The organism is Paracoccus sp. SY, from assembly GCF_002901215.1.
GTDB lineage: Bacteria > Pseudomonadota > Alphaproteobacteria > Rhodobacterales > Rhodobacteraceae > Paracoccus > Paracoccus acridae.
The window spans coordinates 1-226,896 of record NZ_NWMQ01000001.1; the positions used below are offsets into that span (position 1 = coordinate 1).

Consider the following 226,896-nt stretch of genomic DNA (forward strand, 5'->3'; position numbering starts at 1 on the left):
ACCGAGATGCGCCAGCGGGTCATGGCCGCGGTGGGTTGGCCGAAGTCGTAAGCCTCCTGCTGACGTCGCCAGCGGCGCAGCGCAATGCCGGTGGTGCCCGATCCCTTGGCCGCGAGATGCAGCCGGCGCGAGGCCGTCATCGACAGCCGGGCAACATCCGCCACGACCGCGCCAAGACCGCCATGGCGCAGGCCTTCCTCCATGCACGCCAGCACCGAGACATCATCGCCGGCCTCGACATAGATCACCCGATCCGGACCAAGGCCCGCCTGTTCGAGACCGGGGGCGAAGAGATCGGCCTGCGTCACGCACCAGAGGACCTGTCCGGGAAGCCGCGCGGCAATCCCGGCTGCAAAGCAGGATGCGGCGGCGCCATCCACTGCGCCATTGCCGCCGCCTGCCACCTCGTGGAGGCAGCCGAGCGCCAACCCGCCCCCGGGTAGCCGGCGATCCAGCTCGGGCACGCCAAAGGGCAGCATGCCGCGTGACGGTCCACCCTCGCCCTCCATGGCTGCAATCTGCTCGCGCAGCGCAGCAAGGGCAGGGTTGAAGGGTCGGGCAGGCATGAGGACGGGTGGCTCCAGAGAAGCGATTGCAGACGAACAGATATTGTTCCTGTTTTGTTCCTGAAGAGCCGACGGTGTCAACACGATGCTGCGGAATGATCTGGGGATATCTTCGTGGTCCTCTCTCGTACACAGCTGAAGTAGGAGCAAAGACCAATGTAATGTCAGCGGTAGGTCCCGATCGCCCCTTAACCTCCTTACGACGGCGTGGCTGAAAAGCTGCAAAACACGCCCTGGGCGGAAAGCTGTCTGAGGGTGGTGCGAGGTCAGGCGGGGAACATGTTGCAAAAAAAAAGCCATTCAGAAGGGTCTTCAGCTATAACGCCATGGATGGTGTCCCACTGCAAAAAGAGCCCGTTGCGGACCTTGCCTGAGTTTGTACTGTGGAAGCCTTCGGAAGGGTGGCCGCAGAATGAAACAAGCTTTCATATTTGATGTCTTTGGGACGCTTGTTGACTGGCGCACTGGCGTAGCCACCCAGCTCCAAAGTGCCTTCGAAGTGCGTAGCCTCAGTATTGATCCCCTAGCCTTCGCTGATCACTGGCGGGCTTTATATGACCCAGCGATGGACAAGATCCGCTCAGGTAATCGCGGCTATGTTCGCCTTGAAATACTTCATCGTGAAAATCTTGATGAAACACTCCGAGCGTTCGGCGTCGGCGATGATTTTGATCACCATGCGCGCGAAGATCTAAATTCGGCATGGGAGCGTTTGCCGCCATGGCCGGATGTTCACGTGGGGATGGCGCGTCTTCGGTCGTTCGGTTTTCTTGCACCTTGCTCAAATGCTTCAATCGCGATGTCAGTTCGGCTGGCCCGCTATGCGGATTTTCGTTGGGATGCAATCGGCGGTGCAGAACTGGCGAAGGATTATAAACCTAGCTCATCTGTATACCTCGCCGCCGCCAAGGCTTTTGCCTTGCCCCCAGAGCGTGTTGTGATGGTAGCGGCACACAACGGTGATCTAGCAGCTGCACGTCAGGCCGGCCTTCGCACCGCGTTCTTTCCCAGAGCAACTGAGTATGGACCAGGGCAAAGAACTGATCTCGTCGCAGATGGGGACTGGGATTTTGTAGCGGCTGACTTACCTGATCTCGCAAAAAAAATCGAAGCCTGTTCGTGATCTCTCTCTGACGCTTAGGAAAGAAGTCGACTTAGCATGCGTCTGCTTTGTCCGCATCGCTGCCAGCGCCTGCTTTTCTACCCTGCGCTTCTGAGGCGAACATGAATGGCCGATTTGGGGATCCTGTAGTGCAGCACGTTACCGTCCCGACGGTCGGCTTAGGGCTGCTTCGTCAAATTACCAGGCCAGGCCTGCCGCCGCCGCAAGCCGGACACCTGCGTGTGTGGATATCCGAACCATTCGCTCCGTAGTTCAGACCGCATTGCCCGCAGCAGAGCTGATAGACCTGCTGATTGTGATCCGTCCCAGCGCGTCCTGTTGGGCCAATCACCATCTGGCCATTAGGATTGCGATAGCCGGGTGTCGTGGTTCCTTTGCCTGAGCGAGAGCGAGGTGGGCCAGCCACTTTGCCAGCCGATCTCGAGTTAGGCGGTTGGTCTAACACCACGCCAAGGATCCAGCCCTCGTGCCGGGCAAGGCGGGTATTGGCCTCATTTAGCCTCGGTGCCAAAGCCTCAGCCAACCGCCCGTCTGCATCTGCATCGCGCAGCCAGGATGCGGTCGCAAACGCGTCGTGCTGGTCTGCTGTCCGGTCCTCTGTGGCATATGCGGTGCTGTACAGTCGGGGATAGACCTCGACCAGCGCGGAACTGTTCTGGAGTATCTCCCACCCGTCAAAGGGCCAAACGTGCAGGTTCGGCAGCGCACGTCGAATGTGGCGCAAGAAGGGCAGACCAGCATGGGTCGACTTGGCAACCTGGCCTGTAACGTCGAAATGAAAGACCGACTTTGCTCGGGCCAGCTCCTCTACCTTGCGGCGCCAGTGCCTCTGACCCGTGCGGCGGGCGGCCAGCGCCGCTGCCGCGTCCGCTTGATGCCTCAAAAAATCGACGTAGAGGCTGGGCCCATCCGTCGGCCAGTGATGATGGAAGTCGTCGAGGAAGACATCCCAGTCGCGGGGTAGGGCGTGTTCTTCAAAGTAGGCCTCGGGAAAGGAGAAGGCGTGGTCGATGCCGACGATCGTGGGGATGGGTTCCGCGAGGCGCTCGATCAGCCATTCGGCGAGGCCGCGACGCATCCAGTAGCGCTTTGGTCCTGGCGGAGGACCGATTTCTACCGCAGAACCGCCAGCTTCGGTTTGGTAGACACGAAGGCCCTTGAGACTGGAGTCCGCTGTCTCCGCTCCAGAGTAGTCGATCCCAATGGTGCGCTGGAACTGCATGATGTTCTCCCTCGCGGCAAGTCTCGACCATCGAACCAGCGCGATCTAGTGGCATAATTGGGCTCGATACTTGCAAGGGCGGGACCAATAGCAGAAACTGAGCCAACTGACTTAAACGCCGTCGGATACACCGGCAGAAGGAACGCCGGAGTTGGAGAAGTAGCGCGAAAAATCACGCTGCGGTAGGCGTGACCGCCCGACGGGTTTTCAGGCGGTCGGTTCGCGGAGGTTAAGTTTTCCATATGGCTGCCGGCTCATCGGGCATGCCAACGTCCGGCCTCTTCGTCGGCTGCGGAGCGCTATCTTTATCCGAGCCAGGTGATGTCATGGCAAAGAATACCATGTCGTAGCTATTCGCAGTTTACTGAGAGACGGGGTTTCAGGCGGTCGGCACCGAGCGGCCGGCCCTGCCATTCGGAACGCGAGCGCTGCGCTTACGGTGCTGACCTGCCCCGGAACCTTCCTATACTTCCCTTCGCACCATGGCTGATGCGAACCTGCGAACCTAGGGTGCGAACCCCATTTTTCGTCGGGCAGCTAGAAAATGCGGGCGACAACGCCCACCGCATGGGAAGATGCTCCGGAAGGACCCAAAAACCACTTTGGTAGAGGAGACATGAATGGCTATTGGGGCTGCACACGAGGGACAACAACATGCAGCTTGCCGTGACAATCCTGCGGTTCGCTGCGGTTTCGCTTCAGTTCAGTGGTTGCCTGCTCCAGGTTGGGCAGGCTTCGTTTGTCACCGGCGCCATTAAAAGGGCATAGGGTGTGCTGAACGAGCTTGGTCATTCCTTCGGAGAGTACCGTGAAGACAATTGCCATTTTAGGCCTGGGAATGGCTCTCGCGCCACATATGGCCGGCCTTGCAGACCTGAAGGGTCGGGTACGGCTTGCCTATGCCGTGTCGCGCAGTTCCGCGCGACGAGCCGCATTCGAAGCAAGTTACGGCATCGCTGCGACCGACGATCTGGATGCTGTTCTGGGTGATCCCGCTGTCGATGCGGTGATCCTGCTGACCCCGCCCGCCAGCCACCGCGATCTGGGCAGTCGCATCTTGGCGGCAGGCAAGCACCTTCTGATCGAAAAGCCCGCAGGGCTGGTAATAGACGACACCCGGTTCCTCGCCGATCGGGCAAAGGCATTGGGCCTCCTGGTGACACCCGTTCTGCAGCATCGGTTCCGTTCTTCCGTCCGTGCTGTGGCAAAGATCATCTCGTCCAGCGCGCCCGGCAAGCTTTGCGGCGTTCACTGTCTGATCCCATGGTGGCGCCCCCAGTCCTATTACGATGAGCCAGGTCGCGGGACATATGCTCGCGACGGTGGGGGCGTGATGCTGACGCAGGCCATCCATACGCTCGACGTCCTGCGTGCCTTGTGCGGTGGCGCCCGGATCAGCGCGGCACATGCCGGGACAAGTCCCCTTCACCGGATGGAGTCCGAAGACATGGTCTGCGCCTTGGCGACGTTTGGGCCGGATGCGGCCCCCGGCACCATTATGGCCACGACGGCCTGCTTTCCGGGCATGCCCGAGACAATGACATTGATCTTCGAGCGCATGACCATCCGCCTCAAAGGGCTGCAGGCGCAGGTTTTCCATCATTACGGCCAGGTCGAGACTCTGGGTGGCGAAGGAGCCAGTGGCAGCGCGGCTGATCCAATGGCATTCGACCATGCCAGCCACCGCGAATTGATGTCGGCGTTTCTGGATGCTCTCGAGGGCAAGACTGCATTGGAGGTCGATCTGTCTGATCTGCTCAGGACCAGGGAGCTGATAGATGCAATGACGGAGGACCATGGCCACTGAACAGCGTGCGTGGCGAAATCCTGGAGAATGTTTTCTTGTAGACTGACCTGCACTTTACCCAAATAGCCTGGAAAAGGACCATGACGTTCAACACCTGGAAACAAGAAAAAGCGACGGCAGCCCTTGTCGATGAGGCGCAGGCTCTTGCAGAGAAACTGGCCGCGGCAAAACCGCATCATGTCGAGAGCTACGCCGCCGCGGCGCGGTTTTGGGCCGCCTCCTATCTGGCGGAGGGTAAGGACCTTTACGAATTGTCCCACTGGAAGGCTGACGCTGTCTCCCGGTTTGCCGCGGCTGCCCAGACGAGAGTTGCCGCGCTGCGCAAGAAGCGAGAGTATGACAGCAGTGACGGCCTTTCCGTCTGGCTTCACACGGCCCGTGCCGTGACCGAGACCCGCGTGGCGCCTGCGGTCCGGGACATCTGGCAGCATCTGATGGACGCAGGACGCTATGCGGACTCCATGGCGCAGGAACTGATGCAGGATGCCGGCTTACCTGCGGACATGGGCCGCCGTGTCCCGGCAGGCTTTGCGATCAAGGACTAGCATTTTAAGCAGACCATTTCACCCATCAGTCCGCGGGCCTACAGCAATGATTGCTTCAATGATGCTGGAGCGCAGGAACAGGCGAAGGCGGAAGGACATCCTGGGCTGATCTTCGTTTGACATTACCTTCCGCGCGGCCTCTTGGGCGCCTTGGTGACCTTGTTCCCGCGTGGCCCGGACTGGATTGGTGTGTTGCTCCGGTTCTCGTCCAGGAGTTTGCGCCAGCGTTCCACCCGCAAGGTATCAAGTGTTCCCGAGGTTACTGCTGTCTGAACGGCGCATCCCGGTTCATGAGAGTGGGTGCAGTTTCCAAAGCGGCAAAGGGGAGCAAGTTCGGCGATCTCGGCAAACAACAAGTCCAGCCCTGCATAGATGTCGCTCATATGAAGCGTTCGGATCCCCGGTGTGTCGATCGCCCACCCACCCCCGGCGATGGCGTGAAGCGAACGCGACGTGGTCGTGTGGCGACCTTTGCTGTCTGCCTCGCGGATGCTGCCCGTCAGTTGTTCTTCTTCCGCTGACTTGGCTGAGAGCGTGTTCAGCAGCGAAGACTTGCCGACCCCCGAGGAGCCGACCAGGGCGATTGTCTGACCCGCGCCACACCAGGGGGCAAGTGTTCGCGCCGCATCCGGCGACTTGGCGTTGAGCGTCACTACCTCAAGCCCCCGCTGCAGACATTCGGCCTGCTCCCGAAAGGGTCCGACTTCCGTTACCTGATCAGCCTTTGTCAAAACGATCACGGGAGTTGTTCCGGCTTCATTTGCAAGCGCCAGATAGCGCTCTAGCCGCGCCACGTTGAGATCGTCATTGCAGGAGGTCACAATGAAGAGCGTATCGACGTTTGCCGCAATTAGCTGCGGGTTTTGGCTCCCTTCCGTGCGACGCTGCAACAGCGTCTTGCGCTCCAGCCGGCGGATCAGCAAATAGCTTTCCGGCTCCACCAGAACCCAGTCTCCGACCGCATGATCTGCTGTGTTTGTATGGGCGGGAAGCGTGAGCCTTACCGGACCCGACCATGACTCGGCCGTCAGCCGGCCCCGGTGAACGGTCGCGATGCGCATCCTTGCGAGCTCTGTTTCGATCGGAGCCAGCTGGTCCTCGAAAAAAGCTGTCCAGCCGAGAGAGGCCAAGGATCGCGGGGCTTGATCTGATGAATGTGTCACAGCGGTTTCCCTGAACTTTGCCTCTGACTTATGCCAGGCTAACGTTGATAGGGCAGCGCTGTTATTCCTTGCATATGCTGGTCAGTCGGCTCGCGCGGGCGTTGGCCAGACTGAGGATCACGTTGCCGTCTTCTATGCCATGTTCGGCCGACAAGCCTGTCTTGGGTGGAGCATAAGATAACGTCATTTTGGCCGATGGGCAGACGTGGCTCAAGCTCGAAGGCGATGTTGATGAGCTCTTTCGACCATGCCAGCGCCGATGCGCTCGGCCAAGGACTGGGTCCGGATCCTGGCGAGGTATCGCGAGCCTTCCACACACCGCAGTGTCCTTGAGCTCCTCGTGACGCCGTTTCCGTTCATGCTTCTACGGGTTAATGGTTGGGTGGCGCTGCCGGTCAGCTTCTGATTGGTGCGGGGATTTCAATCTTCAACGGCATTGCTTTCCCTGTATTGCCAACCGACTGGATTCCAGGCCGTCGCTGGTAAGGGAATGGACTGCTTCCTTAGTTGTGGCCTTCGCAGCGTTTTGAACGTCGGCGCAGATCGCCGCCTCCTTGTTTCCGTAACCCATCCAAGCAGATGCGAACCCTCGCACCTGGGTGCAAACCCAGAAATCAATCTGAAACTGGCGGCTTTGCGCGACAATGCCCACGCATAGCAAACGGCGCCTAAAGGCCCAAAGCGAGTGCCTGGATGCATTTATTCGTGCAGTGGTAACGGTTTCAAGCTTCGCAAGTAGAGGATAATGGCATCAAGATCCTCAGGCGTCATCTTGGCCAGGTAAGCATAGGGCATCGGGGGCATCATCTGTTTTCCGTCTGGATGAACGCCTTGCGTGATCATCGCCTTCAGTTCCTCGTCGCTATATCTCGCAATGCCGTCTTCTGGATGAGGCGTTAGGTTGGGTGCGACCGAGACGCCCCAAGGCCCGCGGAATTCGAAGCCGCCAGCGCCCGCGTGGGTATCCAGGATCGGCCCTTGTGGCCCATGCGGTGTGTGGCACTCCATGCAATGGGCAACCGGACCTGCGAGATAGGAGCCATACTCCAGCGTCACGCCCGCCTCAGGGTGGGCGACGCTTTCCACCGGGGTTCCATAGGCATGCGGAAGAGGGATGTTGTAAACGCTCTCGGGTTGCTGGCCGTCGACAGCCGGGACGGACCTGAGATAGGCCACGATCGATTGCACGTCATCGTCGGACAGACCGCGATAGAGTGCAAACGGCATCGGCGGCCCGATCAACGTTCCGTCGGGCCGAAGCCCCTCACGGAGTGCCCGGACAAGCTCCTCGTCCGTCCAGCGCACCACCCGAGAGCCTGGGGTGATATTCGGGGCATAGGCGGTGAAGGCGGGGTTATCATCCACCAAACGTCCGCCAAGGTCCTTGGATAGGTCAGGCCCTTCGGGACCAAGCGGCGTATGGCAGTTTCCGCACCCTGCAGGACCTTCGACGAGATACTCGCCACGCTCCACTGACGGGGCGGCGACGACGATATTTGGGCAGAAGGCGGGGACTATAACCACTCCGCCGAGCAGGAGCACTCTGAACACGTTCTAACCCTCCACAGCCAGTGAAACATATGCCGGCTGCAGCATTTTATCAGGCTTCTGGTGTCCAGTCTTCCGAGTCGATGATCCTGTCTTTGTAAGGACAGCAAACTGAACTTCGCAACGGGCGTCATCGGAGGAGTAGCTGCAAGACTTGCCGTTCATGGCAGCTTCAGTTTAGCTTATGGGCGGGACGTTTGTTATGAAACTGCCCTTCCCGGAGCAAGGCCTTCTACAACTGAACGATGGTGTCTGCGGGATCATGCGTTGTTGAGTAGAGGTGTCTGCCGTCTGGAGCATTATGCGTTGTCAGTGGCTGCGTAGCCTGGGATACAAGCGGCATTGACCCAAAAATTGTCAGGGGAGAATAACCCTATGAAAGTCAATGTTCGTCCTTTGTGTGCAGCCGATGAAACTGCATGGAGGGAATTATGGAGCGGTTACCTCGAATTCTATGGCTCATCAGTATCAGAAACGGTCTATGCAACAACTTTCTCCCGATTGGTTGACGCCTCAAGGCCAGCCCAATTTGGCTTAATTGCAGAGGGTGGCGGCCGAGCCATTGGCCTCGTTCATGTAATTGTTCACCCGCATAACTGGCGGGTCGAAGATGTATGTTACCTGCAGGACCTATATGTCGCGCCCGAAGCTCGCGGTGTTGGTGCCGGTCGCGCGCTTATCGAAGCGGTCTATGCTGCAGCTGATGTACTTGGAGCACCTTCAGTTTATTGGCTGACGCAGGATTCAAATTCGACAGCACGTCTGCTTTATGATCGTGTCGCCAAAGTGACCCCGTTTATCAAGTATCAGCGCTGAGGGCTCGCTACATACTTCCGCAGCCAGACTGTGTCGCTCCCTATGAAGGGCGGTACGGCTGCAGCCAAGATCAAGTTTTGTTTCAATATCTTGTCGGTTACGATGTTTGTAAAAGAACGACATTTGTGACCAGCAGAAGCTTATAAGAAAAAACCTGAGCATTGGCGCCGACGCATCTGTAGCGGCGGAGCCGGCTGGCTAACTGCTACAAAGAAGCCGGCTTTAAGAGGGTTGCAGCTTATATTTTTTGCTCTATACCCCAGCGCGCATCAGCATTCCGTAGAGATCCCGGGGTTCGTCTGGATCTGCGATGATATCCAGCATCTCATAACAATCATGATCTTGAATTGCGCCGTGCAGCCAACGCAGAGCCGAAAAGTCCTCGGTCGCAAAGCCGACGCCGTCGAAGAGCGTTATCTGGCGCTCATCACGACGACCCCCTACCTCGCCACGAAGAACCTGCCAAAGCTCAATAACAGGATGATCGGCGTCGAGCTGCTGGATCTCGCCCTCGATGCGAGTTTGTTCGGGATACTCTACGAAGATGTCCGATCGCATCAGGATGTCGCGATGCAGCTCCGTCTTGCCGGGGCAGTCGCCACCGATGGCATTCACATGCACGCCTGCACCAACCATGTTGTCAGTCAAGATCGTGGCGTATTGCTTATCTGCAGTGCAGGTAGTGATTACGTCGGCGCCAAGGACAGCATCTTGAGCACTGGCGCATTCGACGACCTCAAGCCCGGCCGCGCGCAGGTTGCGTGCGCAACGCTCTATTGCTCCGGCATCGATGTCGTAAAGCCGCACAATGTTTAGGTGATTGACCGCGTTTTGCGCCAGCGCCTGGAATTCCGACTGGGCACCGTTGCCGATCATTGCATGTGTCCGGGCGCCATGTGGCATTAAAGCCCGCGTGGCCACTGCCGAAGTCGCAGCAGTACGCAAAGCCGTAAGGAGTGTCATTTCAGAGAGTAGCAGCGGGTAGCCAGTGGCTACATCAGACAAGAGGCCAAAGGCGGAAACAGTCTGAAGTCCCGCCTGAGTGTTGATTGGGTGGCCATTCACATACTTGAAGGCGTACTGAACGCCATCGGACGTCGGCATCAGCTCAATCACGCCATTGCGCGAATGAGAGGCAACCCGAGGGGTCTTGTCAAACTCAGGCCAGCGACGAAAGTCTGCCTCCACTGCTTCGGTAAGCTGTACAAGGCACTCCTCGATCCCAATCTCATGAATCAGCCGCATCATGTTTGCTACAGATACGAACGGGATCAGCGCCTTGCTCGAGGGCATGAGGGTCATGATATTACTCGCTATCCAGAAAGAGAAGGAAGCCAGAGCGCGATCTGCGGGAATGCGATCAGCAGACCTATCAGAACGAACATGGCTACGACAAAGGGCAGGGACCCGACGATGACATCGCCCATCCCGCCCCGCTTGCGTATGGCTTGGACGACATAAAGGTTGATGCCCACGGGCGGGGTTATCAGCGCCACCTCCAGGAGGATGGTTAGCAGAACGCCGAACCAGATCGGATCGAATCCCATCCCGATCACGATCGGCGCTACCAGGGGGGTCATGGTGACAAGCATAGAGAGGCTTTCGAGAAAGCAGCCCAATGCGACAAAGAAGACCACGATTAAGACGATAGTGCCGGTCGGCGAAAGTCCGAGCTCCGACACAAAACGAGTCAGTGCCTGAGGAATGCCGAGAAAGGACAAGATAAAGTTCAGGAAATAGGAAACCATCACGATCAACATGATCATTGCAGTCGTACGCATGGTGGCCACGAATGCCTCGTTCAGCATTCGAACAGAAAGACGGCCGTAAAACGCGGCAAGTACCAGCGCAAAGAGCAGGCCTAGCGCGGCAGCTTCGGTCGGAGTAGCGATACCGGCATAGATCGAACCGACGACGACGATGAACAGCCCAACGACCGGCAGGATCGACGGCAGGCTTTCGAAGCGCTGCTTCCAGGTTGCCTCGATGCGCTGCCCACCCATCTCAGGACGCAAGATGCAGATCAACGCCACAATTCCGCTGAAGATTAGCGCCAGAAGGAGGCCCGGCAACATCGCGGCCGAATAGAGCTGCGGGATGGAGCTCTGAGTCATCATTCCATAGAGGATGAGATGGATCGAAGGCGGAATGAGGATGCCTAGCGTGCCGCCGGCAGCCAGCGATCCCAGGAAGAGCCGCTCGTTGTAGCCCCGGCGCTCCACCTCAGGCAGCGCTACGGTACCGATCGTCGCGGCTGTCGCCACTGAAGAGCCCGATGTGGCGGAAAACAGCGTAGATGCTGCGATATTGGCGTGCAGCAACCCCCCAGGCAGACGGTTTAGCCAGAGTGCTGTCGCAGCATACATCCGCTCAGCGACGCCAGCCCGCAGCAGCAACTCGCCCAGCAAGACAAATAGAGGAATAGTAGTGAGCGTGAACTCGTTGGCGACCTTCCAAAAGATCTCTGATCCCGCCACGTAAAGGGGCATTGGCGAGTGGAGCCAGCCCATCGTAAGGCCTACGATCAGTAGAACGGCAGCGATGGGCAGCGACAGAGCCACCAGAACCAGAAGGATGGCGAATGATTGTATGAACATCAGCTTGCTCCCCGAGACTGCAGGACCGCGTACTCTGCTTCCTCGTCCGGGGTGGGAACACCATGGCGGGCGACCACTGCGACAGCGTGTCCTGAAGCAATGTCCAGAACACTCCGTGTAAGAGCGCTAATCAGCGAAGCTGCAAACACCAGTACGCCCAACAGCCACAAGCCTTGCGGGATGACTAGCGGGATCTGCATGGAGGAGGCCGATCGGGCGCCCCTTAGCCATGAGGTCTCAAGCACGAGCCAGCTGCTATAGGTCAGGAAGGCGGCGACGATGAGCAATGACAGTGTGGCCAGGATGTCCAGCGCGATACGTGGGATGAAGGGCAGTTCACGATAGAGGATGTCGACGCGGATATGGGCGCGGGCGTGAAAGGCTGCGGCCAGGGACCAGCTGATGCCGATCGCAAATAAATAGCAGGCAATTTCATCCACACCGCCGAAGTTGTTCCCGGTCGCCGCGCGCCATAACACGTCTGCCGCGATCAGGAGCCCCATAGCCAAAGTTCCCCAGCCTGCAAGCAGTATCATGGAGCTGGACAGCCAGCGAAGCGCTTCGTCAAGGCGGGTGACCAGGGGCGCATGCCCCTGGCTGTGATCAGCGGCGCCGATCATTTGGACGCGGTGAGCCCCGTTAGGGCTCCGATGGTTTGGTTCCAGTTCGTCACGCAGTCTGCATCACAACGAGCCGACCAGTTCTTCAGGATCTTCTCCTCAAGCAAAGCACGGCGGCGGCTGTCGTCTTCCTCCGACACGGGAACATATGACATGCTGGCAGGCTCTCCATACGGGCATTCGCCATCACCGGTGTTGCAGGCGATGCCCGCCGCATCATCGATTGCGACCAAGTCCCACAGCTTGTCTTCGAGCCCTTCAACAGAGGCCCGCAATGCTTCCTGATCCTCGGCGCCCAAGCGCTCGAACGCGGACTTGTTTGCCGCGATGAAAGTCAAACCCCACCCAAGGCGCAATCCGTAGAGATCGCTAGTCACTTCGGGAAACTTGAAGGAGTAACCGGTCAGCGTACCGGTGAAAGCACAATCGACAACCCCACGCTGCAATGCCGGGACCACCTCCGCCAGGGGTACGTTGACGCCAGTTCCGCCTGCCGCTTCAATGAAATCGTTCATTGATGAGCCATAAAAGCGGATCTTCTTCCCGGCAAAATCGCCGATCCCTTTGACAGGCTCGGAGCAATACATGACCTGAGCAGGGTTAGGATACATGCCCAGGTAGACGAGGTTGTGCTTGGTTGCCAACGCTTCTGTCATCGTCGGCTCATAGGCATCGACGGCCTTGCGCAGAGTGTCGAGATCCTGGATGACGCCTGCCAACTCAATGCCCTCGATCACCGGATCGTCCGAAACCGAATAGCCGACCACGACATGGGCAACATCGAAGACGCCCATTGAGGCGAGTCGCAGAAGTTCAGCTCCGCCAAGCCCCAGCTCGGAGTAGTTCGACAACTTGGCGGTCAATTCGCCGTTTGTCTTTGCAGGCAGTTCCTCGGTCCAGAAGGGAGCTTCGATTTTGCCATAGGCGTTCAGGTTTGACCAAGGCGCGACGACATTAAGCTGCGTCTCAGCACAAGCAGCGGTGCCAATAGTAGCCATAAGCCCCGCAAGGGCGATTTTCTTGATCTTAGTCATCATAAGCAGTCCCTGTTGGTGGCCATTGTTACGCATCGGCCGGTTGATGATGATCCGTCGTCACTGTCTTGAAAGTACTGGACGCCTTAGGCGCAACAGCGATGTCCAACCAGCCGTATGGCGTGAGTCCGGCGCGATCGCCGCGGCCAAGCAAGATAGTTGTTGTCTCGGAGGAAACGAGGGCTGGTCCAACGATATTATGTCCAGGCGCAAGTCCGGCCATGTCATAGACCGGCACCTCTTCAATCCCAGTCGGAAGGTGCACATCCCGTGTCCCAGCTGGGACGGGATTGCCCATCATTGGCGAGAGCCTATGTGAGACATCGCCGCGATCAACTGCACCAATGATTGCTACGCGGGCGTTGACCAGGTCCACCTCCTGCCCTGGAGAGGCATAGGTATATAGCTCTTCGTGGCGAGCATGAAAGCGTGCGGTTATAGCCTCGACCAGCCCGGGCGCGTCGAAGTCTATGTCGCTAAGCGGCACATCAATTTCAAAAATTTGCTCACCATAGCGCATCTCGGCTGAACGTTCGACCTGCAGCTCCATTCCCTTCAGGGATGGCATTTGCGCACGCGCCTGCGCTTCGATCTCTGCATAAACATTTCGAATTGTCTGATCGGTCATGCCGCTGCGGTCTGCAGGGCGCGAGCGCGTCACCTCATAACGCAGTTCTGAGGCTAGCATCCCCCAAGCACACAGCACGGAAGCGACAGTCGGAACAACAACACGTGGAATATCGATCTCCCGCGCTACCTCAACCGCGTGCAGGCCTGCCGCCCCCCCAAAGCTCAGCAGAGTGAAATTGCGAGGATCAACGCCGCGGCGCAGGGTCATCAGACGGATGCCGTCGGCCATGCGGATGTTGATCAGACGGCGCACCCCAGCTGCGGCTGCAAGGCGATCGAGCCCCATTGCAGCAGCAAGGCGATCCATCGCGCCCTCTGCCCCCACCGTATCCAACGTGCTGCATCCACCTGACAGTGCATTGGTACCCAGATAGCCTAGAACGAGATTGCTATCCGTCACGGTGACTGCTTGACCGCCGCGGCCAAAGCAGGCTGGGCCAGGCTCGGCTCCCGCGGACTCAGGGCCGACAGAGAACCCTCCACCCGGTCGCATCTGAGCAATAGATCCGCCGCCTGCGGCGATTGACAGGATATCAAAGCTGCGAAGTGCAATGCGTTCGCCCGCCAACCCGCGCTCCGATGTCAGCGCTACTTCGCCTTGTGTGATCAATGAAACTTCGGTCGAGGTGCCACCCATATCGAATGTGATGACGTTCGGTTCATCAAGCATCTTCGCGCAGGCGCGGGCACCGGCAATTCCCCCGGCCGGGCCAGAGAGACACGTACCCGCTGCCAGTGCAATCGCGTCTTTCACCATAGTGACGCCGCCGTGGGACAAGATGATGAAGATCGGTCCACTGTAACCCGCAGCCGACAACCGATCGGTCAAGCGCTGCATGTAAAGCTTCACGATTGGGCCGACATAGGCGTTGACGACGGTCGTGGATAGCCGCTCGTATTCTTTGATCTGAGGCAATACTTCGGATGAGGTGGAGATGTACGCTTGCGGGATCATCTCGGCCACGACTTCGGCGGCGCGGCGTTCATGCTCGGAGTTTCGGTAGGCGTGCAGAAAGCAGATCGCCACGGCCTCGACGCCTTGGTCGCGCAAGTACGCGCATTCGGCGCGCAGGTTGTCCTCGTCCAGTGGTGTCAGCACGCTTCCATCTTGGGCGAGGCGCTCGATCACGGGACGGCGGAGGTCACGCGGCACCAGCGGTTCGGGCGACGCCATGCGCAGGTTGTAGCGATCAGGCTTCAGCCCCTCACGCATTTCCAAGATATCGCGATGCCCAGCGGTTGTGAGGAGGCCAGTCTTGCGGCCCTTGCGCTCTAGGAGGGCATTGGTCGCGACCGTGGTGCCGTGAACTATTCGGTCAGTCCGCGCCAGCAGCTCGGCTAGTGTCAATCCCAGTCGTCCGGCAAGATCCCGCAGACCTGTCAAGACTCCGACGGACTGGTCACTAGGCGTGGATTGGGACTTGCAGATTGTAGTCACTCCATCCGTGTCCATTGCCACGAAGTCCGTGAAGGTGCCGCCGACATCGATGCCGATCCTGTAGGTTTGGGTCATAATTTCGCTTCGCCTTTTGCAGGGCTTCTTCTGTGGAGATCGCCATGCGGCGTGTTAGATCAGTCCAAGCTTTTCGTCGCGAGCTAGAGCTTCGGGCGCCCGTTCGTCCGGATCACCCCAACCACCGCCGCCGCCTGACCGGATGCGAAACAGCGTTCCTTCGGGAATGGCAATTCCGAACTGTTTGGTCCGCAACGGGATATCTCCCTCTTCGGTTACCATGCGATAGTCGTGCGGAGCGCCGTCGTGCCCACCGGCAATACCTGCCGCCCCATGACGAATGCCTTCGCCTGCAGTGTGGGCATAGGCTGGAACCTCGACCCGCAGGTCCAGCGCGCTGCCGAGGCCTCCACGATATTTACCCGCACCTCCCGATCCTGGGCGGAACTCATGGGTTTCGAAGAACAGCGGAAAGCGCGCCTCGGTCACTTCGACTGAGCCGAATTTGATCCCGCCCACCGAATGCCACTCGCCTGCACCGGACCAGCCGTCGCCGGCCACCGAAGCACCGCCTCCCGGCCGCGCGTGGAACAGATGCCACACAAACGTGCGACCGTTTCGCGGGTTCTTTCCAGTCACCGACATTCGGAAGCGTCTTGACCACCCGCCCGTGCAGCGCTCTGGGCATGCGGCCTCAAGTGCACGAGTGATTGCCTCGACGATCTCATTCGCAGGGTGAGTTGTGGACATCGTAACCGGTGCCCCCTCGAGCGGGTGGACAATGGTGCCGGGCTTTAGCTTGACGTCCAGTACTCGAAAGACACCATCATTTTTGGGAATTTCCGGATCGATCAGGTAGGCTAGCGCCATCGCAACTGCTGCCTGTGTGTTGGCAAAAGGCGAATTGACGAAGCTGTCGGACTGGGCGTCGGACCCAGTCAGGTCGATCTGAAGATCGCTCCCTTGCACGGTAACCTTTGCACGAATTGCCACGTCCTGTCGGTCACGACCATCGTCGTCAAGATAGGCGGTGCCTTCATACACGCCATCTGGCCAGCTTCCCACGATGGCGCGAGTATTGGCTTCAGCTGTATCCAAGAATTCCTCGATCGCTGCCGCGACCGTAGGTGAGCCAAATTCACCGATGAGCTTGTCCAGACTGCGCTGGCCGAGATGGGCGGCACCAATCATCGCGTCTAGATCGCCTCGAAACTCCCGTGGGAAACGAACATTCATTAGGATCATGTCGATGACGTCGTCGCGCGTCTTGCCGCGATCAGCCAGCTTCATCGGCGGCAAGCGTAGACCTTCTTGCCAGATTTCGCGGGCTTGGGGGTTGTAGGCTCCATGTGTTGCGCCCCCGATATCACCCATATGCGCCCGAACCACTGACCAGAGCTGCCGCACGTCACCGGCAAAAACCGGGACGAAAATCGTTACATCCGGCAGGTGACTACCGCCCGCATAGGGATCATTCAGGATCACGACATCCCCGGGGTGGATGTCGTCGCCGAAGCGATCCTCAACAGCCTTGACCGCCCAAGGAAGTGCGCCGACATGGATCGGGATATGATCGGCCTGACTTATGAGACGGCATTGCCGGTCAACGATGCCCATCGAGAAGTCGCGACTTGCATTCAGGATCTGGCTGTAGGCGGTGCGCAGCATCGCCTCTCCCATCTCCTCGACCATCGAACTCATACGATGCTGGATGACGGCACAGGAAATGGGATCAACTAGCGGCTTTCCGGCAGCGGAAGCAGGGGCTGACACAGGGCGTCTCCTTCGTCTCGTTGCCGAAATGGTCGAGGAAAGGATGGCCCAAATCAAATATGGGATACCTACTCTATTATACAGATTTCCCTATGATGCTATGTTTTCAGTGTGTTAGCTCGTGCTGATCTGAACTTTTTCGCTAACATCAAGGAGCTCGCTGATGAAAGGTGCATGTTTATCGGGCATCCAAGCGGCATAAAGTTCGACAAGCGGGCTGTAATCAAGCAACGGACGATAGACGACACCTGGGATAGCAAGGTGACGAGCCGATACGGGGACAAGAGCACATCCAAATCCGCCGCCAACGAGACAAAGCATCGTCGTCATTTGCGGCGCATCCTGGATCGTCTTCGGCACGTAGCCTGCCGAGCGGCAGACATGCAGCATCAGGTCTCGAAATCCTGGTGCCTCATCTCGTGCGAAAATAACCAGTGAGGTCCCATTCAGTTCGGCCAATCGAATGCTGTCGCGCTGTGCTTGCGGATGATCCGCTGGCAAGGCAACGCAAAAGGGTTCAGTGTGGACCAGGCGAATGCTTATCCGCTCATCCTCGACAGGCGGGCGGACGAAGCCGATGTGGATATCGCCACGTTCTAGCGCAGCGAGCTGGTCCGGGGAGGACATTTCCCGCAGAGAGATTTGTACGTTTGGCCTGCGCTTGCCAAAGGCACGGAGTACGGGCCCGGCAAACTCGAGTGCTGCAGTTCCAGTCACGCCGATGACGAGGCGGCCGCCGTCCTTTCGACTCTCCTGCCGAGTCAAGGCTTCGGCGCGTGCTACCTTCGATAGGATTTCCCGTCCTTCGCGAAGCAGCGCGATGCCTGCTGGCGTTAGCCCAACTGGTCTTGTTGAGCGATCCAGCAACTCAACCTGCAGCTCGTCCTCAAGCTGCTTGATTTGCTGCGACAATGCTGGCTGAGCGATATGTAGAAGCCCAGCAGCCTGACCAAAATGTCGCGTCTCGGCGAGAGTAACGAAGTATCTAAGCTGACGAATGTCCATGTGCATGGATAGGCGCGGTGGCTGGATGCTGACAAGTCAGCAGACTGGTGACGCCAGAACCATTCGCCTGTTCCATAGGGGGCGCGAAACCTACGTGCGGAATACATACAGGTAACGACCTGACCAGCAAGGCGCGGCATGATCGCCATAGATGAATTAGCTCCGGTGCCGTTAGTCGGCAATTGTTGACATCTACATGGATTGCCGGCGAAACTTTTTTCCAAGAGTCAATTCCGCCTTGGGCTGCGCTCACGGATGATTGGGTGGTGCATGCGGCAAGTAGACGGAAACATCCTTCTTTCAGCAACTGATCTGATGCGGTTCATGGGCTGCCCCCATGCAACCTCACTGGATCTGATGCACCTTCGAGGCAAAGGGCCGGAGCTAGGCGCTGACAGCGAGGACGCTGCGCTGCTGCAAAAGCAGGGTGACGCTCATGAGGCCGCGCATCTGGAACGGCTGAAGGCGTCGGGCCGACACGTTGTCGAGATTGCACGGGGGAGCCTGACTGAGGATGCCGCTGCAACACGCAAAGCTTTGGCCGACGGCGCCGAGGTCGTGTTTCAGGGAGCATTCCAGTCAGGCAACTGGGGCGGCTGGTCGGACTTCCTGCTTCGGGTTGAACGGCCCTCGGCACTCGGGCCCTTCAGCTACGAGGTGGCGGACACAAAGCTCAAGCGGCGGCCGCACCCCAAGCATGTCCTGCAGCTAGTTCTCTACTCCGACATGCTGGCGGACATCCAGGGCTTGATGCCCGAGCATGCTCATGTCGAACTAGGAACCGGCTGGATGATGATCAGAAGGCCGCGTTCGAGAAGGCTGCGGATGATGCCGTCGTGGCCATGCGCGCCTATGTGGACGAGGTGGACGCATCCGGTGTTGCCCAGATGCAGGAAGCGGGCATGACGGTGAACGAACTGTCGCCCGAGCAGAAAGCCGCCTTCCGCGACGCGCTGGCCGAGCCTTACAAGAACTATGAGGCGCAGTTCGGCAAGGAGCTGATGGACCGCATCCAGGCGGTCGAGTGATCGCGTGCGCCGCCTCGAGAATGCCTTCGTCACGTTGAACGGCACCATCCTGGTGATGGGGCTGATGGCGATGGCGGTCATGCTGGGCTGGAACGTCCTGGGCCGCTATCTGACGGGCAATTCGTTGACCTGGGCAGACGAGGTGGCGCGCTATTCGATGATCTGGCTGACCTTCCTGGGCAGCGGCCTCGCCCTGCGCGAGGGGGCACATGCCGCAATCACCAATGCCCAGGAGGCCCTTCCCGGTCCGGGTCAGCGGGCTCTGCGGGCGCTGATCCTCCTGGTGCTGCTGGGCTTCTTCGCTTTCATGGTCTGGGTCGGGATCGACTACATGAATCGGATGGCGGTCCAGCGGTCCGCCGCCCTGCGTATCCCGATGAAGTGGGTCTATGCCGCAATGCCTGTGGGCTTTGCGCTGATGATTGTGCACCTGGTCCTGATCGCGCCACGCTATCTGCGCGCTGGCCTGCAACACCCGGAAGAGACCGCCCTTGGCTGAGATCCTGATCGTCGCCTTCCTGATCCTGATGGTCATGGGGGTCCCCGTCGCATTCAGCTTGGCCATGGCAACCTTCGCGGCCGTTGCCATCGACGGGCGCTATCCGATGGTCGTCGTTGTCAAGGAGATGTTCACTGGCCTCGACAGCTTTCCCCTGTTGGCGGTGCCCTTCTTCATCCTGGCCGCGGAAATCATGTCCACGGGCGCGATATCGCGCATGCTCCTGCGCTTCGCCTCGCAGTTCGTCGGGCACCTGAGAGGCGGCCTGGGCTATGCCAATGTGCTGACAGGGACCCTGTTTGCGGGGATCTCGGGCTCGGCCTTGGCATCGGCAGCGGGACCGGGGGCGATGATGGCCCGGATGATGGAGCGCAGCGGCTATTCGAAAGCCTATGCCGGGGCGCTGACCATTTCGGTTGCCGTTGTCGATCCGATCATTCCTCCGTCGATCACGATGATCATCTATGCCCTGCAGGACCGCAACGTCTCGGTCGGGTCTCTGTTCATGGCGGGCCTGCTGCCGGGATTGCTGATTTCGGCCCTCATCGCCGGAGTGAACTGGTGGATCAGCCGCAAGCGGGATTACCGCAGCCTAGAGCTGCGCCCACCCGCCTCGCAGATGCTGCGCAACACCATTGCCGCCCTGCCTGCGCTGCTGCTGATCGTCCTGATCGTCGGCGGCATCCGGGGCGGCCTGTTCACGCCGACCGAGGCATCGGTGGTGGCCGTCTTCTATGCCATCATCGCCAGCGCCGTCATCTATCGCGGCTTTACTTTCGCCGATCTGTGGGGCGCTTTCCTTCGGTCCGCCATCATGTCGGTCGCGGTGCTGATGATCCTGGCCGCGGCCCGCGCCTTCGCCTGGGTGCTGATCATCGAGGGTGTGCCCCAGGCCATGGCCGATGCGGTGATCGCGATGGATCTGTCGCCCATCGCCTTCCTGTTGATGGTCAACCTGCTGCTGCTGTTCTTCGGCATGTTCATGGACCCGCTGCCCGGCGTCATGATCCTGGTTCCGATCTTGGCGCCAATCGCCCACGGGCTTGGCATCGCGCCGGATCACTTCGCCATCATTGTCATTGTCAATCTGACGTTCGGGCTCATGACTCCGCCAGTAGGGGGGCTTATCTTCGTCGTGGCCTCGGCCACCAAGCAAAAGCCATCCGCGCTGGTGCGCGAGTTGCCGCCCTTCTTCCTTGCGGCAATCGCGTCGCTGCTGATCCTGACATTCGTGCCCGCGCTGTCGACCTGGCTGCCCGCGATCAGCGGTTTCGCCCGGTGACCATCCCCGCTTCGAGCATCACTTTGCAGGGCAGTATCTTCAGCGGGCGTGTCAGCGAAACAGGCTGATCAAGGATGCTTTACCGCAGGCTTCGGATTGCGCCTGCCCATGGGGGCCACTTGACTATGTCGGCGCTTGACTCAACAGACCTGCAACCGCGAACTCCTATTGCACGAGGCCACCCTTGCCCAGATCCGCGCTGCCGCTTGTCATTCTTGCTGTGTTTCTTGGCGCCGTCACGCCGTTGGCTGCGGACCCGGTCGTAAAGGGCGCAGAGCACTGTGTCGTAAACGTCCGCGCTGATGACCGGCTGAACCTCCGGGCCGCGCCCAGGGCGGAAGCCGCGGTTCGCGAGCGTTTCGCCTATGGTTCATGCGGGATCATGGTGACTGCCGCTTGCAAGGGATCATGGTGTCCGGTCGAGGATGGACACCATTCGGGTTGGGTGCACCGGCACTATATCGCCGCGCTGCCTGACGTGGAGTTCTGCTTCACCGCTGCGGCGTCGCGCGAACTGCGGTTCCTCCGCGCCTGGCCGTCCTCCGGCTCGCGCATCGTGACCGAGTTGCCGGCCAGACAGTGCGGGATCAGGCCGCTTCCCTACATCGTCGAGGGTTGGCAGAAGGCCCGCGTGGATGGATGGGAGGGCTGGCTGCTCCAGGCGGGGCTGGCCCACACGGGAGACTGATGGCTGTCAGCAGCGCCCGCGCCTGATCTGACATGTTGCCAGCATACGGGTGCTCCGATCCTGCCGGTGACGCGCCAAGAGGGCGGCGAGCTCGACGGCCATTGGAACTGAGCACGTCCCCGAAACGCTGAAACAGCAGGATGGAGGACAGCCGCGGGAGAAGTGGGCAATGACGGTCACGGTCTTCGGTGAGGCGGACGCAGCAACCCTGGCGCAGGCAGAGCGTTGCGCCCTGGAGGCAGAGGCCATGTTGCTGATGGCTGATAATCACAAGGGCTATGGCATGCCTGTCGGCGGCGTCGCCGTCTACAAGGACAAGGTTCCGCCCGCCGGCGTGGGCTTCGACATCGCCTGCGGGAATAAGGCTGTCCTGACAAACCTCAATCTGGGGGACATCGAAGGCCGGCTGTCGAGGCTTGCCGACGAGATCTTCGCAAGCCTTTCCTTCGGGATCGGACGAAAGAATGCCACGCCCGTTGTTCACCGTGTTTTCGACGATCCCGCCTGGGATGAGGTTGGATTTCTGAAAAGCCATCCCGATCTGAAGAAAAAGGCACTGGACCAGTTGGGGACGATCGGTTCCGGAAACCATTATGTCGATGTCTTTGCCGACGAGGCCGATCGCATCTGGGTGGGCGCGCATTTCGGCTCTCGCGGGCTGGGCCATGCCATCGCCACGCATTTCATGAAGCGTGCCGGCGACAACCCGAACATCCTGGATGAGACACCCAACACCCTTGAGGTCGGCAGCCGCCACGGGCGCGACTACATTAAGGCAATGCGGCTGGCCGGCGACTATGCCTATGCCGGTCGCGACTGGGTATGCGAGACGGTGGTGGGCATCCTGGGCGGCAAGATCATCGAGGAGGTTCACAACCACCATAACTTCGCATGGCAGGAAACCCATGGCGGAGAGAGCTATTGGGTCGTTCGAAAGGGTGCCACGCCGGCCTTCCCCGGTCAGCGCAGCTTCATCGGATCCTCGATGGGCGATGTTTCGGTCATCGTCGAGGGGGTGGACAGCGATCTGTCGCGGGCTGCCTTCTATTCGACCATCCACGGGGCGGGCCGGATCATGTCGCGGACCAAGGCCGCCGGCAAGTGGCGCAAGCGCGTTGTCGAGCAGAAGCAGGCGAACGGCAAGATGAAGAAGATCACCCAGTGGTACACCGAGGGCGGCGCGGTGGACTTTGACGCGGTGCGGCTCAGGGTCGCGCAAGCGGGAACACATCTGCGTGGAGCCGGGGCTGACGAGGCGCCCGAAGTCTACAAGAAGCTTTCGGACGTTCTTGCCCACCATGGCAGCACCGTGAAAATCATCCACATGCTCAGGCCGCTGATCGTCTGCATGGCAGGAGGGGACGAGTTCGATCCCTATAAGGATTGACCGACGCGGCTTCGCTTATCGCCTGCTGCGACGGTGCGATACAGTCCCGCCATTCACGATAAAGGTAGCGACGGCCGGCTATCTCGCTTGCTCTGCTGGCGCCTCCTGCATCAGACAGCCGGTTTGCGGTGCCGCGTATGCTGTTCGTAGGCATAAGCCTGGTTCAGCAGTTCTGCCTCTGACCATTGCAGCCCAAGGAAGATCAGGCCGAAGGGCGCTCCGGAGGCGTAATAACCGGCAGGGACAGTGACACCTGGGATTCCGGCAATGTTCAGTTCGCCAACGGTGGTTTCGCGAAGCGCTTGGCCCGAGTGAAGTTCGGGAAGCTCATTCAGCATCTGGGGATAAACCAAGCTGTCCAGGCTGTGCTTTGCGAAAACAAGATCCAGCAGCTCCAAGTACCGGCGTTTCAGTTCTGTAAAGGCCGGCAGGGCAGGGGGCGTTTCGGGATCGGCAAGACATGGCGCGAAATCGGGAAGTTCTTGCAGATAGCCAAGGATCGCGCCCTTCCCAAGGACATTCTCGGACGCCGTGGCCGCGACAAACTCGTTCCAGGATTTAAGCGCGGGGTCGGGCCCAAGGCGACGCAGGTAGCAGGTCATGTCATAAGGCAGCGACTCAAGGCCGCGACCGTCGAAGAAGGGTGTTCCCGGTGTGATCTGGCGCAGGCTGGCGAAATCCGTTCCAGCAAAAGGATCCTCAATCAAGATCGCGCCCGCCGCCACCAGTTCGCGCTTTGCACGCTCGTAAAGCTGGGCGGCCTCGTCCGAGAGAAGATCCGGTCGCCAGCCCGGGCCATAAAGCCCCAGCCGCTTTCCTTGCAGCCCGTCAGCTGACAACCGTGCTGCATAGCCGTCTGCTGGAACCTTTCCGACGGAGGCCAATGTCTTCGGATCCTCGGTGGTGAAGCCGGCCAGCGCCGTCAGGCATTCGGCGGCATCGGTCACCGTGCGCGCGACTGGTCCCACCACGTCGCGATTGGCTGACAGGGGCACCACGCCTGCATTGGGCACCAGCCCGATCGTCGGTTTGATGCCTACCAGATCTTGTGCCGAGGCGGGGTTCTGGATGGATCCGCCCGTTTCCTCGGCCAGCCCGATCACCGCCATGTGGGCGGCAACCGCCGCAGCCGAGCCGGCGCTGGATCCCCCCGGCACGCGGTCGGGTGCAGCGGGATTGATCGTCGGTCCCGCCCAACTGTCATTGGCATGGGTTCCGGTCCAACTGAGGATCGGGACATTGGTCTTGCCGATGATGACGGCATCGGCGGCACGCATGCGGGCCACCACCGGACTGTCGCGTTCGGGCATCAGATCGACGCCGCCCGCACCGGAATAAAGCAGCCGCCAGCCTGCGGTCGATGGAAAGCCCACCATGTCCATGGGATCCTTGACCACGATGGGAACACCCGCCAAGGCTCCTACCTTCTCGCCTGCGGCGATCCGGCGGTCGATGTCGCGGGCGGTGTCCAGCGCCGCGTCGTTTTCGAAGATCACCGCGTTATAGGTGCCGTTCGTCGCCTGCATCTGGGCGATCGCAGCCGATGTCACCGCCTCGGCGGTAAATGCACCGCTGGCCAGGCCAGCGCGAATGCCGGCCACCGTCAACTCGCCCAAGGCCGGAATCATGTCCTTCATCGGGCGATCCCGACGATGGATTTCAGGACCGAGGCGCCGACCGTGTATTTCGGATCCACCATGTTCCCCAGCCGGATCCGGCCGCACTGCGTCAGCAGCATGTAGGCGTCGATCTCGTCAAAGCCGAAGTCGGCGGCCATCCAGCGGATCAGCTCGCGATAAGCGCCGCGGGCGGCGTCCTCCATCGGGCGCGAGGAACCGATGGTCATGTAGAATTTCTCGTTCTCGAGCCGCGGGGTCTTGATGGTCCAGCCCTTGATCAGATCGACGCGGACGGTGGTGACGGTCGGATGTTCGATCGCGACACCGCACAACTCTCCGTCGCCCTGGGCGGCATGGCAGTCGCCCAGGAACAGGAACCCGCCCTCGGTCTGGACGGGCAGATAGACGACCGCGCCAGGCGCTACGTCCGGCAGGTCCATGTTGCCGCCATAATAATCGGGCACTAGCGAGGAGATGGCCTCGATCTGCGGAGCGGTCCCGATGGTGCCGATGAAGGGCTCGTAGGGCAGGGTGATGCGATCGTTCCAGACAGTGCCTTCCTCGGCGGTGACATGCAGCTTGCGCACGCGTTCGGGCAAGGGCGCCGTCAGCAATGCGGTGTCCCCCGTGGGCACCAAGCCGCCGAATTCGGGCATGATGACGGTGGTGCCGCGTGGCTGGGGACCACGTGGGACGATGCTGTCGATGTGAACAGCAATCGTATCGCCCTTTTCCGCGCCGTTGATCCAGACTGGTCCGTTCTGCGGATTGAGGAACGGGAAGTTCAGCTTTTCAGTAGGCTTGTCGGATTCGGAGGTGATCGCCCCCTCGAAGGCGTCATGGGTCTCGCAGGTCAGGACCGTGCCAGGGTCAATCTTCAGGACCGGCGGGATGGCCGCGCTGTAGACGTAGTGATAGCTGCCCTGCTGCGCCTCGGTCAGCGATGCTTCAGCCCGCACTTCGCCCTTTGCGACGCCCTTGCGGGCCATGATGGAGTCTTCGAACCAGCTCATGGGAATACCTTTCTTGGATAGGTCAGACGGACAGATAGCTGCGGATGAGATCCTGATCGTCTAGGTCGGCACGGGTCAGCGCGGCGGTGATGCGGCCCTTGTCCATGACATAGCAGCGTTGTGCCATGGCGCGGATCATGTCGATGTTCTGTTCGACAAAGACGACGCTGAGGCCGGTCTTGGCGTTCAGCTCCACCATGATCCGGGCGATTGACTGGACGATGTTGGGCTGGATGCCTTCCGAGGGTTCGTCCAGAAGGACCAGAGACGGCCCGCCCATTAGCACACGGCCGATGGCAAGCTGCTGCTGTTGGCCGCCCGACATTGTGCCTGCGCGCTGATGGGCGCGTTCCTGCAGGATGGGGAAGTAGTGATAGACTTCCTCAAGCTTGCCATCCAGCTTGCGGCCGGAAATCGACTGGCCGACCATCAGGTTTTCCAGCACGGTCATGCGCGGAAAGACATCCCGACCCTGGGGGACATAGCCGATCCCAAGGCGCGCGCGGCGATGCGCCGAAAGGCCGTCGACCTGCCGGCCCTTCACCCGGATCTCTCCACGCTGGCTTGGCAGAAGCCCGATCAGCGTTTTCATCAGGGTGGACTTGCCCACGCCATTGCGACCGATGATGGCGACGATTTCGCCTTCCTTCACATCGATGTCGACGCCTTGCAGAACTGGCTTGCCGCCATATCCGCCGTTCAGTGCAGATGTTTGCAGAAGCGGTTCAGGCATGGACCTCTCCCAGATAGATCTTGGCGACCCGGGGGTCGGCGGTGATCTCGTTGATGCTGCCTTGTGCGAAAACCTTGCCCAGATGCAGCATGGTCACCCGATGGGCGATCTGGCGCACGAAGGCCATGTCGTGTTCCACTGCCAGCACGGTCATGCCCTCGGCATTCAGCCGGTGCAGCATCTCGCCCGTGGCGTGGGTCTCGTCAGGCGTCATTCCTGCGGTCGGTTCGTCAAGCAACAGCAGGCGCGGCTTCAAGGCGATCGCCATCCCGATTTCCAGCCACTGCTTTTGGCCGTGGCTGAGATTGCCGGCAAGTTGGGTGTGATCCTGCGACAGCTTCAGGAATTCCAGCAGCCGATCAACTTCCTCGGTCAGATCGCCGGCGGGAACATGGTGCTGCAGGGCGATAACAAGGTTCTGGCGGGTGCTGAGTTCCTTGAAGATGCCGGGAACCTGGAACTTGACGCTGATCCCCTTGCGGATGCGCTGAAACGGCTTGGCGCGGGTGATATCCTCATCCGCAAACAGGATTTGGCCGCTGTCAGGCTGATGTTCGCCCAGGATCAGGCGGAAGAAGGTGCTCTTGCCCGCACCGTTCGGGCCGATCAGGCAATGCATCTCTCCGGTTTGGAGGGTGAAATCCACGTTCCCGGTGACATGCAGGCCGCCAAAATGCTTGTTCAGCTTGCGGGTTTCCAGAATGGTCATCAGCGCGCCTCCTTCCGGCGGAACAGGCGGCGTGATGCGTCCACGATGCCCATCACAATGCCACGCGGAGCAACCAGCACCGTGACGACAAGCAGAACACCCATGACGATCAAGGCATACTGGCTGCCATAGATCGTCAGCATCTGGAACACGATCAGTACGGCCAAGGTGCCTACCAGCGTGGTGGTCAGGTCGCCGCGGCCGCCGACCGCCACCCAGACAATGGGCAAGGCAGCGGCCGTCATCCCCATCGAGGCGGGGGTGATGTAGTTGCCCCAGGAGGTATAAAGCACCCCCGACAGCCCGGCGAGGGACGAGCCGATGACAAATGCGCCCAACTGGAACTTGCGGATGTCATAGCCAAGCATCTCGGCGCGCTGGGGATTCTCGCGGATTGCGACCAGCACATTGCCGAAGCGCGAATTCACTAGCATCCGCAGGGCCAGATAGACCACCACCAGCAGCGCAAGGGTCAGGTAATACAGCGGCAGGTCAGGGAACAGGACGATGCTTCCGCCGGGCCAGGGGATCGTCAAGGACGGCATGCTGCCCATGCCGTTGAACCCGTTCAGCCGCGCCGAACCGATTGCCCACTGCGGTCCTGCGGTCTGAGCCATGAAGCGTTCCAGCACCAGGGTCACAGACAGGGACACGATGCCAAGGAACACGCCATTGATGCGGCCGAAGAGCAGGAAATAGCCCAGGACGGCCGCAAAGAATGCGCTGAAGCCCACGGCCATCACAAGCGACAGCAGCGTCAGTCCGTAGGCATCGCCCAGGTTGATTGTCAGCACCCCGTAGCAATAGCCCGCGATCCCGAAGAAGGCGGTCTGCCCGAAGCTCAGCGATCCGCCATAGCCCCAGATCAGCGAGAGCCCCATGGCCATGAACAGCCAGTTGAAGAAGTAGACGTTGTTGCCAACGTCATAGCTGTCGGCAAACATCGGATAGGCGCAGGCACAGGCCAGGACAAGGGCGAAGCCCGCCCAGAACTTTGGCCCTCGGCCAAGAGTCTGCGGCCCCTCGACCAGGCGCAGGATGCCGCGCAGTCGGGATGTCTCGGCCATTCTCAGGCCCTTTCTTTCAGGATCTTGCCGCTGATCCCGCGTGGCAGGATGCGGATGACGATGATGACGGCGATCAAAAGGCCGATCTGCCCGGCAAGCTGGCCCTGCCAGCCCGTCAGCGCGGCCTTGATGATGCCGAGGATAGCGGCGGCAGGGGCCGTTCCCAGGAAGATGTCCGCCCCGCCGACAACGACGGTGACAAAGGCCTCGACCATGAAGGACGCCCCCATGGTGGGCACCAGCGTCATGGTCGGCGCGTAAAGCCCGCCCGCCAGTCCGGCCAGGGCCGCACCCAGGCCGAAGGTCAGGCTGTAGATCAGGTTGGTGTTGACGCCCATGGCCTCGGCCACATGGGGGACCTGGATCGTGGCGCGCGACAGAAGGCCGAACCGCGTGCGCGTGAACATCAGCCACAACAGGGCCAACGTGCCGATAGCGGCGATCATCAGGATGACCCGGTAGATGGAATAGGAATAGCCGCCCATCGTGAAGCTGCCGAAGGGGGTGCCCACGCCCTGCATGCTTGGACCAAGCACGATCAGCGTCCCTTGGGTTACGATCATGGAAATGCCCCAGGTCGCGACGATGGTGTCCAGGGGGCGCTGATACAGCGGGCGGATCACGACCAGTTCGACGATCATGCCAGCGATGCCCGCGGCAACGGCGCCCGCGATGATCGCAAGCGGCAGAGGCAGGCCCGCATGAACCGCACTGGTCGAGACATAGGCCCCGCACATGATGAATTCGCCATGGGCAAGGTTGATGACGCCCATCATGCCGAAGATGACGGCCAGCCCGCAGGCGCTGAGGACCAGAAAGGCAAAGGCATCGCCAAACTGGTAAAGAAAGCTGAAGATCAGATTGAAGATGTCCACAAGGCGGCCCCTTTGGTGTGGTGGCGTCCGGGCGGGCAGGCCGCCCGGACAGGGCAGCGGTCAGCCGTTGGCCGGGGGAGGGTTCGACGGCGTGTACTGTTCACTGGGGTCGCTGACGGTCAGATCGCAGCCCGCCTCGCCCAGCCAATAGGGCTGGATCGCGTCCCATTTGGTCGGAAACTCGACCGAGTGATCTTCGGTGACATGCGCTAGATGGATCGTGTGCGAGACGTGCTGGCTTTTCGGGTCGATGCACATCTGGCCACCGGGACCATCCACGCAGACATCCCCTTCGGCGATGACCTTGCGGATTTCGGCCAGGTCGGTCGATTTCGCGCGTTCAACCAGTTGCTTGTAGAGATAGACGGCGGCGTAGGAGTTGCTGGCCTCCTGGTTGATATAGGGCTCGTCGGGGAACTTCGCGCGGAACTTCTCGACGAACTCCTTGCTGGCGGGGGTGTCGACTTCCTCGACATAGTTCACGGTCGCATACATGTCCTTGAGGCTGGGCGGCGTGAAGCGCTTGTGTTCATAGCCTTGGCCCACATTCACCGAGGATGCCATCGGCAGGCCCAGGTTCGCGGCGCCCGCCTGTTCGTAGTAGGACGCCTGCGCCGTTCCAACCAGCAGCGTCACTACGAAATCGGGCTTTGCTGCCTGGATGTTCTGGATGGTCTGAGAGAACTGCGACACGCCCAGTGGGATGAATTCCTCGCCCACCATGGTGCCGCCATTTTCAGCGACGATGTTGCGCACCCATTCGGCCGAGATCTGGCCGAAGTTGTAGTCGGCCGCAATCGTATAGACGTTGGGCCCATAGTTCTCGATCATGTAGGGCAATAGTGTCGAGAACTGCTGTTCCGGAACGGCGCCCGTCACGATCATGTTCGCGTCGCAAACTCCGCCTTCATACTGGTTGTTATAGAAGGCCAGCCCGTCGAACTGGTTGACGATGGGCCGATAAGCCTCGCGCGAGGCCGAGGAAAATCCCGCAAAGACGGCATCCACCTTGTCGCGCTGCAGCACCCTGCGCATGAATTCCTGGAAGCGGGTATTGTCGGATTGGGTGTCGTATTCGACCAGTTCCAGCGGGCGGCCGTCGATGCCGCCGGCGGCATTGATTTCTTCTGCCGCAAGCTGGATCGCGTGGACCTTGCCGATCGTGGCAAGGGCGAAATCGCCGGACTGGTCTTCCAGGACACCCAGCTTGATCGGTTCGGCATCCTGTCCGAACGCGGCACCGGCAAGCAACAGAACTCCGAGCGCCGAAGCGGCGCTTTTCGACGTGATCAACATTGACAACTCCTTGTTGGTTCTCGACGTGGGGATCAGGCCCAGCGTCGCCTTTCATCAGTCGCCGAGGCTTCTTCGTCCTCGTTATATCTTGAAGCTCGCAGGCCCTCGCAGAAGTCCTCGACGCTCTGCCGGGCGTGCATGGCACTGCGACGCAGGCGATCATAGGCCTGGTCAGGGCCGATGCCGTCACGAAGTACCATGTCGGTCACTGCGCGCAGGACATGGGCGCGGCCTTTTCGCCGCTGCTTCAGTTCCTCGATCTGGGCCTGCATCGCCATGCTGCGGGTAAGGGAATTGACCGCCAGAAAGAGGGCGGAATAGACCGATCCGCTGTGGATGGGCTTGGTCAGGAAGGCCTGTGCACCAAGGCTGACCAGCCCGCGCAGTCGGCTGGGTGCTTCTGACCCGACCAGACCGACAATGGCGCAATCAGCCGGTATGTCAGGTTCCTCGCCCGCCGCAGGCAGCGCCATGTCGCCGTCAATGAAGGCCACGCGGGGGCCAGCCGATGGCTCAAAGATCAAGGTCTGGTGAATTGCATCGACCGTCAACCCAAGGCGCGGCAGAACAATCTGCAATGTGTTCGTGCTACGGCTGTCGGATGTGATGATCGAAGCTCGGAAATCGCGGAAATTCTGCGTCACGCGGGGCTGTTTCATTTCACGATCCTCAGTTGCGAGGGCAGGGAAGACGGTTCTGTGGTGCGCGACCACTGCACCAGATACGGGTCCGGCCGCACCGGCCCCGGACTTTCGATCAACACGTCGAATTCGAAATCTGCGCGCGAGATACCAATATGCGGCGTCAGATAGGCGTGCATCGTTGCTGGATCGATCATCACCGGTCCTTGCGGCGCATCGAAGCGGCAGGCAGTCACAGCGGCACGAACCTTTGCAATGTCTTCGCCACCTGCCCGTGCGACGGCGCGTGCCAGCAGGTGGATGGCAATATAGCTGGATTCTGCGTCCGCGCAGGCGGCCGGTCCATTCGGAAAAGCACGGCGATATGCTGCGACAAAGGCAGCATTGCGTGCCGTTTGGATCGATGAGAAATAGACGCTGGAGGTGATCTGTCCATCCGCCGCCTCGGCGCCGATCGCGTGCAGTTCTGGTTCGGACAAGGTGCAGCTTGCCACCGGTATGCTCCGGGGCTGGTCAATCCCGGCAGCAGCGCTGGCCCGGCGCAGGCGCCGCAGGAACTCATAGGATGAAGACCCAATCAGGGAATTGAAGATGTAGTTGGGTCGAAGGTCCAGGATCTCGATGACATACTGGTCTAAGTCAGTTTCCCCGATGGGCACATAGCGTTCGGCTGCAATCCGTCCTCCCAGGCGCGTAATGCCTTCGCGGAAGACCCGGTTGCTTTCCCAGGCCCAGATGTAGTTCGACCCAATGCAATAGCCCGTACTGCCGTATTCCTTGAACAGAAACCCGATAAGCGGCGTCAGATGCTGGTTCGGAGAGGAGCCGGTGTAGATCACGTTCTGCGAGGTTTCGAAGCCTTCGTAATGGCTGGGATACCACAGCAGCGCATCGTGCTTCTCGATGATTGGCAGCACCTCCTTGCGGCTGGAGGAGGTATAGCAACCGCAGATATGGACAATGCCTCGATCCAGCATCGACTGGACTCCGTCTCGGTAGTTGTCCAGCTGTCCCCGAGGATTCACGTGCAGAGGCTCCAGCTGCAGGTGCAAGGATGGATCCTCGTTCACCTCCCGGCACGCCAGCATCGCCCCATTCAGAAGTGCTTGAGCAACCGTGGCGTAAGGCCCTTCGGTTGAGAACAGCAGACCGATCTGAAGTGAGGTGCGTTCCAAGTTCATGTCCACGTGAAAACAGCCCTGAGGCAGCGAGTGCCCAGGGCGGAATTGCCATTATGTCGATGTCGTCAGATCTGTGCGTAACGGCTCAGTTGCCTTGCACATGTCTCAAGCTAGGGCCGCAGGAACAGACCTGTCAATCAGCAAAGAGGATGAGGGGCGGCGCGTGCCTTGATTTTAAGCAGCACATCGGGAATTGGATTGGGGGTAAAAAAAAAGGTAAAGAGTATTCCCGGCGTTTGATGAAGTGTCGGAGCCTCTTCCCGACTGTATCATTGTGCGAGGGTCGAAGTGGAGAACCCCTTGCGGTGAACAAGATCATGCCGCTGATCACCCATCGATCATCGACGCGAGGCTTGTCACGGCTTTTGGAAAGAAGGGCTTTAAGCGCTCCATCTGCACTTCTATCAGTTGGAAAAGATCGCTCAGGGATCAGGTCTTCTTGCAGGGCCTGAACCATGCAAAGCGCTCGAAGACAGTGGGTCTGGAGCCTACATTGACGTGTCCTTATCCGCAGTAAATCAGTACGAACCGATCACTCTAGTTGTATAGGCATATAGGGCTGCAGTAGCAGCAGACAAACGCTAAGATGTTAAAATTCAATATTTTTAAGAATTTGGCGGAGCAGGTGGGATTCGAACCCACGGGACCATCACTGGCCCGGCGGTTTTCAAGACCGCTGCCTTAGACCGCTCGGCCACTGCTCCGTAGGTTTGCCTAAACCGCGGCAGCCCGATTGCCAAGGCCCATCCGTCACACCACCACGCCCGCGCCATCGGTTGCGGGGCCGGCGACGGCGCGGAAGGCGGCGAACAGTTCGCGGCCCATGCCTTCGCTGCTGAGGGCGGGGTCGTGCAGCGCGGCGGGACGGGCTTCGAAGTCAGGGGCAAGGCAGTCGATCGTTCCGCTGACCGCGTCCAGCCGGATCAGGTCGCCATCCTGGATGCGGGCGAGGGGGCCGCCTACCGATGCCTCGGGCGAGATGTGGATGGCTGCGGGAACCTTGCCCGAAGCGCCTGACATGCGGCCATCGGTCAGCAGGGCGACACGCAGCCCGCGATCCTGCAATACGGCCAGGATGGGCGTCAGGGAATGCAGTTCGGGCATTCCGTTCGCGCGCGGCCCCTGGAAGCGAACGACGACCACCGTGTCTTCGGTGAATTCGCCCGCCTTGAAGGCATCCTTCACCTGCTCTTGGTCGGAAAAGACGCGGGCGCGGGCCTCGATCACATGGCGTTCCTCGGCGACCGCGCTGACCTTGATGACGCCCCGGCCCAGGTTGCCTTGAAGCTGCTTCAGCCCGCCCGTCCGGGCGAAGGGGTTGCCGGCGGGGCGCAGGATGCGGTCGTTCAATGTCTCGCGCGATCCTTCCTCCCAGCGGATGCGGTCGCCGTCCAGCTTGGGTTCGGCGGTATAGCCGTCCAGGCCGGTGCCGTTGATCGTCTTGACATCGGCGTGCAGCAGCCCTGCGTCCAGCAACTGTCCAATCATGTAGCCGATGCCGCCTGCCGCGTGGAAGTGGTTCACGTCGGCCAGGCCGTTGGGATAGACGCGCGCCATCAACGGCACGGCTTCGGAAATGTCGTGGAAATCCTGGATGTCGATCAGGATGCCGGCCGCCTTGGCCATGGCGGGGATGTGCATGACCAGGTTCGTGGAACCGCCTGTTGCCATCAGCCCGACGATGCCGTTCACGAAGGCCTTTTCGTCCAGGACCTCGCCCGCGGGCAGATAGTCGTTGCCAAGCCGCGTGATCGCGGCGGCGCGCTGGACGCCCGCCACGGTCAGCGCCTCGCGCAGGGGGGTGTTGGGGTTCACGAAGCTGGAGCCGGGCAGGTGCAGGCCCATGAACTCCATCAGCATCTGGTTGCTGTTGGCAGTGCCGTAGAAGGTGCAGGTGCCGGGGGAATGATAGGACGCCATCTCGGCCGCCATCAGCGCGTCACGCCCGACCTCGCCTGCCGCGAATTGCTGGCGGATGCGGGATTTCTCATCATTGGGCAGGCCCGAGGGCATGGGCCCGGCAGGCAGGAACACGGCGGGGACATGGCCAAAGGTCGCGGCGGCCATGACCAGTCCGGGCACGATCTTGTCGCAGACGCCCAGATACAGCGCCGCGTCGAAACAGTCGTGTGACAGCGCGACACCCGCCGCAAGCGCGATCACGTCGCGGGAAAACAGCGACAGCTCCATGCCGGCGCGGCCCTGGGTCACGCCGTCGCACATGGCGGGCACGCCGCCCGCCACCTGGACCGTGGCGCCCGCTGCCTTGCCCGCGGCCCGGATCAGGTCGGGAAAACGTTCGTAAGGCTGATGGGCCGACAGCATGTCGTTATAGGCGGTGACAATGCCGATGTTCGGCTTGCGCGTCAGGGCCAGGTCGTCCTTGTCATCCATCGCGGCATAGGCATGGGCCTGGTTGCCGCAGGACAGGTGCGCCCGGCGGGGGCCTTCCTCGGCCGCGCGGGCGATCTTGGTCAGATAGGCCTCTCGGCCCTGGCGGGACCGGGTGCGGATCCGGTCAGTGACGCGGTCGATGGTGGCGTGCAGGGTCATGGCTGGCTCCTTCTTGCGCCATTATATATGCTGTTAGCGTTAACGGTTCAACATCGCTTGTCGCGGCGCTTTGCTTTGTCGGGCAGCCTTGTGCCGGACGAGGCGCCATGCCAGATCCAGTGGCGCGAAAAGGATGAAACCGATGACTGATCTGCCCGTGCTGCGCCTGCGCCCTAAATCCAAGCCTCAGGCGATCCGCCACGGCTTTCCTTGGGTCTTTGCCGACGAGGCGGTGATGGACCGCCGCAGCCGCGCGATCCCCCCAGGCGGCTTTGCCATCCTCGAAGATGCCGAACGTGCGCCCCTGGCCCTGGTGACGGTCAACCCGAATTCCAAGATCGTCGGCCGGGTGATGGACGCCAATACCGATGTGCGGATCGACGGGGCATGGCTGCGCGCCAAGCTGGACCGGGCATTGCAGTTGCGGCAGCGGCTGTACGATACGCCCTTCTATCGACTGGTCCATGCCGAAGCCGACGGCCTTCCCGGCCTGGTGATCGACCGTTTCGGCGATGCGGCGGTGATCCAGCCGAACGCCGCCTGGGCTGACCGGATGGCTGAGGATCTGGCCGACGCCCTGGTCGATGTGACCGGCGTGACGACGGTGATCCTGAACGGCCAGGGCCGCGCGCGCGGGCTGGAGGGCCTGGAGGAACGGATGGAGGTTCTGCGCGGACAGGCTCCGTCCGAACCCGTGGCGGTGCCGATGAATGGCGCGACCTATCTGGCCGATCTGATGGGCGGGCAGAAGACCGGCCTGTTCTTCGACCAGCGGCCGAACCACGCCTTTGCGCAGCGGCTGGCCAAGGGCGGCACGATGCTGGACGTGTTCAGTCATGTGGGCGGCTTCGGCCTTGCGGCCCTGTCGGCAGGTGCGGCAAGCGCCACTTGCGTGGACGGCAGCGCGGCGGCCCTGGATCTGGCAAAGGGCGGGGCAGGGCGCATGGGTGCCGCCGATCGCCTGGAAACCGTCCAGTCCGACGCCTTCAAAGCGATGGAGAAGATGGCCGAGGATGGCCGCCGCTTCGACCTGGTGGTCTGCGATCCGCCCGCCTTCGCACCCGCCAAGCCTGCGCTGGAGGCGGGGCTGCGCGCCTATGAACGCGTGGCGAAGCTGGCGGCGCCGCTGGTTGCGCCCGGCGGCTATCTGGTCCTATGCAGCTGTTCCCATGCGGCCGACCTGACGGCCTTTCGCAATGTCAGCGCACGCGGCATCGGGCGCGGCGGGCGGCGCGGGGTTCTGATCCATACCGGACAGGCGGGACCGGATCACCCGATGCTGCCGCAACTGGCCGAGACCGGCTATCTCAAGGCGCTGTTCTTCCGGCTGGACTGATGCGCGCCGTTCTTGACGCCAATGTCCTGTTTCCCACGATCCTGCGAGAGATCCTGATCGATCTGGCCGGCGCGGGGTTGTTCGTGCCGCTATGGTCCCCACGCATCCTGGCCGAATGGCGCGGTGCCGCCGCCCGGCTGGGCGGGGATCAGGGCGCCGTCGCAGGAGCCGAGATCGCCTTGCTGCGCGACCGGTTTCCGGCGGCCGAGATGCCCGATGACGGCAACCGCGCCATCGACCTGCATTTCCCGGACCCTGCCGACCGGCATGTGGTGGAGGCGGCCTTGGCAGGGGCCGCGACGCTGGTGGTGACGGCGAACCTGCGCGATTTTCCCCAAACCCTCATGGCGGGCCTCGGGCTGCGGGCGATCCATCCCGATGCGTTCCTGTTGGACCTGTTCAGGTCCGATCCGGGCGCGGTTCGCGCCGCTGTCCTGACGACGCGCGACAAGGCCGCCGCAATGGGTGGCAACATGACCTTGGCCGCCATGCTGAAACGCAGCCGCCTGCCAAGGCTGGCCAAGGCGCTGAAAGGTTGAACCGCGTTGCTGTTAACGCTAACAAGAGATATGGCGACCCCCAACCGCAAGGAGGACAGCATGGTCTCGCGCGTCATTCCGGTCGATGACTTCGATCTGGTCATCTTTGGTGCCACCGGCGATCTGGCGCAGCGCAAGATTCTGCCGGGCCTGTTCCGCCGCTTCGTGGCCGGACAGGTTCCCGCGACATCACGCATCATCGGCGCGGCCCGCACCGAACAGGACGATGCGGCTTTCCGCGCCGAGGCCAGGAAGGCCATCGAGGAGTTCGGCGGCATCGCCGCGGACGACCCCCGGCTGGCGCAGTTCCTGGACCTGCTGGGCTATACGCCCATCGACGCCAAGGGGGACGGCGGCTGGGCGGATCTGAAATCGCGGATGCGCCCCGGTGCCGTCCATGCCTTCTACTTCTCGGTCGCGCCGGCGCTGTTCGGCGATATCGCCAGCCGCCTTGCCAGCCACGGCATCGCGGATGAAAACAGCCGCATTGTCGTGGAAAAGCCCTTTGGCCGCGACCTGGAAAGCGCGCGCGCCTTGAACGCCACGCTGGCCTGCCATTTCCGCGAAGAACAGATCTATCGGATCGACCATTACCTGGGCAAGGAAACCGTGCAGAACCTGATGGCGGTCCGCTTTGCCAATATCCTGTTCGAGCCGCTGTGGAATTCCCAATATGTCGATCATGTCCAGATCACGGTGGCCGAAACCGTGGGCGTGGCGGGGCGCGGCAGCTATTACGATAAATCCGGCGCGATCCGGGACATGGTGCAGAACCACATGATGCAGCTTCTGTGCCTGATCGCGATGGAGCCGCCCTATCACTTCGACCCCAATGCCGTCAGGGACGAGAAGCTGAAGGTGATCCGCGCCCTGCAACCGGTGGAACCCGGCGACATCGTGCGCGGCCAGTATCAGGCCGACGGGAAATCGACCGGCTATCGCGAGGATGCCGAGAACCCGGATTCGCGCACCGAAAGCTATGTCGCGATGAAGGTCTGCATTTCCAACTGGCGGTGGCAGGGCACGCCCTTCTATCTGCGCACCGGCAAGAAGCTGCGCGCCCGGACCAGCGAGATCGCCATTGTCTTCCGCGAACCGCCCCATTCCATCTTCGACGACAGCGGCGCGCCCAAGGCCAACGAGCTTGTCATCCGCCTGCAACCGAACGAGGGTATGAACCTCAAGGTGATGATCAAGGAACCGGGTCCGGGGGGGATGCGGCTGGTGCAGGTGCCGTTGGACATGTCCTTCGCCGACGCGCTTGGCGCCGATGGCAGCGACATGCCCGACGCCTATGAACGGCTGATCATGGATGTGATCCGGGGCAACCAGACGCTGTTCATGCGCGGGGACGAGGTCGAGGCCGCCTGGGCCTGGACCGATCCGATCATCGCCGCCTGGGAAGACAGCAAGCGGCGCCCCGAACCCTATGACGCGGGATCCTCGGGCCCCGAGGAAGCGTTGCGTCTGCTGCATCGCGACAACCGCCGATGGAGGGAGATTCGCGCGTGACGATGGAATTCAAGGAATACCCGGACAGGGAAATGCTGGCGTTGTCGCTGGCCGACCAGATGGCGTCGCAACTGGCGCAGCAGTTGCGGACGGGCGAACGGGCCAGCCTCTGCGTGCCGGGCGGGACCTCGCCCACGCTGGTGTTCGAGACGCTCAGCGGGGCGGATATCGACTGGGGCCGTGTGACGGTGTTTCTGGGCGACGAACGCTGGGTGGACGGCGAACACAAGCGGTCGAACGGCCGCCTGTTGCGCCGCCACCTGCTGCGCGACAAGGCGGCGGCCGCGGCCTACATCGACCTTTACACGGGCGACGCCACGCCGGACGAGGCCGCGGATGGTCTGGTCCAGGCGATCAGGCCGCATCTGCCGATCACCGTGGTCCTGCTGGGCATGGGCAATGACATGCACACCGCCAGCCTGTTCCCCGGTGCGGATCGTTTGGCCGAGGGCCTGGCCGCGGACGCACCGCTGGTCCTGCCGATCCGCGCCGAAGGCGCCGAGGAGCCGCGCATCACCCTGACCCGCCCTGCCCTTGCCGATGCGATGAATGTTCATGTCCTGATCATGGGGCCTGAAAAGCGCGAGGCGCTTGAACGGGCGCAGAAGCTGGACCCGACCGAGGCGCCGATCCGCGCCTTCCTGGACAACGCGACCGTTCACTGGGCTGAATAGGAGCCTTTCCGAATGACCGACATCTGGACCCGCCTGAAATCCCACCGCCAGGCGCAAGGCGACAGCCGGATCTCTGACCTGTTCGATGCCGACCCTGGACGCGCCCGCACCTTCGCGACCCAGGCCGATGGCCTGGTCTTCGACTGGTCGAAGACGATGATCGACGCGACCGCGCGCGACCTGCTGGTCGAACTGGCCGAGGGCGCCGACGTGGCGGCCCGGCGCGAGGCGATGTTCACAGGCGAAAGGATCAACGAGACCGAGGGCCGCGCCGTCCTGCACACCGCCCTGCGCAACCTGCGCGGCAGCGTGATGGTGGACGGCCAGGACGTGATGCCCGCCGTGCGCGAGACGCATGACCGCATGGCCGATTTCGCCCGCGACGTGCGATCGGGCGCCTTCACGGGGCAGGGTGGCAAGATCACCGATGTGGTCAACATCGGCATCGGCGGGTCGGATCTGGGTCCCTATATGGCGGTGCTGGCAATGGCGCCCTATCACGACGGGCCGCGCTGCCATTTCGTCAGCAACGTGGACGGCGCCGACATCGCCGACACGCTGAAGGGCCTGGACCCGGCGACGACGCTGGTGATCGTGGCATCCAAGACCTTCACCACTATCGAGACGATGACCAATGCCCAGACCGCCCGCGACTGGATGGGCCGCGTCGTCACCGATCCGGCGGCGCAATTCGTGGCGCTGTCATCCGCCACCGCCAAGACGGCGGAGTTCGGCATCGAGCCGTCGCGCGTCTTCGGTTTCGAGGATTGGGTCGGCGGTCGCTATTCCGTCTGGGGGCCGATCGGGCTGTCGCTGATGCTGGCCATCGGCGACGAACGCTTTGACGAATTCCTGGCGGGCGGCGCTGCGATGGACGCGCATTTCCGCGCCGCGCCCCTGGCGGAAAACCTGCCCGTGCTGCTGGCCCTGGTCGGCATCTGGCACCACCAGATCTGCGGTTATCCGACGCGCGCCGTGCTGCCCTATGACAACCGCCTGCTCCGGCTGCCGGCCTATCTGCAGCAGCTTGAGATGGAATCGAACGGCAAGCGCGTGGCGATGGACGGGTCCGACTTGGCCCTGCCGTCAGGCCCGGTCGTCTGGGGCGAACCCGGCACCAACGGCCAGCACGCCTTCTATCAGTTGATCCACCAGGGCACGATGCCCGTGCCTTGCGAATTCATCCTGGCCGCGAAGGGGCACGAGGATGACCTGGCCCATCACCATGTCCTGCTGGCCGCGAACTGCCTGGCCCAGTCCGAGGCCCTGATGCGCGGCCGGACCCTGGACGAGGCGCGCGCCCTGATGGCGGCCAAGGGTCTGAAAGGCGCGGAACTGGACCGGCAGGCCCGGCATCGTGTGTTCCCCGGCAACCGGCCTTCGACCACGCTGCTGATCGAACAGCTGACGCCCTTTACCTTGGGCCAGATCGTCGCGCTTTACGAACACAGGGTCTTCGTGGAAGGCGTCATCCTGGGGATCAACAGCTTCGACCAGTGGGGTGTGGAACTGGGCAAGGAACTGGCCCTGAAGGTCGAACCCCTGCTGAAGGGCGAAGATGCGCCCGGGCATGATGCGTCCACCGAGCATCTGGCACAGGTCTTCCGGCAGATGCGCGGGTAGAAAAGGCCGGGGGCTTCGCGCCCCCGGGCCCCCGCGGGATATTTCCGCACAGAAGATGCTACCAGTGCGGCGGGCGCTGATCGGCCAAGGGGATGGTGCCTTCGGCATCGGCCTGCTGTTCGGCGGCGAAACGCATCAGCATTTCGACCCGGCGGGTCAGCAGCGCGATTTCGCCGTCCTGGCGGGCGATGACCTCGTGCAGGTCGTCGGTCACGCGTATCAGGTGCGCCAGCGCTTCTTCAAGCTGGCGGATTCGCGTTTCGCTATCCTTGTCCATATCGGCCCCTTCGGTTAAGGCAGCCACGGATTTGGCCGGAAAGGCAGGACCATGGCGAAAGATCAGAAAAAACAACCCCGTCCCAAGGCGGAAACGCCCAAGGGCTTTCGCGACTATTTCGGCGCGGATGTGACGGAACGCAAGGCGATGCTGGACCGGATCGCCGAAATCTATCACCGCCATGGCTTCGATCCCCTGGAAACCAGCGCCGTCGAGACGGTCGAGGCCCTGGGCAAGTTCCTGCCCGACGTAGATCGCCCCAACGCCGGCGTCTTTGCCTGGCAAGAGGAAGCCGTGCCCGGCGGCGGTTCTGGCGACTGGCTGGCGCTGCGATACGACCTGACGGCACCCTTGGCACGGGTGGCGGCGCAGTTCCGCAACGACCTGCCGTCGCCCTATCGCCGCTATGCCATGGGTCCGGTCTGGCGGAACGAGAAGCCGGGGCCGGGGCGGTTCCGGCAGTTCTATCAATGCGACGCGGATACGGTGGGGTCGCCGTCAGTCGCGGCGGATGCCGAGATCTGCGCGATGCTGGCGGATGCTCTGGAGGCCGTGGGGATCGCGCGCGGCGACTACATCGTGCGCATCAACAACCGCAAGGTGCTGAATGGCGTGCTGGAGGCCGCCGAGGTGCGCGCGGACCAGGCCGAGGACGTGCTGCGCCAGATCGACAAGTTCGACAAGGTCGGCCGCGAGGGCGTGCAGGCGCTGCTGACCGCGGGCCGCAAGGACGACAGCGGCGCCATGATCGAAGGGGTTGGGTTGAGCGAGGCGCAGGCCCAGCCGGTGCTGGCCTTCCTGACCTCGAAAGGCACGGACAACGCGGCGACGCTGGGGAATTTGCGCTTGGCGGTCGGCGCTTCGGCTGCCGGGGCAGAGGGCGTGGAGGAACTGGCCCAGATCGCCGACATGCTGGCCGCGATGGGCGTGGCCGAGGATCGCGCGGTCATCGACCCCTCGGTCGTGCGCGGGCTTGGCTATTACACCGGGCCGGTCTTCGAGGCGGAACTGACCTTCGAGATCCTGGACGAGAAGGGCCGCAAGCGGCAGTTCGGATCGGTTGCGGGCGGCGGACGCTATGACGGGTTGGTCGAGCGGTTTACGGGCCAGAAGGTGCCTGCAACGGGCATCAGCATCGGCGTGGACCGGCTGCTGGCGGCGCTGCGGGCCAAGGGGCTTGCCGGCAGCGAAGCGCAGGGGCCGGTGGTTGTCACAGTCATGGATCGCGACCGGATGGCGGATTACCAGGCGATGGCATCTGAACTGCGCGCCGCTGGCATCCGGGCCGAGGTTTATCTGGGCAATCCAAAGAACTTCGGCAACCAGTTGAAATACGCCGACAAGCGCGGCGCGCCGGTGGCGATCATCCAGGGCGGCGACGAGGCCGCGCGGGGCGTGGTGCAGGTGAAGGATCTGGTCCTGGGCGCGCGCATTGCGGCCGAGGCGAGCCTTGACGAATGGAAGGCGCAACCCGCCCAGACCGAGGTTCCGCGCGCCGATCTGGTCGCGGAAGTCAGGCGGATCGTCGGATGATCTCCAAGCGCGACAAGCAGGCCATCGGGCAGCGTTTCCTGCAGGCCTTCCGCGAGGCGGGGGCGGTTGAGGTCGCGCCCGACATCCTGCTGCCTGCCGACACGCTGCTGGATCTGTATGGCGAGGATATCCGCGCGCGCGCCTATACCTCGACCGATCCCTTGCGGGGCGAGGTGATGCTGCGGCCCGATTTCACGGTGCCCGTGGTGCAGATGCACATGGCGGGCGGGGCGGAACCGGCGCGTTACTGCTATCTGGGCGAGGTCTTTCGCAAGCAGGATCCGGGCGAGGAGCGGCCGGCCAATCCGCGCGACAACGAATATCTGCAGGCGGGCTTCGAACTGTTTGCCCATGACCGTCAGGCCGATGCCGAGGTCTTCGGACTGTTCCACCGGCTGCTGGTCCCCTATGGCCTGCAGGCCGTGACGGGCGACACGGGGCTGCTGATGGATGCGGTCCGGGCGCTGCCGCTGTCGACTGCTCGCCGCGATGCCCTGCTGCATCACCTGTGGCGGCCCCGCCGCTTTGCGCGGCTGCTGGCGCGGTTCTCTCGGCCCGCCGAGGCGCGTGATCTTCCCTCGACAAGCGCGCCGTGGGCCGGGCTTCGGGGCGAGGATGAGATGCAGGCCCGGATCGACCGGCTGCTGGCAGACCGGCACGCGCAGCCGCTTGATCCAGCCTGGATCGCGCGGCTCGAGCGGCTGTTTGCGGTTCGTGCGCCGCTGCCAGGGGCCTTGGCAGAGCTGCGGGACCTGGTTGCGGAATGGACCGAGCTGGGGCCGGCGGTCCTGCGCATCGAGGAGCGGATGGCGATGCTGTCGGCCCAGGGCGTCGCCCCTGACGCGATCCTGTTCGACGCAAGCCATGGGCGCCAGACGATGGAATACTACGACGGCTTTACCTTCAGCTTCGTCGCACCTGATCGCCCTGCCTGGCCGCCTGTCGCCTCGGGCGGGCGCTATGACGCGCTGACGGCCGTCCTGGGGCGCGGCGGCCGTGCGATCCCCGCCGTGGGCGGCATCATCCGCCCCGGCCTTGTCGCCGAACTGGAGGCCGCGCGATGATCCGGTTAGGGGTGCCGTCCAAGGGGCGGCTGATGGAGCAGACCTTTGACTGGTTTGCCTCACGCGGCGTGGCGCTGTCGCGCAGCATCTCGGATCGCGAATATGCGGGCCGGGTCGAGGGCGCAGAGGGGGTGTCGCTGGTCCTGCTGTCGGCGGGCGAGATCCCGCGAGAGCTTGCCGCAGGACGGATCGAGCTGGGCGTGACCGGCACCGACCTGGTGCGCGAAAAGCTGGCAGGCTGGCGGTCCGACGTGGCCGAGATCGCGCCCATGGGCTTCGGCCATGCCGACCTGATCCTGGCCGTGCCGGAATGCTGGCGCGATTGCGAGGATCTGGACGATTTTGCGTCTATCGCCCGTGATTTTCGCGCCGTCCATGGCTTCCGGCTGCGGATCGCCACCAAGTATCACCGCCTGGTGCGCGCCTGGCTGGCCCATCACGAGGTGGCGGATTACCAGCTGGTCGATTCCCAGGGCGCGACCGAGGGCACGGTCGCCAACCAGACCGCCGAGGCGGTGGCCGACATCACATCGTCCGGGGAAACGCTGCGGGCCAACAACCTGAAGATCCTGGGAGAGGAGCCGATCCTGCGATCCCAGGCCACGCTGTTCGCCAATCGCGCCGCGCTTGGTGATGTGCGGCCCTTTCTAGCGCAGCTTGGGGTGGCAAATTAGGCGGGGGCTGTCTGCCCCCACGCGCTTCGCGCGTTCCCCCGAGGATATTTGGGCAACGAAGAAGCGTCAGAGCCCGACGAGTGCGCGGGCGAAATCATTGGCGTCGAAGGCGTCCAGGTCGTCGATCTGTTCGCCGACGCCGATCGCATGGATCGGCAGGCCGAAGCGGTCTGCCAGGGCCACCAGCACCCCGCCGCGCGCGGTGCCGTCCAGTTTCGTCATCACCAGGCCCGAGACATCGGCCAACTGGCGGAAGGTTTCCACCTGGTTCAGCGCGTTCTGGCCCGTGGTCGCGTCCAGCACCAGAAGGGTGTTGTGGGGCGCGGTCGGATCCTTCTTGCGGATCACGCGGACGATCTTGGCCAGTTCCTCCATCAGGTCCTGGCGGTTCTGCAGGCGGCCGGCCGTGTCGATCATCAGAAGGTCCGCGCCTTCAGCCTCGGCCCGTGTCATGGCGTCGAAGGCCAGGCTTGCGGGATCGCTGCCTTGCGCGGCGACCATCACCGGCACGCCCGCCCGCTGGCCCCAGATCTGCAACTGTTCGACGGCCGCCGCGCGGAACGTGTCGCCCGCCGCGATCATCACCGACTTGCCCGCCTCGCGGAACTGGCTTGCCAGCTTGCCGATGGTGGTGGTCTTGCCCGCGCCATTGACGCCCACGACCAGCACGACCTGCGGCTTCTTGGGGTAAAGGGGCAGGGGACGGGCGACCGGGGTCATGATCCGCGCGATCTCGGTCGCCAGCAGTTCCTTGAGTTCGGTGGCCGACAGGCGGCGCCCCATCCGCCCTTCGGCGATATTGGCCGTCACGCGCAGGGCCGTATCCACCCCGAGGTCGGCCTGGACCAGCATGTCCTCGAGTTCTTCCAGCATCTCGTCGTCGAGGGCGCGGCGCGGTTCCTCGGGTCTGGCGGGGGCGGTGCCGAACAGGCGCCCGACCAATCCGGCGGAAGGGGCCGCAGGCGCCGCAGGCGGCGGTGGAGCCATGGGCTGGGGGGCAGCCGGGGTCTCGGCGGCAGGGGCAGGTCCGGCGTCCACGATGCCGTCCAATCCTTCGCCGATCTTTGACGAGGATCGGGTCAGCCGATCGCGCAGTTTCGAGAAAAACGACATGCCCTGTACCCTTGCAGCCCGGCGGCGAACCTAAACCTTGCGACCGGAAAGGAAAAGGGCAGGCGGCCGGTGCCGTACCGGTCAAATCCCGGCTTTCCCCCGGCCCGGCCTTGCGCTAGACCCTGCACCGGACATTTTTCGGGCAGATGGAAGGACCGTTCATGGCCAATGTGGTGGTTGTCGGCGCGCAATGGGGCGACGAGGGCAAGGGCAAGATCGTCGATTGGCTGAGCGAACGGGCCGATGTGATCGCCCGTTTCCAGGGCGGTCATAACGCCGGGCACACGCTGGTCATCGGCGAGAAGGTCTTCAAGCTGTCGCTGCTGCCCTCGGGTATCGTGCGGGAAGGCAAGCTGGCCGTGATCGGCAACGGCGTGGTGCTGGACCCTTGGGCGCTGTTTTCGGAAATCGACAAGCTGTCGGGGCAGGGCGTCACGATCTCGACGGACAACCTGATGATTGCGGAGAACACGCCGCTGATCCTGCCGCTGCACCAGGATCTGGACAAGCTGCGCGAGGAAGCCGCGGGCAAGGCCAAGATCGGCACCACCGGCCGCGGTATCGGCCCGGCATACGAGGACAAGGTGGGACGCCGCACCATCCGCGTGGCGGATCTGGGCGACGAGGAAACGCTGGATGCGCGGCTGGACCGCCTGCTGGCCCATCACGATGCCTTGCGGCAGGGACTGGGCGCCGAGCCCATCGACCGGGCCGAGCTGAAGGCCAGGCTGATGGAGGTGGCGCCGAAGCTGCTGCCCTATGCCCAGCCGGTCTGGAAGATCATGGCCGATGCCCGCAAGGCCGGCAAGCGCATCCTGTTCGAAGGCGCGCAGGGGTCGCTGCTGGATATCGACTTCGGCACCTATCCCTATGTCACAAGCTCGACCACCATGTCGGGGATGGCGGCGTCCGGGACCGGCATGGGACCGTCGGCCATCGGCTTCGTGCTGGGGATCGTCAAGGCCTATACCACCCGCGTGGGAGAGGGGCCGTTCCCGACCGAGTTGCATGACGGCGACGGGCAGCGTCTTGGTGAACGCGGGCGTGAATTCGGCACCGTCACCGGGCGCAAGCGCCGCTGCGGCTGGTTCGATGCGGTGCTGGTGCGCCAGACCTGCGCCATCAGCGGCGTGAACGGCATCGCGCTGACCAAGCTGGACGTGCTGGACGGATTCGACACGTTGAAGATCTGCGTGGGCTACGAGATCGATGGCGTGAAATACGACTATCTGCCCACGGCCGCCGCGTTGCAGGCCAAGGTCACGCCCATCTATGAGGAAATGGAAGGCTGGCAGGAATCCACACAGGGCGCGCGCAGCTGGGCGCAGCTTCCGGCGGCGGCGATCAAATATGTCCGCCGGGTCGAGGAGTTGATCCAATGCCCGGTCGCGCTGCTCTCGACCAGTCCTGAACGGGACGATACCATCCTGGTGACGGATCCTTTTGCGGACTGAGGGCGCAAGCCGGGGGTTTCACACCCCCGGACCCCCGTGGGATATTTATCCACAGAAGATGAAACGGAGGCGGCGATGAACCTGAAGACACGCAAGAGGCTGTCGCTGCTGATCCTGGTCATCGGCCTGCCGCTTTACATCGTCGCTGCGGTGACGCTGGTCAACTGGATGGATGCGCGCTTTGGCCGCCAGCCGATCCTGGTCGAGGTCGCGGTCTATGTAGGCTTGGGCATCTTGTGGATCCTGCCGTTCAAGCGCGTCTTTTCCGGCGTCGGGCGCGGGGAATGATACCGCCGCTGGTCATCTCTGATCGGGGGGTGACCGTGATCGGGGGCGGCGCGACGACCCCTTATGACCTGCAGACCGCGCTGGCGGTGGCGCCGACCCTTGTGGCCGCAGATGGCGGGGCCGACCGGGCGCTTGCCTTGGGTCAGACCCCCGACTGGGTGATCGGCGATCTGGACAGCATCACGGCCGGCGCGCGCAAGCTGATCCCGGCGGGGCGCATCCATCATGTGGCCGAACAGGACAGCACGGATTTCGCCAAGTGCCTGACCCGCATCGCGGCGCCTTTCGTGATGGCGGTGGGATTTGCCGGGCTGCGTCTGGATCATACGCTGTCGGCATTGACGACAATGGCCAGCACGCCCCGCCCCCTTGTGATCCTTCTGGGGTCCGACGACGTGGTCTTCGTGGCGCCGCCGCGCCTGACCTTGCCGCTGATGCCGGGCACCCGGGTTTCGCTTTACCCGATGGGTCCGGCGCGCGGGATCAGCACGGGTCTGGAATGGCCCATCGAGGGGATCGAGTTCGCGCCGGGCGGGCGGGTTGGCACATCCAACATGGCGAACGGCGTCGTGACCCTGCGGATCGAGGGCAAGATGCTGCTGATGTTGCCGCGCAGCACGCTGGCATCCGTGATGACGGCGCTTCGCCTGCCTGCCTGAACGATCAAAGCCCCGTGCGGCGGTTGCCGCCTTGGTCACGATGGCTTATCTGCAAGGGGCGAACCCCCGGAGGCATCCATGTCGCTGAACCCCATCCGTCCTTGGCGCAACATCGAGCGTCGGAAGTCGCGCCAGATCATGGTGGGCAACGTGCCCGTGGGCGGCGACGCGCCGATCAGCGTGCAGACCATGACCAACACCAACGGCCATGACGTGCGCTCCACGCTGGACCAGGTGATCCGCGCCGCCGACGCCGGGGCCGACATCGTGCGGATTTCTGCCCCCGATCAGGAAACCACGCGGGCCCTGCGCGAGATTTGCCGCGAAAGCCCGGTCCCCATCGTGGCCGACATCCATTTCCACTACAAGCGCGCCATCGAGGCGGCCGAGGCGGGCGCCGCCTGCCTGCGCATCAATCCCGGCAATATCGGCGACGAAAGCCGCGTGCGCGAGGTCATCAAGGCGGCCAAGGACCACGGCTGTTCCATTCGCATCGGCGTGAACGCGGGATCGCTGGAACGTCATCTGCTGGAGAAATATGGCGAGCCTTGCCCGGACGCGATGGTCGAATCCGGCCTGGATCACATCAAGATCCTGCAGGACAACGACTTCCATGAATTCAAGATCAGCGTGAAGGCCAGTGACGTGTTCCTGTCCGCCGCCGCCTATCAGCAGCTTGCGGATGCCACGGATGCGCCGATCCATCTTGGCATCACCGAGGCGGGCGGCTTTGTCGGCGGCACGGTGAAGTCGGCCATCGGCCTTGGCAACCTGCTGTGGATGGGGATCGGCGACACGATCCGCGTCAGCCTGTCGGCGGATCCGGTCGAGGAGGTGAAGGTCGGCTTCGAGATCCTGAAATCTCTCGGCCTGCGGACGCGGGGGGTGCAGATCATTTCCTGCCCGTCCTGCGCGCGCCAGGGCTTTGACGTGATCAAGACCGTGGAAAGGCTGGAAAAGCGGCTGGAACATATCAAGACGCCCATGTCGCTGTCGATCATCGGCTGCGTCGTCAACGGCCCGGGCGAGGCGCTGATGACCGATATCGGCTTCACCGGCGGTGGCGCGGGCAGCGGCATGGTCTATCTGGCCGGGCGGCAAAGCCACAAGATGACCAACGACCAGATGATCGACCATATCGTGCAACTGGTCGAGGAACGCGCCGAGAAGATCGAGGCGGAAGCAGGAATTCAGGCGGCAGAGTAGGGTGCGTGCTTGCACGCACCGCCAGCCGGACCAAGGTGCGTGCAGGCACGCACCCTAGCCGCCGGTATGGCTCATGTGGCGGGACATCTGGCCCGCGACGGTCTGGCGGGAATAGTCGAAATCGTGGCCCTTGGGCTTGCGGCTGATCGCGGCGCGGATGGCGTCCTTGACCACCGCATCCTCGGCCGAGGCGCGCAGTGGCGCGCGCAGGTCCGCGCGATCCTCCTGGCCCAGGCACATGTAGAGTTCGCCGGTGCAGGTCAGGCGCACGCGGTTGCAGCTTTCGCAGAAATTATGCGTCAGGGGCGTGATGAAGCCGATCTTCTGGCCGGTTTCCTGCAGGCGGACATAGCGGGCGGGGCCGCCGGTCCGTTCGGCAAGGTCGATCAGGGTGAAGCGTTCGGCCAGGCGGGCGCGCAGGTCGGACAGGGGCCAGTACTGGTCCAGCCGATCCTCGTTGCCCAGATCGCCCATCGGCATGACCTCGATGAAGGTCAGGTCGTGGCCCTCGTCGCCGCACCAGCGGACAAGGTCGAACAGTTCGACATCGTTCACGCCTTTCAGCGCGACCGCGTTGATCTTGACCCGCAGCCCGGCGGCTTGCGCGGCACGGATGCCGTCCAGCACCTGCGGCAGGCGTCCCCAGCGGGTGATCGCCGCGAACTTGTCCGCATCCAGCGTGTCCAGCGACACATTGACCCGCCGGACGCCGCAATCGACCAGTTCGCCGGCATAGCGGCCAAGCTGGCTGCCATTGGTGGTCAGCGTCAATTCGTCCAGACCGTTGCCCAGATGGCGCGACATGGCGCGGAAGAAGGACATGATGTTGCGGCGGACCAGGGGCTCGCCCCCGGTGATGCGCAGCTTTTGCACGCCAAGGTCCACAAAGGCGCTGCACAAACGCTCCAGCTCCTCCAGCGTCAGAAGCTCTGCCTTGGGCAGGAACTGCATGTGTTCGGCCATGCAATAGACGCAGCGGAAGTCGCAGCGGTCCGTGACCGACACCCGCAGATAGGTGATCGGCCGGGCGAAGGGGTCGATAAGGGGGGCTGCTTGCTGCATGGCCTTAATCTATGCGCGGTGTTGATCGCAGACAAGCGGCGACTGGTTGTGGACGGGGTCGGGTTATGCAGACTAGGTTGAAGCTGAATATGGGACAGAAGGGACAATTCATGCGTTTCACCACCGTTGCCCCAGCGTTGATCCTGACTGCGGGCGCTCTGGCGGGCTGCACTCAAGGCGCGATGACGGCAGGGCGCAGCGCCGATGCCGCACCGCAGACGCAGATGACGGCTGAACAGGTCACGGCGGCCGCTGCCGTCACCCGCGCCCCTGCGCCGCGTCCGGCGGCGCGGGCGTCCGCTGCCCAACTGGACACCACGACCCCTGAACAGCGCGCCGCCGCCGCCAAACCGGCTGAGGCGGCCGAGACGAGGCTGGGCACCACCGTCGCATCATTGGGCAACCCTTCCGAGGGAGGGTTCTGGATCAAGACGCCCCTGGTCAGCGAACGCGGGATCGGCCGGATCGTGGACCCGGCCACCGGAAAGTCGGCCAAGGTCGATCTGATCCCCCTGGACGGTCCTGCCAGCGGCGGGTCGCAGGTGTCGCTGCCTGCGCTGCAATTGCTGGGGGTGTCGCTGACCGACCTGCCGACGCTTGAGGTTTATCGGTCCTGAGCCAGCCGCAGGGCTTCCTTGCGGGCAAAGGGCTTCATGCGTGCCCCGTGAGCCTCCAGGAAGGCCCGGACGCGGGGCGCGTCGCGTTTGGACAGGTCGCGCAGCCACCAGGCGATGGCCTTCTGGATGAACCAGTCGCGGTCATCCGCCAGCCGCGCCGCCCAGTCCAGGATGCGTTCCCGCGCGCCAAGTTCGTCGGGCTTCGGGTTGTTCATCTTGGCCCAAGGCAGGGTGCCCACCAGGGCCGCGCGGCGGGTCCATTTGTTCGGATGATCCAGCCAGGTCTCGACCTGGTCCAGCCGTGATGGATCGGCCACCAGCCGCTTCTGCCCGGCGATCATGACGCTGTCCGCGATGGCCCAGCCGTCGAATTCTGCCGCCCATCCGGCGATCAGCGACCATACGGCATCGTCGGGGCGGATGCGCGCCTGGGTCAGAAGCTTGGCCGCCGCGATGCGCGCTTCATGGATGTCGCTTGCCCACAGGTCGCGCGCCAGGTCGATGCGCCCTTCGATGTCCCGCGAGGCCCGCCATTCGGCGACCAGGTCGTCCAGGTGCGGGTTCGCCACCCCAAGATAGACGCGCGGCGTCTTGTGATAGGCCTGCATCTGATCCGCCTTTTCGGGATCGGCCAGGGCCTTCAGGCTGTCCAGTTCTGTCATGGGAACCTCCGTTCCCGCGGTTCTAGGAAGACCCGCCTGCGGGCGCAAGAACGGGCTGGCCGCGCGGGGGTGGTGGCGCTAAAAGAACCGCGCAATCAACAGGTGTGCCCATGTCCCATTCGTCCGAACCCCGCCCGATGACTGCCCGCCGCAGCGGCCCGCTGCGCGGCACGGCCCATATTCCGGGCGACAAGTCGATCAGCCACCGCGCGCTGATCCTGGGCGCGCTATCGGTGGGCGAGACGCGGATCACCGGCCTGCTGGAAGGCGAGGACGTGCTGGACACCGCCAAGGCGATGGAGGCTTTTGGAGCGCAGGTCACACGTCTGGGCGATGGCGAATGGTCCGTCCACGGCGTCGGCGTGGGCGGGTTTTCCGAACCCGAAGGCGTGATCGACTGCGGCAATTCGGGCACCGGGGTGCGGCTGATCATGGGGGCCATGGCCACCACGCCGATCACCGCGACCTTCACGGGCGATGCCAGCCTGTCGCGCCGCCCCATGGCCCGCGTGACCGACCCGCTGGAACTGTTCGGCGCGCAGATCACCGCGCGGGAAGGCGGGCGGCTGCCCATCACCATCCAGGGCGCGGCCGACCCGCTGCCCGTGCGCTATCGCACGCCCGTGGCCAGTGCGCAAATCAAGTCGGCAATTCTGCTAGCGGGCCTGAACGTGCCGGGCGAGACGGTGGTGATCGAGCCGGAACCCACCCGCGATCACTCCGAACGGATGCTGGCGGGCTTCGGCGCCGACATTCGCGCCGAGACGACCAAGGAAGGCCATGTGATCACCCTGCAGGGGCGCCCCGAACTGCGCGCGCAACCGGTTGCCGTTCCGCGCGATCCGTCAAGCGCGGCCTTTTCGGTGGCCGCCGCCCTGATCGTCCCCGGTTCGGAGATCCGTGTACCGGGCGTCAGCCGCAACCCGACGCGCGACGGGCTTTATGTCACGCTCCTGGAAATGGGTGCCGATATCGTCTTTGAAAATCCCCGAGAGGAAGGGGGCGAGCCGGTGGCAGACCTGCTGGTCCGTCACGGTCCGCTGAAGGGCGTCACCGTGCCTGCCGAACGCGCCGCCAGCATGATCGACGAATTTCCCATCCTGTCGGTCATCGCCGCCTTTGCCGAAGGCACGACGGTCATGAACGGGGTGGCGGAACTGCGGGTCAAGGAAAGCGACCGGATCGACGCCATGGCCCGCGGGCTGGAGGCCAATGGCGTGAAGATCGAGGAGACGAAGGACAGCATGACCGTGCATGGCATGGGTCGCGTGCCGGGCGGCGGCAGGGCCGTCACGCATCTGGACCATCGCATCGCCATGTCCTTCCTGGTGCTGGGACTGGCATCCGAGGCACCGGTTTCCATCGACGACGGCGCACCGATCGCGACGTCTTTCCCCGATTTCCTGCCCTTGATGAAGGGTCTGGGCGGCGATCTGGGCTAGCCCGTCCGTTCGTCGAACTTGGCTTCGATGTTGTTGCCGTCCGGGTCCAGCAGATAGGCCGCATAATATCCCGGATGATAATCGCGCAGGCCGGGAGGGCCATTGTCCGTCCCGCCTGCCTTCAGGCCTGCTGCATGGAAGGCCTGCACCTCGGCCCGCGAACGGGCGGCGAAGGCCAGGTGGATCCTGCTGGGCGGGGCATCGGCATCGGCCTCATCCAGATAGAAGCAGCCCAGTTCCAGCCAGTCCCGGCCGCCCTTCATGTCGCTGTTTCGGCCCAGCGCCTGGAAGATGGCTTGATAGAAAAGAATGGCCTGGTCGAGATGCACCGAGCGCAGGTGAATATGGTCCACGATGGAATGTGCTTGTGTGGTCATCGGCGCCTCCATCAGTGAAACGCCAATGACCGACAAGGGTTCTGCAAATCTTTGTTAGACGTGCTGCGGGTAGCCGACCGCGCGCAGGGCCGCGGCGATTTCGTCCAGGATGGCCGGATCGTCGATCGTCGCCGGGGTCTTGAAGCTTTCCCCGTCGGCGATCTTGACCATGGTGGCACGCAGGATCTTGCCCGACCGGGTCTTGGGCAGGCGGTCCACCACGCAGGCGGTCTTGAAGGCCGCGACCGGGCCGATCTGGTCGCGGACCATGCCGACGACCTCTTTTACGACCTGCTGGTCGGGGGTGTTTGTCCCCTTCTTCAGGCACAGAAAGCCCAGCGGCATCTGCCCCTTGAGGCTGTCGGCGACGCCGATCACCGCGCATTCAGCGACGGCGGGATGGGCCGACAGAACCTCCTCCATCGCGCCGGTGGACAGGCGATGGCCTGCGACGTTGATCACGTCGTCCGTACGCGCCATGATGTAGAGATATCCATCCTCGTCGATATAGCCCGCGTCGCCGGTTTCGTAATAGCCGGGGAAATGCGACAGATAGGATTTGCGGAACCGATCCTCGGCGTTCCACAGGGTCGGCAGCGTGCCCGGCGGCAAGGGCAGCTTGATGGCCACCGCGCCCAGCGTGCCCGCCGGGACAGGATGTCCCGCCTCGTCTAGGACCTGCACGTCATAGCCGGGCAGCGTGACCGAGGGGCTGCCGCGCTTGACGGGCAGAAGCTCGATCCCGACGGGGTTCGCGACGATGGGCCAGCCGGTTTCCGTCTGCCACCAGTGGTCGATGACGGGCACCCGCAGCTTTTCCTCGGCCCATTGGATGGTGTCGGGGTCGGCGCGTTCGCCCGCCAGATACAGGGTCTTGAAATGGCGCAGGTTGTATTCGCCGATCAGCTTGCCGTCCGGGTCTTCGCGACGGATAGCGCGGATCGCGGTGGGCGCGCTGAACACGCTTTTGACGCGGTGGTTCTGGATCACGCGCCAATAGGCGGCGGCGTCGGGGGTGCCGACGGGCTTGCCCTCGAAGACGATGGTGGTGGCGCCGACGGCCAGCGGGCCATAGCAGATATAGCTGTGGCCCACGACCCAGCCCACGTCGGACGCCGCCCAGAAGACGTCGCCCGCGTCGATGTCATAGACGTTCTTCATCGACCAGGCGAGCGCGACCATATGCCCCCCGGTATGCCGCACCACCCCCTTGGGCTGCCCTGTCGTCCCTGAGGTGTAGAGCACATAGGCCGGGTGATTGCCTTCGACGGGCACGCATTCCGCAGGTTCGACGCCGAACTGGAAGCTGTGCCAGGCGACGTCGCGGCCTTCGGTCAGGTGCGCGACCTCTTGTTCCCGCTGGAAGATCACGCAGAAGTCGGGCTTGTGGGTGGCTTCCTCGATCGCGCGGTCCAGAAGCGGCTTGTAGGGAACGATGCGGCCGGGTTCCAACCCGCAGGACGCCGCGATGATCGCCTTGGGCGTGGCGTCGTTGATGCGAACCGCCAGTTCGTGCGCGGCAAAGCCGCCGAAGACAACCGAATGGATCGCGCCCAGCCGCGCGCAGGCCAGCATCGCCTCCAGCGCCTCGGGGACCATGGGCATGTAGATGATGACCCGGTCGCCCTTCTCGATGCCCTTGGCGCGCAAGGCGCCCGCAAGGCTGGCCACGCGGTCGCGCAATTCGCGATAGGTGATGCCCCGGCATGACCGGGTGATCGGGCTGTCGTGGATGATGGCAAGCTGGTCGCCGCGCCCGGCCTCGACATGGCGGTCAACGGCGTTCCAGCAGGCGTTCAGCATCCCGTCGGCATACCATTCCCCCGCCGGTCCCTGATCGAAGAAGGCCCGGCTTGGCGGTCGGTCCCAATCGATCGTGCGGGATGCGTCCATCCAGAAGGCTTCGGGGTCGGCCTGCCAGGCGGCATAGGTTTCGCGATACGACATGGTCTTGTCTCCTCACTCCTGCGCATGTGTTACGCAGGGGTGGCGGGTTCGCGCAACAATGTTAGCGGGTCAGGTCGGCGCCGCGTGACGAAATGTAGCAAATCCATGCGAGAGGTATTTGCAAAACGGAAAAACCTGCAAACCAGCCCATACAGGGGCAACAAGTTTGCAAATGCAGCCTTGCGGATGCAGCGCGCCGGGCGATCATCAGCCGAATCGCCCGGCGCAGGGATCAACTGTAATGCGCGACCGGGGTTCCTGCCAGAACGCTCATGTTCAGCAGGCCGCGCGTGGTGATCGAGGGGGTGACGATATGCGCGCGGTTGCCCATGCCCATCAGGATCGGCCCGACCTCAAGCCCGTTGGCGCGCATCTTCAGCGCGTTGCGAACGCCGGATGCCGCGTCGGTGCCGGCAAAGACCAGCACGTTCGCCACGCCTTCCAGCCGCGATCCGGGGAAGATCCGTTCGCGCAGCTCCGGGCTGAGAGCCGAGTCGACATGCATTTCGCCGTCATACATGAAGTCGGGCTTCCTGGCGTCCAGCAGGGCCAGCGCCTCGCGCATCTTGCGGCCCGTATAGGTGTCCAGGTTCCCGAATTGCGAATGGCAGCACAGCGCGATCTTGGGCGTCAGGCCGAAGCGGCGGACATGGCGGGCAGCGCCCATGACCGTGTCCATCACCTGCTGCGGCGTCGGGTCGTCGTGGCACTGGGTGTCCGCGATGAACAGCGGCCCGTCTTCCAGGATGATCATCGACAGCGCGCCCACCGGGGACAGCCCGTCGCGAGCCAGGATTTCCCGGATATAGCGCAGGTGCCAGGAATACTGCCCGAAGGTGCCGCAGATCAGACTGTCGGCTTCGCCCCGGTGGACCATGACGGCGGCGATGGCCGTGGTGTTGGTGCGCATGATCGCCCGCGCGATGTCGGGGCTGACCCCGCGCCGGGCCATCAGGGTGTGATAGGTTTCCCAGTAGTCGCGATAGCGAGGGTCGTTTTCAGGGTTCACGATCTGGAAATCGCGTTCGGGGCGGATCGGCAGGCCCGCGCGTTCGGCGCGCATGGCGATCACCTCGGGTCGGCCGATCAGGATCGGCACGTCGGTTGTTTCCTCCAGCATGGCATTGGCCGCGCGCAGGACCCGTTCATCCTCGCCCTCGGCGAAGGCGATGCGGCGGGTGGCGGTCGCGGCGGCCTCGAAGACGGGGCGCATGATCAGGGCGGACCGGAAGACGGAACTGTCCAGCTTGCGCTTGTAGGCGTCCAGGTCGGCGATGGGCCGCGTCGCCACGCCGGTTTCCATCGCGGCGCGGGCCACGGCGGAACTGACGACACCCACCAGGCGCGGATCAAACGGTTTCGGGATCAGGTATTCCGGCCCGAAGGTCAGCGTCTCGCCGCGATAGGCGGCGGCCGCCTCGGCAGTGGTGGTGGCGCGTGCAAGGGCCGCGATGCCCTCGATGCAGGCCAGTTCCATTTCCGAGTTGATGGTGGTCGCGCCCACATCCAGCGCGCCCCGGAAGATGAAAGGGAAGCACAGGACGTTGTTCACCTGGTTCGGGAAATCGCTGCGGCCCGTGGCGATGATCGCGTCGGGGGCGACGGCGCGGGCATCGTCGGGCACGATCTCGGGATTGGGGTTCGCAAGCGCGAAGATGATCGGGCGGGAGGCCATGCGGGCCACCATCTCGGGCTTCAGGACGCCGGGGCCGGACAAGCCCAGGAACAGGTCCGCGCCGTCGATCACCTCGCCCAGGGTCCGGGCTTCGGTGTCCTGGGCGAAGGCGGCCTTCTGGACGGTCATGTCCTCGACCCGGCCCTTGTAGACCAGCCCGTGGATGTCGCACAGCCAGACGTTCTCGCGCTTCACTCCCAGCTTCAGCAGCATGTTGAGGCAGGCGATCCCCGCCGCCCCGCCGCCGGTCGAGACGACCTTGATATCCTCGAACCGCTTGCCCGCGACATGCAGCGCGTTGGTGGCCGCCGCGCCGACGACAATGGCGGTGCCATGCTGGTCGTCGTGGAAGACCGGGATGTTCATGCGTTCGCGGCACAGCTTTTCGACGATGAAGCAGTCGGGGGCCTTGATGTCTTCCAGGTTCACCGCCCCGAAGGTGGGTTCCAGCGCGCAGACGATATCGGCCAGCTTCTCGGGGTCGGATTCGTTCACCTCGATGTCGAAGCAGTCGATATTGGCGAATTTCTTGAACAGGACCGCCTTGCCCTCCATCACGGGCTTGGAGGCGGCGGCACCGATATTGCCAAGGCCCAGAACGGCGGTTCCGTTCGACACCACCGCAACCAGATTGCCGCGCGAGGTATAGCGGCTGGCCGTGGCCGGATCGGCTTGGATCTCCAGGCAGGCCTCGGCCACGCCGGGGGAATAGGCGCGGCTCAGGTCGCGGCCGTTGGCCAGCGGTTTGGTCGCTCGGATCTCCAGCTTACCCGGACGCGGGAATTCGTGATAATCAAGCGCCTCTTGCCGGGCATTGTCCTGCCTGCGTTCTTCCATCTTTGTCCCCCTCAAAAGCGAATTAGTTGACCGTTAAACCATTTCCCCGGCGGGGAACAGAAGCCTTCGGCTTGCGTTAGCGGCAACCCTGCGCAAAACTGCCGCCACAGGATGAAGGAGCCGAGGATGTCGCTGCTGGATGCCGCCCGCGAGGTGCGCGAAATGGCCTATGTGCCTTATTCCCGGTTCAAGGTGGGTGCTGCCATCCGTGGCGCGTCGGGCGTCATCTATCGCGGCTGCAACGTGGAAAACGTGGCCTATCCCGAAGGCACCTGCGCCGAGGCCGGGGCGATTTCCGCCATGGTCGCAGCGGGTGAGACAGAGTTGATCGAGGTTGCGGTGATCGCCGACAGTCCTTCGCCCGTGCCCCCCTGCGGCGGCTGCCGGCAGAAGCTGGCTGAATTCGGCCGCCATGACACGCCCGTGCTGCTGGCAACGACGGACGGCGCGACACTGGCCACAACGGTGGGCGAGCTGTTGCCGGGGCGTTTCGACGCCGGGCACATGGTCAAGGCATAATGACCGATCCGCGCCCGGTGATCGCGGCGATCCGCGACGGTCGCGGCCTTGACGGGCCGGGTGCGGCACTGATCGCGCAGGGACTGGCGAACGGATCGGTCAGCGACGCGCAGGCGGGCGCCTTTGCCATGGCCGTCCTGGTCAAGGGCATAGGCGTGCCGGGGCGGGTGGCGCTGACGCGGGCCATGCGCGATTCGGGGCATGTGCTGCATTGGGATCTGCCGGGGCCGGTCGTGGACAAGCATTCCACGGGCGGCATAGGCGATGCGGTCAGCCTGGTGTTGGCGCCGTTATTGGCCGCGCGAGGGGTGTTCGTGCCGATGATCTCGGGGCGCGGACTGGGCCATACCGGCGGCACCCTGGACAAGCTGGAAGCGATCCCCGGATACCGCTGCGACCAGTCCGAGGACGATTTTCGCCGCATCGTCCGCACGGTCGGCTGCGCCATCGTCGCGGCCAGCGGCGATTTCGCCCCTGCCGACCGCAGGCTGTATGCGATCCGCGACGAATCCGCGACGGTGGAATCGATCGACCTGATCACCGCATCCATCCTGTCGAAGAAGCTGGCGGCGGGATTGCAGGCGCTTGTGCTGGATGTGAAAGCCGGGTCGGGGGCGTTCCTGCGCAAGGCCGAATCCTCGCAGCGGCTGGCGCAGGCCCTGGTGGAAACGGCCAATGGCGCAGGCTGTCCGACAGCGGCGCTGATCACCGACATGGACCAGCCCCTGGCCCGCAGCGCGGGAAACGCCCTGGAAATTGCCGAATCCATCCGGGTCCTGAAAGGCGAACCCGGCGCGCTGCGCGACCTGACCCTGGCGCTTGCGTCCGAGGTGTTGCGCCTTGCGGGGCAGGGGGACGAGGGGCTGGAAGACCTGCTGGATTCTGGCGCGGCGGCCGAGGTCTTCGGCCGCATGGTCGCCGCCCAGGGCGGCCCTGCCGATCTTCTGGACCGGCCTGACACGCATCTGGCCCCGGCGCCGGTCGTCCGCCCCGTCCCAACGCCCGAAGGCCGGATCGCCCAGATCGACGTCACCGCGCTTGGTCATGCCGTCGTGGCCCTTGGCGGTGGCCGCGTCCGCGCAGGAGAGGCGATCGACCCGCGCGTGGGCCTGTCCATGCTGGCGAAACTTGGCGATGAGGTCGGCCCCGGCCGCCCCCTGGCCCTGGTCCATGCCGCCGACGACACTGCGGCCGAGGTCGCCATTGCCGCCATCGCGGCCGCCTATCGGTTGGGAGAAGACGGCGTCCCTGGCCCCCTGGTTCGCGACAGGATCGCGCCGTGACGGACAGGCGCGCATTCCTGATCGTGATGGACAGCGTCGGTATCGGCGGGGCGCCCGACGCCGACCAGTTCTTCAACGACAGCCTGCCCGATACGGGCGCGAACACCGTGGCACATATCGCGCAGGCGCAGCCGCTGCACATGCCGAACCTGGCGCGGCTTGGCCTTGGCGCGGCGGTGCGTCTTGCGTCGGGGCAGGATGCGCCGGGGCTGATGGTGACTCCGCAGGGGCTGTGGGGTGCGGCCACCGAAATCTCGCGCGGCAAGGACACGCCCTCGGGTCATTGGGAGATCGCGGGCGTGCCGGTCCCATGGGATTGGCACTATTTTCCCGACACAACCCCCGCTTTTCCACCCGAGGTGACAGCCCGCATCTGCGATCTGGCGGGAACCGAGGGGATCCTTGCGAACTGCCACGCATCCGGCACGCAGGTGATCGAGGATTTCGGGACCGAGCATATCCGAACCGGCTGGCCGATCTGCTATACCTCGGTCGACAGCGTGTTGCAGATCGCCGCGCATGAGGATCATTTCGGCCTGGACCGCCTGATCGGGCTGTGCGAGGCGCTGGCGCCAACGCTGCACGCCATGCGCGTGGGCCGGGTGATCGCGCGGCCTTTCGTGGGCAATGCGCCCGGCGATTTCCGCCGCACAGGCAACCGCCGCGACTTCGCCATCGCGCCGCCGGGCCGCACGATCCTGGATATCGCCCAAGGGGCAGGGCGCGTGACCCATGCCATCGGCAAGATCGGCGACATCTTCAGCCATCGCGGCATCAGCCACCTGCACAAGGGCAAGTCCGACGCCGATCTTGCCGAACATCTGGTGCGCTTGGGACGCGAAGCCGAACCGGGCAGCCTGACATTCGCCAACTTCGTCGAATTCGACACGAATTTCGGCCATCGTCGCGACATTCCCGGCTATGCCGCGCAACTGGAATGGTTCGACGGGATTGCCGGGCGGTTCCTGGACATGTTGGGACCGGGCGATCTGGCGATCTTCACCGCCGATCACGGCAACGACCCATCCTGGCATGGCACCGACCACACCCGCGAACGCGTGGCGGTGCTGGGGCACGGCGTCGGCCCCCGCGACATTGGCTTGGTCGGCTTCAGCGACATCGGCGCCTCGGTCATGGCGCATCTGGGTTTGCCCGCGCCCGATCATGGAAGGTCGTTCCTGTGAAGAAGATAGAACTGCACCTGCATCTGGAAGGGGCCGCCCCGCCCGCCTTCATCCGTGGCCTTGCCGCCGAGAAGCATGCGGATCTGAGCGGCGTCTTCGACGAGCAGGGGAACTATTCCTATGACGGGTTCGACGGCTTCCTGCGTTGTTACGAAGCGGCAACCAGCGTGCTGCGGACGCCTCAGGATTTCGCCCGCCTTCTGGCCGAGGTTCTGGAACGATCTGCCGAACAGGGTGTGATCTATACCGAGCTGTTTGTCTCGCCCGAGTTCTGCGGCGGGGCTGACCTGTCAGCTTGGCGCGACTATCTGGCGGCCATGACCGAGGTCGCGGACAAGTCCCGGGCCCAAGGCATCGACAGCCGGGCGATCCTGACGGCGATCCGCCATTTCGGCCCGGATCGTGCCAGGAAGACCGCGATCTGCGCGGCGGAAACGGCGGGCGACTGGGTGACCGGCTTCGGCATGGGCGGGGCGGAAACCGTGGGCCGCGCGACCGATTATGCCTGGTCCTTCGACTGCGCGAAGGAGGCGGGCCTTGGCCAGACTTGCCATGCGGGCGAATGGCGCGGCCCCGACAGCATCCGCGATGCCTTGTCCCTCGGCTGCACCCGCATCGGCCACGGGGTCCGCGCGACCGAGGATTCGGCCTTGGTTCGCGACCTTGCCGACAAGGGGGTGACCCTTGAAGTCTGCCCCGGTTCGAACGTCGCGCTTGGCATCTATCCCGCCTGGTCCGGCCACCCGATCGCGCGGCTGGCCGACGCGGGGGTGCGCGTCACCGTATCCACCGATGATCCGCCCTTCTTTCACACGACGTTGCGGCATGAATACGACCGGCTTGCCGACGCCTTCGGTTGGGGCGATACGGAATTCGCCCAGATCAACCGCTGGGCCGCCGAGGCTGCTTTCTGCGACCAGGCGACCCGCGACCGGCTTTTGAAGGAGTTTCCGTGACCCAACAGCACCTGACCGTCATCGACCATCCCCTTGTCCAGCACAAGCTGACGATCATGCGCAAGAAGGACGTGTCCACCGCGGGCTTCCGCCGCCTGCTGCGAGAGGTCAGCCTGCTGCTGGCCTATGAGGTCACGCGCGAACTTGAACTGACCACCACCCGGATCGAGACCCCCGTCTGCGAGATGGACGCGCCCACGCTTGAAGGGAAAAAGCTCGCCCTGATCTCGATCCTGCGGGCGGGCAACGGCCTGCTGGACGGGATCCTGGAAATGATCCCCTCGGCCCGCGTCGGCTTCGTGGGTCTTTACCGCGACCCCGAAACGCTGCTGCCGGTCGAATATTACTGCAAGGTTCCCAAGGAACTGGACGCGCGACTGACCATCGTCGTCGATCCGATGCTGGCCACGGGCAATTCTTCGGTTGCTGCCATCGACATGCTGAAGGCGCGCGGGGCCACCAACCTGCGCTTCCTGTGTCTTCTGGCTGCCCCCGAGGGCGTCGAACGGATGCGCCAGGCCCATCCCGACGTGCCGATCTTCACGGCGTCCCTGGACGAAAGGCTGGACGATCACGGCTATATCGTGCCGGGCCTAGGGGACGCGGGCGACCGGATGTTCGGAACGAAGTAATCGCGTTAACCCGCCTTTCAGGCTTAGGGGCTATCTGTGATTCGTGGAAACGAATTGCGGGTGGCCGATGCGGGTCTTTGCTTGGATGGTGATGGCGGTTCTGCTGCCGGGGCAGGTCTTGGCCGCGCCCGAACCGCCTCCTCCCGGCGATTATCCGGGGGTGCAATACATCGACCGCAGCGGATGCGTCTTCGTCAAGGAGGGCACCGCATGGCTGCCACGGCTCGACAAGGAGGGAAGGGCGGTCTGCGGCTTTCCCCCCAGCCAGCCGGCCGAGGCAGCCGATGCGTCCGGAACCGTGCCGACCCCTGAGGAGGCGTTGACGGCGGTGCTGGCCGAGGGCTTGCGGTCCGGGGATCTGGCCGCAGGCGCGCCGCCCACAGCCTTGAAGGAAACCGCACCGGATCCTGCACAGGCGGAACTGGACAAGACCCTGGCCCAGCAGGTCGAACTTGAGGCGCGCCTGCGCAGCGCCATGGCGGGCCAAGCGCCCAACGGGCTGTGCGCGCGACTGGGCTATCGCCCTGCCGGCGACAAGACGCCGATCATCGGCGGTGACGTGACGCATGGTCTTTGCCCCGGCATGAAGGCCGACCCAGCGCCGGCAGTCGTGGCAGCAACGGTTGTCGAACCAAAGGCTGCCGCGGCATCGCCATCCGGCACCCGTCCGGCGAAGATGCCGCGAAAGGCAGAAGATCCTGCGCCAGCAAGGCGTCCCCAGGCAGACCCCACCCAGGGGGGCGCCAAGCCTGCGTCAGTTGTCGCGCGCCGTTCCGAACCGCCCCGGCCCGGTGCGCCCTTGGCCGAGATGATCCCCGCCAGTGCGCGCTATGTCTGGATCGGCACCTATGCGGACGAAGCCAATGCCCTTGCAGCCCTGCGGCGGTTGTCCAGCCTGGGTTATCGCACGGCGCAACGCAGCGAGAGGACGAATGACAAGGTGCGAAGGGAAATACTTGCCGGACCTTTCGCCGACCGGCAAGCGCTGGTCTCGGCCTTGGCGCGGCTGCGGGCGAACGGCTATCCCCGGGCAGTGGCGCGCTGACATCCGGACATGCAAAGGGGGCGCGAACGCCCCCGGAAATCCAAACAGTCTGGCCGTGATCAGGCGGCGCGACGGGTTTCAATCACGCGCGGCGCTTCCTCGCGGGTGAAATACGCGAACATCTGATCCAGCACGGCATCGGCCTGGGCCTGCAACTTGCGGGCGCTGATGCTAAGGGGTTGTGCGGTGTTCTGTGCCATTATCCTGTCTTCCATGGTCGGATTGATCCTCCCACGCAGACAGATAGGGTCGGTATGGCACAGTGTCCATTGCTGCGACGCAGCGTCAATCCTGCTTGCAATGCTGCCATGCAGCAGATGCATCAGCCGACTTGGACCATCCGGTGCTTCTTCTTGCCCACCGACACCTTCAGCCCCTCGCCGATCAGCGCGGCATCCACCGTCATCTGCGGATCGGACACGGCTTCGTTGTTCAGCCGCAGGCCGCCCTCGGCTATCAGGCGCTTGGCCTCTTTCCCCGAGGCGGTGATGCCCGTCTGGACCAGCAGTTGCGCCACCGTCATGCCGCCGGTCAGCGCGTCGGCCCCGATGGTCGCGACCTCGAGATCGCCGCCGGCGCCGCCCTGTTCGAAGACCTGGCGGGCAGTGGCCTCGGCACTTGCGGCGGCCTCGGCCCCGTGCAGCAGGGTGGTGACCTGGTTGGCCAGCAGAACCTTAGCCTCGTTGATCTCGGACCCTTGCAACGCGCCCAGGCGGTCGCATTCGCTGACCGGCAGTTCGGTGTAAAGCTTCAGGAAGCGGCCCACATCGGCGTCGGTGGTATTGCGCCAGAACTGCCAGAATTCATAGGGCGACAGCATCGCCCCGTTCAGCCAGACAGCACCTCCGGCCGACTTGCCCATCTTGCGTCCGTCGCTGGTGGTCAGCAGGGGCGAGGTCAGGCCCCAGATCACCGCGTCATCCACCCGGCGCGTCAGGTCGATGCCGTTGACGATGTTGCCCCACTGGTCCGACCCGCCCATCTGCAGCCGGCAGCCATAGCGGCGGTGCAGTTCCAGGAAGTCATAGGCCTGCAGGATCATGTAGTTGAATTCCAGGAAGGACAGCGACTGTTCGCGGTCCAGCCGGGACTTGACGGATTCGAAGGACAGCATCCGGTTGACGCTGAAATGCCGCCCGATGTCGCGCAGGAATTCCAGATAGTTCAGCCCGTCCAGCCATTCGGCGTTGTTCAGCATGGTGGCCCGGCCGTCGCCGTAATCCAGATAGCGCGCAAAGACCTGCTGCATCCCGTCGATGTTGGACTGGATCGCGTCCTCGGTCAGCAGGGGCCTTTCCTCGGACCGGAAGGATGGATCGCCCACCTTGGTCGTGCCCCCGCCCATCAGCGTGATCGGGCGGTTGCCGGTCTTCTGGAACCAGCGCAGCATCATGATGTTCAGCAGGTGGCCCACATGCAGCGACGCCGCCGTCGCGTCATAGCCGATATAGGCCGTGACCGGCCCGTCCAGCAGCGCCTGGTCCAGCGCCGCATAGTCCGTGCAATCGGCGACATAGCCGCGTTCGAACATCACGCGCAGGAAATCGGACTTGGGGCTGTGGGTCATCGGCTTTTTCCTTCTGATCGCCGGGGATATACCGGCTGGGGCAGGGAAGGAAAAGCGCGATGATCCGGGTTCTGGGAATGATGTCGGGCACCTCGATGGACGGGGTGGACGCGGCGCTGATCGAGACCGACGGCGTGCGGATCGGCGGTTTCGGCCGCAGCGCCTTTCGCGCCTATTCCGACAACGAATCGGCGGTGCTGCACGCCGCGCTTGGCCGCTGGCCCGGGGATGAAGGGGTCCAGGATGCGGCGGCGATCTCGGTCGAAAGCCATGCCGCGATGGCTGCCGACTTCCCTGAGGCCGACCTGATCGGCTATCACGGGCAGACGCTGGCCCATGATCCGCAGGGCCGGGGAACGCATCAGGCGGGCGACGGTGCCTGGCTTGCACGGCAGGTGGATCGCCCCGTCGTCTGGGACTTTCGCAGCGAGGATGTGCGGCGCGGGGGCGAGGGCGCGCCGCTGGCTCCCTTCTTCCACTGGGCCTGCGCCGCCTGGGCCGTGGGGCAGGGGCTGCTGCCCGCGCAGCCGGTGGCTTTCCTGAACCTGGGCGGGGTCGGCAACATCACCTGGGTCGATCCGCAGGCCGCCGCGCCGGAATGGCCGGGCGCCTGCCTGGCCTTCGACACGGGTCCCGCCAATGCGCCGCTGAACGACCTGATGCGCCGCAGGTTGCGCCAAAGCCATGACCGGGACGGCAGGCTTGCGGCATCAGGGACGGCGGACATGGGTATCGTCGCCGATTTCCTGCGCCACCCGTTCTTCGACCGGCAGCCGCCGAAATCGCTGGACCGCGACCAGTTCGCGGGCCTCGCGGGATCGGTCGAAGCGCTGCCCGATGCCGATGCCGCCGCCACGCTGGTGGCCGCGCTGGCGGGATCTGTCGCGGCGGGCTTTCGCTGGCTGCCGCAGATCCCCGCCACGGTGCTGGTCTGCGGCGGCGGGCGGCGCAACCCCGCGATCATGGCGCAACTGGCCCGGGTTCTGCCCTGCGCGGTGCAACCGGTCGAGGCCGCGGGCCTTGATGGCGACATGCTCGAGGCGCAGGCCTTCGGCTGGCTGGCCGCCCGCGTGATGCGCGGATTGCCCACGTCGGGGCCAACCACGACCGGCGTTCCCGCGCCCTGCTGCGGGGGTCGGATCAGTTATCCTCGGTTGCGGCACGATTTTTTCCGACGCGCCCTTGACGGGGACGATCGGTCTGCGTAAACCGCCCCTCACCCCGAAGGGCGATCTGTCGGGGTGGTGAGTGTGCGGTTGTAGCTCAGTTGGTTAGAGTACCGGCCTGTCACGCCGGGGGTCGCGGGTTCGAGCCCCGTCAACCGCGCCACACACACCATCGCCCATGAAATGCGCGGTTGTAGCTCAGTTGGTTAGAGTACCGGCCTGTCACGCCGGGGGTCGCGGGTTCGAGCCCCGTCAACCGCGCCATTTCCCTTCTTTTTCGCTCTAACATATCCGATGCTGGTCCGCTAAGACGTAACCCCGCTGGCGGAGGATTGCGAATGGACACTGGCATGACGGATCATGAGGATGCGACCGCGCTGATCACCCGGATGGGCAAGGCCGCGCGCGCGGCCGCGATAGAACTGGCCCAAGCCACGGCCGAACAGAAGCAAGCCGCCCTGATCGCCGCCGCGGACGCGCTGAGCCGGGACCAGGCCCGGATCCTGTCGGCCAATGACAAGGACATGCAGTTCGGCCGCGACAAGGGTTTGGCCGATTCGATGCTGGACCGTCTGCGCCTGGATCCAGACCGCCTGCGCGGGATCGAGGACGGGCTGCGCGCGGTGGCCGGGCAGCCCGATCCGGTGGGCGAGGTCGTGGCTGAATGGGACCGTCCGAACGGGCTGCACATCCAGCGGGTCCGCACCCCCATCGGGGTGATCGGCGTGATCTATGAAAGCCGTCCCAACGTGACTGCGGATGCAGGCGCGCTGGCGCTGAAATCCGGCAATGCCGTGATCCTGCGCGGCGGTTCGGAAAGCCTCCATTCCAGCCAAGCTATCCATGCCAGCATGGCAGAAGGTCTGCGCCAGGCGGACCTGCCTGAAACCGCGATCCAGCTTGTCCCGACCCGCGACCGGGCCGCCGTGACCGCGATGCTGCAGGCCCAGGGGCTGATCGACGTGATCATCCCGCGCGGCGGCAAGGGTCTGGTCGGACTGGTGCAGCGCGAGGCGCGGGTGCCGGTCTTCGCGCATCTGGAAGGGATCTGCCACGTTTATGTCGATGCCGCCGCCGATCCCGGCAAGGCGCTGAACGTGGTCCTGAACGCCAAGACACGGCGCACGGGTATCTGCGGGGCGGCCGAATGCCTGCTGATCGACCGCGCCTATTCCCAGGGTCCTGCCTTGATCCGGGCGCTGCTGGACGCGGGCGTCGAGGTCCGGGCCGAGGGCGAATTGGCCAAAATCCCCGGCACCGTCCCCGCCGAGCCGGACGATTTCGGGCGCGAGTTCCTGGACATGATCATCGCGACGCGGCTGGTGGACGGGGTGGACGATGCCATTGCCCATATCCGCCGCCATGGCAGCCAGCACACCGAATCGATCCTGACCGAAGACGACAGCGCGGCGCAGCGGTTCTTCGCGGGTCTGGACAGCGCGATCCTGATGCGCAACGCGTCCACCCAGTTCGCCGATGGCGGCGAGTTCGGCATGGGCGCGGAAATCGGCATCGCCACCGGCAAGATGCACGCGCGCGGCCCCGTGGGGGCGGAACAACTGACCAGCTTCAAGTATCTGGTGACCGGCGACGGCACGATCCGTCCATAAGGCGGATCAGAAGGCGATCTCGGCGCCTGTCTCGTCCACCTCCCAGGTCGGACGACGACGGGCCTCGGCCAAGGCTTCGGCCAGCAGGGGGAAATGGACTTCCGAGGGCAGGGGATTGCGCTGCCCCTCTCCGCCAAGCCAGGCCCACAGGGCTGGGTCCTGCTTGGTCCGGTCGGCTTCCGCAACCAGGCGCCAGCCCGCGGGACCGTGCAGCACCGTCACCTTGCCGCCCCAGGGCATCGCGGTTTCAAGGCACATCATCGCCAGCATGATCATCCGCATCTCGGCGCGCGGGAAATCCCCCTGGGCATCCAGTTGAACCTGCATCCGGCCCTGGGCCGAGAACCCATCCAGAAGCTGCGCCAGGCCCGCGCGCGAAATGCGCTGATCACCTTGGGCCTGGCCGAAGGCCACCCGGAAAATCTGGATCCGCGCACGGGCGGAGGACACGCTTTCCGTGATCAACTGCAGTTCGGGGCAGGCCGCGATGCCGGGGAAGTCGGGCGACATTTCCAGCAGTTCGACCCCGTTGCCGATGGCCCCCAGCGGCGAGACGAGATCGTGGCACAGCCGCGACCCCAGAAGCTGCGACAGCTCGCCCGCGGCAAGGCGCGTTGTATCAAGGGTCATGCGGCATTACCTTTCCGGTGGAACTGAAGGAGAGCCGCCGTGAACGAGATCCTGGAACCCGGAATGATCGTCCGCCATCCCGGCGCACCCGAATGGGGCGAGGGACAGGTGCAATCGCGCATCGGCGACCGCATCACGGTCAACTTCGCCGAGGCCGGCAAGCGGGTCATCGACGGAAGACGGGTTTCGCTGGACATCGTCTGGACACAGGGCAGCTAGAATGGTTCAGCGCCACGATTGCAACCTTTGATTGTTCCACGCAAGGCCTGACGCATGATAAAGCGAAGACCCCATCAACCTTGGCGGTGTTGCAAAGCCTTGGCACCCTGCCTAGAGAGAACGGGATGCCCATGACCAGCCCTGCCGCCCGCATGAAGACCGATCCGTCATTCTTCGACATCCGCCTGGCTGTGTCAGAACAGGATCTGCTGGCGGCGCAGCGCCTGCGCTATCGGGTGTTCATCGAGGAACTTGGCGGCACCGGACCATTCGTCGATCACGACAAGCGGCTGGAACGCGACGAATTCGACCCCATCGTGGACCATCTTTGCCTGATCGACAATCGCCGTTCGGCAAAGGACCTGGACCATGTCGTCGGGGTCTATCGTCTGTTGCCGGGGGATCGGGCCGCGAAGTTCGGGCGATTTTACTGCGATGCGGAATACGACCTGACGCCCTTGCGCGACTGCGGCCGCCCCGTGCTGGAACTTGGCCGGTCCTGCGTCGATCCGGCCAGCCGGGGCGGGTCGGGGATGTTCCTGATGTGGAATGCGCTTGCCGATTACGTCCTGGATCACGGGATCGAAATCCTGTTCGGCGTGGCCAGCTTTCACGGCACCGACATTCCGATGCTGGCGCCTTCGCTCAGCTGGTTGCACCACCATCACCTTGCGCCCGCAGAGTTGCGGCCCAGGGCGCTGCCTGCGGGTTATCACAGGATGGACCTGATCCCTGCCGACCGCCTCGACCGGCGAGAGGCGATGGCCGGGATGCCTGCGCTGATCAAGGCCTATCTTCGCTTGGGCGGGATGGTGGGCGAGGGTGCCTTCATCGACCGCGCCTTCAACACGACCGATGTGTTCCTGTTGATGGACACCGCCGTGATGTCGGACAAGCACCGGCAATTCTATGAAAGCCGCTGGCAGCCGCAATGACCCTTCCCCTGCGTGTCGATCCGGGACGGGCCGAGGCGACCTGGCGCGACGCGGTGCCTCCTCCTTCCGCGCCGCCGGCGGGTCTTCGCGACTGGCTGCGCGTCGCCCGACGCGGGGGCGGTGCTGTTCTGGTGCTGCTGGCAGGGGTGTTTCTGATCCTGCCGATGCGGGGGATCGAACGGCTGTTTCACGGCCGTCGTCGTCCTTGGACCGGGCGGCTTGTTCAGATGGTCTGCCGCCTGACGCTGGCCTGCATGGGCATTCGCCGGTCGTGCCGGGGGAAGCCGATGCGCGGCCCCGGCGCGGTGGTGGCCAATCATTCAAGCTGGCTGGACATCCTGGTGCTGAACGCGGCCATGCCGGTCTTTTTCGTCAGCAAGTCCGAGGTCGCGGGTTGGCCTGGCATCAACATCCTGACTCGCGTGACCGACACGCATTTCGTGGTCCGCGATCCCCGGCTGGCATCCGCACAGGCACGCGAATTCGCAGAGCGTGTCCATGCGGGCCACCGGCTGCTGTTCTTCCCCGAGGGCACCTCGACCGACGGGCAGCGTCTGTTGCCCTTCAAGCCGACCCTGTTCCAGGGCTTCCTGGACCCGGCATTGCCCGAAGGACTGGCGATCCAGCCGGTCAGCGCGCGGTATGAGGCACCGAGGGGCGCGGATCCGCGTTTCTATGGCTGGTGGGGCGACATGGACCTTGGACCGCATCTGCTGGCCGTGCTTGCGGCCAGGCGTCATGGGCGGGTGACGGTGGTTCTGCATGATCCGATCCCGGTCGCGGGACTGACGCGCAAGACCCTTGCAAGTGCCTGCGAGGATGCGGTGCGGCAAGGCCTGGCGATCTGATCGCTTGATCGGTCAGGCAGAACGACCATATCTTGTAGATCCGCCACTGTCCTGCCCCAAGAGGTCCGCCATGACCCGTTTCGCCGCACCCATTGCCGAACAGATCTGGGACATGAAATACCGCCTGAAGGATGCCCAGGACCGTCCGGTCGACCTGACGGTCGAAGACAGCTGGCGCCGCGTCGCCCGAAACCTTGCCAGCGTCGAGGCCAATCCGGCCGAATGGGAAGATCGCTTCTATGCCGCGCTCGAGGATTTCAGGTTCCTGCCTGCAGGCCGCATCCTGGCGGGGGCGGGCACGGGCCGGTCGGTCACGCTGTTCAACTGCTTCGTCATGGGAACCATCCAGGACAGCATGGGGGGCATCTTCGACGCCCTGAAAGAGGCTGCGCTGACGATGCAGCAGGGCGGCGGCATTGGCTACGATTTCAGCACCCTGCGTCCGAAAGGGGCCGAGGTGCTGGGGGTCGGGGCCGACGCCTCGGGTCCGTTGTCCTTCATGGACGTGTGGGATTCGATGTGCCGCACGATCATGTCGGCGGGGTCGCGGCGCGGTGCGATGATGGCCACCATGCGCTGCGACCACCCCGACATCGAGGATTTCATCGAAGCCAAGCAGGACAGCGCCCGGCTGCGCATGTTCAACCTCTCCGTTCTGGTGACCGATGCCTTCATGGAGGCCGTCAAGGCCGACGCTTCCTGGGATCTGGTCTTCGGCGGCAAGGTTTATCGGACAACCCGGGCGCGCGACCTGTGGAACCGGATCATGCGCGCGACCTATGACTATGCCGAACCGGGCGTCATCTTCATCGACCGCATCAACCAGCAGAACAACCTGCATTATGCGGAAACGATCAGCGCCACGAACCCCTGCGGCGAACAACCGTTGCCGCCCTATGGCGCCTGCCTGCTGGGGTCGATCAACCTGGCGCGGCTGGTCAGCGATCCGTTTACATCGGGGGCGCGGCTGGACATGGCGGCGCTTGACGATCTGGTCCGCGTGGCGGTGCGGATGATGGACAATGTGGTCGATGCCTCGCGCTTCCCGCTGCCCCAGCAGGCGGCCGAGGCGCAGGCCAAGCGCCGTATCGGCCTTGGCGTGACGGGGCTTGCCGACGCGCTGCTGATGCTGGGGCTGCGTTACGGCGCGGCGGATGCGGTGGACCAGACGCGCGACTGGATGAAGGCCATTGCGCGGTCGGCCTATCTGGCCAGTGCCGATCTGGCCCGCGAAAAGGGGCCTTTCCCGCTGTTCGACCGGGATGCCTTCCTGGCATCAGGGTTCATGCAGCGGATGGACGACGATGTCCGGCAGGCGGTGGCGCAGCACGGTATCCGCAACGCGCTGCTGACCAGCATCGCGCCGACCGGGACGATCAGCCTTTATGCGGGCAATGTCAGTTCGGGGATCGAGCCGGTCTTTGCATATGCCTATACCCGCAAGGTGCTGCAGAAGGACGGGTCGCGGACCGAGGAGGAGGTCGTGGATTACGCCGTCCAGATGTGGCGCGACATGCACGGCGACGCCCCCTTGCCGGATCACTTCGTGAACGCGCAGACCCTTGCGCCCCGCGATCATGTCGCCATGCAGGCGGCGGCGCAGGAATGGGTGGACAGCTCGATTTCCAAGACGATCAACTGCCCCGCCGACATATCCTTCGACGACTTCAAGGGCGTCTATCTGACCGCCTGGGAACTGGGCTGCAAGGGCTGCACGACCTATCGCCCGAATGACGTGACCGGCAGCGTCCTGTCGGTCAGCGAAAAGGCCGAAACCGTTCCGCAGGCCGATACCGGGGCCGATGTCGTCTATCTGACCCAGCCGCTGGATCGCCCCGCTGCGTTGGAAGGTGCGACCTACAAGCTGAAGTGGCCGGCCAGCGAACACGCGATCTATATCACCATCAACGACATCGTGCAGGCAGGTTATCGCCGCCCGTTCGAGATCTTCATCAACTCCAAGAACATGGAGCATTTCGCCTGGACGGTCGCCCTGACCCGCATGATCAGCGCCGTCTTCCGCCGCGGCGGCGACGTGTCCTTCGTGGTCGAGGAACTGAAGGCGGTCTTCGATCCCCGGGGTGGCGCATGGATGGGCGGACGCTATGTCCCCTCGATCCTTGCGGCCATCGGCGGGGTCATCGAGCGCCACATGGTCGCCATCGGCTTTCTGGCAGGCGAGGGGATGGGCCTGAAATCAGACCCTCATATCGAGGCCGTGGCGGTCGGCGAACGTCCGCTTGGCCCGGCCTGTCCGAATTGCGGTCAATACGGAATGCGGATGAACGAAGGCTGCATGACCTGTCCCCATTGCGGACATTCCAAATGCGGCTAGGGGTGTCGCCGGATCACAACCCGGATGCCGCCAGCGTCCCCGCGATCACGGGGGCCAGACGCGCGGCCCATTCGGCCTGACCGGCCTTGTCCGTGATGAGGTCGTTGCGGACTTCGACCAGGATGTTGGGGCGGGCATGGCGCAGGGCGTGGCGGTCGATCGAGTCACCCTCGAGGTGGCCGTCATAGGGCTGGTTTTCCCCGGTGATCCAGCCCATCTGGCGACAGGCCTGCACCAGGGGCGCACCCAGCCGCACATCCCGATAGGAATAAAGAATCCCCACCTGCCAGGGACGCCGGGGACGGCCCCGCAATTGCGGGGTAAAGCTGTGGATCGCGCAGATGCAGCGGTCGGGATGACCATCCGCAAGCCTGGCAAGGGCGGTGTGATAGGGGCGGTGCAGGCGGTTCAGGCGACGTTCGCGCTCGGCCGCGTCGGCGTTCTTGTTCGCCGGAATGACCGTGCCGTCATAAAGCCGCATCAGCAGGGTCGGGTCGTCCTCTCCCCGGTTGGGGTCGATCACCAGGCGCGAGAAATCGGAAAAGATCGCGGGCGCGTCCATCAGGACCGCCAGCTTCGACGCCAACCCGGCCGCGCCCACGTCATAGGCGATGTGGCGGGCCATGTCTTCGGGGGCGATGCCCAGGTCGCCGCCCCCCACCCAGGCAGGCACCCGGTTCGTCGCGTGGTCGCAGGTGATCAGCCAGCGGGACGGGCGATCCTCGCCTTCAATCCAGAAGGCGCGTTCTGTCATGGGTCGGTCATCCTTCATCTTGGTGATTGTCTATGCCATGCTTTCACCGGACGCCAGTTGCAGCCTCGGGCGATCTGGATCATAGTTAGCGCAAACGGAAGAAGGGCGCCGGAATGAGACGACACCGCAACGTGAAGATCGTGGCAACGTTGGGACCCGCTTCCTCGACCCGCGACATGATCCGTTCGTTGTTCGAAACAGGCGCCGACGTCTTCCGCCTGAACATGAGCCACGGCAGCCATGAGGACCACCGCGCCCGCTATGACGCGATCCGCGCGGTCGAGGCGGAAACCGGACGTCCCATCGCCATTCTGGCGGATTTGCAGGGGCCGAAGCTGCGGGTGGGCCAATTCACCGCAGGGGCCTGCGATCTTGAGGAAGGAAACCGCTTCCGCTTCGATCTGGACCCCGCGCGTGGCGATTCCCGCCGCGTGCAGTTGCCCCACCCCGAGATTTTCGCGGCCCTGGTGCCCGGCAGCAACCTGCTGGTCAACGACGGCAAGATCCGTCTGCGCGTCGATGAATGCGGCCCCGATTTCGCCGAATGCACCGTGACGGTGGGCGGCACCATCAGCGACCGCAAGGGCGTGAACGTGCCGGATGTGGTGCTGCCCCTGGCGGCGCTGTCGGACAAGGACCGTGCGGATCTGGAATTCGCCTGCGAACTGGGCGTCGATTGGCTGGCGCTGTCCTTTGTCCAGCGGGCCGCCGATGTCGAGGAGGCGCGCGAGCTGGCCAAGGGCCGCGCCGCGATCCTGTCCAAGATCGAAAAGCCTGCCGCCGTCGATGCATTCGAGGAAATCCTTGCCGTGTCCGACGGCATCATGGTGGCGCGCGGCGATCTGGGCGTGGAACTGCCGATCCATTCCGTCCCGCCGATCCAGAAACGGCTGGTGCGTCGGTGCCGGTCGGCCGCCAAGCCGGTGATCGTTGCCACCCAGATGCTGGAATCCATGATCGAAAGCCCGATGCCCACGCGGGCCGAGGTCAGCGACGTCGCCAACGCCATCTACGAAGGCGCCGACGCCGTGATGCTGTCGGCCGAAAGCGCCGCCGGTGCCTATCCCATCGAGGCCGTGCGCACCATGGACAGCGTCGCGCGCTCGGTCGAGGCTGACAGCAACTATCGCGCCATCATCGAGGCCTCGCGCCAGAACAAGCTGCACACCGTGGCCGACGCCATAGTGACCGCGGCGCGCGAAATCGCCGAGACGACCGACATCGCGGCGATCTGCGCCTTCAGCCAGTCCGGCAAGACGGCCAGCCTGGTCGCCCGCGAACGGCCGCGTGTGCCGATCATCGCGCTGACCCATGTCGAATCGGTCCTGCGCCGCATGTGCCTGACATGGGGGACGCATTGCGTGATCACGCCGCAACTGGGCCGCTTCAAGGAGGCGGTGGTCAACGCCACCCGCGCCGCGCGCGAATTTCACTTTGCCGATGAAACCCGGCAGGTCGTGGTGATCGCGGGCGTGCCCTTCAACGTGCCGGGCAGCACCAACATCGTGCGGATTGCGCCCTGCGACGAACGCTTGATCTTCGCATCCGATCCAGAATAAGCCCGGTGGACGTCAACAAGTCCGGGGACATCCATGTCTGATCTTCTGCTGCTGGGCGGCATCGCGCTGTGCCTGATTTCGGTCCTTGTCGCCGTCGTGCAGCTTTTGCGGACGCAGCCCCCGCGCGCGGCGGCGATCCTGCTGGTGTTGGGGATCGCCGCGATCTTCGCCGCCGCCTATCTGTCGCCGCAGCCCTTCACGCTGGAACAGATCCCGCAGGCTTGGGCGCGCGTCACCGGCGGCACCACCGCGCCGTAACCCCTTGCCAAACAAGCCAGGCGCGCTTATACGGCGCGCTTCCTACCCGTGCGGCCGGCCACGATGGCATTGCCGAGTCGCGCGTTCACTCTGATCCAAGGAGACAAAAATGCCGAAGATGAAGACCAAGTCGGCCGCCAAGAAGCGGTTCTCGTTCACGGCCGGGGGCAAGGTGAAATCCGCCCAGGCCGGCAAGCGCCACGGCATGATCAAGCGCACGACGAAGTTCATTCGCGATGCGCGCGGCACCACCGTCCTGTCGGACGCGGATGCCAAGATCGTCAAGAAATACATGCCCTACAACCGCTGATCGCGAGGACTGAACAATGGCACGAGTTAAATCCGGCAAGGTCACCCACGCCCGCCACAAGAAGGTTCTTGACGCGGCGAAAGGCTATTACGGCAACCGTTCGCGCAACTTCCGCACCGCCACCCAGGCCGTGGACAAGGCGAACCAGTACGCAACCCGCGACCGCAAGACCCGCAAGCGCAACTTCCGCGCCCTGTGGATCCAGCGCATCAACGCCGCCGTCCGTCTGGTGGATGCGGAAATGACCTATTCGCGCTTCATCAACCTGCTGGCGAAAGCCGGGATCGAGGTTGACCGCAAGGTTCTGGCCGACCTGGCCGTGAACGAGCCCGAGGCTTTCGGCGCGATCGTGGCACAGGCGAAAGCCGCCGCCTGATCCGCTGCAACAGCGACAGTGACATCGACAAGGCCGGTGCAAGGCGCACCGGCCTTTTTCATGGGCGCCATTGTTTCGGGGCCGGGCGCTTCCTATCCTTTCAGGATGAACATCCGAACGCCGCCCGTCCGCAGCCGGGAACCCGTCAAGGTCGCGCTTGCCCGGCAGCCGCTGGGTATTCTCGGCACTGCGCTGACCGCGCGACGGAACCTGCTGGAACTGATCCCGCAGATCGCCACCCGCCAGCCGATCGTGTCGGGCAAGACGGGGGTTCGGTTCCACATGGTCATGGACCCGCTGACGCTGCGCCACATCCTCAAGGACCGGGTCGAGGATTACCCGAAGTCCAATGTCACCAAGCTGATCCTGGAACCTGCCATCGGCGACAGCCTGTTCATCGCCGAAGGTGCCCAGTGGCGGTGGCAACGCCGCGCCGTGGCCCCCGCCTTCGCCCTGCGCCATGTCGAGGCGCTTGGCCCGGTCATGACGGCCGCGGCCGAAGTCTCGTCCCGTCGCCTTGCAGACGCGCGCGGCCCGGTGGATCTGTTCGCCGAAACAGTCGCCGCGACCTTCGAGGTGATTTCGGATGTCACGCTGTCCGGGGACCGTGCCTTTGACCGCGAGGCGGTCCATGGCGCCATCGACAGCTATATCGCGCAGACGGCCAAGGTGTCCCTGCTGGACGTGATGGGGCTGCCGGGCTGGATCCCGCGTCCGGGGCGCATCTTTTCCCGGTCCGACCTGGGGCGGATGAAGTCGGTCGCGGATCGCGCCATCAACGCCCGCGCCGCATCGCCAAGGGTCGAGGGCGCGCCCGATCTGCTGGATCTGCTGCTGGATGCGGCCGACCCGGAAACCGGCCGCGCCATGACGCGCGACGAGTTGCGCGACAACCTGCTGACCTTCATCGTCGCCGGGCACGAGACGACGGCCCTGACCCTGGCCTGGGCGCTGTATCTCTGCGCCTTCGACCCCGACATCCAGGACCGCGCTGCGGCCGAGGCGCAGGCGGCCCTGGGCGACCGGGCCGCGACGGCCGCCGACATGCCGCGACTGCCGCTGATCCAGCGCATCGTGTCCGAGGCGCTGCGGCTTTATCCCCCCGCCGCCTTCCTGTCGCGCACGGCGCAGGTCGCCGATCGCCTTTGCGGGCGCGAGGTGCTGCCCGGCGATACCGTGATGCTGCCGATCTATGCACTGCACCGCCATCACCTGCTGTGGGATCGTCCCGACACCTTTGACCCGGACCGCTTCCTAACGACGCCCGACCGCTATGCCTATCTGCCCTTCGGTGCAGGGCCGCGCATCTGCATCGGCGCCAGCTTCGCCATGCACGAGGCCGTCATCATCCTGGCCACCTTGCTGGCCCGCTTCCGCTTCAGCGCGATCCCCGGCCGCAACCCCCAGCCGCGCATGATCCTGACACTGCGCCCGCACGGGGGCGTCTGGCTGAAGGTCGCGCCGCGATAGGCGCGCGTGCAACACTTCCCCAACCAAACCGTTAGGCCCTGAGGCGGACAGATCACGCGGGTGTTACACCCCTAGTGATTGAGGAAGCAGGAGCGCGGCCATGAACACCATCATCGATTTTCTGAACAACATCTTCTGGGGCTATATCCTGATCTATGGGCTGATCGCGGTGGGCATCTATTTCACCGTGTCGCTGGGCTTCATCCAGTTCCGCCACTTCCCCGAGATGTTCCGCTGTGTCACCGGATCCCGTTCGGGGGACCGAGACGGCATCTCGCCCTTCCAGGCGCTGACCGTGTCGCTGGCAAGCCGGGTCGGCACGGGCAACATCGCGGGCGTGGCGGTGGCCCTGACCCTGGGCGGGCCGGGGGCGATCTTCTGGATGTGGGTGGTGGCGACGGTAGGCATGGCGACGGCCTATGCGGAATCGACGCTGGCACAGCTTTACAAGGTCCATGGGCCCGACGGCATGTATCGCGGCGGCCCCGCCTTCTATATCGCCAACGGCCTGCGCCAGCCCTGGCTTGCGGCGGTCTTTGCCGTCGCGCTGATCCTGGCCTTCGGGATGATCTTCAACGCCGTCCAGGCCAATTCGATTGCCGAGGCCATCGAAGGCGCCTTCGGGGTCGAGAAATGGATCGTCGGCCTTGGGGTCGCGGCGCTGACGGCGGTCATCATCTTCGGCGGCATCCCGCAGATCGCCCGGTTTGCGGAATTCGTGGTGCCCTTCATGGCGGGCGCCTATCTTCTTGCGGCGATCATCGTCATCATCCTGAACCTGTCCGAAGTGCCGGGCGTCCTTTGGGCGATCATTGCCAATGCCTTCGGCCTGCAAGAGGCCGCCTGGGGCGTGACCGGCGGCGTCATGGCGGCGGCGCTGAACGGCATCAAGCGCGGCCTTTTCTCGAACGAGGCGGGAATGGGCTCGGCCCCCAACATCGCGGCGGTGGCGGTGCCCGACCCTCACCACCCGTCCAGCCAGGGCTTCGTGCAGGCCTTGGGGGTGTTCATCGACACGATCCTGGTCTGCACTGCGACCGCCGTCATGATCCTTCTGTCGGGCGCGATCCCTTCGGCCGAACTGACCGGGACGGCCCTTACCCAAAGCGCGCTGACCGAGCATTTCGGGTCTTTCGGAGGCGTCTTCGTGGCCATCGCGATCTTCTTCTTCGCCTTCACCTCGATCATCGGCAACTACAGCTATGCCGAGAACTCGGTCGTCTATCTGGGCGGCGGCAGGACCGGCATCCTCGTGCTGCGCTGTGTCGCGCTTGCGATGGTGGTTTGGGGGTCGATCCAGGCCGTGACGACGGTCTTCAACTTCGCCGATGCCAGCATGGGCCTGATGGCGACGATCAACCTGATCGCCATCGTGCTGCTGTCCCGCACGGTCATCCGGGTCACCCGCGACTATGTGGCGCAACTCAAGGCGGGCCGGCAGCCGACCTTCCACATCGGCGACCATCCCGGCTTGGAACAGGGCGTCAATCGCGACATCTGGAAATGACCCTGCCGCCTTGGCCGCCCAGCCTGCGGCCAAGGCTTTTCCCCCGTCGTCACAAATGCTAACGCAAGTCCCGACAAGGACGAGGCATGACGATGGACGACCTGACCCCCCTCCGCCAGCAATGGCTTGACCGGATCAACGGCGCGACCGACCCCGCCGCCATCGAGGAGGTGCGCCTTGCCGCCCTTGGCAAGAAGGGCGAGATCAGCCTGAAGATGCGCGAACTGGGCCGCATGTCGCCCGAGGAACGCCAGACCACCGGGCGTGCCCTGAACGAATTGCGAGACGAACTGGACGCGGCGCTGCGCGCCCGCAAGCTGTCGCTGGAAGACGCCGCGCTGGAGGCGCGTCTGGCCGGCGAATGGCTGGACGTGACGCTGCCCGGCCGCCCGCGCCCGCAGGGGACGATCCACCCGATCAGCCAGGTGACCGAGGAAGTGACCGCGATCTTCGCCGACATGGGATTTTCCGTGGCCGAGGGTCCGCAGGTCGAATCCGACTGGTATAATTTCGATGCGCTGAACATCGCGCCCGAACATCCCGCGCGCCAGGAACACGACACCTTCTTCATGCACCGCGCGCCCGGCGACAACCGCCCGCCGCATGTGCTGCGCACCCATACAAGCCCTGTCCAGATCCGCGCCATGCAGGAACAGGGCGCGCCGATCCGCGTGATCTGCCCCGGCCGCGTCTATCGCATGGACATGGACCAGACCCACACGCCGATGTTCCACCAGGTCGAGGGGCTTGCCATCGACCGCGACATCTCCATGGCGCAACTGAAGTGGACGCTGGAGGAATTCTGCCGCGCCTTCTTCGAGGTGGGCCAGGTCGAACTGCGCTTTCGCGCCAGCCATTTCCCCTTCACCGAACCCTCGGCCGAGGTGGATATCCGCTGTTCCTGGGAAGGCGGCCAGTTGAAGATCGGCGAGGGTGACAGCTGGCTGGAAATCCTCGGTTCCGGCATGGTCCACCCCAAGGTCCTGCGCGCGGGCGGCATCGACCCCGACCAGTGGCAGGGCTTCGCCTTCGGCATGGGCATCGACCGGATCGCCATGCTGAAATACGGCATCCCCGACCTGCGGGCCTTCTTCGAGAGCGACCTGCGCTGGCTGCGGCATTATGGGTTCGCAGCGGGGGATGTGCCGAGTGTGGCGGGCGGGCTGAGCCGGTAACGATCGGCCCGGTCTGCATCTTGCGTCATCGAGGTAATAAGAAAGGTGCGTGCAAGCACGCACCCTACAAGAAGCGGATCTTACATAGGGTGCGTGCTTGCACGCACCGCTTCCATGTCCGCTATCGCCCCAGCCTTACCACATTCCCTGCGCTCGTGATCTCCACCGCCACGATCCGCGACAGCTGCACCGACGACAGCGACATCGCTGCCGTGATGTCGTCAACGCCTGGGCGGGCGGGCAGGGCGGCTGCGCTGCCCGGCGCGGGCGGGACGCCCACCAGCCGCAAACGCAGCACCCCATCGGCATCGGGCGAGATGCGGTCGCCCGGCATGGGACGCGCGGTGACAAGCGCGACCGAGGAATAGCCGCGCACCGGCGCAAAGCCGTTCACGACCAGCAGCCGGCCTTCGTTCAAGGGCTCCCACCGGGCGGCGGTGATCTGGGGGATGTCGGGGCGGTTGTCTGACACCTCGGCATAGCCGCCCTCGGGTTCCAGGGTCCGGGCCGGCGCCTCGCCCCAGGACAGGGGGTTCCACCTGCTGTCGCCAAGCCGCCCGCAACCGGTCACGGCCAAGGCGGCGATCAGCAGGGGCGCGGTCAGTTTGCTCATGTCACCATCCCTCGGGCATTTTCGGTTTGTTAGGCGAAATCGGATGCGGGATAAAGGCACTTTGACCTTGCCCGCCCGCCGCGTTAACCACAGGGCAAAAGGACCGTGCCATGGCAACCCAAGCCTTCGAAGACATCGCCGAAACCTTCGACTTCCTGGACGACTGGGAAGACCGTTACCGCCATGTGATCGAACTGGGCCGCGCCATGCCGCCGATGGATCCGGCGCTGCAGGTTCCCGCCACCAAGGTCGAGGGTTGCGCCAGCCAGGTCTGGATCATGCCCCGGATCGAGAACGGGCGCTTCGATTTCCAAGGCGACAGCGATGCGATGATCGTGCGCGGGCTGATCGCGGTGCTGCACGCGCTTTATTCCGGCGTCCCGGTGGCCGAGGTGGGCCGGATCGACGCGCAGGCCGAACTGGCGCGGCTGGGCCTGGACGAACACCTGTCCTCGCAGAGGTCGAACGGGCTGCGGGCGATGATCCAGCGAATCAGGCAGCTTTCCGCCGACGCAGCGTGATCCAGCCTCCGCCCAGCACGCGGGTGCTGTCGGGTTCATAGAAGACGCAGGCCTGGCCGGGGCTGACGCCTTCCTCGGCGTCCAGCAGTTCGACCTCCGCCCGTGTGGCGTCGATGGGTCGCAGGATCGCAGGGCGCGGGGGGCGGGTCGACCGGATGCGGACCATCACCGGGATCTCGCCCGCGAAGGGCTGATCGCCCAGCCAGTTCACTTCGCTGATGGGCACGACCGTCGTCGCAAGCGCCGATTTCGGACCGACCACCACGCGCCGCGCATCGGGATCCAGCCGCACGACGTAAAGCGGATCGCCCAGGCCGCCGATCCCAAGCCCGCGCCGCTGGCCGATCGTATAATGGATGACGCCCTTGTGCCGGCCCAGGACATTGCCGTCCATGTCCACGATCTCGCCCGGTTCGGCCGCATTGGGGCGCAGCTTCTCGATCACGGCGGCATAGTTGCCGTTGGGCACAAAGCAGATGTCCTGGCTGTCGGGCTTGTCAGCCACCGCCAGGCCGTATTCGGCCGCCAAGGCGCGCGTTTCAGCCTTGCTTTCCAGATGGCCCAAAGGAAAGCGCAGGAAATCAAGCTGTTCCTGCGTGGTCGAGAACAGGAAATAGCTTTGATCCCGGTTCGGATCCGCAGCCATGTGAAGCTCGGCCCGCGCCGCGCCGTCCTTGCGCTGGATATAGTGGCCGGTCGCCATGCAGTCGGCATCCAGGTCGCGCGCAGTTTCCAGCAGGTCGCGGAACTTGACGCGCTCGTTGCAGCGGATGCAGGGCACGGGCGTCGCGCCCGCCAGATAGGCATCGGCGAATTCGTCGATCACCGATTCGCGGAACTTGTTCTCGTAATCCAGGACATAGTGCGGAAAGCCCATACGTTCGGCCACGCGCCGCGCGTCATGGATGTCCTGGCCCGCGCAGCAGGCGCCCTTTTTCGCCAGGGCCGCACCATGGTCGTAAAGCTGCAAGGTGACGCCGATCACGTCATAACCCTCGGACTTCAGCTTGGCGGCCACGACCGAACTGTCCACGCCGCCCGACATGGCGACGACCACCCGGGTCTGTGCGGGAGCCTTCGGGAAGCCGAGGCTGTTCAGCAAGGTGTCGCGCGCCGGGGCGCGGTGATGGAGGGTCATGGCGGATCCGATGGAAAACAATTGCGTCGAAATATAGGCAAATGCTGTCTATTCTCAAGCAGGCGAAGCCAGAAAAACCTGCCACCTTCAACGGGGCCTTAATGGGATCCGGGACAATGTCCTTCGCAAGCGACATAGGACAGGTGGGATGTTCTTGAAGAAAACCGACACGCCTCGCACCGTGACATTGCCGGATGGCAGGATCCTGACCGTGGCCGACCTTCCGCCCGACAACACGCGTTGGGTGGCCAGCCGCAAGGAAACCGTCGTCAACGCCGTGGTCCATGGGCTGATCACGAAGGAGGAGGCCCTTCGACGCTATGGCCTGTCGGATGAGGAATTCGACAGTTGGGCGCGTGCCATGCAGGTTCATGGGCTGGACGCCTTGAAAATCACTGCGATCCAGCGATTTCGACAACCATAAGTTGCTCCAGATCAATTACCGGATCATGGTAACAACATATTAACCTTATAGGTTGATGGTTGATCGTAGCGAATACCAGAATCGGGGCTTACATTCATGAGAATTCTGTTGGTTGAGGATGATCCCAGCACGGCTCGGGCCATCGAATTGATGCTGACTGCCGCCAGCTACAATGTCTTTCGAACCGATATGGGCGAGGAGGGGATCGACCTTGCCAAGCTGTATGATTATGACCTGATCCTTCTGGACCTCGATCTGCCCGACATGCACGGGATGGAGGTTCTGCGCCATCTGCGCCTTGCGCGTGTCGATACGCCGATCCTGATCCTGACCGGCTCTGACGATACCGAAAGCAAGCTGCGGGGCTTTGGCTTCGGCGCCGACGATTACATGACCAAGCCCTTCAACCGCGAGGAATTGCAGGCCCGCATCCAGGCGATCATCCGCCGGTCCAAGGGCCACAGCCAGGCGATCATCAAGACCGGGGAAATCGTGGTGAACCTGGATGCGCGTACGGTGCAGGTCAAAGGCAAGGCCGTGAACCTGACCGGCAAGGAATATCAGATCCTGGAACTTCTCAGCCTTCGCAAGGGCACGACGCTGACAAAGGAAATGTTCCTGAACCATCTTTACGGCGGGATGGACGAACCGGAACTGAAGATCATCGACGTCTTCATCTGCAAGTTGCGCAAGAAGCTGTCCGAGGCCATCGGGGGTGACAGCCATATCGAAACCGTCTGGGGCAGGGGCTATGTCCTGCGCGAGCCTGCGCCCAATGCCGAACGTCTGGCGATCGGCGCCTGAAAGGGCGGCTGCTGCAGGAAGCTGGCGGCAGCCCCTGTAAAACCCTTCGCCGAACGTCGTATAGAACGGACGAACGGAAGGCGGAGACAGCGATGACCGATGGAAAGCAGGATGACGGCGCGGCGCGGCCGGATGTGGCCGCGCTTGACGAGCAGCGCGCTGGCGATGAAATCGCCGACCTGTCGGCTCGGATCGCCCAGGCGAACGAGGATTATCACGTCAAGGACGCACCGGTCCTGTCGGATGCGGAATACGACGCGCTGAAGCAGCGGTTGCTGGCGCTGGAGCGTGCCTTCCCACAGCTTGCCCGGCCCGACAGCCCCAGCCAGGCGGTCGGGGCCGCCCCGGCAGAGGGGTTCGGCAAGGTCGTCCATGCCCAGCGGATGATGTCGCTGGAAAACGGCTTTGCCGACGCAGATGTAACAGATTTCGTTTCCCGCATCCGCAGCTTCCTGGGTCTGCGGGATGGCGATCTGGCCTTTACCGCGGAACCCAAGATCGATGGCCTTTCGCTGTCCCTGCGCTACGAAGATGGCATTCTGGTCCAGGCCGCGACCCGCGGGGACGGCGCGGTCGGGGAAAACGTCACAGCCAACGCCCGCACCATCGCCGATATTCCCCACCAACTGACGGGTGCCCCGGCCATTCTGGAAGTGCGGGGCGAGGTTTACATGAGCCATGCCGATTTCCAGCGCCTGAACGCGGCAGAAGGAGGGCGGGTCTTCGCCAATCCCCGCAACGCCGCCGCCGGGTCGTTGCGCCAGATCGACCCTGATGTGACCGCCTCGCGTCCCTTGCGGTTCTTTGCATATGGGTGGGGCCAGCTTAGCCAGGCACTGGCCGATACGCAGATGGAAGCGGTCGAACGGCTGGCCGCCCTGGGATTTCGGACGAACCCCCTGACGCGGCTTTGCCATGATGCCGGTCAGATGCTGGCCGTCTGGGCCGAGATCGAACAGCAGCGTGCGACCCTGGGCTATGACATCGATGGGGTCGTCTACAAGGTCAACGACCTGTCCTATCAGACACGGCTGGGTTACCGCTCGACCACGCCGCGATGGGCGCTTGCGCACAAGTTCCCGGCCGAGACGGCTTGGACGCGGCTGGATCGGATCGACATCCAGGTCGGCCGCACGGGGGCGCTGTCGCCCATCGCACGGCTGGAGCCTGTCACGGTCGGCGGCGTGGTCGTTTCCAACGCGACCCTGCACAATGAGGATTACATCGCCGGTCGCGACAGCAGCGGCGCGCCCATCCGTGAGGGGCGCGACATCCGCGAAGGCGACTGGGTCAAGATTTACCGGGCAGGGGACGTGATCCCCAAGATCGCCGACGTCGATCTGTCGCGCAGGCCCGCAGACAGCCAGCCCTATCGCTTTCCCGAAACCTGCCCCCAATGCGGATCCGACGCGATCCGCGAACCGGGCGATTCCGTGCGCCGCTGCACCGGCGGCCTGGTTTGCCCTGCCCAGGCGATCGAGAAGCTGAAGCATTTCGTCAGCCGCGCGGCCTTCGACATCGAGGGCCTGGGCGCCAAGCAGATCGAGATGTTCTTTGCCGATCCCGCCCTGCCGATCCGCGAACCTGCCGACATCTTTACCCTGGCCGACCGGGACGCCCGCAATATCGCAAGGCTGAAGAACCGCGAGGGGTTCGGTGCCCGGTCGGTCGAAAAGCTGTTTGCCGCGATCGAGGACAAGCGCCGCATTCCCCTGGAACGGCTGATCTTTGCCTTGGGCATCCGCCATGTGGGCGAGGTTGCGGCAGGGATCCTTGCCCGTCATTTCGGAACCTGGGACGCCTTGCTTGCCGCCGTGGATGGCGCCGCGCATGAACCGGCCTTTGCGGCCGACGACAAGGCGCGTCGGATGGCCTTGGCCGACAGCCCGCATTGGGCCGAATTGACCACGATCAACGGCATCGGCGCCGTGCTGGTCCAGTCGCTTGTCACCACCCTGACCCAGCCGGCCGAACGCGCCAGCATCGACCGTCTGATCGGGCAGATCCAGGTCATTCCCGCCACGGCCCGCCAGGTCCAGCAAACCGCGATCAGTGGCAAGACCCTGGTTTTCACCGGCACCCTGGAACGCATGACGCGGGCCGAGGCCAAGGCGCGGGCCGAGGCCATGGGCGCCAAGGTGGCAGGCTCGGTAAGCGCCAAGACCGACCTTCTGGTCGCCGGGCCGGGCGCCGGGTCGAAGGCGGCGAAGGCTGCGGAACTGGGCGTGACCGTCATCGACGAGGATGAATGGCTGCGCATCGCGGGCGGGTCATGACGCAGCCCAAGGGGCGCCCCCCGGCGCTGTTTCCGCTGTTCGCGGCCATCGACACGCTGCCGGGCGTGGGTCCGAAAAGCCGCGAGGCCCTGGCGCAGATGGGGATCGAACGACCGCGCGACCTGATCTTGACGCTGCCTGCCAGCGGCATCACCCGCCGCCGGATTGCCCGCATCAGCGATGCCCGGCCGCCCGAGGTCGTGACCATCGCCGTCACGGTGGGCCGCCATCATCCGCCCGCCGTCAAGGGCCGCCCCTGGCGCGTCCATTGCAGCGACGGCGTTGGCGACCTGACGCTTGTCTTCTTTCACCCGCGCAAGGAATGGATCGAAAGCCAGCTTCCCACCGGCGCGCGCCGCGTCGTCAGCGGCAAGATCGAGCTGTTCGACGGGTTGGCCCAGATGGTCCATCCCGACCATGTCCAGCGAGAGGACGAACCACCCCTGCCGGAGTTCGAGGCCATCTATCCCCTGACCTCAGGACTGACGCGCAAGGTCATGGTCAAGGGCATCGAGGCCGCGCTGACCCGCCTGCCGCCCATGCAGGAATGGATCGACCCGCAGTTGATCGCCCAACGGGGCTGGCCCGATTTTGCGGCGGCATTGCAGGCTGCGCATGATCCCCGGTCGGTGCGCGACCTGTCGCCCGATGCGCCTGCGCGAGCGCGCTTGGCCTATGACGAGTTTCTGGCCCATCAGATGACGCTTGCCCTGGTTCGGCGTGAAAAGCGGCGGCTGAAAGGACGGCCCAGCGGGGGTGACGGGCGGTTGCGGCGCGCGGTGCTGGATCATCTGCCCTGGCCTCCGACCGGTGCCCAGATGCGCGCGGTCCGGGACATCGCCGCCGACATGGCCAGCGACCGGCGCATGAACCGGCTGCTGCAAGGCGACGTGGGGTCGGGCAAGACCCTGGTCGCGATGTTGTCAGCCCTTGTCGCGGTCGAGGCGGGCGGGCAGGCGGTGCTGATGGCCCCGACCGAGATTCTGGCCCGCCAGCATGCCCGCGCCCTGGAACCGCTGGCCCGCGCGGCGGGCATCCGGCTGGCCGCCCTGACCGGCCGCGACAAGGGCGAGTTGCGTGCGCAACTGTTGGAGGACCTTGCCGAAGGGCGCATCGACATCCTGGTCGGCACTCATGCGGTGTTCCAACGCGGTGTCGATTTCCATGACCTGCGGCTGGCGATCATCGACGAACAGCATCGGTTCGGCGTGGCGCAACGGCTGGAACTGTCGGGCAAGGGCCAGGTGCCCCCCGACATGCTGATCATGACCGCGACGCCGATCCCCCGTTCGCTGGCGCTGACGCAATATGGGGATCTGGACATCTCGATTCTGGACGAGAAACCGCCGGGGCGGCAGCCGATCACCACGGTGATGATCAGCGATCAGCGCCTGGACGAGGTGACGGCCCGGCTGCGTCATGTGCTGGATCAGGGCGCGCGCGCCTATTGGGTCTGCCCCCTTGTGGACGAAAGCGAAGTCACGGACCTGACCGCGGCCGAGGCGCGGTTCCAGGCACTGCGGGCGCAGTTCGGCGATATCGTGCGGCTGGTTCATGGCCAGATGCCTGCCGATCAGCGCGACGCGGCCATGGCCGATTTCGCCAGCGGCCGCGCCCGGCTTCTGGTCGCCACCACGGTGATCGAGGTCGGCGTGGACGTGCCCGAGGCGACAATCATGGTGATCGAACGGGCCGAAAGCTTCGGCCTTGCGCAGTTGCATCAGCTGCGCGGCAGGGTCGGGCGAGGCACGGGGGCATCAACCTGTCTGCTGATGTATCATCCGCCCTTGGGCGAAACCGGCGCACGGCGGCTGACGACCCTGCGGGATACCGAGGATGGCTTCCGCATCGCCGAGGTCGATCTGGAGATGCGCGGGGCGGGCGATGTGATCGGCACCGCCCAGTCGGGCCTTCCCCGGTTCCGCATCGGGGATCTGGAACATCAGGCGGGGCTGATGGCGGTGGCGCGTCAGGACGCCCGCAATCTTCTGGACCGCGATCCCACCCTGGACAGCCCGCGCGGGCAGGCTGTGCGGATGCTGATGTGGCTGATGAGCCAGGATGAGGCGATCCGCCTGATCTCGGTCGGCTAAGTTCTCAAAATGTTCTTTACAAATCGCCAGGAACATGAGAACAAAAGAGCAACAGATAGGAGTTGCTCATGTCCCGCGAATTCGTATCCGACCTGTTGGGTGTCACCGCCCTAGCCGTTACCACCGTCATCGTCTTGTGGTTGCCTGCGATCCTGCAAGCCTGATCTCTGCCCCGCGTTGCCCTGACGGCGCTTGCCTGTGCGACCGTCAGTTCCCCAGCACGCGCACCTGCCGGTCCCGCAAAGGGACCGGCTTTTTTCATGACCGAGTGGCCTGGTCGATGGCGTCCAGCGTCGCATTCCAGGCCAGCAGGATCGAGGCATGGCGGTTCGGATATTCGCGCGCGGGCAGCAGGGCCTCAAGCTCGGCGAAAGGGGCGGCGGGGGGATCGGCTTCGGTCGTCAGCATGGCTTCCAAAGCGTCTCGGGTCGCCGCGATTTCGTCCCGGCTGCGCCCGATTACGCCTTGCCCCAGGACCGAGGCCGATGCCTGACCAAGCGCGCAGGCCCGCACTTCCTGCCGAAAATCCGCGATCCGGTCCCCCTCCATCGCGACATAGGCCGTGACCGACGACCCGCATTGCGGCGACCTGCGCATGGCCTTGCCGTCGAATTCCGGCAATGCGCCCAGATGCGGGATCGCCGTCGTCAATGCCAGGATTCGGCGGGAATAAAGCTGCATCAGGTCGCTGTCGGCCATCGGTCTTTCCCATACGCTGCCTGGGGTCTAGATAGGGACGCGTCAGCCGAAAGGAAACCCGATGTTCGACCCAGCCAGCCTGAAATATGATCCGAACGGGTTGATCCCCGCCATTGCCCAGGACGCGGATGGGGGCGAGGTTCTGATGATGGCCTGGATGAATGCCGAAAGCGTCGCGCGGACGTTGGAAACCGGGCGCGTCACCTATTGGTCGCGGTCGCGGCAGTCGCTCTGGGTCAAGGGCGAAAGTTCGGGTCATGTGCAGGAACTGGTGGAACTGCGCCTGGATTGCGACCGCGACTGCCTGCTGGTGCTGGTTCGCCAAACCGGCCCGGCATGCCATACCAACCGGCGAAGCTGCTTCTATACCGCCGTCCGCGATGGCGTGGAGGTCGAGATCATGGCGCCGATGGCCTAGAACCCGATCATGCTGCGGATATCCTGCGGGGTCGCGCCATCGTCGCGGTAATGACGAATGGCCCGTGCGTCATCGCGCTTGGCCAACCGCTTGCCGGCGTCGTCGCGGATCAGGCGATGATGGTGATAGAACGGGGTCGATAGTTGAAGCAGCTTCTGAAGAAGCACATGGATATACGTTGAATCGAAAAGATCTTTTCCGCGCGTGACCAGGGTGATCCCTTGGGCGGCATCGTCCACGACCACCGCCAGGTGATAGGATGTGCCCATCCCGCGCCGCGACAGGATCACATCGCCGATGCCCTCCAGAAACTGATCCCGGGTCAGCGCGTGGTCATGTCCGGGCATGATCGCCTGATCCTGGAAAGCGATGCTGCCCAAGCCCAAGGCATCGAAAGCACGCGCGGCATCCAGCCGGATCACGTCGTCCGGTCCCGCATCGGTCAGGCTGCGGCCCCGGCAGGTTCCGGGATAGATCAGTCCGTCGGGACCTGCGGGCAAGGCGCCTTCCTGCGGGGCCGACATTGCCGCGCGGATGTCGCCCCGACGGCAGCGGCAGGGATAGGTGAGGGGCGCCAGCCGCCGAAGCGCCTTTCGATAAGCCTCCATCCGGTCCGACTGCCGCATCACCGGTTCCGGCCAGCCAAGGCCCAGCCAAGCCAGATCCTCCTTGATCGCGGCTTCGTATTCGGGGCGGCAACGGTCGCGGTCGATATCCTCGATGCGCAACAGGAACCGGCCCGGGTCCGCCAGGCTTTCCGCCACCAAGGCCGCATAGGCATGGCCCAGATGCAGCAGTCCGGTGGGTGAGGGTGCGAAGCGGGTTACTGCGCCGCCAGCCATGCGCTGAAATCGTCCTTGGCCCGCTGGGTATAGGCAGGATATCGGTCCTTGCGCCCCTTTCGGCCGCCACGCATCTCGTCAAGCGGAGGAAAAAGGCCAAAGTTCACGTTCATCGGCTGGAAGGTCTTGGCCTCGGCCCCGCCGGTGATGTGGTTGACAAGGGCACCCATGGCAGTCGTCGGGGCGGGCGGCGTCAGGTCGCGGCCCTGGGCCTGTGCTGCCGCCATCCGGCCCGCCAGCAAGCCTATGGCGGCGCTTTCGACATAGCCCTCCACCCCAGTGACCTGCCCGGCAAAGCGCAGGTTCGGCCGCTGACGCAGGCGCATCCGGTCGTCCAGCAGCGTCGGCGAGTTCAGGAAGGAGTTGCGGTGGATGCCGCCAAGCCGGGCGAAGCTGGCATTCTCCAGCCCAGGGATCATGCGGAACACCTGGGTCTGGGCGCCGTATTTCATCTTGGTCTGGAAGCCGACGATATTATAAAGCGTTCCCAGTGCATTATCACGACGAAGTTGAACCACTGCATAAGGTTTCTCAGTCGGATTATGGGCATTCGTCAGCCCTACGGGCTTCATGGGACCATGGCGCAAGGTTTCCCGGCCGCGTTCGGCCATGACCTCGATGGGCAGGCAGCCGTCGAAATAGCCTGCGGTCTCGCCCTCGTGGAACTCGGTCTTCTCGGCGGCCAGAAGGGCGTCGATGAAGGCCTCGTACTGGTCGCGGGTCATCGGGCAGTTGATATAGGCCTTCTGCTCGGCCTCGGTCTCGCCCTTGTCATAGCGGCTTTGTTCCCATGCGACGGACATGTCGATGGTATCCGCATGGACGATGGGGGCGATGGCGTCGAAGAAGGCCAGGGCATCGGTGCCGGTCACCGCGCGGATCGCCTGCGCCAGCGCGTCCGAGGTCAGCGGCCCGGTCGCCACGATCCAGTTGCCATCGTCTGGCAGGTCGGTGATTTCGCCCGGAACGATCTGGATCAGCGCCTCGGCCCGCAAGGCCTCGGTCACGGCTGCTGAAAACGCCTCGCGGTCCACGGCAAGGGCACCACCCGCGGGAAGCCGATGGCGATCCGCCATTGCCATGATCAGCCCACCTGCCGCGCGCATTTCCCAATGCAGTTGCCCGACCGCGTTCATCGCGTCGTCGTCGGACCGGAAGCTGTTGGAACAGACCATTTCCGCACAATCGCCGGTCTTGTGGGCGAAGGTGCCTTTGGCGGGGCGCATTTCGTGCAGGACGACAGGCACGCCCGTGCGGGCGATCTGCCAGGCGGCCTCGGACCCGGCAAGGCCCGCGCCAATGATGTGGACAGGTTCCATGTGACCTCCTGCGGATGGGGGCTAGCAAAGCTGCCCGCAAATGGAAAGGGCGGCGCCAAGCGGCACCGCCCCGATGATTGCGCAAAGCGCGCGGGGATCACTCCTCCGCGGCAGCCTCGGCCGGCTCGTCGTCGCCGCCCGAACGCAGCGCGGACGGCGCGGCGACGTTGGCGATCACGAAGTTGCGGTCGATGGTCGGCTTCGCGCCTTCCGGCAGCTTCACATCGTTGATGTGGATCGTTTCACCGACGTTCAGGCCTTCCAGATCGACGGTGATGTGGTCCGGGATGTCGCCTGCAGTCACGACAAGCTCGACTTCGGGACGAACCGTAACCAACGTCCCGCCGCGCTTCAGGCCGGGGGATTTTTCGTGGTTGATGAATTCGACCGGGATGAACAGGTTCACCTTCGAGGTGCGGCGCAGGCGCATGAAGTCGATGTGGATCGGCAGGTCCTTCACCACGTCCTTCTGGACGCCGCGGCAGATGACGCGGACGTCTTCCTGGCCTTCGACCTTCAGGTTGAACAGCGTGGACATGAACCGGCCGGCGCGCAGTTGCGTCAGCAGCTTGTTGAAGTCGAACTGGATGTTGACCGGGTCCTTGTGGTCACCATAGACGACTCCGGGCACCTTGCCATCGCGGCGAGCTTGGCGGGCGGCCCCCTTGCCTGACCCCGCGCGCGGCTCGGCCACCAGATCAGGGATCTCTTTGGCCATGATATGTTCCTAACTTGGTTGTTGGTGCCGCCATCCTCCAAGGGTGCATGGCGACAGGTGGCGGCCTATACGGCAATGGGGGTGATTTGTGAAGCCCCCTTGGGCGCCTGAACCTCGTATTCGTCCAGGAAGCCGCGGGGGATCATCACGTTCTGGGGCCCGATGTTCCTGACATCCCGTTCGCCGCACAGCGCCATGCTGATGTCCAGTTCCTTGCGGATGATTTCCAGCGCGCGGGTCACCCCGGCCTCGCCCATGGCGCCTAGCCCGTGCAGCCAGGCCCGCCCGATCCAGGTCGAATGCGCGCCCAGGGCAAGCGCCTTCAGCACGTCCTGGCCCGACCGGATGCCGCCGTCCATGTGGATTTCCACCCGATCGCCCACGGCCTTGACGATATGCGGCAGCATCCTGATCGAGGACAGCGCCCCGTCCAGTTGCCGCCCACCGTGGTTGCTGACGATGATCGCGTCGGCGCCGAAATCCGCCGCAATGCGCGCGTCGTCGGGGTCCAGTACGCCTTTCAGGATCAGCTTGCCGCCCCACATGTCGCGGATTCGGGCAATCTTGTCCCAATCCAGCTTTTCATCGAACTGCTCGGCCGTCCAGCTCATCAGGCTGGAAGGATCGGCCACGCCCTTGGCATGGCCCACGATGTTGCCGAAGAAGCGGCGCTTCGTTTGCAGCATCCCCATGCCCCAGCGCCAGCGCGTCGCAAGATCCAGCATGGTCGGCAAGGTCAGCTTGGGGGGCGCGGACAGGCCGTTCTTCAGGTCCTTGTGCCGCTGGCCCAGGATCTGCAGGTCCAGGGTCAGGACCAGGGCGCTGCAATTCGCCTTTTTCGCGCGCTCGATGATGGCGGCCAGGAAATCCTGGTCCTTCATCGCATAAAGCTGGAACATGAAAGGCTTGGTGGTGTGTTCCGCCACATCCTCGATGGAACAGATCGACATGGTGGACAGGCAGAACGGCACGCCGAACTTCTCGGCTGCACGGGCGGCATGGATTTCCCCATCGGCATGCTGCATCCCGGTCATGCCGACCGGGGCCAGCGCCACCGGCATCGCGGCGGGAAGGCCCACGAGGTCCGATGCCGTGCTGCGGTTCGACATGTCCACGGCCACCTTCTGGCGAAGCTTCAACCGGGCAAAGTCGGTCGTGTTCTCGCGGAAGGTCTGTTCGGTATAGCTGCCCGACTCGGCATAGTCATAGAACATCTTCGGAGTGCGCGAGCGATGCATCCGCTTGAGATCTTCGATTGACGTGATGACGGGCATGAGGCTCTCCGACAGGATTGGTCAAGAATCTTTACCAGATCGGCATGCGGCCAGCAATCATCCTTGGGGCTGGATCCGCCGCAGCGTGTCTGGTTCGATGACCGGCCCGCGCAGGGCATCGGCGCGCCGCCGCAGCGCGTCCGCCCGTGCCTGCGCCTCTGCCTCGACATCGGACGACGCTGCCTGGGGCGCATGATCGGGCAGGACAGGTTCGGCCAGGATCTGGTCGGTGGGCAGCAAGCGCGGATAGGATTCCGTATCGGTCGAGCATGCCGCCAGGAATGCGGCGCAGGTCAGGGGCAAGAGATGTTTCATGGCCCCGAGATTATGGCGCGGCTTGCACCGGGGCAACGGACTTTCCCGCCCTGCCGCCGCGCGCTAGAAGACCGCATGGCCCGCACCCAAGGTTCCCGCGCCGATGTCACCGGCCCCCTGATCCGCACCCATGCCCGCCGCCTGTTCGCACGGCAGGGCTATGCCGCCGTGTCGATGCGCCAGATCGCGTCGGCGGTGGGGGTGCAGGCTGGCGCGCTTTATGCCTATACCCCCGACAAGCAGGCCTTGCTGTTCGATCTTCTGGAAAGCCACATGCAGGAACTGCTGGGCGCCTGGTCCGACATTCCGGGCGATCCCCTGGCGCGGCTGGAACATTTCGTGCGCTTCCATATCGACACCAGCCTGGATCACGCCGATGCCGTGTTCCTGTCCTATATGGAACTTCGCAACCTGACCCCCGAAAACCGCGCCCGCATCGCGGCCCTGCGCGGCGAATACGAGAACGCGTTGGAGGCCATCCTGCGCGACGGTGTGGCGGCGGGCGTCATGCGCATCGACGACCCGCGCCTGGCGACAATGGCCCTGATTGCGATGCTGACGGGCGTGACGAACTGGTACCGCGAAGGCGGGCGTCTGGACCGCCGGCGCATCGGCGACATCTATTGGGGCCTTGCGCGCGGCGCGGTCGGCGCGGATTGACCACCGCTTCTTCGTTGTCCAAATACCCCCTTTCTTGATTTTGGCCGCAGCGCGATAATCCCCCCATGAGTCTTCCCCCCGGCTTCCTTGACGAGATTCGGAACCGCGTCCCGATCAGCCGCGTGATCGGCAAGAAGGTCGTGTGGGATCTGCGCAAGTCGAACCAGGCGCGGGGCGACTGGTGGGCACCATGCCCGTTCCACCAGGAAAAATCGGCCAGTTTTCATTGCGATGACCAAAAGGGCTATTACTACTGCTTCGGCTGCCACGCCAAGGGCGACGCCATCAAGTTCCTGCGCGAGGCCGACGGGATGGAGTTCATCGAGGCCGTCAAGCTGCTGGCCGCCGAGGCCGGGTTGCAGATGCCCGAATCCGATCCCCGCGCCCGCGAAAGAACCGACCGCCGCACCCGCCTGCTGGACGTGACCGAGGCCGCCTGCCGCTGGTTCCGCCTGCAACTGCAAACCGGCGCCGCCGCTGATGCGCGCGATTACCTGGCACGGCGCGGCCTGGATCAGGCGGCGCTCGACCGGTTCGAGATCGGTTTCGCCCCCGACAGCCGCACCGCGCTGACGCAGGCATTGCGCGACAAGGGCTTCGACGAATCCCTGATCGTCGAAGCAGGCATGTCGGCGCGGCCTGACAATGGCGGGGCGGCCTATGACCGCTTCCGGGGCCGCATCATCTTTCCGATTCGCGACGGGCAGGGGCGCTGCATCGGCTTCGGCGGTCGGGCGATGGATCCGAATGCGCGGGCGAAATACCTCAACAGCCCGGAAACGCCGCTGTTCGACAAGGGGCGAAACCTTTATCACCTTGGCCCGGCCCGTGCCGCCGTTGCCAAGGGCCAGCGGCTGGTGGTGGCCGAAGGCTACATGGACGTGATCGCCCTGGCCCGCGCGGGTTTCGAGGGCGCCGTGGCCCCCCTGGGCACCGCAATCACCGAGGAGCAGTTGCACCTGATGTGGCGCGTCAGCCCCGAACCCGTAATTGCCCTGGACGGCGACGCGGCAGGACAGCGGGCGGCGCAGCGGCTGATCGATCTGGCCCTGCCGATGACGGGACCGGGCCGGGCGCTTCGTTTCGTCATCCTGCCCGCAGGACAGGATCCCGACGACCTGATCAAGGCAGTAGGACCGGGCGCCATGGGGGCGCTGCTGGATCAGGCGCGCCCGCTGGTCGATTTGTTGTGGGCGCGCGAGACCGAAGGACAGGTCTTCGACAGCCCCGAACGCAAGGCCGCCCTGGAAAAGCGTCTTCAGGACGCCGTTGCCAAGATCCCGGACGACCTGACCCGCAACCATTACGCCAAGGAACTGCGCAGCAAGCAGTGGGATCTGTTCGGCGGATCGTCGCGGCGCGGAGACTGGACGCCCGGCAAGCGCAAGGGGTCTGCGAGACCCTCGCGTCCGGTCCTGCCCATTCCTGCGACCGTCTCGGACCCCCAGGCGGCAGGCAGTCTTCTGGAAGGGGCAAGCCTGTTGATCTGCGCCTTGCGCCCCGAACTGGTCGCGCAGATGGAAACCCGCCTGGAGCGCTTGTCACCCCAGGATCCCGACCGGGCGGCCCTGCTGTTCGACCTTCTGGGCCAGACGCAAAGCGCGGCAGGTCAACGCGGTCTTGAAACGCTGCGGCGTGACGCCCATCTGGGCCTCACTCCTGCGGTCATCGACACGCAGGACACTGAAACCGTGGCCGCGATCCTGGGCAATCTTCTGGACCGGCTGGAAGCGCAGCGGGCAATCGGCACCGAACTGGCCCGCGCCGAAGCCGAAATCCAGGGCGAGGCCGACGAGGGGCTGACCTGGCGGATGCAGCAGATCGCCCGCGCGCGTCACCGCGCCGAGCGGCCTGAACTGGAGGGCGGCATGGATTTGAACGAGGACCGGGACGCCCTTTCGGCCCAGTTGTCGGAGTTTGTCCAGGGCCAGATCTGGCGCAAGCCGCCACGCCGCTGACCATCCCCGATCGATTCGCACCATGTCGGCGAATCAGCCGCATCGCGTGCCCTTTGATTCGGGGGTGCGCCACGCTAAATGTAGAACTCATGTTCAGTGATTCGCCTGTCTGCGAATCACCGCCTGAAGAAGGGAGCCGTTGATGGCCGCCAAGGACGACGATCACGACAAGACCGACAAGGACGACAACGCGCATTCCCTGGACATGAGCCAGGCGGCCGTCAAGCGCATGATCGCCGAGGCGCGCGAGCGCGGCTATATCACCTATGACCAGTTGAATGCGGCGCTTCCGCCCGAGCACGCCTCGTCCGAGCAGATCGAGGACGTGATGTCGATGTTGTCCGAAATGGGCATCAACGTGATCGAGGACGAAGATGGGGCCGAGGAACCCGAGGGAGGGGCCGTGGCCGTGGTCGGATCCACCTCGCGCGAGGTGGCCGTTGCGACCTCGGAAACCGAGAAGCTGGACCGTACCGATGACCCGGTGCGGATGTATCTGCGCGAGATGGGCTCGGTCGAGCTGCTGTCCCGCGAGGGCGAGATCGCCATCGCCAAGCGCATCGAGGCCGGCCGGAACACCATGATCGCGGGCCTTTGCGAAAGCCCGCTGACCTTCAAGGCCATCACCATGTGGCGCGAGGAGCTTCTGGACGAAGAAATCCTTCTGCGTGACGTGATCGACCTGGAAACCACCTTCGGCCAGTCGCTGGACGACGATGAGGGCGAGGAAGAGGAACTGACCGAGGAAAGCGTCCAGACAGAAGCCACGCAGAAACGCGAGGAACTGGACGCCGACGGCAATCCCATCCTGGGCGAGGACGACGAGGACGAGGACGAAGGCGCCAACCTGTCATTGGCCGCGATGGAAGCCAGCCTCAAGCCCAAGGTTCTGGAAACCCTGGAACTGATCGCGCGCGACTACGAGGCCCTGGCCGCGATGCAGGACCAGCGGATGTCGGCCACGCTGAACGAGGACAACAGCTTCTCGGCCAGCAACGAGAGCGACTATCAGGTGCTGCGGTCGCGTATCGTCGGGCTGGTCAACGAACTGCACCTGAACAGCAGCCGGATCGAGGCGCTGGTCGATCAGCTTTACGGCATCAACCGCCGGATCGTCACCATCGACAGCGGCATGGTCAAGCTGGCCGATGCCGCGCGGATCAACCGCCGCGAATTCATCGACGCCTATCGTGGCACCGAACTGGACCCGACCTGGGTGGACCGCATGTCCCAGCAGGCCGGCCGCGGCTGGCAGGCGCTGTTCGAACGGTCCCGCGACAAGGTGGATGATCTGCGCAACGAGATGGCGCAGGTCGGCCAATATGTCGGCGTCGATATCGAGGAATTCCGCCGCATCGTGGCCCAGGTCCAGCGCGGCGAGAAAGAGGCCCGCCAGGCCAAGAAGGAAATGGTCGAGGCCAACCTGCGCCTGGTCATCAGCATCGCCAAGAAGTACACGAACCGCGGTCTGCAGTTCCTGGACCTGATCCAGGAAGGCAACATCGGCCTTATGAAGGCCGTGGACAAGTTCGAATACCGGCGCGGCTACAAGTTCTCGACCTATGCGACCTGGTGGATCCGGCAGGCGATCACCCGGTCCATTGCGGACCAGGCGCGCACGATCCGCATCCCGGTCCACATGATCGAGACGATCAACAAGCTGGTCCGTACTGGCCGCCAGATGCTGCACGAGATCGGTCGGGAACCCACGCCCGAGGAACTGGCCGAAAAGCTGCAGATGCCGCTGGAAAAGGTCCGCAAGGTGATGAAGATCGCCAAGGAGCCGATTTCCCTCGAAACCCCCATCGGGGACGAGGAAGACAGCCAGCTCGGCGATTTCATCGAGGACAAGAACGCCGTCCTGCCGCTGGACAGCGCCATTCAGGAGAACCTGAAGGAAACGACCACGCGGGTTCTGGCCTCCCTGACTCCGCGAGAGGAACGGGTTCTGCGGATGCGTTTCGGCATCGGCATGAACACCGACCACACGCTGGAGGAGGTGGGCCAGCAGTTCAGCGTGACCCGCGAACGCATCCGCCAGATCGAGGCCAAGGCGCTGCGCAAGCTGAAGCATCCTTCGCGCAGTCGCAAGCTGCGGTCCTTCCTGGACCAGTGACGGAAAACCGCCCTCGGGCGGTTTTTCCTTTTCTGGATGATGAGAATTGTCGGCAAGCGCATCCCGCAGGCAATCGCCTCGGCGCTTGCAATTCGGGGGTAAATCATGAACGCTGTTCCTGAATTGCCCGAGGTTCGTCGATGCCTTCCGATACGATTCTGATCGCCGTTTGTCTTTTCCTGGCAGCGGTGGTGCTGGTCCTGCTGCTGACCCAGCGGCGGGGCGGTGCGCGTTCCTCGGATGACGGCAAGGTCCAGGATCTGGAACGCCGGCTGGCCGAGCAAGGTCAAGTTCTTGACGAACAGCGCCTGCGTGCCGGTCGACTCGAGGCGCAGGCCGAGCATCTGGAACGCCGTCTGTCGGAACTGAACCAGGAACGCGACGATCTGGCGGATGCGCTGCATGCCGAGCGCCGCAATCTTGCGCGCCTGGAAGGGGAACTGTCATCCGCCCGGCTGGCTGCCGAAAAGGATCTTGCCGCCGAACGGCGAGAGGTCGCACGCCTGCATGAAGCGCGCGACCAGGTGAATGAGGTGGTTGCGCAGCTCACCGCCGAACGCGACGACCTTGACGGTGCCTTGCGCGCCGAACGCCAGACCGTTGCCAATCTTGAGAAAGACCTGTCTCAGGCCCGTCTGATGGCGCAGAAGGATCTGGAGGCGGCGCAGCGCGAGATCGCCACCCTCAAGGAATTGCGAGAGGAAATGACCGGCCAGTTCAAGCTGCTGGCCAACGAGACGCTGAAGACGCAGGGCGCCGAGATGCAGCGCGCCCATGGCGACCAGCTAAGCGCGCTGCTGACCCCCTTCCGCGACCAGGTCCACCGCTTCCAGACCGAACTTCAGGCCCGCAACAAGGCCACGGACGAGGAACGCGCCCGCCTGCGCGAGCAGATCGAGGGGCTTCACCGCCGATCCGAGGCCATTTCCCGCGAGGCGGTCAACCTGACCCGCGCCTTGAAGGGGGACAGCCAGAAGCGCGGTGCCTGGGGCGAGATGATCCTGGAACGCATCCTCGAGGATTCGGGCCTGCTGGCGGGAACGCATTATGTCACCCAGACCAGCCACAAGGATGAGCAGGGCCGGACCTGGCGCCCCGACGTGATCATCAGGATGCCGCAGAAGAAGGTTCTGGTGGTGGACAGCAAGGTCTCGCTTCTGGCCTATGAGGAAGCGGTCAGCGCCGAGGATCCGTCCATCTGCGACGGTGCGCTGCGCCGGCATGTGGCGGCGATGCGCGCCCATATCGCCTCGCTTGCAGGGAAGGGCTATCACGCGCTGGATGAAGGCTCGGTCGATTACGTCCTGATGTTCATCCCCATCGAAGGCGCCTTTTCCGAGGCGCTGCGCGTCGATCCCGACCTGACGCGGCACGCGATGGAGAACCGCGTGGGGCTGGCGACGCCCACCACGCTGATGCTGACGCTGCGGACGGTCGATCACATCTGGACGGTCGAGCGGCGGGAATCCAATGCGGCGGCGATCGCGAACCGGGCCGGGGCGCTTTACGACAAGCTGCACGGCTTCGTCTCGGCGATGGATGAAGTCGGCACGGCCCTGGACAAGGCGCAGAAAAGCCACGCCACGGCGATGGATCGCCTGTCCCGCGGGTCGGGCAACGTGATCCGCCAGGCCGAGATGCTGCGCCAGCTTGGCGCGCGCAACCAGAAACGGTTGGCCATCGGGCATGACGGAGACGACGACCTGCCCCTGCTGGGCAGCCCCGAGGCGGCGGAATGAACCGCATCTTCACCATCCAGACGCGCGGTCCCGCTTGTCACGATTTCACCCGCGAGGTGGCGGCCTGGCTGGCGGACAACGATGCGGCGGACGGGCTTCTGACGCTGATGGTGCGCCATACGTCCTGTTCGCTGCTGATCCAGGAAAATGCCGATCCCGACGTGCAGTCCGATCTGCTTGGCTGGCTGGACCGCATCGCGCCGCCTGCCGATCATCCTTCGATGTCCTGGCTGCGCCATCGTGACGAAGGCCCGGACGACATGCCCGCCCATCTGAAGGCCGCCGTCTTGCCAGTCAGCCTGCAGGTTCCGGTCGCGGGCGGGCGGATGATGCTGGGCACATGGCAGGGGATCTATCTTGTGGAACACCGTCGCGCGCCCCACAGACGGGAGGTCGCCGCCCTGTTTCAAGCGGACTGACAGCGCGGCATTCCGGACACAGCCAGCCTGAAGAACATGTTGTGGCTTGTGGATAAGGCTACCCAATTCCTGCCGGTGTCTTATAGTTATGGGGATTTGTGCGGCACAGGGGACAACTGGATGCGCTGCCCGTTTTGCGGAAACGTGGATACTCAGGTCAAGGATTCACGTCCCGCCGAAGACAATGTCGCCATTCGCCGCCGTCGTTTCTGCCCTGCCTGCGGGGGACGTTTCACGACCTATGAACGGGTGCAGCTGCGCGATCTGGTCGTCGTCAAGTCCAGCGGAAGGCGAGAGGATTTCGACCGCGACAAGCTGGCCCGGTCCATCCGCATCGCCATGCAGAAGCGCCCCGTCGAACCCGAGCGGATCGAGCAGATGATCAGCGGCATCGTCCGCCGCCTGGAAAGCACGGGCGAGACCGACATCCCTTCCAAGATGATTGGCGAGATCGTGATGGAATCGCTGTCCCGCATCGACAACGTGGCCTATGTCCGTTTCGCCAGCGTTTACAAGAATTTCCAGGACGCGGATGATTTCGACAAGTTCGTGTCTGAACTGCGCCCCGGCGCGGGCAGCGAATAAGGCGTGACCGCCCGCGACGACCTGCGCCACATGGACCACGCCCTGCGCCTGGCGCGCCGGGGTCTGGGAAATGTCTGGCCCAATCCGGCGGTCGGCTGCGTGATCGTGCGGGACGGTCGCATCGTTGGGCGTGGCTGGACCCAGCCGGGCGGGCGTCCTCATGCGGAACGGATGGCGCTGGATCAGGCCGGTCCGCTGGCACGGGGCGCCACGGCCTATGTCACGCTGGAGCCCTGTGCGCATCATGGCCGAACCCCGCCCTGCGCCGAGGGATTGATCGAGGCGGGGATCAGCCGGGTGGTGTCTGCCATGATGGATCCCGATCCGCGCGTGGCCGGTCGCGGGCATGGGATGCTGCAAGATGCAGGGGTCGGCATCACCCAGGGCGTCAGGCGGGCCGAGGCGCAGGAACTGCAGGCGGGGTTCCTGTCGCGCATCCTGACGGCGCGGCCCTTCGTGACCCTGAAGCTGGCGACCAGCTTTGACGGCCGCATCGCCACAGCCAGCGGCGAAAGCAGGTGGATCACCGGGCCGCAGGCGCGGCTGCATGTCCACGCCATGCGCATGGCCCACGACGCGGTGATGGTGGGGGGCAACACGGCCCGCGTTGACCGCCCCTCGTTGAACGTGAGGGGGCTGACAACGCCCCGCCAGCCGGTTCGGGTGGTGCTGTCGTCGCAACCGGTGTCCGACCTTCCGCCCGAAGGACCGATGCATGGTCCCTTGTGGCGGATCGACGCCTTGCCCCAGGATGCGCTTGTCGATCTGGCCCGCCAGGGCGTCACCCGGGTGTTCTGCGAAGGGGGCGGGATGCTGGCAGCGTCGTTGTTGCAGGCCGGATTGGTCGATCAGGTCATCGGCTATACCGCCGGTGTCATCCTGGGGGGCGAAGGTAGGGCGGCGATAGGGCCGATGGGGCTTGTGCACCTGGCCGACGCGCCTCGGTTCCGGTTGGTGGAAACGCGCGCCTTGGGCGGCGACCTGTTCCATCGCTGGCGACGGATCACAGGATGACGCAGTGGCCGCGGCTGTCATGACTTCTGTCGCCTGGACCCGATATGACCCCGCAAAAACTGGTTCGCTGCCGTTCCTGCGTCGTTACCTTGTGGAGTCCGGGCCATCATGCATCCCTGAAAATGCGGTTTCAGCGATTGCAAGGCCACGTTGCCACGGCGGCCCATTCCAACAACCGTCTTGATCGTCGGTCCCAGGAAAGGAAAAGTCGGCCCATCTGACAAGGAGAGATGAATGAAGATCCGCGCCGCCGTGCTGACATCCTCGCCTGTCGCCGCGCCTTTCGCCACAAGCCGACCGCTGGAAATCCGGGAACTGGATCTGGATCCTCCGGGCCCCAAGGAGGTGCTGGTCAGGATCGGCGCGGCGGGATTGTGCCATTCGGATCTGTCGGTGATCAACGGAAACCGTCCCCGGCCCGTCCCCATGGTTTTGGGGCACGAAGCGGCGGGAACCGTGGTTCAGGTGGGCAGCGCGGTCCGCGACCTGACGCCGGGCAACCGGGTGGTGATGACGTTTCAGCCCACCTGCGGCGCCTGCCTGCCCTGTGCCGAGGGGCGGCCCGCGCTGTGCATCCCGGGGGCCGAAGCGAACGGCAAGGGCGCCCTGATGGGGGACGCGATGCGGCTGCATGACGGGGGGCGCAATGTCCATCACCATTGCGGCGTGTCGGCCTATGCCGATCATGCGGTCGTGTCGCGCCATTCGGTCGTCCGGGTGGATGCAGATGACATACCCTTTGCGGAACTGGCGCTGTTCGGTTGCGCGGTCCAGACCGGTGTGGGGGCGGTGCTGAACACCTGCCGCGTGCAGCCGGGGCAAAGCGTTGCCATCGTCGGCCTGGGCGGTGTCGGCCTGGCTGCCCTGCTGGGTGCGGTGGCGGCTGGCGCGACCGAGATCGTGGCCATCGACCTGTCGGACGACAAGCTGGCCCTGGCCCGCGACCTGGGGGCGACGCGCACTTATGACGCCGCCGAAGCCGATCTGGCGGGCCGCATCCGGTCCGATACGGGCGGCGGCGTCGATCACGCGATCGAATTGGCCGGCGCTGTTCCGGCCTTTCAGCTTGCCTATGCCATCACCCGGCGCGGTGGGCAGACGGTGACGGCGGGACTTGCCGCGCCCACGGCGGAATTCCGGATCCCGGCCGTGAATGTGGTGGCCGACGAACGCACGGTGAAGGGCAGCTATATGGGCTCCTGCGTTCCGCAGCGCGACATTCCGCGATTTATCCGCATGTATCGCGCGGGGCAGTTGCCGGTGAACAGGCTGCTGACGCATACGCTGACGTTGGAGCAGATCAACGAAGGCTTCGACCTGTTGGACCAGGGCCACGCGATCAGGCAGGTCGTGCTGTTCGACTAGCCGTCGGGTTCCAGGCGGGTGATGCCGGTGGCCGCCGCGCGGGCAAGCTGCGGGTCCAGGGACATGCCGACATATTCCCCCCGGCGCCACAGCCCGGCCAAGTCGTCGTAATGGCGCGAAAGAGGATGGCCCGACTGCCCGGTCGAGATGATGAAGACCGAACTGTCGGGGTCGGCAAGGTCGTAGACCCCCCGATAGCCGGGGCCGGTCCGCGCCTCGAACCGGGCGGGGCCGGTGCCCAGCATCTCGGTATAGGACACGGTAAAGGCGCCGCCGGAAATCGACTGCGACAGGTTGACGATCCAGCCAAGCGCCGGAATCTGTCCCAGGCCGGGATGAAGATGGCGCGCCTGATGCGCGTCGCCCCACCGCCAGCTTGTCACGTCGGGACCGAAGCGCTGGGTCAGATCCAGGATCGCGCGATCCAGGGCCTGCCGGGCAATGGTCGTGCAATCCTCCTCTGGGGCGCTTTGCACGATGTCGCACCAGACCGCCGCGCCGGTCCGGTTGCGGAACACGGAATCGATGAAGCCGGGATGCAGGACGCGGATGTCGTCGGCCACCGGGCCAAGCTCGTCCCGGATCAGGCGGTCCTGCAAGGCGGCCATCCAGGCGGAATAGATCAGCGGTTCGGGCAGATGCTCGCTCATGGCGCCGTCCCATTCGGCCAGCAGGTTCAGCGCATCCTGGCGCTGGCGTTCCGGCGTGCCGGGGGCGGCGGGTTCCCCCGTGAACCACAGATCGGCCCCGACCAGCGGCAGCAACGCGCGGGCGGCGGGGCTGACGATATCCAGTTGGGCCGCGATGAAGCTGTCGCGCGAATGAACCTCGCGGTCGTTCAGCAGATGCGACAGCCGGGCGCGGCGCAGGGCCAGAGGGCCACGTTCCTCGGTCGCGAAGGCCAGGTCATCGGTGATGGGGCTGTCCTCTGTCTGGGACATCATCCCCGTCCATTCGCCATCCGGCAGCCAGCCGGGCACGGGCATCAGGCCGCCCGTCGGATGGCCGGCCGATCGCTGGGGCAGGGCGCCCACGGTCACCTGGCGGATGCCGTCCGCATCGGCCAGCGTCACCGCCATGGCAGGCGCCACCACCCGCCCCAGCGCAGTGGCCGCGCTGTTTGCGTCGGTGGCGCGCATGAGGCCGATCAAGGCAGACATCGTGGTGTCCGTGGCCGAAAGGCCGGTCCATCGCAGCGCAGGGACATGGCCCAGCGGCGTGACATCCGCCAGCCCCGGATCCAGCAGCGGCACAAGGGGGCCATTGCGGCTGCTGCGCAGGGTGATGGCGCGGGCGGGTTCGTCCAGCACCCGGATCACCTCCCTGCGGGTGGTGAATTCGGTCCAGCCTTCGGTGCCGCGATAGCGGTCTGGCTGTCCGGGCTGGATCTCCTCGATCGCGATATCTGCATCGTCCAGGCTGGCGGGCGCGATGCCCCAGGCAAGCTGCGGATTGCGACCCGAAAAGACCACCGGCAGACCCGGCACCGTTGCCCCGATGACGCCCCCTGGCGTCAGTTGCAGCCGCGCCAGGTAATACAGGGACGGCGCGATCAGCGGGCTTTGCGGATCGTTCCCCAGCAGGGCGCCGCCCGCCGCAGTGCGGTCCGCCCCGACCGCGAAGGTATTGGCGCCAAGCCCCTGGTTCGGGAACAGGAAACCGGCAGCGTCGCGCGCCGGGGCGGCGCCAAGCCGCGCCTCGGGCGGGGCAAGGCGGGCGCCCGGGAACATGTCGGCGTAGCGGGGAAGCAGGGGACCGTCGGCTTCCCCGAACAGCAGTTCCGGGCCGCGTTCCGGCCAGGTCAGCGACAGGCGCGCACGCAGAATCTCCTCGGCTGCGGCATCGCTGGTCGCGGCTGCCAGCAGCTTCAGGATCGCCAGCGAATCGGCGGGCTGCCAATAGGCGATTTTTTGCGGCAGGACGAAGAATTCCGGCGCACCCCGGCCAAGCGCGCCTTCATTGACCTCTGCGATCCACTGGTTCACGCCTTCGGCATAGGCGCGCAGCGCGGCCTGGGTCGCCTGGTCCTGCGAATCGACCGATGCGGCGGCATTGCGGTAAAGTTCCAGCCGTCGTGCCAGGTCGTCGGCCGGGAAGGCGCCGGCGCCATAGACCTCGGACAGGCGGCCCTGGGCTGCGCGGCGCAACAGGGTCATCTGGAACAGCCGGTCCTGGGCATGGGCCAGACCCAGGGCGAAGAACACGTCCTCGTCCGTCTGGCCGAAGATATGGGGCACGTTTTCGGTGGACCGCACGATCTCGACCGGCGCGGATATGCCCCGGACATGCAGCGTGGCGTTGTAGTCGGGCAGGGACCGGACGGCGAAATACCAGGCCAGGACCGCCGCCAGCACCAGCAGCACGATCAGCCCGATGGTCAGCCGCAGAAGCCAGCGGAAAAGGGTCAGCATGTCGGAAGATGATCCATGGCCGGTCCGCTGCCTGTTCCTTGGGGTGCCTGCGCGCTTGACCAAGGCGCGCGGGGATGTTGGTGTGCTGCATAATTCAGGCGCGGCCCCAGTTCAACGGACCCGCGCCCAGGCAATGGGGGACATATGGCAAAACTGGCATTTCTGGGGCTGGGCGTGATGGGCGCGCCGATGGCGGGGCATCTGAAGGCGGCGGGCCATGACGTTACCGTCTTCAACCGCACCGCCGCCAAGGCCGAGGCCTGGGTGGCCAGGCACGGCGGGGCTTGGGCACCCACCCCCAGGCAGGCGGCCGAGGGGGCCGATTTCGTCATGGCCTGCGTAGGCAACGACGACGACCTGCGCCAGGTTTGCCTTGGTCCCGAAGGCGCCTTTGCCGGCATGCGGCCGGACGCGATCTTTGTGGACCACACCACGGTATCGGCCGCCGTGACGCGCGAACTGGCCGGGGCGGCGCAGGGCATGGGCCTTGGCTATGTCGATGCGCCCGTGTCGGGCGGCCAGGCGGGGGCCGAAAATGGGCAGTTGTCGGTCATGTGCGGCGGGTCGGAACAGGACTTCAGCGCAGCGGAACCCGTGATTGCCGCCTATGCCCGGATCTGCCGCCGGATGGGCGATGTGGGCGCGGGCCAGATCGCCAAGATGTGCAACCAGATCGCCATTGCGGGCCTGGTGCAGGCGCTGTCGGAATCCCTGGCCTTTGCCAAGAAGTCGGGGCTTGAGGTCGATAAGCTGGTCGAGGTCATCAGCCAGGGCGCCGCCGGAAGCTGGCAGATGGCGAACCGCCACAAGACCATGGACCAGGGTCATTTCGACCACGGCTTCGCGGTGGATTGGATGCGCAAGGACCTGGGGATCTGCCTGGCCGCGGCGGACGAGGTGGGTGCGTCCCTGCCGGTGACCGCCCTGGTCGATCAGTTCTACAAGGACGTGCAACGGATGGGCGGGGGCCGTTGGGACACCTCGTCCCTGATCGCGCGACTGGGCTAGCGGCCCTTCGCCTCGGCCCGCTTCAGCACGGATTCGACGCGGGCCAAGGCCTTCCTGACATGGTCGGGAAAGCTGCCCGGTTCTAGCGCCAGCGTGGCGGAATGGGCGGCGCAGACGGTGCGGGTGTCGCGCCAGTCTTCCGCGATCCGCAGGGCCCAGTTGCGGAAATCGCCCGCCGCGCCGGGACGGTCCTGCAAGGCCTGACCCAGCGTCGGGTGGAAGGCCAGTCGCGGCTGGCGCAGCAACCGCCGCAGCCAGCCGGGGATCGGCAGCACGTTCAGCGTGTCATCGACATGCAGGCTGCCGCTGGCGGGATGGAAGGCCAGCAGCGATCCGGCATGGACGCGTTCGTTCTGGCAGATGTAGTCAAGCCCGTCGGGCAGCGAAAAGCGCAGGTCGGAAAAGCGCGCGGCGACTTCGGGCGATTCGACCGCCTGGGGCTGCCACGGCAGGTCGGGCCACTTGCGCTTGTGCCGGTCCGATCCGAACAGGTCCGCCTGCGGGAACATGCGGTGCATCGTCTCGCAATGGATCGTGTGGAAAGGGTGCAGGTTCAGGATTGCGCGGACAGCGCGCCCCTGATCGGTCAGCGCCCTGATCTGACGGGCGACCTCGTCGCCAAAGCCATAGGAATCCAGGAACAGGAAATCGCCCGACGACATCCGCACCAGCGACGAATGGGTGCCGACATTGACGACACCGCCGATCCTCAGGTCGCCGCGAATGTTCCAAAAGCCGTTGCCAAGGTCGATCACGCGTTCGGCCATCATGCCCCCGGCGGGTTGCCGCTGTCGCGGTTGGTGGACAGCTCAAGGCTTGCCGCCTTGCAGATCTGGCGCAGGGCGGGCTTCAGCCCTTCCTCAAGCGTGGGGTGATAGAAGGGGATGTCCAGCATGTCACGCGCGGTGTTTCCGTTCATGGCCGCCGCGACCAGCAGATGCGCCAGGTGGTCGCCCCCCGGCACGGCCAGATCGGCGCCGGTCAGCCGCCCCTGGTCGTCCGCGCCCAACCGCAGGATGCCCCCCGCCCGCGCCTCGACCCGTGCGCGGCCCTGGTCGGCATAGTCGGCAAATCCGTTCAGGGCACAGTCATCGGGCGCAGCGCCGATGGCCGCAACCGGGGGATCGGTGAAGGTCAGGGTGAACAAGGGCGGACGTTCTGCGGGCGTCACATCGGGATAGCGGGCAGCATTCCGCCCGGCAATCGCGCCTTCCAGCGACGCCTCGTGCAGGACAGGGGCATCGGCATCCGCGTCGCCCGCGATGAAGACCGCGTTGTCGCCGCATTGCAAGGTATCACGGTCGAACCGGGGCACGCCCTTGTCGTCCAGCGACAGCCCCGAGGCCGCCAGGTTCAGGCCCTCCAATGCGGGCGCACGTCCCGTGGCCACCAGCACACAATCGAAATCCTCGGACTGTCCCTGCCAAGCCAGCCGGACCCCGTCTTCCCGCGCCGACGGCTGCGGCGCGCAGCCCAGGTGCAGCGCGACATCGCGGGCATACAGGTCGCGAAACGCCTGGTGCACCTTGTCGCAGCGGATCTTGGCCAGCCGATCGCCCTGGTCGAACAGCGCGACCCGCACGCCCAGCCGGGCAAAAGCCTGTGCCAGTTCCACCCCCAGGGGACCCGCCCCGATCACTGCCATGCTGCGCGGAAGTTCCTTCAGTTCGAACACGCTGTCATTGGTCAGAACCCGCGGGCCAAGATCGCGATAGGGTTCGGGGACCACGGGCAGCGATCCGGTGGCGATCACCACGGCACGTGCGGCGACCTGCCTGCCGTCGCGCAACTCCAATCTGCCGGGTGCTGCGAACCGGGCTCGGCTGTCGATGCAAGTCCCGTCGGGAAGATCGGCGATGCCCTTGCGCACCCCCGCCGCAAAACGGTCGCGTTCGGCCCACAGCCTCTCCATCACCCGACGGCCATCGACGCGCGCCGATGGAATCTCGATCCCCATCAGACGGGCCTGATCCAGACAGGCATGGGCGCGGGCAGCGGCGATCAGCAGCTTTGACGGCATGCAGCCGGTGGTGGCGCACAGCGTTCCCGCAAAGCCGTCGTCGATCAGAAGGGTGCGGGCGCCCGCGCGCCGGGCGGCGCGTTCCGCCGCAAGGCCCGCCGTGCCTGCCCCGATGATCGCCACGTCGCAAGATAGATCGTCCCTGGAATTCATTGCTGCTCCGGCAAGATGTTCGGCAACAGAACCACCGGGCAGGTCGGGGGTTCCTTGTCGCCTATGGCCTGCGCCGTGCCGCCTGCATTCCCTCAAGCCAGGTCTTCACGGGATCGGCCCGTGCGGCGATCACGCCCTGCGCCGCCAGCGCGTCGTCATAGCGGTCGGCCATCGGGCTGTCCCCGATGACAACGACATTCTGTCCCAGCCACCAGGGTCGCGCCGCCGCAAGTTCGGCCCCGATCATCAGCCCTGCCATGCGGGACCACGCAGCGGCATCTTCGATCCGGCCCAATGCCAGACCGGCGCGAACGGATGAAAGGTCCGCAGCCAGGGACGCAGGCCTGGACATGGCCTGTGCGACCGTCTCGGTGAAAGCCGCCTTGTCGAAAGGGTCACGGGGCGCGGCGTCAAGGGCCGACAGGATCTCGGCCGTCAGGAAGCTGCGGAAGCTGACGACCTCGCCCGCGCTGATCTGCACCCAGGCCGAAGGACAGCCTGCCAGACACAGAACCCCATCGAAATCCGGCATGGCGGCCAGATGGCCGCCGATCAGCGGCACGGCACGGGCAAGCAGGTCCAGGGGGCGGTCCTGAACCAGGCCGGGCACCGCGTGCAGCCGTATCCGGGGATCCAACGCCATGGGGGCAGCGGGTGGTGGGGGCGGGCAGGGAACGCTGACCGGTTCGACCCCGGGCCAGCCGCAGGCGAGGACATCCATGATCTGACCCTGCGTCAACATGGGCAACAGCAGCGCACGCAGGGTCTGGCCCGGATCGTCGCCGCAGGAGGCGGTGATACATTCGCCACCCTCCATCAGCCACAAGCGCAGCTCTCCTCCGGCCAGTTCGGCCGCCGCCCAATCCGCCTGATCCATCCCCGACCCCTTTCCGCTTCGCGGCGCAAGATGATCGCGCCTCGCGCCCCTGTCCAGAGACGGTGCTTGAAGCGGGCACGGCATGGGCGTAACGACCGTTCCATGCGGATACTTTTTCTTGGCGACGTAATGGGGCGGGCCGGACGGCGCGCCATCGTGGAACGACTGGCCCCCCTGCGGGCGCGGTTGAAGGCCGATCTGGTGGTGGTGAATGCCGAAAACGCCAGCGGCGGGCGCGGCTGCACGGCCGGACATGCCCAGCTTCTGCTGGAATCGGGGGCGGATTGCCTGACGCTGGGGGACCATGCCTTCGATCAAAAGGACATGCTGGCCTTCATCGACCGCGAACCCCGGATCGTCCGCCCCCTGAACTTCGCCAAGGAGGCGCCGGGCCGGGGCAGCGCCGTCATCACTGATGCGCGGGGCCGCAAGCTGCTTGTGACGCAGGCCCTGGGGCAGGTGTTCATGTCGCGGCCCTATGACGACCCGTTCTCGGCGCTGGATGCGGTGCTGCGCGCGCATCCCCCAGGCGGCATGGTCCAGGCGTCCCTGGTCGACATCCACGCGGAAGCCACCAGCGAGAAGATGGCGACGGGCCATTTCTGCGACGGACGGGCCAGTGCGGTTGTGGGCACGCATACCCATGTGCCGACCGCCGACGCCCAGATCCTGCCGCGCGGCACGGCCTATCAGTCGGATGCGGGGATGTGCGGCGATTACGACAGTGTCATCGGCATGGAAAAGGCCGAACCCCTGCGCCGCTTCATCACCGGCATGACCCGCGACCGTTTCGTCCCGGCCGAGGGTGAGGCGACGCTGTCGGGCACCCTGGTCGTCACCGACGACCGCACCGGCCTTGCCACCCTGGTCGAGCCGGTGCGCGACGGCGGGCGGCTGGCCCAGACCCATCCGGCATAGCCTGCCCGCTTTCGCTTGCGGTAATAGGGAAAACAATTCTACACCCGCGACGACCGCCGCTGAACGGCGCCGACTGACAGGGGCTTCATGCTTGGATTTGACCTGACCGGAACGAATGCGGCAATTGCCATGCTGGTCATCGTGGCGATCACCTTCATCCAGTTCATCCGAGAGAAGCAGCCGCCCGAGGTGGTGGCCATCGGTTCCGCCGCCACCATGCTGGTCCTGGGCCTGCTGCCCGCCGATGCCGCGGCAGGCGTCCTGTCCAATGCCGCCCCCTGGACCATCGCCTTCATGTTCCTGATCATGGGCGGCCTGCTGCGCACCGGCGCGCTGGAGATGATGTCGCGCATCGTCACGGCCCGTGCGACCTCGAACCCCGCCTTCACGGTTTGCGCGCTGTTTGCGTTCGTGATCGTTGCCTCTGCGGTGATGAACAACACGCCGGTCGTTGCGGTGATGATCCCCATCTGCATCCAGCTTGCGGGCAGGATGAAGATATCCCCCTCCAAGCTTTTGATGCCGCTGAGTTATTTTACAATCCTGGGCGGAATGATCACGCTGATCGGCACTTCGACGAACCTTCTGGTGGACGGGGTGGCACGCGAACAGGGGATGGAACCCTTTACGATCTTCGAGATCGCGCCGGTGGGCATTGCGATCACCTTGGCAGGGGTTGCCTATTTCGCGCTGCTGGGCCGCAGGCTGTTGCCGGATCGGACCTCGCTGGCGGGTTTCCTGGGCGCGCGGCGAGAGATGAAGTATTTCACCGAACTGGCTATCCCCGAGGATTCGACGCTGGTGGGCCAGAAGGCGGTCGATGTCGCGCTGTTCAAGCGCGAAGCCGTGCGGCTGATCGACGTCTTGCGCGGCGACGCGTCGCTGCGCCGCGATCTTGCCAGCGTGGTGCTGGAACCCGGCGACCGGGTCGTGCTGCGGTCCGAGATGGTCGATCTGCTTGAACTGCTGGGCAACAAGAACCTGAAGGCCGCCGACAAGCTGAGTTCGGTCGCCACCGACACGGTCGAAGTGCTGATCTCGCCCGGCGCGCTGCTGGTCGGGCGCCGCCTGGGCGACATGCGCCTGCGCCGCCGTTATGGCGTCTATGTTCTGGCGGCGCATCGGCGTGACCAGAACCTGGGGCGGCAACTGGACGATCTTGTGGTCCGGGTGGGCGATACGCTGCTGGTGGAAGGCGCACCCGAAGATATCGCCCGGCTGGCTGCGGATATGGGGCTGGTGGACGTGTCGCGCCCTTCGGTCCGGGCCTATCGGCGCGAACGTGCGCCGATCGCCATCGTCTGCCTGCTGGCCGTCGTGACGCTGGCTGCCCTGGATCTGGCCCCGATCATGGTGCTGGCCTTCCTTGCATCCGCCGTGATCCTGCTGACCCGCTGCATCGACGCCGAGGAGGCGTTCTCCTTCATCGACGGACGGCTGATGGCGATGATCTTTGCCATGCTGGCCGTGGGCGAGGCGCTGGAGCATACGGGCACCGTGGCGCTGATCGTGGATTTCGTGACCCCCTGGCTGCGCGACATTCCCCCGTTCGCCACGCTGATCGCCATCTATTTCCTGGGATTGGTGATGACGGAGATCCTGTCCAACAACGCCGTGGCGGTGTTGCTGACACCGATTGCCATCGCGCTTGCGCAATCCCTGGGCCACGATCCGCGCGCATATGTGGTTGCGGTGATGTTTTCGGCCACAGTCGCCTTTGCCACGCCCATCGGATACCAGACGCACATGATGGTCTATGGTCCGGGGGGATACAGGTTCAGCGATTTCGTCCGTGTCGGCGTGCCCCTGGACATCGTTTGCGGCATCGTCGCCTGCCTGGTCATCCCCCTGTTCTGGCCCATCTGAACGCCGGTTAACCCGCCTTGCCGATCCTGCAATGCTGTCATGCAGCATCGGAGGTTGAGAAACCCGGCCCCAGCCGCGATATGCATCGCAAGGGAGGAAACATTTTGTAGTCCTGCGAAAGGGTTTCCACATGGCCAACACCACCATCGACACGCCCCGGGGTTTTTCCTGGAGATTATTGGCCGCGCCTTTTCTGGCCATCGGCAGGTTCCTGGTCCTGATCGCCGAAGCCGTTCCCCATGCTCGTGAGATCGAGCGGCTGAACCAGCTGAGCGATGCGGAACTGGCGGCGCGCGGTTTGACCCGCGAAGGCGAAGTGCGCCGTATCATGGGTGTGGCCGCCGCCCTGTAAGGTCCTTCCATTCCTTTGCCATTCAGCGCCCGCCCCGCAAGGGGTTGGGCGCTTTGCTTTTGACGCGCCGCGTCTTGCGAGAGGCGGGCGGCCTGGACTAAAAGCGGGCCAGACCTGAACTGTCAGAAAATGCGAAGGACGACCGACCATGGCAGGCCATTCCAAATGGGCCAATATTCAGCATCGCAAGGGGCGGCAGGACAAGATCCGGGCGAAGCTGTTTTCCAAGATGTCAAAGGAGATCACCGTCGCCGCCAAGATGGGCGATCCCGATCCCGACAAGAACCCGCGCCTGCGCCTGGCGGTCAAGGAAGCCAAGTCGAATTCGGTCCCCAAGGACGTGATCGACCGCGCCATCAAGAAGTCGCAGGGCGGCGACGCCGAGAACTATGAAGAAATCCGCTATGAGGGTTATGGCCCGAACGGCATCGCCCTGGTGGTCGAGGCGATGACGGATAACCGCAATCGCACCGCGTCGAACGTCCGCAGCTATTTCACCAAGGCGGGCGGCGACCTGGGGCAAAGCGGATCGGTCAGCTTCATGTTCGACCGTGTGGGCGAGATCATGTATCCCTTGTCCGTGGGCGATGCCGATACGGTGATGCTGGCGGCAATCGAGGCCGGGGCCGACGACGTCGAAACCGACGAGGAAGGCCACTGGATCTATTGCGCCGACACCGCCCTGAACGAGGTGTCCACGGCGCTTGAGGCCGCCTTGGGCGAGTCCGAGACCGCGAAGCTGATCTGGAAGCCGCAAGCCCCGACCGAGATCACCGATCTGGAAACGGCGCAGAAGCTGATGAAGCTGATCGACAACTTGGAAGACGACGACGACGTGCAGAACGTCACCGGGAACTTCGATCTGTCCGAGGCGGTCGCCGCGCAGCTGTAAGGGGCGGACGCTTGCCGGGGGCGGTGGAAGGGGGGCCAGCCCCCCGTCCCTGCGGGACTCCCCCCGGGATATTTGAACCAGAGTGATGGGCAGTCGGGACAGCCCCCGGGACGCCGGTCGATGAGGGCGTATCCATTTCGGTCCTTCAGGCTGGGATACGTCAGGAGGCGGCCGAGGCAAGGCCGGAGGTGCCACAATGTTGTCCTATGCCGCCGGATTTGGAACCGGACTGTCATTGATCGTCGCCATCGGGGCGCAGAATGCCTTTGTCCTGAAGCAGGGGCTGATGCGGCATCATGTGTTCTGGGTCTGCCTGTTCTGCGCGGCCTCCGACGCGTTTCTGATCCTGCTGGGGGTCACGGGCATGGCCCGCATCCTGACAGCGGCGCCCATGCTGGCCGAGGTGATGCGCTGGGCCGGGGCAGCGTTCCTGGTTTGGTATGGTGCGCGGTCGTTTCGCTCTGCCTGGCGGGGGGGTGAAGCTTTGCGGCCCGAGGGAGACGGGAAAACCCTGGGCCGGACGCTTGCCGTGATCGCGGCGCTGACCTGGCTCAACCCGCATGTCTGGCTGGATACGGTCGTGCTGCTGGGGGCGGTGTCCGCGGGTTGGCCGGATCCGCTGGTCTTCGGCCTTGGTGCCATGACCGGATCGTTCCTGTTCTTCTTTGCCTTGGGTTATGGCGCCCGGTTGCTGGCGCCGGTCTTTGCCCGACCCCGTGCCTGGCAGGTGCTGGAACTGGGGATCGGCATCGTGATGTGGTCCATCGCCCTGACCCTGATCGTGGATTGAGCTTGCGTCCCGCTGACAAAGCAGTCCAACTGCACATCATGCAAATGGATGCGCAGACACGCCGCGATCTTGCGGGAATCGGATGGATGCTGGTGACGGGCCTTTGCTTCGTCGCGGTGAACGGCATCGTGCGCAGCCTGGAAGGCGCGGTGCCTGCCGCGCAGGCGGCCTTTATCCGCTTTGTCTTCGGTCTGCTTTTCGTGGGTCCCTTGGTCGTCCCGGCGCTGCGGGCCGGGTTTCCGGCTCGGATCTGGAAGCTTCTGTCGGTGCGGGGGGCGCTGCATGTCCTGGCGACGGTGGCCTGGTTCTATGCCATGTCGCGCATCACCGTGGCCGAGGTGACGGCCATCGGCTTTCTGAACCCCATCGTCGTGACCGTGGGTGCCGCGCTGTTCATGGGCGAACGTCTGGCCGCGCGGCGGATCATGGCGGTCGGCGTGGCGCTGATGGGCGCGCTGATCGTGCTGCGGCCGGGCTTGCGAGAGCTGGATCCGGGGCATCTGTCGCAGATCCTTGCCTCGATGGCCTTCGGGGCGTCCTATCTTGTCGCCAAGCGTATCACCGAACATGTGTCGCCCGCCGTCGTTGTCGCCATGCTGTCGCTGACGGTGTCGATCGGGCTTGCGCCGCTTGCCTGGGCGGTCTGGGTGCCGCCGACCTGGGGGCAGGTGGCCTGGCTGGGTCTGGTCGCGGTCTTTGGGACGGCGGGCCATTACAGCATGACTCGCGCCTTTGCGGTCGCGCCGATGACCGTGACGCAGCCGGTCACCTTCCTGCAACTGATCTGGGCCAGCCTTGTCGGCGTCTTCATCTTCCACGAGCCGCTGGACGGCTGGGTGATCCTGGGCGGCGGGCTGATGATCGGGGCGATCTGCTATATCACCTGGCGCGAAGCGCGGCAGCGTGCGCGTGCAAGCGCCACTGTCGTCGCGACCGCCGCCGAATAGGCATGAAAAAAACCCGCCGCGCGGCGCGCGGCGGGTTTCGATCGGTTCAGGCGATCACATCCCGGAATACAGCGGGAAGCGTGCGCAAAGCTGGGCGACCTCGGCCTTGACCTTGGCCTCGACGGCGGCATTGCCACCCTCGCCATTGGCAGCCAGGCCGTCCACGACCTCGACGATCCAGCGGGCGATCTGGCGGAACTCCTCCTCGCCGAAGCCGCGGGTGGTGCCGGCCGGGGCGCCCAGGCGGATGCCCGAGGTGACGAAGGGCTTTTCGGGGTCGAAGGGCACGCCGTTCTTGTTGCAGGTGATATGGGCGCGGCCAAGGGCAGCCTCGGTCGCCTTGCCGGTCACGCCTTTCGGGCGCAGGTCAGCGAGGCAGAGGTGGTTGTCCGTGCCGCCCGACACGATGTCGATGCCGCCCTTCATCAGCTCGTCCGCCATGGCCTGGGCGTTCTTCACGACCTGCGCGGCATAGGCCTTGAACGAAGGCTGCAGCGCCTCGCCGAAGGCCACGGCCTTGGCGGCGATCACATGCATCAGCGGGCCGCCCTGAAGGCCGGGGAAAACCGCGCTGTTGATCTTTTTCGCGATGTCGGCGTCGTTGGTCAGCACCATGCCGCCGCGCGGACCGCGCAGCGACTTGTGCGTGGTGGTGGTCACCACATGCGCGTGCGGGATGGGCGAGGGGTGGACGCCGCCCGCGACCAAGCCCGCGATATGGGCCATGTCCACCATCAGGTATGCGCCCACTTCGTCCGCGATCTTGCGGAAGGCGGCCCAGTCCCAGACGCGGCTGTATGCCGTGCCGCCTGCGACGATCAGCTTGGGCTTGCTTTCCAGGGCCTTCTGGCGGACTTCCTCCATGTCCAGAAGCTGGTCCTGCTGGCGCACGCCATAGCTGACGACGTTGAACCACTTGCCCGACATGTTCACCGGCGAGCCATGGGTCAGGTGGCCGCCCGAATTCAGGTCCAGGCCCATGAAGGTGTCGCCGGGCTGCAGCAGCGCCAGGAACACGGCCTGGTTCATCTGGCTGCCGCTGTTCGGCTGGACGTTGGCGAATTCGCAGTCGAACAGCTTCTTCGCCCGCTCGATCGCCAGGGTCTCGACGATATCAACATACTGGCAGCCGCCGTAATAGCGCTTGCCCGGATAGCCTTCGGCATATTTGTTCGTCAGGACCGAACCCTGCGCTTCCAGAACCGCTTTCGAGACGATGTTCTCGGATGCGATCAGTTCGATCTCGTCACGCTGGCGGCCCAGTTCCTGGGTGATGGCCTTGGCGATCTCGGGATCGCTGTTTTGCAACGTTTCGGTGAAGAATCCGGTTTCACGGGTCGGGGCGTTCATGGTTCGCGTCCTTATCGTTGGGCCAAGGGGCGGCGGTTCGGCGATGTCATACCCCAGGGTTGACGGTGCGGAAAGGCACAAATGCGGCAGAAGTCCGGGACAGGTGCGACTTGCCGTGGATGCGGCGGGGCTTGCATTGCCGGGGGCTGCATCGGATGCTGCCCGCGGACGGGAACAGGGGCACCATGACGCCAAAGATCCATTTCACGGCAAGCGAGGCCGAGATGGCCCAGCAGGCGCTGCCGGTCCTGTCGGCACTCTACGGCACGGTTGATCTGGACCGGGCCGATGTGGTCGTGGCCCTTGGCGGCGATGGCTTCATGCTGCAGACGCTGCACAGCCTGACAGGGCGGGGGCTGCCGGTCTATGGCATGAACCGGGGAACAGTGGGCTTCCTGATGAACGGCTTTGCCGAGGGAGGGCTGCTGGAACGATTGGACGCCGCCGAGGAAACGGTCATCAACCCCTTGCGAATGCGCGCTTTCGGCGCAGATGGTTCCGTCCACGAGGCGCTTGCCATCAACGAGGTTAGCATGTTGCGCGAAGGCCCGCAGGCGGCCAAGTTGCGCATCCATGTGGACGGACGGATGCGGATGGAGGAACTGGTCTGCGATGGTGCATTGATTGCCACCCCGGCAGGTTCGACGGCTTATAACTATTCCGCGCATGGGCCTATTCTTCCAATCAATTCCGAGGTTCTGGCCTTGACGGCCATTGCGCCCTTCCGGCCCCGTCGGTGGCGCGGCGCGCTGCTGCCCAAGACGGCCCAGGTCGAAGTCGAGGTGCTGACGCCGGAACGCCGCCCCGTCATGGCCGATGCGGATTCCCGCTTTGTCCGCCATGTCGTCCGCGTCCAGATAAGCAGCGCGCAGGACGTGCGCCACCGGCTGCTGTTCGACAGCGGGCATGGGCTGGAGGAACGGCTGCTGCGCGAACAGTTCGTCTGATCCGGGCTGGAAGCGCGGAGCGATTTCTGATTGAAGATGGCCGACATCAAGGACGGCCCGCCATGACCCTGCATATCGACCTGCAAGCCATTGTCGCCAATTGGAAGGCGCTTGCCGCCAAGGCCCCCGGTGCCCGCACCGCTGCCGTGGTCAAGGCCGACGCCTATGGCCTGGGCGCCGCCCGTGTTGCGCCCGCGCTGTACGCGGCCGGGGTGCGGGATTTCTTCGTGGCCCTGGCGTCCGAGGGCAGGGCGCTGCGCCCGCATCTGCCCGACGATGCCCGCATCAATGTCCTGTCCGGGCATATGGAGGGTGCGGACCTGACTGGCCTGGTTCCCGTCCTGAACAGCCCGGAACAGTTCTTCCGCGACCGCGCCATGCGTCCCGGCAGGCCCTTTGCGATCCAGTTGGACACCGGCATGAACCGCCTGGGGATGGAGGCCGGCGAATGGGCGGCGATCCGGGCCGAAGCCCTGTCCGCCAAACCTGATTTCATCATGTCGCACCTTGCCTGCGCGGATGAACCGGACCAGCCGGCCAACGCCATGCAGCTTGCGGCGTTTCGGGCCATGACGGAGGGCTGCGATGTCCCGCGCTCGCTGTCGGCGACCGGGGGCATCCTGCTGGGCCCGGACTATCACTTCGATCTGGTCCGCCCCGGCATCGGCCTTTACGGCGCGTTGCCCTTTGCGGATGCGCAGCCGGTGGTGCGCCTGTCCCTACCGGTGATCCAGACGCGCATCGTTCAGCCGGGCGAGTTCGTGGGCTACAGCGCGACCTGGACGGCGGATGCCCCGCGCCGCATCGCCACGGTTGCGGCGGGCTATGCCGACGGCATCCTGCGCTCGATCTCCTCCAGCGGCGCCAGCCTTTATGCGGCGGACACCGCCTGCCCGATCGTGGGCCGGGTGTCCATGGACCTGATCACCGTGGATGTGACCGGACTGGCGGACGTGCCGGGGGAGCTGGACCTGATCTGCCCGGAACAGCCTGTGGACCGGCTGGCGGATCATGCAGGCACCATCGGATACGAGATCCTGACCTCGCTGGGCCACCGCTACGACCGGACCTGGCGGTGAACCCAGTCCGCTTGATCGGCCGCGCCGCGCTGTCGCTGACACGCGGCATGGGTGCGGTGACCCTGTTCACCCTGCGCGGGCTGTTCCGTCTGCGGCCGTTCCATGGGCGCGCATTCGGGGCGCAACTGGTGCAGATCGGCTGGCTATCGCTGCCCGTGGTGGGATTGACGGCGCTGTTCACCGGCGCGGCGCTTGCCTTGCAGATCCATTCGGGCGGCGCGCGTTTCCAGGCCAGCGACGTGGTCCCCGCCATTGTCGCCATCGGCATGGTGCGGGAACTTGGCCCGGTCCTGGGCGGGCTGATGGTCGCGGCCCGCGTCGCCAGTTCCATCGCGGCCGAGATCGGCACGATGAAGGTGACCGAGCAGATCGACGCCCTTGTCACCCTGTCCACCGACCCGATGCGCTGGCTTGTGACGCCCCGCCTGTGGGCGGCGATGCTGACGGTGCCGGTTCTGGTCGGCGTGGGCGACATCATCGGCATCATGGGCGGCTGGCTGGTCGGCACGCAGTCGCTGGGGTTCAATTCCACCGCCTATCTGGCAAACACCTCAGCCTATCTGGAACGCTGGGACGTGGTGTCGGGCCTGCTGAAGGGCGCGGTCTTCGGCCTGATCGTGGCGGTCTGCGGCTGCTGGTTCGGCATCCATTCCGGGCGCGGCGCGGCGGGGGTCGGGCGGGCCACCAAATCCGCCGTGGTCGCGGCCGCCGTGGGGATCCTGGCCGCGAATTTCGTGCTGACGGGGCTGTTCTTCGAATGATCCAGGTCAGCGGTCTGCGCAAATCCTTTGGCGGCAAGCCGGTGCTTTCGGGCGTCGATCTGGCCGTGGGGCAGGGCGAAAGCCTCTGCGTCATCGGCCAGTCGGGCACCGGAAAGTCGGTGCTGCTGAAATGCATCCTGGGTTTGACCACGCCGGATGCAGGGCAGATCCTGTGGCAAGGGCGCCCGCTGGACCGCAGGACGCGTCCCGCCTTCATGGGCCGCTTCGGGATGCTGTTCCAAGGCGCCGCGCTGTTCGACAGCCTGACCGTCTGGCAGAACGTCGCCTTTCGCTTGCGCCAGCGCATGCCGGATGCCCAGGCTCGCGCCGTCGCCATCGAAAAGCTGGCCCGTGTCGGCCTGGGGCCGGAAACGGCTGACCTGATGCCTGCCGAACTGTCTGGGGGAATGGCCAAGCGGGCGGGGCTGGCGCGTGCCATCGCGGACGACCCGGCGGTGATCTTTTTCGACGAACCGACGACGGGGCTCGATCCGATCCGCGCGCGGCGCATCAATGACCTGATCCGGGGCATCGTGACGGAAACCGGTGCCACGGCGATCACCATCACGCATGACATGGATTCGGTGCGGGCCATCGGCGACCGGGTGGCGTTGTTGCAGGAAGGCCGCATCGCCTGGGAGGGCCAGGTTCCCGCGATGGATCACGCGGCTCCTCTTGCGGGGTTTCTTGGCAACACCCCGCCACTATGACCTTGTGCGAATCCCCTTCGAACTCCACCTTTAGATCAAGATGCCTGACCAGGAGAAAGATTTGGGCCTTACGCCTACGCCCCCCGTCGCGACCCCTTCAAGCGAAACCCTGCTGGAATTTCCCGATAACCGGCTGCTGATCGACCTGTGCGGTGTGAACGACCGGCACCTGGCCCGGATCGAGGAGGCGCTTGGTGTCCATATCCTGCGCCGCGGAAACCAGCTTGCCGTGGTGGGCACCCCCGAGGCGCAGTCCGAGGCCGCCCTGTTGCTGCGTGGGTTGTATGCCCGTCTGGAACAGGGCCGCCCGGTGTCGCTGGCCGAGATCGACGCCGCCTTGCGGATGGGCATGGACGACGCGACCCCCCCGACGCCCGCCGAACAGATGGAGATGTTCGCGGCCGGCGATTATGAACTGCGCACGCGCAAGAAGTCCATCGAGCCGCGCACGGACGCGCAAAAGGCCTATGTCCGGTCGCTGTTCCAGAACGAACTGGCCTTCGGCATCGGCCCGGCGGGCACCGGCAAGACCTACCTGGCCGTGGCCGTGGGCGTGACCATGCTGATCGGCGGGCATGTGGACCGCATCATCCTGTCGCGTCCCGCCGTCGAGGCGGGCGAGCGTCTGGGCTTTCTGCCCGGCGACATGAAGGAAAAAGTCGATCCCTATATGCAGCCGCTTTACGACGCGCTGAACGACTTTCTTCCCGCCAAGCAGATGCAGAAGCTGATGGAGGAAAAGCGCATCGAGATCGCGCCCCTGGCCTTCATGCGCGGGCGCACCCTGTCCAACGCCTTCGTGGTTCTGGACGAGGCGCAGAACGCGACCACCATGCAGATGAAGATGTTCCTGACCCGCCTGGGCGAGGGATCGCGCATGGTCATCACGGGCGACCGTACCCAGATCGACCTGCCGCGCGGGATCCATTCGGGCCTGGTCGATGCCGAACGCATCCTGGACGGGGTCAAGGGGATCAGTTTCAGCTATTTCACCGCCAAGGACGTCGTGCGCCACCCGCTTGTCGCGCGGATCATCGAGGCGTATGACACCGAGGATGCTGCGGCCCTGGCGCGTGGCGAATCAGAAGGACCGCGCGGACAATACGCACCCCGCCGGGCAATGCGAGGCGATGCCTGACGACATATCCACCGATTGCGTCATCGAGGATGACCGATGGGAGACCCTGGGGCTTGAAGCCTTGGCCGAACGCGCCGTTGCTGCCGCGCTGATCTGGCATGGCATCGGCGGCGAGGTCGTGGTCATGGGGTGCGACGATGCCCGCATCGCGGCGCTGAACGCCGATTTCCGCGGCAAGCCCCGCGCGACCAACGTTCTGTCCTGGCCCTCGGTCGAACACCTGCCGCATGAACCCGGCGCCACGCCCGAACTGCCGGACGAGGACGAACTGGGCGACATTGCCATCGCCTATGACACCTGCCTGGCCGAAGCCGAGGCGCAGAACAAGCCCGTCGCCGATCACGTCATGCATCTGCTGGTCCATGCGACCCTGCATCTGCTGGGCTATGACCACATGAACGATGCCGACGCGGAAACAATGGAAGCCGCCGAGCGTTCAATCCTGGCGGGCCTCAATATTCCCGATCCTTATCACGAGAAGGTCTGATGAACTCCGAGTCTCGATTACCCGGCCACCCCCTTGGTGCCGATGCCGCCTCCGAGGCGGACGGCATCGGAGGGGAGGGACGGGATCTTCCCAGTTCGCGCGGTTTCCTGGGGCGGTTCTTCGATGCCCTGAAAGGCGCGGACGATGACGCGGACGACGGCGACAGGCCTGCCCCCGTCGTGCCCGGCATGGTCAACCTGCGGCGCATGCGCGTGGACGATGTCGCGGTCCCCAAGGCCGAAATGGTCGCCGCGCCCGAGACAAGCAGCCTTGACGACCTGGTCGTGCTGTTCCGCGAACACGGCTTTTCCCGCCTGCCCATCTATGACGAGACGCTGGACAGCCCCTTGGGCATGATCCATCTGAAGGACCTGGCGTTGAAGCACGGGTTCGGCCAGGGGGGCGACTTCAATCTGCGCCCCATGCTGCGGCCCCTGCTGTATGTCCCGCCGTCGATGCCCATCGGCGTTCTGTTGCAGCAGATGCAGCAGAAGCGCATCCACATGGCCCTGGTGATCGACGAATACGGCGGGGTGGACGGCCTTGTCACCATCGAGGATCTGATCGAACAGGTCATCGGCGAGATCGAGGACGAGCATGACGAGGCCGAGGGCAGCCTGTGGGTGGTGGAAAAGCCCGGGCAGTGGCTGATCCAGGCCCGTGCCCCAGTCAACGATGTCGAGACGGAAACAGGGTTGATCCTGACCGGCGAGGACGAAGATGAGGACATCGACACCCTGGGCGGGCTGATCTTCGTGCTGGCGGGTCACTTGCCCGCACAGGGCGAGGTGATTCCGCATGCCTCGGGCGCCGAATTCGAGGTAGTCGATGCCGATCCGCGCCGCATCAAGACGGTGCGACTGCGCCTGCCTGCGGCGGTCATGGCCGACAGTGTCCGGCCTGTTCATATCCCGCAAGCCGTGCCCGGCGAGAAAGGCTGATCAGGCCGCGTCTTGGAACAGGGCCAGGGCTGCCGACAGGAATGCCCTACGCCGTTCGGGGATGCACATCATGATTTCATGCCGCGCCTCCGGGAACTCCAACAGGCGCGCATCCGGCCATCGGGCAATCCGGTCGCGGATCGCCATGGGCGAGACGACCTTTTCCTGCCCGCCCAAGGTGGCAAGGGCGGGAAGATCGGGCGACGGCATCCGGGCCAGGCGGCTGCATTCGTTCAACGCTTTGCCCACCCAGTCGAAGCTGGCCCCGCCCAAGGTCATGTCGGGCCAGGCCGCCGCCTGGCGGACCATCCGGCACCATTCGTCGGCATCGGTGGTCAGCAGGTTGGCGTTGAAGCTTTCTTCCACGACGTATGTTTCCAGGGCTCCGCTGCCCGGCGCGGGACGTCCGCCACGCCCCAGCCGCCCGGCCAGATAGGCCATGCCCACGGCCACCCCGTGCGGCATCTGGCGAAGGTTGATCCCCCACATGGGGGCCGAAAACGCCGCTGATGCGACCGGAAGACCCTGATGAAGAGCCGCCAGCCCGATGCAGCCGCCCATCGAATGGGCCAGCAGGTGCCATGGTCTGGGAAGATCGCGTTCCGTGGCGGCAGCGACCATTTCCACCACATCGCGCTGATAATCCGCGAACTGGCCCACATGGCCCAGCCGCGCATCGGGCAAAAGGCGGTCCGACATCCCCTGGCCGCGCCAGTCGATCGCCAGCACATCATATCCAGCGTCGGTCAACGCGGCGGCGATGCCTGCGTATTTTTCGACATATTCGGTGCGGCCGGGAAACAGCAGGATGCTGCCCCGGCTGTCAGATACGGCCGCCCAATGAGCAAGCCGCAGCGTCACACCATCATCGGCCTGCACCCAGAAGGCCTGCGCAGGGCCAAAAGGATCGCCCGGCAGTTGCCTGAAGGGTGCGGCCTTGCCGCGCATCGCGATCAGGACAGGGCTTGGCCCAACTGCATGGCGACGCCCATCGACCCGTCGATCTTCAGCTTGCCGGTCATGAAGGCGGTGGCGGGGTTCACGCTGCCGTTCAGGATGCCTTCGAAGGTGTCGCGATTGGCGAACAGCGTCACCTCGGCTTCTTCGTCGCCCGCGCGAACGCCGTTCTCGTCGATCATGATGGCGCCCTCATCCTCGATTACGAACTTGGCGGTCGAACCGAAGCTGCCGATCTTCTGGTTCAGTTTTTCGACGGCGGCATTCACAACATTGCTCATTTTCAGGTCTTTCCTTCGGTTGGGCTGGCGCCCGGCAGACGGGCTGGTTAAGATCCATGATATGCGCCCGGATTGCCACATTTTCCATAATGTCGTCGCGGCAATCCGCCATCGAATAGCTACGTTTTTCCTTATTTGTGCGACATTTCTGTTTGCAGGGGGCCTGGCTGCACAGGATCGCCCCGACATGGAGGAACTGTTTCGCCGTCTGGCCGAACCGCAGGGCGAAAGCTGGCGCATTGCCGAATCGGATATCCTGCGCGAATGGTCCAAGTCGGGGTCCGCCGCGATGGATGTTCTGCTGCAACGGGGGGAAAAGGCCCTGGACGATGGCGATCCCGCGACGGCCCTGGGCCATCTGACAGCCCTGACAGATCATGCCCCGGATTTCGCGACGGGATTTCAGGCCCGCGCCGCCGCCTATGCGGCCCTGGGCCAGTTCGGCCCCGCCATCAGCGACCTGGCGCGGGCGCTCCAACTGGAACCTCGTCATTTTCCCGCGCTGACGCAATTGGGCTTCATGCTGGAGGAAACGGGCGATATCGAACGCGCCCTTGCCGCCTATCGCGCAAGCCTGGCGATACATCCCCACCAGCAAGAGGCGATTGATGGCGCGGCGCGTCTGGAACGCCAGCAAGACGGCACCGATATCTAGCCCATGACAATTCATGAACGCGGCCGCGTCACGGCCATCCTTGGCCCGACGAATACCGGGAAAACCCACTACGCGATCGAGCGGATGCTGGCCCATCGCACCGGCGTCATCGGTCTGCCGCTGCGTCTTCTGGCGCGCGAGGTCTATGACCGCATCGTGCGTGCGCGCGGGCCTTCGGTCGTGGCCCTTGTCACGGGCGAAGAACGGATCGTCCCGGAACGGGTGCAATACTGGGTCGCCACCACCGAGGCGATGCCCGACATCGCCGCCGATTTCGTGGCCATCGACGAAATCCAGCTTTGCGCCGATCCCGAACGCGGCCATGTCTTCACCGACCGGCTGCTGAAGATGCGCGGGCTGCACGAGACGCTGTTTCTGGGCAGCGACACGATGCGCCCGGCCATCGCATCACTGATCCCCGGCGTGCAGTTCCAGCGGCGTGACCGGCTGTCGCAACTGACCTGGTCGGGGTCGAAGAAGCTGTCGCGGATGCCTGCGCGGTCGGCCATCGTCGGGTTTTCCGTCGATGACGTCTATGCCATGGCCGAACTGATCCGGCGGCAGAAAGGCGGCTGCGCGGTGGTGATGGGCGCGCTGTCGCCCCGCACCCGCAACGCCCAGGTCGCGATGTATCAGGCCGGAGAGGTGGATTACCTGGTCGCCACCGATGCCATCGGCATGGGCCTGAACCTGGATATCCGGCATGTGGCCTTTTCCGCCACGCACAAGTTCGACGGTCGCCGCGTCCGCCCGCTGTTCCCGCACGAGATGGGCCAGATCGCGGGCCGGGCAGGGCGGCACACCGAATCCGGCACCTTCGGCGTCACCGGAGAGGCCGAGATCCTGGACGAAGGCCTGATCGACGCGATCGAGAACCACCGCTTCGCCCCGATCCAGCGGCTAACCTGGCGCAATTCCGACCTGCAATTCGGCACGATGGACCGGCTGGTCGAAAGCCTGGAGGCGCCGTCGGGCCATGCGCTGCTGGGCAAGGGGCGGGATGCCGATGACGTGCAGGCGCTCAAGACCCTGCGCGAATTGCCGGAAATCCGCGACCGTGTGCGCGGCGGGCAGGACGTGCGGCTTTTGTGGGATGTCTGCCGCGTGCCGGATTTCCGCGGCATTTCCCCTGCCGAACACACCAGTTTGCTGGCGCGAATCTACGGGTTCCTGCAGGATGGGGCGATCCCGTCCGACTGGCTGGGCAACGCGATCAAGCGGATCGACCGGACCCATGGCGACATCGACGCCATCTCGAAGCGGCTGGCCTATATCCGCACCTGGACCTATGTCGCGCAGAGATCTGGCTGGGTTCAGGACGAAAGCCATTGGCGCGGCGAGACGCGCGCGGTAGAAGACCGATTGTCAGACGCGTTGCACGCTGCGCTGACCCAACGATTTGTGGACCGGCGCACCTCGGTGCTGCTGCGCCGGCTCAAGCAGAAGGAGAGCCTTGTGGCCGAAGTGAACGACAAGGGCGAAGTGACGGTCGAGGGCGAATTTGCCGGCCGTCTGGAAGGTTTCCGCTTTCGCCCCGACCAGACCGGATCGGCCGACGAGGCACGGATGCTGAACCGCGCCAGCTACGAGGCGCTGCGCCCCGAGTTCCACCTGAGGGCGGACCGGTTCTATAACGCGCCCGATACCGAGCTGGATTACACCGAACAGGGCGGCCTGATGTGGGGCGCCTCTGCCGTCGGCAAGCTGGTGCGCGGGTCGGACGCGCTGCATCCCGGCGTCGAGGTCTTCGTGGACGAGGAAGCCGGGCCCGAGATTGCCGAGAAGGTAAAGCGCCGGCTGCAGCATTTCATCGACCGCAAGGTCGCCGCGCTGTTCGAGCCGCTGTTGACCCTGCAGAAGGACGAAGCCCTGACCGGCCTTGCGCGCGGCTTCGCCTTCCGGCTGGTCGAATCGCTGGGCATCCTGCCGCGTGATGGCGTGGCCCACGAGGTCAAGGAACTGGACCAGGACGCGCGCGGCGCATTGCGCAAGCACGGCGTCCGCTTCGGCCAGTTCACGATCTTCATGCCCGCGCTGCTGAAGCCCGCGCCGACCCGGCTGCGGCTGGTCCTGTGGTCGCTGGCGGAAGGCCTTGACACCTTCCCGGAAAGCCCGCCCCCCGGCCTGGTCACAATCCCGCATATCGCCGACGTGCCGGAACAGCATTACACGCTGTCAGGCTATCGCCCCGCCGGAGACCGCGCGATCCGCATCGACATGCTGGAACGTCTGGCCGACCTGCTGCGCACCCAGGACACGCGCGGCGGCTTCGAGGCCAATCCCGACATGCTGTCGATCACCGGCATGACGCTGGAACAGTTCTCTCGTCTGATGGAGGGCCTGGGCTATGCCGCCGAAAAGGGCGAACGGGCCAAGGTCAAGGCAGCCGAGGCGCCTGTCGCGGTGCCCGCGCCCGAGGGCGAGGCCTCCGACGCGCCGATGACCGAGGAGGAAAGCGTCCTTGCGGCCGAGACCCGCGCCCGTTGGGAGGCCGAGCAGGCCGAGAAGCGCCGCCTCGAGGCCGAGGCCGCAGGCGAGCCGGTCGAGGAAGCCGCCCCCGAGATGGAGGTCTTCTATACCTTCCGCTGGGCACCGAAATCCCGCCCGAACCGTCGTCCCCAAGGCGACGGGCAGGGCCGTCGCGGCGGGCCGCGTGGTGACGCGGCGCAGGATGGTCCGCGCGAACCCCGCGCCGAGCGGCAGGATCGGGGCGAACGTCCGGCGCAAGGCGACCGTCAGGGCCGCCCCGAAGGCGGGCGCCCCAACCGGGAACGCCGCGAGGATCGCAATCATGGCGAAGGTGGCAAGCCGCGCGGCAAGGACAACTTCAAGAAGGGCGGCAAGCCGCAGCACAACAAGCCTGCGACCTTCTCCTCGCGTCCCGAGAAGAAGGCCGATCCCGACAGTCCCTTCGCGATCCTTGCGGCCTTGAAGGACAAGAAGTGACCGACGGACCGGACGGCATCCGTCTGGACAAATGGCTGTTCTTCGCGCGGGTCTTCAAGTCCCGCGCGATTGCCGTCGAACGGATCGAGGCAGGCGGCGTCCGGGTGAATGACCAACCCTGCAACAAGCCCGGCAAGCTGGTCCGTCCCGGCGACCGGATCGTGGTGTCGGCCTTCGGCCATGTTCGGGCCCTCGAGGTCGCGGCGCTTGGCCATCGGCGTGGTCCCGCGACGGAAGCGCAGGGCCTTTATCTCGACCTGGACGAACAGGCCTGACGGCCCGATGTTCGTCGCTGCCGCGCCCTTGGGGAACGGCATTTGCGCCTTCAAGCCTTTCGGCGAACGGCAGTCTTTTCCAAGGCTGCGGCCTTGAATGATCAGCCGCCGGGGCGTAACTAGCGCCCTGACGGAGATGGAGCCTGCGATGACCTATGTCGTGACCGATAATTGCATCATGTGCAAATACACCGACTGCGTCGAGGTCTGCCCAGTAGATTGTTTCTATGAGGGCGAGAACACCTTGGTCATTCATCCCGACGAATGCATCGACTGCGGCGTCTGCGAACCGGAATGCCCTGCCGACGCGATCAGGCCCGACACCGAGCCGGCGATGGAAACCTGGGTCGAGTTCAACCGGAAGTATTCCGAAATCTGGCCGGTCATCACCCAGAAGAAAGAACCCTTGCCTACCGCCGCCGAAATGGACGGGGTGTCGGGCAAGTTGGAGAAATACTTTTCCGAGGCGCCCGGCGAAGGCGATTGATCGGGCCCGGCGACGTCGCGTCAATCATGACGCGATTCGGAGCCATCAACTGGCCTGACCCTTGGAAGGTCGAGACAAGTCGTTGACAAGTCGTCGAAAATTATCCTTGTTCTGCGACTTTGACGCCTGATCGCGACGCTTTTTTTGGCGTCCATTTTGTGTTATGCTCTCGCCATATTCGCATCTGATGGGAGTCAGAGGCCCAAAGGATGTGCGCCCCAAGCTTACCGTTTTCCTGCCTCTGCCGGGCGGAAACAACCTGACGACAATGAACAGGCCGGAGGCAGTTTGGCTGCTTTCGGTTCTTTTGTGTCCTTCTTCCGGAAGGCACTACCTAGAGGAAGCCAGATGTCCAAGACCAAGAAGAACGAATTTCGCCCTGATGATTTCGTCGTCTATCCGGCCCATGGTGTCGGCCGGATCGTGTCGATCGAAGAGCAGGAAGTCGCAGGGCTGCGGTTGGAGATGTTCGTCATCTCCTTCGAGAAGGACAAGATGACCCTGCGGGTGCCGACCGCCCGTGCCTCGGAAATCGGGATGCGCAGCCTGTCCACGCCCGACCTGATCGACCGCGCCCTGGAGACGCTGAAGGGCAAGGCCCGCGTCAAGCGCGCGATGTGGTCGCGCCGCGCGCAGGAATATGACCAGAAGATCAACTCGGGCGATCTGATGTCCATTGCCGAGGTCGTGCGCGACCTGCATCGCAACGACGATCAGCGCGAACAGTCCTATTCCGAACGCCAGCTTTACGAAGCGGCCCTGGACCGCCTGACCCGCGAAGTGGCGGCCGTCAACGGGCTGGATGAAGGCGCCGCCCAGAAGCGGGTCGAGGAAGTCTTGCTGACCCGCGCCGCCTGATTGTTTTCCGACTTTCTGAAGGGCGGTCCGCGGGGCCGCCCTTTTTCAATTCTGCCGGAATCGCTGCAACGCTTGCCTGCCGCGCCGCCCACCCGAGGTTGCCTTGACACAATCCCTGTCCTTTGCCGTTGAATCCCCGCTGACCGAAGACCTGGGCCTGCTGTTTCAGCGGCACACGGCGGAAATGCATGCTGATACGCCGCCCGAATCCATTCATATGATGCCGCGCGAAACTCTGGTCTCGCCGGACATCGACTTTTTCGTGCTTCGGCGGGACGGTGTTGCGGTGGGAATGGCCGCGCTGAAACGCCTGGACCCCATGCATGGAGAGATCAAGTCCATGCACGTCCTGGCCGAGGCGCGGGGGGCGGGGTTGTCGCGACTGATGCTGGACCGGCTGTCGGACCACGCCCGGCAGTCGGGGCTGACGCGCCTGTCCCTGGAAACCGGGGCGCAGGCCAGCTTTGCGGCGGCGCGGCGCCTGTATGCGCGCGGCGGTTTTGCCGAATGCCCGCCCTTCGGCGCGTATCAACCGGATCCGAACAGCGTTTTCATGACGCGCATGCTGTGACTTGCGCATCGGCGCGCGATCCCGCAAAAGATCGGCCAGACGGTCCCGTAGCTCAACTGGATAGAGCAGCCGACTTCTAATCGGCAGGTTGAGGGTTCGATTCCTTCCGGGATCGCCATTTTTGCCAAGGTGCGTGACGATCAGTTCCTTGGCGAATCCCCATGATGTTCCCGCATCTGGTCGATGTCGCCCATGCTGCCCGGATGGGGCTTGTGCCGCGCCTTGTTCCAGATCCAGGTTGCCGCCCACAGCACGATCCCGATGCCCAGCAGCCATCCGGCGATGCGGTATTGATCCATCTGCGCCGAACTGCGCGCCCAGGGACCGGCCAGGAAGGCGCAGGTCACCGCGCCGATCCAGGGGGTGATCCTGGGGGCGCGGAAATGGTCGTGTCCGGCGGGATGCCGGCGCAGCACGATCAGCGATATGTTGACCACCGTGAACACGCACAGCAACAGCAGCGACGTGGTGCCGCCCAGCAGGCTGACCGCCGGAAGGTTCGATCGCGTGACCACGAAATAGATCAGCCCGAAAGCCAGGGCTGTCGTGAACAGGACCGCCACCCAGGGCGTGCGGCGGGTGTGATGGACCAGCCCCAGACCGTGCGGCAGCACCCTCTGTCGCGCCAGGCCATAGAGAAGCCGGCTGGCCATCAGCATGTTGATCAGCGCCGAATTGGCGACAGCGAACATGCCGATGAAGGGAAAGATCGTGTCGAAGGGCAGGTTGGGCGCGCCCGCGCGCACGACCTGGGTCAGGGCCGACCCCTTGTCGGGGTCGGACAGGTCGCCCACCGGGACCAATGCCACCGCGCAGATGGACACCAGCACATAGATCACGCCGGTGATCGCCAGCCCGGTCAGCATGATGCGGGGGAAGATGCGGACGGGATCCTTGACCTCCTCGGCCATGTTGACCGAATCCTCGAAGCCCACCATCGCGAAGAAGGCCAGGGCGGTGGCGGCGGTCAGGGACAGGAAGGCGCCCTTTTCCTCGGACGAGCGAAAGACCATCACTTCGGAAAAGTCGGCGCGGCCCTGGGACATGGCATAGAAGCCCACGAAGATGATCATCAGAAGCCCGGTCAATTCGATGCAGGTCAGGACCACGTTCGCCTTGACGCTTTCGCCCACCCCGCGCAGGTTGATGACCGCGACCAGGGCCATGAAGCCAAGCGCGATCAGCAGGATCCCGGCGCCGCCCTTTTCGAAGCCCAGCCCGAAGCCGTCGTTCAGGAAGCCGGCGAATGCGTTCGACGCGGTCGAGGCCGAGGTGATCCCCGAGCACATCACCGTAAAGGCCACGAGGAAGGTCAGGAAATGGATGCCGAAGGCGCGATGGGCATAAAGCGCGGCGCCTGCCGCCTGAGGATAGCGCGTCACCAGTTCCAGATAGGAAAGCGCCGTGATCGTGGCGACCAGGAACGCGATCAGGAAGGGCGCCCAGGCGGCGCCACCCACCTCGGCCGCGACGGTTCCGGTCAGGGCATAGACGCCGGTTCCCAGGATATCGCCCACGATGAACAAAAGCAGCAGCTTTGGTCCCATGACGCGGTGAAGTTCGGGTTGATGCGACGCGGGCGCCGCGGGTTGATATGCCTCGGCCATGTCCACCTCCTTGACCTTTCGTCAAGCGCCAGACTGTTCCCCAAGTTGCATTGCGGCAAGAAAAATCACCTGTCGCCTAGGTCGGGGCGCACCAGGTCCGAACCCCTGGCGCGCAGGCTGTCAGTCAGGAAGGCGATCACCGCGCGTTCCCGGCGCATGGTGCGGACGTCGCGATGGCAGCTCAGCCAATAGCTGCGGGTCAGCGTCACTTCGTCGGGCAGGATGATCCGCAGTTCCGGATATTTCGTCGCGATGTAATGGGGCAGAACGACAACCCCCAGGTGATTGCGCGCGGCCGCCAGCTGGTTGAACACGCTGGAGCTTTTGATCGACGCCCGAATGCCCGGCAGGACCTCGTTCAGATAATCCAGGCCGGGGGCGAAGATCATTTCCTCGATATAGCCGATGATGCGATGCGCCCGCAGATCGTCGCGCCGGGCAATGGCGGGGTGTCCGGCCAAGTAAGTCTCGGTCGCGTAGAGATGCAGGGTATAGTTCGCCATCCGTTCGGACCGATAAGGTCCGCTGGAGATCGGATCCAGGGTCACGGACATGTCGGCCTCGCGCCGCGACAGCGACAGGATCTGCGGCATGGTGATCAGTTCCAGCGAGATCAGCGGGAACTGCGTGATGAAGTCGGGCCACAGGTGCTGGGAAAAGAGGCTGGCGAAACCTTCCGGCACCGCCAGCCGCAACGGCCCGGCCTGGCGCGACGCGGCCCCCTGGTCAACGGGGATCTGGTCGGCTGCCTCCTCCATCCGTTCGGCGGTTTCGACTAGGCGACGGCCTGCGGGGGTCGGTTCGTATCCGCGCGGGTTGCGTTCGAACAGCCGCGCGTTGAGCGCCTGTTCCAGCCGGTCGATCCGCCGGGACACAGTGACATGCGACGTGCCCAGCACCCGTGCCGCCCGCGACAACTGTCCTTCGCGCGCTACGGCCAGAAAGAATTGCAGGTCGTCCCAGCTTAGTGCCATTGTTCAAATATGTTCAAAACCTGAACGAAATTAGACTGCATTGAACGCTTGTGTCAAAGTGACTTTGAGGTCATCCTTTGGTCGAACGAGGGCTGGAGGAGAGGCCTTCGTCAACATGAACAGGTCATTTTCCCGGATCGCGGTCTCTGCCGCGGTGCCGAAGGATCATGCCCAAGGGAGGTCGTATGCGTAAACTACTGTTGTCTGCCGCGTCCGTCGGTGTAATGGCCGCGCCCGCGGTGGCCGAGATTTCGGACGGCAAGGTCAAGATCGGGATCCTGAACGACCAGTCGGGCGTCTATTCCGACTTCGGCGGCAAGAATTCCTATGAAGCCGCGCTGATGGCGGTCGAGGATTTCGGCGGCACCGTGCTGGACGCCCCGATCGAGGTGGTGACCGCCGACCACCAGAACAAGGCCGACATCGCCTCGAACATCGCGCGCCAGTGGTATGACACCGAACAGGTGGACAGCATCATGGAGCTGACGACATCTTCGGTGGCCCTTGCCGTTCAGGCACTGTCCACCGAGAAGCAGAAGATCACCATGACCACCGGGGCGGCGACGACGGAACTGACCGGCGCGCAATGTTCCCCTTACGGCTTCCACTGGGCCTATGACACGCATGCCCTGGCCGTGGGCACCGGCGGCGCGTTGGTGCAGGAAGGCGGCGACAGCTGGTTCTTCCTGACCGCGGATTACGCCTTCGGCTATTCGCTGGAAGAACAGACCAGCAGCTTCGTCACCGAAAAGGGCGGCACGATCACCGGGTCGGTGCGTCACCCGCTGGCGACGACCGACTTTTCGTCCTTCCTGCTGCAGGCCCAGGCTTCGGGCGCCAAGGTCATCGGCCTGGCCAATGCCGGCGCCGACACGCAGAACGCCATCAAGCAGGCCGCCGAATTCGGCATCACCCAGGGCGGGCAGAAGCTGGCCGCCCTGCTGTTCACGCTGGCCGATGTCCACGGCCTGGGGGCCGAGGCCGCGCAGGGCCTGAACCTGACCGAGAGCTTCTACTGGAAGCGCGATGCCCAGTCCGAGGAATTCGGCCGCCGCTTCATGGAGCGCACCGGGTCGATGCCGAACATGATCCACGCCGGAACCTATTCCACGGTCATGTCCTATCTGAAGGCCATCGAGGCCGCCGGAACGGATGAAACCGAGGCCGTCGCCGCCAAGCTGCATGAACTGCCGGTCAACGACGTCTTCGCCCAGGACGGCAAGGTCGGCGCCAACGGCCGGCTGATCAAGGATGTCTATCTGATGGAGGTGAAGGCCCCCGCCGACATCACCGAGGAATGGGACTATTACAACGTGCTGGCGACCATTCCGGGGGACGAGGCCTATCTGGATCCGGCTGAAAGCGGCTGCCCGCTGGTCACGCAGTAAGGCATACAGATGAGCATTGCGCCTGTCATGACGCAATCCGAACCGCGGGTGGTGCTTACCGCCCGCGGTCTTGGCAAGGATTTCGCGGGCTTCACCGCCGTCAACAATGTCGATCTGGATGTCGAACATGCGCGCATCCATGCGCTGATCGGACCGAACGGTGCGGGGAAGACCACGGTATTCAACCTGCTGACCAAGTTCCTGCAGCCCACGCGCGGCAAGATCACGCTGCTGGGCCAGGACATCACCCAGACCAAGCCCGACAAGGTGGCCCGGATGGGGCTGGTGCGGTCGTTCCAGATCTCGGCCGTGTTCCCGCACCTGACCGTGCGCGAGAACGTCAAGGTCGCGCTGCAGCGTCCGGCGGGCCTGGCCGTTCAGTTCTGGAAGCCGCTGTCCTCGCTGGACCGGCTGAACGGGCGCGCGGACCAGTTGATCGACGACCTGGGCCTGACGCCCTATCGCGACCACCGCGCCGCCGACCTGTCCTATGGCCGCAAGCGCGTGCTTGAGATCGCAACGACCCTCGCGCTCGACCCCGAGGTGCTGCTGCTGGACGAACCCATGGCCGGCATGGGCCAGGAGGATGTGCGCATGGTTGCGGACATCATCCGCGATGTCGCGCAAACCCGCGCCGTGCTGATGGTCGAGCATAACCTGAACGTGGTCGCCGACATCTGCCACCACGTCACCGTGCTGCAACGGGGCGAGATCATCGCGACCGGCGATTACGCCACGGTATCCGCCGATCCGCGCGTGCGCACCGCCTATATGGGAACCGAATGATGACGGCTCCGCTTCTGGAAACCGCCGGGCTGCAGGCCTGGTACGGCGAAAGCCATGTGCTGCACGGCGTGGACCTGCACGTCAACGAAGGCGAGATGATCTGCATCCTGGGCCGCAACGGCATGGGAAAGACCACGACGCTGCGCACGATCATGGGCATCCTGCGCAAGCGCACCGGCCGCATCACCTTCGCGGGCCAGGACATGATGTCCGTGCCGCTGCACAAGACTGCCCGCGCCGGCCTGGGCTTCGTCCCCGAGGAACGCGGCATCTTCGCGACCCTTTCGGTCGAGGAAAACCTGATGCTGCCGCCCAAGGTCGCCGATGGCGGCATGTCGGTGGCCGAGATCTATGACCTGTTCCCCAACCTGCAGGAACGTCGCAACAGCCCCGGCACCAAGCTGTCGGGCGGCGAACAGCAGATGCTGGCCATGGCGCGCATCCTGCGCACCGGCGCGCGTTGCCTGTTGCTGGACGAGCCGACCGAGGGTCTGGCCCCGGTCATCATCAACGCCATCGGGGACGTCCTGCGCAAACTGAAACAACGCGGCATGACCGTGGTGCTGGTGGAACAGAACTTCCGCTTCGCCGCCAAGGTCGCCGACCGCTTCTATCTGATGGACCATGGCACCATGACCGCCGAATTCCCGGTATCCGAACTGCCGAACCGGATGGACCTGCTGCATCGGGAACTGGGGGTGTGACATGACCATGATCTTCGGCATTCCCGTCCAGGCCCTAATGGGGCAGCTTCTGGTCGGACTGATCAACGGCAGCTTTTATGCGCTGCTGTCGCTTGGCCTTGCGGTCATCTTCGGCCTGCTGCGCGTCATCAACTTCGCGCATGGCGCGCAATACATGATGGGCGCCTTTGCCGCGCTGCTGCTGCTGACCGTGGGCGGCGTCAACTATTGGCTGGCGCTGATCCTGGCCCCGGTGATCGTGGGCCTGTTCGGCGCCATCGTGGAACGCACGATGCTGTCGCGCCTGTACAAGCTGGACCATCTTTACGGCCTGCTGTTCACCTTCGGCCTCGCCCTGGCGATCGAGGGGACGTTCCGTTATTTCTATGGCGCGTCGGGGATGCCCTATGCGGCGCCCGCGGCGCTGACGGGCGCGGTCAACCTGGGCTTCATGTTCCTGCCCATCTATCGCGGCTGGGTCGTGGTCGCCTCGCTGATCGTCTGCCTTGCCGTCTGGTTCATGATCGAGAAGACCAAGCTGGGCGCATACCTGCGCGCGGCCACGGAAAACCCGACGCTGGTGCAAAGCTTCGGCATCAACGTGCCCCTGCTGCTGACGCTGACCTATGCGCTTGGCGCGGGGCTTGCGGCCTTCGCGGGCGTGCTGGCCGCGCCGGTCTATCAGGTCAGCCCGCTGATGGGGTCGAACCTGATCATCATCGTCTTCGCGGTGGTCGTGGTCGGCGGCATGGGGTCCATCCTGGGGGCCATCATCACCGGCTACATGCTGGGCGTGGTCGAGGGATTGACCAAGGTCTTCTACCCCGAGGCGTCCAACATCGTGATTTTCGTCATCATGGCGATCGTCTTGATCCTGCGGCCTGCGGGCCTTTTCGGAAAGGATGCCTGACATGGCCGGCAAATCCGAACCCATCGCGTCCGAACATATCGCCATCCACCCCAAGGCGGGGCAGATCCAGCTTGTGCTGCTGGCCGTGCTCGGGGCTGCGCTGCTGCTGGCGCCGCAGTTCCTGTATCCGATCTTCCTGATGAAGCTCTTGGCCTTCGGCCTGTTCGCGGCGGCCTTCAACCTGCTTTTGGGCTATACGGGCCTGCTGTCCTTCGGCCATGCCACCTTCTTCGGCGGCGCGGCCTATTTCACGGCCCATGCGGTCAAGGTCTGGGGCTGGCCGCCCGAGGCCGGGATCCTGCTGGGCGTCTTGGGCGCCGCCGCCCTGGGCCTGGTCATGGGCGCCATCGCCATACGCCGCCAGGGCATCTATTTCGCCATGATCACCCTGGCCCTGTCGCAGATGTTCTTCTTCTTCTGCCTGCAGGCGGGCTTCACCCATGGCGAGGACGGCATCCAGTCGGTGCCGCGCGGCACCCTGTTCGGCATCTTCAACCTGTCGGACACGATGACGATGTATTACTTCGTCTTGGCCGTGTTCGTCATCGGGCTGCTGATCATCTGGCGCTTCGTGAATTCGCCCTTCGGGATGATCCTGAAGTCGATCCGCGAGAACGAACAGCGCGCGATCTCGCTGGGCTATTCGGTCAGCCGCTACAAGCTGGGGGCCTTCGTGATGTCGGCCGCGCTTGCGGGACTGGCTGGCGGCGTCAAGGCGCTGATCTTCCAGTTCGCCACGCTGACCGACGTGTCCTGGCAGATGTCGGGCGAGGTGATCCTGATGACGCTGCTGGGCGGCATCGGCACGCTGGCCGGTCCGGTCGTGGGCGCGGGGCTGGTGGTGACGCTGCAGAACTATCTGGCCACCTCGGACTTTCCGGTGACGATCATCACGGGTGTGGTCTTCATGGTCTGCGTGCTGGTCTTCCGTCGCGGCCTGATCGGCGAATTCTTCGCCAGCAGGCTGGGGCGCAGACTGGGCTTCAGGTCGGAAAGCTGATGGAAAGCTATGATTACATCGTGATCGGCGCGGGCAGCGCCGGTTGCGTGCTGGCGAACCGCCTGTCCGCCGATCCCAAGGCCCGTGTCCTGCTGCTCGAGGCCGGGGGACGCGACAACTACCACTGGATCCACATTCCTGTCGGATACCTGTATTGCATCGGCAATCCGCGCACCGACTGGGGCTTCAAGACCCAGGCCGAGGAAGGGCTGAACGGGCGGTCGCTGCTGTATCCGCGCGGGCGCGTGCTGGGGGGATGCTCCTCGATCAACGGCATGATCTACATGCGCGGGCAGGCGGCCGATTACGACCACTGGCGCCAGCTTGGCTGCACCGGCTGGGGTTGGGACGACATCCTGCCGCTGTTCAAGGCGCAAGAGGATTTCTATCGCGGCGCCGACGACGCCCATGGCGCGGGCGGCGAATTGCGGGTCGAAACGGCGCGCGTCCGTTGGGCCGTTCTGGATGCCTTCATGGAGGCTGCGGAACAGGCGGGCATCCCGCGCACCACCGACTTCAACCGTGGCGACAACGAGGGCAGCGGCTATTTCGACGTGACCCAGCGCGCCGGCTGGCGGTGGAGCGCGGCCAAGGCCTTTCTGCGCCCCGTCATCAAGCGCCCCAACCTGCGCGTCCTGACCGGCGCCGAGGTGGAACGCCTGGTGATCGAGGGGGGCGAGGTCCAGGGCGTCGTCTTCCACCACCTGGGCCGCCGCCAGCAGGTCCGCGCCACGCGCGAGACGGTCCTGTCCGCCGGGGCCATCGGATCGGTGCAGATCCTGGAACAATCCGGCATCGGGCGCGGCGATGTCCTGCAGGCCGCGGGCATCGCTCCACAGGTCGAGGTGCCTTCGCTGGGCGAAAACCTGCAGGATCACCTGCAACTGCGGCTGGTCTATAAGGTGCGCGGCGTGCCCACCCTGAACGAAAAGGCCTCGCGCTTGATGGGCAAGGCCTCGATCGGGTTGGAATACCTGCTCAAGCGGTCGGGGCCGATGTCGATGGCCCCCAGCCAGCTGGGCATCTTCGCGAAATCCGGTCCCGACAAGGCCACGGCGGATCTGGAATTCCATGTGCAGCCCGTCAGCCTGGACAAGTTCGGCGATCCGGTCCACCCGTTCCCGGCCATGACCGCCAGCGTCTGCAACCTGCGCCCGGAAAGCCGCGGTTCCGTCCATGTGACCACGCCCGATTTCCGCGCGCATCCGGCGATCCGGCCCAATTACCTTTCGACACCCGGCGACCGGGACGTGGCGGTCCGCGCGATCCGCCTGACGCGCAAGATCGCCGCGCAACCGGCCTTCACCCGCTATGATCCCAGCGAACATGTCCCCGGCATCGCCTTCCAGACCGACGACGACCTGGTCAAGGCGGCGGGCGCGGTGGGCACCACGATCTTCCACCCGGTCGGCACCTGCCGGATGGGCACGGACGATGGCGCCGTGGTCGATCCGCGCCTGCGGATGCGTGCGGTGGGGCGGCTGCGGATCGCCGATGCCTCGATCATGCCGACGATCACCAGCGGCAACACCAATGCGCCGGTGATGATGATCGCGGAAAAGGCCGCCCGGATGATGCTGGAGGATGCGCGGGCTTGATCCCGCCATCGGCAACGGCCAAGCTGGCCGCGAACAGCGGAACCCCGGCATGACCCTTCCCTTCACCTGCGAGAAAAGCCCCGCCTCTGGTTCGCGGGGGGTGGTGGTCGCGAATGCGCCCCTGGGAACGATGGCGGGGTCCGAGATGCTGGCCATCGGCGGCAATGCCGTGGACGCCGCCGTCGCCGCGCTGCTGACGCTGACCGTGGTGGAGCCGATGATGGTGGGCATCGCGGGCGGCGGCATCGCGCATCTGCGGCTGGCGGACGGGCGGCATGTGGTGATCGACGCGCTGTCGGTGGCCGGGCAGGGCGCGCGGGCGGACATGTTCACCCCGGTGTCCGACCTGCCCGACGCCTATATGGAGACCGAGGGGCGGCGAAACCGCGTCGGCCCCTCGGCCGTCGCGGTGCCTGGGAATCTGCGCGGCTGGTTCCTGATGCAGCAGCGATACGGGCGGCTGCCATGGGCCGATGTGGTCGAACCGGCGATCCGCGCGGCGGCCCGTGGCTTTGCCGTCAGCCCCTATCTGCACGGCGCGATCCTGGAACATCGCGCCGACCTTTGCACTGACCCGGAGATGGCACGGATGTTCCTGCCCGATGGGGTTCCGCTGCAACCGGGCGCGCGGCTGGTCATGGGCGATTACGCGGAAAGCCTGCGGCTGATCCAGTCCCAGGGCGACGCGGCCCTGCATGGCGGCGATCTGGGCCGCGCCTTGGCGGACCAACTGGCGGCAGGCGGCGGCCATGTCACGCTGGACGACCTGACAGCGGCACGCGCCGTTCAGCGTCAGGCGATCCTTGGCACCTATCGCGGCCATACCATTGCCGGGCCGCCGCCGCCGGCATCCTCGGGCGTGCATGTCGTCCAGATGCTGAACATGCTGGAAGCCTATGACCTGCGCGGCATGGGTTTCGGAAGTCCCGACAGCATGGACCTGATGGCCCGCACCATCGCCTTGGCCTTCGAGGATCGGCGGCAGGCATCGGGCGACCCCGATTTCGTGGATGTGCCGGTCGAACGCTTCACCGACAAGAACTATGCCCGGCAGCGGATGGAACAACGCGCCGGAACGGGCGGGCCGGTCGTCCATGAAAGCCGCGACACGACCCATGTGACCGTGGCCGATGCGGACGGCACCATCGTCAGCGCGACGCATACGATCAACGGGCTGTGGGGCGCCTGCTTCATGGTGCCGGGGACCGGGATCATCCCCAACAACTATATGCTGAACTATGACCCGCGCCCAGGCCGGGCACTGTCGGTGGCGCCGGGCAAGCGGGTGCCGACATCCATGGCGCCGATGATCGTGCTGCGCGACGGGCGCCCGGTCTTCGCGCTTGGGCTGCCGGGGGCGGTGCGGATCTTTCCTTCGGCCATGCAGGCGATCGTGAACCTGATCGACCACGGCATGACCCTGCAGCAGGCGGTCGAGGCCCCGCGCCTGTGGACCGAGGGGCATCACCTGGAACTGGAACCCGGCCTTGCCGCGCAGGCCGACGCGATGCGCGCGCGCGGCCACGACGTGCGGCTGGTCAAGACCATCGGCGGCGGCATGAACGCCATCGCCTTCGCACCCGACGGCACCATGACCGGCGCAGCCTGCTGGCGCGCGGACGGCACCGTCATGGCCCAAGGGGGCGGGCTGGCCCGGCCCGGCATCCGGTTCATGATATGACCAGGGCCCATGTCGTCCTTCTTGACCCGGCCGCGCCCGAACGTCTGGACCGCATCCGGCCCTTCCTGCCGCAAGGATGGGTGCTGACCGCCGCAGCATCCCGTGATCCGAAGGATCAGCTTGCCGAGCTGCAGGGCGCCAGCTTCGTGATCAGCGGCGACATGCCGGTGACGGAACAGATGTTCGCCACGCCGGGGCTGCGGGCGGTGCACAAATGGGGCGTGGGCTATGACGGGATCGACCTGGAAGCGGCCCGGCGGCATGGCGTGCGGGTGCTGCGCACGACCGGATCGAACGCCGTCGCGGTGGCGGAAACGACCCTGGGCCTGATCCTTGCCGTGAACCGCAACATCGTGCGCGGCCACGTCGGTGTCCTGAATGGCGGCTGGCCGAAGGGGCAGGTCGGCCCGACCTCGGCCACGCTGTCGGGACGTACGGTGGGAATCGTCGGCATGGGTTACATCGGCAAGGCCCTGGCCCGGCTGCTGCGGGGCTTTGGCTGCCCGATCCTTTACACCAAGCGCACCCCCCTGCCGCAGCCCGAGGAGGCGGACCTGAACGCCCGCTTCGCGCCGCTGGACGACCTGCTGGCGGCATCAGACGTGGTCACGCTGAACTGCGACCTGAACGACAGCACGCGCGACCTGATCGACGCCCGCCGCCTGGCGCTGATGAAGCCCAACGCGATCCTGGTTAATGCCGCGCGCGGGGGCGTGTTGGTCGAGGGCGACCTGGCCGATGCGATCCGCCAAGGCCGGCTGCGCGGAGCGGGGATCGACGTGTTCTCGGTCGAGCCGATCACGCCCGACAATCCGCTGCTGGGGCTGGACCGGGTGGTGCTGACTCCGCATCTTGGCGCGCTTGACGCGGCAGGCTTCGCGCCCACCATCATGCGGATGATGGAAAACCTGCTGGCGGTCCAGCAGGGCATCCCGCCGCGCGATATCGACGTTCTGGTCTGACGAAAAAAGGCACCGCATCGCTGCGGTGCCCTTGCGTTCCCGAGGGAAGAATCAGTCGGCGCTGCGTTCGCCCAGTTGCAGCCCGGCGGGGTGCAAGGCAAGGCCGGTCACGGGCGCGGCGGGGCTGGTGGGCTCGCGCCCGCCCATCACGGCGTCGAACGTCTCGCGGTCAAGCGCGCCCTGCCAGCGGCTGACGACCACGGTGGCGACGGCGTTGCCGATGAAGTTGGTGATCGACCGGCATTCCGACATGAAGCGGTCCACGCCCAGGATCAGCGCCATCCCGGCGACCGGCACGGTCGGCACGACCGACAGCGTGGCGGCCAGGGTGATGAAGCCCGCCCCGGTGACGCCCGCCGCGCCCTTGGACGACAGCATCGCGACCAGCAGCAGCAGCACCTGTTGTTGCAGCGACAGGTCGGTGTTGGTCGCCTGTGCGATGAACAGCGCGGCCAGCGTCATGTAGATGTTGGTGCCGTCCAGGTTGAAGCTGTATCCGGTCGGCACGACCAGGCCCACCACGGGACGGGCGCAGCCGGCCTTCTCCATCTTCTCCATCAGCGAGGGCAGCGCGGATTCCGACGACGAGGTGCCCAGCACCAGCAGGATTTCCGCCTTGAGATAGGAGATCAGCCGGAAGATCGAGAAGCCGTTGGCAAGGCAGACCGCGCCCAGGACCACGATCACGAACATGGCCGAGGTCAGGTAGAACGTCCCCACCAGCATCGCTAGGTTCATGATCGACGCGATGCCGTATTTGCCGATGGTGAAGGCAAAGGCCCCGAAGGCGCCGATGGGGGCGGCCTTCATCAGGATGTCCACCACGCGGAAGATCGCGAAGCTGGCCGATTCCAGGATGTTCAGCACCGGCTTGCCCTTGTCGCCGACCAGGATCAGGCCGACACCGAACAGGATCGCCACGAACAGCACCTGCAGGATGTTGCCTTCCACGAAGGCCGACACCAGCGTCGTGGGGATGATGTCCATGACGAAGCCGGTCAGCGACGTCTCGTGCGCCTTTTCGGTATAGGTCGCCACCGCCCCTGAATCCAGGCTGGCCGGGTCGATGTTCATCCCCGATCCCGGCTGGACGACGTTCGCCACGATCAGGCCCACGATCAGCGCCAGCGTCGAGAAGGTCAGGAAATAGGCGAAGGCCTTGCCCACGACCGAACCCACGCCGCGCAGCGAACCCATCCCCGCAAGGCCGGTCACGATGGTCAGGAAGATCACCGGCGCGATGATCATCTTGACCAGCTTGATGAAGGCGTCGCCCAGCGGCTTCAGCGCCTCGCCGGTTTCGGGATAGAAGTGTCCCAGCAACGCGCCAGCCGCGATGGCGATGATGACCTGGAAATAGAGGTGGTGATAGAACGGCCTCTTTTCGTGGGCCACGGGCTGCGCGGAAGTGTCCAGCTGCATGGAAAGGCCTCCTCCTGCCTTGGATGTCGTTTGGATGAGGGACATTCTAGAATGTGGGCAGGGCAGCCCAAAAAACTTGCTGCATGGCTGCAATGCGCTGAAAACATGACTGTTTTTGCAGAACGGCATGGGGAGTATGTGTGGTTTTCCGCACAGGCCCAAGCTGCTAGTGTGGGATCCGAAACACCATGCGGGGACAGGAAGGCGTGCGCGATACGCAGCACAGATCGTCGGTTGCCAGCGATTCGCCGGTCTTGCCGCGCGTTGCGGGATGGCTGGCGATCCTGCTGGCCATGGCCTTTCTGGTGCTGGTTCCCGCCGCGACCTTCTGGGTGATCCGGGCAGGGGCATTGGAGGATCTGCGTGCCGAAGGTCTGGCGGCGGCGCAGTCCCGCGCGCTGACGCTGGAAAGCATCCTTGACCGGCAACGGTCCGTCGTGGCGATCCTGGCCGATGACGCGGTGGTCAAGGCCGCGTTGCGACGCGAGTTCGACGAAGGCGACGCGGTGTCGGCCAAGCTGGAGCGCTTGCGCGAGGAGACGCAAAGCTCGGTCATGTATCTGATGGAGGACACCGGCCATACCATCGCCGCGTCGAACTGGAACATGCCGGACAGCTTCGTGGGCCACGACTACAGCTTTCGCAACTATTTCCGGCAGGCGCTGACCCAGGCCACGGCCATGGAATTCGCGCTTGGCACCGTCAGCGGCCAGCCGGGGTTGTATCTGTCCCATGACGTGCGGGACGGCGAAGCGCTTCTTGGGGTGGTCGTTGTCAAGATGGAATTCGACACGTTGGAGGCGGCCTGGGCGCGCAGCCCGAACGCGACCCATGTGACCGAGGCGGACGGCCGCGTCATCATCACCACCGACCCGCATCTTCGGTTCACTACAACGCCGCCCGCCGTGCCCGACAGCCTGGCGATCACCCTTCCGGTGCGGGGAACGGGATGGACGCTGTCCATGCACATGCCGACCCGGGAAGCAGACCAGACGGCCGCCTATGCCGCAGGCGCTGCGGGCTTGGCGACGCTGCTGCTGATGGCGCTTGCCGACCAGGCCCGCCGCGCGCGCCTTCGTGCCGCCCGCAAGGCCCGCGCCGACCGCACCCATCGCGCGGAACTGGAACGTGCCGTGGCCGAACGCACCCGCGACCTGTCCGAGGAGATACGCGAACGCCAGCTGGCCCAGCAACGCCTGTCGCAGATGCAGGCGGACCTTGTGCAGGCCAACAAGCTGGCCACCATGGGCCAGATCACCGCCGGCGTCGCGCATGAGATCAACCAGCCGCTGGCCACGATCCGCCTGCTGGCCGAAAACGGACAGGCGATGCTGCCGGACGGACCGGCGGGCGACAACCTTGCCCGGATCGCGCGCATGACGGACCGGATCGGCCAGATCACCGACCAGCTTCGCGGCTTTGCCCGCAAGGCCACCGGAGAGGTGGGGGCCGTTCCCCTGCGTTCGGCGATCGACGCCTCGCTGATGCTGACCACAAGCCGGCGCAAGGCGGGCGACATGCCGGTTCATCTGCCCGCCATCCCGGACAGCCTTGCGGTCCTGGGCGAACGGGTGCGGGTGGAACAGATCCTGGTCAACCTGCTGGCAAATGCCTTCGAGGCGCAGGAGGGCTGTGCCGACCCCTGGATCCGCATCGGGGTCGAGGAGGATGGCGACCATGTCGCGCTGACGGTGTCGGACAACGGGCCCGGTCTTTCGCCCCAGGTGATCGCGCAGCTTTTCGCCCCCTTCGCCACCAGCAAGGCCCAGGGGCTTGGACTGGGGCTTGTGATTTCACGCGACATCGCGCGTGACCTTGGGGGCGAACTGATCGCCGAGGCCCCGGTGGCGGGTCAGGGGGCGACCTTCCGACTGACCTTGAGGAAAGCGGCATGACCGGACTGGTGCGCCTGGTGGATGACGACGAAGACCTGCGCGCGGCACAGGTTCAGACCTTGCAGATGGCGGGCTTGCAGGTCGAGGATTTCGCCCTTGCCGAGGATGCGCTGAAGGGGGTGACGCGTGATTATCCGGGCGTGGTGCTGTCCGATGTGCGGATGCCCGGCATGGACGGGCTGCAACTGTTTGAGCGCCTGCACGCGATCGACCCCGACCTGCCGGTGATCCTTTTGACCGGGCATGGCGACGTGCCCATGGCGGTGGCCGCGCTGAAGGCCGGTGCCTACGATTTCCTGACCAAGCCCGTGTCGCGCGATGTGTTGCTGGCTGCGGTGAACCGGGCGGTGTCGGCCCGCGCCCTGATCCTTGAAAACCGCCAGTTGCGACAGGCAAGCCATGACGCCTCGGACAGTTTTCCCGAACTTGCGGGCGGCAGCGAGGTGATGGTCCATCTGCGCGCCGCCCTGGACCGCGTGGCCGCCGCCGAGGGCAGCGTGCTTCTGACCGGCCCGCAGGGTGTGGGCAAGCTGTCGGTTGCCCGCGCGATCCACCGCCAGGGCCCGCGCCGCGCCCGCCCCTTTGTGCATCTGGCCTGCGATGCCTTGGACGAGGCCCGGTTCGATGCCGATCTGCTGGGCAGCGATGCCCCGGGTCCGCGCGGCACCCGGCAGGTCGGGCAACTGGAACGGGCGCAGCGTGGCGTGCTGTTTCTGGACCGCGTGGATGCCTTGACGCCGCCGATGCAGGCGCGGCTGGCCGCGATCCTTGAGGCGGGCGAGTATTGGCCCGCTGGCGCCGCGGCCCCCCGACCGATGGATGTGCAGCTTCTGGCCTCGACCACGGTTGATCCGGCGCGCTTGGGCGAAGGCCCCTTCGATGCGCGCCTGTTCTATCGCCTGTCGGGCACCGTTCTGCCGGTCCCCTCGCTGGCGGAACGGCGCGAGGATATCCCGGCGCTGTATCGTCATTTCCTGCTGGCGGCCTGCGCCCGGCTGGACCGGCCCGCGCCCGAACTGACCGGGGCGGTCAAGGCGCGGCTGTCGGGGCATGGCTGGCCCGGCAACCTGCCGGAACTGCGCGGCTTCGCCGAAAGCCAGGCCATCGGCGTGACCCCCTTCGAGGCAGGGGACGAGGGCGATCCGCCAGGCCTTTCGGATCTGGTCGCGGCATACGAGCGAGAGTTGATCCGCGACGCCCTGCGCCTTTCAGGGGGCAATGCCACGGCGGCGATGGGGCGGCTGCAACTGCCGCGCAAGACCTTTTACGACAAGCTGGCCCGCCACGGGATCAAGCCCACCGATTTCCGCCGCTGATCAGCGGGTCCGGCCCTCGATGATGGTCTTCAGGACCAGCACCACAAGCGCGATCAGCGTCAGGGTGGAAGCCGCCGCAAAGGCGCCGACGATGTTCAGGTCGTTGAACAGCAGTTCGATCTGCAAGGGCAGGGTGTTCGTCTGCCCCCGGATCGCCCCCGACACCACCGACACCGCGCCGAATTCCCCGACCGCCCGCGCCGTCGCAAGGACCGCCCCGTAAAGCAGCGCCCAGCGGATGTTGGGCAGGGTCACCCGGCGAAACACCTGCCAGCCGGATGCGCCAAGGGTCAGTGCCGCCTGTTCCTGTTCCGACCCCTGCGCCTGCATCAGCGGCAGGACCTCGCGCGCGACAAAGGGTCCGGTCACGAACAGCGTCACCAGGACGATGCCTGGCAGCGCGAACAGGATCTTGATGTCCCCGGCCGCCAAAGCCGGCCCGAGCAGCCCCTGACGCCCATACAGCAGCAGATAGCACACCCCGGCGATGATGGGCGAAATCGAAAACGGCAGTTCGATGATCGTCAGCAGCAGCTTGCGGCCCGGAAAGGTGAACCGCGCGATCAACCAGGCGGCGCTGATGCCGACGACAAGGTTGATGGGCAACGTGATCACCGCCACCACCGTGGTCAGCCAGATCGCGTGCAGCGTGTCAGGCGCCATGATGTTCTGCGCAAAGACCGCAAAGCCCTGCGACAGCGCGCGCCAGAAGATATAGGCCAGCGGCACCACGACGATGAACAGCGTCAGCGCCACGGCCAGACCGATCAGCAGCAAGGGCGCGCGGCGATCCTGGCGCGGGGCAAGGGTTGCGGGGGTGGCTGCGGGCATCATGCCGGAACCCTCCGCCGCGTCAGCCGGGCTTGCAGCCAATTCGACAGGGCCAGCAGCACAAGCGCGATGGCGACCAGGGTCAGGGCGATGGCCGCCGCGCCGTTGTAATCATATTCCTCAAGCCGGATCACGGCCAGAAGCGAGGCGATCTCGGTCTTCATGGGCAGGTTGCCCGCGATGAAGATGACGGCACCGAATTCACCCAGCGACCGGGCAAAGGCAATCGTCGTGCCGATCAGGAAGGCGGGCAGGATGGCCGGAAAGATCACGCGCGCGAAGATCTGGAAGGGCGTCGCGCCCAGCGTGCGGGCCGCTTCCTCTTGGCTGTGGTCCAGATCCTCAAGGATCGGTTGCACGGTCCGCACGACGAAGGGAATGGACGTGAAGGTCATCGCGATCGCCACGCCCCAGATCGTATAGACGACCGATATCCCGGCAGGTGCCAGGATCGCGCCATACCAGCCGTTTTCGGAAAACAGCGCGGTCAGCGCCAGGCCGGCCACGGCGGTGGGAAGGGCGAAGGGGATATCCATCATCGCGTCCAGCAGCCGACGCCCCGGAAAGCGATACCGGACCAGCACCCATGCCATCAGCAGGCCATAGAGCGCATTGAAAACCGTCGCCAGCGCGGCGGCGGTGATGGTCAGCCGCAGCGCGGCCAAGGTGCGGGGTGCGGTCACGATGTCCCAAAAGCGGACGGGACCGATCTCGGCCCCCTTCAGCACCAGGGCGATCACGGGCAAAAGGACGATGACGCCGACATAGGTCAGCGTCAGGCCCATGGTCAGGCCAAAGCCCGGAAGCACCCGCTTCTGCCGTCTCGCCGGGGCGTCGATGACCGCCGCAACGCTCATTGGTTCACGAACACGGAATCAAGGATGCCGCCTTCGGTGAAGTGTTCCTCCTGGATCTTGTCCCAGCCGCCGAAGACGTCCTCGACCGTGACCAGTTTCACGTCGGGGAAGTTCGCGGCGAACTCGGCGGTGATCGCGTCGTCATGCACGCGATTGAAGTTCTGGGCCAGGATGCGCTGCGCCTCGGGGGAATAAAGGAAGTCGAGATAGGCCTTCGACACCTCGGCGGTACCCTTGCTTTCGGCATTCTCGGTCACGACGGCCACCGGGAATTCGGCCAGGACCGACATGGACGGCGTGACCCGTTCCAGTTTCGCATCGGCATATTGGCGGGCGATGCCGCCGGTCTCGGCCTCGAAGGTGATCAGGACGTCGCCCAGGCCGCGTTCGGCAAAGGTTGCGGTCGCGGCGCGCCCGCCCTGGTCGAAGACCGGGACATTGGCGAAGATCTTCTTCACGAACTCCTGTGCCGCCGCCTGGTCGCCGTTGTTCTTCTCCAGCCCATAGGCATAGGCCGCCAGATAGGTATAGCGCGCATTGCCGCTGGTCTTGGGGTTCGGGAAGATCACCTGCACACCTTCGGCCGCCAGGTCGTCCCAGTCGTCGATGTTCTTCGGATTGCCTTCGCGCACCAGGAAGGCCGGCAGCGAGTAGTAAGGCGAGGCCTGGTTCGGAAATGCGTCGCGCCAGTTTTCATCGACCATGCCGCCTTCGGCCAGGACGTCGATGTCGGTGACCTGGTTGAAGGTCACCACATCGGCGGGCAGGCCTTCCAGGATCGCGCGGGCCTGCTTCGACGAACCGCCATGCGACTGGTCGATGGTCACGCTGCGGCCGGTTTCGGCCTGCCACTTCTCGGCGAAGACGGGGTTCAGCTCGGCGAACAGTTCGCGCGCGATGTCATAGGACACGTTCAGGATGGCGTCCTGCGCGGCGACAGGGCTGGCAAGGCCCAGCACAAGGGCAAGGGCGGTGGTCAGGCGGGTTTTCACGGGCGGGCCTCCTTGAGGGTCATTGGGGTATGGATCGGCTGGGCAGGCTGTTGCCCGCTGCCGGGGAAGATCTGGCCTGCCACGGCACGCAACGCGACGGGCTGGCCTTGGCGCAGGTCGCGGCCGTCGCGGCGCGGCACCTCGGATTCGATACGGCAGCCTGTGCCGTCCTCGGCCACGATCCGCAGAAGGGCGCCCGTCGTCGCCATCTCGGCCACGCGGAAGGGCGCCTGGGGATCGGGAACAGGCAGGATGTCGGCAGGCCGCAGGAACAGCGTCGCGGGACCGTCGGGAATGGCGCGGCGGGGCAGGGCGGCCAGATCCAGGCCGGCCGCATGTGCCCGGCCTGCGCGCATCGTCACCGGAAGTTCGACCGTCAGGCCCAGGAAGCGAGCGACAAAGGGCGTGGCGGGATGGTCATAGATCTCGTCCGGCTGGCCGGTCTGTTCGATGACGCCGCCGTTCATCACGACCACGCGGTCGGCCAGTTCGAACGCTTCCTCCTGGTCGTGGGTGACGAAGATGGTGGTGGTGCCCGCGCTGTCGTGGACGCCGCGCAGCCAGCGGCGCAGGTCGCGGCGGACCTGGGCGTCAAGCGCGCCGAAAGGTTCGTCCAGCAGCAGGACGCGCGGCTCGATCGCCATTGCGCGGCCCAGGGCGACGCGCTGGCGCTGCCCGCCCGACAGTTCCGCCGGATAGCGGTCGGCCAGTCCGCCGATTTGCAGAAAGGCCAGCAGCCGGTCCACGGTGGCCGCGATCTGCGTCTTGCCGGGCCGTTCGGACCGGGGCAGGACCGACAGGCCAAAGGCGATGTTGTCCCGAACCGTCATATGCGGAAACAGGGCATAATGCTGGAAAACAAAGCCGATGCGGCGTTCGGCGGCAGATTTCCCCAGCCAGTCGGCGCCGTCAAAGGACAGCGTCCCCGCATCGGGCCAGTCCAGCCCCGCGATGATGCGCAGCAGCGTCGTCTTGCCCGACCCGGACGGACCCAGCAGCGCGATCAGTTCCCCCTGCCGCACCTGCAAGTCGATGCCGCGCAGAACCTGGGTCGCGCCGAAGCGCCGGGCAAGATGCGAGATGGCAAGGGTCATGGGCCGGCTTTCCTGTTTACCGGCAAGAGTTAACAATAGGGCATGGACTTGCCAAGGAACGCAGCGTTGCGTTGCCGGGCGGTGCCGGAGAACGGCGTTCCGCATCAACGGGGCTTGGAAAAATCCTTGTCCTGCCCAAGCTGAACGACACAGGTCACGTTCGGAAAGAAGCAGCGGACTGACGACAATTTCCCTTTTTCGTTCAGCGCCGCCATATCCATGCCTGTCCGGCAAAGGTCCCCTGCAGCTTGGCCAGAAGGCGCAGGGCTGGCGGGCGCGGGCTCATGCCCCCGCGCAGCCGGTCCACGGCGACCTCCACCGGGCAAGGCAGGCCGGTCACGGGGTCGCGATAGCGCGGATAAGCGATCAGGCAGGCATGGACCAAGCCCGCCAGATCGGGCCGCGCAGTGCGGCGCGGAGGCACCGGGCCAAGGTCGCGCGTCAGCCCCCAGCCTGCATAGAAGGGTGCGCCCAGGGTCGTCACGGGGACACCCCGCAACAGCGCCTCGAACCCCAGGGTCGAGGTGATGGTCCAGACCTCGTCCACATGGGCCAGCAGGGCGATAGGATCGGCGGCAGCAGCCACCTCGTCTGCAAGGGGCATTGCCGTGACGGTGCCGTGGCGCAGGCCGGCTTCGACATCGGGATGGGGCTTGAAGATCAGATGCGCATCCGGGTTTTCGCGGCGCACACGGGCCAGCAGATCAAGGTTCGTGCGTTCCACCCCGGCCCCCAGGCGAATGGATGCGTCGTCTTCGACCTGGCCGGGCACCAGGATGCGCCTGCGGTCGGTCGGGACAGGGCGATAGCCGCCGGGAAGGTTGTATTTCGACAAGCCCGCTGTGCGGATCGCCGCAATCAGGCGTGCGGCGCGGGTGTCGCCACCGGGGGGCGGCCCCAACGCGACCAGGCGTTCAAGCCGGCTTTCACGGGTCGGATCATAGTAGATGCCAAGATCGTCGGCCACCAGCGACAAGGGAGGCGTCAGTGCCGCCCCCAGCCCGCGGGAACGCAGGAACCCATCCTCGACCCGGATCGCGCCCGGCACCGCGGCAGCCTTGCCCGCCCAGGCCAGCGTGACTTCCGGCGATGGCCGCGCCGCAAAGCGCACGCCCGCGCCGTCCCCGAAGGCGCGCGCAATGGCAGGGCGTTTCCACAAGCGCATCCCATAGGCCAGATGTCCGTCCCGATCCTGGCGAAAGGCTTTCGCCTCGGCCTCGATCTGGTCCATGGCCGTTTCGAAGTCGCACCGCCGGTCGCGGCAGGGGTCGTACCAGATCGGAGCCAGAAGATGACTGGCCGCGAACAGGGCTTCGACCGTGGCGGGGCCGCGCCGTCCAGGGGGCAGGGGAATTTCGTCCTGCGTCAGGTCCCAGCCGGCATAGAAAGGCTGGCCGAACAGGCGCGGCCTGTGACCGGCCAGGATCGCCTCATACCCTAGTTGAGAGCTGACGGCATAGACGGCCTGGGCGCTTTCCAGCAGCCGCCAGGGCGAGATTTCCTGGTCGCACAGCATCTCGCCCGGCCTCAGGTCAGTGCGGTCCAGATGGCCGGGGCGCAGGCCGTGGATCGTTTCGGGGTGGCTGCGCAACAGGATGGGCCGGCCGGGGTGTTCGCGCCGGGCGGCATCCAGCATGGCCAGGAACCGGTCCCGCCCCGCCCCCATCAGCGACGCATCGCCGCGCGTCTGGTCGATCACCAGGACATAGCCGGGTTCGGGCGCGGACAGTTCGGCACGATGCGCGTTGTATTTCGACAGATCCGCCGACCGCAGGCGGGCAATGCCGTCACGGGAGCGCTGTTCCAGCCCTGCCGTCCGGCCCTGGACGATCAGGCTTTCGATCAACGAAGGCCGGGAAGGGTCGAAGTGCAGACCCAGCGGGTCGATCAGCAAGCCTATCGGTCCGCGCCGGGCGACATGACCCCGCGCGCGGCCCGGCAGGACGGATCGGAGAAACGCATCCTCGACCGTGACCAGGCCTGCGCCGGTGCGGCGTGCGACGGCACGACCGCGCCAGGCCGTCGGGCTGGCGCCCCAGATCGCCACGCGGTCGTCCCCGCCCGGCAGGCCCAGCCGCAGGTCCCATCCTGCAAGCGCCAGGATGCGCCGCAAGCGCGCGCCCCGCCAGAATCCGGCATTGAATGCGAAAAGCCGCCGGGTTTTTTCACCGGCGGCTTTCAGATCATCGGTCATCCGCGCGTCACTGGGTCAGGTTCTGCAGCGAGTTCGCCGAATTGATCGGCCCTATCAGCGCGGCCAGCCGCTTCTGCCACTGAACATAGGGCGCTTCGGTCACATAGACCGTGTCCCCATCCCGGATCAGGAAGTCGCGCGCCAGAAACAGCCCGTTGGGCCGCGTCAGGTCCAGTACATAGGCGATGCGCTGCGATCCGGACACGGTCTTGCCCAGCACGCGGGACGCGACCGACTCCGGTTCATCCCGCAGGATGAAGACACCGGTCGGATCGGCCAGGTTGGAATTCAGACCGCCCACCATGGCCACGGCTTCGACCCCGTTGATCATCTCGTTCCCCAGGGGAACACGGGTCTGGCCGCCAAGCGCGCCCAAGGCGGTGAAGCTGCGCTGATCTTCCTCGACCAGGATGACATCGCCGGGGCGCAGCGCGATGTCGTTGCTGGCGTTGGAATACAGATCCGTCAGCCAGACCTTGCCATTGTCGTTGCCGCGCTTGACGGTGATGACGGCGATCTCGGGTTCGATCGACACGCCGCCCGCGCGCGCCAGCATGGCCGACAACGTCCGGGTCGGGCGTTCGATCGGATAGACGCCCTGTGCCGTCACCTTGCCCATGACGGACACCGTGGCACCGTCGCCCGCCACGCGGGCCACCGTCACCTGCGGATCAGGGGTCTGCGTCGCCAGCCGTTCGGTGATGATCTGCCGCAACTGGTCGGGCGTGTTGCCCGCCGCCTGAACCCGGCCAGCATAGGGCACGAAGATATAGCCGCCACTGTCCACCTGGATTTCCTGCAACGCTGTCGAACTGGCCCCAAGCGAGGTCAGAAGCCCGTCATCGACGTTTTCCCAGATGGCCAGGCCCAGCACGTCGCCGGCCCGAATCTCGTCCGCTCCGACCTGTCCGGCGCGCAGGAAGCTGTTGGAAAAGCCATAGGACGGGGCGAAGTTCGTGGCACGGGCGACATGATCGTTCACATAGATCACATGCGTGTTGCCGCCCTTTTCGACGGCACCCGAATAGATCTCGTTCTTGCTTGGGCCGGAACGCGGCAGGCTGCATGCCGCAAGCAATGTCATGGCGGCGATCAGGACCATGCGCATGGCCACGCCCGCCCCTGGACGGGCAGGAGAAAGCTTCACTGTCACCTCTCAAAAACTCCTGTTCCTTGGCCCGGACTTGACGTCCGGTTGTGCGCGCAATCTAGACTGGGCGGGACGCGGACGCCACACATTCCTGAACCCTAGTCCAGAACTTCGCCGATCTGCTGGCGGCGGTGGAAGCGCCCCGAGGCGAGGGCCTGGTACGGATCCTCGGGTGCCAGGATCAGGTCTGCGACCAGCCGCAGAGCATGGGCACGCGAACGGCGGGAATAGAACCCCCCCGGCACCTGGCTGGTCTGCAGCAGGTAATTGCGGAAGATCCGATATGCGGCGGTATCCGGCTGCTGGGGATGGGCCAGGAAATCGGACAGGGACTGACCCGACACCAGGCCTGGCTTGCAATAAACCGCGCGGCCCAGGGCCTTGACGGGCAGGCCGCGCCACAGCGCCTGCTGGGCTGCGGTCGAGTTGACGGTGATGATCGCGCGGGCATGGGCCATCATGTCGGCCAACTTGCCGCCGCGGAAGTAATGCACCCTGTCTGACACCCTGTGCCGTTCAGGGATTTCCCGGATCGACCTGCGGTTCCTGGCCCGCCCGTCCTCCAGCGGGTGCGCCTTGAACAGCAGGTGTTGATGGCGGGGCGCGGAACGGGCGAATTCCGCGATGACCCGTTCGACGAAATCCCTGTTCCGGGCGAAGGGGGAATGGCCCAGCATGTTCGAATCATGCTCCAGTTGCATCGGCACCAGCAGATAGGGGTGGCCCGACAGCCGGAAGCGTCGCCACTGGACCGCACGGGTCAGCGAATGCAACGGCGTCAGCATCAGCCGGACCAGGTTCAGCCGGAATTCATGAAAGACGAGAAGCGAGCGGTGGCTGGCGAACTGGCGATAGCGGCGGTTCGCGACCAGGACGAGGAAATGATAAAAGGCGCCATAGGCCTTGTGCTGGCGCATGTCGCCCCAATGGGCGGGCGGGCGGCGGATCTCGGCCGTCGTGTCGCGCAAGGTGGCCCGCATTTCCGAAAGCGAGATGTCCAGCAAGGCCGAATGGCCGTTCGAGCCGCCGCGTTCATAGCTGATCCAGAAGGGACGCAGATAGCCTTCCTCGAAGACGTGCAGCCGCAGGTTCCCGACCTGCGCCGCCATGCGCGCAGCGGCATGGATGGGACGCACGTCGCCGTAAAGGACGATATCCGTCACCCCTTTTTCGGCGATGATCCGGTCCAGATGCGCGGGCCAGTCGGCCCCGCTGCCCGTGTGGCGCAGCAGATGCGCAGGGTCGGACCAGAAGAATTCATCCCCCGCATTGAAGGCGCAGCGCCAGACCTGCGCCCCTGACGCGCGCAGTAGCCGACCCAGGCGGTCGAAGAAGGGTCCATGCGGACCCTGCAGCAGCAGAAACACACGCGGCACGCGCTCGGGCGCGGCGGATGTTCGAGACGATGTGTGACGATCCTGAAGCACGACCCCCTCCTGTCAGCAGCGCGGCAGGGGCAGACGGCGGAGCGTACGATGCTTGCGCTGAAATACGCTATCGCCTAGGTCTTTGCCGAAGGAAAGAGGTTTTGGCGTGTTCACAGGCATCATCACGGATATCGGCACGGTCGCAACAGTCGAGATGCGCGGCGACATGCGCGCCCGGATCGACTGCGGCTATGACATGGCGACCGTCGACATGGGCGCCTCGATCGCGTGCGACGGGGTTTGCCTGACGGTGGTGGACAAGGGGCAGGGGTGGTTCGCGGTCGATATCTCGGCCGAGACGCTGTCCAAGACGAATATCGGCGCGGAGGGCTGGCAGGTCGGAAAGCGCCTGAACCTTGAACGCGCGCTGCGGGTGGGCGACGAACTGGGCGGCCATATCGTCAGCGGCCATGTCGATGGCGTGGCCCGCGTGATCGCCATGCAGGACGAAGGCGACAGCCTGCGCCTGACCTTCGAGGCCCCGGCCGCCCTAGCCCGGTATATCGCGCCCAAGGGCTCGGTCGCGCTGAACGGCACCTCGCTGACCGTGAACGAGGTCGAGGGCAACCGCTTCGGCGTCAATCTCATCCCGCATACCCGGCAGGTGACGACCTGGGGCTCGGTCGCCCAGGGCGATGCCGTCAACCTCGAGATCGACACCCTGGCCCGCTATGTCGCCCGCCTGGCCGAGGCTATGGGCGCGCCCCTGCCTTCCGGGGCTTGACGCGGGGCGGCTTTCGTTCCATTGCAGCCGGTCTTTGTGCAAGGCCTGATCCCATGAACCCGAACGACGACAAGCCGACCGACAAGCGCGCCGACCGCCGGGCGAAAAGCAGCGGGGCGCGTTTCTATGCGGTTCAAGCCCTTTATCAGATGGAAGCAACCGGCCAGTCGGCCGACCGCGTGATGCGGGAATTCGAGATCCATCGCCTTGGCGCCGAGAATGAGGACGGCCAATACCTGCCCGCAGACGAAGGGTTGTTCGGCCGCATCGTGGATTCGGCGGTGAACTGGCAGTCGCGGATCGACCAGGCGACGGACCGGGGTCTGGTCGCGAAATGGCCGATCGACCGGATCGATCCGGTTCTGCGCGCCCTGTTCCGCGCGGCAGGCGCCGAACTCGTGACGCCGCAAACCCCGCCCAAGGTCGTCATCACCGAATATGTGCGGTTGGCGGAAGCCTTCTTCCCCGATGGCCGAGAGCCGAAGTTCGTCAATGCCGTGCTGGACCACGTCGCCCGCGAATTGCGTCCCGAGGCCTTCTGACGCAGCGATTTTTCCTGCATTTCTGGCGCGAATACCCTATATGTTAGGCTTCTGCCTTATGGGGTCCGCCATGCCGATGATGGTTCGCGTCTATATTCGCAGTGTCCTGATCGGCGCTGCACTGGCCTGTTGCTTCGTGGCCGCCCTGTTGGCCCTGGATGTAGGGCATCTGCGTCACCTGATCCTCAACAGCCCGTCGGGCTGGCTGGCCCTGTGTATGCTGGTGTTCTTCAATGCCATCGTCTTCGCAGGCGTCCAATTTGCGATTGTCGTGATGATGCAGGCGGAAACGCCCCCTTCCACAGGCAGGCGCGCCTGGATCATACGTCCCAGGATGGTCGCCGTTCCGCAAAGATCCGTCGCACGCGCAGGTCGAAAATAGCGGCAACGTGCAGGTCTGACACGAAAGGTTGATTATCGTGTCGATTATGCAACAGATTGCATGAATGACCCATCTTGAAAAACTGCCTTCCGAATAGGCAGTCACGGCTTTATTGCAGAGGTCGGGTCGGCCTCGGATTATCTTCTTTCGCGTAGCAGGATACTTTTATTTAGGTGCGTTAACTACTTCAAGGAACAGGCATTTGGTTCCCTCTGAAGTCATCAACACCATGTTTCAGCATGATTTTGCCTACTACTGGCTGCTCCGCTGACCCTCACGTTTTCGGGAAGCTTTCATGATTCTTGGGGATCTGTGAACCAAGGACAGGTGGTATTACTTCATCTTTCGCAGAGATGCTCTGGCGTCCGAACGGCGTTCAGAACAACCAAACTCAGCTCGTGAGGATGAGATGAAGAAAATTACGCTGCTGACCGGCTCCGCCGCGCTGATGGCCGCCCTTTCCGCCCCGGCCTTCGCCCAGACCGAGATTGCCGCTGGCGCGGACGCCACCGGCATTTCCGGCATCAACGACCGCATCATCGATGTCGAGGACGCTGTCCAGGACGACTTCGACCGCGACAACGATGACGCGCGCTTCGGCAACCCGGATCGTCGCGAAGGGCTGTTCGGCTCGCTTGCTCTGACCTATGCGGGCAGCACCGGCAACGACGAAAGCCAGGACTTCTCGCTGGCAGGCCGCGTGTCGAACAATGCGGGTCCCTGGCAGCAGTCGGTCGGCATGTTGCTTGAATTCGGCGAAGACGAAGAAGGCGACAAGGACAAGGAAGAAGTGTCGGTCATCTATGATGGCGCTTACTACTTCAACGACCGCTTCTATGCCTTCGTCCTGGGCCGTTTCAGCATCGACGGTCTGGCCAATGGTGACCAACTCGGTATCGACGACGATGCCGATGTCGCAGAAGATCTGGGCGACTTCGCCCGTGACGGTTTCATCGGCGTGGGTCCGGGCTATCGCGTGATCAACACCGAACAGACCGCATGGCGCGTTCAGGCCGGTATCGGTTACCGCTACACCCAGACCGGCGCGCAGAAGTCGGGCTTCGATCTGGTGGATCCGGATGGCGACGGCGTCTTTGTGCGCGAAGAAGTCACGGATTCGTCCGACAGCGGCGTCGGCTACATCGTGTCGTCGCGCCTGTACCACCGCTTCAACGACATGGTCTTCATCACCAACGACACCGACTATCTGTCGTCGGAAGACTCGGATGACGTGATCACCAACCAGTTCGGCGTGAACTTCCAGATGTCGGATCAGCTGGCGACGCGCGTCAGCTATACCACCGAATACCAGGAAAACCGTCCGATCCGCACGGACAACACCTTGGGCGTTTCGGTCGTTTACGGCTTCTAAGTCAAACGACGGACAAGCGAACGAAGGGCGGCCCGCAAGGCCGCCCTTTTCGCATGGAAAAACCGCCGCTGCGGGGCAGGGCGGTTTCAACTGGTGGCGGGAACCGCAGCAACCGCGGCAGCACGAGATTTCCCGAAAGCCTGGATTACCAGGTGGGCGCCGGATAACGAGACCAGGGTCACGCCAGAGCCAGCCCCCTCGGAAAGATTATAGGCCAGTGGAAAAATGGCCACACGCGAGAAGAGCAGAAACCCGCCATCCCGGAAGATAGGCACGGGGCAGGGGCGGTTCAAGCGGGTTGAAGGGTGTTTCCTTTTCGTTCTATAAGAACCCTCATGACACAGATGGATCCGACCCTTCCGGCGATGCCGGGCCAACGTCTTGCGCGCGGCGTCGGGCGGCTGCTGCGCAGCATGGATCATGCGGTCCTGACTGAATTCACGCCGGTCCGCGGCTTGCGTGTCGATGTCATCAGCATGGGGCCAAAAGGCGAATTCTGGATCATCGAATGCAAGAGCTGCCGCGCCGACTTCATGGGCGACCGCAAGTGGCAGGGGTATGTCGAATGGTGCGACCGCTATTTCTGGGCGGTCGATTGCGACTTCCCGTCCGAACTGTTGCCACCCGATACAGGCCTGATCTGCGCCGATGCCTATGGGGCTGAGATCCAGCGCATGGCGCCGGAAACGCGGCTGGCGGGGGCACGCCGCAGCAGGATCATGCGCGATTTCGCCCGCGCCTCGGCCCTGCGGCTGCAGGGCCTGACGGATCCCGACGCGTTCAGCGCCGGGGCTTTTTAGGCTTTCCCCCGGTCTTGCCCATGTCGCGCGCCGCTTCGGCGGCCGCCAGCAACTCCTCGGCGATCTCGGTCGCTTCCTCGGGATCGAAGTCCAGGGGCAGGTCAACCCCTTCTGCCTCGACATAGATCCGCACCATGCCCTGGTCGGTCGGGCCGATCTGGAGATTGGCTGCGATGTCGCTCTGGCTGTTGATGCCCATGACCATTATCCTTCTGTGATGGCTTTCTGTATCCCGGGTGCGATTTCACGGCAAGACGGGCTTGCAACGGGGTCAAACCGGCGTTAGAGAACGCATCCGTGCCGCCTTAGCTCAGTTGGTTAGAGCGCTAGATTGTGGATCTAGAGGTCCCCCGTTCGAGCCGGGGAGGCGGTACCATCCTTCCAAGCCCTTGCGTTCAGTTATTCTTTCCGTTCTCGGAACAATGGCCATGTTCGGCGTGTTTAGGTTCCGATGGTGACAACACACCGGAGGACATTGACATGGCTGAATACAATCCCACCGCAAATGACATGAAGAAAGACGCCACGGCTGCCGGGCAGCAGGCGAAGAAGGATCTGAACGAAGGCGCCAAGAAGGTCGGCGACGACATCCGCGATACCGCCGACAAGATGTCGCAGAACTCTGCCGCAGGCAGCCTGAAGGACCGCGGCGCGGAAATGGCCCAGACCGCTCGCGATACGGCGCAGGACTATGTCGAACGCGCCCGTGAAGCCGGCGGAGAATATGCAGGTCGCGCCCGGGCCGAGGCTGAGCGTCTTTACCAGACCAGCCAGCAGAGAGCGTCGGAAGTCGCCCATTACGCCGAGGAGCGTTATGACGAGGTGTCCGAAATGGTGCGGCGCAATCCTGCGCAAGCCCTGGGCATCGCCGCCGGCATCGGCTTCCTTGTCGGCCTGATTCTGGCCCGTCGCTGAGGACGTTTCCATGTTCGACTATGCGCAGCGTCTTCAACTGGCTCTCAAGGACACGGCGCGTCGGTCTGCGATGAAGGTGGTGGCCGGGCTTGTCCTGGCCATTGCCGCAGGCTTTCTCATCGCCGCCCTTTGGTCGTTTCTTGCGCATGATCTGGACTGGGGTCCGGCCTTGGCATCGCTGGGCGTGGCCGTGCTGTTCATCCTGATCGGCGTCGTGCTGTTCGTCATGTCCAAGCGGACCCAGCACGAAATGCCGACCAAGGAGGATCTGCGCAAGGAGGTCGAGGCACGCGTCACCCTGGCCGCCGACGCTGCCGTCGAACGGGCGCGGGCGGAGGCCGACCGGATGCTGGACAAGGCGGGCAACAAGGTCAGTTCCCTCATGGACGAGGCCAGCTATCGCGCCAACAAACTGGCGGACGATACCGAGCGCCGGGTCTTCGGCGCGGCCAGGAACGCGGCGCAGGCCGTCGGCTTCACCTCGGGCAACATCCAGACGGTGCGCCACAAGGTGGAAGACGCAAGGGACACCCTGTCACGCGCGAACAGCAGCAATGCTGCCAGCATGGCAAAGCTGATCGGAGCCTTTGCAATCGGCGTCACGCTTGCCTCGAAGTTGCGGGAACAGCAGGATGATGACGATTACGAAGACGACATCCTGTGAAAAAGGGCCGCCTTAGGCGGCCCTTTTGATGTCATGTCCAGATCGTCAGGCGTTCGCTTCGCGGATCTTGTCCGCTGCGGCCTTGTCGTAACCCACGCCTTTCTGATCGAAAAGCTGATCCAGTTCGCCCGACAGCGTCATCTCGGTCACGATGTCGCAGCCGCCGACGAATTCGCCTTTGACATACAGCTGCGGGATCGTCGGCCAGTCCGAGAAATCCTTGATGCCCTGGCGGATATCGTCGTCAGCCAGCACGTTCACGTCGCGGTAATCGACGCCCATGTAGTTCAGAACCCCCGCCACACGGCTGGAGAATCCGCACTGGGGCATTTCCTTGGTCCCCTTCATGAACAAGACCACATCGGCATTGTCCACGAGTCCTTGAATCTTGTCAGTTACTTCTGTCATCTCTTTCATCCTGTGTCTGATGGTCTGGCCAAGGGGCAGGTCCTCAGTCAGGCGCTTTGGTGGTCAATGCCAGGGCGTGCAGCTCACCCGATTTCCCCGCCATCTTGTCCTGAAGGGCGGCATAGACGGCGCGCTGCTGCTGGACACGGTTCTGGCCCCGGAAGCTTTCGTCGATCACCTCGGCCGCGTAATGGTTTCCGTCGCCTGCAAGATCGGTGATCGTGATTTGCGCGTTGGGAAATGCCGCCCGTATCAGGGCTTCGATGTCATGGGCTTCCATGGCCATGGGGATGTCCTTCTGCCTTTGCTTCCCAGATGTAGGGGAAGGGGGAAGGTCCCGCAAGGCCAACAAAAAACGGCCGCGTGGGACGCGGCCGTTTCAGATGCAGGGGTCGATCAATTGGCGGTGGCTGCGCCGACGGTTCCACCGACGACCGCTCCGGCGGGACCGGCAATGACCGCCCCCCCCAGGCCGCCGGTCGCGGCCCTTTCGGTAGCGTTGTCACCACAGGCCGCAAGAACAAAAAGCATGCCGCCGCACAAGCTTGCCGTCAAAACTCGCATCAGATCATCCTTTTCCAGGCGCCTTGTTGCGCTCCTGTTCGAGAAAGCGTCAGGTGACGCAAAAGTTCCGCAGCGGCAGGACCCTGCACACCTTTTCCCCGATGCGGCGCGGGCTGGCGGGACGGTGCCTCGTGCTTGTGGCTGGACCGACCGCGCGTCTTGTCCAAGGCACGCGGCATCCACCCCAATCGTGGCAAGGCCTGCCCGGCTGCCGTCAATCTGCCTGGTCAGCGATGTCGCAACCGGGCAGAAAAGCGTCGTCTTCGTTTGACCCCATTTTGCCGGGCTGCTATGCGCGCCGGACCGTCAACGGCAGCAGGACAACCGACGCATGACCATGTGGGGCACTTTCCTCAAGCCGATGCACCCGGAGGGATTCCGGTTCCTGCCGATCTTCGCGCTTGTGACCTTGGGGTTCTTTTTCTTGTGGGAGCCGCTGGGTTGGATCGGGGTGGGGCTGACGGTCTGGTGCTATTACTTCTTTCGCGATCCGCGACGGGCGGTGCCGCAGGCCGAGGGCCTGATCGTCAGCCCCGCGGACGGTGTTGTCTCGCTGATCGAGGAAGCGGTGCCACCGGCCGAACTGGGGATGGAGCCCGTTGCCCTGACACGCGTCAGCGTCTTCATGTCGGTGTTCAATTGCCATGTGAACCGCGCACCCATCGCAGGTCGCGTGCTGGCGGTGGCCTATCGCCCCGGGCGGTTCTTCAATGCCTCGCTGGACAAGGCCAGCGACCTGAACGAACGCCACGGGCTTTGCCTAGAACTGGCTGACGGCCGACAATTGGCTGTCGTGCAGATCGCCGGCCTTGTGGCGCGTCGAATCCTGTGCTGGACCAAGAAGGGCCAGGACCTGAGAACGGGCGAGCGTTTCGGGCTGATCCGCTTCGGGTCGCGGCTTGATGTCTATCTGCCGCCGGGGACGGCGCCCCTGGTCGCCATCGGCCAGACGATGGTCGCGGGCGAAACCGTCATCGCCGAACTTGGCCGTGCCGGGCCTGCGCGTCCTGCACGGATGGACTGACGATGACCCAGCACCCGGATCGCCGCCCTCGATTGTCCGTGGTGCAGTTGCTGCCGAATATCCTGACGCTTGCGGCGCTTTGCGCAGGTCTGACGGCAATCCGCCTTGCCGGCGTGGAAGAATTCGACCGGGCAGCGGCCTTGATCATTCTTGCGGCGGTGCTTGACGGCCTGGACGGACGCCTGGCGCGTCGGCTGAGAAGCGAAAGCGCCATGGGGGCCGAACTCGACTCGCTTTGCGATTTCGTCAATTTCGGCGTGGCCCCGGTTCTGGTGCTTCACTTCTGGGCCTATGGGGGTGCCGGAGGATTGGGGTGGATCGCCGCCCTGGTCTATGCGACGGCCTGCGCCCTGCGGCTGGCGCGCTTCAACATCAGCAGCCGGGATGCGCTTGCGTCGGCCATGCCCAAGACGTCCTTTACAGGGGTTCCGTCGCCCGCTGGGGCGATGCTGGCCCTGCTGCCGATCTTCGTTGCCAATCTGATTCCCGGCGCGGTCCTGCCCGGTCCTGCTTCCGCTTTCTGGATCGTCCTCGTCGCGGCCCTGATGGTCAGCCGTCTGCCCACGCCGGCCATCCGCCCCGTCCGGGTCCGGCCCGACCAGGCGCGCCTTCTTCTGATCGGGGCGGTGGCAGTGGGGGCGGCACTGCTGACCTATCCCTGGCTGACACTGGTGCTGTTGGACCTTGCTTATCTGCTGCTGCTCTTGGCCGGATGGATCCGGCTTCGGCGGCGTCATTCACAAAAGGACGCATGAATGGAATTGCAGGCTGTCGAGAGATCCTATGCCCGCTGGGCGCCGATCTATGACCGGACCTTCGGCGCGGTGACGAATGCCGGACGCCACAGGGCCACCGCGCTTCTGAGCGAGATGGGCGGTTCGGTCCTGGAGATCGGCGTGGGCACCGGCCTTGCCCTGCGCCACTATGGCCCGAAGGTGAAAGTGACGGGCGTGGATTACAGCGCCGAGATGCTGGAAAAGGCACGGGCAAAGGTGGACGCCGAAAACCTTGCGAATGTGGCTGCACTCTACCGGATGGACGCACGCGAACTGGCCTTCCCGGACAACAGCTTCGATCACGTTGCAGCCATGCATGTGATCTCGGTGGTGCCCGATCCCGAAAAGGTCATGTCCGAAATCGCCCGGGTGGTTCGCCCGGGGGGAAGCGTCGTCATCGTCAACCACTTCGCCCGGACAAGGGGTGCCATCGCCTTGGCCGAACGGATTGCCGCGCCCCTTGCGGACCTCCTGGGCTGGCATTCCGATTTCGACCGTTCCCGGGTGCTCGGCGAAGCGAGCCTGACATTGATGGAGGAACGCACCTTGCCGCCGCTGGGCATGATGACCCTGATGCGGCTGGTCAAGAACGGCTGACGCTGGTGTCAGGCCTGCGTGACGTTGGTCAGCAGGCTTCCCTTGCGCCTGCAACGATGGTCCGAGACGCGCCTCGAGGGGCAGGTGACGTCCCGCTGAACAAGGCCGTCACTGCGCATCCGCGGTTTGCAGCAGATCCGTGATCCGGCGGACGGTCGCGCGTCGGTTCTCTCGGATGCTGCCTTCCTGACGGATCTGCGGGTACTGCTCGCCGTATCCCTGGACCACCAGGTTCTCGGGCGGGACCTGGAAGTATTCGGAAAGCGCCAGGGCCACGGACTCGGCCCGGCGGTCGGACAGCGCCAGGTTTGCCGCATCCGAACCCACCAGATCGGTATGACCTTCGATCAGAAATATCTCTTGCCGGTTTTCGGCGATGGCATCCTGAATGGCATTGCCCAGCGTTGACAACTGCCGCGCCTGATCCGGTGAGATCGCAGCCGAACCGCTGTCGAAGGTGATGGCATCAATGTTGACGGGGGCGACCAGGGAACGGACCTCGGAAATGCTGCGGACCTGTTCCAGGGTAAAGCGGCGGTCGATGTCCACCTCGCTTCTGAGGGCCTCTCGCAAGGCGACCTCGTCGTCTTGGGTGACGCTGCCGTAAACCGGCGCAGGGGCAGGAAGCGTGGCGATATCCACCGGTTCCACTTCGGCGGTATCGTCGATGAGGCGCGTCTGAGAGCCGTCGGGCGAAATCAGCGTGCGCCGCAGGACGCGCAGGTCGGCATCGCGGATGGTCACCACACGGCTGCCATCAGCGCGGGTCACGACGGTTCGCGACGATCCGTCATCGAAGTTTTCGGTCGTCACGGTCGATCCCGGCTGGCGCAAAAGCGCGACCTCGTCCTTGATGACCTGCTGGCTGCCATCCGCCTCTGTCACCACGACCCGGTCGGGCGTGGCCAGGGCCACCTGCCTGTTGTTGTTGAGATAGGAGCCGACCGCCACCGTGCCCAATCCCAGCAGCAGCGCTTTGACAAGATCGTTGCGGTCGTCGTCGTTGTCCGCGCGGGCCTCTGCGCGCTGCTGATCCCGGGCCCGCAGGACGTCACGAAGGTTCGTCTGGAAATCCTCGTCCGACGATCGACTGTTCTCGCGGGTGATCCGCTGCTCCACGATGCGGCCCCGCCGGTCTTCATTCAGCGCGGCGGCACGGGCGGCGCGGGTTTCGCGCGCGGCACGACGGGCGGCTTCGCCTTGGGGGGTGACTGCCTGGGGTTGCCGGTTCTGCCGGGGCTCCTGCTGGCCCGCCCTTTGGGCTGCACCTTCGCGCCGGGTGGTCATGTTGGTCCGCTGTTGATCCTGCCGGACCTCTGGCAGCGGTTGCTGATTACGGGCATTGGCCGCAGGACGGGCCGCAGGCTGGCGTGCCTGCTGCCGGCCGCCGGCGTCATCAGCCTGTTGTCGTGGTGCCCGCCCCTCGGACGGCCGCTGCTGACGCGGCGCCGGGGCGTTCGCTTGCTGATTGCCGGCCCCAGCACGCTGCCCGCCTCCCTCGCGCTGCGCCTGCTCACGCCCTGAACGTGCTTCCCTGTTGGGCTGGGGCCTTGCACGTTCTTCAGCACGGCCGGGGGTCTTGTTCTGCTGCTTCTGATCGGCCCGTTCCTGAGGTGGCGCGGGACGCCGTTCCTGCTGGGCGGGTTGCTGGGCAGGGCGCTCTTGCTTCTCCTTCGCATTCCCGCGCTGCTGCTGTTCGTCTTGCGGCTGCGCAGCGGCCCGCTGGGCAGCAGGCTGACGGGCTTGCTCTGGCCGTTTGCCCCATCCTCTGGCGGCGTTGTCGTTCGACTTGTCGCGTCCCTGCCCAGGCTTTTCTGCTTGCGCCTGCTTTCCTGCCCGCTGCGGTTTTCGTTCAGCTTCGGGCTGCCCTTGCCGATCCGCCTGGCGTTCAGGCGGCTGGGACTGACCCCGGCGGACAGGCGGCCCGTCCCGTTCGGCCTGGGCAAGAAGCAATGGCATGTTGGTTCGATCCGCCGCTTGGCCTTCTGGAACAGGGGCGTCTGCCCAGGCTTGCGAAAGTTGCGGCAGCAAAAGCGACAGGCAGGCTGCGATGGCCGTGGAATTGCGAATGATCCGACGCATGGCGCCATCCTTCCCTGAATGGGGTTCATCCTCTTGGCAAGGACAACCGTGAAGCAAGGAAGGCGGTTCCTTTTTGCTGCTTTGCAGCCTTCGTCGATGTCATGGGAAGCCCGCAAACCTCACACCGGAAGCCTGCGCTTCAACGCATCGGCCAGGCTTTGGATGTCCGGCCCCGAGGCTTTCGGAACGATTCGATAGGCGGCGTTGACGAAACAGAAGATCGAAAACCCCACAAGGCCGACACAGACGGCGATGACAAGAAACCGTCCATAGGCCTGGCTCGAAAGCCACGAGAAGGCTTCCCCTACGCCTCCTGCTTCCTGGGGATTGGAACGCCATGCCGCAAACAGGAACAGCAATCCGATCACACCGATGACCAGGCCATGAGCCATCACGCCGGCCTTGAGGATCGAATTCCAGCGGGTCGTGAAATCATTCGCCCGCAGGTGCTTGCGATATTCGTTGCACCAGCCCTGTCGCAGGTAATAGGCACCTGCCCCCAGGATGAGAAGGGCGACAAGGCCGACGATCCAGCGGCCGCCGGGCCATTGCATCACGGCTCCGACATAACCCGGAATGCCGGAGCCTTGCCCCGTCCCGCCACGGCCGAACAGCAGGGAAAAAGCCAGGATGCCGATCCCCAGATGGATGCCGCCGGTTACCACCATCCCGACCCTGGCGACGACGCCCTTGGCATCCTTGCCATAGTCTTCAAGATCGTAGGCGGCATCGACCACGCGCCAGATGGCATAGGCCAGCATCCCCACCAGGATGAGGAACAGGACCGCTCCTCCTCCCCAGGTATTTTCAAGCCATCCAAGCGCGGAGGACGTGTCCTGCGCCTGGCCTCCTCGCCAGATCGAATAAAGCGATATGCCAGCAACCGCCAGATAGACCAACCCCCGGCCCAGATAGCCGACCCGCATGAGCGTTATCGCCCATCCCATGTCTTGTCCGGTCATGGCTTTTCCTGTCTCCCCTGGTTCTCCACCAACAGGCGCATGGCGCCTGCCTTCGGCGCTTCGCTGGCTTTGGTGCAACTCTCAAGGCGGACCTGTGGATCCCTCCGGTCCCGTGGCATGGGGGTGGCTGTCCCGCCGTTTGGAACCGGCCCCCGGTTTGTCCTTCACCACACGGCAACTGACTGCCAGACGCATCGTCCGACCCGACCGCGCCGCGTCTGATGACCCTAAAGGTCCTTCACCAGCCGAAGGGCATCATGGATCGCGGCATGGGTGTTGCGGGCGGCAATGGCATCGCCGATGCGGAACAGGCGGAAACTGCCGCTGGGGTTCGTGCGAACGTCCTGAAGCCCGCCTGTGGTCAGGGCCTCGTAATCGACCTCTCCGCCGTTCGACGACAAGGGCTTCAGGTCGAAATACAGATCGTCCAGCGGGCGGGTGCCGTGGTTGACGACCACCTGGTCCACGATCCGGTCACGCGCGACCTTGCCATAGTCGCTGCCCAGACTGGCCCGCAGCTGGTTGCCCTCTCGTTCGACCGAGATCAGCCGCCAGGTGACGGTGAAGGTGGTGTCGCGGGCCTGCAGGCTGCGCATATAGGGAACCAGGTTCATCGCCATCACCTCGGGGGCGAAAGCGCGGTCGGGGGTGACGATCTCGACCCGCGCGCCGGTCGCGGCGATCAGATCGGCGGCCTGCAGCGCGGCATGGTCGCCCGCGTCGTCGAAGATCAGGACGTTCTGGCCCGGCTTCACGTCGCCCGACAGGATGTCCCAAGCCGACACGACAAGGTCGTTGCCCTCTGCCAGGACCTCGGTATGGGGCAGCCCGCCGGTGGCGATGATGACCTCGTCGGGGTTCGTGGCCAGGACGTCGCCCGCTTCGGCGACGGTGTTGAAGCGGAAGGACACGCCGTGACGTTCGCACATGGCCTGGCGCCAGGCGATGATCGCCATCATCTCGCGGCGGCGTTCCTGCAGCGCGGTCAGGCGGATCTGGCCGCCGGGTTGGTCCGCAGCCTCGAAGACGGTCACGGCATGGCCGCGTTCGGCGGCGACGCGGGCGGCCTCCATGCCGGCGGGACCGGCGCCCACCACCGTGACGCGCTTACGAACAGGCGCGGACGGGATGATGTGGGGCATCGTCTCCTCTCTCCCCGTGGCGGCGTTGTGCAGGCAGAAGGCCAAGCCCCCCTGATAGATGCGGTCCAGGCAATAGTTCGCGCCGACGCAGGGGCGGATCTCGTCCTCGCGTCCCTCGACGATCTTACGGACCAGATGCGGATCGGCGATATGGGCGCGGGTCATGCCGACCATATCCACCAGCCCGGCGGCGATGGCATGGCGCGCGGTCGGCACGTCGGGGATCTTGGCGGCGTGGAAGGTGGGAAAGTCCGTCGCCTGGCGGATCTGTCCCGCGAATTCCAGATGCGGTGCGTTGCGCATTCCCTGGACGGGGATCACGTCGGTCAGGCCGGCATCCGTGTCGATATGACCGCGCACCACGTTCAGGAAATCGACCAGGCCGCTGTCCTTCAGCTTGCGCGAGATGGCGATGCCGTCGCCGGCGTCCAGGCCCCCCGGCAGGCATTCGTCCCCGGTATAGCGCACGCCCACGATGAAGTCCGGCCCGCAGCGTTCGCGGATGCCGCGCAGGATGTCGAAGGTAAAACGCAGCCGGTTGTCCAGATCGCCGCCATAAGGGCCGTCCAGGTCATTGGTCAGCGGCGACCAGAACTGGTCCATCAGATGGCCATAGGCCTGCAGTTCGATCCCGTCCAGGCCCGCAGCCTTCATCCGTTCCGCCGCATCGACATAATCGCCGATGATGCGGGCGATGTCCCAGTCCTCCATCTTCTTCGGAAAGGACCGGTGCGCGGCCTCGCGCTGATGACCGGGCGATACCACCGGCAGCCAGTCGCCCTTGTCCCAGCGGGTGCGCCGGCCCAGATGCGTCAGCTGGATCATCACCGCGCAGCCATGGTCGTGGCATTCGTCGGCAAGCTGCCGCATCCAGCCCACCACCTCGTCCTTCCAGGCCAGGATGTTGTTGAAGACCGGCGGACTGTCCCGCGACACCGAGGCCGAACCCGCCGTCATCGTCAGCGCCACCCCGGCCTTCGCACGTTCCACATGATAGGCGCGGTAACGCCCCTTGGGCATCCCGTCCTCGGGGTAGGCCGGTTCATGGCTGGTGATCATGATCCGGTTGCGAAGCGTCAGGTGCTTCAGCTGGAAGGGCTGGAGAAGGGGGTCAGTCGCCATGAGTCTGCCTGAGGATCAACGTGCAGGATGGATCATGTTCAGAATGTACACCTATGTCAACAAGGGAAACATAGATGAACCCGCCACAGATCACGATGAACAATTCGCTTGTTCGACAGGGTGTGACCGCGTACCCATCAACCATGAAGCGTGACGATGCAGCGGAAAAGGGATGGCGCGGCTCTCGCGAGGGCTGGCTCGAGGTCGGCTATCAGGCGCTGATCGACGGCGGCGTCGATGCCGTGAAGATCCTGCCGCTTGCCAAGCGGCTGAACCTGGCGCGCACCAGCTTCTATTGGTTCTTCGAAGATCGCGAAGCACTGCTGGCGGCCCTGATCGACGGCTGGGAACAGCGCACCACGAAGCCGCTGGTCGATGCGACCGCGCGCTATGCCGAAACGGTATCCGAGGCGATGCTGAATGTGCTGACCTGCTTCCTGGCGGCAAACACCTTTGATTCCCGGCTGGAATTTGCGGTGCGAAGCTGGGCCTTGCAGGACGAGGGCGTGGCTGACCGTGTGAAGGCCGCGGACGAGGCGCGTCTGCAGGCCATCGCCGCCATGCTGGTCAAGTGGGGCAACCATCCCGACGAGGCCGATATCCGTGCCCGCACCGTCTATCTGGTCCAGATCGGCTATATCTCGATGCAGGCCAGGGAAGATATCGAAACCCGTCTTGCCCGCATCCCCATGTACGTCAGGATCTATACGGGCCAGGACCCCGAACCACGCGAAATCGCCCGCTTCAATGCCGGGATCCGCCAGGGGCAGGGGTGATAAGGCTGGCAATCCAAAGGGCAGCCCGCAGGCGGAGGCATCATGCGCATAGGGATCATCGGCGCCACGGGTTGGCTGGGATCGGCGCTTGGCGGTCGGCTGCTGGCCCAGGGGATCGTGAGGCCGGATCAGTTGGTGGTCGCCAACCGCAGCGGCGCCCGCGCGACCTATCACGGCCATTCGGTGAAATGGGCGCAGGACTGCGCTGAACTGGTCGGGCTGTCGGATGTCGTGGTCGTTTCGGTCCGGCCGGACGACTGGCCCGCGCTGCAGCTGCACGCGACAGACAAGCTTGTCCTGTCCTTCATGGCGGGGATCGGGGCCGATCGGCTGGCTGGCTGTGGTGGCCGCATCGTCCGGGCCATGCCCAATGCCGCCGCCGAGATTGGCAGGTCCTGGACGCCGTGGTGGGCCGATGACGGCGTCACGGCCGAAGATCGGCACGCCGTCACGACCATCCTGTCCGCCATCGGCACCTCGGACGAGCTTGGTGCTGAAGCGCAGATGGACCTGATGACAGCCTTGCCGGGGTCCGGCGCGGCCTATCCGGCGCTGATGGCCATCGCGATGGCAGAGTTCATGACCGGGCAGGGCGTGCCCGAAGGGATCGCCTGGCGCGCGACTGAGGCTGCGGTATGCGGCGGGGCCGCCATGCTGGCGGGCCGGATCGCGGATGCCCCGGCCCTTGTCGCCGCATACCGCGACTATCGCGGCACCACGGCCGCGGGCATCGAGGCGGCCGAGGCGGCAGGTTTTTCGAAAGCGATCAAGGACGCACTGCTTGCGGCGACCGAAAAGGCGCGCGCCCTGGCCGTCCGACCCGAGTAGCCTTGGCCGCACGAGCCATCTGCCGACGATCCATGTTGGCGATCCCGCGCGACCGCCATGCCAGTGATCGCGGCCCTTCGATGATGCCGCAGCCTTGTCATCCTCTATCCATCCCCCAAACGATCCACAGAATTTGTGGACAAGTCATGCTGCTGCGACGTTTGGGCAAAGATCGCCAGGGCAAGACTTGACGATGACCAGACCGATCATTAGCTAGCTAACGAATTTGCAGCCATTCGATGATCATGCCTACATCCTCGACCTTTCTCGATACGCTCTTGCACCTGATGCGCGACCTGCGCCGCAGCTATGATGCGCGGGCAAGCGCCGTTGGCCTGACCCTGTCGCGTGCCCGCGCCTTGACGATGCTGTCGCGGATGGACGGCGCGACGCAGGCGGATCTTGCTGCCGCCCTGGAAATCGAGGCGCCCACCCTCAAGCGCCAGATCGACGCCCTGGAACATGCGGGCTTTGTCGAACGCCGCCCGGCGGCGGATGACGGGCGCAAGAACGCACTGTTCCTGACCGACCGGGGACGCGACAGCGCCGTTGTCGATTTCACCCGCCGGATGCGGGCCGAACTGGTGGCGGGCATCCCGGCCGAGGATCTGGCGGTGGCGCAGTCGGTGCTGGACCGCATCGCCGCCAATATCGCAAGGCTGGACCGGGAATGACCGAAGCACCTGCCCAGGCGCCGGCCCCTGTGGTTCATCCGCCGCTGCCGTTGTCCCAGGCCATGGCCTATATGGGCGCGGCGGTCGTGCTGGCCCTGGCGCAGGGATTGGGACAGGGGTTCGTCGCCGCGAACATCCCCCCGATCGCGGGCGATCTGGGCATCACCACCACCCAGGCAAGCTGGCTGATGGCGGCCTATATGATCCCGCGCGCCTCGCTGCCCCTGCTGCTGATCAAGATCCGCACCCAATACGGCCTGCGCCGCTTTGCCGAACTGGGCATCATCGCCTATGTGGCGGTGGCCTTTGCATCGGTCTGGATCACGGACTTCCGGTCCGCCGTCGTGGTGCAGGCGCTGTCGGGGGCGGCGGCCGCGCCCCTTTCAACCCTTGCCTTCATGTACATGCTGGAACCCCTGGCCCCCGAATGGAAGATGCGCCTGGGCCTGCCCGCCGCAATGGCGGTGATGATGGCGGGGCCCACGCTGGCCCGGGTCGTGTCGCCCGCGCTGATCGGGGACGGCGGATTGACGGGGATCCACCTGACCGCGCTTGGCCTGGCGATGGTGTCGCTGATGCTGGTCTTTCGTCTGCCCCTGCGGCCTGTGCCGCATATGAAGGTGATCCAGCCGCTGGATTTCGTCAGCTTCCTGCTGATCGGCTTCGGCTTTGCGGGGCTGACCATTGGCTTCGTGATGGGGCCGATCCTTTACTGGACCGACGCCCCATGGATCGGGCTGCTGCTGGCGGCTTCTGTCGCGTCCCTGGCCCTGGCCGTCGCGGTGGAGTTGAACCGGGCCGCGCCGCTTCTGGACATCCGCTGGCTGGCAAGCCCGTCCATGCTGCACCTGACGGCCACGCTGTTCCTGTTCCGGCTGATCCTGTCGGAACAAAGCGCGGGCGCCCCGCGCATGTTCCAGACGCTGGGCGTCGCGCCCGCGCAGATGACCGGGCTGTTTGCGGTGATCTTCGGGGCAAGCCTGCTGGGCGGCCTGGCCTGCGTGGCCTGGATGCGGCCGAACCGCGTGGGTGCCCTGCACCTGGTGGCGCTGCTGCTGATCGCCGCGGGGGCCTTCATGGATGCGCAGGCGACCATCGACACCCGACCCGCCCAGATGATCGCCAGCCAGGCCTTGATCGGCTTCGCGGGGATGCTGTTCCTGCCGCCGGCCATGATGGCGGGACTGATCCAGGCCTTGGCACGGGGGCCGCAATATCTTCTGTCCTTCGTGATCGTCTTCATCTCGACCCAGTCGCTGGGCGGGGTTCTGGGGTCGGGGCTGTTCACGACCCTGATCAACCACCGCCAGGCGGCCCATTACGCGACCCTGACCGAACAGCTTGCCACCGGCGATGCGCCCACCGCCCAGGCCATCGCAACCCGCGCCGCTGCCCTTGCCGCCCAGATGCCGGATGCCGCCGCGCGCGGCGCCCAGGCGGCTGCCCAGATCGCCCAGGACGCAGCCGCGCAGGCCTATGTCATGGCCTATAACGACGCTTATCTTCTGACCGCCCTGATCGCCCTTGGCGCGGCCTTTGCCCTGGTCCTGCACCTGCTGCGGGACCGGATGGTCCTTCGCCTGGCGCCCCCGGTCCAGGCGGACAAGACCCAACCGGATGCGACCCCATGAAAAAAGAAAACCTGCTTCCCACCGTCATTGCCCTGGTGATCGGCATCGCGGGCGTCCTGCTGCTGCTCTACGCCTGGCACCTGCCGCCCTTTCAGCCGTCGGAACCGACGACCGAGAACGCCTATATCCGCGGCAAGGTCACGACCATCGCCCCGCAGGTCACCGGCTATGTCGCAGCCGTCGAGGTCACCGATTTCCAGACCGTCAAGGCAGGCGACGTGATCGCGCGCATCGACGACCGCATCGCCCGCCAGAAGCTGGCCCAGGCCGAGGCGCAACTGGCTGCCGCCCGCGCCATGATGGAGGTGGCGACCCAGAACGTCGCCTCGGCCGAGGCGGTGGTCAGGGCCGACCAGGCAGGGGTGGATGCCGCCAGATCGGTGCTTGCGACCGCACGGACCGGCTGGAACCGCGCGCAGGAACTTCAGGCCCGCGGCGTCGCCTCGCAATCGACGGCCGAACAGTCCGAGCTGTCGCTGCAACAGGCCCAGGCCGCCGTCACCCAGGCCCAGGCGCAACTCGACGTGCAGCGCGAGGCGGTGAAATCGGCCCGCGTCGCCCTGCAATCGCGGCAGGCCGACATCGCGGGCGCCGAGGCCGCCGTCGAACTGGCCCGGATCGAACTGGACAACACCGTGATCCGCGCGCCCGCCGATGGTCGTCTGGGCCAGGTCGGTGTGCGGGCCGGCCAATATGTGACGCCCGGCACGGCGCTTGTGTCCCATGTGGGCAGCGATACCTGGGTGATCGCGAACTTCAAGGAAACCAGCCTGAAAGGCCTGCGGACCGGAGAGGTCGTGCATTTCACCGTGGACGCGATGGAACACCGGGACTTCACGGGCCGGGTCGAATCCTTCTCTCCGGCGACGGCGTCGGAATACAGCCTTCTGGCGGGCACGAACGCCACCGGCAACTTCACCAAGATCGCGCAGCGCCTGCCGGTCCGCATCGCCATCGACAAGGGCCAGCCCATGGCGGAACACCTGCGCCCCGGCATGTCGGTCGTGGTCCATGTGGATACAGGCGACGCCGCGGATTGAGCCTTCGGACAGGCGCAACGCCACAAGGCGGTTGAACCCCGCCTGCGCCTGCGGAAAGATGCCCGCAAATTTCAGACGGAGTGACCGATGGACCGCGACAGCCTGGAACTAAGAACGACCGTCACCGCCGATGGCACGCTGCGGCTGGAACTACAGCCTGTGACCTTGCCCGAACCCGGCCCGGGCCAGCTTCTGGTCCGCGTCGAGGCTGCGCCGATCAATCCGTCGGATTTGGGACTGATGTTCGGTCCGGCCGATATGGAAACGCTGGCCTGGGACGGCCAGGCCCTGACCGCCCGCATCCCTCCGGCCGCCATGGCGTCCATGCGCGCCCGGATCGGCCAGCCGCTTGTGCCCGGCAACGAAGGCGCGGGCACGGTAATCGCGGCAGGGCCGGACCAGCAGCACCTGCTGGGCAAGCGGGTCGCCATGCTGGGCGGGTCGATGTATGCGAAACTGCGCCTGATCGCTGCCAGTGACTGCCTGGTCCTGCCCGAAGGCGCCGGGGCCGAGGAAGGCGCCGCGTTGTTCGTCAACCCGATGACCGCGCTTGGCTTTGTCGAGACCATGCGGGCCGAGGGGCACAGCGCCATCGTCCACGCGCCCGCCGCATCGAACCTGGGCCAGATGCTGGTGCGGATCTGCAAGGCCGACGGCATCGGCCTGGTCAACATCGTCCGCAGCCCCCGGCAGGTCGCCTTGCTGCGCGACCTGGGCGCCGAGCATGTGGTGGACAGCAGCAGCGACAGCTTTCGCGACGACCTGACCCAGGCCATCGCCGCCACCGGCGCCACACTGTCCTTTGACGCCATTGGCGGGGGCGAGATGACCAGCATCGTGCTGACCGCCATGGAAACCGTCGCGCAGGGCAAGATGGAAAACTATGACCGCTATGGTTCGGCGGTGCTGAAGCAGGGCTATATCTATGGCGTCCTGGACACCGGGCCCACGATCCTGCGGCGCGGCTTCGGCTTCAGTTGGAGCGTGGGGGGCTGGCTGCTGTTCCGGGCCCTGCAAAAGCTGGATCCGGCGGTTATCGGGCGGATGCACCAGCGGATCCTGGCCGAGATGACGACGACCTTCGCCAGCCATTATACCGCGCGCGTCACGCTGGAACAGGCGCTGCAACCCGAAACCGTGGCGGCTTATCTGCGCAAGGCCACGGGGGAAAAGTATCTGATCACCCCGTGAGAACGGAAAGTGTCTTGGCGTCGTGGTGCATGGGCAACACCGGGGCTCTGCGGGATATCATTTCGCAAGTGCCGGAACCGGGGGGCGGGGCAGGGCTGTTGGGTTTGTGAAACCTGAACCCGGGAACATCCCATGCCTATCGTCAGCTTTTCCCCAAACCCCTTCGACTGGACCATCGGCGTCTTTTCCGTGGCCGACGAACGAGGAAACGTCACGGCCCGCCGCTGCTGTTTCGGTCCTTATGTCGTCACCTGGCACTGACAAAAGGCTTGCGGCTTTATGGATTGCCGCTGAGGCCCGTCTGGCGCGACGGATAGCCTGTGCCGAGGATACCTGATCTTGCCGGCATCGTGTCGCCGCGCATCAAGGCTGACAGACCTGCTGGTCGTGGTCGGTCTCGGCGCCCTGTCGGGGTAATGACCACCTGACCATCGGGGGCGCGGATGCGACCTTGCCAGTCAGGATGAACCGGCAGGCTTTCAGATATCTGGTCGCGCGCAGGCGTGAACCTTGCCCACCGCAAAGGCCGATTGAATTGTTGACGGGCCAGGTTTTGCGGGCTTACCTGCCGCACCGCGGAACAGGTGAAGGCGAGGGATACAGGTGGAGCAAAGGTGGCTTGGCAACCGCAAGGTCGGTGCCATCGGCTTCGGCGCGATGAGCTTTGGAGGAATGTTCGGCCCCACGGACGAAGCGACATCCCTGAGATGCCTTGACGCAGCGGTTGACGCGGGCATCAGCCATATCGACACCGCCAACATCTATGGCATGGGCCTGTCCGAGGAGATCATCGGCAAATGGGGACGCCGGGATGTGCACCTTGCCACCAAGTGCGGCATCATCAACGGGCCGCCTCGGGCGGTGCGCAATGACGAGGCCTATATCCGCAAGTGTCTGGAGGAGTCCCTTCGACGATTGCGTCGCGAGCATGTCGATCTTTACTACATCCACCGCCGCCAGCCCGAGATCCCCATCGAGGATCTGGCGGGAACGATGGGGAGGCTTGTCCAGGAAGGAAAGATAGGCGGGTATGGCCTTTCCGAAGTCGCGCCCTCGACCGTTCGCCGGGCCCATGCCGAACATCCGCTGACTGCCGTCCAGAATGAATTCTCGCTTTGGACGCGCCTGCCTCAGCTTGGCCTGATCCAGACCTGCCGGGAACTGGGTGTCGCCTTTGTCGCCTTTTCCCCGCTGGGACGGGGAATGTTCGGCCGCGATCCCTTGAAGCGCGACTTCCGCGCCGGGATCGACTTCCGGGACACCAATCCCCGGTTCGTCGAGCCGAACTTCTCGGCCAATCTGGCTGCCATCGCGCCATTCCGCGCCCTTTGCGCCGAACGGGGGTGGACGGTCCCCGGTGCGGCGCTTGGCTGGGTCCTGGGGCAGGGGGAACACATCATTCCCATTCCGGGCACCCGGTTGGCGGCGCATCTTGGCGACTGGAACCCTCCGGCCCTGAAGGCGTCCGACCTTGAGGAGATCGGCGACATCCTTCCGGCCGGATTTGCGCATGGCGACCGGTATGGTGATCACCAGATGGCCTTCGTCGAGCGATACTGCTGAGAACAGCGGCGGCAACGGTTTTGTCCCACGGGGCCGGAACGGTTTGACGGCCCGGACCGTTGCCATGGATCGAAGGAGTTTTCCGATGATCCGAGCGGTTCTCGCCACGGCCATCACGCTCGTCGGTACCTGGTATGCCGGGGCCCTCGTTCTGTCGCGCGTCGTTGACGGTGGCGAACAGGCCCTTAGACGCGACGTTACCGTCGGGTTGCCCGCAGTTCGGCACATGGCTCGGCAACCTGCCCATCCGCCTTCGGCAAGCCCGCCTTCTGATCTGTCGCTCAAGGTCGCCCGTGCTCCTGCGCCTCGTCCTGCTAAGGTTGACACAGTTCGGCCGGTGCCACGTCCGGCCACGCCCCGGCAAATCCTGCAAGGCGCTGCCATTCCCTCGCCGCCTGACTCGTTGCGCAATGCAAGCGATCTGTCCTGCATCGCCGTGGCAATTTACCATGAAGCCCGCGACCAGGAGGACTTCGGGCAACGTGCCGTCGCATCGGTGATCGTTCAGCGCGCCGCGATCCCCGGCCGATGGGGTGACACCGCCTGCGAGAACATCGTGCCCTCGCAATTCAGCTTCCTTACGTCGCGGTACGATTATCCGCCCATAAACGACAGGAAAGCCTGGGAAAGGGCGGTCCGGTTCGCAGCCCAGGCATTGCTGGAAGGCCCGATGCCCGAACTGAAAGGCGCTGACCATTATCACACGACCTCAGTGTCCCCAGGCTGGGTTCCGGCGATGACCCGGGTGCGGCTGATCGACGACCATGTGTTCTACGTCGATCCCCAGTCGTCCCACTCGCTGTGATGTTTCGCATGATGCCGCCCGGCTGCTTCCGTGTTCCCCGGTTCAAGCCCGCTGAACCGGGCAGGTGCTGAATGCGCCTGCCCTGCGGATAACCGCCATCGATCGCGCGCCATGTCCCCGCAGCTTTGCGCGTGAAGGCGAAAAATGCTATTCTGTAAGTGGACGCGTCAGGATGGCGCGGATTTTGGTGGTACAGTCATGGTTCAGCATGCGCCAGAACCGCAGCACCAGCCTGCCGCTGATGCTCCGGCTGCCAGATTTCTTCCCTATGACCCAGAAGAATGGAAGCAACGGGTAGCGGCTGCCCGCGCCAAGCGGGAAAAAGTCTTGCGGCAGCGTGCGGAAGATCAGCGTCGGACGGTCGAAGGCGGGTCCGCCAGATCTTCCGGGCGTGCTGACCTGCCTGCCGCCTGGCCGCCCGCCAAGGGGGCGGCGCTGATGCGCATTGCAAAGGACGGGCAGCCGAAAGCCGCAAGCGTCGCGCCGCGTCCTTTCGGTCTGCCCTTGGCCTTTGCCACCTGCACCCAGGCGATGGGCAGGCTTGCCTTTGTCGGCAGGGTCCACCCGATGCTGTTCGGGCTTGTCATTGGCGGTCTTGCGGGTGCCTCTCTCGTCAGTCTTGGCGCAACTCGCCCCGACGGGGGTGATCTTCGGGGGTTGGGTAACCCGCCGGTCTCTTCGGCTGGCCTTTCCGTGGACGCGGCACTTTCCCAAGTCATGCCGGTCATGTCGGCACCCTCGGCAGCGGAGTTCCAGGAGCAAGGGATTGTTCCCCCGGCTGATCCGCCGGCGACGGCTTTCGCGCCGATCGAAACCCTGTCTGCTCCATCCGCGCTTGGGCTGGAGTTGCCCGTCGTGGCGACGGCGGGTTCTGCGCCCAGCATGTCGGCAATGTCCACCCCTGCCTCCGCTTTCGAACAGCCCGGCCTTGAGGCAGGCCAGGGGATTGCGGCACTGGCACCGGGCGCGGTCGTCGGAGAGGCAGAGCAGACCCTGTTTCTATCCCCGCCGCAGCTTGCCCGGCCCGATGCCTCGGCAATGGATGCCGGCCCTCGGCAACTGCCAGTCTTGCCGGAAACGCCAACCCTGCGTCTGGCCGTTTACGTCCCCGAGCGCCTGGCGGCCGAAGGGCGGAACGAAACCATGGCGCGGCTTGCCCAAGCGGGATGGTCGGCCCAAGAGGCGTCCACGCCCTTCACGATCGGCGAAACCCATGTCCGGTATTTCCATCCCCAGGATCGGAAGGCGGCCGAGGAACTTGCAGCCTCGTTGGATACAAGGGCACGGGACTTCGTCAGCTTCACACCGTCCCCCGAGGAGGGATATCTGGAACTGTGGCTAGGCGGTCAGGGAGCGCCCCCGAAGCCCAAGCCGGTCGTCGCGCGCAGAAGCGATCCACAGTCAAGCCGAACCAACATCGACAGGAGTGGCGCTGAGGCACCCCAAGCAGCCGAAGGCCGTCGTCGGTCCCTTTTTGGCAGGGGAGACAATGAATGGCTGCGGACCACGAACAGCCGCAATCTGGCCGGCGCCAGGAACAGCGCGGCAGGCGATGCCGCGAGAACCGGACCCACCACCGGCCGGGGGAACGAGGGTAGAGCCGGGGAAGGCAGAGACGGTGGCGGCAAGGGAACCGGTGCAGGCGGCGGCCATGCCGGTGACGGTGGGAAGGGCAGTGGGAACGGTGGCGGTAGTGCCGGGGGCCATGGTGATGGAAAGGGCAGTGGCGGCGGCAAGGGAGGCGACGGCGGCAGAGGAAACGGTGGTGGCCATGGGAATGGCGGCGGAAAAGGGAACGATGGGGGTAAGGGGAACGGCGGCGGCAATGGAAATGGCGGTGGACACGGGAACGGCGGCGGCCACGGGAACGGCGGCGGCCACGGCAACGGTGGTGGTCACGGGAACGGTGGCGGCCACGGAAACGGCGGCGGCAATGGGAACGGTGGTGGTCACGGAAACGGCGGCGGCAATGGAAACGGCGGCGGCAATGGAAACGGCGGCGGTAATGGGAACGGCGGCGGCAAAGGGGGTCGGGACTGAACATGCAAGCCATGCGGTCAGAACCATCAAGGTTCGGCCCCATTGATGGATCATGGCACAGGCTACCCCGCGCTCGCTTTATCGTGCATCGTCAGGCAAGGATGACACGCGTCTTCATGCGCTGCTTCAGCAGGCTTCTTGGAACAGCCAGGCACCTGCACCAACAACCGACACCGCTGACTTCCGCGTGGCCCATGGGATTCATTGCAGGTGACAGGTGGTCGCGCTGCCTTCGCCGGACGTCATATGGTGCAGGACGTTCATGATCGTCCAGGCGACAGCCCTTTGATGACGCTTGCCGGCCCGAAACACAGGCTGTGAAATATCGGCCGGACCAGCCGCGATGATTACCGGCCCAGTTCGCACATCTTCTGAACGATCTCGCTTGTCGGGTATGGTTTCGGGAAAAAGCAGGCGCCTTGCGGAAGGTCCTCTTGCGCTGCATCCAGCATCCCCGACGCGATGATGATATGGATGTGAGGCCAGGTCTTGCTGACACGAGCGGCCAGATCCAGACCGTTCATTGACCCAGGCATATCGACATCGGTGAACAGGAACGCGATGCCGGTTTCCCTTTCTAGGACAACCAACGCTGCATCGGCCGACCTTGCCTCGAAGGTGCGAAAGCCCGCATCCTGCAGCATGTCGACCGCCTCCATGCGGATCAGGACTTCGTCTTCCACCACAAGGACCGCCGGGCAGGGCTGCTGTGTCCGTTCCATGACTGCTCTGTGCTCGGTCTGTTTATACGAAGCCGTTGTCTTGCTGAGACAGGCCCTCTGACGGAGCTCTCAGTTCGAAAACCAAACCATCCTGTTTGTAGATCAGTTCCGCCGATCCGTTGAAGTATCCGGCCAGTGCCTGTTCGATCATGCGGCTGCCGAAGCCTTTTCGGGACGGCGGTGCGACCGGCGGACCATCCGCCTCGGTCCAGTTCAAGTGGAACTCACGCTCATTGCCGCAGGGCGTCTCGCACCACTGGACGCGGACATGGCCTCCGTCATTCGACAGGGCGCCATATTTCGCGGCGTTCGTGGCCAGTTCGTGCAGCGCCATTGTCAGGGCCAAGGCTTGTTTCGACCCTATCGGCAAGTCTGGGCCCTCAAGGATGATGCGGCCGTCCTTCATGCGGTGGGGGGTCAGAGCAGCCTCGATCACCTCGGTGATCGACGTTTCGGTCCAGGTCGCCTTCACAAGGCGATCATGCGCCTGGGCCATCATGCCGACCCGAGACTGGATCGAGGTCCGGGCATCGTCAAGGCTTTCGGCCTGCCGCAGGGTCTGGGACACGATCGCGTGGACCATGGCCATCGAATTCTTGACCCGGTGGTTCATCTCGCCCAGCATCAGCCGACGTTGTTCTTCTTCAAGCTTGATCCGGTTGATGTCGGTGCAACTGCCGTACCATCGGATGATCCGTCCTTCCGCATCGCGGACGGGCTGAGCGCGGCCAAGAACCCAGCGGTATTCGCCCGAATGATGCTTCAGGCGATACTCGATCTCGTACGGCTGCCCGCTTTCCAGGCTGTGACGCCAGCGTTCCCAGGTTCTTGAAAGATCATCGGGATGGAACAGGTCCGCCCATCTTTCACCGTCGGTTGAACCCTGCGGCATGCCCGTGAATTCATACCAGCGGCTGTTGTAATAGTCATGGTATCCGTCCGGCTGCGTGGACCAGATGATCTGGTCAACCGAGTCGGCGATCGCGTGGAACTTGGCCTCGCTTTCGTAAAGCTGGGCTTCTCGCATCTGCAATTCCTGCATCCGGTCCCGGGCCTCGTACTGTCGGGCCCGTGCCTTGAGCGCCGAACGGACAGATCGCACCAGCTCCTCGGCGTGAAGGGGACGCGACAGCAGGACGGCGTTCTGCAAGGCGTCGATGGCCATTCCAGCGCGGGCAGGGCGGTGGTGTACGGTGCCGTTTGCCAGGACGATGAACGGGACATCCGACCAGGACGGTTGACCGGCCAATGCCTCGATCAACCGCCGGTCGCCCGTTCCCGCGGCCAAGGCCTCCTCCGTGACAAGCGCGACCCCGATGCAGTCCCCGATCAACGAGGCCAGTCCGCCGATGTCGCGAACGACGATCGAAGGGATCCCGACCTTGCCCAACAGATCGACGGCCACGGCGGCATCCCGCCCCCGCGGCGCCAGGACCACGACCGACAATCGTCCGTCGGTTGCCGCATCCGGGTCTTGCCGCGGGTCTGTCGGGCGGCCGATCACGATGGGCACGTCTCGTCTTGATCCAAAGGTGCGGGACCGCCAGCCGTCGGAACCAGAATCGGTGTCCCGGAAAGGAGGCCCATGAAGTTCCGGATCGGCTTCCCGATCGCAAGACCGTTCCCATCGATCTTCAATTCACGGACCGTCCGTTCGTGATCGGACGTGCGCGTCTTGATCACCGCGATGGACTTGCGCACCTCGCCCCCTGCCTCGAAGAAGCGCAGCATCACCACCGTATCGGCCAGGTAGCTGATGTCGAGATCGGAACGCAGGTCGCCCATGACGCCATGCTGCCCCAGGATCATCAAGGACACCACACCCTGCTGCGTCAGATAGCTCAGCAATTCGTGCATCTGCAGGACAAGGAAGTTGTCGCTGGGCATTGCGTGCAGATAGGCATTGAGGCTGTCGATCACCACAAGGCGGGCATCATCCCTTTCCACCGCGTTGCGGACGGCGCCGGCAAATTCGCCGGGCGACAGTTCGGCCGGATCGATCTGCCGGATCTTAAGAAGCCCGTTGTCGATGAAGGGCTGCAGATCCATGTTCAAGGCCTTGGACCGGATCAGCAATGTTGCAAGCCGTTCGTCGAACAGGAAATAGGCGGCCTTCTGGCCGCGCCTCATCGCGGCGATCATGCAGCGCACGGCCGTTGTGGTCTTGCCCGCGCCGGCCGGTCCGGCCAGCAAGGTATTCGTTCCCGGAAACAACCCTTGGCCCAGAAGCGCATCCAGTTCGTCAATGCCGGTCGTGACGGGTTCGCTGGAAAAGCTGCGGTAATGATCGGCCGCGATCAGACGGGGATAGACGCAGATCCCGCCTCGTTCGATCGTCAGGTCGTGATAGCCTCCGTGATACTGAAGCCCACGCATCTTGATCACGCGCAGCCTGCGCCGTTCTGATCCGAAATCATTGGCCATCTGTTCCAGCGAGATCACCCCATGGGCGATCGAATGAAGCTGCAGATCCCCGGGTTCGGCCGTCCGGTCATCCAGCATGAGAACGGTGCAGTTCCTGCGGGCGAAGAAATGCTTCAGCGCCAGGATCTGCCGACGATAGCGAAGCGGATTTTGCGCCAGAAGCCGCAGTTCGGACAAGCTGTCCAGGACCACCCGCGCCGGATCGGTCTTCTCGACCAGTTCGAAGATGCCGCGGACCGTTTCGCCCAGCTCGACCTCGCTGGGATGCAAGAGAGACTGTTCATAATCCGCCCCGAATTCGTCTTCGGTAAGGATCTCGAAGACGTCGATCCCATCCAAGGTAAAGCCGTGCGACTGCGCAACCGCCCGCAGTTCGCTCTCGGTTTCGGACAGGGTGATGTAAAGGCCTCGTTCACCGTTGCCGCGCCCTTCCAGCAAGAACGCGAGCGCCAAGGTCGTCTTGCCAGAGCCGGGAGTTCCCTCGACAAGATAAAGCCGCGACGGGGTCAATCCCCCGCGCAAGACAGCATCAAGGCCGGATGTTCCGGTCAGCAGTCTTTTCTGGGGATCGACCCCGCTCGTCTCGCGCATGCTGTCGATGCCCTGTCCTGAAATAGCGGCCGGTCTGGATAAAGAAGGCCCAGACTGCTTCCATGATGAACTCATCTTCTTTCAGCACGTTCCCCAGACGCACCTTGGATGCAAGCCACCTATCGCGTTAGCAGCACTTGCTCCACCTCATAAGTGCCGGTGGATCAATGAACTTGCCCGCATGCCGGGCGGGCGACGCCCCAACGATGCTGATTGAGGCGTTTAGCCTGCCGGGCAGGGGTTGGCTGCCTTGAACCGGCAGATCACCGCATGTCTCTTGGCAAAGAACCGCTGTCCGTTTCAGGGGGACGGGATCGGCGATACCGGACGCGCGATCCCTTGAATGCCCTGGGCGCGCACGCCCGATATTCCTTCCTCGGGTGCGGGCAGGGCAGGGGCTCCGAAAAAGCCTAAGACATGAATTCAGGCAAATTTACCCGGCAATCTGCGCAGCAAGACCTGCGGGCGTGACACCGATGTGCATTACGCGTAGCACTCGGGAACGACTGGAACCCTGATCCGCGGTATAAATGAGCAATCCTTCCGAAGAACGCCGTATTGATCTCGAAATTCACCGCACCAAGGCAAGCTCCGACCCCTTTGCGGCGGCGATGCGCGCCACGCGGATGCCCATGCTCATCACCGATCCGCGGCAGCCCGACAATCCGATCGTCTTCGTCAATGACGCCTTCGGCAGGCTGACGGGATATACGCGAGAGGAGACCCTGGGCCGCAACTGCCGTTTTCTGCAGGGTCCCGGCACCAATGTCGATGATGTTGATCGCTTGCGTCAGGCCATCGCAAGGCGCGTTCCGGTCGAGGTGGAACTGCTGAACTACAAGAAGGACGGCGGCATCTTCTGGAACAGGGTCCTTGTCTCGCCGGTCTTCGATGGTGATGACCTGACCTATTTCTTCGCCTCGCAACTTGATGTCACGAAGGACAAGATCGCCGGCCTGGCGGCTGACGGGTCTTCCGAGGAGGATGCGCAACGTCGGATTGCCGATCTGATCGCTGCCGAGGACCGGTTGCATTTCACCTTGAAGGCGGGTGGTCTTGGCACCTGGACCTTGGACATACCGAACCAGCGGCTTGTCGTGTCTGCTTTGTGCAAGGCAAACTTTGGACGCGGCCCAAGCGACGAGTTCGGATATCAGGACCTGCAATCCTCCATCCACCCCGAGGACTATGAACGCTGGCAGCGAACCCTTCATGCTGCGTTCGAGTCGGATGGGAACTTTCATATCGAATACCGGATCAACCTGCCTCACGGGGGCCTGCGCTGGATCGAAATCCGGGCAAAGACACGCTTTGACGACGCCCATCGACCTGTCACCCTCAGTGGCATCTCTCTCGACATCACAGAGCGCAAGGAGGCGGAGGCCTATAGGGCATTGGTGACGCAAGAGATGAACCATCGCATCAAGAACACGCTGGCGACCGTTCAGTCCATCGTCAGCCAGTCGCTTCGCGCAGAACTGCCCTCGAACGAGATGCGAAAGGTCGTCGCCGAGCGGATCGAGGCACTCAGCGGCGCCCATGACATTCTTGCGGAGAACGACTGGGACGTGGCCGGTCTGCGGCAAACGGTGGAGCGTGCCTTGCGCCCGTTCAATGCCGACGGCCGCATCCATTACTTTGGCTCCGATCTGGAGATCAGGCATGCCGTCAGCAGCGCGCTGACGCTGGCGCTGCACGAGCTTGCCACAAACGCGCTCAAGTATGGGGCACTTTCGGGCGACAGCGGCCGGGTGCGTATCGAATGGAGCGTCAACGAGAGCGAGTTCGTGCTGACCTGGGACGAGACCGGCGGCCCCGAGGTGACGCCGCCAACCCGAACCGGCTTTGGCAGCCGCATGATCGAGAAGGTCCTGTCGGCCACGGTCGAGGGCAGTGCAGGTGTGGAGTATCGGCCGCAGGGGATACATTTCGAACTTCGTGCATCCATGATGGCCCTGACAGGTTCTGCAACGAAGAACAGATAGAATGCGCCATTCAGCGGCCAGGATCTTAAGACAGAACTGTGCAGGGCGCTGACGCGGTCCAAAACCAGGCACCGATTTCCCGGCGTCCCGCTGAAACGATCCAGCGAAGGCGCCGCCCATGCCTTTGTGGCACAGAGATGCTGCGCGCCATCCGGCCAGGGCCTTGGCCATATCTGCCGCCAGCTTTCAGTTCCGGCGCTCTAAAGGAGACGAGGATATCTGGCGACCTTGCATCCGTGTTGCTTTCACAACTTCATTGGGGTCGAACACGGAAGGTCGCGCTGCAAGATAGCGCGTCCCCCCCAACGACATATCATATAATCTGTATTATGCAACAACAATGCTCTGCGACTATGGCCGGGCTTGTTCTTCCCTGTGTCTTTTTACAAAGTCGCACCTGAAAACCCGCTCGGAGGATGTCATGGCCGTATCGCCACCTGTTTGTGACTTTGGCGCTCCGTGGCACCATTTTGAACTGCCAGGAACAGATGGTCGGACTTACCGGCTGACGGACGTTGCAGGGCCGCGTGGCACCTTGGTGATGTTCATCTGCAATCACTGTCCTTATGTCCAGTCCATCATCGACCGGATCGTGCACGACGCGCGAGAGATGCAGGCTGCGGGCATCGGGGTCGTCGCCATCTCGGCCAATGATGTCGTCGAATATCCCCAGGATGGGCCTGACCATATGAAGGCCGAAGCTGAACGCCGCGGCTTTACCTTTCCTTATCTTTACGACGAAACCCAGGATGTCGCGCGCGCCTATGGTGCCGAATGCACCCCCGACTTCTTCGGCTATAATGCAGAGGGAAAGCTGCAATATCGCGGGCGTTTTGACGCCTCGGCCAGAACACCCGGTCCGGCCGAGGCCCGACGGGAGCTTCTGGAAGCGATGCTGCAAATCGCCGAAACCGGCAAGGGACCGGAAAAACAAATTCCGTCAATGGGTTGCTCGATCAAGTGGAAGGCTGCATGAACGTCTGCCTTGCCCCCTGCCCGATTGTATTCGACCTTGACGGCACCCTGATCGACAGCGCGCCGGATATCCATGCCTGCGTCAATTACGTTCTTGAAGAACATGGCACGCCGCATCTGACGCTGGAGCAGGTGCGCGCCTTCATCGGCGGCGGTGTCGATGTGCTGTGGCAAAAGATCATTGCCGCACAAGAGCTTCAGGATGACAGGAAGCCGGAATACATGGCGGCCTTCATGGCCTGCTATCACGATGCGACACAGTTGACCGCGCTTTTCCCCGATGTGATCCCGACGCTGGAAACGCTTGCGGATCGTGGACACCCCCTGGGCATCTGCACGAACAAGCCCTTGGCGGTCACGCAGGCTGTCCTGTCCCACTTCGGCATCGCGCATCTGTTTGGCAGTGTCATCGGCGGCGACTCGGTTCCCGAACGAAAACCCCATCCCGCCCCCTTGCGTGCCGCCATCCAGGCCCTTGGCGCCGACCTAAGGAATCCCAAGGCGATCTATGTGGGCGACAGCGAATTCGACGCAGCATGTGCATTGGCGGCATCGGTGCCCTTCCTGATCTATACCAAAGGCTATCGCCAGACCCCCATCGAGGAGTTGCCTCACCTGGCATCTTTCGACGACTTCGCGGCACTGCCCGCCATGATCGAGACGCAAGCGTTGGCATTATCCGCGCATTGATCAGCCGGCACGAAGGAACCTGCACACGCTTGACATTGCGGACGCAGATGCGCCAATCCAAGGCTGTGCCACGGAAAGGCTTGTCATGGATCTTCGCCAGCTTACACCGAATCTTGCGGTTTCTCCGCAGATCGACCTTGAAGACGTCGCCCTGCTGGCCGGATCGGGCTTCAAGACACTGATCAACAACCGTCCCGATGACGAAAGCGGTGCGGTGGATCACGAGGTCATGGCAAAGGCCGCCGCTGATGCCGGGATGGAATATCACTATCTGCCCTTCCGACCCGGGCAGATCAGCCCGGATCTGATCCAGGGCTTCGCGGCTGCGCTTGACGGGGCCAAACCGGCAATCGCCTATTGCCGGTCGGGCAACCGGTCCACGGTTCTCTGGGCGCTTGCCCAGTCGGGCAAGCTGTCCGAGGCTGAGGTTCTGAACACCGCTGCCCAGGCAGGCTATGACCTGTCGGGCGTGGTGCCCTTGATGCGGTCCCTGGCGGGCGCCAGCCGCTGATCCTTACGCGGGAACGCCCAAGGCGCGCTTGACATTGGCGGTCCATCCCAACAGGCGCAGGTCGTCAGCGACGATGGCCGGGCGCTTCATCACGCTGGGCTTTGCGCCCATCATCGCCACCGGATCCCCTGCCCGTTCGTCGTCGGACATGCCCCGCCAGGTCAGGCTTGCGCGGTTCACGATCTTGTCGCCGAAATCGGCGACCAGGCGGCTGCGTTCGTCCTCAGTCAGCGGTTGCTTCTGGACGTCGCGGAAATCCACGGTCCAGCCGTTCTCCTGCAAGTCCGCCTGTGCCTTCTGGCAGGTGGAACAATGTGACAATCCATAAAGCGTCAGGGATTTCATGGCAGGATCCAGGTCAGACAAAGGGAACCAGCGGCACACCGCAGGCAGACAGGGTAAGAAGCGCGGCAAGGGCCAGGAACAGTTTCACGGTCAGCTCCGATAGGGTTATGCCGAATGGCTTATTTCCGTCCTGCGCGTGTGCGGCAAGTCACAAATCGCCTGCCGGACCGTGCTTGTGCAGGCTGCGGCGAACCTGACGCATCGCCCACCAGACGATCAGCACCGCGACTGGGGTCAATCCTGCAATCAGATAAGCCTTGTCCACGCCCAGGGCCGATGCCACCGGATAGAGTGCGTAGGACAGCAATCCCACCGTGTAATAGCTGATCGCGACGACAGACAATCCTTCAACCGTATGTTGCAGGCGCAGTTGCAGGTCGGCGCGGCGATCCATGCGTTCCAGCAGCGCCTGGTTCTGGGCGGACCGTTCGACATCCACCCGCGTGCGCAGCAGATCGGCGGCGCGCCGCGTCCGTTCGATCATCGCGCGCAGCCGATCCTCGGCCGAGGCGACGGTGCGCATGGCAGGCCGGTAGCGGCGGCGCATGAATTCGTTCAGCATCTGCCGTTCCAGGAACCGTGTCTCGCGCAAGGCGGAAACCCGGTCCATGACGATCGCTTCATAAGCCTTGGTTGCCCCGAACCGGAAGAAATGCTGGACCGCCTGGGCTTCCAGTTCGGCCGACACCTCCAGCAGTTCGTGCAGCACCGTCTCGGCCGGGCGCGCATCGTCGTGCATGCCGTCCACGATGGCCGACAGGCGCGGTTCCAGTTCGTTGAGACGGCGCGACAGGCTGCGCGACCGGCCGAGGCCCAGCATCGACATCGCGCGATAGGTTTCCAGTTCCACCAGCCGATGCACGATGCGGCCGATCCGGCCAGGCCCCACATCCGGGCGCACGAAGACCGCGAACCGCATCCAACCATCGGGGTCGATGCGGAAATCGCCTGCGATCATCGCGGCTTCTTCCAGCACCCAAACCGCCGTCAGGCTGTCGCGGGCGAACCATGTGCCTATCCGTTCAAGCGCGTCGGCAGGATCTTCCGGCAGGATGTCGACCTGGACCATCACGGCGGCAACCCGACGTCCGGGCGCGGCGGCTTGCCAATCCGCCGAGAAGATCGCCCCCGCGCTTGGATCGAAGGGCCGGATCGGCAGGCCGGGAGTCGTGGCCATGTAGGTCACGAATTCCGTATGGCTTTCCCACTTGAGGTCATGCCTGCCCAACCGCCCCTGGTAATGGCTGTCGTCGGGATCGGGACGTGGCCCGCCATGGCGCGAGGTCAGCGCCGTCAGATGCGCCATGTCCCGGTCCCGGTCGCGATTGGCCGCGTCCCGGGGTTCCTTGAAGGCCACGAACGTGCAGGTCGCGGGGGCTGTCAGGCGGGGCGAGGGGCGGGCATGCAGTTCGTTGACAAGATCGTATCGCAACGGGTGTTCGATATCCGGCCCCACGCCATTCTCCCTTTCAGTTCCTGCGGCTGAACAGGATATACAGCACGCCGCCCAGCACCGCGCCGATCAGCCAGCCAAAGCCGGACAGCGCCTGCAAGGCGGGCAGCCAGACCGTTCCGATGGAAAAGACCGCCGCGATCCCCACTGCCATGATGGCGCGCCGGTTCCAACCGCCATCATAGTAGTAGCGACCCGACGGATCCGCGCTGAACATCTGATCGACATCCAGGCGCCTTTGCTTGACCACATAGTAATCGGCGATCAGGATCCCGTACAACGGTGCAAGGATCGCGCCCAGCGTGTCCACGAAGCCCGCGATGCCGATGGTGGAAATCACCGATACCCACAAGGCCCCGATGACGAAGGCCACCGCTGCGGTGATGATCCCGCCCGTGCGAGCGCTGATCAGCGATGGCGACAGGTTGGCGATGTCATAGGCGGCGGGCACGAAGTTGGCGACCAGGTTGATGCCGACCGTGGCCGCAAAGAACGTCACCGCCGCGATCAGCGTCAGGGCAAGGCTGTCCACGCGTTCGACGATGGCGGTTGGATCGGTCAGCCGTTCTCCGAACAGCACCACGGCACCGGCGGTGATGAACAGCGCTATGAAGGAAAAGAACGCCATGGACACGGGCAGGCCCCAGAAATTGCCCACGCGCATCTGCCGTTCGGTCTGAACGAAGCGCGAGAAGTCGCCGAAATTGATCACCACGGCCGCGAAATATGCCACCATGGTTCCCACCACGGCAATGAAACCCGACACCGTGCTGTATTCGCTGTCGCCGCCCTGGAAGATGACGCCGATCTCTGACCAGATGCCGTTGCCCGCCTGATACCAGATCATCAGCGCCAGCACGATCATCACCACATAGACGAAGGGACCGGCCCAGTTCAGGAACCGCCCCACCCAGGCGATCCCCATCATGAACAGCCCGATCTGGAATCCCGCCACGATGATATAGGCGATCCAGTCCACGCCGTTCAGGCCCAGGAACCCGCCGCCCGTGTCCTCGATGCCGAACAGCGCGTGGATCGCCAGCGCCACGGCGGTCGAGGCGAAATAGGTCTGCACCCCATACCAGAAGATCGCGACGATCCCCCGGATCAGCGCCGGAAACCGCGCGCCCCTCACGCCCATCGAGGATCGCGCCATCACCGCATAGGGAATGCCGTAGCGGACCGAGGGACGGCCCGACAGGTTCACCAGCCACATGACGATCAGCCCCGATACGACGATCGCCGTGAAGGTCAGCCAGCCGTTCAGGCCATAGGACAGGAACAGCGACGCGGCCAGGGTATAGCCGAACAGGCTCTGGATGTCGTTGTTCCAGACGTTGAAGATCTCGAACGCGCCCCAGTGCCGCCGTTCGTGGGGGACGGGCGCAAGGTCCTCGTTGTAGAGCGATGGATCACCGCTGGCGATATGGATATAGTCCGGATGGTTCACTGGTCTGTCCCTGCCCTTGTGGTGTTTCTTTCAACTGCATCACAGCCGAAAGTTGACCTAACGCCAAGCGTGACGATGCAGGGACAAGGTCCGGCGGCGTGAAATCTGTATTGCGGGAAAATGCATTTACAGATTGCCCGCGCCGTGGGCGGTTCGCGCACGAATCAACAGGGGGACGGTCGCCCGTCCCCCTGTTCGTTCTTAGTCGATCATTGGCAGCAGCTTGTTCAGGCTGTCCTTGGCGTCGCCATAGAACATGCGCGTGTTCTCCTTGAAGAACAGCGGGTTTTCGATCCCCGAATAGCCGGTGCCCTGCCCGCGCTTGCTGACGAAGACCTGCTTGGCCTTCCAGACCTCCAGCACCGGCATGCCGGCGATGGGGCTGTTCGGGTCGTCCTGCGCCGCAGGGTTCACGATGTCGTTCGAGCCGATGACGATCACCACGTCGGTCGAGGGGAAGTCCTCGTTGATCTCGTCCATCTCCAGCACAATGTCATAGGGCACCTTGGCCTCGGCCAGCAGCACGTTCATATGGCCCGGCAGGCGGCCCGCGACGGGGTGGATGGCAAAGCGCACCGTCTTGCCCGCTGCGCGCAGCTTGCGGGTCAGTTCGCTGACCGCGCCCTGCGCCTGCGCCACCGCCATGCCGTAGCCCGGCACGATGATCACGCTGTCGGCGTCGTTCAGGGCTGCGGCCACGCCTTCGGCGTCGATGGCGATCTGTTCGCCCGTGATCTCGGCAGCCGGTCCCGCCTCGCCGCCAAAGCCGCCCAGGATCACGCTGACGAAGTTGCGGTTCATCGCCTTGCACATGATGTAGGACAGGATCGCACCGCTCGAGCCGACAAGCGCGCCCACCACGATCAGCAGGTCATTGCCCAGCGTGAAGCCGATGGCCGCCGCCGCCCAGCCGGAATAGCTGTTCAGCATCGACACCACGACCGGCATGTCGGCCCCGCCGATGCCCATGATCAGGTGATAGCCGATGAAGAAGGCCAGCAGCGTGATCAGGATCAGCCACAGGATCGCCGGCCCGACGCCCGCGCAATAAAGGATGCCCAGCAGGATCGACAGGCCCAGTGCGCCCGCGTTCAGCATGTGTCCGCCCGGCAGCTTCCTGGGCTTGCCATCGACACGGCCCGCCAGCTTGCCGAAGGCCACCACCGATCCGGTGAAGGTCACGGCGCCGATGAAGATGCCCAGGAAGACCTCGATCTTCAGCATCGCGATCTCGGCCGGGGTCTTGTTGGCAAGGACCGCCGCGAAGCCCTGGAAGACGTGAACGCCCGGTTCGGCCTTGGCGCGCAGGACGCGGGCCAGTTCGATCTGGGCGTTGAAGCCAACGAAGACCGCCGCCAGACCCACCAGCGAATGCATGGCGGCGACAAGCTGGGGCATCTCGGTCATCTGCACGCGCTTGGCGACGACCCAGCCGATGGCGCCGCCGATGGCAATCATGATGATCGACAACAGCCAGTTGCCCGCGCCCGGCCCGATCAGCGTCGCCAGAACGGCAAGCGCCATCCCCGCGATGCCGTACCAGATCGCGCGCTTGGCGCTTTCCTGCCCCGACAGGCCGCCCAGCGACAGGATGAACAGCACGGCTGCGACCACATAGGCCGCGGTGGTGAATCCGTATTCCATTGCTGTCCCCTTACGACTTCTGGAACATGGCAAGCATCCGGCGCGTGACCAGGAAGCCGCCGAAGATGTTGACGCCCGCCATCAGCACGGCAAGCGCGCCCAGCAGGACGACCCACCAGGACCCGGACCCGATCTGCATCAGCGCGCCCAGGATGATGATGGAACTGATCGCGTTGGTGATCGCCATCAGCGGCGTGTGCAGCGAATGGGCGACGTTCCAGATCACGCGGAAGCCGATAAAGCAGGCCAGCACGAAGACGATGAAATGCGCCATGAAGCTGGCGGGCGCGACGGCCCCGATCACCAGCAGCACAAGCGCACCTGCCACCAGCAGCGTGACCTGCGACCTGGTTTCCGCCTTGAAGGCGGCAACCTCGGCGGCGCGGCGTTCCTCGACCGTCAGTTCGCGCTTCTTCTCCTTGGGCTTCTGTGCCGCGATGGCCGCGATCTTGGGCGGCGGCGGCGGCCAGGTCACGTCATGGTCGCGGGTGACGGTCGCCCCCCGGATCACGTCATCCTCCATGTTGTGCTGGATCACGCCGTCCTTCTTGGGCGTCAGGTCGGCCATGAAGTGACGCACGTTGTTGCCATACAGCTCGGACGCCTGCGCGCCCATGCGCGACGGAAAATCGGTATAGCCGATGATCGTCACGCCGTTTTCCGTCACATGGCGTTCGTCGGGGATGGTCAGTTCGCAGTTACCGCCACGCTCGGCCGCAAGGTCCACGATCACGCTGCCGGGCTTCATCGCCTCGACCATGTCGCGGGTCCACAGCTTCGGCGCATCGCGGCCGGGGATCAGCGCGGTGGTGATCACCACGTCCATCTGCGGCGCAAGCTCTCGGAACTTCGCAAGCTGCTTTTCGCGGAATTCGGGCGACGAGGGCGCGGCATATCCGCCTGTGGCGGCACCGTCCTGCGCTTCCTCGAAATCGAGGTAGACGAACTCGGCGCCCATCGACTCGATCTGCTCGGCCACTTCGGGGCGGACGTCGAAGGCATAGACCTGCGCGCCCAGCGAAACGGCCGTGCCGATCGATGCCAGGCCCGCGACCCCTGCCCCGACGACCAGAACCTTGGCCGGAGGCACCTTGCCAGCCGCCGTCACCTGGCCCGTGAAGAAGCGGCCAAAATTGTTCGCGGCCTCGATCACCGCGCGATAGCCGGCGATATTGGCCATGGACGACAGCGCGTCCATCTTCTGCGCCCGGCTGATGCGTGGCACCATGTCCATGGCGATGGCGGTGATGCCCTGTTCCTTGGCCTGGGCCAGCAATTCGCTGTTCTGGGCGGGATAGAAGAAGCTGATCAGCGTCTGTCCCGGCTGCATCTGCCCGATCTCGGCCTCGGACGGCTGGCGCACCTTGGCTACCACATCGACCGACCGGATCAGTTCGGCTGCGGAAGGCAGAACCGTAACCCCCGCCGCGCGATAGCTGTCGTCCGAAAAGCCGGCCCGCGCCCCTGCCCCGCTTTCGACAAAGACCTCGTGGCCCAGCTTCATCAGATGTCCGGCAGAGGATGGCGTGACGGCAACCCGCGCCTCACCCTCGAAACCTTCCTTCAACGCGCCAATCTTCATGGCTGTGTTGCCCCCCGCTCGCTTTGTTCCGGGTGACAGATAGCATCGCGAAATATTCTTTCACAAGTCCGTGCGTGGCCCATGCAGGACAAATGTCGAATGCCGCCGTGACGCACAAAGAAAACGCCCGAGGCCGGCCGGCCTCGGGCGCATGTCCTGCTTATGCCGAACGATCAGTTCGCCGGCGCCGTGGTTGCCGGCGCGGGAGTCGTCGTGGCAGGAGGCGTGGTGGTGGCCGGTTCCTCGACCGAAACCGCGTCGTCCACGGCCTCACCCACATCGCTGGCCGTATCCGCAGCGGCGGCGGCTGCATCGTCGGCCGCATCGCTGGCGGCGTCGGCTGCATTCTCGGCGGCGGTGCCGGCCGCATCGGCGGCGCTGTCGGCGGCAGACGCGGCGTTTTCGGCGGCATTCTCGGCGGCTGCCGCTGCATCATCCGCAGCCTCTTCCGTCGCGGCGGCCGCATTGTCCGCGGCAGCCTCGGCGTCCTCCGCGGCGGCTTCGGCATCGGCGGCCGCATCGCTGCCGGCGCCGGTTGCGGGCGCGTCGGTGGTCGTCACCGTGGTCGTGTCTCCGTCAACCGCGACGGTATCGTCGCCGGTGAAGCGCTGCAGCACGAAGTAGGCCAGCGCAAGCGCCAGAAGAACGCCGATGATCAACGGCAGCGGCGAGGAGCGACGCTCGACCGGCTCGACATAGGTTTCGTTTCGGACAAGCGGGTCGGCAGGACGCGCGGGATCCGCCGGGCGAGTGCGGTTCGGATCGTTCGGGTCATAGGTCATTGCTGGCCTCCAAAAGTTCTATGATGAGACACCGGTTTAAGCGTCGCCGCAGATGTGTTCTGCCGGTGGTCCCGTGTCAATCAGACCGAACGGACCCAGAGGTTGAACCAGCCGACTTGCGACCCGGCCTTCAGGCGACTAACACGTTGGACAAGATGAAGTTCCGCGCGGCGGGGCAGCTTTTTCAAGGCGGGGATGCCATGACCACGACAACCGGGCAGAATGTGCAATTTCTTGCCGACTATCGCCCTTATCCCTTTGTTTTGTCGTCAACCCGCATGACGTTCCGCCTTTCGGCCACGGATACCCGCGTGCTGACCGCCTTGTCGCTGGCGCCGCGCCATCCAGACCGGCCCGAGGACCTTGTTCTGGATGGCGGCAAGGGGGTCCGGCTGCTGTCCCTGACGATCGACGGCGCGGTGCCCGACCCCGCGCATGTCCGGCGCGAGGGTGAAACCTTGACGATCACCGCAGCCGCCCTGCCCCGCCATTCCTTCCTTCTGGAAACCGAGGTGGGCATCGATCCGTCCGCGAACACGGCCTTCGAGGGGCTGTATATCTCGAACGAGATGTTCTGCACCCAATGCGAGGCCGAGGGGTTCCGCCACATCACCTTCTATCCCGACCGTCCCGATGTGATGGCGACATTCCACGTCACCATCGACAGCGACCTGCCGGTGCTGCTGTCGAACGGCAACCCGGTCGGCCAGTCGCAGGGCCGCGCCGAATGGCACGACCCCTGGCCCAAACCGTCCTATCTGTTCGCGCTTGTCGCGGGCGATCTGGTCGCGGTCAGCGACAGCTTCACCACCCGGTCGGGCCGCAAGGTCGCGCTGAACGTCTGGGTGCGGCCCGGCGATCAGGATCGCGCCGGCTTTGCGATGGAATCCCTCATCAAGTCGATGAAATGGGACGAGGATGTCTATGGCCGCGAATACGACCTGGACGTGTTCAACATCGTTGCGGTCGATGACTTCAACATGGGAGCCATGGAAAACAAGGGGTTGAACATCTTCAACTCGAAACTGGTGCTGGCCAGCCCGGAAACCGCGACGGACGGCGATTACGAACGGATCGAGGCTGTGATCGCCCATGAATATTTCCACAACTGGACCGGCAACCGCATCACCTGCCGCGACTGGTTCCAGCTTTGCCTCAAGGAAGGGTTGACGGTCTTCCGCGACCAGCAGTTCACGTCCGACATGCGGTCGGCGGCAGTCAAGCGCATCGAGGATGTCCAGGCCCTGCGCGCCCGCCAGTTCCGCGAGGATCAGGGACCGCTTGCCCATCCCCCGCGTCCCGACCGATACGAGGAGATCAACAATTTCTACACCGCGACCGTCTATGAAAAGGGCGCCGAGGTGATCGGGATGCTGAAGCGCCTTGTCGGGGACGATGGTTATCGCCGGGCGCTCGATCTTTACTTCAACCGCCATGACGGAGACGCGGCCACCATCGAGGACTGGTTGAAGGTCTTCGAGGACGCGACCGGACGCGACCTGACCCAGTTCAAGCGGTGGTATACCGATGCCGGAACGCCCCGCCTGACGATGGCCGAGGATTGGCAACCCGCCGAAGCAGGCGGCACCCTGGCGCTGACCTTCACCCAGGAAACACCCGCCACGCCCAGACAGACCGAAAAACTGCCGCGCGTGATCCCCATCGCCCTGGGCCTGATAGGTCCCAACGGGGATGAAGTCGCGCCCACCCAGGTGCTGGAAATGACCGAGGCGAAGCAGTCCTTCACCTTCGATGGCTTGGGTGCGCGCCCGGTCGTATCGGTCCTGCGCGGCTTTTCCGCGCCTGTCATCTTGTCCCGCCGGTTGGACGACGCCACACGCGCCTTCCTGCTGGCCCATGACACCGATCCCTTTGCCCGGTGGGAGGCTGGCCGCGACCTGGCGCTGTCGGCCCTGATTGCGGCCTCGCAGGGGCAGCCGGTGACCCGCGACTATGTCGAGGCGATCGGCCGCCTGATCGCCGATGACAGCGCAGACCCCGCCTTCCGCGCCTTGTGCCTGAGCCTGCCCGGAGAGGAGGAGATCGCCACCCGCTTGTTCAACCAGGGCATCACCCCCGATCCCGACGCGATCCATGCGGCACGCGAATCCCTGGCCCGCGACCTAGCCGAGACGCATCTGGACCTGCTGTCGCGCCTTTATACCGCCATGACGGTCGAAGGCCCCTATCGTCCCGATGCTGCCGACGCTGCGCGCCGGTCGTTGCGCAACGCGGTGTTGGCACTGCTGACCCGCATCGACGGCGGCGAACGGGCCGAGGTCCTGTTCGGTGTTACAGGCAACATGACCGAACGCATCGCCGCCTTGACGGCTCTGCTGCGGCGCGGACGCGGGCAGGCGGAACTGACTGCGCTGCATGACCTGTTTGCGGACAACCGTTTGGTGATGGACAAGTGGTTTTCCGTCCAGCCGATGGCAGCGCCGCCCGCGCAGGCCGCACAGGTCGCCCGCAGCCTGTCGCAGCGGAAGGATTTCGACTGGAAGAACCCCAATCGGTTCCGCGCGCTGATCGGCGGGCTTTCGGCCAACCATGCCGGTTTCCACGCCGCCGACGGATCGGGTTACGACTTCGTGGCCGATTGGCTGATGCGCATGGATCCCGTGAACCCGCAGATTGCCGCCCGCATGTCCACTGCCTTCGAAACCTGGACCCGATACGACGCGGGTCGTCGCGCCAAGGCCTTGGCGGCATTGGAACGAATCGCCGCAGTCCAGGGTTTGAGCAAGAACACCCGCGAGATGGTGTCGCGGATGATCGCCGCCGGTCGATGATCGCGGTTGCGGGCGCCCCGGCAGCGGGGCAGAAAGGCCGGGATGACTGACCGTTACGCCGATGCCAGGGCCGAGATGCAGGCCCGCCTGGACCCGCTGATCGCAGAACGGGCGCCTTGGCTTTATTCCGGCAAGCCGCATCACCGCATCGCCAAATGGGCGATGATGGGCCTGCTGCGCTATCCGACCACGATCCGGCTGGGTGCCGAGTTCCGGGATCTGCCCACCCCCGAGATCATGCGCCGCATGACCGACCTGATCGTCCGCGATGTCCGGGTCGAGGGGATGGAGCATATCCCCGCGACCGGCCCCGCGTTGATCGTGTCGAACCACCCCACGGGCATCGCGGACGGGATCGTCGTCCATGCGTTGATGTCGCATCTGCGCGACGACCTGTTCATCTATGCCAACCACGACATGATCCGCGTGCTGCCGCAGACGGCGGATTTGATCGCAGGCGTGGAATGGCGCATGGAAAAGCGCAGCCATGCCAAGACCAAGGCCACGATGGATTACACGCGCGAGGCCTTGGCGGCGGGCCGGATCGGGCTGATCTTTCCGTCAGGCCGTCTGGCCAAGCGGCAGGGGCTGACGCTGCACGAACGGCCCTGGATGGCAAGCGCCGCGATGATCGCGCGCAAGTTCGGCGTGCCGGTCATCCCGATGAACATCCGGGCGCGCAACTCGGCGCTGTTCTACCTGCTGGACGCGGTCCATCCCACACTACGGGACGTGACCCTGTTCAACGAGGTCCTGAACAAGCGCAGCCAGCCTTACCGCATCACCGTGGGTGCCCCCATCGACCCCGCGACCCTGCCCAGGGGCGAGGATGCGATCAACGTGCTGCGCGACGCGGTGCTGGCCCTGCCCTCGCCCGGCCCCGATGCCGCGCGCCTGATGCAGGATCGCGGCGGGGCTCGGCTGGTGCGCGGGTCCGAAGGCCTGGCCTAGGCGGCAGTCCCACCCCCGCTTCATCTTCTGTGTGGAAATATCCACGGGGGTCCGGGGGCAGTCAGCCCCCGGCCTTCGCCTGCCCGCAAGGGCAGGAAATCCGGCTCAGACCGCGGCCTTGCGGCTTTCCTCCAGATAGATCTCGCGCAGGCGGGTCGCCACCGGGCCCACCTGCCCCGTCCCCACGGCCGCCCCGTCGATTTCCACCACCGGCATCACGAAAGCCGAAGCCGAGGTGATGAAGGCCTCGTCTGCGTCTTGCGCTTCCGCGATCGTGAAGCTGCGTTCCTCGACCTGCATCTGCGCCTCGGCGGCAAAGCGAAGCACAGCGGCGCGGGTGATGCCGTGCAGGATGTCGTTCGACAGCGCGCGGGTGACGATGGTGCCGTTCTTGACGATATAGGCGTTGTTGCTGGTGCCCTCGGTGACCAGGCCGTCCTCGACCATCCAGGCGTCGTCCACACCGCGGGCCTTGGCCTCCATCTTGGCCATGGACGGATAAAGCAACTGCACCGTCTTGATGTCGCGGCGCGCCCAACGCGCATCCTCGATGCTGATGACCTTCCAGCCCGTTTTTGCCGCAGGTGCATCCGCAAGGCCGGGCTTGGATTGCGTGAACATCACCACCGTGGGCCCGGTGCCCGCCGGGGGATAGGCAAAGTCGCGGTCGCCCGGATTGCCCCGCGTGACCTGCAGATAGACAAGCCCGTCGGTGATCGCGTTCTTTTCCACCAGGGCGCGGAAGGCCCGAAGGTATTCGTCGTCCGACAGCGGGTTGTCCATCGCCAGTTCGCCCAGCGACCGCTTCAGCCGGACCATATGACCTTCGAAATCCAGCAGCTTGCCATCCAGAACGCTGACAACCTCATAGACGCCGTCGGCCATCAGGAACCCCCGGTCGAAGATCGAGATCGTGGCCTGATCCTCGGGCAGGTACTCGCCGTTTACATAGACCGTGCGCGTCATGGTGTCCCCTTCGGTTCCGCGGTTGTGGCAGCGGTCCTGCGCCCAAAGCGCCGCGTCGTCAAGACAAACCAAGGTCCGGGCTTGATGCTGCAGGTGCGAAAGAATATTGCTGGCATCGACGCAAATCTTTTCGGAACATGTCCATGAGCTTTCGCACCCAGCCTCTGCCCCCTGCCCGTCTCAACCGCTGCCAGCTGTTCGGCCCCGGCTCGCGCGAGAGCCTGTTCGAGAAGATGGCAAAGTCCGCCGCCGACGTGATCAACCTGGATCTGGAGGATTCGGTTGCCCCCGCCGACAAGGATCGGGCACGGGCCAACATCATCCAGGCCATCGGCGACATCGACTGGGGCGACAAGACGCTTTCGGTCAGGATCAACGGCTTGGATACGCCCTTCTGGTATCGCGACGTGGTGGATCTGCTGGAACAGGCGGGCGACAGGCTGGACCAGATCATGATCCCCAAGGCCGGGAACGCCAGCGACATCTATGCGGTGGACGCCCTGGTGACCGCCATCGAACGCGCCAAGGGTCGCACCAAGCGCATCAATTTCGAGGTGATCATCGAAAGCGCGGCAGGCATCTGCCATGTCGAGGAGATCGCCGCCTCATCCCCCCGGATGCAGGCGATTAGCCTTGGGGCCGCGGATTTCGCGGCCTCGATGGGCATGGCGACCACGGGCATCGGCGGGACGCAGGAAAACTATTACATGATCCGCGAAGGGCAGAAATACTGGCCCGACCCTTGGCACTGGGCGCAGACGGCCATCGTCGCCGCCTGCCGCACCCATGGGCTGCTGCCGGTGGACGGGCCTTTCGGCGATTTCAGCGACCAGGACGGCTTCATCGCCCAAGCCCGCCGGTCCGCCACCCTGGGCATGGTCGGCAAATGGGCGATCCATCCCAGCCAGGTCGCCCTTGCGAACGAAGTCTTTTCCCCCAGCGAAGCCGCCGTCACCGAGGCGCGAGAGATCCTGGCCGCGATGGAAAAGGCCAAGGCCGAGGGCGCGGGCGCGACGGTCTACAAGGGGCGGCTGGTCGATATCGCCTCGATCAAGCAGGCCGAGGTGATCGTGCGGCAGGCGGAACTGATCGCGGGATGACCTTCCCGTTGCGGCGGTCTAGGGCCGCCGCAGCTTCTGGAAGGCCGCCGATGCCCCCCAGCCTGCGGCCACCGCCACAAGCAGCGACATCAAGCCGTAAAGAAACGGCTGGTCGAAGGCCAGCCGGTACAGCCAGCGTTCCAGGCCGACCTTGCGCACGTTGATCGGCGCCACGAAAACGTCGATCACATGCCCGTCACGCAGCAGGAAGATCCGTGTCTTGTAGGCCCCTTCGACCAGGTTCGCGGGCAGGCTGACATCGGCGCGGAACAGGGTCTGGTCGATCAGCGACACGCTGCCTTCGTCCAGGCGATACAGGCCCTCGTCCTCGCGGATGCGGATCAGGGCCTCGGTGAAGGGAACGGCGCTTTCGACGGCGACCTGGCCCGCAAAGGCCCGCATCGCCAAGGGAAGCGAAATTCGATAGCGATTGTCGGCCTCGGGCAGCAGGATGTCATCAAGCGCGGCCGAGGTGGCAACGGCATAGAAGCCCGGCGCCGCGCCGATCCGCACGGATTGCGAATTGACCCAGATCCCTGCCTTGCGTTCCTTGCGCCAGACCGTGACGCCGCTGGACGGCGCCTCGACCGTGACGATCACCTGCAGGGGCGGACCTTCGGGGATGGGGCTTTCGCGCTTGATCGCGCCATAGATCAGGATGTCCGATCCGTCGAAGCTGGCGGTGATCGCCACGCTGTCGCTGGACAGCCCCGCCACCACGGTTTCCGCAGGGGGCGCATCGGGCGGCCCGGCCTCGATCGGCAGGGCGTCGGCGCCGCCCGGCGGGACGGTCGATTGCGCGCTTGCCGTGCAGGACAAGACCAGCAGCATCAAGGCGGCGATCCGTCCCCGCATCAGCCGATACCCGGCTGGACGACATACAGGTTGTCCGGCGTCAGGAACAGATCCAGCGCCAGCTTGCCGCAGACCGCCAGCACCAGCAGCGCCAGCAGGATCCGCAGCTGTTCGGCCCGCAGCTTGGCGCCAAGCGTGGTGCCGAACTGCGCGCCCACCACCCCGCCTAGGATCAGCAGCACCGCCAGCATGATGTCCACGGTGTTATAGCTGACGGCGTGCATCAGCGTCGTGAAGGCGGTGACGAAGGTGATCTGGAACAGCGAGGTGCCGACGACGACCTTGGTCGGCATCCCCAGCAGATAGATCATCGCGGGCACCATGATGAAGCCGCCGCCCACCCCCATGATCGCGGCCAGGACGCCGACCGCAAGCCCCACCAGAAGCGGGGGGAAGACGCTGATATACAGGCCCGAGGCGCGGAACTTGACCTTCACCGGCCAGCGATGGACCCAGTTGTGCTGGTGCAGCCGCTTGCGATGGCCGGGTTTGGACGACCGGCGCAGCGCGCGGATGCTTTCCTGCAGCATCATCGCGCCGATCAGGCCCAGGAACACGACATAGCAAAGCTGCACGACCAGATCGACCTGGCCCAGTTCCTGCAGCAGCGTGAAGACCCAGACCCCCATCCAGGATCCGACAAGGCCCCCCGCCAGCAGAACGCCCCCCATGCGGAAATCCACGCTCTTGCGTTTGACATGGGCCAGCACGCCGGAAACCGACGAGGCGACGACCTGGTTCGCGCCCGTCGCCACCGCGATGGGGGGCGGGATGCCGATAAAGAACAACAGCGGCGTGATCAGAAAGCCGCCGCCCACGCCGAACAGCCCGCTCATCACGCCGACAAGCCCGCCAAGTCCGATCAGCGTGAAGGCATTGACGGACACTTCTGCGATGGGAAGGTAGATCTGCATGAACCCGCGCGCCGTTTGCGTTGTGGAAAAGGATGCAACGGCCCGGCAATGCCGTCAAACCGCTTTCGGGCGCTTGAAGCGCGTGGACCGCACCGCTAAGCAGGAACGAAGACGTGAACTGGCGCTTTTCCGCGCCCCAGGACCGGCCGGACAATGCGCATCTTGATCACCAACGACGACGGCATCAACGCACCGGGGCTCGAGGTTCTGGCCGAGATCGCCGCCACGCTTGCCGGCCCTTCGGGCCAGGTCTGGACCGTTGCCCCCGCCTTTGAACAATCGGGCGTGGCCCACTGCATCAGCTATTCCCACCCGACCATGGTGGCGCGGCTGGACGAACGCCGCTATGCGACCGAGGGAAGCCCGGCCGACTGCGTTCTGGCCGCCCTGTGCGACATCATGGCGGACGCGCCGCCCGACCTGGTGCTGTCGGGCGTGAACCGGGGCAACAATTCCGGCGAGAACGCGATGTATTCCGGCACCATCGGCGGGGCCATGGAGGCCGCGTTGCAGGGCCTTCCCGCCATCGCCCTGTCGCAATACCTGGGGCCGAAGACGGCCAGCCTGGCCGATCCGTTCGAATGCGCGCGCGAGCATGGCGCGGCGGTGATCCGGCGGCTGCTGGATCATGGCGACTGGACCTCGGATGCCGATTTCCGGCTGTTCTACAACATCAACTTCCCCCCGGTCCCGGCATCGGCGGTGCGTGGGACGCGGGTGGTGCCGCAGGGGCGCCGGCAGGGCACGAATTTCCGCGTCGTGCCCCATACCGCGCCCAATGGCCGCCGCTTCATGTGGGCCGCGGGCGGCGCGCAGAACGCCCCCGCCCGACCCGGCACCGATGTGGCGGTCAACATGGACGGCTTCATCTCGGTCACGCCCATGCGGGCCGACCTGACCTGCCATGTGTCGCTGCGCGAGATGGAAAACCTGTTCGACGACAGCCCCAGGGCGGAGAGCCGATGAACGAAGGTCACGACGACGAAGACGACCCCGCCGAGCGCAAGATGCGCTTTCTGTTCCAGTTGCGGTCGCGGGGCGTCACCGATCCGCGGGTGCTGGCGGCCATGGAACGGATCGACCGCGGCCTGTTCGTTCGCGGCCAGTTCGCCGACCGCGCATACGAGGACACGCCCCTGCCCATCCCCTGCGGGCAGACGATCAGCCAGCCATCCGTCGTGGGCCTGATGACGCAATCGCTGAACCCCGGCCCGCGCGACACCGTGCTGGAGATCGGGACGGGGTCTGGATACCAGGCGGCGGTGCTGTCGGGTCTGTGCCGTCGCGTCTATACCGTTGACCGTCATCGCCGCCTGGTGACCGAGGCCGAGGCGATCTTCCGTCACCTGGGCCTGCACAACATCACCGCCCAGGTGGCCGATGGTTCGCGCGGCCTGCACGATCAGGCGCCCTTTGATCGCATCCTTGTCACCGCCGCGGCCGAGGATCCGCCGGGCCCGCTGTTGGCACAGTTGAAGATCGGCGGTATCATGGTCGTGCCGGTGGGGCAGTCCGATGCGGTCCAGACGTTGATCCGCGTCACCCGGACGGAAACCGGCTATGACTATGACGAATTGCGGCAGGTGCGATTTGTGCCGCTGGTCGAAGGGTTGGGACCGACATGACCCGGATCTGCGGCACGGCAGGTTGAGGACGACGGACATGAGCAGGACTTTTCGACGGGCCGCCAACGTCGGGGCGGCTGCCTTTCTTTTGGCTTCATGCGGCGCCACGGGCTTTGATGCCGACCTGCGCGGCTGGATGCCCGGTGCCCTGAGCACGGCCGATGCCGCCGCCAGTGCCGCGCCGCGTCCGCAACCGGATGATCGCGGCGTCATCACCTTTCCGACCTATCAGGTGGCGGTGGCACGCAGCGGGGATACGATCGGGTCCGTCGCGGCTCGGCTGGGCGTCGATGCCGCGCGGCTGGCCCAGCACAATGCCTTGCCCGCGAATGCCCCCTTGGGCGCGGGACAGGTTCTGGTCCTGCCTCAGCGCCTCGGCGCAAGCGGGGCGGCAGCCGCCCCGGGTGGGCGGGCTGTCGTGTCCGATCCCTTTGCGCGACAGTCGGCGCGAAGCACACCATCGCCGGCCGCGACGACCCCGCAACCCGCGTCCGGTCCTGCCAATCCCACGCAGCATGTGGTCGTCGCAGGCGAGACCGCTTGGTCGGTCGCCCGCAAATACAATGTCAGCGTGCAGGATCTGGCGGCCTGGAACGGCCTGCCCTCGTCCATGACGCTGCGCGTCGGGCAGCGGTTGATCGTCCCCGTGGCCGGGCAGAAGGCGCCAGATCCGGCCATCGTCACAACCGCACCGGGCAGCGGCAGCCCGACCCCGCGTCCGCCGTCCGCCGAACGTCCGCTGCCTTCCGAAACCACCATACCCGCTGCCGATCCCGGCCCCGCCGCGCCGACGACCGATCTGGGTGCCACGCGGACCGCCGCTTCCGCCGGGGGCCGGTTCCAGATGCCGGTGTCGGGGTCGATCATCCGTGTCTATGAAAAGGGCAAGAACGACGGCATCGACATTTCCGCCACTGCAGGGACGGCGGTCAAGGCTGCCGGTCGCGGCACGGTGGCTGCTGTCACCCAGGACACGACCGGCACGCCCATCGTGGTGGTCCGCCACGATGGCAACCTGATGACCGTCTATACGGGCCTCGACGGTCTGGACGTGGCCAAGGGGGACACCGTTTCCGCCGGCCAGTCCCTTGGCAAGGCGGGCCGGGGAGGCTTCGTCCATTTCGAGGTCCGCCAGGGCTTCGACAGCGTCGATCCGGAAAAGTACCTCAACTGAAGACAAGGAACGACCGCCTGCCAGCCGCGTTGGCCCGTTATCGACAAGCCAATGGAGGAAAGGCATGGACCATTCCCAACATCCCCGGCTTCTGCCGGATGAACTGACCGATGCGGTGCTGACGGGCGCATCCGTCTATGGCCCCGGAGACCAGACGATCGGCAGCGTGTCGCATGTGCATGGCTCTGGCAGCAATGCGCAGGTGGTGATCGACGTTGGCGGGTTTCTGGGCATCGGATCCAAGCCCGTCCTGGTGCCGGTATCGGACCTGGACGTGATGCGCGACGGCGATGGCGTCGTCCATGCCGTGTCGCGTTGGAGCAAGGAAGATCTGAAAGCCCTGCCCGAACACCGGGACTAGGTTGAGCGGGGGCGGCGTTCCAGCCGCCCTCATGTGCAGACACACGTAAAACTACCATCGTGTTCAGCGTATACGCGGCTGCCTCTCTTCAGACGGCGGACGAAGTTGCCATTCGACACGCATAAAACTGCCATCGAAAGTTCAAGAAAAATGGCCGCCTGAGGCGGCCATTCCCGAATTTATTTGGATCCTTGGCCAATTATGAGGCCACGAGGCGAATGTTCTCGATGCTGATTCGCAACGAGTTGAACCCGAGTTCTCCCTGCGCGCGTCCGATCTGCCGAAGTTTACCCGAAAGGATCATCTGCAGCAGATCGCGCATCGGGATGCGCGCACGCTTCGAACACTGGTTCAGCGATACCCATTCCGCTGGCACATCCGACATCTCCGGCACCATGACATGGATCTGCTCCAAAGCTTGCTCTACTTCCAGGGCGTCGAAACCGCACTTGTCTCGGGTGTTCTCTCCCTGGCTGCGGGTCAGCGGCGTGAGGACGCCGAGGTCGATCAGGCAGCTGGCGATCGGTCGAGTTGCTCCCAGCAGCGCAGGCAGCTGCACGAACGGAACCGAACGGCTCAGCGAAGCCGCCGCTTGGCGACCTTCTTCTGCATCAACCAGCAGGATGGAGGCAGGCTTGTCCGCATTCTCCGCCCCGATCAATCCGCGCTCGACCAAGACTTTGCCGAGGGTCTGCGGATGCAGACCGGACTGCAGGGCAAGCGATTGCACCGAGTATTTCCTTCGGCGTTCGATGCGTTCACCCAGCAGGTCGCGCCCGACGCAGACATCCATGTTCTGCAGAATGTAGTCGCGCAACAACTGCTTGATGGGGCCATGATCCGGGCGATTTCCTGGCTCGAGCAGCCAGCGATAAAGATGGCCGAACACGGTGAAATAGTTCTGCCCTCCCTGCCCTCGCTCGAAGGCCGCGGCCTGGAGCTCTGCAAAGGCGGAGTGCAGGCCGGGTTCACCTGCTGCCACCCATCTCCACCCCATACGGCCCGCCAGGTCCCAGCCGTCTCGGTCGACAGACCCCAGGTTGATCGTGGTGCCAAAGGCCATGACGACACCGAGCATCTGTGTTGTCCTGACCGACTGTTCGAGGGTTTGTCCATCCAGCCACTGAGGGCCTGACTGGCCTTCGAGGCGGCCCAGCACGTAGGTCTGCAGGGGTGATGGCTCCCGGCGCGTCGCTTTTTCCGCCAAGGCAACAAGGGCGCCGCCCCGCTCCGGAATATGTTCAATCAGCTTGCGCTGCATCTTGTCCCGGTGATCCCGACCCCGATAGATCAGGGCGATGCCGTGCTCCGGGCAAGTCGTCACGACACGAAGGCTCCAAGCCCACCGGTCACGTCGGCAGATCCCCGGGTCGCCACCAAGAAGGTCGTCTTGATGCAGGCAGAGGGGGCAGAACCGCGTTTCCTCCCTCACCATCATGGAGGCCGGAAGAGGTTCGGCGCGAAGGGTGAAGTTCTGATTGCCCACGGATGCAGCAGTGTTGTGCCAGACTGGCGCAGCGTCCTGCCCTGCAGCCTCGCAGAGGCGATCGATGACGCTGCGGCGCCCGTGCAGAAAATCCGAAGAAGCGATGCCCTGATCAGACAGGAACGTCCTGAGGGTGGAACAGCCATGAAGCACCGACAGACGAGCGGCCCAGGATGCCGGAGTCTCATCAGTCTCGAACCGCAGGTGCGGAAACAACTGCAGCATGATCAGTGCCTCCGTCCGCGCTGCCGAACCATGGGCTCACTGTCATCACGGTCGGGGTCGATGCTGCTCCAATCATCGACCAGGAAGACATTTCGTCCCGGGGCGCAGCCTTCCAGCATGGCCCAAGCTTGGGCGAAATGGTCGTTGGTCAGACCATCGTCGCCGCTGCCGAGCGCCGCCTCGATGGCGTTCAGGGCAGTTTCGATGCTGCGCCCAAACCGATAGCGCGACGCATGGAACAGCCTCGCGACGAGATCAGCAGACAGGTGCGACCTCAGGTCCGCCTGTGCACAATAGGCCTCGATTAGATCGTGAAAGTCTTCCCCGTCGGTTGCGGCGCAGACCGGCCGCAACTGCATGGTGGAAAACCGCCGTTGGACCTGCGGATCGCTTCGGATGATCTCGTGCAGCTGCTCAGTGCCGGACAAGATCACGATCACCGCCTCATCGCCTTGCATCAGCGACTTGAGGGCCCGCAGGATCATGGCCCTGTCTTTGCAGAACAGGTCGTGGGCCTCGTCAATCCAGAGCACGCATACCCCGAGCATCTTCAGGCGCGACCTGATCTGATCCCAGATGCTCCATACCTCGCGCCTGTCCGAAAGGTTCGGATAGCCACTGTGCCGAAGGATCTCGCAGCCCATGCTCTTGAGCGTTGCCGGGCTGGGCACGCTTACCCCCAGCCAGGCTGGAGTCCCTTGAGACCCGACCTGCAAAGCCGGAAGGGTCGCAAGCTGATGGGCGACAGTTGTGGACTTCCCGCCGCCCGGGCCGTCCACCACGAGAATACCACGGGTTTCACCGGTGGCCGAATACCTGACCGCCTCAGCGGCCAGGTTTCCGGCGTCATCGCGACGCAGAAGGCGTTCGAGGTGGGATCGGAATTCGGCGTCCCGAGGCCCCGTGACATGGCGGGTGCGCAGCGACAGCATGATGCGCGCGTTCTTGGCGTGATCGATCATGCTCAGTCCTCCAGCTTGAACTTGCCGCTGCGCGCGGGCTTGGCCGTCGGCGCACTAGGTTTCTGCACCGGGATGCTTTCATCGGAAACGGCAGCGGTGTCGATGGACCGGCCGATGCCGCCATTACGGGGTGCGGAAGGCTTATTTGGGCCGACATCGAAGCCGATCATCAGCTTCTGCTCTTCGCGGCGCAGACGATCATCAGACCAGTCATCCACAATCAGACCGATGGCCGCTTGCGCGTCTTCGGAGCGGCCCCGAATGTCGCGCAACGCTGCACGGATGACCGCGTCGTCATGGCGTTTCCGGTCGGGGTTTGTAGCCCTGACCTCGCGCACGGCCGACATCCAGAGCTGCGCACTGAGACCGTGCAGGTCCTCCAGGACAGCAGGCACGGTGATCCAGTCGTGATCGATACGAACCTCGATGGCGCCGATGTCGCTGGGCAGCCAGCGGATCTCGAGTTCGCGATTGCGCCGGCTCATGAAGTGGGCCGCCAACCCGGGAGAGTGATACTGGGCACCGAGAACCCTGATGCCGCTCTTGTCCAAGGTCCGGCGGATTTTCTGGCCAAAGATGAGGCGGCTGGTGCGGGTGTCGGGTGGTGGCGTCACGCCGAACTGAGCCGTCAGGCGCTCCCAGCATTGCGCAGGCGTTTCGCCGCCAAGCCCCTCATGTTCGGTGTTGTGATAGATATCGACAACCCAGCGGACCAGCACGAAGGCCAGATCGTTCACTGTCAGACAAGCCCGATCCGACGGGTTGCTGTCGCCTTTCTCGGCGATGCCGGAGAAGGTGCGGCCAGCGAGTTCAGGAAGGAGATTGATGGACATCGTCCGGAACAGGCGCTCGACCCGGCCGCGCAGTTCCGGCACCCCGGCGACGGCCCGCGTAGCGGAGACACCCAGATCCGCACAGACTGTCTGAAACTCCTGAGACCGAAACGCCGGCCCGCAATCGGTGACGACCTCTTCCGGCAACCCATGCATATACCACTGGCCATGAGCCTTGACTGCGGTGGACAGTGCCCCCTTGTCAGACAGCACCATCTTGACCGCCTGGATGGCTGCGCTGGCCTTCGCAGAGGGTGTCATGACCAAGGCGAGAATACACCTGGTTGTTGCACACATCGCCCCAGTCACCGTCCACCGGAAAGACTCACGATCCAACCCAAGTGCCATACGCTCATCTGACGTGAACCAGTCAAGCAACCCGGCTTCGGCCAGCTTTACGATGATATCGATGTTCCATTCGTCCATCTCGACACGTTGCAAGGGCCGGCTCAGCGACAGCCCCTTGCCAACCGGCGCAAACTTCTTGCGGGCGGCGGCTGCCCCCATCCGGCGGAGTTCGACATGATACGGATCGAGCCCACGAATGGCTCGGCGCACGGTTTCGCGACTTGGAGTGACGAGAACAGGTAAGCCTTGGGCAGCAAGTTCGGCATTCTTCTTCTCGAAAGCGCCCTGAACACGCTCGACGATCACTTGGATTGTAGGCCTATCGGGGTGCATGTATCCTCGCGCTTCGGACATCATAAGCCCGATAGCGCTGGGACATAATGAGGAACTGCGGTTTCCACGAAATCGCGCGCGATCAACAAGCCCTGCCAAGCCGTCGGCCTCATAGGCCTTCAGCCATTTCCGCAGCGTTCTTGAGCTCGGGCGCTTTCTGAACTGGAACCCGGCAGATGCATGGGAGGCACTCGGTCCTTTCAGATGTTCTGCATGATCAAGAGCAATACCTCTGAGTTCACCCATGTTGGTTTCGATCGAAAGATCCGTTCGACAGATTTTTCTCTTCCGTTCCAATTCAAAAAATGACTTCACCCAGATCTCGCGAGCAAAGACGTCATCTTGCTGCTTGTCGGTCAGCAGAGAGATCAACGTGTCCGTCTCGTCTGAGCGACGCTGCGCTGACTTGGCTGTGAAGTAGTTGCGCTCGGTCTGGATCCGACCGGATGCGCCTAGCTGGCTCAGCTCGGCGTGGGTGAACTGAACAGCGATGCCACCCTCCTCCGGACGCCTCATGACCCAGCCGACCTCGTTGCTGCTGACGGGGCGCCAGGCCTGATTGTCGATCATGACACGGTCATAGAAGCCAAACGCATAGTGGTGACGCTTCGGGTCGAACTGGATGTTCATGCCGGTTCTCCTACATGGAAGACTTCGGTGTCGTGGGTCAGTCGTTCATGACGAACGGAACGAAGGCGGCCTTTCCGAACCAACCGGATCAAGGCTCGATACCCCCTTGCCCCGAGGCCAATGCGGGCCGTCAGTTCGCCGAGCGAAGCGACACCTGCGCTTCCAGCGAGAACATCGGCGGCTGCCGCGTCGGCTTCCGCGTCCGGCTTGCGCATGCCGTAAGTCAGCCGGGCATTTGACAGCTCAATCGGGTCCAGATCGACATCCGTCAGCAGCCGCACATCATCGACAAACCCGGACATCTTGGCCTGTTGGGCAACCTGGGCGATTTCAGCCATGAACTTCGGCGTAAGGCGCACCTCAGGCTTGACGGGATAGGCGATCCGTCGGCCATCGACCTGCTCCACCAGAAGGTCGAAATAGTGCGTCCGGGACTTGCGCGGTGCTGCCTGCCACTCGAAAGCGACCTGTTCGCGGAGGACCTTCGTCATGGGATGGACATCAAGGCAGTGGGCCCAGTTCTGCTCCAGCAGGCTTTCCGTGTAGAGCAACCGCCCGGGCCACTCGCCCACCATCAGGTGACCGGTGAAGTGACCCTTCGAGGCGGTGGCTGGACGGCGGTTGCCTAGGCTGGGCTCATGCAGGACGGCGAAGCCGTTTTCATCTTCAAGCATATCTGTCTCTCGACAATAGTTTCCCGTCCTCGCCCGGAAGTGGACGAGGAAAATGGCGTTGCCTTGCGCGGAGGGTGTCGAAGCTCGCCCCGCAACTGCGGGTTCGCTCGCCTCTGCACAGGGGGCTTCTGGTTTTCGAGAGGACAGTCCGAAGGCTTGCATTCCCGAGCGGGAAATGCTAAGCGGAAACCACATGACTGGCGGATTTCGGTCTGCCTCTAAAGACGCTCGATCTGTTGGCGCAGGTCGGGCGTCCTTGTTTTCAGGTCCTCATCATCGTGCCTCCCTGGGATGCTGTTCATTGGCAATGCATAGCACGTTTCAGGCCATCTTCACAGAAACTGTTCCAAATCAATCAGTTGAAGCGAAAATAAAGCACAGCGTCTATTTTTCAGGTGTCGTAACTCTGGCCCACACAATAGCGATGGTTCGCCAAGGCTGGCCAACCACAAATGCCTGTGCGGCCGCGTTTCGGCACCCGCCGTCAGACGAATGCGAAAGCAGCCGAGAAGATTATATTATCTGGGACTGAACTTCTTGCCGCACACGGATCGACAAAGCGATGCCGCCGGCAAAATGATGCTGACCGGCCATCTCTTTCGCGCTGATTCGGCGGCTCAGAGTTGGTTCACCACAAACACTGGCATCCGCTACAAGTGGGGCAGTGGTCAGATTGGTGGGCGAGGTCAGGTTCATGTATAGAGTATAGGAAGTTTGGTAAGCCGATGACAAGGCCGAAAATTCGCAGACAGATCCGGCTTTGATCGACGCTGCGGGCGAGTGGGTCTGTCACCTGCTTTCATGGAATACGGCTTAGGCTGCACGGGCGATCAGCGATGACCGTCACGTGCCAAAGCTTCCAACCCTGAAAACACGATCACAGACTTACTCCATGCCGGGATAAATTGGAGTAACTTACTCCACTGCCGGATAAGTTAGAGTAAGTGCACGGCGACCGGCTAATCTTTTGCGGCGCTCTTCGGAACGGTGCATTCGACGGTCGAGCAGAAGATCGTCAAACACCAGACGGCTATGCTCAGGACCCATCGATGTTGAGCCTCTGGCGTGATTCAGCCTCTGCAAGGAGACTGAACGATAAGCAACCTTTTCTGGCTTTCGGACGTGCAGATGGCGCGCCCGCAGCCTTTTTTCCCCAAGAGCCATGGCAAGCCTCGTGTTGATGATCGGCGCGTGCTCAGCGGCATAATCTTGTCTGACGAGCTTCCTTCCTCAGGCGCTGACTTGCTTCGACCTTGCGCGGGGATGGAGCTCAGTTCAATTGTCACCGTTGTAACAATCGATCACGCACTTACCTCTCGTCCGCAGAAGTTGGAGGTAACTTACCTCCTCTTGAGATAAGCTGGAGGTAACTTTGACGCTGGTTCTGTCCATCTGCTCAAAGAGCATTGAGCCGGCAAACGCGCCAACTGCTGAATGGTAAGAGGCCTATTGTGCTGACCATGCTCCGCTCTCGGTAAGCAAGAGTATCTTCTGATGCTCTTTTGTATGCCGGAAGGCAGCGGCCGATCATTTTGCCGTGGCGGGGATAAATATGTCTCCGTTGGTATGCATGCCGCTCTAGCCGCCCACCAATATCTTGGGTTACATGGATGCCAGCCACGCTTTGCGCAGCCAGAAACCTCCTGCATTAGAGACGCCGATGCTGCACGCGAACACCAGGCTTACCCATCCTCGTAGCGCCGCTGCCATGTTCCGCTTCGCGGCGGATCATCCGGAATATATCACGGGAACGGAGGCGGGTCCGTGGCGGATGCAGATCCCGCTGGGCAGCTTCGAGGCGCGGCGGGACGGTGAGACGCTTCTCGTTGAGGCAACAGGCGTCAACCCTATCGGCCTCAGCTACATGAAGCTGATCTTCGTGGATCATATCGGAGAGTATCTCGCAGAGGAGGTAGAGTTGCACTGGGAGGGCGACGGACAGTCCCATGGCGTTCCGCCGTTCTTCCGCGAGGTCCGCGTCACGGCATCGCGCCGCCTGACCCCCACCATGCAAAGGGTCACCTTCTCTGTTCCGGACCTGGAAGACCTGCCGCTGGATGAGCTTCACGTCCGTCTGCTCCTGCCTCCGGAGGATTGGCCAGCAAACCTGCCGCCTGTGTGGCCGATGCTGACGGCAAGTGGTGCGCTGAGCTTCCCCGCTGGATCCGATACCTTGCTGGTGCGCGTCTACACCATCCGCCATGTCGATCTGGCGCGGGGCGAGGTCGAGATCGACTTCGTGCTTCATCCGACTGCCGAGAGATCGGCCGGGGGTTGGGCTGCGACATGCCGTCCGGGCGATGTGGCGGGTCTGCTGGGACCGGGCGGCGGAGCCATCCCCCAGGCGCCACGGGTGCTTCTGCTGGGCGACGAAACGGCGCTGCCGGCCATCGCCCGCATGCTGGAGGCCGCATCGCCCGGGACCATCTGCGAGGCGATCATCGAGGTGAACGGCCCCGAGGACGAACAGGATCTGGCCGGACCGGTGGAGTGGCTGCATCGGCGTGGCGCTGCGCCTGGCACGAAGCGGCTGCTGGTCGAGGCGCTTGCCCGCCGGCAGCCCTCCGACGATCTTTACGTCTGGGCCGGATGCGAGTTCGATGCGTTCCGCGATATCCGCCGCCACGTCCGTTCGGTCTGGAAGATGCCGCGCGACCGGCACATGGTCGCAGCTTACTGGCGGCGCGGCGTGGCCGGCGAGATGGCGGAAGAACCGCACCACAGTTCGGCCGCCTGAACCCGGGCGGCCGCCTCTCCCTTACGCCGACATCGCTTGGGTATGGGTCTTCACCAGCCATTGCAGCATCAGGACTGCCAGAACGGGCAGGACGGCGGCAAGGCCGAAGAAGACGCCATAGCCCGCCTGCTGCGCAACGATCCCTGCGGCAAGGCCAAGACCCATGCTGAGGGCCCCATCGAGGCATTGGAACAGGGTGAAGTCGACACCGCCCTGGCCCGGATCCGACCACCGCATGAATTGGGCATAAAGCGCGGTAAACCCGATGGCCGACAGCGCCGATCCGGACAGGAGCCCGGCCGCGACCGGCAAGGCGGTCGGCAGGGCGATCCCGGCACCGCTCAGCGCCAGGCACAGCATGAGGATGGCCTGGGACACCAATGCGCCAATCATGGTTGTCCGCACCCCCCATCGCTGGACGGCTGCCCCGCCCAGCAGCGCCCCCACGAGGCCCAGGACCAGGCTGCCAAAGCCGTTGAGCAGGCCCACTGTCGCAAGGGGAATGCCCCTGTCGATCAGGAACGGTCCCAGCATTCCCAGGGACAGCTTCTGGGCGACGACGAAGATTGCCGTCAGCATCAGCCCCTGCCGGATGTCCCGTCGGGCCAGTGCCCGGCGCAGACTGGGACGCGCACCTCCGGCCGGAGAAGGCGCGGACTCCCGCGCCGTCAGGGCAAACCAGACAAGCAGAACAGCCACCAGACCTGCCATGCACCAGACCGCCCCTGTCCAGCCGATCCGGGCGACCATGACCAGCAGAAGCCCCGCACCGATCGCTGATCCGACATAGGCGCCACCAACCTGCGCGGCATTGCCCCAGCCGTGCTCGCTGCGGGCAAGGGCGCCGACCGCATGGCCGTCAACGACGACATCGGCGGTTGCCGTGGCGAAGGCCACCACCATCAGGCAGGCCAATGCCGGCAGCAGCGGCACCAAGCCGACGGCGCCGGTGGCCAGCAGACCCAGAACGGCGATCAGACCGAAGAGCAAGACCAGCAAGGCGCTGCGTGGTGGCCGGCCCGGCGGCAGCCGCCACCGTTCGATCGCTGGCGACCACAGCACCTTCAGCGCCCATGGCGCGATCAGCAGCGACAGAAGGCCGATCCGGTCCAGGGGCAGGCCCCGGTCGCGCAGCACGGCGGGCAGTCCGCCCCAGGTCAGACCGCCGATCACGCTCTGCGCGACATAGGCGGCCCAAAGGCCGGACAGGATCGCGGCCTGTCCAGACTTCCCTGCACCATGTGCCATCAGAAGCGGCGGCTCAGGCTCGCCGTCCAGGTGCGGCCTTCGTCACGATAGCAGTATCCGGCCGTGCAGGTCTGCTTTTGCTGATCGAACACGTTCTTGACGTTCAGCTGCATCTCGACCCCCGGCAGTTGCGCGGGCTGATAGCTGACGCCCAGGTCAACGAAGACGCGATCGTCGTTGGTGATGGCATTGGCATCATCGCCATAGCTTTCCCCGACATAGCGCAGCCCTGCCGCCAGCCCCAGACCCCTTGCCGGTCCCGACTGAACGTCATACTTGCCCCAGAGCGACAGCGTGTCGTTCGGCACCCCAGACAATTCCTTACCAACAGTGCCGGGCAGCCCTCGCTCGGTCTTGACGCGCTGATGCGCATAACTGGCGATCACACCCCATCCATTGTCCCAGTTGGCCTGCGCCTCCAGCTCAAAGCCGCGGCTGTTCAGATCAAGCTGGCGCTGACGGTTCTCGCCGGTCGACACATCAAGCACCGTGCCATCACGTTGATCGATGTCGAAGACGGCGGCCGACAGCAGCAGGTTTGTGCCTTCGGGCGCGTATTTGAGGCCGATCTCGCGCTGCGTGGATTGCGTCGGGCGAGCGGCCCTCTGCGTGCTGTCATCGGCCGGATCGTCATAAACAAAGCCGATATTGGGCGCGAACGAGGTCGAAACGCTGCCATACACCATAATGCCGTTGGTCCAGTCATAGCTCAGCGCCAGGCGGCCGGATCGGCCGGTGTCGTCCTGCGTGCTTTTTGAACCGTCGGGAGCCGTCGTGGTCGTCTCGACACTGTCCCAGCGGGCGCTGGCAAAGGCCTGCCAGTTGCCCCACTGCATCTGATCATGCAGGTAGACGCCCTTCTGGCGCTGCTCCTGCGCACCATTGGAAGACAAGGCGGCTGCAGCCGTCTCGGATGCCGAGATAAAACCATCATGGCGATACGATTTGTAATCGGCGCGGGTCATGTCGATGCCGGCCAGGATCTCGTGCGACACCGGACCGGTGTTCACGCTCCAGCGCAAACCGTTGTCGAGCACCAGCGTGTCGATGTTTTCCTTGTAGTGCCCCCAATAGCGGGCCAGATCGGCCCCGACGGGATAGTGCCCGCTGTATTCGAGGTCGATGTCAACGCTTGCCGCCCGGAAGCTCTGGCGCAGCGTTACGCTGTCGTTCAGGTCATGCTCGACCTCATAGCCGAGGCGCCACTGGTCCTGCTCGAAGTCGTTGTAGTCGGGATCGCCCTCGTAAAGATCTGTAAGCTTCCCGTAACCTGGCGTCCCAAACGGGGGACTGTAGAATGCGGCAGTTCCGCCCGTCAGCGAATTCGACACCTCTGCCAGCAGCGTTGCACGGGTCACGCCATTGTCCCAAGACAGGGCTGGGGCGAAGTAGGTCTTGTCATCCGCATAACCCGGAAAATCGCTGTTCGCCTTGCGGGCCAGACCCGTCAGGCGATAGCTGAACTCGCTGCCTTCGGAGACAGGACCGGAGATATCGCCCGCAATCTGGGCGCGGTCGTTGGCCCCGGTGGTCAGTTCGATCTCGCGGTAGCGCTCGTTCTTCGGGCGCTTGGTGATCAGGTTGACGATGCCGCCCGGTCCGCTGACGCCGTAAAGGGACGAGTTCGGCCCCTTCAGCACCGCGACTCCTTCCAGACCGTAAGGCTCGGATTTGAACCATGCCGTCGGCGCGTTGTATTGGCGCAGCCCATCACGGAAATAGCCGTTGTAGTAAGCCGGGAGGCCGCGGAGGAAGAAGGCGTCGAACCGGGTGTCAAAGCCGTAGTTGTTCGGGTTCGCCGCCGCCGTATAGCCCAGAGCTTCGTTCAGCGTGCGCGGCGCCTGATCCTCGATCTGGTCCTGCGTGATGATGGTGACAGCCTGCGGGATCTTGCCGACCGGCGTGTCCAGCTTGGTCGCCGTGCGACTGATGCCAGGGACATAGCCGTCCTGAACCAGCGTGGTGTCGCTTTCCGCCTCCAGCGTGATCTCGGACAAGACATAGGGGGCGTCTTGAGCCATAGCGGGAAGTGCCGCGACACCGGCAAGCAGGCAGGCGATCAACGGTCGATGCATGATGGCTCCTTAGGCAGTATGGCAGAAAATGCCCCACGGTGGGGGCACAAGAATGGTGACGCGCCTGCACATGATGAACGGGCAACCGGTCAAGCTACGGCTCCCGCTAAATAAACTTATTAAAACTGTCAAGTATGTAGATTCTAGAACTCGCTATAACGGCATGCTGGGACGTTACCTCCCTCATTTCAGACAGTATGTAGGGTGATTTCTTGGGGAAACGCCAAAAGCGATCGAGGATTGCTATATATCTTCAGCTCGGGCCACCTCCCTCAGCCGCGGACTTGAGTCCCGAAAGCCCGTCGCCGATAAGCGCCTCCATAGCCGTAACAGCAGCTTCATCACTGAAACGTTCTTCCGGTTCATTGGTGGTATCGGCGCGGAAGAAGCTGGCTGTCCAGGTTACCTCGGAGCCGTCAGCGGCGGGAGCAACAATGATGTTGTTGGTGTAATAGCTGGCTGGAAATACCTCGATGTCAGCCTCGCTCAATCGCCAGCGGATCTCCATCTTCTCGTCGTCGATGCGGTCGATGCCGTCGATTACTATGCCGCCTGAGGCAAATTCCACGCTGCGCTTGGAACCCTTGCCCTCGCCTTCCATCGTCACCGAGGCGACGGCCGGATGCCACTCTGCAATGCTGGCTGGATCGCGCAGGATTTGCCAGACGGCATCCGGATCGGCGGCGACGGTGATCTTCTGTTCAGCCTGCTGAGGCGTCGGACCATGCGCCCAGGCGGGAATGGCAAGGGCGGTCGCCAAGCCGGCGGCTGCGAGAGTCTTTCCAAATATCATGTGGTTTCCTTCCGGACCAAGGTGATGCGCCTGCTGCCGGTGGCCCAAAGTGTCAGCAACAGGACCAACGCTGCCGTCGCCAGGATAGGCGACAGGCTGCGGGTGACGGTAACGGTCTTGCCGGTCGCATGACTGGCAAGGACACGGTCGAGGGCTGCTGGTCCCTCTGAAAGGCGCAGGAAGCCCAAGCCACGGTCTGCAGCCAGGCTGGACAGGTAGTCCGCACGCAAGGCTGACAGATGCTCGCTCCCTTCCAGGTCGGCTTCCCCGTAAGGATTGTTGCGCGGGTGCCAGCCGGGGCGTTCGGAGGCATCGGGCGGGGGCTCACCGAAACGGGCTGGGGCGTGCTGCACGTCGCCTGCCTCATAGAACCCGGTTTCGAGGCCCAGATCGTCGAATTTCGGGATCGGGGCGGGTTGATCTCCGCCAACACCCAAGATCACTCCGCCTGGGCTATTTCCTGCAAACCTGGCGGGATCGGAGTATGGCAAGGGCGGGGCCTCTTGCCCGTCCGTGATGAAGATCAGGGGCACGCCAAAGCCCTCGGCACGGCGCAGTGCATGGTCCAGACCCTTCTGGATCATGCTGTCGCCTTCCCAGGCCATGCGCCAGTCGAGACTTTCAAGCGCCCCTTTGACTGAGGCGAAGTCCGCGCAGATCTCCACCGGTTCGAACAGGGTCAGGCTGCGGCGTTCGGTAAAGAAGGCCAGCCCGATGCGGCTGCCGCAGGGTCGCGTAGCGATCCAGTCCGTGAGCGCGCGACGGGCGAAATCAAGGCGGGACATGCCGGCCATGTCACGGGTGTTCATCGACCGGGTGATGTCCACGACCAGCAGCGCATCAGTCAGGGTTTGGGGACGCTGAAGGCCGGGGCCGGTCATGGCCACGGCTGCCAAGGCTGCTGCCGCGGCAGGAAGAATGATCCGCCTTTTCATGGTGCGCCCCTGGGAAGTCCTGGCAGATCGGTCCATAGCCGTCGCGGCTGCGCATCGGGGTCAGTTTCGCCGTCAGCCTCAGGTCGCGGCAGATCCCGGACAAGCCGCATGGCCAGATCCAGGTTCACCTTGCCGTCCCGGAAGTCGGGAACCGCGCGCAGGGCGTCGCGATAAGCCGCCTTGGCAAGAGAAACTTCGGTTTCGGCGTCTTCGAAACTTCCTTCCTCGATGTGGTCAAAAGCGGCACGCATCCGGGCGTTTCCCATCGCATAGCTTGCCTCTGCCAACAGATCGGGCCGCATGCTCGCCAGCAAAGGCAGAAGATCCTGGGCCTCCGGCAGGCGGTCGCGCCAAGCAAGAAACAGGATGCGTGCATGGATCGCGCGTGGATCCGCGTCTGGCCTTGGCTGTGCCTCGCGCCCGGCGGCCAGGTCCCGGATTGCGGTGGTGTCGCGGTGGTCGTGCCAGACAGCACGGCCGAACCAGATCGATGCCGCCAAGGAAATGGCAAGGCACAGCAGCAGCGCGACAAGAGCAAATCGTTTCATGGTTGGCGCACCAGGGGCGCGGGACGCGCCGGGGCGAAGGGACGTTCAAGCCAACGGGCGGCCGTCAGGGCAAGGGTGGCCAGCGTGGCGATCAGGAAGCACAGCCAGCCCAGTTCCCGTCGCGGAAGGCTGCGTTCGGTCAGGATCGGCTTGGTTTCCATCTTGCCGATCTCGGCGACTGCCTCGACAACGGCTTCCGGGCTTTCAGCCTCGAAGGCGCGATAGGTGATGCCCAGCCGCTGCAGCAGCAGATGCAGGTGGCGTTCCGGACGGGTCTGTGGGGTATCGGCTTCGCCCGGCTTGCCGGGATCGAAGATGCTTCTTGCGCCGGCGGTCCTAAGATACAGCCAGTAAAGGTTGACCTGCTGTTCCAGAGCAAGTTCGCGCACCAGATCCTGAACTTCGGGCGGGACGACCGCCGCACCGTCCGAGACAAGCACGACCGCGCGCGAGCCCAGGCCCGAAGCATCGCGCGTCATCTGCATCGCCAAGGCCAGCCCGCGCCCTACATCGGTCTGCGACAATCCCCGTTCGCCTTGTGCCGCAATGGCGGCAGCAATGGCAGTGCGACTGGTCGTCATCGGCAGCACCTGTAGTGGTGCGGTCGAGAAGGCAGCGATGCCGATGCGGTCATCAGGCCTTTCGGCGATGAAGTTCTGAAGGATGCGGCGGGCGGCCGCGGATTTGCTTTCCTCGGCCCCGTCGGGGGCACGGCCCGCGAAGGTATCATCCATGCTGGACGAGCGGTCGATCAGCAGCACCAGATTTGTGCCGTTGCCGCGATAGGGCGCGGTGCCGCCGCGAAGGAATGGTCCGGCCAATCCCAGGATCAGGGCCGCAAGCGCAATCACTCCCGCAGCCGTCATGCCGTGATCGACGGTGCGCGAAGCCCCCTCGGCCGGCCGCAAGTCCAACCTTGGCACGGCCGATGCCCGGAGCCATCGCGTCAGAAGCGGCAAACCGGCCAAGGGCAGAAGCCATAACGCAAGAGGCGCGGTGAAGCCGATCATGACCGTCCCCGCTCGATACGGGACAGGGCGCGTGCCAAGCTGACCACCTCTGCCGGATCAGGCGCTTTGCCCTTGCCGAAGAAGGTCGTGTCCGAGGCCGCAAAGAAGGCTTTCAGGCGGTTCGCCAAGGGGTGAAATTGCGGGTTTGATGCCAGAAAAAGCGGCAGGTCCGCGCGGATCAGGACGCGACCGAATGCTGCGTCCAGGGCACGATGCAGCAGCCGGCGATCGGGATTTCGGGCCATGGCGCGGGCCGCACGCGTGAATGGCCGGGCCGCGCGGGCGCGGAATGGTCCCAGCGCCTGGTGCCAAGCAAGAGCCAGCACCGACAGAGTCAGCGCTGCGAGCGACAGGCCCAACCCGATGCGCGCAGGTGTCGTGTCGATCAACCTGAAGCGGGGATCCGGCTGAAGCTGATCGCGTGTCGAGGGCGCCATGATCGGGCGGATCGGCGAGGTGACAAAGGCGAAGCCGGGCAGTTGGATGGCGGTTCTGTCTGTCAGGCGGATGGATTGCGGCGGAACATCGCGCTGGCTCGGCTCGAGTGCGGAGTAGAAATTCTGCCAGTGCAGGGTCAGGCGCAGCTCCGTGTCAGTCTCCTTGGCTTCGACGCTGCGCAGGTCCAGCCAGTAATCGACGGCGCGCGGCTTGGGCAGGCTGGCGGGATCGATGGTGACGCCGGGTGGCAGGCCGATACTGATGCGCTGCACCAATTCGTCGCCCAACCACCAGCCATAGGCATGGGGGTTTTCCGCCGTGACGACCGGCTGCGCCGAGGCAGGAAAGGGCAGCAGCGCCAGCAGCAGCCATTTCATAAGGACACCTCGTCCAATGCGGCTATGACCTGGTCGATGTCGATGCTGTCGCGGATCTCGATGGGTTGCAGGCCGTGGCTTGCAAAGATGGCGCGCAGGGCCGTCCTGTGGCGCCGCCCTGCCTCGGCCTGGCGGGCCGCCCATCTGCGCGTGGTCAGCAGTGTTCGGCGTCGGCCGGATTCCGGATCACGGACTTCGGCCAGACCGAAGGCGGACGGAGGTTCCTCCAGCCCGCTGTCGCGCAGCCAGAACGGCAGCACAGGCCGGGGATCAAGCGACGCCAGAAGCGCGTCAAGTTCCGTTTCGGAAAGGTTGAAGTCCGACACAAGCGCAACAAGGACCCGCCGCAGTGGCAGCGCCGAGGCAGCATCCACCAGACCGCCGATGCCGGAACCCGCAGGGGTCAGCTGGGCGATCATCTGGCGAACCTCTTCGCCCAGTCCCGCATGACGCGCTGACGGCGATGCTGCCAGCACCGTGGCGCCTCCGACGGCCTGCACCGCAGCCAGATCGCCGCCGCGCCGGGCCGCTTGTGCAAGCCCACCGGCCAGCAGCGCCGCCAGACCCTGTGGGTCGGATGACGCCCCGGCCGCAAGCGAGGCCGACCCGTCCACAAGGATATGGAGGGTGATGTCGGTGGGTCGTTCGAAGCGGCGGACAAAGAAACCGCCAAGAGGATCGGTCAGCGACCGTCGCATGTCCAGCCGTCTCGCGTCCGGATGGGCCAGAAGAGGCGCGATGTCTGCAAAAGCCTCTCCTGCACCCCGCGTCCTGCCGCGATGCACACCCTGGCGCAGACCCGCCTGTGCCTTCGACATGCGCCAGGCAAGGGCATCGAAAAGGTGCAGTTCCGCCGTCATTCCGCCGGCACCGGGATCGTGTCGAAGGCAGCGCGCATCAGCGCAGGCACCAGAACCTCGCGCCGCGCCTCATAGGCGGAACCAAGGAAGGTGCGATGAACCATGACCGGCCCAAAGACCTCGCGCACGTCCTGGGGCAGCACCGCATCGCGCCCCTCGGCCCAGGCGGCAGCCCGCGCCAGGCGCACCAGGGCCTGCATCCCGCGTGGACTAACGCCGCCCCGCACCAGCCGGACCATATCCGCGCCCTCGATTGCCAAGCCCGCCCTGATAGGATCGCGCAGCGCTTCGCACAGGTCGAAGACATAGCGTTGCAGCACCGGGCTGGCATGGACACTGTCTTGGATCTGCACGGCCAGAGCGTTCAGGCCGTGATAAGGCAGCAGTCCCGGCGTAATGGTGTCGATCAGCGCGTCCGTGTCATGAAAGCGCGTGTCGAAGGCCAGGGCGATCCTGTCGTCACGCTCGGCGGGAACCGTCACCGCGATCTCCATGGCAAAGCGATCGCGGGCGGCTGCTGGCAATTCGAAGGTCTCGTCCCGCTCGATCTGATTGCGGTCGGCGAAGACCTGCAGATGCGGGAACCGGTATTCGCGGCGGAAGGCGGTCAGGCTGCGCTCGGCCATCATGCGCAGCAGCATGGCATGGACCTGCGGGCGCGCCCGGTTGATCTCGTTGAAGAAGAAGATCGACAGATCCTCGCCCTTCGACAACGCCGGGCCGGGCTCGATGCGGGGCTTTCCATCGGCGTCCAGATGCGCGTCATAGATCAGGTCGGTGGGCAGCAGGTCCACCGTCCCCTCGACCCGCGCATAGGGGCCGCCGATGGCGCGGGCGACAGCGCGCAAAAGCGTGGTCTTGCCTGTGCCGACATCGCCTGCCAACAGGACATGGCCGCGCGCCAAAACAGACAACAGGATCAGGCGAATGGCGCGGGACTGGCCCAGGATGGCGCCGTTCAGTTGCGCTTCGGCATCGCGCAGGCGGGACAGCCAGTCAGCCGAGGCTTTGGGGTCTTGCAGCATGAATCACCGTGGATAGGCGGATGTGCCGCGCCGGGACGTGACATTTGGGAAAAGCGTCCGGGCGCGGCACGCCCCGGTCACTGGGCGGGCGGCGTGCCACCCTCCTCATAGCCGGGGATCTTCGTGACGTCGTATTCGAAGCTGCCGGTCTGGGCCATGTGCCAGACCCGCCAGGCGTTGCGGTTGTCCATCACCGCAAGGGATTCACCCTGCTTGGACAGTTCCGCCGGGTCGTGCTGCGGGTCATATTCGGACCCTTCCACCCGTTCGGGATAATCAGGCTTGGGTTCCCAGCAGTTGCCGGGTGCCCGGCAGTTTGTGCCGTCATAGGCCAGGGCCGGGGCGGCCAGGGACATCGCGGCAACGATGCCAAGTGCGATCAGTTTCATCCGTTCTCCTCCTCTCTGGAAAGGACCGGGGCGCTTTGTTGCCCCGGCCGGTATTGGCTTCACGACTGCTCGTCCTCCTCACCGCTCTTCGACTTGAACGGGGTGAAGCTTTCGCGCTGCTCAGGCGTCAGCCAGGACGCCGTTTCAGCCTCGCCCGTGTAAAGGTGGCGGACCCAGGCCATGGCCAGCAGCATCTCGTCCAGGGTCAGGCTTCCCCACATCGGACCCATTTGCCCCGAGGCACCGCCATAAAGGGTCGAGAACAGCCCCACATCCGTTTCATTCTGGGGATAGGTCCAATAGGAATCGTTGATCCCTGGCCCGATCTTGCCTTCGCCGTAATGGCCATGACAGCCCGAGCACATGGTGTTGTAGGTTTCCTCGGCCTGCGCCATCACCTCGGGGTTCTCGTTATAGATGTTGACCCCTGTGGCCATGAACTCCTTGACCGCCTCGGTATCCCGGCCTTCCTCCATTGCGTCGTCAAAATTCAGCGGTGAGCCGTCCACCGTGTTGTAGAACTGGGGCTGGGCCAGGGCGGCCGCCGCCCCCAACCCAAACACGATGACCGCCAGCGAAAGATGCCTCATGTCGTGTCCTTGTCTTCAGGAATTGAGCGGAAGGGTCGGGATGCCTTCCTCGTCCAAGATCGCCTGGATCCGGTCCCTGCCCGTTTCGAGCGCCTGGTCGATGCGCTCCAGCAGCTCGGGCTTCGTTTTTGCGACGCCTACCGATTGGCTGTATTGCAGGGGAATGATCAGGCCGTCCTGGCGCTCGATCTCGTTGCTGATCAGCGTCAACTTCAGCGGCTCGCGCGAGTCGCGGACATAGCGGGCGACATCCGGGGCGAAGGCGATGCCCAAGTCGGCATTGCCTGCCGCCACCTCGGACACGACGCGATCGGCGGGCACTTGGGTGTATTTGTTGCGCCGGTCCTCGAAGTCGGTCAGCGAGGCCTGGTAGATCAGATTGTATTCATAGCGGCCGGTATATTTCAGGATCGTCTCGGCCGGGCTGTGATAACGATAGGAAAAGGTGTCGAAGCCTTCTCGGTCGACGTCCTGCCACTTGTCGCCATCGAAGTTGCGGTCCTGGCGGCTGATGAAGGCATAGGCCGAACGGTAATAGGGCTTGCTGGTCAGTAGCCGCTTGTCATCCTGATCGACGCCGACCAGCACGTCGCACAGATCGTCCTCGATCCCGTCACGGACCAGGTAGATCGCGTCCTTTTCGATCATCACCAGGTCCAAGGTCATCCCGGCCTCATCGGCCAGAACCTCGGCGATCCTGTTCTCGAACCCGGTGCCGTCCTTGGTCGAATAGGGCGCGTCCATGGTCGAGGCGCAGACCCGCAGGGTGTCGACGGCTTGGGCATTGGCTGCACCAAGGCTGCACAGCAGGACAGCCGTTCCGCAGCCGAAGCGCGAAATCATGGCATTCATCGTGAAGTCTCCCAAATGTCGGTCTATGGTGCGGCGGGCCGGTTGCAGCCCGCCGTGGCAGGGATCAGGCGTCGTCGCCTGGGATCCATTCGCCGGTGTTCACGTCGTCGGTGTAGACGCTGTCGCCATTCAGCGAGAAGACCATCACTCCGCCGCCCATCTGGGTGAACTCCTTGAGCCTGCGGAAGGCCCCCACCGAACCCAGGCCGGCGGTCGGGTCGTTCAGGTCGAAGACCAGGCCCACGCCGGGCCAGCCGCCGACGCCATAGTAGATCGCGACATACTGGCGCCCGTCATGCTGATAGGTCATCGGATGGCCGACCACGCCCGACGGCAGCTTGTGCTTCCACAGCAGGTCACCCGTGTCGCTGTCGCGGGCCTTGAGGTAACCGTCCAGCGTGCCATAGAAGGTCAGTCCGCCGGCAGTCGCCATGGTGCCGCCCCAGACCGCGAAGCGCTCCATCTTCTCCCAGGCCATTTCGCCTGTGATGGCGTTGTAGGCCTTGATCTGGCCCAGGCCGAGGCCGTTCTGGCGATCGCCCTTCGGTCCCGGATACATGTCCAGCGTGGCGCCTACGAAGAACTGGCCCGCGCGATAGGGCAGCATGAACGGTTCCCAGTCCATGCAGATGTGGTTGATGCCCAGCATGAACAGTTTGCGTTCCGGGTCATAGCTGTCGTGGCCCTGGTTGTGATAGCCCATGGCCGAGGGGCAGATGTCGCGCGCCTTGTGGTCCATGCGCGTCCCAAACTCCGGATCGCGAACCGGCAGACCAGTATCCAGCTGCACTTCCTTCACCCAGTTGACCGTGTCGTCCATCTTGTCGGCCGAAATCAGGTCGCCGTTGGTGCGGTCCAGCGTATAGACGATGCCGTTGCGATCCGGGTGGGTCAGCAACTTGCGCATGTTGCCGTCCTTGTCTTCCTGTTCGGACAGCATCATCACGTTGACGCCCGCATAATCCCATTCGTCATGCGGCGTCTTCTGATAGGCGAACTTGGCCTCGCCCGTGGTGGCCTCGCGGCCCCAGATGGCCATGGTCCATTTGTTGTCCCCCGGACGCATCGTCTCGTTCCAGGGCGCCGGGTTGCCGGACCCGTAATAGAACAGGTCCACCTCGGGGTCATAGGCATACCAGCCCCAGTTGGTGCCGCCGCCGATCTTCCAGGCGTCGCCTTCCCAAGTATCGGTGCCCAGGTTGAACTGGCCGTAATGCGGGTTTGGCTCGTTGAAGTCCGAGGCCAGCTTCAGTTCCTCGTCCGGGCCGGTGGCAAAGGCGCGCCAGCGCTGTTCGCCGGTCTTCACGTCATAGGCGGTCACATAACCGCGCACGCCCAGTTCCGCGCCCGACGATCCCACCAGCACCATGTCCTTGATGACATAGGGCGCGATGGTCAGGGTGGAGCCGACCTTGATGTCGGAGTTTTCCATGATCCAGACGTCCTCGCCCGTCTCGGCATCCATGGCGACGATATGCCCGTCAAGCTGGGTGCGGAAGACAAGCGGCCCGCGCGTGTCGTCGCCCGGCCAATAGGCCAGACCGCGGTTCACCACGTCGCAGCAGGCGACCGTGCGGGCGGTCGGGTTCTGGCGCGGCTTGTTCTGCCACAGGATCGTTCCCGGATCGTTCAGATCCAGGGCGAAGGTGGTGTTCGGGAACGGCGAATGGACGAACATCTTGTCACCCACGACAAGCGGCGTGCCCTCGTGCCCGTGCAGCACCCCGGTCGAGAACGACCAGGCCGGGCGCAAGTCCTTGACGTTTTCCTTGTTGATCTCGGTCATCTCCGAATAGTTCTGCGCGTTGTAGTCGCGCCCGGTCATGACCCAGTTCGCCGGATCCTTGGCAAGCTCGACCAACTGGTCATTGGCTGCGGCTGGCGCCCCGAACGCCAAAACCGCAGCCACCGCCATTGGCGAGACATGGGTCATCGTCTTGCGAATTGTGCTTCTCATCTGATCCTCTCCCTATCGCGCATCCCGGAGCCGGTGTCAGATCCCCCCTGCACCGGCTTCATGCGCCTGCTGCCAGCCTTTCCCCTTTCGGGTTCGGGCATGTTGCAAGGACGATCAGACCACCGCTCTATGCGACTGTCTGCGGGGAAGGACGCCCGATCTTGACGGGGCATTTGCCCTGTCCATCAAGGTTCAAAGTCACCCTGTTGCGAAAGGCACCATACCAATGTCCGTCGCTAGGCCAGATTGTCTCATCCCTTAGGCTGACCTACCCTTGGATAGCGCATGAGGCGCGTGGGCGAATCACGGTGAGCATCGGGAAAGGGATCTGATGGAGGTCAATGAGACACATCCGCGCACCGTTGCCCTTGCCTTGGCAAGCGCTGCTGTCATCCTGCTGCAGGCGTGCCGTGACGAAGAGACGACGCTGCCCGCCGCGTCCGACCAAGGCCAGCACACAGAACAATATGCGCCTGATTGGCTGGAGGCATCCGAAAACGAAACGCCTTTGGCCTTTCTGGCACGTGTGACACAGACCGCTCCCCGATCGATTTCGCCGTCGCTTAACCGCGCGGCCGCCACCTATGATGACAGTCCCCGAATGGTCGCCAATCGGACAGCCCAGTTGTGGCATGAAATCCGCCAGAAGGACGACCCGCCCATGGCCATATACGTCCTGCTTAACCAACTGGCCATGCGGCAGGACGCGCCCGATCACAGCATCGGCCCCGTCATCCAGCACTACCGCGTCCTGCGTGCGCAGGGGCATCCGCATGACGCCGCCATGCAGGCCGCGACTGCTTCAGGAAAGGGGCGCTGATGCGGCAGGAATCCGGATTTCTTTTCGACACGGCCGTTCCACAGCCCAAGCGGCTGTGGTCATTGCACAAGATCGTCACGGTCGTGCCGCTTTCCGTGG

At 64.4% G+C, this 226,896-nt stretch carries 216 protein-coding genes, 5 tRNA genes and 1 pseudogene (1 of these 222 only partly in view); 126 read left to right on the plus strand and 96 right to left on the minus strand.

Features of this window, described 5'->3' with window-relative positions; genetic code table 11:
* Positions 1 to 566 (minus strand): ImuA family protein (locus CK944_RS00005; RefSeq protein ID WP_103171282.1); only part of this gene is annotated, 566 nt, incomplete at its 3' end.
* 412 nt (positions 567 to 978) lie between these two features.
* Here CK944_RS00005 and CK944_RS00010 point away from each other — a divergent pair.
* Entirely contained in the window at positions 979 to 1,689 is a 711-nt protein-coding gene (locus CK944_RS00010; protein ID WP_103170989.1) for a haloacid dehalogenase type II, read from the plus strand.
* A gap of 172 nt (positions 1,690 to 1,861) precedes the next feature.
* Here CK944_RS00010 and CK944_RS00015 read toward each other — a convergent pair whose 3' ends face one another.
* Together CK944_RS00015 and CK944_RS23095 are read right to left on the minus strand one after the other, a co-directional pair.
* On the minus strand, positions 1,862 to 2,911 hold the full coding sequence (locus CK944_RS00015) for a hypothetical protein (RefSeq protein WP_205048984.1): 1,050 nt from the start codon (positions 2,909 to 2,911) through the stop codon (positions 1,862 to 1,864).
* 624 nt (positions 2,912 to 3,535) lie between these two features.
* On the minus strand, positions 3,536 to 3,703 hold the full coding sequence (locus CK944_RS23095; RefSeq protein WP_158247925.1) for a hypothetical protein: 168 nt from the start codon (positions 3,701 to 3,703) through the stop codon (positions 3,536 to 3,538).
* A 16-nt stretch (positions 3,704 to 3,719) separates the two neighbouring features.
* Between CK944_RS23095 and CK944_RS00020 the strand changes: the two genes are divergently transcribed.
* On the plus strand, positions 3,720 to 4,718 hold the full coding sequence (locus CK944_RS00020) for a Gfo/Idh/MocA family protein (RefSeq protein WP_146038577.1): 999 nt from the start codon (positions 3,720 to 3,722) through the stop codon (positions 4,716 to 4,718).
* A gap of 80 nt (positions 4,719 to 4,798) precedes the next feature.
* On the plus strand, positions 4,799 to 5,263 hold the full coding sequence (locus tag CK944_RS00025) for a hypothetical protein (protein WP_103170991.1): 465 nt from the start codon (positions 4,799 to 4,801) through the stop codon (positions 5,261 to 5,263).
* A 122-nt stretch (positions 5,264 to 5,385) separates the two neighbouring features.
* Here the strand turns inward: CK944_RS00025 and rsgA are convergent, their stop codons facing one another.
* The gene (gene rsgA / locus CK944_RS00030) at positions 5,386 to 6,324 is read right to left on the minus strand and encodes a ribosome small subunit-dependent GTPase A (RefSeq protein ID WP_103171283.1); all 939 of its coding nucleotides are present in this window, start codon (positions 6,322 to 6,324) and stop codon (positions 5,386 to 5,388) included.
* 801 nt (positions 6,325 to 7,125) lie between these two features.
* On the minus strand, positions 7,126 to 7,791 hold the full coding sequence (locus CK944_RS00035; protein ID WP_239985922.1) for a c-type cytochrome: 666 nt from the start codon (positions 7,789 to 7,791) through the stop codon (positions 7,126 to 7,128).
* 558 nt (positions 7,792 to 8,349) lie between these two features.
* Here CK944_RS00035 and CK944_RS00040 point away from each other — a divergent pair.
* The gene (locus CK944_RS00040; protein ID WP_103170992.1) at positions 8,350 to 8,790 is read left to right on the plus strand and encodes a GNAT family N-acetyltransferase; all 441 of its coding nucleotides are present in this window, start codon (positions 8,350 to 8,352) and stop codon (positions 8,788 to 8,790) included.
* 252 nt (positions 8,791 to 9,042) lie between these two features.
* Here the strand turns inward: CK944_RS00040 and CK944_RS00045 are convergent, their stop codons facing one another.
* The 7 genes from CK944_RS00045 to CK944_RS00075 form a co-directional block, all read right to left on the minus strand.
* Entirely contained in the window at positions 9,043 to 10,092 is a 1,050-nt protein-coding gene (locus CK944_RS00045) for an ornithine cyclodeaminase (protein ID WP_205048986.1), read from the minus strand.
* Between the two features lie 11 nt (positions 10,093 to 10,103).
* Positions 10,104 to 11,387: a TRAP transporter large permease gene (locus CK944_RS00050; protein WP_103170994.1), complete on the minus strand. Its 1,284-nt coding sequence runs from the start codon at positions 11,385 to 11,387 to the stop codon at positions 10,104 to 10,106.
* Positions 11,387 to 11,923, minus strand: coding sequence for a TRAP transporter small permease subunit (locus tag CK944_RS00055; protein ID WP_158247926.1), 537 nt, complete (start codon positions 11,921 to 11,923; stop codon positions 11,387 to 11,389). The genes CK944_RS00050 and CK944_RS00055 overlap by 1 nt, the downstream gene beginning before the upstream one ends.
* A gap of 80 nt (positions 11,924 to 12,003) precedes the next feature.
* Positions 12,004 to 13,044, minus strand: coding sequence for a TRAP transporter substrate-binding protein (locus CK944_RS00060; RefSeq protein WP_158247927.1), 1,041 nt, complete (start codon positions 13,042 to 13,044; stop codon positions 12,004 to 12,006).
* Positions 13,045 to 13,069: 25 nt separating this feature from the next.
* Positions 13,070 to 15,184 carry a hydantoinase/oxoprolinase family protein gene (locus tag CK944_RS00065; RefSeq protein ID WP_103170997.1) on the minus strand — a complete coding sequence of 705 codons (2,115 nt, stop codon included), beginning with the start codon at positions 15,182 to 15,184 and terminating at the stop codon, positions 13,070 to 13,072.
* A 54-nt stretch (positions 15,185 to 15,238) separates the two neighbouring features.
* The gene (locus CK944_RS00070) at positions 15,239 to 16,897 is read right to left on the minus strand and encodes a hydantoinase B/oxoprolinase family protein (RefSeq protein ID WP_256388055.1); all 1,659 of its coding nucleotides are present in this window, start codon (positions 16,895 to 16,897) and stop codon (positions 15,239 to 15,241) included.
* 114 nt (positions 16,898 to 17,011) lie between these two features.
* A complete protein-coding gene (locus CK944_RS00075) occupies positions 17,012 to 17,902 on the minus strand; it encodes a LysR family transcriptional regulator (protein ID WP_158247928.1) in 891 nt (296 codons plus the stop codon).
* An 836-nt stretch (positions 17,903 to 18,738) separates the two neighbouring features.
* Between CK944_RS00075 and CK944_RS00085 the strand changes: the two genes are divergently transcribed.
* The 5 genes from CK944_RS00085 to CK944_RS00105 all read left to right on the plus strand — a co-directional run bounded on the left by CK944_RS00085 (position 18,739) and on the right by CK944_RS00105 (position 22,786).
* The gene (locus CK944_RS00085; RefSeq protein ID WP_239985923.1) at positions 18,739 to 18,930 is read left to right on the plus strand and encodes a hypothetical protein; all 192 of its coding nucleotides are present in this window, start codon (positions 18,739 to 18,741) and stop codon (positions 18,928 to 18,930) included.
* Positions 18,931 to 18,934: 4 nt separating this feature from the next.
* A complete protein-coding gene (locus tag CK944_RS00090; protein ID WP_103171000.1) occupies positions 18,935 to 19,429 on the plus strand; it encodes a TRAP transporter small permease in 495 nt (164 codons plus the stop codon).
* Complete coding sequence (locus CK944_RS00095) at positions 19,422 to 20,711, plus strand: TRAP transporter large permease (RefSeq protein ID WP_103171001.1); 1,290 nt, start codon at positions 19,422 to 19,424, stop codon at positions 20,709 to 20,711. The genes CK944_RS00090 and CK944_RS00095 overlap by 8 nt, the downstream gene beginning before the upstream one ends.
* Before the next feature lie 184 nt (positions 20,712 to 20,895).
* A complete protein-coding gene (locus CK944_RS00100; RefSeq protein ID WP_103171002.1) occupies positions 20,896 to 21,399 on the plus strand; it encodes an SH3 domain-containing protein in 504 nt (167 codons plus the stop codon).
* Positions 21,400 to 21,568: 169 nt separating this feature from the next.
* Positions 21,569 to 22,786 carry an RtcB family protein gene (locus CK944_RS00105; protein WP_103171003.1) on the plus strand — a complete coding sequence of 406 codons (1,218 nt, stop codon included), beginning with the start codon at positions 21,569 to 21,571 and terminating at the stop codon, positions 22,784 to 22,786.
* Positions 22,787 to 22,896: 110 nt separating this feature from the next.
* On the opposite strand, the gene CK944_RS00110 is transcribed toward CK944_RS00105, so the two are convergent.
* The 11 genes from CK944_RS00110 to edd all read right to left on the minus strand — a co-directional run bounded on the left by CK944_RS00110 (position 22,897) and on the right by edd (position 34,473).
* Positions 22,897 to 24,423 (minus strand): amidase, encoded by a 1,527-nt coding sequence (locus CK944_RS00110; RefSeq protein WP_103171004.1) that lies wholly within the window; start codon positions 24,421 to 24,423, stop codon positions 22,897 to 22,899.
* Entirely contained in the window at positions 24,420 to 25,418 is a 999-nt protein-coding gene (locus CK944_RS00115) for an acetamidase/formamidase family protein (RefSeq protein ID WP_103171005.1), read from the minus strand. Before CK944_RS00115 ends, CK944_RS00110 begins: the two co-directional genes overlap by 4 nt.
* A gap of 22 nt (positions 25,419 to 25,440) precedes the next feature.
* Entirely contained in the window at positions 25,441 to 26,151 is a 711-nt protein-coding gene (locus CK944_RS00120) for an ABC transporter ATP-binding protein (protein ID WP_103171006.1), read from the minus strand.
* Positions 26,144 to 26,860, minus strand: a complete 717-nt coding sequence (locus CK944_RS00125) for an ABC transporter ATP-binding protein (RefSeq protein ID WP_103171007.1) — start codon at positions 26,858 to 26,860, stop codon at positions 26,144 to 26,146. The genes CK944_RS00120 and CK944_RS00125 overlap by 8 nt, the downstream gene beginning before the upstream one ends.
* A complete protein-coding gene (locus CK944_RS00130; RefSeq protein ID WP_103171008.1) occupies positions 26,860 to 27,927 on the minus strand; it encodes an ABC transporter permease in 1,068 nt (355 codons plus the stop codon). The genes CK944_RS00125 and CK944_RS00130 overlap by 1 nt, the downstream gene beginning before the upstream one ends.
* A gap of 2 nt (positions 27,928 to 27,929) precedes the next feature.
* Positions 27,930 to 28,802: a branched-chain amino acid ABC transporter permease gene (locus tag CK944_RS00135; RefSeq protein WP_103171009.1), complete on the minus strand. Its 873-nt coding sequence runs from the start codon at positions 28,800 to 28,802 to the stop codon at positions 27,930 to 27,932.
* 60 nt (positions 28,803 to 28,862) lie between these two features.
* Entirely contained in the window at positions 28,863 to 30,098 is a 1,236-nt protein-coding gene (locus CK944_RS00140; protein WP_103171010.1) for an urea ABC transporter substrate-binding protein, read from the minus strand.
* Between the two features lie 32 nt (positions 30,099 to 30,130).
* Positions 30,131 to 30,757, minus strand: coding sequence for an ANTAR domain-containing response regulator (locus CK944_RS00145; protein ID WP_103171011.1), 627 nt, complete (start codon positions 30,755 to 30,757; stop codon positions 30,131 to 30,133).
* Positions 30,754 to 31,920, minus strand: a complete 1,167-nt coding sequence (locus CK944_RS00150) for a transporter substrate-binding domain-containing protein (protein WP_205048987.1) — start codon at positions 31,918 to 31,920, stop codon at positions 30,754 to 30,756. Before CK944_RS00150 ends, CK944_RS00145 begins: the two co-directional genes overlap by 4 nt.
* Positions 31,921 to 32,534: 614 nt before the next feature.
* Positions 32,535 to 32,624 (minus strand) — tRNA-Ser (locus CK944_RS00155).
* A gap of 46 nt (positions 32,625 to 32,670) precedes the next feature.
* Positions 32,671 to 34,473 carry a phosphogluconate dehydratase gene (edd, locus tag CK944_RS00160; RefSeq protein WP_103171012.1) on the minus strand — a complete coding sequence of 601 codons (1,803 nt, stop codon included), beginning with the start codon at positions 34,471 to 34,473 and terminating at the stop codon, positions 32,671 to 32,673.
* A gap of 142 nt (positions 34,474 to 34,615) precedes the next feature.
* On the opposite strand from edd, the gene CK944_RS00165 reads away from it, so the two are divergent.
* Genes CK944_RS00165 through pgi form a run of 5 tightly spaced genes read left to right on the plus strand, consistent with a single transcriptional unit; the run spans position 34,616 to position 40,157 of the window.
* On the plus strand, positions 34,616 to 35,809 hold the full coding sequence (locus tag CK944_RS00165; protein WP_103171013.1) for an RSP_2647 family RNA methyltransferase: 1,194 nt from the start codon (positions 34,616 to 34,618) through the stop codon (positions 35,807 to 35,809).
* Positions 35,809 to 36,348, plus strand: a complete 540-nt coding sequence (locus CK944_RS00170; RefSeq protein ID WP_103171014.1) for an RSP_2648 family PIN domain-containing protein — start codon at positions 35,809 to 35,811, stop codon at positions 36,346 to 36,348. Before CK944_RS00165 ends, CK944_RS00170 begins: the two co-directional genes overlap by 1 nt.
* A 60-nt stretch (positions 36,349 to 36,408) precedes the next feature.
* Positions 36,409 to 37,860, plus strand: a complete 1,452-nt coding sequence (gene zwf, locus CK944_RS00175; RefSeq protein ID WP_103171286.1) for a glucose-6-phosphate dehydrogenase — start codon at positions 36,409 to 36,411, stop codon at positions 37,858 to 37,860.
* 2 nt (positions 37,861 to 37,862) lie between these two features.
* Entirely contained in the window at positions 37,863 to 38,534 is a 672-nt protein-coding gene (gene pgl, locus CK944_RS00180) for a 6-phosphogluconolactonase (RefSeq protein WP_103171287.1), read from the plus strand.
* 12 nt (positions 38,535 to 38,546) lie between these two features.
* Positions 38,547 to 40,157 carry a glucose-6-phosphate isomerase gene (gene pgi / locus CK944_RS00185; RefSeq protein ID WP_103171015.1) on the plus strand — a complete coding sequence of 537 codons (1,611 nt, stop codon included), beginning with the start codon at positions 38,547 to 38,549 and terminating at the stop codon, positions 40,155 to 40,157.
* A 58-nt stretch (positions 40,158 to 40,215) separates the two neighbouring features.
* On the opposite strand, the gene CK944_RS00190 is transcribed toward pgi, so the two are convergent.
* Positions 40,216 to 40,434, minus strand: coding sequence for a SlyX family protein (locus CK944_RS00190; RefSeq protein ID WP_103171016.1), 219 nt, complete (start codon positions 40,432 to 40,434; stop codon positions 40,216 to 40,218).
* A gap of 51 nt (positions 40,435 to 40,485) precedes the next feature.
* Between CK944_RS00190 and hisS the strand changes: the two genes are divergently transcribed.
* The 3 genes from hisS to hisG are packed head-to-tail and all read left to right on the plus strand — an operon-like array spanning position 40,486 to position 43,705.
* A complete protein-coding gene (gene hisS / locus CK944_RS00195) occupies positions 40,486 to 41,967 on the plus strand; it encodes a histidine--tRNA ligase (RefSeq protein WP_103171017.1) in 1,482 nt (493 codons plus the stop codon).
* Positions 41,967 to 43,031: an ATP phosphoribosyltransferase regulatory subunit gene (locus CK944_RS00200; RefSeq protein WP_103171288.1), complete on the plus strand. Its 1,065-nt coding sequence runs from the start codon at positions 41,967 to 41,969 to the stop codon at positions 43,029 to 43,031. Before hisS ends, CK944_RS00200 begins: the two co-directional genes overlap by 1 nt.
* The gene (gene hisG, locus CK944_RS00205; RefSeq protein WP_103171018.1) at positions 43,028 to 43,705 is read left to right on the plus strand and encodes an ATP phosphoribosyltransferase; all 678 of its coding nucleotides are present in this window, start codon (positions 43,028 to 43,030) and stop codon (positions 43,703 to 43,705) included. Before CK944_RS00200 ends, hisG begins: the two co-directional genes overlap by 4 nt.
* 66 nt (positions 43,706 to 43,771) lie before the next feature.
* Here hisG and ftsY read toward each other — a convergent pair whose 3' ends face one another.
* Positions 43,772 to 44,818, minus strand: a complete 1,047-nt coding sequence (ftsY, locus tag CK944_RS00210) for a signal recognition particle-docking protein FtsY (RefSeq protein ID WP_103171019.1) — start codon at positions 44,816 to 44,818, stop codon at positions 43,772 to 43,774.
* Positions 44,819 to 44,979: 161 nt separating this feature from the next.
* On the opposite strand from ftsY, the gene CK944_RS00215 reads away from it, so the two are divergent.
* The 4 genes from CK944_RS00215 (at position 44,980) to ispG (ending at position 48,425) form a co-directional block, all read left to right on the plus strand.
* Positions 44,980 to 46,272 (plus strand): adenylosuccinate synthase, encoded by a 1,293-nt coding sequence (locus CK944_RS00215; protein ID WP_103171020.1) that lies wholly within the window; start codon positions 44,980 to 44,982, stop codon positions 46,270 to 46,272.
* Positions 46,273 to 46,347: 75 nt separating this feature from the next.
* Positions 46,348 to 46,560, plus strand: a complete 213-nt coding sequence (locus CK944_RS00220) for a DUF2842 domain-containing protein (RefSeq protein ID WP_103171021.1) — start codon at positions 46,348 to 46,350, stop codon at positions 46,558 to 46,560.
* Positions 46,557 to 47,219: a thiamine diphosphokinase gene (locus tag CK944_RS00225; protein WP_103171022.1), complete on the plus strand. Its 663-nt coding sequence runs from the start codon at positions 46,557 to 46,559 to the stop codon at positions 47,217 to 47,219. Before CK944_RS00220 ends, CK944_RS00225 begins: the two co-directional genes overlap by 4 nt.
* 78 nt (positions 47,220 to 47,297) lie before the next feature.
* Complete coding sequence (gene ispG, locus CK944_RS00230; RefSeq protein ID WP_103171023.1) at positions 47,298 to 48,425, plus strand: flavodoxin-dependent (E)-4-hydroxy-3-methylbut-2-enyl-diphosphate synthase; 1,128 nt, start codon at positions 47,298 to 47,300, stop codon at positions 48,423 to 48,425.
* Positions 48,426 to 48,479: 54 nt separating this feature from the next.
* Here the strand turns inward: ispG and moaA are convergent, their stop codons facing one another.
* Positions 48,480 to 49,487: a GTP 3',8-cyclase MoaA gene (moaA, locus tag CK944_RS00235; RefSeq protein WP_103171024.1), complete on the minus strand. Its 1,008-nt coding sequence runs from the start codon at positions 49,485 to 49,487 to the stop codon at positions 48,480 to 48,482.
* 110 nt (positions 49,488 to 49,597) lie between these two features.
* Here moaA and CK944_RS00240 point away from each other — a divergent pair, with 110 nt between their 5' ends.
* On the plus strand, positions 49,598 to 50,104 hold the full coding sequence (locus CK944_RS00240; RefSeq protein WP_239985924.1) for a hypothetical protein: 507 nt from the start codon (positions 49,598 to 49,600) through the stop codon (positions 50,102 to 50,104).
* Here the strand turns inward: CK944_RS00240 and CK944_RS00245 are convergent.
* Positions 50,092 to 50,766 carry a DNA alkylation repair protein gene (locus CK944_RS00245; protein WP_103171025.1) on the minus strand — a complete coding sequence of 225 codons (675 nt, stop codon included), beginning with the start codon at positions 50,764 to 50,766 and terminating at the stop codon, positions 50,092 to 50,094. The two genes, CK944_RS00240 and CK944_RS00245, sit on opposite strands and share 13 nt — an antisense overlap.
* Before the next feature lie 110 nt (positions 50,767 to 50,876).
* Between CK944_RS00245 and aroA the strand changes: the two genes are divergently transcribed.
* Positions 50,877 to 52,208 carry a 3-phosphoshikimate 1-carboxyvinyltransferase gene (aroA, locus tag CK944_RS00250; protein ID WP_103171026.1) on the plus strand — a complete coding sequence of 444 codons (1,332 nt, stop codon included), beginning with the start codon at positions 50,877 to 50,879 and terminating at the stop codon, positions 52,206 to 52,208.
* Here the strand turns inward: aroA and CK944_RS00255 are convergent.
* The 3 genes from CK944_RS00255 to CK944_RS00265 all read right to left on the minus strand — a co-directional run bounded on the left by CK944_RS00255 (position 52,205) and on the right by CK944_RS00265 (position 57,044).
* On the minus strand, positions 52,205 to 52,585 hold the full coding sequence (locus CK944_RS00255) for a VOC family protein (protein ID WP_103171289.1): 381 nt from the start codon (positions 52,583 to 52,585) through the stop codon (positions 52,205 to 52,207). The genes aroA and CK944_RS00255 overlap by 4 nt on opposite strands.
* Before the next feature lie 54 nt (positions 52,586 to 52,639).
* Positions 52,640 to 54,532 carry a propionyl-CoA synthetase gene (locus CK944_RS00260; protein WP_103171027.1) on the minus strand — a complete coding sequence of 631 codons (1,893 nt, stop codon included), beginning with the start codon at positions 54,530 to 54,532 and terminating at the stop codon, positions 52,640 to 52,642.
* 232 nt (positions 54,533 to 54,764) lie between these two features.
* Entirely contained in the window at positions 54,765 to 57,044 is a 2,280-nt protein-coding gene (locus CK944_RS00265) for an NADP-dependent malic enzyme (protein WP_103171028.1), read from the minus strand.
* A 126-nt stretch (positions 57,045 to 57,170) separates the two neighbouring features.
* Here CK944_RS00265 and CK944_RS00270 point away from each other — a divergent pair, with 126 nt between their 5' ends.
* The 6 genes from CK944_RS00270 to CK944_RS00295 all read left to right on the plus strand — a co-directional run bounded on the left by CK944_RS00270 (position 57,171) and on the right by CK944_RS00295 (position 62,663).
* Positions 57,171 to 57,563, plus strand: a complete 393-nt coding sequence (locus CK944_RS00270) for a cytidine deaminase (protein WP_103171029.1) — start codon at positions 57,171 to 57,173, stop codon at positions 57,561 to 57,563.
* Positions 57,563 to 58,846: a thymidine phosphorylase gene (locus CK944_RS00275; protein ID WP_103171030.1), complete on the plus strand. Its 1,284-nt coding sequence runs from the start codon at positions 57,563 to 57,565 to the stop codon at positions 58,844 to 58,846. The genes CK944_RS00270 and CK944_RS00275 overlap by 1 nt, the downstream gene beginning before the upstream one ends.
* On the plus strand, positions 58,843 to 60,030 hold the full coding sequence (locus CK944_RS00280; RefSeq protein ID WP_103171031.1) for a phosphopentomutase: 1,188 nt from the start codon (positions 58,843 to 58,845) through the stop codon (positions 60,028 to 60,030). The genes CK944_RS00275 and CK944_RS00280 overlap by 4 nt, the downstream gene beginning before the upstream one ends.
* Positions 60,027 to 60,986 carry an adenosine deaminase gene (locus tag CK944_RS00285; protein ID WP_103171032.1) on the plus strand — a complete coding sequence of 320 codons (960 nt, stop codon included), beginning with the start codon at positions 60,027 to 60,029 and terminating at the stop codon, positions 60,984 to 60,986. The genes CK944_RS00280 and CK944_RS00285 overlap by 4 nt, the downstream gene beginning before the upstream one ends.
* Entirely contained in the window at positions 60,983 to 61,618 is a 636-nt protein-coding gene (upp, locus tag CK944_RS00290; RefSeq protein WP_103171033.1) for a uracil phosphoribosyltransferase, read from the plus strand. The genes CK944_RS00285 and upp overlap by 4 nt, the downstream gene beginning before the upstream one ends.
* Before the next feature lie 67 nt (positions 61,619 to 61,685).
* Positions 61,686 to 62,663 (plus strand): SPOR domain-containing protein, encoded by a 978-nt coding sequence (locus CK944_RS00295; RefSeq protein ID WP_103171034.1) that lies wholly within the window; start codon positions 61,686 to 61,688, stop codon positions 62,661 to 62,663.
* Positions 62,664 to 62,722: 59 nt separating this feature from the next.
* Here the strand turns inward: CK944_RS00295 and CK944_RS22750 are convergent, their stop codons facing one another.
* The gene (locus tag CK944_RS22750; RefSeq protein WP_146038578.1) at positions 62,723 to 62,986 is read right to left on the minus strand and encodes a hypothetical protein; all 264 of its coding nucleotides are present in this window, start codon (positions 62,984 to 62,986) and stop codon (positions 62,723 to 62,725) included.
* Positions 62,986 to 64,230: a tyrosine--tRNA ligase gene (gene tyrS, locus CK944_RS00300; protein WP_103171035.1), complete on the minus strand. Its 1,245-nt coding sequence runs from the start codon at positions 64,228 to 64,230 to the stop codon at positions 62,986 to 62,988. The genes CK944_RS22750 and tyrS overlap by 1 nt, the downstream gene beginning before the upstream one ends.
* Before the next feature lie 59 nt (positions 64,231 to 64,289).
* Between tyrS and CK944_RS00305 the strand changes: the two genes are divergently transcribed.
* The 4 genes from CK944_RS00305 (at position 64,290) to CK944_RS00320 (ending at position 67,006) form a co-directional block, all read left to right on the plus strand.
* On the plus strand, positions 64,290 to 65,438 hold the full coding sequence (locus CK944_RS00305) for an anhydro-N-acetylmuramic acid kinase (RefSeq protein ID WP_103171036.1): 1,149 nt from the start codon (positions 64,290 to 64,292) through the stop codon (positions 65,436 to 65,438).
* Between the two features lie 44 nt (positions 65,439 to 65,482).
* Positions 65,483 to 65,559 (plus strand) — tRNA-Asp (locus tag CK944_RS00310).
* Positions 65,560 to 65,583: 24 nt separating this feature from the next.
* Positions 65,584 to 65,660 (plus strand) — tRNA-Asp (locus CK944_RS00315).
* 86 nt (positions 65,661 to 65,746) lie between these two features.
* Entirely contained in the window at positions 65,747 to 67,006 is a 1,260-nt protein-coding gene (locus CK944_RS00320) for a glutamate-5-semialdehyde dehydrogenase (RefSeq protein WP_103171290.1), read from the plus strand.
* Between the two features lie 6 nt (positions 67,007 to 67,012).
* Here the strand turns inward: CK944_RS00320 and CK944_RS00325 are convergent, their stop codons facing one another.
* Positions 67,013 to 67,636 (minus strand): histidine phosphotransferase family protein, encoded by a 624-nt coding sequence (locus CK944_RS00325; RefSeq protein ID WP_103171037.1) that lies wholly within the window; start codon positions 67,634 to 67,636, stop codon positions 67,013 to 67,015.
* Positions 67,637 to 67,675: 39 nt separating this feature from the next.
* Between CK944_RS00325 and CK944_RS00330 the strand changes: the two genes are divergently transcribed.
* The 4 genes from CK944_RS00330 (at position 67,676) to CK944_RS00345 (ending at position 71,973) form a co-directional block, all read left to right on the plus strand.
* A complete protein-coding gene (locus CK944_RS00330) occupies positions 67,676 to 67,855 on the plus strand; it encodes a DUF3553 domain-containing protein (RefSeq protein WP_103171038.1) in 180 nt (59 codons plus the stop codon).
* 152 nt (positions 67,856 to 68,007) lie between these two features.
* The gene (locus tag CK944_RS00335) at positions 68,008 to 68,790 is read left to right on the plus strand and encodes a GNAT family N-acyltransferase (protein WP_103171291.1); all 783 of its coding nucleotides are present in this window, start codon (positions 68,008 to 68,010) and stop codon (positions 68,788 to 68,790) included.
* Positions 68,787 to 69,638, plus strand: coding sequence for a 1-acyl-sn-glycerol-3-phosphate acyltransferase (locus tag CK944_RS00340; RefSeq protein WP_103171039.1), 852 nt, complete (start codon positions 68,787 to 68,789; stop codon positions 69,636 to 69,638). Before CK944_RS00335 ends, CK944_RS00340 begins: the two co-directional genes overlap by 4 nt.
* Positions 69,639 to 69,708: 70 nt before the next feature.
* Positions 69,709 to 71,973: an adenosylcobalamin-dependent ribonucleoside-diphosphate reductase gene (locus tag CK944_RS00345; protein ID WP_103171040.1), complete on the plus strand. Its 2,265-nt coding sequence runs from the start codon at positions 69,709 to 69,711 to the stop codon at positions 71,971 to 71,973.
* 13 nt (positions 71,974 to 71,986) lie between these two features.
* Here the strand turns inward: CK944_RS00345 and CK944_RS00350 are convergent, their stop codons facing one another.
* Positions 71,987 to 72,727 (minus strand): N-formylglutamate amidohydrolase, encoded by a 741-nt coding sequence (locus tag CK944_RS00350; protein ID WP_103171041.1) that lies wholly within the window; start codon positions 72,725 to 72,727, stop codon positions 71,987 to 71,989.
* Between the two features lie 113 nt (positions 72,728 to 72,840).
* Between CK944_RS00350 and pyk the strand changes: the two genes are divergently transcribed.
* The 7 genes from pyk (at position 72,841) to pheS (ending at position 79,382) form a co-directional block, all read left to right on the plus strand.
* Positions 72,841 to 74,286 carry a pyruvate kinase gene (pyk, locus tag CK944_RS00355; protein WP_103171042.1) on the plus strand — a complete coding sequence of 482 codons (1,446 nt, stop codon included), beginning with the start codon at positions 72,841 to 72,843 and terminating at the stop codon, positions 74,284 to 74,286.
* Between the two features lie 33 nt (positions 74,287 to 74,319).
* Positions 74,320 to 74,544, plus strand: a complete 225-nt coding sequence (locus CK944_RS00360) for a hypothetical protein (protein ID WP_103171043.1) — start codon at positions 74,320 to 74,322, stop codon at positions 74,542 to 74,544.
* A 109-nt stretch (positions 74,545 to 74,653) separates the two neighbouring features.
* Positions 74,654 to 74,854: a 50S ribosomal protein L35 gene (gene rpmI / locus CK944_RS00365; RefSeq protein ID WP_103171044.1), complete on the plus strand. Its 201-nt coding sequence runs from the start codon at positions 74,654 to 74,656 to the stop codon at positions 74,852 to 74,854.
* Positions 74,855 to 74,870: 16 nt separating this feature from the next.
* Positions 74,871 to 75,230, plus strand: a complete 360-nt coding sequence (gene rplT, locus CK944_RS00370) for a 50S ribosomal protein L20 (RefSeq protein WP_103171045.1) — start codon at positions 74,871 to 74,873, stop codon at positions 75,228 to 75,230.
* 105 nt (positions 75,231 to 75,335) lie between these two features.
* Positions 75,336 to 76,700: a cytochrome P450 gene (locus tag CK944_RS00375; protein ID WP_103171292.1), complete on the plus strand. Its 1,365-nt coding sequence runs from the start codon at positions 75,336 to 75,338 to the stop codon at positions 76,698 to 76,700.
* 100 nt (positions 76,701 to 76,800) lie between these two features.
* The gene (locus tag CK944_RS00380; protein ID WP_103171046.1) at positions 76,801 to 78,207 is read left to right on the plus strand and encodes a sodium:alanine symporter family protein; all 1,407 of its coding nucleotides are present in this window, start codon (positions 76,801 to 76,803) and stop codon (positions 78,205 to 78,207) included.
* Positions 78,208 to 78,299: 92 nt separating this feature from the next.
* Positions 78,300 to 79,382, plus strand: a complete 1,083-nt coding sequence (gene pheS, locus CK944_RS00385; protein WP_103171293.1) for a phenylalanine--tRNA ligase subunit alpha — start codon at positions 78,300 to 78,302, stop codon at positions 79,380 to 79,382.
* A 121-nt stretch (positions 79,383 to 79,503) separates the two neighbouring features.
* On the opposite strand, the gene CK944_RS00390 is transcribed toward pheS, so the two are convergent.
* Positions 79,504 to 79,995, minus strand: a complete 492-nt coding sequence (locus tag CK944_RS00390) for a hypothetical protein (RefSeq protein ID WP_103171047.1) — start codon at positions 79,993 to 79,995, stop codon at positions 79,504 to 79,506.
* A 110-nt stretch (positions 79,996 to 80,105) separates the two neighbouring features.
* On the opposite strand from CK944_RS00390, the gene CK944_RS00395 reads away from it, so the two are divergent.
* Positions 80,106 to 80,516 (plus strand): SufE family protein, encoded by a 411-nt coding sequence (locus CK944_RS00395; protein ID WP_103171048.1) that lies wholly within the window; start codon positions 80,106 to 80,108, stop codon positions 80,514 to 80,516.
* Here the strand turns inward: CK944_RS00395 and mnmA are convergent.
* On the minus strand, positions 80,488 to 81,654 hold the full coding sequence (mnmA, locus tag CK944_RS00400; protein ID WP_103171294.1) for a tRNA 2-thiouridine(34) synthase MnmA: 1,167 nt from the start codon (positions 81,652 to 81,654) through the stop codon (positions 80,488 to 80,490). The genes CK944_RS00395 and mnmA overlap by 29 nt on opposite strands.
* A 148-nt stretch (positions 81,655 to 81,802) precedes the next feature.
* Between mnmA and CK944_RS00405 the strand changes: the two genes are divergently transcribed.
* From CK944_RS00405 to recG, 4 genes are all read left to right on the plus strand, one after another.
* Positions 81,803 to 82,078, plus strand: a complete 276-nt coding sequence (locus tag CK944_RS00405) for a DUF1153 domain-containing protein (RefSeq protein WP_103171049.1) — start codon at positions 81,803 to 81,805, stop codon at positions 82,076 to 82,078.
* Between the two features lie 96 nt (positions 82,079 to 82,174).
* On the plus strand, positions 82,175 to 82,882 hold the full coding sequence (gene ctrA, locus CK944_RS00410; RefSeq protein WP_103171050.1) for a response regulator transcription factor CtrA: 708 nt from the start codon (positions 82,175 to 82,177) through the stop codon (positions 82,880 to 82,882).
* Between the two features lie 92 nt (positions 82,883 to 82,974).
* Positions 82,975 to 85,158, plus strand: a complete 2,184-nt coding sequence (gene ligA / locus CK944_RS00415) for an NAD-dependent DNA ligase LigA (protein ID WP_103171051.1) — start codon at positions 82,975 to 82,977, stop codon at positions 85,156 to 85,158.
* The gene (gene recG, locus CK944_RS00420; RefSeq protein WP_239985925.1) at positions 85,131 to 87,251 is read left to right on the plus strand and encodes an ATP-dependent DNA helicase RecG; all 2,121 of its coding nucleotides are present in this window, start codon (positions 85,131 to 85,133) and stop codon (positions 87,249 to 87,251) included. Before ligA ends, recG begins: the two co-directional genes overlap by 28 nt.
* 258 nt (positions 87,252 to 87,509) lie before the next feature.
* Here recG and CK944_RS00425 read toward each other — a convergent pair whose 3' ends face one another.
* Positions 87,510 to 87,950 carry an iron-sulfur cluster assembly scaffold protein gene (locus CK944_RS00425; RefSeq protein WP_103171052.1) on the minus strand — a complete coding sequence of 147 codons (441 nt, stop codon included), beginning with the start codon at positions 87,948 to 87,950 and terminating at the stop codon, positions 87,510 to 87,512.
* A 61-nt stretch (positions 87,951 to 88,011) separates the two neighbouring features.
* Here CK944_RS00425 and hisI point away from each other — a divergent pair, with 61 nt between their 5' ends.
* The gene (gene hisI / locus CK944_RS00430; protein ID WP_103171053.1) at positions 88,012 to 88,368 is read left to right on the plus strand and encodes a phosphoribosyl-AMP cyclohydrolase; all 357 of its coding nucleotides are present in this window, start codon (positions 88,012 to 88,014) and stop codon (positions 88,366 to 88,368) included.
* On the opposite strand, the gene gluQRS is transcribed toward hisI, so the two are convergent.
* From gluQRS to CK944_RS00455, 5 genes are all read right to left on the minus strand, one after another.
* Entirely contained in the window at positions 88,365 to 89,210 is an 846-nt protein-coding gene (gene gluQRS, locus CK944_RS00435) for a tRNA glutamyl-Q(34) synthetase GluQRS (protein WP_103171054.1), read from the minus strand. The two genes, hisI and gluQRS, sit on opposite strands and share 4 nt — an antisense overlap.
* Entirely contained in the window at positions 89,192 to 90,529 is a 1,338-nt protein-coding gene (gene trmFO / locus CK944_RS00440) for a methylenetetrahydrofolate--tRNA-(uracil(54)-C(5))-methyltransferase (FADH(2)-oxidizing) TrmFO (RefSeq protein ID WP_103171055.1), read from the minus strand. Before trmFO ends, gluQRS begins: the two co-directional genes overlap by 19 nt.
* Before the next feature lie 97 nt (positions 90,530 to 90,626).
* Positions 90,627 to 91,247 (minus strand): 50S ribosomal protein L25/general stress protein Ctc, encoded by a 621-nt coding sequence (locus CK944_RS00445; protein ID WP_103171056.1) that lies wholly within the window; start codon positions 91,245 to 91,247, stop codon positions 90,627 to 90,629.
* Between the two features lie 65 nt (positions 91,248 to 91,312).
* Positions 91,313 to 92,521, minus strand: a complete 1,209-nt coding sequence (locus CK944_RS00450; RefSeq protein ID WP_103171057.1) for an alpha-hydroxy acid oxidase — start codon at positions 92,519 to 92,521, stop codon at positions 91,313 to 91,315.
* A gap of 57 nt (positions 92,522 to 92,578) precedes the next feature.
* Entirely contained in the window at positions 92,579 to 92,836 is a 258-nt protein-coding gene (locus tag CK944_RS00455; protein WP_146038579.1) for a hypothetical protein, read from the minus strand.
* 75 nt (positions 92,837 to 92,911) lie between these two features.
* Here CK944_RS00455 and CK944_RS00460 point away from each other — a divergent pair, with 75 nt between their 5' ends.
* From CK944_RS00460 to CK944_RS00495, 8 genes are all read left to right on the plus strand, one after another.
* Entirely contained in the window at positions 92,912 to 93,496 is a 585-nt protein-coding gene (locus CK944_RS00460) for a TetR/AcrR family transcriptional regulator (RefSeq protein ID WP_103171059.1), read from the plus strand.
* A gap of 65 nt (positions 93,497 to 93,561) precedes the next feature.
* Complete coding sequence (gene dnaG / locus CK944_RS00465) at positions 93,562 to 95,454, plus strand: DNA primase (RefSeq protein ID WP_103171060.1); 1,893 nt, start codon at positions 93,562 to 93,564, stop codon at positions 95,452 to 95,454.
* Positions 95,455 to 95,596: 142 nt separating this feature from the next.
* Positions 95,597 to 97,570: an RNA polymerase sigma factor RpoD gene (gene rpoD, locus CK944_RS00470; RefSeq protein ID WP_103171061.1), complete on the plus strand. Its 1,974-nt coding sequence runs from the start codon at positions 95,597 to 95,599 to the stop codon at positions 97,568 to 97,570.
* Positions 97,571 to 97,710: 140 nt separating this feature from the next.
* Positions 97,711 to 99,309 carry a DNA recombination protein RmuC gene (gene rmuC / locus CK944_RS00475; RefSeq protein WP_103171062.1) on the plus strand — a complete coding sequence of 533 codons (1,599 nt, stop codon included), beginning with the start codon at positions 97,711 to 97,713 and terminating at the stop codon, positions 99,307 to 99,309.
* Positions 99,306 to 99,728, plus strand: a complete 423-nt coding sequence (locus CK944_RS00480) for a secondary thiamine-phosphate synthase enzyme YjbQ (RefSeq protein WP_103171063.1) — start codon at positions 99,306 to 99,308, stop codon at positions 99,726 to 99,728. Before rmuC ends, CK944_RS00480 begins: the two co-directional genes overlap by 4 nt.
* 120 nt (positions 99,729 to 99,848) lie before the next feature.
* A complete protein-coding gene (gene nrdR, locus CK944_RS00485; RefSeq protein ID WP_103171064.1) occupies positions 99,849 to 100,313 on the plus strand; it encodes a transcriptional regulator NrdR in 465 nt (154 codons plus the stop codon).
* Positions 100,314 to 100,316: 3 nt separating this feature from the next.
* Entirely contained in the window at positions 100,317 to 101,327 is a 1,011-nt protein-coding gene (ribD, locus tag CK944_RS00490; protein ID WP_371411638.1) for a bifunctional diaminohydroxyphosphoribosylaminopyrimidine deaminase/5-amino-6-(5-phosphoribosylamino)uracil reductase RibD, read from the plus strand.
* A gap of 234 nt (positions 101,328 to 101,561) precedes the next feature.
* Complete coding sequence (locus CK944_RS00495; RefSeq protein WP_103171065.1) at positions 101,562 to 102,692, plus strand: zinc-dependent alcohol dehydrogenase family protein; 1,131 nt, start codon at positions 101,562 to 101,564, stop codon at positions 102,690 to 102,692.
* On the opposite strand, the gene CK944_RS00500 is transcribed toward CK944_RS00495, so the two are convergent.
* Positions 102,689 to 105,103 (minus strand): penicillin acylase family protein, encoded by a 2,415-nt coding sequence (locus CK944_RS00500; protein ID WP_103171066.1) that lies wholly within the window; start codon positions 105,101 to 105,103, stop codon positions 102,689 to 102,691. The two genes, CK944_RS00495 and CK944_RS00500, sit on opposite strands and share 4 nt — an antisense overlap.
* A 144-nt stretch (positions 105,104 to 105,247) precedes the next feature.
* Between CK944_RS00500 and CK944_RS00505 the strand changes: the two genes are divergently transcribed.
* On the plus strand, positions 105,248 to 106,111 hold the full coding sequence (locus CK944_RS00505; protein ID WP_103171067.1) for an NAD(P)-dependent oxidoreductase: 864 nt from the start codon (positions 105,248 to 105,250) through the stop codon (positions 106,109 to 106,111).
* On the opposite strand, the gene CK944_RS00510 is transcribed toward CK944_RS00505, so the two are convergent.
* From CK944_RS00510 to CK944_RS00520, 3 genes are all read right to left on the minus strand, one after another.
* A complete protein-coding gene (locus CK944_RS00510) occupies positions 106,108 to 106,881 on the minus strand; it encodes a hypothetical protein (protein ID WP_205048988.1) in 774 nt (257 codons plus the stop codon). The genes CK944_RS00505 and CK944_RS00510 overlap by 4 nt on opposite strands.
* On the minus strand, positions 106,878 to 108,284 hold the full coding sequence (locus tag CK944_RS00515; RefSeq protein ID WP_103171069.1) for a dihydrolipoyl dehydrogenase: 1,407 nt from the start codon (positions 108,282 to 108,284) through the stop codon (positions 106,878 to 106,880). The genes CK944_RS00510 and CK944_RS00515 overlap by 4 nt, the downstream gene beginning before the upstream one ends.
* A 61-nt stretch (positions 108,285 to 108,345) precedes the next feature.
* The gene (locus tag CK944_RS00520; protein ID WP_158247929.1) at positions 108,346 to 109,161 is read right to left on the minus strand and encodes a 2-dehydro-3-deoxygalactonokinase; all 816 of its coding nucleotides are present in this window, start codon (positions 109,159 to 109,161) and stop codon (positions 108,346 to 108,348) included.
* A gap of 102 nt (positions 109,162 to 109,263) precedes the next feature.
* Between CK944_RS00520 and CK944_RS00525 the strand changes: the two genes are divergently transcribed.
* From CK944_RS00525 to CK944_RS00550, 6 genes are all read left to right on the plus strand, one after another.
* Positions 109,264 to 110,079 carry a TIGR00282 family metallophosphoesterase gene (locus tag CK944_RS00525; protein ID WP_103171071.1) on the plus strand — a complete coding sequence of 272 codons (816 nt, stop codon included), beginning with the start codon at positions 109,264 to 109,266 and terminating at the stop codon, positions 110,077 to 110,079.
* Between the two features lie 87 nt (positions 110,080 to 110,166).
* On the plus strand, positions 110,167 to 111,945 hold the full coding sequence (locus tag CK944_RS00530; RefSeq protein WP_103171072.1) for an SLC13 family permease: 1,779 nt from the start codon (positions 110,167 to 110,169) through the stop codon (positions 111,943 to 111,945).
* Between the two features lie 130 nt (positions 111,946 to 112,075).
* Positions 112,076 to 112,297 (plus strand): DUF1127 domain-containing protein, encoded by a 222-nt coding sequence (locus CK944_RS00535; RefSeq protein WP_103171073.1) that lies wholly within the window; start codon positions 112,076 to 112,078, stop codon positions 112,295 to 112,297.
* A 148-nt stretch (positions 112,298 to 112,445) separates the two neighbouring features.
* Positions 112,446 to 113,189 (plus strand): YebC/PmpR family DNA-binding transcriptional regulator, encoded by a 744-nt coding sequence (locus CK944_RS00540; protein WP_103171074.1) that lies wholly within the window; start codon positions 112,446 to 112,448, stop codon positions 113,187 to 113,189.
* 196 nt (positions 113,190 to 113,385) lie between these two features.
* Positions 113,386 to 113,979, plus strand: a complete 594-nt coding sequence (locus CK944_RS00545) for a LysE/ArgO family amino acid transporter (RefSeq protein WP_103171075.1) — start codon at positions 113,386 to 113,388, stop codon at positions 113,977 to 113,979.
* 38 nt (positions 113,980 to 114,017) lie between these two features.
* A complete protein-coding gene (locus tag CK944_RS00550; protein WP_239985926.1) occupies positions 114,018 to 114,926 on the plus strand; it encodes a DMT family transporter in 909 nt (302 codons plus the stop codon).
* A 54-nt stretch (positions 114,927 to 114,980) separates the two neighbouring features.
* On the opposite strand, the gene glyA is transcribed toward CK944_RS00550, so the two are convergent.
* Positions 114,981 to 116,276, minus strand: a complete 1,296-nt coding sequence (gene glyA, locus CK944_RS00555; RefSeq protein ID WP_103171076.1) for a serine hydroxymethyltransferase — start codon at positions 116,274 to 116,276, stop codon at positions 114,981 to 114,983.
* 155 nt (positions 116,277 to 116,431) lie between these two features.
* Between glyA and CK944_RS00560 the strand changes: the two genes are divergently transcribed.
* The 7 genes from CK944_RS00560 to CK944_RS00590 all read left to right on the plus strand — a co-directional run bounded on the left by CK944_RS00560 (position 116,432) and on the right by CK944_RS00590 (position 122,339).
* Positions 116,432 to 117,223 carry an NAD kinase gene (locus tag CK944_RS00560; protein ID WP_103171298.1) on the plus strand — a complete coding sequence of 264 codons (792 nt, stop codon included), beginning with the start codon at positions 116,432 to 116,434 and terminating at the stop codon, positions 117,221 to 117,223.
* A 62-nt stretch (positions 117,224 to 117,285) separates the two neighbouring features.
* Positions 117,286 to 118,302 carry an alanine racemase gene (alr, locus tag CK944_RS00565; protein ID WP_103171077.1) on the plus strand — a complete coding sequence of 339 codons (1,017 nt, stop codon included), beginning with the start codon at positions 117,286 to 117,288 and terminating at the stop codon, positions 118,300 to 118,302.
* A complete protein-coding gene (locus CK944_RS00570; RefSeq protein WP_103171078.1) occupies positions 118,299 to 119,063 on the plus strand; it encodes an ABC transporter permease in 765 nt (254 codons plus the stop codon). The genes alr and CK944_RS00570 overlap by 4 nt, the downstream gene beginning before the upstream one ends.
* Positions 119,060 to 119,773 carry an ABC transporter ATP-binding protein gene (locus CK944_RS00575; RefSeq protein ID WP_103171079.1) on the plus strand — a complete coding sequence of 238 codons (714 nt, stop codon included), beginning with the start codon at positions 119,060 to 119,062 and terminating at the stop codon, positions 119,771 to 119,773. Before CK944_RS00570 ends, CK944_RS00575 begins: the two co-directional genes overlap by 4 nt.
* Before the next feature lie 61 nt (positions 119,774 to 119,834).
* Positions 119,835 to 120,911, plus strand: coding sequence for a PhoH family protein (locus tag CK944_RS00580; protein ID WP_229665184.1), 1,077 nt, complete (start codon positions 119,835 to 119,837; stop codon positions 120,909 to 120,911).
* Positions 120,904 to 121,398 carry an rRNA maturation RNase YbeY gene (gene ybeY / locus CK944_RS00585; protein WP_103171081.1) on the plus strand — a complete coding sequence of 165 codons (495 nt, stop codon included), beginning with the start codon at positions 120,904 to 120,906 and terminating at the stop codon, positions 121,396 to 121,398. The genes CK944_RS00580 and ybeY overlap by 8 nt, the downstream gene beginning before the upstream one ends.
* On the plus strand, positions 121,398 to 122,339 hold the full coding sequence (locus CK944_RS00590; RefSeq protein WP_103171082.1) for a hemolysin family protein: 942 nt from the start codon (positions 121,398 to 121,400) through the stop codon (positions 122,337 to 122,339). The genes ybeY and CK944_RS00590 overlap by 1 nt, the downstream gene beginning before the upstream one ends.
* Here the strand turns inward: CK944_RS00590 and CK944_RS00595 are convergent, their stop codons facing one another.
* Positions 122,340 to 123,287 (minus strand): alpha/beta fold hydrolase, encoded by a 948-nt coding sequence (locus CK944_RS00595; protein ID WP_103171083.1) that lies wholly within the window; start codon positions 123,285 to 123,287, stop codon positions 122,340 to 122,342.
* A gap of 5 nt (positions 123,288 to 123,292) precedes the next feature.
* Positions 123,293 to 123,577 (minus strand): SCP2 sterol-binding domain-containing protein, encoded by a 285-nt coding sequence (locus CK944_RS00600; protein WP_103171084.1) that lies wholly within the window; start codon positions 123,575 to 123,577, stop codon positions 123,293 to 123,295.
* 187 nt (positions 123,578 to 123,764) lie between these two features.
* Between CK944_RS00600 and CK944_RS00605 the strand changes: the two genes are divergently transcribed.
* The 7 genes from CK944_RS00605 (at position 123,765) to CK944_RS00635 (ending at position 129,487) form a co-directional block, all read left to right on the plus strand.
* The gene (locus tag CK944_RS00605) at positions 123,765 to 124,232 is read left to right on the plus strand and encodes a hypothetical protein (protein WP_239985928.1); all 468 of its coding nucleotides are present in this window, start codon (positions 123,765 to 123,767) and stop codon (positions 124,230 to 124,232) included.
* Positions 124,233 to 124,235: 3 nt separating this feature from the next.
* A complete protein-coding gene (locus CK944_RS00610; protein ID WP_239985929.1) occupies positions 124,236 to 127,178 on the plus strand; it encodes a helicase-related protein in 2,943 nt (980 codons plus the stop codon).
* Positions 127,175 to 127,453: an RNA-binding S4 domain-containing protein gene (locus CK944_RS00615; RefSeq protein WP_103171085.1), complete on the plus strand. Its 279-nt coding sequence runs from the start codon at positions 127,175 to 127,177 to the stop codon at positions 127,451 to 127,453. The genes CK944_RS00610 and CK944_RS00615 overlap by 4 nt, the downstream gene beginning before the upstream one ends.
* Before the next feature lie 148 nt (positions 127,454 to 127,601).
* Positions 127,602 to 127,940: a ferredoxin FdxA gene (fdxA, locus tag CK944_RS00620; protein WP_103171301.1), complete on the plus strand. Its 339-nt coding sequence runs from the start codon at positions 127,602 to 127,604 to the stop codon at positions 127,938 to 127,940.
* Between the two features lie 348 nt (positions 127,941 to 128,288).
* Positions 128,289 to 128,798 carry a CarD family transcriptional regulator gene (locus CK944_RS00625; RefSeq protein WP_103171086.1) on the plus strand — a complete coding sequence of 170 codons (510 nt, stop codon included), beginning with the start codon at positions 128,289 to 128,291 and terminating at the stop codon, positions 128,796 to 128,798.
* Between the two features lie 103 nt (positions 128,799 to 128,901).
* A complete protein-coding gene (locus CK944_RS00630; RefSeq protein WP_239985930.1) occupies positions 128,902 to 129,369 on the plus strand; it encodes a GNAT family N-acetyltransferase in 468 nt (155 codons plus the stop codon).
* 41 nt (positions 129,370 to 129,410) lie between these two features.
* Positions 129,411 to 129,487, plus strand: a tRNA-Arg gene (locus tag CK944_RS00635).
* A gap of 22 nt (positions 129,488 to 129,509) precedes the next feature.
* Here the strand turns inward: CK944_RS00635 and CK944_RS00640 are convergent.
* Positions 129,510 to 130,976, minus strand: coding sequence for an APC family permease (locus CK944_RS00640; RefSeq protein WP_239985931.1), 1,467 nt, complete (start codon positions 130,974 to 130,976; stop codon positions 129,510 to 129,512).
* A gap of 65 nt (positions 130,977 to 131,041) precedes the next feature.
* Entirely contained in the window at positions 131,042 to 131,950 is a 909-nt protein-coding gene (locus CK944_RS00645) for a LysR family transcriptional regulator (RefSeq protein WP_103171087.1), read from the minus strand.
* 185 nt (positions 131,951 to 132,135) lie between these two features.
* Here CK944_RS00645 and CK944_RS00650 point away from each other — a divergent pair, with 185 nt between their 5' ends.
* Genes CK944_RS00650 through CK944_RS00685 form a run of 8 tightly spaced genes read left to right on the plus strand, consistent with a single transcriptional unit; the run spans position 132,136 to position 140,958 of the window.
* Positions 132,136 to 133,338, plus strand: a complete 1,203-nt coding sequence (locus CK944_RS00650; protein WP_103171088.1) for an ABC transporter substrate-binding protein — start codon at positions 132,136 to 132,138, stop codon at positions 133,336 to 133,338.
* A 15-nt stretch (positions 133,339 to 133,353) separates the two neighbouring features.
* Positions 133,354 to 134,124 (plus strand): ABC transporter ATP-binding protein, encoded by a 771-nt coding sequence (locus CK944_RS00655; protein ID WP_103171305.1) that lies wholly within the window; start codon positions 133,354 to 133,356, stop codon positions 134,122 to 134,124.
* Positions 134,124 to 134,828, plus strand: coding sequence for an ABC transporter ATP-binding protein (locus tag CK944_RS00660; protein WP_103171304.1), 705 nt, complete (start codon positions 134,124 to 134,126; stop codon positions 134,826 to 134,828). Before CK944_RS00655 ends, CK944_RS00660 begins: the two co-directional genes overlap by 1 nt.
* Position 134,829: 1 nt before the next feature.
* The gene (locus tag CK944_RS00665; protein WP_103171089.1) at positions 134,830 to 135,717 is read left to right on the plus strand and encodes a branched-chain amino acid ABC transporter permease; all 888 of its coding nucleotides are present in this window, start codon (positions 134,830 to 134,832) and stop codon (positions 135,715 to 135,717) included.
* 1 nt (position 135,718) lies between these two features.
* A complete protein-coding gene (locus CK944_RS00670) occupies positions 135,719 to 136,717 on the plus strand; it encodes a branched-chain amino acid ABC transporter permease (protein WP_103171090.1) in 999 nt (332 codons plus the stop codon).
* On the plus strand, positions 136,717 to 138,315 hold the full coding sequence (locus CK944_RS00675) for a GMC family oxidoreductase (RefSeq protein WP_103171091.1): 1,599 nt from the start codon (positions 136,717 to 136,719) through the stop codon (positions 138,313 to 138,315). The genes CK944_RS00670 and CK944_RS00675 overlap by 1 nt, the downstream gene beginning before the upstream one ends.
* Positions 138,302 to 139,996 carry a gamma-glutamyltransferase gene (ggt, locus tag CK944_RS00680; protein WP_305790794.1) on the plus strand — a complete coding sequence of 565 codons (1,695 nt, stop codon included), beginning with the start codon at positions 138,302 to 138,304 and terminating at the stop codon, positions 139,994 to 139,996. Before CK944_RS00675 ends, ggt begins: the two co-directional genes overlap by 14 nt.
* Positions 139,993 to 140,958 (plus strand): 2-hydroxyacid dehydrogenase, encoded by a 966-nt coding sequence (locus tag CK944_RS00685; RefSeq protein WP_103171092.1) that lies wholly within the window; start codon positions 139,993 to 139,995, stop codon positions 140,956 to 140,958. Before ggt ends, CK944_RS00685 begins: the two co-directional genes overlap by 4 nt.
* 51 nt (positions 140,959 to 141,009) lie before the next feature.
* On the opposite strand, the gene CK944_RS00690 is transcribed toward CK944_RS00685, so the two are convergent.
* Positions 141,010 to 142,380 (minus strand): dicarboxylate/amino acid:cation symporter, encoded by a 1,371-nt coding sequence (locus tag CK944_RS00690; protein WP_103171093.1) that lies wholly within the window; start codon positions 142,378 to 142,380, stop codon positions 141,010 to 141,012.
* A gap of 188 nt (positions 142,381 to 142,568) precedes the next feature.
* Here CK944_RS00690 and CK944_RS00695 point away from each other — a divergent pair, with 188 nt between their 5' ends.
* Together CK944_RS00695 and CK944_RS00700 are read left to right on the plus strand one after the other, a co-directional pair.
* The gene (locus CK944_RS00695; RefSeq protein WP_103171094.1) at positions 142,569 to 144,275 is read left to right on the plus strand and encodes an ATP-binding protein; all 1,707 of its coding nucleotides are present in this window, start codon (positions 142,569 to 142,571) and stop codon (positions 144,273 to 144,275) included.
* The gene (locus tag CK944_RS00700; protein ID WP_103171095.1) at positions 144,272 to 145,591 is read left to right on the plus strand and encodes a sigma-54 dependent transcriptional regulator; all 1,320 of its coding nucleotides are present in this window, start codon (positions 144,272 to 144,274) and stop codon (positions 145,589 to 145,591) included. Before CK944_RS00695 ends, CK944_RS00700 begins: the two co-directional genes overlap by 4 nt.
* Here the strand turns inward: CK944_RS00700 and cysW are convergent, their stop codons facing one another.
* The 7 genes from cysW to CK944_RS00735 form a co-directional block, all read right to left on the minus strand.
* A complete protein-coding gene (gene cysW, locus CK944_RS00705) occupies positions 145,592 to 146,425 on the minus strand; it encodes a sulfate ABC transporter permease subunit CysW (protein ID WP_103171096.1) in 834 nt (277 codons plus the stop codon).
* Positions 146,422 to 147,279, minus strand: coding sequence for a sulfate ABC transporter permease subunit CysT (cysT, locus tag CK944_RS00710; protein WP_103171097.1), 858 nt, complete (start codon positions 147,277 to 147,279; stop codon positions 146,422 to 146,424). Before cysT ends, cysW begins: the two co-directional genes overlap by 4 nt.
* Complete coding sequence (locus tag CK944_RS00715) at positions 147,276 to 148,271, minus strand: sulfate ABC transporter substrate-binding protein (protein ID WP_103171098.1); 996 nt, start codon at positions 148,269 to 148,271, stop codon at positions 147,276 to 147,278. Before CK944_RS00715 ends, cysT begins: the two co-directional genes overlap by 4 nt.
* Entirely contained in the window at positions 148,268 to 149,365 is a 1,098-nt protein-coding gene (locus tag CK944_RS00720) for a sulfate/molybdate ABC transporter ATP-binding protein (protein WP_103171099.1), read from the minus strand. The genes CK944_RS00715 and CK944_RS00720 overlap by 4 nt, the downstream gene beginning before the upstream one ends.
* 202 nt (positions 149,366 to 149,567) lie before the next feature.
* Positions 149,568 to 151,559 carry a capsular polysaccharide biosynthesis protein gene (locus CK944_RS00725; protein WP_103171100.1) on the minus strand — a complete coding sequence of 664 codons (1,992 nt, stop codon included), beginning with the start codon at positions 151,557 to 151,559 and terminating at the stop codon, positions 149,568 to 149,570.
* A 7-nt stretch (positions 151,560 to 151,566) separates the two neighbouring features.
* On the minus strand, positions 151,567 to 152,667 hold the full coding sequence (locus tag CK944_RS00730; protein WP_370463865.1) for a polysaccharide biosynthesis/export family protein: 1,101 nt from the start codon (positions 152,665 to 152,667) through the stop codon (positions 151,567 to 151,569).
* Between the two features lie 140 nt (positions 152,668 to 152,807).
* Positions 152,808 to 154,136: a capsule biosynthesis protein gene (locus tag CK944_RS00735; protein WP_103171101.1), complete on the minus strand. Its 1,329-nt coding sequence runs from the start codon at positions 154,134 to 154,136 to the stop codon at positions 152,808 to 152,810.
* Between the two features lie 106 nt (positions 154,137 to 154,242).
* Here CK944_RS00735 and CK944_RS00740 point away from each other — a divergent pair, with 106 nt between their 5' ends.
* The 5 genes from CK944_RS00740 to CK944_RS00760 all read left to right on the plus strand — a co-directional run bounded on the left by CK944_RS00740 (position 154,243) and on the right by CK944_RS00760 (position 157,956).
* Entirely contained in the window at positions 154,243 to 154,860 is a 618-nt protein-coding gene (locus CK944_RS00740; protein ID WP_103171102.1) for a riboflavin synthase, read from the plus strand.
* Between the two features lie 53 nt (positions 154,861 to 154,913).
* Positions 154,914 to 155,402: a transcription antitermination factor NusB gene (gene nusB / locus CK944_RS00745; protein ID WP_103171103.1), complete on the plus strand. Its 489-nt coding sequence runs from the start codon at positions 154,914 to 154,916 to the stop codon at positions 155,400 to 155,402.
* A 70-nt stretch (positions 155,403 to 155,472) separates the two neighbouring features.
* Positions 155,473 to 155,784 carry a hypothetical protein gene (locus tag CK944_RS00750; RefSeq protein ID WP_103171104.1) on the plus strand — a complete coding sequence of 104 codons (312 nt, stop codon included), beginning with the start codon at positions 155,473 to 155,475 and terminating at the stop codon, positions 155,782 to 155,784.
* A gap of 409 nt (positions 155,785 to 156,193) precedes the next feature.
* A complete protein-coding gene (locus CK944_RS00755) occupies positions 156,194 to 157,156 on the plus strand; it encodes a YdiY family protein (RefSeq protein WP_103171105.1) in 963 nt (320 codons plus the stop codon).
* A 344-nt stretch (positions 157,157 to 157,500) separates the two neighbouring features.
* Positions 157,501 to 157,956 carry an MmcB family DNA repair protein gene (locus tag CK944_RS00760; protein ID WP_158247935.1) on the plus strand — a complete coding sequence of 152 codons (456 nt, stop codon included), beginning with the start codon at positions 157,501 to 157,503 and terminating at the stop codon, positions 157,954 to 157,956.
* Here CK944_RS00760 and CK944_RS00765 read toward each other — a convergent pair.
* Positions 157,937 to 158,155: a DUF6324 family protein gene (locus CK944_RS00765; RefSeq protein WP_103171308.1), complete on the minus strand. Its 219-nt coding sequence runs from the start codon at positions 158,153 to 158,155 to the stop codon at positions 157,937 to 157,939. The two genes, CK944_RS00760 and CK944_RS00765, sit on opposite strands and share 20 nt — an antisense overlap.
* A gap of 100 nt (positions 158,156 to 158,255) precedes the next feature.
* On the opposite strand from CK944_RS00765, the gene CK944_RS00770 reads away from it, so the two are divergent.
* From CK944_RS00770 to CK944_RS00780, 3 genes are all read left to right on the plus strand, one after another.
* Positions 158,256 to 158,332 (plus strand) — tRNA-His (locus CK944_RS00770).
* Positions 158,333 to 158,436: 104 nt separating this feature from the next.
* Positions 158,437 to 158,871 (plus strand): YqjD family protein, encoded by a 435-nt coding sequence (locus CK944_RS00775; protein WP_103171107.1) that lies wholly within the window; start codon positions 158,437 to 158,439, stop codon positions 158,869 to 158,871.
* A 10-nt stretch (positions 158,872 to 158,881) separates the two neighbouring features.
* Complete coding sequence (locus CK944_RS00780; RefSeq protein ID WP_103171108.1) at positions 158,882 to 159,535, plus strand: phage holin family protein; 654 nt, start codon at positions 158,882 to 158,884, stop codon at positions 159,533 to 159,535.
* Positions 159,536 to 159,580: 45 nt separating this feature from the next.
* Here the strand turns inward: CK944_RS00780 and grxD are convergent, their stop codons facing one another.
* Together grxD and CK944_RS00790 are read right to left on the minus strand one after the other, a co-directional pair.
* On the minus strand, positions 159,581 to 159,943 hold the full coding sequence (grxD, locus tag CK944_RS00785; RefSeq protein ID WP_103171109.1) for a Grx4 family monothiol glutaredoxin: 363 nt from the start codon (positions 159,941 to 159,943) through the stop codon (positions 159,581 to 159,583).
* Positions 159,944 to 159,986: 43 nt separating this feature from the next.
* Positions 159,987 to 160,229, minus strand: a complete 243-nt coding sequence (locus CK944_RS00790) for a BolA/IbaG family iron-sulfur metabolism protein (protein WP_103171110.1) — start codon at positions 160,227 to 160,229, stop codon at positions 159,987 to 159,989.
* 564 nt (positions 160,230 to 160,793) lie between these two features.
* Between CK944_RS00790 and CK944_RS00795 the strand changes: the two genes are divergently transcribed.
* From CK944_RS00795 to CK944_RS00805, 3 genes are read left to right on the plus strand one after another with little or no spacing between them, the layout of a single operon-like run.
* Positions 160,794 to 161,531 (plus strand): phosphatidylserine decarboxylase, encoded by a 738-nt coding sequence (locus CK944_RS00795; RefSeq protein WP_256388066.1) that lies wholly within the window; start codon positions 160,794 to 160,796, stop codon positions 161,529 to 161,531.
* A gap of 2 nt (positions 161,532 to 161,533) precedes the next feature.
* Positions 161,534 to 162,286 carry a phosphatidylcholine/phosphatidylserine synthase gene (locus tag CK944_RS00800; RefSeq protein WP_103171112.1) on the plus strand — a complete coding sequence of 251 codons (753 nt, stop codon included), beginning with the start codon at positions 161,534 to 161,536 and terminating at the stop codon, positions 162,284 to 162,286.
* Positions 162,287 to 162,904: a class I SAM-dependent methyltransferase gene (locus tag CK944_RS00805; protein WP_103171113.1), complete on the plus strand. Its 618-nt coding sequence runs from the start codon at positions 162,287 to 162,289 to the stop codon at positions 162,902 to 162,904.
* 108 nt (positions 162,905 to 163,012) lie between these two features.
* Here CK944_RS00805 and CK944_RS23910 read toward each other — a convergent pair whose 3' ends face one another.
* Positions 163,013 to 164,191: an OmpA family protein gene (locus tag CK944_RS23910; protein ID WP_239985932.1), complete on the minus strand. Its 1,179-nt coding sequence runs from the start codon at positions 164,189 to 164,191 to the stop codon at positions 163,013 to 163,015.
* A gap of 12 nt (positions 164,192 to 164,203) precedes the next feature.
* On the opposite strand from CK944_RS23910, the gene CK944_RS23915 reads away from it, so the two are divergent.
* Positions 164,204 to 164,428, plus strand: a complete 225-nt coding sequence (locus CK944_RS23915; RefSeq protein WP_239985933.1) for a hypothetical protein — start codon at positions 164,204 to 164,206, stop codon at positions 164,426 to 164,428.
* 677 nt (positions 164,429 to 165,105) lie between these two features.
* On the opposite strand, the gene CK944_RS00815 is transcribed toward CK944_RS23915, so the two are convergent.
* Together CK944_RS00815 and hpbA are read right to left on the minus strand one after the other, a co-directional pair.
* Positions 165,106 to 165,948 carry a DUF1206 domain-containing protein gene (locus CK944_RS00815; protein ID WP_103171115.1) on the minus strand — a complete coding sequence of 281 codons (843 nt, stop codon included), beginning with the start codon at positions 165,946 to 165,948 and terminating at the stop codon, positions 165,106 to 165,108.
* Positions 165,949 to 166,175: 227 nt separating this feature from the next.
* Positions 166,176 to 168,212 carry an N-methyl-L-proline N-demethylase HpbA gene (gene hpbA, locus CK944_RS00820; protein WP_103171116.1) on the minus strand — a complete coding sequence of 679 codons (2,037 nt, stop codon included), beginning with the start codon at positions 168,210 to 168,212 and terminating at the stop codon, positions 166,176 to 166,178.
* 143 nt (positions 168,213 to 168,355) lie between these two features.
* Between hpbA and CK944_RS00825 the strand changes: the two genes are divergently transcribed.
* From CK944_RS00825 to CK944_RS00860, 9 genes are all read left to right on the plus strand, one after another.
* Positions 168,356 to 168,988, plus strand: coding sequence for a TetR/AcrR family transcriptional regulator (locus CK944_RS00825; protein ID WP_103171117.1), 633 nt, complete (start codon positions 168,356 to 168,358; stop codon positions 168,986 to 168,988).
* A gap of 42 nt (positions 168,989 to 169,030) precedes the next feature.
* Positions 169,031 to 169,816 (plus strand): pyrroline-5-carboxylate reductase, encoded by a 786-nt coding sequence (locus tag CK944_RS00830; protein ID WP_103171118.1) that lies wholly within the window; start codon positions 169,031 to 169,033, stop codon positions 169,814 to 169,816.
* Between the two features lie 245 nt (positions 169,817 to 170,061).
* Positions 170,062 to 170,490 carry a MarR family winged helix-turn-helix transcriptional regulator gene (locus CK944_RS00835; protein WP_103171309.1) on the plus strand — a complete coding sequence of 143 codons (429 nt, stop codon included), beginning with the start codon at positions 170,062 to 170,064 and terminating at the stop codon, positions 170,488 to 170,490.
* Positions 170,487 to 172,121, plus strand: a complete 1,635-nt coding sequence (locus CK944_RS00840; protein WP_103171119.1) for an MFS transporter — start codon at positions 170,487 to 170,489, stop codon at positions 172,119 to 172,121. Before CK944_RS00835 ends, CK944_RS00840 begins: the two co-directional genes overlap by 4 nt.
* A complete protein-coding gene (locus CK944_RS00845; protein WP_103171120.1) occupies positions 172,118 to 173,161 on the plus strand; it encodes an HlyD family secretion protein in 1,044 nt (347 codons plus the stop codon). Before CK944_RS00840 ends, CK944_RS00845 begins: the two co-directional genes overlap by 4 nt.
* An 87-nt stretch (positions 173,162 to 173,248) precedes the next feature.
* Positions 173,249 to 174,352 carry a zinc-binding dehydrogenase gene (locus CK944_RS00850; protein WP_103171121.1) on the plus strand — a complete coding sequence of 368 codons (1,104 nt, stop codon included), beginning with the start codon at positions 173,249 to 173,251 and terminating at the stop codon, positions 174,350 to 174,352.
* A gap of 132 nt (positions 174,353 to 174,484) precedes the next feature.
* Positions 174,485 to 174,613 (plus strand): hypothetical protein, encoded by a 129-nt coding sequence (locus tag CK944_RS24165; RefSeq protein WP_256388057.1) that lies wholly within the window; start codon positions 174,485 to 174,487, stop codon positions 174,611 to 174,613.
* 342 nt (positions 174,614 to 174,955) lie between these two features.
* Positions 174,956 to 175,915, plus strand: coding sequence for an aldo/keto reductase (locus tag CK944_RS00855; protein WP_205048989.1), 960 nt, complete (start codon positions 174,956 to 174,958; stop codon positions 175,913 to 175,915).
* Positions 175,863 to 176,720 carry a cell wall hydrolase gene (locus CK944_RS00860; protein ID WP_103171122.1) on the plus strand — a complete coding sequence of 286 codons (858 nt, stop codon included), beginning with the start codon at positions 175,863 to 175,865 and terminating at the stop codon, positions 176,718 to 176,720. The genes CK944_RS00855 and CK944_RS00860 overlap by 53 nt, the downstream gene beginning before the upstream one ends.
* A gap of 347 nt (positions 176,721 to 177,067) precedes the next feature.
* Here CK944_RS00860 and CK944_RS22755 read toward each other — a convergent pair whose 3' ends face one another.
* Positions 177,068 to 177,307: a hypothetical protein gene (locus CK944_RS22755; protein ID WP_146038580.1), complete on the minus strand. Its 240-nt coding sequence runs from the start codon at positions 177,305 to 177,307 to the stop codon at positions 177,068 to 177,070.
* A gap of 1,031 nt (positions 177,308 to 178,338) precedes the next feature.
* On the opposite strand from CK944_RS22755, the gene CK944_RS23100 reads away from it, so the two are divergent.
* A complete protein-coding gene (locus CK944_RS23100; RefSeq protein ID WP_158247930.1) occupies positions 178,339 to 178,806 on the plus strand; it encodes a hypothetical protein in 468 nt (155 codons plus the stop codon).
* A 301-nt stretch (positions 178,807 to 179,107) separates the two neighbouring features.
* On the opposite strand, the gene CK944_RS00875 is transcribed toward CK944_RS23100, so the two are convergent.
* From CK944_RS00875 to CK944_RS00885, 3 genes are read right to left on the minus strand one after another with little or no spacing between them, the layout of a single operon-like run.
* Complete coding sequence (locus CK944_RS00875; RefSeq protein WP_103171124.1) at positions 179,108 to 179,482, minus strand: response regulator; 375 nt, start codon at positions 179,480 to 179,482, stop codon at positions 179,108 to 179,110.
* A gap of 22 nt (positions 179,483 to 179,504) precedes the next feature.
* Complete coding sequence (locus CK944_RS00880) at positions 179,505 to 180,995, minus strand: sensor histidine kinase (protein ID WP_239985934.1); 1,491 nt, start codon at positions 180,993 to 180,995, stop codon at positions 179,505 to 179,507.
* Entirely contained in the window at positions 180,983 to 182,497 is a 1,515-nt protein-coding gene (locus CK944_RS00885; protein ID WP_103171125.1) for an ATPase domain-containing protein, read from the minus strand. The genes CK944_RS00880 and CK944_RS00885 overlap by 13 nt, the downstream gene beginning before the upstream one ends.
* Before the next feature lie 530 nt (positions 182,498 to 183,027).
* Here CK944_RS00885 and CK944_RS24280 point away from each other — a divergent pair.
* The 4 genes from CK944_RS24280 to CK944_RS00905 all read left to right on the plus strand — a co-directional run bounded on the left by CK944_RS24280 (position 183,028) and on the right by CK944_RS00905 (position 186,658).
* Complete coding sequence (locus tag CK944_RS24280) at positions 183,028 to 184,482, plus strand: HWE histidine kinase domain-containing protein (RefSeq protein WP_103171126.1); 1,455 nt, start codon at positions 183,028 to 183,030, stop codon at positions 184,480 to 184,482.
* A gap of 421 nt (positions 184,483 to 184,903) precedes the next feature.
* Positions 184,904 to 185,458, plus strand: a complete 555-nt coding sequence (locus CK944_RS00895; RefSeq protein ID WP_103171127.1) for a thioredoxin family protein — start codon at positions 184,904 to 184,906, stop codon at positions 185,456 to 185,458.
* Positions 185,455 to 186,147 carry a phosphoglycolate phosphatase gene (gene gph / locus CK944_RS00900; RefSeq protein WP_103171128.1) on the plus strand — a complete coding sequence of 231 codons (693 nt, stop codon included), beginning with the start codon at positions 185,455 to 185,457 and terminating at the stop codon, positions 186,145 to 186,147. The genes CK944_RS00895 and gph overlap by 4 nt, the downstream gene beginning before the upstream one ends.
* Before the next feature lie 85 nt (positions 186,148 to 186,232).
* Entirely contained in the window at positions 186,233 to 186,658 is a 426-nt protein-coding gene (locus CK944_RS00905) for a TIGR01244 family sulfur transferase (protein ID WP_103171129.1), read from the plus strand.
* Positions 186,659 to 186,661: 3 nt separating this feature from the next.
* Here CK944_RS00905 and CK944_RS00910 read toward each other — a convergent pair whose 3' ends face one another.
* The 6 genes from CK944_RS00910 to CK944_RS00935 form a co-directional block, all read right to left on the minus strand.
* Positions 186,662 to 187,003, minus strand: coding sequence for an arsenate reductase family protein (locus CK944_RS00910; protein WP_103171130.1), 342 nt, complete (start codon positions 187,001 to 187,003; stop codon positions 186,662 to 186,664).
* A 148-nt stretch (positions 187,004 to 187,151) separates the two neighbouring features.
* Complete coding sequence (locus CK944_RS00915) at positions 187,152 to 188,459, minus strand: DUF3422 family protein (protein ID WP_103171131.1); 1,308 nt, start codon at positions 188,457 to 188,459, stop codon at positions 187,152 to 187,154.
* 13 nt (positions 188,460 to 188,472) lie between these two features.
* A complete protein-coding gene (locus CK944_RS00920; RefSeq protein ID WP_103171132.1) occupies positions 188,473 to 189,906 on the minus strand; it encodes an NCS1 family nucleobase:cation symporter-1 in 1,434 nt (477 codons plus the stop codon).
* A gap of 201 nt (positions 189,907 to 190,107) precedes the next feature.
* Positions 190,108 to 191,550 (minus strand): NAD(P)(+) transhydrogenase (Re/Si-specific) subunit beta, encoded by a 1,443-nt coding sequence (locus CK944_RS00925; RefSeq protein ID WP_103171133.1) that lies wholly within the window; start codon positions 191,548 to 191,550, stop codon positions 190,108 to 190,110.
* 10 nt (positions 191,551 to 191,560) lie between these two features.
* Entirely contained in the window at positions 191,561 to 193,132 is a 1,572-nt protein-coding gene (locus tag CK944_RS00930) for a Re/Si-specific NAD(P)(+) transhydrogenase subunit alpha (protein ID WP_103171134.1), read from the minus strand.
* A 173-nt stretch (positions 193,133 to 193,305) separates the two neighbouring features.
* Entirely contained in the window at positions 193,306 to 193,914 is a 609-nt protein-coding gene (locus CK944_RS00935; RefSeq protein ID WP_103171135.1) for a hypothetical protein, read from the minus strand.
* Between the two features lie 200 nt (positions 193,915 to 194,114).
* Between CK944_RS00935 and pepN the strand changes: the two genes are divergently transcribed.
* Complete coding sequence (pepN, locus tag CK944_RS00940; RefSeq protein WP_103171312.1) at positions 194,115 to 196,706, plus strand: aminopeptidase N; 2,592 nt, start codon at positions 194,115 to 194,117, stop codon at positions 196,704 to 196,706.
* A 42-nt stretch (positions 196,707 to 196,748) separates the two neighbouring features.
* Positions 196,749 to 197,657, plus strand: a complete 909-nt coding sequence (locus CK944_RS00945) for a 1-acyl-sn-glycerol-3-phosphate acyltransferase (RefSeq protein WP_229665159.1) — start codon at positions 196,749 to 196,751, stop codon at positions 197,655 to 197,657.
* 105 nt (positions 197,658 to 197,762) lie between these two features.
* Here CK944_RS00945 and CK944_RS00950 read toward each other — a convergent pair whose 3' ends face one another.
* The gene (locus CK944_RS00950; RefSeq protein ID WP_103171314.1) at positions 197,763 to 198,623 is read right to left on the minus strand and encodes a D-amino-acid transaminase; all 861 of its coding nucleotides are present in this window, start codon (positions 198,621 to 198,623) and stop codon (positions 197,763 to 197,765) included.
* A 143-nt stretch (positions 198,624 to 198,766) separates the two neighbouring features.
* Here CK944_RS00950 and CK944_RS00955 point away from each other — a divergent pair, with 143 nt between their 5' ends.
* Positions 198,767 to 199,723, plus strand: coding sequence for an L-malyl-CoA/beta-methylmalyl-CoA lyase (locus CK944_RS00955; RefSeq protein WP_103171315.1), 957 nt, complete (start codon positions 198,767 to 198,769; stop codon positions 199,721 to 199,723).
* A gap of 18 nt (positions 199,724 to 199,741) precedes the next feature.
* Here the strand turns inward: CK944_RS00955 and CK944_RS00960 are convergent, their stop codons facing one another.
* Positions 199,742 to 200,578, minus strand: coding sequence for a TIGR02186 family protein (locus CK944_RS00960; protein WP_103171136.1), 837 nt, complete (start codon positions 200,576 to 200,578; stop codon positions 199,742 to 199,744).
* Positions 200,578 to 201,492 carry a sulfite exporter TauE/SafE family protein gene (locus tag CK944_RS00965; protein WP_103171137.1) on the minus strand — a complete coding sequence of 305 codons (915 nt, stop codon included), beginning with the start codon at positions 201,490 to 201,492 and terminating at the stop codon, positions 200,578 to 200,580. Before CK944_RS00965 ends, CK944_RS00960 begins: the two co-directional genes overlap by 1 nt.
* 153 nt (positions 201,493 to 201,645) lie before the next feature.
* Here CK944_RS00965 and surE point away from each other — a divergent pair, with 153 nt between their 5' ends.
* The 4 genes from surE (at position 201,646) to CK944_RS00985 (ending at position 204,652) form a co-directional block, all read left to right on the plus strand.
* Positions 201,646 to 202,458, plus strand: coding sequence for a 5'/3'-nucleotidase SurE (gene surE / locus CK944_RS00970; RefSeq protein WP_103171138.1), 813 nt, complete (start codon positions 201,646 to 201,648; stop codon positions 202,456 to 202,458).
* Positions 202,455 to 203,117, plus strand: coding sequence for a protein-L-isoaspartate(D-aspartate) O-methyltransferase (locus CK944_RS00975; RefSeq protein ID WP_103171139.1), 663 nt, complete (start codon positions 202,455 to 202,457; stop codon positions 203,115 to 203,117). Before surE ends, CK944_RS00975 begins: the two co-directional genes overlap by 4 nt.
* Positions 203,118 to 203,154: 37 nt before the next feature.
* Positions 203,155 to 204,291, plus strand: coding sequence for a LysM peptidoglycan-binding domain-containing protein (locus CK944_RS00980; RefSeq protein ID WP_103171140.1), 1,137 nt, complete (start codon positions 203,155 to 203,157; stop codon positions 204,289 to 204,291).
* A 64-nt stretch (positions 204,292 to 204,355) separates the two neighbouring features.
* Positions 204,356 to 204,652: a PRC-barrel domain-containing protein gene (locus CK944_RS00985; protein WP_103171141.1), complete on the plus strand. Its 297-nt coding sequence runs from the start codon at positions 204,356 to 204,358 to the stop codon at positions 204,650 to 204,652.
* Between the two features lie 199 nt (positions 204,653 to 204,851).
* On the opposite strand, the gene CK944_RS00990 is transcribed toward CK944_RS00985, so the two are convergent.
* The 5 genes from CK944_RS00990 to CK944_RS23105 form a co-directional block, all read right to left on the minus strand.
* Positions 204,852 to 206,363: a TniQ family protein gene (locus CK944_RS00990; RefSeq protein ID WP_103171142.1), complete on the minus strand. Its 1,512-nt coding sequence runs from the start codon at positions 206,361 to 206,363 to the stop codon at positions 204,852 to 204,854.
* A gap of 2 nt (positions 206,364 to 206,365) precedes the next feature.
* The gene (locus CK944_RS00995) at positions 206,366 to 207,325 is read right to left on the minus strand and encodes a TniB family NTP-binding protein (protein ID WP_103171143.1); all 960 of its coding nucleotides are present in this window, start codon (positions 207,323 to 207,325) and stop codon (positions 206,366 to 206,368) included.
* A gap of 2 nt (positions 207,326 to 207,327) precedes the next feature.
* The gene (locus tag CK944_RS01000; RefSeq protein WP_103171144.1) at positions 207,328 to 209,469 is read right to left on the minus strand and encodes a Mu transposase C-terminal domain-containing protein; all 2,142 of its coding nucleotides are present in this window, start codon (positions 209,467 to 209,469) and stop codon (positions 207,328 to 207,330) included.
* On the minus strand, positions 209,466 to 210,143 hold the full coding sequence (locus CK944_RS01005; RefSeq protein WP_103171145.1) for a hypothetical protein: 678 nt from the start codon (positions 210,141 to 210,143) through the stop codon (positions 209,466 to 209,468). The genes CK944_RS01000 and CK944_RS01005 overlap by 4 nt, the downstream gene beginning before the upstream one ends.
* 513 nt (positions 210,144 to 210,656) lie before the next feature.
* Positions 210,657 to 210,839: a hypothetical protein gene (locus CK944_RS23105; RefSeq protein WP_158247931.1), complete on the minus strand. Its 183-nt coding sequence runs from the start codon at positions 210,837 to 210,839 to the stop codon at positions 210,657 to 210,659.
* Between the two features lie 399 nt (positions 210,840 to 211,238).
* Between CK944_RS23105 and CK944_RS01010 the strand changes: the two are divergent.
* Both CK944_RS01010 and CK944_RS01015 read left to right on the plus strand, forming a co-directional pair.
* Positions 211,239 to 211,352, plus strand: a pseudogene (locus tag CK944_RS01010) (IS5/IS1182 family transposase); the annotation flags it as partial.
* 499 nt (positions 211,353 to 211,851) lie between these two features.
* Entirely contained in the window at positions 211,852 to 212,880 is a 1,029-nt protein-coding gene (locus CK944_RS01015) for a siderophore-interacting protein (RefSeq protein ID WP_158247932.1), read from the plus strand.
* 21 nt (positions 212,881 to 212,901) lie between these two features.
* Here CK944_RS01015 and CK944_RS01020 read toward each other — a convergent pair whose 3' ends face one another.
* From CK944_RS01020 to CK944_RS01080, 13 genes are all read right to left on the minus strand, one after another.
* Complete coding sequence (locus CK944_RS01020) at positions 212,902 to 214,128, minus strand: MFS transporter (RefSeq protein ID WP_103171147.1); 1,227 nt, start codon at positions 214,126 to 214,128, stop codon at positions 212,902 to 212,904.
* Positions 214,128 to 216,203, minus strand: a complete 2,076-nt coding sequence (locus CK944_RS01025; RefSeq protein ID WP_103171148.1) for a TonB-dependent siderophore receptor — start codon at positions 216,201 to 216,203, stop codon at positions 214,128 to 214,130. The genes CK944_RS01020 and CK944_RS01025 overlap by 1 nt, the downstream gene beginning before the upstream one ends.
* A 253-nt stretch (positions 216,204 to 216,456) precedes the next feature.
* A complete protein-coding gene (locus CK944_RS01030; protein WP_229665110.1) occupies positions 216,457 to 216,963 on the minus strand; it encodes an SRPBCC family protein in 507 nt (168 codons plus the stop codon).
* 29 nt (positions 216,964 to 216,992) lie between these two features.
* Positions 216,993 to 217,931: a VWA domain-containing protein gene (locus tag CK944_RS01035; RefSeq protein WP_229665109.1), complete on the minus strand. Its 939-nt coding sequence runs from the start codon at positions 217,929 to 217,931 to the stop codon at positions 216,993 to 216,995.
* The gene (locus CK944_RS01040) at positions 217,928 to 218,479 is read right to left on the minus strand and encodes a hypothetical protein (protein WP_103171151.1); all 552 of its coding nucleotides are present in this window, start codon (positions 218,477 to 218,479) and stop codon (positions 217,928 to 217,930) included. Before CK944_RS01040 ends, CK944_RS01035 begins: the two co-directional genes overlap by 4 nt.
* Positions 218,476 to 219,387 carry a vWA domain-containing protein gene (locus tag CK944_RS01045; protein ID WP_239985935.1) on the minus strand — a complete coding sequence of 304 codons (912 nt, stop codon included), beginning with the start codon at positions 219,385 to 219,387 and terminating at the stop codon, positions 218,476 to 218,478. The genes CK944_RS01040 and CK944_RS01045 overlap by 4 nt, the downstream gene beginning before the upstream one ends.
* A 98-nt stretch (positions 219,388 to 219,485) precedes the next feature.
* On the minus strand, positions 219,486 to 220,304 hold the full coding sequence (locus tag CK944_RS01050; protein ID WP_103171153.1) for a nonribosomal peptide synthetase MxaA: 819 nt from the start codon (positions 220,302 to 220,304) through the stop codon (positions 219,486 to 219,488).
* On the minus strand, positions 220,301 to 221,122 hold the full coding sequence (locus tag CK944_RS01055) for a hypothetical protein (protein WP_239985936.1): 822 nt from the start codon (positions 221,120 to 221,122) through the stop codon (positions 220,301 to 220,303). Before CK944_RS01055 ends, CK944_RS01050 begins: the two co-directional genes overlap by 4 nt.
* Positions 221,123 to 221,160: 38 nt before the next feature.
* The gene (locus CK944_RS01060; RefSeq protein WP_103171155.1) at positions 221,161 to 222,189 is read right to left on the minus strand and encodes a MoxR family ATPase; all 1,029 of its coding nucleotides are present in this window, start codon (positions 222,187 to 222,189) and stop codon (positions 221,161 to 221,163) included.
* A 77-nt stretch (positions 222,190 to 222,266) separates the two neighbouring features.
* Complete coding sequence (locus tag CK944_RS01065; RefSeq protein WP_103171156.1) at positions 222,267 to 222,578, minus strand: methanol dehydrogenase [cytochrome c] subunit; 312 nt, start codon at positions 222,576 to 222,578, stop codon at positions 222,267 to 222,269.
* A 59-nt stretch (positions 222,579 to 222,637) separates the two neighbouring features.
* A complete protein-coding gene (gene moxG, locus CK944_RS01070) occupies positions 222,638 to 223,168 on the minus strand; it encodes a cytochrome c(L), periplasmic (RefSeq protein WP_103171157.1) in 531 nt (176 codons plus the stop codon).
* A gap of 15 nt (positions 223,169 to 223,183) precedes the next feature.
* Positions 223,184 to 224,011, minus strand: a complete 828-nt coding sequence (gene moxJ / locus CK944_RS01075) for a methanol oxidation system protein MoxJ (protein ID WP_103171316.1) — start codon at positions 224,009 to 224,011, stop codon at positions 223,184 to 223,186.
* A 73-nt stretch (positions 224,012 to 224,084) separates the two neighbouring features.
* Positions 224,085 to 225,977, minus strand: coding sequence for a methanol/ethanol family PQQ-dependent dehydrogenase (locus CK944_RS01080; protein ID WP_308421436.1), 1,893 nt, complete (start codon positions 225,975 to 225,977; stop codon positions 224,085 to 224,087).
* A gap of 331 nt (positions 225,978 to 226,308) precedes the next feature.
* Here CK944_RS01080 and CK944_RS01085 point away from each other — a divergent pair, with 331 nt between their 5' ends.
* On the plus strand, positions 226,309 to 226,797 hold the full coding sequence (locus CK944_RS01085; RefSeq protein ID WP_103171158.1) for a hypothetical protein: 489 nt from the start codon (positions 226,309 to 226,311) through the stop codon (positions 226,795 to 226,797).
* Positions 226,797 to 226,896, plus strand: partial view of a LapD/MoxY N-terminal periplasmic domain-containing protein gene (locus CK944_RS01090; RefSeq protein WP_103171159.1) — the 5' end (the start) only. 1,286 nt of this gene lie beyond the right edge of the window; the window shows 100 of its 1,386 coding nt (coding positions 1–100); its start codon is at positions 226,797 to 226,799; its stop codon lies beyond the right edge, outside the window. The genes CK944_RS01085 and CK944_RS01090 overlap by 1 nt, the downstream gene beginning before the upstream one ends.

Bases quoted from the DNA above. Each gene is read 5' to 3' on its own strand.
- CK944_RS00130 (WP_103171008.1), bottom strand. From the start codon at position 27,927: ATGGCCGAGACATCCCGACTGCGCGGCATCCTGCGCCTGGTCGAGGGG.
- grxD (WP_103171109.1), bottom strand. From the start codon at position 159,943: ATGACAGAAGTAACTGACAAGATTCAAGGACTCGTGGACAATGCCGAT.
- CK944_RS01050 (WP_103171153.1), bottom strand. From the start codon at position 220,304: ATGAAATGGCTGCTGCTGGCGCTGCTGCCCTTTCCTGCCTCGGCGCAG.
- cysT (WP_103171097.1), bottom strand. From the start codon at position 147,279: ATGAGCGTTGCGGCGGTCATCGACGCCCCGGCGAGACGGCAGAAGCGG.
- CK944_RS00190 (WP_103171016.1), bottom strand. From the start codon at position 40,434: ATGGACAAGGATAGCGAAACGCGAATCCGCCAGCTTGAAGAAGCGCTG.
- CK944_RS00650 (WP_103171088.1), top strand. From the start codon at position 132,136: ATGCGTAAACTACTGTTGTCTGCCGCGTCCGTCGGTGTAATGGCCGCG.
- CK944_RS00460 (WP_103171059.1), top strand. From the start codon at position 92,912: ATGGCCCGCACCCAAGGTTCCCGCGCCGATGTCACCGGCCCCCTGATC.
- pgl (WP_103171287.1), top strand. From the start codon at position 37,863: ATGGAATTCAAGGAATACCCGGACAGGGAAATGCTGGCGTTGTCGCTG.
- CK944_RS00805 (WP_103171113.1), top strand. From the start codon at position 162,287: ATGGAATTGCAGGCTGTCGAGAGATCCTATGCCCGCTGGGCGCCGATC.
- CK944_RS00390 (WP_103171047.1), bottom strand. From the start codon at position 79,995: ATGAGCAAACTGACCGCGCCCCTGCTGATCGCCGCCTTGGCCGTGACC.
- nrdR (WP_103171064.1), top strand. From the start codon at position 99,849: ATGCGCTGCCCGTTTTGCGGAAACGTGGATACTCAGGTCAAGGATTCA.
- CK944_RS01000 (WP_103171144.1), bottom strand. From the start codon at position 209,469: ATGAACATCCAGTTCGACCCGAAGCGTCACCACTATGCGTTTGGCTTC.
- CK944_RS00830 (WP_103171118.1), top strand. From the start codon at position 169,031: ATGCGCATAGGGATCATCGGCGCCACGGGTTGGCTGGGATCGGCGCTT.
- CK944_RS00985 (WP_103171141.1), top strand. From the start codon at position 204,356: ATGGACCATTCCCAACATCCCCGGCTTCTGCCGGATGAACTGACCGAT.
- CK944_RS00975 (WP_103171139.1), top strand. From the start codon at position 202,455: ATGAACGAAGGTCACGACGACGAAGACGACCCCGCCGAGCGCAAGATG.
- CK944_RS00905 (WP_103171129.1), top strand. From the start codon at position 186,233: ATGGATCTTCGCCAGCTTACACCGAATCTTGCGGTTTCTCCGCAGATC.
- rpmI (WP_103171044.1), top strand. From the start codon at position 74,654: ATGCCGAAGATGAAGACCAAGTCGGCCGCCAAGAAGCGGTTCTCGTTC.
- CK944_RS00325 (WP_103171037.1), bottom strand. From the start codon at position 67,636: ATGACCCTTGATACAACGCGCCTTGCCGCGGGCGAGCTGTCGCAGCTT.
- CK944_RS00640 (WP_239985931.1), bottom strand. From the start codon at position 130,976: ATGGCCGAGGCATATCAACCCGCGGCGCCCGCGTCGCATCAACCCGAA.
- pyk (WP_103171042.1), top strand. From the start codon at position 72,841: ATGAGACGACACCGCAACGTGAAGATCGTGGCAACGTTGGGACCCGCT.
- CK944_RS00500 (WP_103171066.1), bottom strand. From the start codon at position 105,103: ATGCTGACCCTTTTCCGCTGGCTTCTGCGGCTGACCATCGGGCTGATC.
- CK944_RS00225 (WP_103171022.1), top strand. From the start codon at position 46,557: ATGATACCGCCGCTGGTCATCTCTGATCGGGGGGTGACCGTGATCGGG.
- CK944_RS00165 (WP_103171013.1), top strand. From the start codon at position 34,616: ATGACTGATCTGCCCGTGCTGCGCCTGCGCCCTAAATCCAAGCCTCAG.
- CK944_RS00150 (WP_205048987.1), bottom strand. From the start codon at position 31,920: ATGAACTTGGAACGCACCTCACTTCAGATCGGTCTGCTGTTCTCAACC.
- CK944_RS00790 (WP_103171110.1), bottom strand. From the start codon at position 160,229: ATGGCCATGGAAGCCCATGACATCGAAGCCCTGATACGGGCGGCATTT.
- CK944_RS00145 (WP_103171011.1), bottom strand. From the start codon at position 30,757: ATGAAACAGCCCCGCGTGACGCAGAATTTCCGCGATTTCCGAGCTTCG.
- CK944_RS00550 (WP_239985926.1), top strand. From the start codon at position 114,018: ATGCAAATGGATGCGCAGACACGCCGCGATCTTGCGGGAATCGGATGG.
- CK944_RS00720 (WP_103171099.1), bottom strand. From the start codon at position 149,365: ATGACCCTTGCCATCTCGCATCTTGCCCGGCGCTTCGGCGCGACCCAG.
- aroA (WP_103171026.1), top strand. From the start codon at position 50,877: ATGTCCCATTCGTCCGAACCCCGCCCGATGACTGCCCGCCGCAGCGGC.
- rsgA (WP_103171283.1), bottom strand. From the start codon at position 6,324: ATGCGCATCGCGACCGTTCACCGGGGCCGGCTGACGGCCGAGTCATGG.
- CK944_RS00545 (WP_103171075.1), top strand. From the start codon at position 113,386: ATGTTGTCCTATGCCGCCGGATTTGGAACCGGACTGTCATTGATCGTC.
- CK944_RS00990 (WP_103171142.1), bottom strand. From the start codon at position 206,363: ATGCTGCAGTTGTTTCCGCACCTGCGGTTCGAGACTGATGAGACTCCG.
- CK944_RS00765 (WP_103171308.1), bottom strand. From the start codon at position 158,155: ATGGGCATCAACAGCCAGAGCGACATCGCAGCCAATCTCCAGATCGGC.
- hisS (WP_103171017.1), top strand. From the start codon at position 40,486: ATGGCGAAAGATCAGAAAAAACAACCCCGTCCCAAGGCGGAAACGCCC.
- CK944_RS00660 (WP_103171304.1), top strand. From the start codon at position 134,124: ATGACGGCTCCGCTTCTGGAAACCGCCGGGCTGCAGGCCTGGTACGGC.
- CK944_RS00925 (WP_103171133.1), bottom strand. From the start codon at position 191,550: ATGGAATACGGATTCACCACCGCGGCCTATGTGGTCGCAGCCGTGCTG.
- CK944_RS00015 (WP_205048984.1), bottom strand. From the start codon at position 2,911: ATGCAGTTCCAGCGCACCATTGGGATCGACTACTCTGGAGCGGAGACA.
- CK944_RS00610 (WP_239985929.1), top strand. From the start codon at position 124,236: ATGACAATTCATGAACGCGGCCGCGTCACGGCCATCCTTGGCCCGACG.
- CK944_RS01035 (WP_229665109.1), bottom strand. From the start codon at position 217,931: ATGAAAAGGCGGATCATTCTTCCTGCCGCGGCAGCAGCCTTGGCAGCC.
- CK944_RS00455 (WP_146038579.1), bottom strand. From the start codon at position 92,836: ATGAAACATCTCTTGCCCCTGACCTGCGCCGCATTCCTGGCGGCATGC.
- CK944_RS01080 (WP_308421436.1), bottom strand. From the start codon at position 225,977: ATGAGAAGCACAATTCGCAAGACGATGACCCATGTCTCGCCAATGGCG.
- CK944_RS00395 (WP_103171048.1), top strand. From the start codon at position 80,106: ATGGCAACCCAAGCCTTCGAAGACATCGCCGAAACCTTCGACTTCCTG.
- CK944_RS00980 (WP_103171140.1), top strand. From the start codon at position 203,155: ATGAGCAGGACTTTTCGACGGGCCGCCAACGTCGGGGCGGCTGCCTTT.
- CK944_RS22755 (WP_146038580.1), bottom strand. From the start codon at position 177,307: ATGACAAGCCCGAACAGCATCGGGTGGACCCTGCCGACAAAGGCAAGC.
- CK944_RS00505 (WP_103171067.1), top strand. From the start codon at position 105,248: ATGGCAAAACTGGCATTTCTGGGGCTGGGCGTGATGGGCGCGCCGATG.
- CK944_RS00895 (WP_103171127.1), top strand. From the start codon at position 184,904: ATGGCCGTATCGCCACCTGTTTGTGACTTTGGCGCTCCGTGGCACCAT.
- CK944_RS01055 (WP_239985936.1), bottom strand. From the start codon at position 221,122: ATGTCGAAGGCACAGGCGGGTCTGCGCCAGGGTGTGCATCGCGGCAGG.
- CK944_RS00935 (WP_103171135.1), bottom strand. From the start codon at position 193,914: ATGACCTATGACCCGAACGATCCGAACCGCACTCGCCCGGCGGATCCC.
- ispG (WP_103171023.1), top strand. From the start codon at position 47,298: ATGTCGCTGAACCCCATCCGTCCTTGGCGCAACATCGAGCGTCGGAAG.
- CK944_RS00170 (WP_103171014.1), top strand. From the start codon at position 35,809: ATGCGCGCCGTTCTTGACGCCAATGTCCTGTTTCCCACGATCCTGCGA.
- CK944_RS00515 (WP_103171069.1), bottom strand. From the start codon at position 108,284: ATGAATTCCAGGGACGATCTATCTTGCGACGTGGCGATCATCGGGGCA.
- ctrA (WP_103171050.1), top strand. From the start codon at position 82,175: ATGAGAATTCTGTTGGTTGAGGATGATCCCAGCACGGCTCGGGCCATC.
- moxG (WP_103171157.1), bottom strand. From the start codon at position 223,168: ATGAGGCATCTTTCGCTGGCGGTCATCGTGTTTGGGTTGGGGGCGGCG.
- CK944_RS00045 (WP_205048986.1), bottom strand. From the start codon at position 10,092: ATGACCCTCATGCCCTCGAGCAAGGCGCTGATCCCGTTCGTATCTGTA.
- nusB (WP_103171103.1), top strand. From the start codon at position 154,914: ATGAACCCGAACGACGACAAGCCGACCGACAAGCGCGCCGACCGCCGG.
- CK944_RS00930 (WP_103171134.1), bottom strand. From the start codon at position 193,132: ATGAAGATTGGCGCGTTGAAGGAAGGTTTCGAGGGTGAGGCGCGGGTT.
- CK944_RS00335 (WP_103171291.1), top strand. From the start codon at position 68,008: ATGAAGACCGATCCGTCATTCTTCGACATCCGCCTGGCTGTGTCAGAA.
- CK944_RS00360 (WP_103171043.1), top strand. From the start codon at position 74,320: ATGTCTGATCTTCTGCTGCTGGGCGGCATCGCGCTGTGCCTGATTTCG.
- CK944_RS00065 (WP_103170997.1), bottom strand. From the start codon at position 15,184: ATGACCCAAACCTACAGGATCGGCATCGATGTCGGCGGCACCTTCACG.
- CK944_RS00245 (WP_103171025.1), bottom strand. From the start codon at position 50,766: ATGACAGAACTGGACAGCCTGAAGGCCCTGGCCGATCCCGAAAAGGCG.
- CK944_RS00040 (WP_103170992.1), top strand. From the start codon at position 8,350: ATGAAAGTCAATGTTCGTCCTTTGTGTGCAGCCGATGAAACTGCATGG.
- CK944_RS00345 (WP_103171040.1), top strand. From the start codon at position 69,709: ATGACCCGTTTCGCCGCACCCATTGCCGAACAGATCTGGGACATGAAA.
- CK944_RS00105 (WP_103171003.1), top strand. From the start codon at position 21,569: ATGACGGTCACGGTCTTCGGTGAGGCGGACGCAGCAACCCTGGCGCAG.
- CK944_RS00750 (WP_103171104.1), top strand. From the start codon at position 155,473: ATGCCGATGATGGTTCGCGTCTATATTCGCAGTGTCCTGATCGGCGCT.
- hpbA (WP_103171116.1), bottom strand. From the start codon at position 168,212: ATGGCGACTGACCCCCTTCTCCAGCCCTTCCAGCTGAAGCACCTGACG.
- CK944_RS00450 (WP_103171057.1), bottom strand. From the start codon at position 92,521: ATGCCCGTCATCACGTCAATCGAAGATCTCAAGCGGATGCATCGCTCG.
- CK944_RS00600 (WP_103171084.1), bottom strand. From the start codon at position 123,577: ATGAGCAATGTTGTGAATGCCGCCGTCGAAAAACTGAACCAGAAGATC.
- fdxA (WP_103171301.1), top strand. From the start codon at position 127,602: ATGACCTATGTCGTGACCGATAATTGCATCATGTGCAAATACACCGAC.
- CK944_RS24165 (WP_256388057.1), top strand. From the start codon at position 174,485: ATGCCTATCGTCAGCTTTTCCCCAAACCCCTTCGACTGGACCATCGGC.
- CK944_RS00480 (WP_103171063.1), top strand. From the start codon at position 99,306: ATGAACCGCATCTTCACCATCCAGACGCGCGGTCCCGCTTGTCACGAT.
- hisG (WP_103171018.1), top strand. From the start codon at position 43,028: ATGATCCGGTTAGGGGTGCCGTCCAAGGGGCGGCTGATGGAGCAGACC.
- CK944_RS00535 (WP_103171073.1), top strand. From the start codon at position 112,076: ATGGCCAACACCACCATCGACACGCCCCGGGGTTTTTCCTGGAGATTA.
- CK944_RS01025 (WP_103171148.1), bottom strand. From the start codon at position 216,203: ATGCATCGACCGTTGATCGCCTGCCTGCTTGCCGGTGTCGCGGCACTT.
- CK944_RS00270 (WP_103171029.1), top strand. From the start codon at position 57,171: ATGTCGCTGCTGGATGCCGCCCGCGAGGTGCGCGAAATGGCCTATGTG.
- CK944_RS00295 (WP_103171034.1), top strand. From the start codon at position 61,686: ATGCGGGTCTTTGCTTGGATGGTGATGGCGGTTCTGCTGCCGGGGCAG.
- CK944_RS00275 (WP_103171030.1), top strand. From the start codon at position 57,563: ATGACCGATCCGCGCCCGGTGATCGCGGCGATCCGCGACGGTCGCGGC.
- CK944_RS01085 (WP_103171158.1), top strand. From the start codon at position 226,309: ATGGAGGTCAATGAGACACATCCGCGCACCGTTGCCCTTGCCTTGGCA.
- ggt (WP_305790794.1), top strand. From the start codon at position 138,302: ATGCGCGGGCTTGATCCCGCCATCGGCAACGGCCAAGCTGGCCGCGAA.
- CK944_RS00675 (WP_103171091.1), top strand. From the start codon at position 136,717: ATGGAAAGCTATGATTACATCGTGATCGGCGCGGGCAGCGCCGGTTGC.
- CK944_RS00665 (WP_103171089.1), top strand. From the start codon at position 134,830: ATGACCATGATCTTCGGCATTCCCGTCCAGGCCCTAATGGGGCAGCTT.
- CK944_RS00910 (WP_103171130.1), bottom strand. From the start codon at position 187,003: ATGAAATCCCTGACGCTTTATGGATTGTCACATTGTTCCACCTGCCAG.
- CK944_RS00575 (WP_103171079.1), top strand. From the start codon at position 119,060: ATGATCCAGGTCAGCGGTCTGCGCAAATCCTTTGGCGGCAAGCCGGTG.
- CK944_RS00305 (WP_103171036.1), top strand. From the start codon at position 64,290: ATGATCCGGGTTCTGGGAATGATGTCGGGCACCTCGATGGACGGGGTG.
- CK944_RS00060 (WP_158247927.1), bottom strand. From the start codon at position 13,044: ATGATGACTAAGATCAAGAAAATCGCCCTTGCGGGGCTTATGGCTACT.
- CK944_RS00110 (WP_103171004.1), bottom strand. From the start codon at position 24,423: ATGAAGGACATGATTCCGGCCTTGGGCGAGTTGACGGTGGCCGGCATT.
- rplT (WP_103171045.1), top strand. From the start codon at position 74,871: ATGGCACGAGTTAAATCCGGCAAGGTCACCCACGCCCGCCACAAGAAG.
- CK944_RS00340 (WP_103171039.1), top strand. From the start codon at position 68,787: ATGACCCTTCCCCTGCGTGTCGATCCGGGACGGGCCGAGGCGACCTGG.
- CK944_RS00875 (WP_103171124.1), bottom strand. From the start codon at position 179,482: ATGGAACGGACACAGCAGCCCTGCCCGGCGGTCCTTGTGGTGGAAGAC.
- CK944_RS00215 (WP_103171020.1), top strand. From the start codon at position 44,980: ATGGCCAATGTGGTGGTTGTCGGCGCGCAATGGGGCGACGAGGGCAAG.
- CK944_RS00800 (WP_103171112.1), top strand. From the start codon at position 161,534: ATGACCCAGCACCCGGATCGCCGCCCTCGATTGTCCGTGGTGCAGTTG.
- CK944_RS00780 (WP_103171108.1), top strand. From the start codon at position 158,882: ATGTTCGACTATGCGCAGCGTCTTCAACTGGCTCTCAAGGACACGGCG.
- CK944_RS00840 (WP_103171119.1), top strand. From the start codon at position 170,487: ATGACCGAAGCACCTGCCCAGGCGCCGGCCCCTGTGGTTCATCCGCCG.
- pgi (WP_103171015.1), top strand. From the start codon at position 38,547: ATGACCGACATCTGGACCCGCCTGAAATCCCACCGCCAGGCGCAAGGC.
- rmuC (WP_103171062.1), top strand. From the start codon at position 97,711: ATGCCTTCCGATACGATTCTGATCGCCGTTTGTCTTTTCCTGGCAGCG.
- ybeY (WP_103171081.1), top strand. From the start codon at position 120,904: ATGCCTGACGACATATCCACCGATTGCGTCATCGAGGATGACCGATGG.
- CK944_RS00025 (WP_103170991.1), top strand. From the start codon at position 4,799: ATGACGTTCAACACCTGGAAACAAGAAAAAGCGACGGCAGCCCTTGTC.
- CK944_RS00730 (WP_370463865.1), bottom strand. From the start codon at position 152,667: ATGCGCATGGTCCTGATCGCCGCCATGACATTGCTTGCGGCATGCAGC.
- CK944_RS00695 (WP_103171094.1), top strand. From the start codon at position 142,569: ATGCGGGGACAGGAAGGCGTGCGCGATACGCAGCACAGATCGTCGGTT.
- CK944_RS00445 (WP_103171056.1), bottom strand. From the start codon at position 91,247: ATGGCCAAAGAGATCCCTGATCTGGTGGCCGAGCCGCGCGCGGGGTCA.
- dnaG (WP_103171060.1), top strand. From the start codon at position 93,562: ATGAGTCTTCCCCCCGGCTTCCTTGACGAGATTCGGAACCGCGTCCCG.
- CK944_RS00885 (WP_103171125.1), bottom strand. From the start codon at position 182,497: ATGCGCGAGACGAGCGGGGTCGATCCCCAGAAAAGACTGCTGACCGGA.
- CK944_RS01015 (WP_158247932.1), top strand. From the start codon at position 211,852: ATGTTCCGCTTCGCGGCGGATCATCCGGAATATATCACGGGAACGGAG.
- CK944_RS00055 (WP_158247926.1), bottom strand. From the start codon at position 11,923: ATGATACTGCTTGCAGGCTGGGGAACTTTGGCTATGGGGCTCCTGATC.
- CK944_RS00260 (WP_103171027.1), bottom strand. From the start codon at position 54,532: ATGTCGTATCGCGAAACCTATGCCGCCTGGCAGGCCGACCCCGAAGCC.
- moxJ (WP_103171316.1), bottom strand. From the start codon at position 224,011: ATGATTTCGCGCTTCGGCTGCGGAACGGCTGTCCTGCTGTGCAGCCTT.
- CK944_RS00115 (WP_103171005.1), bottom strand. From the start codon at position 25,418: ATGAGCTGGTTCGAAGACTCCATCATGGCCCGCAAGGGCGTCGCAAAG.
- CK944_RS24280 (WP_103171126.1), top strand. From the start codon at position 183,028: ATGAGCAATCCTTCCGAAGAACGCCGTATTGATCTCGAAATTCACCGC.
- zwf (WP_103171286.1), top strand. From the start codon at position 36,409: ATGGTCTCGCGCGTCATTCCGGTCGATGACTTCGATCTGGTCATCTTT.
- CK944_RS00520 (WP_158247929.1), bottom strand. From the start codon at position 109,161: ATGGATCAGGCGGATTGGGCGGCGGCCGAACTGGCCGGAGGAGAGCTG.
- CK944_RS00965 (WP_103171137.1), bottom strand. From the start codon at position 201,492: ATGCAGATCTACCTTCCCATCGCAGAAGTGTCCGTCAATGCCTTCACG.
- CK944_RS23910 (WP_239985932.1), bottom strand. From the start codon at position 164,191: ATGACCACCCGGCGCGAAGGTGCAGCCCAAAGGGCGGGCCAGCAGGAG.
- hisI (WP_103171053.1), top strand. From the start codon at position 88,012: ATGTTCGACCCAGCCAGCCTGAAATATGATCCGAACGGGTTGATCCCC.
- CK944_RS00825 (WP_103171117.1), top strand. From the start codon at position 168,356: ATGAAGCGTGACGATGCAGCGGAAAAGGGATGGCGCGGCTCTCGCGAG.
- CK944_RS00690 (WP_103171093.1), bottom strand. From the start codon at position 142,380: ATGCAGCTGGACACTTCCGCGCAGCCCGTGGCCCACGAAAAGAGGCCG.
- edd (WP_103171012.1), bottom strand. From the start codon at position 34,473: ATGACCCTGCACGCCACCATCGACCGCGTCACTGACCGGATCCGCACC.
- CK944_RS00380 (WP_103171046.1), top strand. From the start codon at position 76,801: ATGAACACCATCATCGATTTTCTGAACAACATCTTCTGGGGCTATATC.
- CK944_RS22750 (WP_146038578.1), bottom strand. From the start codon at position 62,986: ATGCATCTGCTGCATGGCAGCATTGCAAGCAGGATTGACGCTGCGTCG.
- CK944_RS00590 (WP_103171082.1), top strand. From the start codon at position 121,398: ATGAACTCCGAGTCTCGATTACCCGGCCACCCCCTTGGTGCCGATGCC.
- CK944_RS00220 (WP_103171021.1), top strand. From the start codon at position 46,348: ATGAACCTGAAGACACGCAAGAGGCTGTCGCTGCTGATCCTGGTCATC.
- CK944_RS00860 (WP_103171122.1), top strand. From the start codon at position 175,863: ATGGCGACCGGTATGGTGATCACCAGATGGCCTTCGTCGAGCGATACT.
- CK944_RS00125 (WP_103171007.1), bottom strand. From the start codon at position 26,860: ATGACCATTCTGGAAACCCGCAAGCTGAACAAGCATTTTGGCGGCCTG.
- glyA (WP_103171076.1), bottom strand. From the start codon at position 116,276: ATGAACGCCCCGACCCGTGAAACCGGATTCTTCACCGAAACGTTGCAA.
- CK944_RS00320 (WP_103171290.1), top strand. From the start codon at position 65,747: ATGACGGATCATGAGGATGCGACCGCGCTGATCACCCGGATGGGCAAG.
- rpoD (WP_103171061.1), top strand. From the start codon at position 95,597: ATGGCCGCCAAGGACGACGATCACGACAAGACCGACAAGGACGACAAC.
- surE (WP_103171138.1), top strand. From the start codon at position 201,646: ATGCGCATCTTGATCACCAACGACGACGGCATCAACGCACCGGGGCTC.
- CK944_RS00010 (WP_103170989.1), top strand. From the start codon at position 979: ATGAAACAAGCTTTCATATTTGATGTCTTTGGGACGCTTGTTGACTGG.
- gph (WP_103171128.1), top strand. From the start codon at position 185,455: ATGAACGTCTGCCTTGCCCCCTGCCCGATTGTATTCGACCTTGACGGC.
- CK944_RS00950 (WP_103171314.1), bottom strand. From the start codon at position 198,623: ATGACGCGCACGGTCTATGTAAACGGCGAGTACCTGCCCGAGGATCAG.
- CK944_RS00700 (WP_103171095.1), top strand. From the start codon at position 144,272: ATGACCGGACTGGTGCGCCTGGTGGATGACGACGAAGACCTGCGCGCG.
- CK944_RS00625 (WP_103171086.1), top strand. From the start codon at position 128,289: ATGTCCAAGACCAAGAAGAACGAATTTCGCCCTGATGATTTCGTCGTC.
- mnmA (WP_103171294.1), bottom strand. From the start codon at position 81,654: ATGACCCTCCATCACCGCGCCCCGGCGCGCGACACCTTGCTGAACAGC.
- CK944_RS00945 (WP_229665159.1), top strand. From the start codon at position 196,749: ATGACTGACCGTTACGCCGATGCCAGGGCCGAGATGCAGGCCCGCCTG.
- CK944_RS00845 (WP_103171120.1), top strand. From the start codon at position 172,118: ATGAAAAAAGAAAACCTGCTTCCCACCGTCATTGCCCTGGTGATCGGC.
- recG (WP_239985925.1), top strand. From the start codon at position 85,131: ATGGCTGCGCATCGCGGGCGGGTCATGACGCAGCCCAAGGGGCGCCCC.
- CK944_RS00240 (WP_239985924.1), top strand. From the start codon at position 49,598: ATGCGTTTCACCACCGTTGCCCCAGCGTTGATCCTGACTGCGGGCGCT.
- CK944_RS00725 (WP_103171100.1), bottom strand. From the start codon at position 151,559: ATGACCGATGATCTGAAAGCCGCCGGTGAAAAAACCCGGCGGCTTTTC.
- ligA (WP_103171051.1), top strand. From the start codon at position 82,975: ATGACCGATGGAAAGCAGGATGACGGCGCGGCGCGGCCGGATGTGGCC.
- CK944_RS00350 (WP_103171041.1), bottom strand. From the start codon at position 72,727: ATGACAGAACGCGCCTTCTGGATTGAAGGCGAGGATCGCCCGTCCCGC.
- CK944_RS00995 (WP_103171143.1), bottom strand. From the start codon at position 207,325: ATGATCGATCACGCCAAGAACGCGCGCATCATGCTGTCGCTGCGCACC.
- CK944_RS00405 (WP_103171049.1), top strand. From the start codon at position 81,803: ATGTTCTTGAAGAAAACCGACACGCCTCGCACCGTGACATTGCCGGAT.
- moaA (WP_103171024.1), bottom strand. From the start codon at position 49,487: ATGCAGCAAGCAGCCCCCCTTATCGACCCCTTCGCCCGGCCGATCACC.
- CK944_RS00265 (WP_103171028.1), bottom strand. From the start codon at position 57,044: ATGGAAGAACGCAGGCAGGACAATGCCCGGCAAGAGGCGCTTGATTAT.
- ftsY (WP_103171019.1), bottom strand. From the start codon at position 44,818: ATGTCGTTTTTCTCGAAACTGCGCGATCGGCTGACCCGATCCTCGTCA.
- CK944_RS23105 (WP_158247931.1), bottom strand. From the start codon at position 210,839: ATGAACCTGACCTCGCCCACCAATCTGACCACTGCCCCACTTGTAGCG.
- CK944_RS00755 (WP_103171105.1), top strand. From the start codon at position 156,194: ATGAAGAAAATTACGCTGCTGACCGGCTCCGCCGCGCTGATGGCCGCC.
- CK944_RS00255 (WP_103171289.1), bottom strand. From the start codon at position 52,585: ATGACCACACAAGCACATTCCATCGTGGACCATATTCACCTGCGCTCG.
- pepN (WP_103171312.1), top strand. From the start codon at position 194,115: ATGACCACGACAACCGGGCAGAATGTGCAATTTCTTGCCGACTATCGC.
- CK944_RS00530 (WP_103171072.1), top strand. From the start codon at position 110,167: ATGCTTGGATTTGACCTGACCGGAACGAATGCGGCAATTGCCATGCTG.
- CK944_RS00375 (WP_103171292.1), top strand. From the start codon at position 75,336: ATGAACATCCGAACGCCGCCCGTCCGCAGCCGGGAACCCGTCAAGGTC.
- CK944_RS00140 (WP_103171010.1), bottom strand. From the start codon at position 30,098: ATGTTGATCACGTCGAAAAGCGCCGCTTCGGCGCTCGGAGTTCTGTTG.
- CK944_RS00075 (WP_158247928.1), bottom strand. From the start codon at position 17,902: ATGGACATTCGTCAGCTTAGATACTTCGTTACTCTCGCCGAGACGCGA.
- CK944_RS00850 (WP_103171121.1), top strand. From the start codon at position 173,249: ATGGACCGCGACAGCCTGGAACTAAGAACGACCGTCACCGCCGATGGC.
- CK944_RS00670 (WP_103171090.1), top strand. From the start codon at position 135,719: ATGGCCGGCAAATCCGAACCCATCGCGTCCGAACATATCGCCATCCAC.
- CK944_RS00605 (WP_239985928.1), top strand. From the start codon at position 123,765: ATGGAGGAACTGTTTCGCCGTCTGGCCGAACCGCAGGGCGAAAGCTGG.
- CK944_RS00425 (WP_103171052.1), bottom strand. From the start codon at position 87,950: ATGGCCGACAGCGACCTGATGCAGCTTTATTCCCGCCGAATCCTGGCA.
- CK944_RS00775 (WP_103171107.1), top strand. From the start codon at position 158,437: ATGGCTGAATACAATCCCACCGCAAATGACATGAAGAAAGACGCCACG.
- cysW (WP_103171096.1), bottom strand. From the start codon at position 146,425: ATGATGCCCGCAGCCACCCCCGCAACCCTTGCCCCGCGCCAGGATCGC.
- pheS (WP_103171293.1), top strand. From the start codon at position 78,300: ATGGACGACCTGACCCCCCTCCGCCAGCAATGGCTTGACCGGATCAAC.
- CK944_RS00595 (WP_103171083.1), bottom strand. From the start codon at position 123,287: ATGCGCGGCAAGGCCGCACCCTTCAGGCAACTGCCGGGCGATCCTTTT.
- gluQRS (WP_103171054.1), bottom strand. From the start codon at position 89,210: ATGGCTGGCGGCGCAGTAACCCGCTTCGCACCCTCACCCACCGGACTG.
- CK944_RS01005 (WP_103171145.1), bottom strand. From the start codon at position 210,143: ATGCTTGAAGATGAAAACGGCTTCGCCGTCCTGCATGAGCCCAGCCTA.
- CK944_RS00525 (WP_103171071.1), top strand. From the start codon at position 109,264: ATGCGGATACTTTTTCTTGGCGACGTAATGGGGCGGGCCGGACGGCGC.
- CK944_RS00050 (WP_103170994.1), bottom strand. From the start codon at position 11,387: ATGTTCATACAATCATTCGCCATCCTTCTGGTTCTGGTGGCTCTGTCG.
- trmFO (WP_103171055.1), bottom strand. From the start codon at position 90,529: ATGGAACCTGTCCACATCATTGGCGCGGGCCTTGCCGGGTCCGAGGCC.
- CK944_RS01040 (WP_103171151.1), bottom strand. From the start codon at position 218,479: ATGAAACGATTTGCTCTTGTCGCGCTGCTGCTGTGCCTTGCCATTTCC.
- CK944_RS00815 (WP_103171115.1), bottom strand. From the start codon at position 165,948: ATGACCGGACAAGACATGGGATGGGCGATAACGCTCATGCGGGTCGGC.
- CK944_RS23095 (WP_158247925.1), bottom strand. From the start codon at position 3,703: ATGACCAAGCTCGTTCAGCACACCCTATGCCCTTTTAATGGCGCCGGT.
- tyrS (WP_103171035.1), bottom strand. From the start codon at position 64,230: ATGACCCACAGCCCCAAGTCCGATTTCCTGCGCGTGATGTTCGAACGC.
- CK944_RS00560 (WP_103171298.1), top strand. From the start codon at position 116,432: ATGCTGCCCGCGGACGGGAACAGGGGCACCATGACGCCAAAGATCCAT.
- CK944_RS00540 (WP_103171074.1), top strand. From the start codon at position 112,446: ATGGCAGGCCATTCCAAATGGGCCAATATTCAGCATCGCAAGGGGCGG.
- CK944_RS00120 (WP_103171006.1), bottom strand. From the start codon at position 26,151: ATGCCTGAACCGCTTCTGCAAACATCTGCACTGAACGGCGGATATGGC.
- CK944_RS00495 (WP_103171065.1), top strand. From the start codon at position 101,562: ATGAAGATCCGCGCCGCCGTGCTGACATCCTCGCCTGTCGCCGCGCCT.
- CK944_RS01020 (WP_103171147.1), bottom strand. From the start codon at position 214,128: ATGGCACATGGTGCAGGGAAGTCTGGACAGGCCGCGATCCTGTCCGGC.
- alr (WP_103171077.1), top strand. From the start codon at position 117,286: ATGACCCTGCATATCGACCTGCAAGCCATTGTCGCCAATTGGAAGGCG.
- CK944_RS00510 (WP_205048988.1), bottom strand. From the start codon at position 106,881: ATGATGGCCGAACGCGTGATCGACCTTGGCAACGGCTTTTGGAACATT.
- CK944_RS00835 (WP_103171309.1), top strand. From the start codon at position 170,062: ATGCCTACATCCTCGACCTTTCTCGATACGCTCTTGCACCTGATGCGC.
- CK944_RS01060 (WP_103171155.1), bottom strand. From the start codon at position 222,189: ATGCTGCAAGACCCCAAAGCCTCGGCTGACTGGCTGTCCCGCCTGCGC.
- CK944_RS00955 (WP_103171315.1), top strand. From the start codon at position 198,767: ATGAGCTTTCGCACCCAGCCTCTGCCCCCTGCCCGTCTCAACCGCTGC.
- CK944_RS00760 (WP_158247935.1), top strand. From the start codon at position 157,501: ATGGATCCGACCCTTCCGGCGATGCCGGGCCAACGTCTTGCGCGCGGC.
- CK944_RS00685 (WP_103171092.1), top strand. From the start codon at position 139,993: ATGACCAGGGCCCATGTCGTCCTTCTTGACCCGGCCGCGCCCGAACGT.
- CK944_RS01065 (WP_103171156.1), bottom strand. From the start codon at position 222,578: ATGAAACTGATCGCACTTGGCATCGTTGCCGCGATGTCCCTGGCCGCC.
- CK944_RS00960 (WP_103171136.1), bottom strand. From the start codon at position 200,578: ATGCGGGGACGGATCGCCGCCTTGATGCTGCTGGTCTTGTCCTGCACG.
- CK944_RS00645 (WP_103171087.1), bottom strand. From the start codon at position 131,950: ATGGCACTAAGCTGGGACGACCTGCAATTCTTTCTGGCCGTAGCGCGC.